This is a genomic window from Bhargavaea ginsengi (genome assembly GCF_900109165.1).
Classification (GTDB): Bacteria; Bacillota; Bacilli; order Bacillales_A; family Planococcaceae; genus Bhargavaea; species Bhargavaea ginsengi.
In genome coordinates this window covers 460,715-691,400 of the sequence record NZ_FNZF01000001.1, presented here as the reverse complement: position 1 = coordinate 691,400, position 230,686 = coordinate 460,715, and the positions used below count along the sequence as shown (strand labels likewise).

Here is a 230,686-nt window from a genome sequence, read left to right as displayed (position 1 = left end):
TGATGACTTCCGCTCCGGCACGCAGCATTTCACGTGTTTTCTTGCGGACTTCATCGACGCCATCAGCGATTCCATTCGGCATGCCGCGGTAGCCGGAAGGAGAGATGTCGAACACATCGCCGTTCAGCTGCATACCGTCGCCGTGGCCGCCTGTGATGGTGAGGGCATTGATGCTGACCTGGACTCGCGGTCCTTGGATCAGCCCGTCTTCGATGGCGCGCTTGACGCCGAGGTCGGTCCCGAGTGCATCCCGGACACTGGTCACGCCAGCGTTGAGTGTCGTTTTCATGTACGCCATCGCCTGATAGAACATGTAGCTGAATGGTGTCGTCAGCCGCTGCTGGAGCGGTGCGTATTCAAACATCATATGGACGTGCGTGTCGATGAATCCCGGAAGGACAGTGTTGCCTTCCGCATCGATGACCGTCTCGTCTCCGGTTCTCGAATAGCCCGAAGCGTCCCCGATGTAGTCGATTTTGTTGTCCTTTACGACAACGATTCCCTGGCGCGGCTCGCTGCCGGTACCGTCGATGATTTGTCCGTTTTCGATGATGGTCGTAGTCATTAAGAATTCCTCCAATTATAAGAATGAAACGAGTATGCCTGCGATGAAGACCGAGGCAACGGTGACCGTCGTAAATCCGCCGATCAGCATCGGGGTCAGCAATTCGTTGAAGATGAGTTTTTCCTCATCCTTTGTCCGGGCCGTGCTTCTTGCGACTTCTTCACACAGCAGGTAATCCCCTGGGAAGCCGAACAGTGCCGTGAGTGCAACCGGCATCCCTTTAAGCGGATCCCATTTGACGAGTTTCGCGCCTACATATCCGCCGAGCGCGATTCCGGCTGTTCCGAGGATGATGATCGCAGCAACTGCCGGAAGCTGCTTCATGACATCCTGAGGGGAGACACCTGCCATGGAACCAATAACGACGAACATGATGCCGACCAGTGTCAGTGTGAACGAGTTCGCCTTCACGAGGGATTCCTGCTCGAGGAAGCCGATTTTTGCGCCGATGATACCGAACACGAGGCACCAGATACTATAGTTGATCGGTGTGATAGAACCGAGGACAACGCCAAGCGCCCCGACAACGAAGACGAGGAACAGCCGGATTGTCATACTGGAGCGCACCGGCCCGAGTTTCTTGGTTTCCTCAAGTTCTTCTACAAGCTGGGCGTTCATCGGCGTAAATGTACCGTCATCGATTTTGCCGAGCAGCCGTTTAGCGTAGGAACGCATGAAGTTCAGGGCGAGCGGCATACCGATCAGGCCCTGGAACGCTACGATCAGTGCGGGGATCAGGGCAACCGTTCCAAGATCCAATTCCTTCAGTTTTTCGGTCGTGATGATCATCGCCACCACGCCGCCGCTGATCGGTCCCATGCCCGCTACCGCTGTCTCGAAGTTAAAGACAAACGGAATGATTGTGAAGATCAGGATGGCTGCCACAACAACGCCGGCCAACGAGATCACGACCGCGCGGTATTGCTCCCTGAGGACCTTCATCGGGATGAGTGTCCCCATATGGACAATGGCCGGCCCGATCAGAATGGCGCCAAGCGCGGCGAACTGGGAGCTTTCCAGAATATTTTCCGGGAAGATGCCCGTCCAGGTGAGGATCATGAAGCCGACCATGGCGGTCAGCAGCATCGGAACGCGTGCACGCGATACGATTGAGAGCCACTCACCGAATGCGATCAGTGCAAAAACGAGTACAGTGGCAACAAGTGGAGAGTGTATGATTTCTGACATAATGAGTCCTTCTTTCCAAACTAAATTCATTGCGCCAACCGGGTTGGCTTATTCAATGAACTGATTCTACAGAAAATAAGGAAGAATAGTCAATAGAATTTTTAGAAATATATCGGATTTTGTATATATGTTTTTAATGAGCGGAGTGAAAAGTCTTGCTGTTCAAAGGGTTAGAGGATAAGCAAGAGTTTGAAAGTAAAACAATATTTATTCTTAGAAAGAATAGTGGAGGCGCTTTCAATGTTTTTTTGTGACAATAGCTGCCAATTATAGAGACAGAAGAAACGGCACCGGAAATCCATCCGATGCCGCTTTCTGATTTAAATAAAGAGATTGATTTCGTCAGTCGTTTCTGGGAAAAGGTCAAATGACGAAACTGCGGTCACGAATGACGAAATTACATCCCGGAATGATGTAATTGGGACAACGAGTGTTCCCGGACAAAAGCTTCCATCCGGTCCATGGCTTTCACCAGATTCTCCATGGAGTTGGCATAGGAGATCCGGATATGGCCTTCGCCGTAAGATGTGAACGAGCTGCCCGGTACGACAGCGACATGTTGACGGTCCAGCAGCTGTTCGGCGAATTCATATGAAGTCAGGCCGGTCCCTTTAATCGATGGAAACAGATAGAAAGCCCCGTCGGGTTGTTCGACTTCGAGCCCCATCTGCCGGAGACGGCCCATGACATAGTTACGGCGCTCGATATACTGTTTGTTCATCTCTCCCGGTGCATCCCTGCAGTGATCGAGCGCTTCGATCGCGGCATACTGGCCCGGCAGGGAAGCGCAGATCGTGCTGGAAAGGTGGACTTTCAGGATCTGCTCCATGATCTCCCGAGATCCCAGCGTAAATCCGATCCGCCACCCGGTCATGGCATGTGATTTGGATAGGCCGTGGATCAGGATGAGCCTGTCCCGGATCTCGGGGTAGGAGGCAAAGGAAATATGGCCGTCTCCGTAGGTGTTTTCACTGTAGATCTCGTCTGAGACGACCCACAATTTATGTTTGCTGAGGACCCCGATCAACCCATCCATCGCTTCGCGAGTGAGGGTGACGCCTGTCGGGTTGGAAGGGTAGTTGAAGATCACCGCTTTTGTGCGGGAGGTGATCAGCGCCTCCAAAGCCTGAGCATCCGGTTGGAAACCGGTTTCGGATGTATCCAGGTAAACAGGTGTTGCCCCGGCCAAACGAATAACCGGCCCATACCCGGAATAGATCGGGGCGGGAAGGATCACTTCATCGCCTTCATTTAATAATGTGCGGAGTGTCGAGTCGATTCCTTCGCTCGCCCCGTTGGTAATGACGATTTCAGTATCAGAATCGTAGTGGAACCCGTATTTCTCATTGAAAAATGCCGATACGCTTTCGCGCAGTGCCTGGAGACCGGCATTGTGTGAGTAGCCGGTCCGGTTGTCATTGATGGCGCTGATCGCAGCTTGCTTGACCCGCTCCGGTGTCGCGAAGTCCGGTTCACCGATCGTCAGGTTGATCCCGTCGGGAATCTGCGCCACCCTGTTTGCAAATACCCGTACGCCGGGTGTGCTGATTTCCAGCGCTTTCTCGTTTAATCCGTGCAGTTTATCCTTCATTTGAAATCCGACCTTCCGCAGTTTTTATTTCCTTGTTGAAAGCTGTGGTTTTTTAATAAAAACGAATTGACAATCAATTTTGGGTCAAGTAACCTTGTTTTAAAGTTTTATAAGTATACACAAATACTAATATATATTATATGCAGAAGAAAGAGAAAATCGGATTTTCAATCTATTAATAGTGATGAGGGAGTCAGGATGAAAATAAAACAGCTTAGATTTGCTTGGATAACGGCCGTTCTTTCATTAACTGTGCTTGTGGCAGGCTGCAGCCAATCCGACCAGGCGGAAGCCGACAGCGACCAGGTCCGCCTGCAGTTCGGTCATGCCATCTCTTTGGATACACCTGCCGCGGAGCTGATTGAGGAAATGGCGGCGAATGTCGAGGAGCAGACAGAAGGGCGCGTGGCATTTGACCTTTATCCGAACAGCCAGTTGGGCTCTGAAACCGAGATGATCGAGCAAGTGCAGATCGGTTCGATGGATTCGGCCGCAATCATGGTCGGTACGATGCAATCAATGGATATCCGGATGGCCATCGAGGATTTGCCTTATATGTGGAAGGACACCGAGCATGCGCGTGCCGCCTATGATGGTGAATTCGGTGACTACCTCGGCGAAATCGTCTCAGGATATGGCCTCAAGAAAATCGGCTATCTGGAATGGGGGCAGCGGCATCTGACCAACAATGATGGGCCCGTCGTGAATCCGGAAGACCTGAAGGGCATGAAGATCCGGGTGGCGCAGTCGAGTCTGCGGATTGACGCATTCGAGCAGGTCGGCGCGTTGCCGACTGCGATGGCATTCAGCGAAGTGTACGGAGCGCTTCAGCAGGGGGTTCTGGATGCGCAGGAAAACCCTCTGGCGAATATCGTCGCCCCGAAGTTTGATGAAGTGCAGGACTACCTGTCTTTGACCGGTCATTTTTATAACACGGTCATGCTGTTCGTGAATGACGAGACATGGGCATCGATTTCCCCTGAAGACCAGGAGATCATTTTGGCCGAGACGGACAGGATCTCGAATGAAATCCGTGAGCGGAATGACGGGATGGAACAGGAATACCTCGATACGCTCGAGGAACGGGGCATGGAAATCAACGACAATGTCGATACGGAAGCGTTCCGTGAAGCCATGCTGCCGGTCTATGACAAATGGGAGAAGGAACATTTCGGAAGCGAACTGATGGACGTGTACCGTGCCGCTTCCGGCTGGTGAATAAACAGGCCGCCTGACCGGCGGAATCCCGCACCGATGGCTTTTTGCATCAGGAACAATAGGAGGAACACTTTTGGAAAAGCTGGCTACGATTTTGGCAAAGATCTTATCTTACTTATGCATCATCGCATTGGCTTTACTGTCGGCCATCGTGTTGATCCAGGTTGTCTCGAGATTTTTCGATGTCTCGCTTCCTGCCACTGAAGAACTAGCAAGGCTGCTGATTGTGTGGCTGACGTTTTTGGGGTCAGCCTTGGCCATCCATGAAAAAATGCATTTGGGTGTCCGGTACTTTGTTAATTTGGCAAGTGAGCGGTATCAGCGCATCATCGATACGTTCATTTATGCACTGGTCGCCGTGCTGCTGGCCATCCTGGTCTTCTACGGCTTTAGTCTTTCGGTGACTGCGATTACGACAGCCTCCGCAACGATGCGGCTGCCGATGGCGGTTTTCTACCTGGCCATTCCGGTCAGCTCTCTGTTCGCGCTCTACTTTATCATTGTGCACATCCTGAAGCCGAATCAGGCTGAACAAAAGGAGGCGAGCTTATGATTGTCTCGATCCTGCTTGCCTTCTTCGCCCTCCTGTTCCTCGGGATGCCGATTGCGTTTACGATCGGTTTTGTGTCGGTCGGTGTATTGGTGATCAGCGGTGTCCCTCTTGAAGTCGTGATTCAGCGGTTGTTCGCAGGCGTGAACAACTTTTCTTATCTGGCGATTCCGCTGTTCATCCTTGCCGGAAATATCATGGGTGAAGGCGGCCTGACCAAGAGGCTGATGGTATTGGCCGATGCCATCGTCGGACGGTTTTCCGGAGGCCTCGGGATGACCGCAGTCGTCACGAGTGCGTTCTTCGGCACCGTGTCCGGGTCGACTGTCGCCACTACATATGCGGTGGGATCGGTGATTGTCCCGCGGATGAAAGAGCAGAAATACAGCAATTCGTTTATCGCCAGCATCATCGGACCTGCAGGGGTTCTTGGCCTGATCATACCGCCGAGCATCACGATGGTCATCCTCGGCGTGACCACGAACATTTCCATCGGCAAGCTGTTTATTGCCGGCTTTATCCCAGGAATTATCCTGACCGTCGCGCTTTGCATCTATGTGTCGTGGATGTCGAAGAAAAAAGGCTTTGGCGTCGTTGAGAATGCGCATGTGAGCGGGAAGGAATTCTGGTCGATCGTCAGGTCGGCGCTGCTTCCTCTGCTGTCCCCGGTCTTTATCCTCGGGGGGATTTTCAGCGGACTGGTTACGGCGACAGAGGCTGCGATCATTGCGGTCGTCTACGGATTCATTTTGGCAATGTTCTACGGTGAACTGAATATCAAGAAGTTCAAAGACATCATGGCAAACTCCGCTGTGACATCTGCGATTATCCTGATCATCATTTCCTTTGCGAGTGTGTTCACTTATGTGCTGACGGTGAACCGGCTGCCTGAAGTGATCTCCGACTTCTTCCTCGGGTTCGCTTCCACACCGCTCCAGTTCCTGCTGGTCGTCTCGGTCATCCTGCTGATCCTCGGCATGCTGACGGAAGTAACGTCGCTGATCATCCTGCTCGGCCCGATCTTTATGCCGATCGCGATGCAGTACGGCATCGACCCGATCCACTTCGGGATGGTCCTGATCATGAACTTCGCGCTGGCGAATATCACACCGCCTGTCGGGTTGTCCACGATTGCCGGCGTTAACGTTACGGATAGGAAAATGGGAATCGAGCACACCTTCCCGTATATCCTGCATGTCATTGCGATTGTGGCGGTGATGGTTCTACTGATCATCTTCGTGCCGCAGATCTCGACCGTGCTGCCGGGTCTGTTCGGGGAGTAAGTAAGGAGGATCCGTATGATTAAACAGGAACAAGAGAAAGAATTCATCGAGAAGCCGCGTGGCGGAGAAGGAAGCATGGAAATCTCCCGGATTGTCACAGCGGAAGACAAAGTTGATGGAATCGACCTGTTTGCACGGGTCACAGTCCACCCGCATTCGGCGATCGGTTACCATATCCATGAAGACGATTCCGAAGTGTACTATCTGTTAGAAGGAAAAGGTATCTTCAACGACAACGGAAAACGGGTGAACGTCAAAGCCGGTGATTTCTGTGTGATTCGAAAGGGGCAGGGACACGGCATCGAAAACCCGTATGACGAAAAGATTGAAATGATTGCAGTGGTTTTTTGATGGATTTCTGAAGTAGCGATGGATAGCCAAATGGCTGTCCATCTTTTTGTGTTGCAGGGACTTATTTACAATCCAGGACGGATGTCATTTCTTCATAATCAGATAGCACCATCTTCAATGTGGCAAATGAATCAAACGGTTCGGGCTACGAGGTGAAATTCCCGGTAACCGCTTTCATAATGGCGACTTCTGTATGATAGGCGGCGTTTCTTAAGTTCGATAAACTGTGAGAAAGTACTGTCAATTTAGAAGGGGAGAAGGGGAAAGCATGCTGAAAGTTACGAAGAAAGCCAGGGTTGCCGCCGTATTGGCGGGCACAATGGCACTTGGTATCGTCTTTGCAATGCCGGTGACAGCAGGAGGGGGAGCTGTGAACAAGCACTGGGACCGGCCGGGAGCGATGTCGCCGGTTCTGCATCCGGGTTCCGTTAAAGGTGCCGGAATGGTCCAGGCACCACTGGATTCGATTGATGGGGAAATCGGGCAAAGCATTGCGGACAGGACATTCCCGGGAGCGGTGGTGTTCGTGGCGAGGAACGGCCATGTCGTAAAGCATGAGGCATACGGACATTCGGCGCTTTACACGGATGATCAGTTCACGGAGATGGACGAGCCCGTCGCCATGACGGAAGAGACGATTTTCGACCTGGCTTCCATCAGCAAGATCTTCACGACGACCGCTGCAATGAAACTTTATGAGCAGGGGCTTTTCTCGCTGGATGATCCGGTCGCCGTGTACATCCCTGAGTTTGCGGACAACGGCAAGGAGGACGTGACGATCCGCCAGCTGATGACGCATACATCGGGATTTACTGCGTGGGTGCCGCTTTATAGCCAGGGTGATACCCGGGATGACCGGTTGGATATCGCCCACCGCCATCCGCTCGCCAATTCTCCTGGGACGAAGTACACGTACAGCGACCTGAATATGATCACACTTGGTTCCCTTGTGGAGCGGCTTTCCGGAAAGCGTCTGGACGAGTTCATCCAAGATGAAATCACGGGGCCGCTCGGGATGAAGGATACGATGTACAATCCGCCTGCAGAGCTGCAGCACAGGATCGCCGCAACCGAATACCAGCCTGCACTCGGCAGGGGCATCGTCTGGGGAAGTGTCCATGATGAAAACGCCTGGTCACTGGATGGTGTGGCGGGGCACGCCGGTGTGTTCTCGACGGCGACGGACCTTGCCAAGTTCGCGCATATGTTCCTGAATGACGGCCGGTACGGCGGCAAGCGGATCCTGAAGCCGGAGACGGTCCGCCTTCTCGAAGAAAACCAGATTCCGGGGTTCCCTGGCAATGATCACGGTCTTGGCTGGGAACTGAACCAGGGCTGGTACATGGATGCACTGGCTGATTCGGGTACGGCAGGACATACGGGCTATACCGGGACAAGCATCGCCGTGAGCAAGAAAAACCAGACGATCGCCATCTTATTGACGAACCGGGTCCATCCGTCGCGAAATACGATTTCACTTAATACGATCCGGCGTACGGTTGCCCGTCATGTGGCGGATGCCATTCCGGCGCCGCTCCCGAAGCATGACGAGATGTGGTTCTCGGGTTACGGGGACCAGCTGGACCGGACGCTTGGGTTCCAGTTGAACGATGAGGCTGCCGAGCTTTCGTTTGATTCCTGGCACCGCATTGAAGACGGATCTGACTTCGGCCGGGTGGAAGTCTCGGCTGACGGGGAGAACTGGACGGAACTCGCTTCCTTGACCGGCAACGGCGGGGGGGATATGGAGCGGGTGACGGCAGAACTGCCTGAAGGCACCGAGTTTGTCCGCTTCCGCTACGACACCGACGCGTCCGTTAACGGCCGGGGCTGGTATGTCGGGAACGTGTTGGCTGACGGGGAAGCTGTGGAGCCTGCCGGACATACCGAGGGTTGGGCTTTAAGAGATCATTAAGGGGGAATGAAGCATGACTAAGATGCGAAAGGTGTTGCTGCTGCCGTTTTTGGTCGCGGTGCTGATGGCGACATCAATAATGACAGGCGCGGGCACTGCAGGTGCTGCGGAAGAGCCGGACATTAAAGACGTGGTGATTCTCCAGAACGTGCCGGAGATCGGTCATGAAGCGGAAAACGGGGAGCTGCAGCTGACGGCTCTCCATGTGTACCAGGACGGACATTTCAAGAAAACGGACGGCCAAGTTTGGTCTTCTTCCAATCAAAACGTCGCGTCAGTGGATGCGGCAGGGAAGGTAACGGCAACCGGAAAGCCGGGGAGAACATGGATCACCGTGACGGACGGAACCAATTCCGACCGGATCGCAATCCATGCAAAGCCGGATCCGAAAGCGAGAGCGGGCAAGGGCAAGCCGCCTGTAAAGGTGACGATCGTCAAGGAAACCGGCGAGCGCTACAACATTGTGGACAACGCGATCCTCCAGATGACGATGGAGGAAAAGGTCGGGCAGATGCTTATGCCGGACTTCCGCAACTGGAACGGGGAAAACGTGACGGAAATGCTTCCTGAGATCGAACGTCTCGTGAAGGACTACCACCTCGGTGGCGTGATCCTCTTCCGCGAAAACGTCGTGACGACCGAGCAGACGACCCGCCTGGCTGATGCTTACCAGGCAGCCTCCGAAAAGTACGGGCTGTTCCTGACGATTGACCAGGAAGGCGGCATCGTGACGCGCCTGCAGTCGGGGACTGACATGCCGGGCAACATGGCACTTGGTGCAACCCGTTCCGAGGAACTGGCCTATGACACCGGACGGGTGATCGGCGAGGAACTGGCTTCCCTCGGCATCAACTTCGACCTGGCACCGGTGCTCGACATCAACAACAACCCGGACAACCCGGTGATCGGCGTCCGCTCGTTCGGGGAAGACCCTGAACTGGTCGCAGACCTCGGCACCGCTTATGTAAAGGGGCTCCAGGATACCGGCACGGCGGCGACGGCCAAGCACTTCCCGGGGCACGGGGACACGGCGGTCGACTCCCACCTCGGTCTGCCTGAAGTGCCGCATGACAAGGAGCGGCTGATGGAAGTCGAGCTGTACCCGTTCCAGCGGGCGATGGATGAAGGCATCGACGCCATCATGACGGCGCACGTGACCTTCCCGAAAATCGATGATACGAAAGTGATCTCCAAGAAAGACGGGCAGGAGATCCATGTTCCGGCCACGCTTTCTCACAAAGTGCTGACAGGGCTCATGAGAGAGGAAATGGGCTATGACGGGCTCATCATCACGGACGCCCTGAACATGCAGGCGATCGCCGATCACTTCGGTCCGGTTGACGCTGTCATCAAGGCAATCCAGGCGGGCACCGATATCGTACTGATGCCGGTTGGCCTTGAAACCGTCGCGAACGGCGTATATGACGCGGTCCGCTCCGGAGACATTTCCGAAGAACGCATCGAAGCATCCGTCGAGCGGATCCTGAAGCTGAAGCTTGAACGCGGTATCCTCAAGGAAGAAAACCCGCAGCCCGTTGAAGAAAAGATTGCGAACGCACTTGAGGTAGTCGGATCTGAAGAACATAAAGCTGTGGAACGTGCAGTGGCGGAACAGTCTGTAACACTCGTGAAAAACGAAGGCGTTCTGCCTCTCGCCCCAGATGCGGATGACCGGATTGTCGTCGTCGGCAACACGTATATCGATGATCTGTACAATGCAGTAAAGGCGAAGCATGACAACACGGTGCTGATCAAGGCCAGCGCGCCGCTGACGGAAGAACAGCTTGCACAGGTAAGGGAAGCGAAGGCAGTCATCGCCGGAACGGTCACATCCACCGTTTCCCAGCGTGATGCGGCCAGCGCGCAGATGCGGATGGTCAACCAGCTGATTACGGAAACCGACACATCGGTGATCGGCGTCGGCATCCGGAATCCGTATGACATCATGGCTTATCCGAATGCGGATGCCTACCTTGCTCAGTACAGCTTCCGTACAGCAAGCTTCAAGGCGACTACTTCCATCCTGTTCGGCGAGGTTGCGCCGTCAGGTACGCTGCCGATCACAATTCCTGGCGCTGACGGAGGGGTCCTTTACGGATTCGGACATGGATTGACTTACTGAGGGGGAGAGTTTCATTGAAAAAACGACTGATTGCTCTGCTGACTGCCATGCTCGTTCTGTCCACACTGACGGTCGCATTCGCCGACCATGACAAGGGCAACGGGAAATCGCAGGATCACAACAAGCACCGCAAAGGGCACGAAATCTCACTTGGAGTGGACGTGCTGCTGGACGAACAAAAGCATCTGATTGAAGGTAAGCGCGTCGGACTCATCACGAACCCGACCGGCGTCGATAAGGGCCTGAACAGCATCGTCGACCTGCTCCACAATGATCCGGACGTTGAACTGACGGCGCTGTATGGCCCTGAGCACGGTGTGCGCGGCGACGCGCAGGCAGGACAGTATGTTGAGTACTACATCGATGAAGTGACGGGCCTCCCGGTGTACAGCCTGTACGGCCAGACACGCAAGCCGACACCGGAAATGCTCGAGAATGTCGACGTGCTCGTCTTTGACATCCAGGACGTCGGCACCCGCTTCTACACGTACATCTACACGATGGCGCTCGCGATGGAAGCGGCTGAAGAACAGGACATACCTTTTATCGTGCTTGACCGTCCGAACCCGCTCGGCGGGGAGAAAGTTGAAGGGCCGGTCCTTGATCCGGAATTCGCGTCCTTTGTCGGACAGTACGCCATTCCGCTCCGCCACGGAATGACCGTCGGTGAACTCGCCAAACTGTTTAATGCAGAATTCGGCATCGGTGCGGAACTGACCGTCGTAGAAATGAAGAAATGGAAACGCAAATCGTACTTTGACGAAACAGGACTTCCATTCGTCCTGCCGTCCCCGAACATGCCGACACTGGAAACGGCCCTCGCCTATCCGGGCACCGCACTGATTGAAGGGACGAACGTTTCCGAAGGGAGAGGCACGACCAAACCGTTCGAACTCATCGGCGCACCGTTCATCAACAGCACCGAACTTGCGGCCGAACTGAACGCACTGGAACTCCCGGGCGTCAGCTTCCGCGCAGCGTCGTTCACGCCGATGTTCTCCAAGCATGCTGACACACTGTCCCACGGCATCCAGGTCCACATCACGGACCGTGACGACTACAAGCCGGTCGAAACCGGACTCCACATCGTCAAGACGATCCACGACCTGTATCCGGAAGACGTCACGCTCACCAGCTTCTTCGACAACCTGATCGGAAACGGCTGGATTCGCGAAGGCATCGAAAACGGCATGAGCGTTGAAGAAATGAAAGCGGAATGGGAAGAGGAACTGAAGGCATTCAAAGACGTAAGGAAGCGGTACTTGTTGTATTAAGAAGATAAAAAGCAGGCAGGGGAATCGAAATCCCTGCCTGCTTTTTATGTGTGAATGATTACCGAGCCGTTAGGGATCATTACAAATCGGGCCGGAATCCTAATGAGGGATAAACAGTTTCTTGCCAATTCATCCGGCGGGGGCACTGACTCGGTTCACCGTTGTTTCCTGGTGTTTTTGAAATCTTGTTTTTGAGCGTTACCGTGCTTTACCGGCAGTGAGTAATGTCGCAATTTGTCTAAAAGAAATTATTGTCTAGTGTTAATCAGAGGGAGTAAAATAGACTTATTGAATTTACATTAAATTGAATATTAATAGTTTTATATTCTTCTTTGTCGTACAGGAGAGATGCCGGAATGTGGGAAGGGCTTAAAATCATCGAAACGGGTTGGAGAGCAGATGGACTTTTTATCGTAGTCTTGGGAGGCGTGAAGCGTTCGCTGCTTGAAAGTGAAAACGCGAATGAATATGCCCGCGTGATCGCGGAACGGAGACGCTGTAAAACGTCTGTGACGGCTGAACCGGTTATAGCTTCGGAGGGCATGCCTCCTTTCAGGCGCACGTATTGTTTTGCGGAATGATCCTGCATACCCGAAATCCGGGTAATGCTTGCGCAGGGCGGTGAAAAATCTGGTTTTGCCGCTTCCCAACATGGGAATAGAACGGTTATTAAGCACCACTTTGGAGGTAACGCCAAGTTTGGAACATTCTATCGAATATCAGATGTTCTCCAACGAGCTTTCACGATTATATATAGATTTGGAACAATGCCGGGACGCTGAAATGAAAATGCAGATCTCCGAGGATATTGACTTGCTGGAGCGTGCAATCAGCGCATTACAATGATCGTTTCATAACGGTCTTTTTTTCTGCCCTGGTGCGCATATAGAGAGAAGAAATGGAGAGCGAAAAGGGGACGTGGGGAATGGAAACGAGAACACAGGGTTTAAGCGAGTTTTGCGGACAACGGCTGATCCGGCAGGAAAAGGAGCTCAAACGGCTTCGGACGCTCGTTTATAAAGATGAACTGACTGGCCTGATGAATTACCGGGCATTCAGGGAAGGAATGGGAAAACTGCTGGGGGAGGACGATGCATATGGCCTCATCTATCTGGACCTGGACCAATTCAAGGAAGTGAATGACACCTTCGGACATCTTGCCGGGGACCGGCTCCTCAGGGAAGTGGCAGGCGCTCTTAATCGTGCAGCCGGATCGCTTGCGCAGGTGTATCGGCTTGGTGGAGATGAATTTGCACTGATTGTAACTGCTGCCGAACAACTTCATACTGTCCGGGAGCGGGTCTTGACCGAATTCGAACAAGCTGAAAACCTGGAAATCAAAGGTCTGCGAGTCAGTGCATCAGTCGGCACAGCACAATTTCCTGAAGACGGCAGGACTTATGACGAGATGCTCGGATCTGCGGATTGTTGTATGTACGCCGATAAATACCGGAGAAAAGCCGGGATGACGACGGAAACTTTTTAAAGTGTATAAATGCAAGTGGCGGGCGGTACTCATCAGAGTGCCGCTTTCTTGTGAACTGCCGGTTTAAATACGTCCAGAATCCGCATAATAAGCCCAACGACTTTGATGGAGGCGAGCAGCCATGACTAAACCGCTTCCGGTTTGTATCGAATGCGGCAAAGAGTTTGATCCCGGACAGTCTGCGGAACCTGACCGCTGCCCTGACTGCACCACACCGGATGAGGTAGCCAACCCGACAGGCGGGCCGAGTACTTACATCGAGGATCCGCATGATACCCAGCCGCCAGACCCGTATGACCCGAACCCTGACGATCTGGAGCCTAAGGATTACGAGGAAGACGTGGAGTAGAAGGTAGGTTCACATAAAAAGAAGAAGAAAGCAAAAACGGTGATGCAGAAACGCATCGCCGTTTTTGGTGTGCAACAAAATGGGCAGGCATCCAGATCGCTGGGCCATTTTATATGGTTTGTCCGGATGCGGTGATTGCCGAGCTGATGTCCCGTGCGGTCTCCCGCAGCATTTCCAGGTATGTGCCCCTCAGTTCTTCTTTGCTGACGCGGCCAGCATGAGCCGAGCAGTTGATGGCCGCGATGACTTTTCCGTTTACGAGAATCGGAACAGCAATGGAACGCAGTCCTTCCTCCAATTGCTGATCCACCCCTGCCCATCCCCGATTTTTTACTTCTCCAAGCTCTTTTTTCAGAAACTCCCGGTCAGTAATCGTATTTGAAGTGAATCCTTCAAATGGGATGTCCTTCAGAAGTTCTTCCAACTTAACTTCCGGCTGATGGGCCAGAAGGATATGGCCCATTGAGGTGGCATAGGCAGGGAGCCGGGATCCGACGTCCAGGTTGATCCGCATGATCCGTTTGGCCTGGACACGGGCTACATACACGATCTCATTTCCGTCCAGGACGGATACGGAACAGGACTCACCGGTTTTGTCCGTGAATTCCCGCATGAACGGCTGAGCGAGTGACCAGACATTTTTGGAGGACAGATAGGCGTAGCCGAGGGTGAGCGTGCGTGCGGTAAGTGAGTAGATGCCATTAGCGGATTCCGCAAAACCGAGTGCCTCCAATGTCAGAAGGATGCGCCGCACTGCCGGGCGTGACAGGCTCGTCGCCGCTGCAGCCTGACTGACCGTGAGCTGCGGGGTATCGGCCGAAAATGCCTGTATGACCATTAGCCCACGCTCTAAAGACTGAATATAGTCCTTACTTTCTCTGAAATTTTTAGAATCTTGCATTGACAAAGTAATGTCTCCTTCCTATAATGAAAACAAGTTGTACGAGAAACGTAATCATGTACGAAAATCGTACAACAAGTTATTTCTTTTTTCAACCACATTCTTTTGTAAACGCTTTATGCAAGCGCTTTTAATGGGTTTGCATCCTGCTAGTGGAACCTTTGTCGCGACTATAAGACCAATAAGCTAATTTAAAAGGAGAGATTGAAATGGCAAATGTAACTGAAACTGCAGTCAACAACCGTGTCGTCGAGGTATACGATCTTTTCGTCAAGCACATGAAAGAGTTTTTGGCGGAAGCCAACCTGAACCACGAAGAGTACACGAACTTTGTGAACTGGGCGGACCGCCTCGGCCGCTCCGGAGAGATCCCGCTCTACCTGGATGTTTTCGTTGAGACCTATGTCCTTCAGGCAAAGTACAAAGATCTTCCTGGCACGGAGCCTTCCCTCCTCGGGCCTTACTGGACAGAAGGTTCGCCGCTCGTAGAAGGCAAGCCGGCGAAAATTAACATGCGTGAAGACGAGCCGGGCGAAAAACTGCGTTTCAAAGGGAATGTTTCCGATGTCAACGGCAAGAAGCTTGCCAACGCGAAAGTCGAGTGGTGGCAGGATGATGCGAGCGGTTACTACTCCAACTTTGATTCGGATGCTCCCGACTTCAACCTCCGCAGCCATTTCTACACAGATGAAAACGGCGACTTCGAAGTGGAGTCAATCCTGCCGATTCCTTACTCGATCCCGACTGACGGGCCGACAGGGGAGTTCACGCGTGCCGCGGGCTACCATTCGTTCCGTCCGGCGCACATCCACATGAAATTCGAGCACGAAGGCTATGAAACGCTGATCACTCAGGTGTTCTTCGAAGGTGACGAGTGGCTTGAGACAGATGTCGCACGCGGCGTCCGCCAATCCCTCATGACGAAGCTCGTTGACAAAGGGGATTACAAAGAAGCTGAGCTTGATTTCGTACTCCGCTTCGACAACTAATCAAAACAAGAAAGGGGGACATTCCAGCCGGATGCCCTCTTTCTTTTTAGACTTAGTGGTACGCTTAGCGATATAATGTACATTATACGTACAATATAAAAGAGGTGACAAAATGGAATTCTATCAGGTCAATGTAAACGGGAACGCCATCCAAGTGGCGGATCATGCCGGGGAAAAAGGGACCATCATCGCCATCCACGGCCTTACGGGCAATCACCGGAACCTTCAATACTATATCGACCGGTTCAAGGGCGACTACCGGGTCGTCGCCGTCGATCTCAGGGGACGCGGAAATTCCGCGGCACTGGAAAGGGAGCCTTCAATCTTCAATCATGCAGAAGATATTGTTGGGCTGATTAAAGAATTGGGGATTGAAAATCCGATTTTGATGGGCTATTCGATGGGAGCGTTTATCTCGGCGATCGTGGGCAGCCGTCTTGGTTCCGTGAAAGGCGTGATTTTGCTCGATGGTGCTGCGGAAATGTCCGACCACCAGCGGGGCATTGTGGAACCGTCCCTCGGCAGGATCAGCAAGGCTTACGATTCGCAGGAAGCGTATGTGTCGGAAATCCAAAGAATCTACGGAAATCTCGGCATTACCTGGTCGGATGAGATTGCGAAGACTGCCGCCTATGAGGTTGGTGAGAAGGACGGCCACTGGGAAAACAAGTCTGACGAAGCCGGCATCCGTGCCGATTTCGACAGCTTCTACACATTCGATCCGCAGGAAATCGGTTCGAAGATCAGCTGCTCGGTTCTGCTTGTCTATGCTTCCGGCGCAATCGGCCAGATGCCGCCGCTGTTCCTGGAAGAGCATTACGACAAGACCAAGTCGGCCATCCGGGATCTGGACGTGATCGAGACAGATGCGAATCACTACACACTCGTGTTTGAAGACCGTCCGGAAGTGAATCAGGCTATCAAGACGTTTTTGGGGAAATTGGGGAGTGCCTAAGTGCATCCCTTTCTATCGGTTGAAATGGAGGGCTGATCAATGAGCGAAGCATTGGAGTATTTCAAAAAGGTTTATGACACCGTACCGGGCTGGGTTCAGAAGATGCATGACTACAGTCCGGAGGTGCTCGATACATACACCGGCATCCGCGGGGAAATCATGCAGGACGGCGCGCTGTCCCGCAAGGAAAAAGATGTGCTGATTGCCGGCATGAACGCTGCGCGGCTTTATCCCCGGAGCATGGTGTACCACACAAAGGGGGCCGTCGATTTCGGCAGTTCTGTACCGGAAATTGTGGAGTATTTCCTGACGGCCTTCCTATATAAAGGCGACCGGGCGTTTGAAACCGCCCTGGAAGCGATCCGCTATGCGCTTGAGCTGAACGGGAAAACCGTTCCGGAAACAGATGGGATGAGTACGGCAAGGCTGCTCCGTGTCGTAATCGGGTGGCTTGAAGGCCAAGATACTTCCTATCTGGAGGAAGCTGCTGCTGTGATCGAAGCTGGCGATTGGCAGGCAATCGAGGAGAAGGTGCTCGCGGACGGGCTTGTGCCTGCACGGCTCAAGCTGCTCAATATGGTCGGAAACCATATTGTTGAACTGGACGGAAATGGTGCGGTGCAGTGGATGGAGCGCGCACGGCAGGCGGGCGCCACGGAGGCGGAACTCGCCGATGTCGGCTACATCTGCATTTTGACTGCGGGAATCCCGGCCTGGTTCGAGTTGAGCGATTCGCTGAAGGCATCGGCAGAAACAAAGTCGGAGGGATAAACGATGACAAAACGAAAGCAAAGCGCGGCAGAAGCGCTTGAAGGTGTGAAGTCCGGGGATACGATCCTTGTTGGCGGATTCGGCCTGATCGGCGCGCCGCTCACGCTTATTGAAGAACTGACCGAGAAGGATGTCAGCGGGCTGACGATCGTCTCCAACAACCTGGGGGAATCGGGCAAGGGCCTCGGCAAGCTGCTGAACCAGGGCAAGATCAAAAAAGGCATCGGTTCGTATTTCACGAGCAACCGGGATGTCGGCGACAAGTACCAGGCGGGCGAGATTGAACTGGAATTGCTGCCTCAGGGAACACTTGCCGAATCGATCCGTGCCGGTGGAGCGGGCCTCGGCGGCTATTACACGACGACCGGAGTCGGGACGGCGCTGGCGGAAGGCAAGGAAGAGCGTGAAATCGATGGCGTGCCGTACATTTTCGAGAAGGCGATCCGCGGAGATGTCGCGCTGATCCGCGCACACAAGGCGGACACGCTCGGCAATCTCGTTTATTACAAGACGGCGCGAAACTTCAACCCGCTTATGGCGACGGCTGCCAAGATAGTCATCGTGGAAGTGGATGAAATCGTCGAACCGGGCGAGCTGAATCCGGAAGAAGTTGTCACGCCCCATCTGTTCGTCGATGCCATCATTGAGGCCAAGCAGGTGCTGACGAAGGAAGGAGTGGTGAGCGTATGACGACGATGACAAAACAGGAAATCCAACATATGATTGCCGAGCGCGTGGCTAAGGAACTCAAAGGACCAATGAGCGTGAACCTCGGCATCGGCATTCCGACGCTTGTCGCCGAATACATGGAAGACGACAGCATCCATCTTCATACGGAAAACGGACTGCTCGGCGTCACTGATGTGGAAGAGGAAGATATTGATCCTAACCTCGTGAATGCCGGGAAGCTGCCGGTCGGCGAGGCAGTCGGAGCCGCATATTTCAACAGTTCCGAGTCGTTCGCCATGATCCGCGGCGGCCATGTCGATGCAGCCATCCTCGGCGCACTGCAGGTGGACGAGCACGGCGTGATCGCCAACTGGGCGGTGCCGGGCAAGAACATCATGGGTGTCGGGGGCGCGATGGACCTGCTTGTCGGGGCGAAGAAAGTCTACATCACGATGACCCACACGTCCAAGGACGGCTCGCCGAAACTGCTAAAAGAATGCACGTACCCGATCACGTCGACGCGCAGCGTAGATATGATCTTTACGGAGCTGGCGGTATTCGAAGTGACGGAAGACAAGCAGCTCCGTTTGGTCGAACTGATGCCGGGCGCGACGATCGAAGAAGTACGCGGAAAGACGGAAGCGGCATTTATTGAGTGAAGAGGGGGCAGTTGAAATGAACATCCAATCGGTTCATGTGGCTATTCTGGACCTTCCGACGATCAGGCCCCACCAACTCGCGATGCATACGATCACTGAACAGGCGGTGGTCGTGGCACGGGTTAGGGACGAGGAAGGCCGAGAAGGCTGGTCGGAAATTGCGACAATCGGAGGGGCTTCATACGGCGAGTCCACTCCGGAAGCGATCAAGGCGAATATCGATACGTATCTCACGCCGCATGTGATCGGGCAGGACCCGATCCGCTTCGGCAAGATCATGCACGACATTTCGGTGCATGTCCGCGGCAACCTGCATGCGAAGGCATTGGTCGAGAGCGCGATTGTCGATTTGGCCGCGCGCCAGCGGAACATCCCGGCGTACGAGCTGTTCGGCGGCAAGATCCATGACGGCCTGCCGGTCGCGTGGACACTGGCAAGCGGAGACACCGGCAAGGACATCGAGGAAGCCAAAGAGTTCCTTCGTCAGAAGCGGCACAATATCTTCAAGCTGAAGATCGGCAAGGGCGATCCGATGAAAAACGTCGGGCATGTCCTTGAAATCCAGAAGGCGGTAGCCGATCAGGCAAGGCTCACGGTCGATGTGAACCAGGCGTGGGATGAAGACACGGCCAACCAATGCATCCCGATTCTCCAGGATGGCGGCATCTCGATGATCGAACAGCCGCTTCCGGGTTGGAACCATGAAGGGATGGCGCGTCTTGCCGACCGTTACCGGGTTCCGATCCTCGCCGACGAAGGCGCGACATCGATCCAGGAAATCTTCCATATCGCCAAGCACCGTGCCGGCAACTCGATCGCACTCAAAGTCGGCAAGACAGGCGGCCTCACCGCGGTCAAGCAGGCAGCCGGCATCGCGGAAGCTGCCGGTCTCGGCCTGTACGGCGGAACGATGATCGAGTCGGACCTCGGCACGGCGATGACAGTCCAGCTGTATTCGACGATGCCGCCGATGAAGTTCGGCACCGAACTGTTCGGGCCGCTTTTGTTCAAGGACTCCATCACGACAAACCGGGTCGAGTTCAGGGACTTTAACGTAATCGTTCCGGACGGTCCCGGCTTTGGCGTCGATGTCGACCATGAAAAAGTGGAGCATTACTCACGTGAAAAAGGAGTGCTTGCATGAAGAACGCAGTCATCATCGATTCCGTCCGTACGGCGGTCGGAAAACTGGGCGGCTCGCTCGGAAATGTGCCGGCGAACTACCTGGCGGCACACGTCATGGAGGCGCTGATCGAACGGACGGGCATCGATAAAGAGATCGTGGAAGAAGTCATCCTCGGACAGGCCAAGCAAAGCGCGGATGAGTCGAACCTTGCGCGTCTTGCGCTGCTCCGGGCGGGTATTCCGGCTAGCGTGCCGGGTTATACCGTCCACCGCCAGTGCGGTTCGGGCGTGCAGGCGGTCAACTCCGCCGCCCAGCAGATCGGCATGGGCCTGAGCGATGTCATCATCGCAGGCGGTGCAGAGTCGATGAGCACCGCGCCGTATTATGTGAGCGGTGTGCGCTTTGGTGTGAAGGCCGGAAACACGGTGCTGAAAGACCCGAACACGGAAAGCCAGCCGGGTTCCCAGCCTTTCGAGGAATTCGGCAACCTGAACATGGGCACGACGGCAGAAAACGTAGCAGAAAAGTACGGCATCACACGTGAGCAACAGGACGAATTCGCCCTGCTCAGTCAAGAGCGTACCGCGGCTGCAATCCGGGAGGGACGGTTTGAGGAACAAATCATCCCGTATGCCGTCCAGGAACGCAAGCAGACAATCGACTTCAAGATGGACGAGCACCCGAGGGAAACGAGCCTCGAGAAGCTCGCCAAGCTGAAGCCGGTCTTCAAGGAAGGCGGCACGGTCACCGCGGGCAACGCCAGCGGCCGGAACGACGGCGCTGCGGCACTGCTTGTCATGAGCGAAGAAGCGGCGGAGCAGCACGGCCTCACACCGAAAGCCCGCATCGTGGCACAGGCATCTTCCGGATGCGCGCCGGATCTCATGGGCATGGGGCCGGTCGGCGCGACGCAGAAAGCCTTGCGCCAGGCAGGCCTCACGGTCGCGGACCTTGATGTCATCGAGCTGAACGAGGCATTCGCCGCCCAGGCGGTCGCCTGCATCAATGAACTTGGCCTCGATATCGAGAAGGTCAACCCGAACGGCGGTGCCATCGCCCTCGGCCACCCGATCGGCGCGACCGGCGCGATCCTTCTGACGAAGGTGCTGCATGAACTCGAGCGCACCGGCGGCCGCTACGGCCTCGTCACGCTCTGCATCGCAGGCGGCATGGGAATTGCGACGATTGTGGAGAATTTGAAGGCTCAATGAATAGACCAGGTGAGAAAGAACTAATTTCTCACCTGGTTTTATTTATTGGGAGGGCAGAAGTGAGATACAAGGCTTAATGATGCCGGGTGAGAAGAACCTTTTTTCTCGCCCGGCATCATATTTTACATCTGAGATTCACTTGTTGAATCTGACAATATATCTTGCTTTCGCAATGCTGCTATCACATCATCCCGCCCCTGATAAATATGTTCTTCCATTGCCACTCTTGCCCGGTCACCTTCATGGTTTCGGATGGCATTCAGGATGGTCTCGTGGACCTGAAGCGAACGCATTAATTGGTGTTCGTCGTACCAATAAAAGGAGCGAAAAATAATCGGGACAACCACAACCCGTTCGATCATGGATATGAGGTGTTCGTTTCCGGAAGCCAAGAAAATTTCGCTATGGAACTCCTGGTTGATCCGTTGGATGTGTTGGATGGTTTCAATGTCCTCCCGGTTTAGGGAGTCGATGGCCTGCCGGTACAATTCGTTTTTATAAGCTATTTTGCCGAGGGCCTCTTCAGTACGGTTCAGAGCGGCTTCTCCGGTTGCGTACCCTTCAAGCAGCGCACGGATATTGTAGATTTGGCGGATGTCTTCAATTGAAAAGGACTTTACGACATAGCCGCGTTTTTTGTATGGCGTGATCAGCCCGTCGACTTCCAGTTGCTTGATCGCTTCGCGGATCGGGGTCCGGCTCACCTGGAGTTCGTCCGCGAGCGCTTTTTCGGTCAGTCGTGTTCCCGGCTTGTAATGGCCGACGATGATGGCGTTTTTTATATAAGTGTATGGATTCATAAGCAGTTCCTTTCTAAGGATTTTACAGAGAAGTCTTTTTACCAGTGTAGACGAGCTGCGCTATAAAGGAAATAAGACCTAAGCATTGGCATGCGTGAATGCCGATTTTCCCTTAATTGTATACATTATAATCAATTATTAAAGGAATTCATTAAAATTTAAGAATGTTATTGACCTATTGTATACCGTATGATATTTTTTGATAAATTAAATTTATCTGAATGGGGATGGTACCGTGGTTCATTTTCAGGAGAAGCCACTAGAAGCAGATTCCACCCAGGAAGGGAATTCTTCTGCGGAAGAGCATAAGCTGCCGCTTGAGGGAATCCGTGTCCTGGAGCTGGGCACCTTGCTGGCCGGTCCGTTTACAGGACGTTTGCTTGGTGACTTTGGGGCTGAGGTGATCAAGATTGAAGCGCCGGATGTTTCCGATCCGCTGAGGAATTGGGGCAAGTCGAAGGAGGGGGTCGGCCTATGGTGGCCGATCCAATCACGGAACAAGAAATCGATCACCTTGAATCTCCGGACGCCTGAAGGTCAGGAGATTCTGAAAGAGCTCGTGGCGGAGGCCGATATCCTGATCGAGAACTTCCGGCCGGGGACGTTCGAGAAATGGGGGCTTTCCTATGAGTCGCTGTCCGAGATCAACCCGAAGCTGATCATGACACGGACTTCAGGGTTCGGACAGACCGGGCCGTACCATAAAAAGGCTGGTTTCGGCAGTGTCGGGGAAGCGATGGGCGGCATCCGCTATGTCACCGGTTTCGAAGACAGGGCACCTTCCCGGATCGGGATTTCCATCGGTGATACGCTGGCAGCTTTGTTCGCTACGATCGGTACGCTTGTCGCCCTTCAGGAGCGCCACCAGTCAGGCAAAGGGCAAGTGGTCGATACGGCCATCTATGAATCGGTCTTTGCCGTCATGGAAAGTCTCATTCCGGATTATCTTCTTGCAGGCTATATCCGTGAACGCATGGGCAACGTCCTTCCGGGAGTGGCGCCGTCCAATATTTACTTCACGAAAGACAAAACCTATGTCGTCATCGGAGCCAACGCAGACGGCGTGTTCAGGAGACTATGCGAGGCGATGGGACAGCCGGAGCTGGCGGAAGACGGGCGGTATGCAACCCATCTGGCACGCGGAGAAAACCAGAAACAGCTGGATGCACTGATTGAGGAATGGACGAAGAGCCTGGATTCCAAAGAGATCCTTGCACTTCTTGAAGAGCATGGCGTGCCGTCAGGACTGATCTATTCCGCGAAGGATATTGTGGAAGACCCGCACTACGCGGCGCGGGAAATGATCATCAAGACCGAGCATCCTACCTTGGGCGAGTTCCCGATGCCGGGCATTGTACCGAAGCTCAGCAGGACGCCAGGGGGAGTCAAGCATGTAGGGGCCGAGTCAGTAGGCAAAGATAATGCGGCAGTCTACGGAAAGCTTTTGGAGTACGACGAAGAGAAGCTGGAAGAACTAAAACAAAAGAATATCATCTGATCGCATAAGGTCGATCTTCAGCCAGATCTGCACCAAGAAAACGGACCGAAGGGTACAGGGGAAAATTCTGATGAGGAGAGAGTATATGAATTCCAAATCTATCAAAGAGCCGATCCGGAAAAAGTGGATCTGGATCGGACTGGTGCTGATCGTTCTGGCAAATGTTCCGTGGTATTTTCCGGTGGGGGACATCTATCCTTTGGTGTTCGGATTGCCATACTGGGCATTGATCATCCTGGTTGCATCACTTGTCCTGAGCGGTTACCTGTATTGGGTCACGATGACGCAGTGGAACCTTGTAGAAGATGAAGAAGAGCAGGAGCAGCGGGAAGGGGGAGCGGCAGAATGACAGAACTCAAGTTTGCGGGCCTGGACGGGGTCATCATCCTCGTCGCCTATGCGGTCATCATGCTTGCGATCGGCTGGTTCGCCGGGCGTTCTGATAAAACGGTCAATAACAGTCTCAGCAATTACTATCTTGCCGGCCGGAACCTCGGGATTATCGCGCTGTTCTTCACTCTATATGCCACACAGTACAGCGGAAACACGATTGTCGGATATGCGCCGTCGGCTTACCGGACCGGGTTGACCTGGCTGCAGTCGATTTCCTTTATGACCATCATCATCGGGATCTACCTTCTCTTTGCACCGAGGATGTATGTACTGGGCAAAAAGTATAACTTCATCACGCCTTCCGACTGGCTGAGCCATCGCTTCAAATCGAAGCGGGTCACGATCCTGGCGATTTTCCTTATGCTTTGGGGACTGGGCAACTATCTCTTGGAACAACTGGTCGCGATCGGCCATGCAGTCACCAGCCTGACTGGCGGCACAATTCCTTACCAGGTGGCAGTTGTCGGATTCATCCTTGTCATGCTGGCCTATGAGTGGATGGGTGGCATGCGTGCTGTCGCCTTTACCGATGTCATGCAGGGGGTTGTCCTCATGGTCGGGGTTGTTATCTTCCTGATCGGTGCCATTTATCTGGCGGGAGGAAAAATCGGGACGATCACCGAAAGCATCGCGAACGTTGATCCGGGTCTTGTCGGTGTGCCGGACCTCACCACATCAATCAACTGGTTCAGCATGCTGCTTCTGGTCGGGTTCGGAGCTGCCATCTATCCGCATGCTGTCCAGCGGATATTCGCTTCGAAAAGCGAGCGGACACTGAAAAGGTCGTTTGCCCGCATGGCGTGGATGCCGCCGATCACGACGGGTCTCGTCCTGTTCATCGGCCTGATCGGAATCGTCGTTATTCCGGGTCTGGACACAGCGGGGTCTGAGCAGCTGGTCGGACTTCTGGCTAATGAAATTGCCGGAATCAACGGATTCTTCTACTGGGTCATGATTATCTTCTTCGGTGCCATCGTCGCGGCAATCATCTCCACTGCAGACTCGGTCCTTCTCAGCTTCTCTTCGATCGTCTCGAACGATTTGTACGGAAAATATATCAATCCGACTGCACCTGAAAAGAAGAAACTGATGGTCGGAAAAATCGCAGGCGTTGTCGTGATCTCGCTTCTTCTCTGGATTGCCTGGAATCCTCCGGGCACCCTGTATGAAATCTTCGTTCTGAAGTTCGAGCTGCTCGTGCAGGTGTTCCCGGCATTTGTGCTCGGCATTTACTGGAAGAAGATGGCCGCGAAGCCGGTGTTTTGGGGAATGCTTCTCGGTGCGGTCGTCGCCGGACTGATGACATGGACAGGCCATAAAACGGTCATGGGAATCCATGGCGGAGTCATCGGGCTGGCACTGAACTTCCTCGTTGCGGTCGTCGGCTCCATCCTCGTCCCTTCAGCTGAAGAAGATGATGAGGAAGTGGCGGCACCGGCTCTTACAAGGATGCCGACCCAGAACTAAGGAGATGAAGGGATGGGATCCCATTCTATTGTGTTAAGGCAATCGTGGACGATGTTGCTGTGGTTGCTTGTTGTGCAGATATTAGTGGCATTTGCGGGGCGCAGCATTGCGCCACTCAGTATATTGATCGGATATGACCTGAACCTGACCAACTCGCAGATCGGCATGCTGACGGCTGCCCTCTTTCTCGGGCAGGCGATGATTGCCATTCCATCCGGCTATTTGTCAGACACGGTTTCTTCGAGAACGATGCTCATCCTGGTGGCAACCTGCGTAACCGGAGCGTTTGTCGCCATGTCCCTGCTGCCATATTTCGGATTTGTGCTATTGTGCATCACCGTGGCAGGACTGGGATACGGGGCAATGCATCCGACAGCGAACAAGGGGATTTTCTTCTGGTTTCCGGAGAAGCGGGGAATCGCGATGGGGATCAAACAGATGGGTGTGACTTTCGGTTCCGCTCTTGCAGCGATTATCCTGTTGCCGCTCGGTGAGGCATACGGATGGAAAATTTCAATCCTGACTTCGGCTGTCCTGCTGATTACCGGAGGCTTGCTGGCATCCTTTTTCTATAAGGAGCCAGCGGGAATTGGCCGGGTATCCGCGAAGGAACGCGGTTGGAAGAACCTGTTTTCGGGCTTATCGGATGTCGCGAAAAACCGTCCCCTTCTGCTGATCAGTCTCGCCGCAATGGGACTGACCGGAATCCAGATGACCTTCAATACGTATCTGGTCATTTATAGTCATGAATTTATCGGCATCAGCCTGACCGCCGCGGCCGGCTTGTTGGTCATATCAGAGGTGGCCGGTTCGCTTGGCCGGATCGGGTGGGGCATCATCAGTGACACCCTGTTCCAGTCCAGGCGGATCATCATCCTGATCCTGGTCACGCTGATTTCAGCGGTATTCATCACCCTGATCAGCATTTTGCCGGCGGGAACACCTTACTATGTACTGGCCGTTATTGCCGCAGTGCTCGGTTTCTGCATAGCAGGCTATAACGGAATCTGGATGAACAGTGCAACTGAAGTGGTACCAAAGGAACGTGTCGGATTGTCGACAGGGTTTACTCTTACCATCGGGTCATGTGGCGTACTTTTTGTTCCGCCCCTGTTCGGGATGATGGTGGATATCAGCCATTCCTTCCAGTACGCCTGGTGGTTCCTGCTGGCTCTGTTGATGTTGGTGCTGATTTCACTGAAGCTGGCATCGGGAATAGAAAAACAACAAAGACCTAAGGAGGCAGCCCATGCAGATTGATTTGCGAACGCTCGAAACAAAAGACGCTTACAAACTGATGACTGGAGCAGTGGTGCCTAGACCCATCGCCTGGGTATCTACCATTGATACGGATGGGAACCGGAACCTGGCCCCTTTCAGTTTCTTCACGGTGGCATCGAGAAAACCGCCGATGCTTTGTATTTCGATCGGACCCGGAGTAGGGGAAAGAAAAGGGACCGTAAAAGACACGCTCCGGAATATACGGGATACGTCGAAGTATGTGATTAATATCCTTGGCGCTGACCTTGGGGAAGCGATGCATGAGACATCACTAAATCATGCGCCCGAAGTGGATGAATTCGAAATGGCGGGGCTGACTGGCGTGCTCGATACAGTGACCGGTGTACCTAGGGTGGGCGAGGCTCCAATCTCGTTTGAGCTTGAGTTGGACCGGATCACCGATCTCGGGTCGGATCATCTGATTCTCGGAAAAGTCGTGAATTATCATATACAGGAAGAGTACTATGTGGAGCCGTATAAAGTGGACCTCGACCGGCTGAATCCGCTTGGCCGGCTTGCGGGCGGCTATGCGGAGATGAAAGAGTTTTATAAATTGCCGAAAGTGAAAGGGGGCGTGCTGAATGGCAAATCCTGAAGCCGTGCTGACTGATGTGACCGGACGGGATGGGTTCCAGATGGAGAAGGAATGGATTCCGACCGACAGGAAAGTGGAAATCCTGAACGGAATCCTCGCATCAGGAGTCAAGCGACTTGAAGCGACTTCATTCGTTTCACCGAAGGCGGTGCCTCAATTAAAGGATGCCAAGGAAGTGCTGGCACGCATTAACCGCGGGGATGCAGAAATTATCGTCCTTGTGCCCAACCTGAAAGGCGCGGAGCTGGCTCGCGAAGCCGGAGCGGACAAGATTAACTTTGTTCTGTCGATCAGCGAAACGCACAACCAGAAAAATGTGCGCAGGACCGTGGAGGAATCTTTGGGCCAGCTGAATGAAATCACAGGCGTGTTTTCCCCTGAACGTATCGTCCTGAGTCTCGGGACGACATTCGGCTGCCCATTTGAAGGGCTGTACCCTGTCGACAAAGTGCAGGCAGTGATCGAAAAGGTCGCCGATATGGGTCTGTCTCAGATCACACTCTGTGACACGACGGGCATGGCCAATCCCAAACAGGTGACGGAATTTGTCCGTACACTTTCCGCACGCTTCCCGGAACAGCGCTTTGCCCTGCATCTGCATAATACTCGGGGCATGGGCCTCGCGAATCTGATCGCGGGCTACCAGGAAGGCATCCGGCACTTTGATGCCGCGCTCGGCGGAATCGGCGGCTGCCCGTTTGCTCCGGGAGCAAGCGGCAATGTCGCGTTGGACGATGTCGCCCATATGCTCGAGCTGATGGATGTGGAAACAGGTGCCGATCTGGAAGGGCTGATCGGCACAGCCGGAAGAATGCAGGAGATTCTGGGATATGAACTCCCGGGGCAGGTCATGAAGGCGGGTCCGGCGAAGACAGTGCATACGGTTTGAGGTCGTTGCTGAGAGTTAAGAGAGTAAATGCGCATTGCTAAAAAGAGAAAGAGTGAATACAGTTAGAATCGAAGATTTATCTGAGGAAGCCACTGCATTTATAAGCGGTGGTTTTCATTCGTAACCACTCGCTTGGCCGAGGTAATCACTTGAAACCACCTGTGTATTTCACCTGTTTGGTTCTGTTGAAGAAGTCGCTCACCTAAAATATACTGAAAATTAGAACTTAGGAGGGACACAATGAAAGTTGCCATTATCGGAGCGGGTATCGTCGGCGCAAGTGCCGCCTATCATCTGAGCAGGCGGGCGGATGCAGAAGTGATTCTGATCGACAAGGAACAGAAGGGGAAAGCGACGCTGGCGGGAGCAGGGATTATCTGTCCATGGGCTTCCCATTCGGACGACCCGGATTGGTATAGGCTGGCGAAAGAAGGGGCGAAGTTTTATCCCGAACTGATCCGCCGTCTGAAAGAGGACGGGGAGCACCGGACAAGTTACAAGCGGGTTGGCGCGCTTTGTGTGAGTGACCGTCCTGAGAAGCTCGACCAGATCGAAGAAGCAGTCCGGGCCAAGAAGGCGGATGCACCTGAATTGGGAGAAGTCCAGCGGCTCGACGCCCAGGAAACCCGTCGCAGGTTCCCTCCATTAAATGAAGAACTTGAATCTGTTTTTGTCTCCGGCGCGGCCAGGATCGACGGACGGCTGCTGCGCGAGGCGATGGTGAGGGCGGCCGGCAAGAATGGCGCGCGGATTGTGGAAGGGAGAGCGAGTCTCATTTCGGACGGAGGCAAGGTGACAGGCGTGGCCGCCGGTGACGAGATCATCGATGCTGACCAAGTGATCGTGACCGCTGGCGCATGGGTGCCGGAACTTCTTGAACCGCTCGGTGTCCGGGTGAACGTGCAGCCGCAGCGGGGACAGATTCTTCATATCGATATGGCGGGTAAAGATACTTCCGATTGGCCGGTCGTCTTGCCGCAGAGCAGCCACTATATGCTGGCGTTTGATGATTCACGGGTAGTGGCGGGGGCAACAAGGGAGACCGGCTCGGGATTCGATTACCGGCAGACAGTCGGAGGGGTGCATGAAGTCACGGGTGAAGCGCTCCGGATTGCACCGGGACTCTCATCTGGAACGCTGAGAGAAGTCCGGATCGGCTTCCGGCCGATGGGCGAGGATTCTCTTCCGCTGCTCGGAAAACTGGAGGAACTCGGCCATGTCACTATCGCGACGGGGCTGGGGCCATCGGGTCTCACGATGGGGCCTTATGTCGGCTATCTGGCGTCCTGCCTTGCTATGGGGGAGGAGACAGGGATGGATTTAAGTGCCTATCATCCGTTAAGGGGTGCGGCGGTGAATTGATGAGGAATTCATGGAGAGAGCGTGAGGGCGGTTCAACCTGCACGCTCCTTTTTTGTCGGGATATCTAATTGTGAGATGTTATACTGAAAGTGAATTTATATGAGGAAGAGGGGCTGCACCATGCTGAAGAAAATCGCTTCCGACGCGCTGGGCCTGTCGGATATCGGGAAAATCATCGGACCTGAGGATTATGACAAGACGGACGCCGATGATTACATCCGTCACGAGGACAACGAGAAAATCTATTTCCTGATCAAGACGAAAGCGGACGAGTACTGCTTCACGAACATTGCGTTCATCCATGTGGACGGAGACACTGCCGTGTCTTCCAAGCGGACGCTTAAGCGCTATGCGTACTCGCAATACAAATTCGCGGATGTTGCGCTGGAGACTGCCGGGAAAGTCGATCTTGATGTAGAGATCAAGTTCACGCTGGGCAACCAGGCCTACAGCATCGATGTCGACAAGAAACAGCTGGATCAGCTGAAAGACCTGTACAAGGCGCTTGTCTATATCGCTGAAGTGACGCACGAAAACAGCATCCAGATGGACATGGCCACTCAAAGCCTTGACCGCGCTGTCCAGGTGCTCCACAACGCGCGGCCTTCGGATGTTCAGCTTTCCGAACAATACGAAAAGCTGACCGAATTCGGATTCAACTGGATGCAGCAGGCGCGTGCCAAGTATCATGAGAAAGATTTCGGAGCGGTGTTTGAGAAGTACATCAATAACTGATGGATGGGAGAAGGCGTGGCTGCGCTTTCTCTTTTTTGACGGGACCGCGCGCATAGAAATCTATGCGCGCTCGGTATGCAGGTGTAAACCTCTGCTCCTCTTGGGCACACTGGCTGAAAACAGCCGAGAGGGGCGGGGCCGGTGGAGTTCTTTCATGCTCAGGAAACGCTGACCGCCATGCAGTGGATTCTGCGGGCAATCGTCTCCTATATCTTCCTGCTGATCGTGGTCAAGGCGATGGGCCAGCGGTCGATATCACAGCTGAGCCTGCTGGATTTTGCAGTTGCCATTACGATCGGGAATATCATTGCGCACCCGCTTTCTGATGAAGGGCTCGGCCTAAAAGGATCGATGATCACCATGGTTGCACTTGCTGTCCTGTATTCTGCGAGTGTTTTCGCCGTTCTGAAATCAGGGAGCATTCGAAAATTCGTTCTGCCCCGGCCGCTCCCGCTCGTGGAAAGAGGGCAACTTGTTTATCCGAACTTGAAAAAAGCCCGAATCACCATCGATTATCTGCTTTCTGAGGCGCGGAAGGCGAAAATTGAGGATATCCAGAAGCTGTCTTTGGCGCTATGGGAGCCAGACGGCACAATTTCATTTTTTGAAAGTCCGCAATACCAGGGGCCGACCCGCCAGGACTTTGATATGATGCCTGAGCCGTTTGACCTGCCGGTTGTCGTTGTGAGGGAAGGAAAGATCGACCGACAAGCGCTCCTGTCAAAGGGAAAGGATGAAACCAGGTTGTTGTCCGTCCTGAAAGAAGAGCACTATGTGCAATTGCAGGATGTCCTGCTTGCGACGGTGGAACGGAGCGGGATGGTGAAAGTGTTTGTCGGAGGCAGACAACCAAAGGGTAACCGCACATAGAACTAGAAGAAGCGCACATAGAAGCTCGATAAGCGCACATAGGAATGGCCTGAGCGCTCATAGAACTGCCGAAAGCGCACATAGAAATCTATGTGGGCTCTAATTTAGGACCGAATTCTTATAGGGCAATCAAAAAAGCATCCGGCAACCCATTGCCGGATGCTTGCTTCATTTAGTTAATTCCCCAAGACCAGGCCGCCGGCACAGCTCGCTGCGAGCACCACCAGAAACACGCCTGCCAATACATAGTCAAGGCCGCTCACTTTCACGGGCCGGTAGAATTCTTCACGCCGTTCCCCGGTGAACCCTCTAGCTTCCATCGCGAAGGCGGTTCGTTCGGCTTTCCGGACGGCTCCGGCGAGCATCGGGATCAGGAGGCGTCTCGTGCCGGCAATCCGGTGCCACCAGTGCCGGTCTTGCCCGACACCGCGCAGGCGCTGGGCCTGCCGGATCTGGGTGAGTTCGTCTTTCAATACGGGCAGGAACTGGTAGCCGACCATCGTGCCATAGGCGATCTTCGGCGAGATCTTGAGTTGTTGCATGAGGCTCATGACGAAGGTGACCGGATTCGTGGTGAAGGCAAACAGCAGCGACAGCGTCGAGAAGGCCATAACCCGGAAAGTCAGTGACCAGGCATGGGCCCATTGCTCGTCGGTGACTTGGATACCGGCGAAAGAGCCGATGACCTCACCGCCGGTGTCCGCTCCGAACACGAGTGTCGTCCACAGGTATCCGACGGCGCCGAGCGTGAAGGGTAGCATCATGAGTGCCCACAGCTTCCAGTTGATCCGGCTCATCGTTACCTGCAGGGCCAGGATCCCGAGCCAGAACAGGAGCGGTGTCCACGGGTTGAAGAAAAAGGCCAACGTGAGCATGGAGACAGTCACGATGATGAACTTCACTGACGGGTTCATGTCATGCAAAAGCCGGCTCACGGCGGTCCGCTCCTTTCGGCGGGAGGAGATGGTGTGCGCCCAGCAGTGAAGAATCCGCCCACACATCCTTCGCTTTGAATTTTCCGGTCAGGCGTCCTTCATTAACCAAGAGAATCGAATCTGCGACAGCCGCGGCGAATTCCATGTCATGGGTGATGATCAGAAATGTGATGCCTTCCTGGGAGCGTTCGTCGATGAGGGAAAACAGTTCCTGTAAGCCCGCAGCGTCTTGCCCGGATGTCGGCTCGTCCATGATGATGACCGGGCGGTTGTCGGCGAGCATGGCACCGATTGCGACTCGGCGCTTCTGGCCGTGGCTGACCGAGAACGGATGGGCGTCCCAAATAGGCCTGAGCTTCAGCCGATTTGCGAGATTGTCCTGTGTTTCTGTCGAGGCCAAGCCCGAGAAAGCAAGTTCATCCCGGACGGAATTCGTCAGAAACAGGAATTCGGGTGACTGGGGAACGTATCCGGTGCCGGGCGACCGGACGGTACCGGAGTGTTTATAGATGCCGCAGAGTGCCTTGGCGAGAGTTGATTTTCCGCTCCCGTTCGGACCCGCGATGACGGTGATTTCGCCTTCACCCACATCAAATGAAAGCGGAGCAAGCAGCTGTTTCCCGCTGATTTCAACCGACAGGTCCGATACAGATAGGGCAGGCCTGCCGGTGATGCCGGAGGCGCGTTTTGGGAAAACAACCGGAGCTTTTGGGACGGCCGGCTCGTCCGCAAGAAGCCGGCCTTCCGAGCCGAGTGCAATCTCCCTTTCAAAGAATCCCTCCCACAGATCAAGCCGGTGTTCCACCGCGACAATCGTCAGGCCGGTCTGCTTTTGAAGGCTGTCCAACCACCGGACGAAATTCCGGGCGGTCAGCGGGTCGAGGTGGGAGAGCGGTTCGTCCAGAAGGAGGACCTCCGGCTCTGCCACAAGTGCACAGGCAGTGGCAACACGCTGCTTCTGGCCGCCGGACAGGGACTGGATGACCGAATGGCGGAAGTCCGCGAGTCCGGTCTGATCGAGCACGTTCACAATCCGTCGCTCCATGTCAGCACGGGGAACCCGCAAGTTCTCCATCGTGAAGGCGAGCTCCTCCTCGACGGTCGTCATGCAGAACTGGGAGTCCGGATCCTGGAAGACGGTCGCAATCAGCCGGTTGATCTCCCCTGGGCGATAGTCATCCGAACTTTTCCCGAACAGCCAGATGTCACCCTCGACAATCCCATCACAGTTCAGCGGATACAACCGGTTCAGCAGGTAAAGCAGGGTGCTTTTGCCGCAGCCGCTCGGCCCGCTGATGACGACCCGCTCGCCTCGGTGGATATCGAACGTCAAGCCGTTCAACGTGTTGTCCGGGTCATCAGGAAAACGGAATGAGGCATCCTCAAGCGCAAGAATCGGATCATGCACCGGCCCCACCCTGTTTCGGTCGGGAAATGGCGTAACCGCGGAGCGCGCCAGTTGCCAGCAGTCCGTCGGCGAGGTACTTGCCGCCTATTCCTGCAATGATGGCGCCGCTCAGCATGCGCAGCGTGAACATGAGAAGCACGAACGACGGGTCGAGCGCCGCATAGCCCGAGACAAAGTAGCCGTATACGAAACTGAACACGGCAGCGCCCGCGCCCGCGAGCATCATGACCGCCAGATTAAAGTGGCGGTAGCGGGTTGCGGCAAATGCTGCTTCCGCTCCGAGCCCCTGGATGACGCCTGACAAAATAAGGCGGGGGCCGACCGCGTTGCCGAGCATGACTTCAATGATTGCGGCTATCGACTCCGGCAACACCGCAGCACCGGGCTTGCGGATGATTGCCATTGACAGGATCGACACGATAAACCAGATGCCGAACATCCACTCATAGGCGATCGGCCCGATCAGGCCGGCCCAGATGTTGCCGAAGTGGATGGCAACGAGATAAACAATGCCGAATACTACCCCGAACAGGGACATGAGCACGATCTCTTTTAGTTTCCATGACTTCAACATGTCATTTCCCTCCGTGGGACGGGCTGTTGATGCTCATCGAGACGGTCATCACGAGGTGGCGGTGCTCTTCGGAGCGGGCATGGGTGAACGTCTCCTCATAGAAGTCGAACACGTCATGGATATCCCCGTGAATCCCGCTCGAGTAATGCATCGACTCATTGAACACGCCGCGCTCTTTCGCGCGTTCCACTTCGCGGTAAATGACCGACATGTAATCCGGGTTGTTCATCGGATACAGTGCAAATTGCGACGATACATATTGCTTGGTCTTGTCGTTGTTCAGCGGCTCGTCCGGCTTGTCCAGGTACGCATCTCCCGCGGTGTCTCCCGGGCAGCCCGCCGAAAACGTCCCGTTCAGCGCCACGTGCACGCCGGTTTTCGCTGCATGGAGGGCCAGCGCCTTCGCCACGTTGAACACATGCACCTGCTTTCCGCGGATGACCGTCGACACGTCATCCGTGTGCATCCATACTGCGGACGTGTCGACCTCCTCTAGAGCCCCTTTAATTACGGCAACAAAATCATCCGTCATCGGATTGAGCGTAAACCGGAACCCAACGATCGGACTCATTCCACATTGCAATTCTTCCATTTCTAAATTCCCCCTTCTGAAAATGAACACAAAAAAGCTGCACCCGTGAAGATGCAGCCGTAATTTCAGAACATGCCCAGTTACAGAAGGGCGCCATGAAACTCGCCGCACTTCCTCACGCAGGTCCTAACCTGATCGAGTCCTAAGGGATCGGAGCAACGCTCTCATCTCAGCCCGTAACGGGCACCCCCAGTGCAATTGACGGTATGCAGTTTGTTGTGTCCCGGGTTGCCCCGATGCCTCCAGTGTAGAGGAAGGTGCGGAGGATGTAAAGGAGGCTGAGATTCAGTTGTGCAGATTTCTTCATGCTTCTGTAGGTAATGATAGGGGTCTCAATGCTTGAAGGATTGTTTCAAGGGAAGCCGCACTCCGGAAATGAGGGAAATGTCTGGTCACCGTCACGTTTGTCGGGGCCAAGTCGCTGTATGAAACCAAGAAGGTGCCAAAGGGGGAGCGGCACAGAATCTCCGAGATCATCCATCCTAGCGCGAAGTGGGAGAAGGTTGTTGATGGTGCGGCGAACTTCTTTTAGGTTTTTAGCTTTCCCGGAAAGCGCGCTCAACGACAATATTCAGCAATTCTTATCTTAAATTGTCAAAATAGATAGACTTTTATTGGCCGATTTATCTATAATAGAATCAGAAAGGGAATCATCACTCATTTATTCCAATGATTTGGATTTCTCTGGGTCATTTGCTTCCTTGTCAGTCTGGTTCCTTTTTCTTAGTTGAGAGGTGCGAGGTGAGGAGAGGGTGAATGGTTGCACTTAAATGGTGCACCACAGTAGTTAATTTCCTGGAGAGACAGCAGGGAAAAATCAGATCAAAGGGGATGGGGGCATGAGAACAGCGATGTTCTTGATAGGAGAGGAGACCATGGGAATTGTTCCGGAGTACGACACTTTTGGGGACCTGCACGCCAAGGTGCTGCTGCCGGAGGAGTATATCACAGTCGGGGCCAGCCCGACTCAGTTGATAGACCGTACGCTGAAGACACAGGGAACCAGTTTCCGCGGAGCGCGGGACGGCGCCAATTACATCCTGTCGAGAACGCATAATACGCCCGTCCGGATCGAGGGGGAGGAGACAATCATCCTTTTCCCGACCACTTCGCCGTCGAGGGAAGATTGTACATGGTTTGCCTTGCACCACATCGATCGCTATGAAGCGGTGGAAAAGGGGAAAACGTGCGTGACACTCACGAACGGTCACACCGTCACACTGCCCGTCAGCCGGTTTAGCTTCCATAACCAATTCCAGAAAGCGCTGCGTTTTAAGTATCAGCTCGTTGAACGACGCGACATCCGGTTGCTCCTGATCCGTGAACCGAAAAAACGCTATCATCTCGTCAAACGGGACGGACAGCGGAACTTTGAAGACAACTGAACCCGGCCCCTGCTTAAAGATGAGCAGGGGCTTTACTGTATCCATCCGAACCCGGCTGCCTATATAAATAGAAAGATTGCGAAGGGAGCGGACGGGATGGAACAGCAGCATCTGCACCGGATCGATCCGGTAAATGAAATTCTTCTTTTCTATGATGCGAGAATCGCCCCGCTGGATCTGTTTGCTTATGAACGCCTGCTTGAGCTGATCAGTGATTTTGGCGAGAAGGAAGTGCTCCACACACTCCGGGCCGCGGCTTCAAAGCGCATGCGGGGTGACGGGATCCTGGAATGGGTGTACCGTCGGCTATCACCAGGCCCATCGGAAAAGTGATCATTTGAGCGGGAGAGCGATCCCCCGCTGTTTGTCATACATACCTCCTGCCGGATGCGGGTAATAGAAGGGTATCGGGAGATTTGATCCAAACCTAATTACTGAATGGAGGATTCGATGGAGATTCAAGAAATCGTTGAGGAGATAAAGGATGAAATGATCCGGATCCGCAGGCATATCCATGCGCATCCGGAGCTGAGCCATGAGGAATACGAGACGACCCAATTTGTAAAGGAACAGCTGAAAGACACGTCAATCGAGTGGCAGGAGCTGGGACTGGAGACAGGTGCAGTCGGGCTGATGCACGGGAAAGCCGGCGAAGGGCCGGTACTGATGCTGAGGGCGGACCTTGACGCGCTGCCGATTGATGAAGAATCAGGTGTCGAGTTCAAGTCGGAAAAACCCAATGTCATGCACGCCTGCGGCCATGACGTCCATACGACTGTGCTGATCGGTGCCGCAAAAGTGCTCGAGCGTACGCGGAATGAATGGAAAGGAACAATCAAGTTCGTCTTCCAGCCGTCCGAAGAGCGGGCAGGCGGCGCGACAGAGTTGATCGAGGCAGGGGTGCTCGAGAATCCGAAGCCGGACCATGCAGTGTGCCTCCATACGTGGCCATCGACGGATGCCGGGAAGATTGGAATCCGGCCGGGCCCGATGACTTCGGCGAACGACACATTCCACGTGACGGTGACGGGCACGGGCGGACACGGTGCCCATCCGGAGAAAAGTGTCGACCCGATTCCCGTTGCAGGGGACGTCGTGGATATGTTCCAGCGCATCATTTCACGGAACCTGTCGCCGTTCGAACCGGCCGTCATCACCGCAGGGCAGATCGACGGGGGCACGGCAAACAACGTCATCGCCACAAAAGTGAACATCTCCGGAACGGTCCGGACTCTGAATCAGACCACCCGCGACTACATCAAAAAGCGGATGGCTGAAATTGCGCACCACGTTGCCGCCGCCTCAAACGCTGAAGCGGATGTTGACTTCAAGGGAGCCGGCTGTCCGCCGGTCATCAATGACCCGCACCTGACCGGATTGCTGGAACAATCGCTAAAAGACCGGATCGGCGAAGAGAATATCGATTATCTTAAAGTGCCTTCAACGGGCAGCGAGGACTTCGCCTATTATCTTGAACATATTCCCGGCATGCTGTTCCGCCTCGGCACGAGGGACGATGAAGACAGCCGGACTCACCTGCCGCTCCACAACCCGGGCATCGTCTTTGATGAGCGCGCGATTCCTACAGGGATCACCGCCATGAGCGGATTTGCGATTGATTATCTGAACGGGGTTCATTAATAAGAAAGCCGGCCGCTGGGGCCGGCTTTTTACGGTTTCGGAGCGAAAATCAGGGCGAATGCGAATCCGGCAAGGATACCGAACGGCATGGTGTCGAACAGGACATCGGTGAGCAGCCCGATGCACATTCCCATCGTGAGCCAAGTCCAATTGTCATCGGCCTTCCTTTTTTCTCCCATCAGCTGCCACACTGATTTCGTTCTTTCCTTTTATCTTCATCAAAGACGCCGCTGAAGATGATCGAGAAGACGAGGCCGAGTGAAATGCCCATGGCGATATTCTCGAACAGCATGCCAAAGACAACGGCGTATACAGATCCGATGGCAATTCCTGAACCATTGAACGTGCTTCTCAGTTTTTCTCCCATATTGGTTCACTCCTATTGGCGGAGAGCAACTCTCCGATTTAATGTTGCTTATTATTCGCGTTAAAAGCTGCGGAGAAAATCACAGAATAGGTGATGGCGAAAGAGAGTCCGAGTGCCCAGCTGTCCAGTGCGATTCCTGTGGATATTCCGAGCATGAGTCCAATGGGAATACCGGCCCAGTTAAATGACCTCTTAGACTTTTCTTCCATTTACGCTCACTCCCTTACCCGGTTATACGGTTTGAACGGTAATTAAGTTTCGGAATTTTCAGTGTATATGATTCTTGTATGGACATTGCTGGGAAATAGAGTATTAATATAGAAGGAGAAGATTGGAAAGGAGCGCTCACTATGCCGGTCGCGTCGGAAGTCCTTGAGGGAACCAGGCTTTTATACATATTCAATCTATTGAAGGCAAATGTTGTACGCAATCGGCGTACGATGACGGTTGTTCTGCTGATACCGGAGGAGGCAGAGGACAGGACAGCTGTGCAGCTGAAGCAGCTCGCCCGTACAACCGATCTGCTGTTCCGGACGGATATTCCTGGGGAATGGGGCCTTCTTTTGCCGATGAGCGGAGCATCCGAGGCAAAAGGCTTCCTCAACCGCCTGTTCCGGGAAGTTGGAGAGATTAAGGCGGCGGTTATGGAAGTCGTGCATCCGGACGTGGAACTGAAAGCTGCACTGGAAAAGATGCGGACCGTTGCCGGCAAAGAGGAGCAGGTATCAATAGTCGTTGACCCGGAGTTCAAGCGCCTGCCCGAAGAGGTGAAAGTAACTGTTCTAGACCCAGACGACTTATTCCGAGAAGTCCTGGGGACGGCACTGGGTCAACTGGAAGTCCCGAATGTCCGACTGGATATCCGTACATTCAAAGACGGGCAGTCGTTCCTTGAGTCAGGATGGGCACGTTCCGCGCATCCCCACCTGGTTGTTATGAACGACCTCCTCCCGAGACAGAACGGGCTTGATGTCCTGCACACACTTCGCGCCATGCCGAATGATGAGAAGTTCATCATTCTGATGATGACCAGGCGGCAATCCGAGGAGGACATGACCTATGGCTATGAGAGCGGAGCGGACGGCTACCTGACGAAACCATTTAACCTCCGGCTGTTTGAGGCACAGGTAAAACGTCTTTTTGCGAGGCTGTGGTCATGATGGCGGTACCGATCACGGTGGTTTTCTGGGCTGTGGTGGCCATGCTGTCACTCTTGGCGGTGCTCACGATCTATCTGTTTGCCGCACGGTGGGTCGAAGACAGGAAACAGGAGGCCGCAGTGGCTTATGTGGAGCGGAATCGGATCAAGTGGTACCGGGTGCTTCGCGGACTTGAAGAAGCGGATGCATCTTTGGTGCCCGAAAATGAGGCAGAACGGATGGCGGTCGAGGAGATATTCCGTTCCTATATGAAGAATTTATCCGATCCGGAGATCAACGGCCGGATTCGTGGGTTTGCGGAGACCTACTTGGCGTACTTCTATAAAAGAAAGCTGAGAAGCCGGGATTGGAGCACTCGGATGAACGCACTATACCGGATAGAAGATTTTAAGATCAGCAATTTGCTTGAGGACTTAAGGAAACTGGATCGCAAAAAGCTGTCCGCCGAAGAAACCTTCCAGTTGCTGATGATCGAGTTGCAGTTTGAACCTGACCTCTTCTTGGAACGGACAGAAAGACATCTTGGGAAACTGACGGAATATGAGGCCCGTCAGCTGTTTTTCCTAATGCCGGACCACCTGTTTGAGCAGGCGGGAAAACGCTTTCCGGATCTGGAGCCGGTGTTCCGCTACGCGCTCATCGAAGTGCTTGGCATGCGGCAGGACCTCGCTAAACTGCCATTCCTTGAAGGACTGCTGGATAGCCCGGATGACGAGACCCGTATCCGGGCACTGCGGGCAATCGATGCATTGGGAATCAGGACTCCGAATCGGATATTGAAGCAGGCGATTAACTCGACTGTCTGGGAAGAACGTTTTCTGGCGGGGAGAATGCTTCACCGGCTTCATCCCGGAGAGGCGGCCGTATTTGCTGAGCAGCTCAAGGAAGATCCGTCATGGCTTGTCCGTCAGGAAATCTTGACACTTTCGAAAAAAATCTATGGCGCGAAGACTGCCGATCAAAATGATGGAGAGGAGGTATCCGGGTGGAGACGGTGATTGAATTCATCATGAAGCTTTTCGGCGGGCTGATTTTCATTTATATGCTGGTGGTCATCGCGACGTACAGCGCGATGTTCCTGTTCGCGTTCACCGACCTCAGGCGGCAGCGCCGGCTGGACCGAAGAGAGTCGGATGACCGGTTTATCCAGGCTTTTTATTCCAAACCGGTTTCGATCCTTGTTCCGGCCTATAACGAGGAGGCCGGAGTGGTCGGGAGTATCCACTCGCTCCTCAACCTGAATTATCCGCAGACAGAGTTGCTAGTTATTGATGACGGTTCAACAGACGGGACGGCTGCCGCAGTCATCCGGCGTTTTGATATGGTCCTGGCGGAAAAACCTGTGAATCCACAAATCTCTACGGCAAGGGTAACCGAGCTTTATCGCTCCCGGATCCATCCGAACCTCTGGCTGATCCGTAAGGAGAACGGCGGCAAGGGAGACGCATTGAATGTCGGCATCAACTATGCGCGCTTCCCTTATTTCTGCACCATCGACGGTGATTCCATCTTGGATGTGAATTCCCTGATCCGGGTCATGAAGCCGATCATGACATCGGGAGGCAAGGTGGTCGCGGCCGGCGGGAATGTGAGGATTGTGAATGGCATGGCGGTTGACCACGGTGTCGTTTCGGAGATCCGCATGTCCGGGCGACCGCTTGTCGTCATGCAGATCGTGGAGTATTTGCGGGCATTCCTGATGGGCCGGATTGCGCTGAGCCGGCTGAACATGGTGCTGATCATTTCCGGTGCTTTCAGCGTATTCTCGAAAAAATACGCGATTGAAACCGGTGGCTATAACACTGAGACGATTGGTGAAGACATGGAGATGGTCGTGAAAATCCAGCGGCTCATCAAAGAAAGAAAAGAAGACGCCCAGGTGGAATTTGTTCCGGATCCGGTGTGCTGGACGGAAGCGCCGCAGACACTCAGCGTCCTCCGCAGGCAACGGAGGCGCTGGCATCAGGGTCTCCTGGAAAGTCTTTGGCAGCACAAAAAGATGACGCTGAATCCGAAGTACGGAACGGTCGGAATGCTGTCGTTTCCGTATTTCTGGTTCGTCGAATGCCTGGGGCCAATGATCGAGTTGGGTGGTTATCTATACGTCATCACTGCGTTTTTCATGGGCGGAATCTATTATGAATACGCGGTGTTGCTCATGCTACTGTTCATCTTGTATGGAACGGTGTTCTCGGTCGGTTCGGTGTTGCTTGAGTCCTGGAGCCTGAATGCCTTTCCGAAAAGGCGGGATGTGCTGCGAATGATGGCCTTGTCGCTTACAGAAGTGGTCTGGTACAAGCCGCTGACCCTGTTCTGGCGGGTTGAGGGTCTTGTCCGTTCCATGTTCCGCATCCGCTCCTGGGGCGACATGGAACGGGTCGGTGCAACAAAGGGGATGTCTGAATGAAGAAGTTTTATCTGATTGTCGCAGGGGTACTGATCGTTCTGATCCTGCCGGTCCTACTCTGGTTTATGAAGGACAGCCGTCCCCTTTCTGTCACTGTGATTGATAAGACAGTGCCGGATGAAACGTACCGGGAGCACCTCGGACTCAACTGGGTGCTGAACCACTTGAAAATCCGGAAATCCGGGGGCGAGGACTACGCCTACGCGACCGATTATTCGGGGTTCGATCCGGTTCAAAAACAGGAAGATCCGCTGCCGGAGGACTACAGTGATACAGACTTGATTTATCTGGCGGATACATATGGGGTGTACGAGGAGGATTTGGGGACAGAGAGAAAAGGTGCCCGCTCTGAAAAGGTTTATGGAGGACTTCAGGCTGATGAATGGTCAGCAATTGAAGAAAGGTTACGGACTGATGATCCGGTTCTCCTGATCGCCGAATACAATACATTCGCTTCCCCAACGGAATCCGAGGTGCGTGAGAAGGTGATGCGTACGCTCGGGGTCGGCTGGGATGGATGGACCGGCAGGTTTTTTGACGAGCTGGACTACCGTGAAAACGAGGAAATTCCGCAACGGGCCGTTGATGATATGGCCGGGGAGTGGAACTATTCCGGACCCGGTTTTTTGCTTGTGAATGATCTCGATAGCTCGATTGTTGTGCTGGAGCGCGAGAAACATCTGACCGGTGAGGGCATCCGCCTGGCCTTTACGGAAGAAGGGAAGGAACGCTTTGGCATTGACCGCAGTACCCGATACGATTACTGGTTTGATATCGTGGTCCCCGAAGAGGGCGGCGTGGCCTTGGCAGAGTATGATTGGGGGCTGACCGATGAGGGCCGTGAAGTTTTGGAGGAGCAGGGAATCCCGGCAACGTTCGCGGCAGTGATCGGAAAACAATCCGGAGAAGCGAGGACATTGTACTTCGCCGGTGATTACAACGATGTTCCGAAAGTGCCCACGTTCTATCAGATGATAGGCTTGCCCAGCGTGTACCGTGTATTGAATGCATTTTCGGATGATGCGTTTTACTGGTCGGCCTATGTGCCCATGATGAGCGCGCTTCTGGAAGGGTTTGACGAAGAAGAGCGGATTGCTGAAAAAGGGACGAAAGATGAACCGGATCATATATCAAGAATGTCCGGAGACCGGTTGGAGGTGTTCTCGGATGGAGAATGGGCGCCGATGACGGTGAAGGGCGTTAACATCGGCATGGGCAAGCCTGGCCATTTTCCGGGAGAGGCGGCCATCACCGAGGAAGAATATTACCGATGGTTTGAAATGATCGGTGACATGAATGCCAACACCATACGTGTATACACACTCCACCCGCCAGGCTTTTATCGCGCCTTGAAGGCATACAACGAGTCGCATGACAACCCGCTTTACGTGATGCATGGCGTCTGGATCAACGAGGAAAAACTGGTGGAGTCGCTGGATGCATTCGAAGAGGAGAATCTGACTGACTTTCGTGAGGAGATTCATCGGATTGTCGATGTTGTCCATGGTAACGCCGACCTGCCTCACCGACCGGGTCATGCGTCCGGTTATTATGACGCTGACATCTCGGAGTGGGTCAGCGCATGGATGATCGGGGTTGAATGGTATCCGTACATGGTCCAAGAGACAAACGACAAACATGCCGGAATCGGTGATTTCGATGGGGATTATTATCGGACGGAAGGCGCGAGGCCATTTGAATTCTGGCTTGCGGAGCAGATGGAATGGATGACGGCCTATGAATATAAGGAATACGGAGCGCTTCGGGCGATGAGCTTTACAAACTGGGTCACAACAGATCTGATGGATCACCCTGCAGAATCCGCTGAGCAGGAGGACCTTGTCCCGGTTGATCCGAATCTGATATACACGAAGGGCGTGATGGAAAAAGCCGGCATGTTCGCGTCTTATCATGTCTACCCGTACTATCCGGACTTTCTGAACTATGAGCGGCGCTATCTGGAATTCCGTGACCACAGGGGTGAGCCGAATAACTATGCCGCCTACCTAAAGGAACTGCACGAAGCGCATCGTATGCCTGTCCTGATCGCCGAGTTCGGCATCCCGGCATCGAGAGGGATGACCCATGAAAATCCGTTCGGCTGGAATCAAGGATTTATGTCGGAGAGGCAGCAGGGGGAAGTACTGCAACACCTTTATGAAGATATTATTCAGGAAGGCATGATGGGTGGCCTGATCTTTACCTGGCAGGATGAGTGGTTCAAACGCACGTGGAATACGATGGACTACGACAATCCTGATAGACGGCCATTCTGGTCGAATGCCCAGACGAACGAGCAGCAGTTCGGTATCCTCAGCTTTGACCGGCTAAAGGTGAACGTCGATGGGGAGGTATCCGACTGGAGCGGGGAACCGTTGTATCGAAAAGAGGATGGTCCGATTCGGGCGGTGTATGTCGACCACGATGAGCGGTATTTGTATGTGCGGCTTGATGCACAACTCGGAGAAGGAGGGCATCCGGTCGTTCTCTTGGATACAGTGCCGGAGCAGGGGAACACAACAATTGCTGGAGTGGAGGGTGCGGCATTTTTAGAAGGCATGGAGTTCATCGCTAATCTGAATGGCGAGGAATCCCAGCTCCTGATCGATCCGTACTATGATTTCCACCACTATCTGTATGGAAAGAAACTTGGCATGATCCCGGATATTGATCGGGTAAATGACAGCGGCCGGTTTATCCCGATCGAATACGCGCTCAACAAAGAATATTACGTTGCAAATGAAGATCGGACTATCCCATTCACTGTTTACGAGACAGGGAAACTTCGTGAAGGGAACAGCAATCCGGAATCGAAGGAATATGATTCCCTTTCCGATTATTATGTAGGGGAGGGCGTGATCGAACTGCGTCTTCCCTGGCTGCTTCTTCAGTCAAAGGATCCGAGCATGAAAGAGTTCATGGGGAATCTTGCGGAAGACGGGGAATCGGCCAGTGTCATCATCGACCAGATCGGCCTAGGGGTACTGATGGTCGGAGAAGACGGCGGAGTTGTCGATTCACTGCCGGAGGCTGATTCAGGAAAGATCGGCCCGTTCAAAGGGTATACCTGGGATAACTGGAATCTGCCGGAGTCGGAGGAACGGCTTAAGCAGTCGTACGAAATCATCAAAAAAGTGTTTCATGATCAATGAGGAAGCAGAAAGCCGGCCGCTGTGGCCGGCTTTCTTGTGGACGATTAATCTTCCTCATCCTCTTCTTCACTTTTCCTGAACACGATTGAAAAGATAATCGCGATTCCGGCACCGACGGCGAAGCTGTCCATAGCTGTTCCAATCAAAAGGCCGAGCAGCACGCCGAGAAGAATGGCGGATGCGCCGGTTTTATTAAGTTTGTCCATGGAGCTTCACCTTCCGTTCGGGGTTTTTTCCATTTTCTCATAGAAACGGTGGAGAGGGAATGATTGAAGTCGTTCCGCTCTTTCACGTTATAATGGAGGGACTTGGAATGGACGGAAGGGGTGTCTAACGGATGGACAGGCAGCAACTGATGGACTATATCGCTTCGACGACACATTTATACGGGATGGTTCCCTACGAAAAGGTGGCGGAAATCTATACGGAACAGACGGGAGACCGGGTAAGCGCGGAAGAGGTGAGGCAGCTGGCCCGGGAGTCCGAAGAAGACATGGACCGGATGTTCGTATGGGCTGAACCGGAATTCCTGGCCCACGATACCGTGATGCAGGAAGACGAAGCGGAGCTGTATCTTGAGGCGACGAAAGGAAAGCCGTTTTATGTACCGGAGGCGGAGGAGCTGCTCCGGTACCGGGACGACAACTATATTGAAAAGACGGCGCAGGCCCGGGCGTTGGAGAAATTCGTGAGTCAGCGTCTTTTGTTTGATGATGAGGAGGTAGCAGAGCTACAGGGATGGATCCAGTCCGCTGCGAATCGGGCAGAGGGAGATGCGTTACAGAACCTGATCTCGGTTCTCCGGGCCGGAGATTATTTTGGGCAGATGGATCCGGACGACTTTGAAGACCTGATGCGCTACTCCGCCCATATGTACAATCACGTCCGCAGCTGGTCACACCGCGGCCATACACCGTATGAGACGGGAGAAGAAATCCTTCTCGGCATGCCTCGGCCGGAACTGGATGAAGGTGTTCAGGGGAAAGTCGACTACATCCTGGCGCTGACTCACCTTTGGGGAATCGCGCCGGTCACGAAGGTGCGGGAAGTGTTTAATCAGCAAAACGGGACGGCACTTGCGGACTCGGACTTTGCGGCGGTACTGAAGGACCCGTCCGCTGCCGAGTGGCTCGACCGCGGATTTGTCCATGTGAAGGGCGACCGATTTATCCAAGAAGATTTGCAGGACCCCGAGCGGTTCGACTATTACTCGAAGCAGGCGAACGGCAAGCCGTATTATGTGCCGGAGAAAGAAGAACTGATGCTGTATGTGGATGCCGACCATTATGAAGTCACACCGGAATTGGAGAAGTTCCAAAGGTTCGCGGAGCGGAAGCTGTTCCGCGGTGAGGAAACACGCGCCAGCAACTGGGTCGACTATGCCCAGTACCTCGCTGCGTCGAATACACCGCCCGCACAGGCGATGGGTCTGCTGCTGGACGATGAAGGCATTGTATTTGATGACGACAAGCAGGCAAATGAACTGATCGGCCTGTTCTTCGATATGGTGAACGCGACCCGGATGTGGGAAAACCGCGGACACACGCCGAACGAGATTAGAGGAAGCGGTGGACTGAAGGTGCTGTCGGGCGGAGCTGCAGGGTCTGCCGGAGCCGGCCAGCCCGTTGTTTCCGATAAAGTCGGACGGAATGACCCGTGTCCATGCGGTAGCGGGAAGAAGTATAAGAAGTGCTGCTGGAAGAAGTGAGAGGAGATAGTGTGTGAAACTGTCGGTGCGTAACACTCGGGGCCGGTTGTGTAACACTCAAGTGCCGATGCGTAACACTCGGGGGCAGTCGTGTAACACTCGCCGAAGCCGCCCGTCCGACAGGTGAATCTCGCCACTCGAACGTTCAATCTCGCCACTCAACTGCCGGTTCTCGCCACTCACGATGCCAATCCCGCCACCCATAAGAAATCCCCAGCAGGCGCAAAGCCCGCTGGGGATTTCTTATGTCATCTTTCGCACGCGTAGTTGTCTTTGTCCCGGTCCATCTTCGACTGGTAGGCCGGGTGTCCGGCTGGGACGCCGTCCGGGTATTTCGTGCGGAGTTCTGTGCAGTTTTTGAACCATTCCGTGGTCGTGCCGCTTTGGGCGTTCGGGTCACCGTCATAGTTTGTCCCGCCGGATGTCCCGCCCCCGCCGGAAGAGGTACCGCTTGTTGAAGCGGGTGCATTCGCAGCAGCGCTTTGCTGGCCGGAAGCTTCCGTATCAAATCCGGAGTCGGTGGCGTAGTCTTCGATCGACCAGATGCCGACTTTCTTCGCTTTGGCTTCCGCTTCGGCGGCTTCAAACGGCGTCAGGTGGCGTGTGCTCGGCGGATAGACGTAGCCGACGCGGGCAAGGCCTTCCCGCAACAGAGTCTCCTGGACGCTCTTGCCGTTTACATACACATAGGCGAGCAACCGGCCGTACTTGTCGGTCCGGTCGCCGATGTCGAATTCAATGGAGAGTTCGCCGCTGTTCACAAGCTCGCGGTTGCGCTCCTTCGCCTGTTCGCCGAACGGCTGCTTGCCGAGGCGGGGGTGGCTCGTTTCCGGCGTATCGATCAAGAGGTAGCGGACATTTTCTTCTTGCCCATTGTAGCGGATCTTGATTGTGTCGCCGTCGATCGTCTTGACGAGTTCGACCGGTATATGGGCCGTGGTTCCGCCGGTTTCGGTCGGTTTCTTGGCAGGCTCCGTTTCTTCTTTTGCCGCCTGTTCTTCCGGTTTGGCCTGAGCGGTTTTCTCCGGGGTCTCATCGTTCGCCGGAGCAGTTTCCTCAGGTTTCTTTTCCGGCTCAGACGATTCTTCCGTTTGGACCTGCTCCGTCTCTTCTTCCATAACATCTTCATCTGTGACCGTTTCGCCACAGCCGGTGAGGAATAGGGCCAGACCGATCAGGAGGATTGCCGGAGCGGCTTTGGAGTGGTACTTCACCCGTTTTCTAAAACGTAAACCCATGGGGTGCTTGCCTTCTTTCTTGGTAAATATTCCAAAGTTATTTATAGATGAAATTTGGTAGAAAGTAAAGTGGGTGAAGTTGCCATCCGGAACGTTTATCTCATAGATAAAGTGGAATTCATGTACTAATGAGGGAGCCGCGGTCCTTTGCGTCTCCCTTAATTTAATTCTTAGATTATTTTACAAACTGGTAGTTTTTAATGAAGGGAAATTCCAGACAATACCGAAATTATCCGGTAACACCTTAAAGGAGGTTGGCGTATGACACGTATGCCATTCAAAAAGCTTGCGCTATCAACGGCTGCGGCAGGGATGATCTTTGGAGCGGCGCTTCCGGCATCTGCCGCCGGTTATACAGATGTGCCTAAGGAAAGTTCGCATCACGACAATATCGTACGGGCAAATGAACTCGGCATCATGACAGGTTACGGGGACGGGACGTTCAAACCGAACGGACAGCTGAGCCGCGGAAATGTCGTGAAGGCGTTAGGAAAATATGTGGTCAAACATAGCGGGCTCACGCCTGAGGAGTATGTGAAGACATACGGAACCGCTTCTGTTCCGAACTTCTCGGATGTACCGAATAGCTGGGCGGATCAGGAACTCGTCATGTATTCAAAGATTGTCAAGGACATGGGAATTTTCAAAGGTTCCAATAACCGGCTGATGGCGGGGAACCTGATCACACGCGACCAGATGGCGGAAGTACTTGCCCGTACGTTTGCGTTCCGTGATCTTCCGGGTGCACCGGAGATCAGTGACATCGGCGGCTCCGCCTATGCGAAGTCGATTGAAATCCTTTTCGAGAATGGCATCTCTGTCGCCAATCCGTACCATCCGCGTGCCACGACAAGCCGGGCACAACTCGCCACGTTCCTTGTCCGGTCCTACGACAAGGTGAGCAAAGAGGAGTCCGTCATGCCGGCATCGTTCTACTCGGAGCTGAGGAAGGGCAAAGTGTCGGATGCCATCGTGCAGATCGGATCCACGCTTACAGAGCTCAAGAAGAAGGCGGGTGACCCGGAAGCTGAGTATGATTTCGAAGGCGGAATCCGCCACGTATACGGGAAGTATGAATATGGCGTTCCGCACCCTGTTCTGGAAGAAGGCGATCCGGTCACCACGGTGACATACTACTTTGACGAAGAGCCGTCACTGGAAGAAGTGATGCGCCACATGGGGCCGGTTGAGCAAACAGAAGAAGAGGAAGACCCGATGGAATACGACTACCTCTGGTATCACAAAGGTGATTTTGAAGTGTTCTTTGAGTATGAGTGGGGCGGAGACACCATCGATAATGTGACCGTCAAGTCGAATCGATAACGCAAAAGACGCGCTCCTGCGAGGGGCGCGTCTTTGCTTTGTCACGTATTAAACTCCACATAAAACGGCTGGCTTCCAGGATCCAGACATTTTGCAATCCGCTCCCGGAAGTTCCCGTTGCTGACCATGTCGAGCGCATCCGGCAGCGGGAAAAAACCGACTTCGAGTGCTTCTTCACAAGGAGTCGGCGTGCCGCCGACCGGTTTGCCGGTGAAGAGCGTGTTGCAGATGCCGCGGGAGACGTTCTGGTAAATGCCGCAAAAGCCGGTGATCTCAATCTCAATGCCGGATTCCTCCAAGGTCTCCCGGATGGCGGCATCCCGGATCGATTCACCTTCCTCGACCTGGCCGCCGGGCATTTCCCAGCCGCGGCGCGGCCCGCGGATCAGGAGCAGTTCATTTTGGTCGTTCACAACGATGGCGGCAGCCGAGACGATGTGCTTCGGGTGTGCCCAGGACTGGGGCTGAACCGGTTGGGTCATGTCACATTTTCTCCAGAACCCGGATGACTTTCAGCAGATGCTCGTTTTCCGGCACGGGTACGCCGTATTTTTCCCCGAGCTCGACCATCTTGCCGGCCAGAAATTCGACTTCGGTCTTTCGGCCATGTTCAATGTCCTGCAGCATGCTCGTCTTGCCTTCCGGAGACAGGCTGTCCAGAACCGGGCGGAAGCGGGTGATGTCGCGGTCGTTCAGGCCGACGCCTGCCGCCTGGGAGACGAGCACGACTTCCTTCATGACTTCCTCCATCCAGCTTCTTGCGCTGTGGATCGTCTGGAAAATGCCGTACGGTGCTCGGAGGACCGAGGAGGTCTGGTTGACCCCGACGTTGATCATGAACTTCCACCACATCTCGCGCCAGATGTCGTCAGGAATTTCGTAGGGGACGTCCGCGGCTCGGAAAAGGTTCTCAACCGCAGTTTCCGCTTCCGGATATTCGCCGGCACGCGTACCGAACGTAATCTGGCCAAGTTTGGAGTAACGGATGTCACGCTCTTTTCGTTGTGCGTCGATGCCAACGCACATGGCGTAGAGAACCGGGTTGTCCGGGAAGGCCGCCTTCAGGTCTTCTTCACTTGAGATGCCGTTCAGGAGCGGCAGGAGGATCGTCTCCGGCCCGACAAACGGGCGGACACAGTCAATCGCTTCATCCAGCTGATCATTTTTCACGCCGAACAAAATCAGGTCAATCGGCTCCGCCTCATCGGTCAGCGGCTTGTAGCGGAAGCGGGTCTCGCGTCCGTTGATGCGGATGCCGTGATCCCTGTATCGCGTGATGCGGCCTTCGTCGGCCAAAACATGGAAATCTTCTTTCAGATGTGTCTGCAGGCGCTCGGCATAGGCCGCCCCGATGGCTCCGAGGCCGATCAGCGCTGCGGTCCGGATGTCGCTCATGATGTTGTCCCCTTTCTTTCATATATTCAAGAGTTTATCATAGAAGAAGCGGACGGATGACGTAAAATTCTAGGTAATCCGTCTTTTCGGACAGAGAGAAAGGGGATTTTTCAGATGAGAGAATCGGTGAGGGACCGGCTGCTCGCCGGATATGATGGGACGGCAGACCGGGACGGCGTAAGCGGAAAGCGGCTCGCGGACAGGCTGGCAACACTTGCTTCGATCGGGGAGACAGAGGATGGCGGCGTTAACCGCCCAGGTTTCTCGGCGGAAGAAAAGCTGGCGAAGGAACAGGTTATGGAATGGATGCGCGAAGCGGGGCTGGGTGTCCGGATGGATGGCGCCGGGAACGTGATCGGACGGCTTGAAGGAAAGACGGACGGACCAGTATTTGCCGCAGGTTCCCATGTCGACTCGGTCCCGAACGGCGGCAATTTCGACGGCCCGCTCGGCGTACTCTCTGCACTTGAAATGGTTGAAGCGTGGAAAGAGACGGGATATGTGCCGCCTGTTCCGGTTGAAGTGATCATTTTCTCTGAGGAGGAAGGATCAAGGTTCGGCGCGGGCATCATGGGCAGCCAGGCGATGACGGGCGACCTCGGGCGTGAGGCATTATCGGTGCTTTCGGATGCAAACGGCAACTCGTTTGAAGAAGTCATCAATGCTTACGGAACGTCCATGGATGCATTTCTGGAAGTAGCGAGAGACCCGAAGGAAATCGGATTCTACGCGGAAATCCATATCGAGCAGGGGAAACTGCTCGAGCAGGCGGGCTTGCCTGCCGGCATCGTCAAAGGAATTGCGGGACCGGCCTGGCTGAATGCGATCTTCCGCGGCACCGCGGGACATGCCGGAAATACCCCGATGATCGGGCGCAGGGATCCGCTCGTTGCGGCGGGACGCTTTGTGCATGAAGTGAGTTCGCTTCCTGCCCAGTTCAGCGATACTGCCGTGGCTACCGTCGGCAAGCTGAATGTCTCGCCGAACGGCGCCAATGTCATTCCGGAAGAGATTGCGCTCACGATCGATATCCGTGACCTCGATAAGGAGGCGCGTGACGACCTGGTCCAGAAGGTGCGTGAAACAGCGGAGCACTGCGCGGCTGAAGCTGGAGTGGAAGTCGAGCTGAACCTGGCCTCCTCGATCGACCCCGTGCCGGTGACGGATGAAGTACGGGAAGAACTGGCCCAGGTCTTCGGACAAGCGGGAATCCGGCCGATGGAACTCATGAGCGGGGCCGGCCATGACGCCATGATTCTTGGAAGGCATGTGCCGATGGCGATGATCTTCGTAAAAAGCATCGGCGGCATCAGCCACAACCCGGCAGAATGGTCCGACCTCGACGACTGCATCACTGCCGTCCATCTACTGAAGCGGTTCGCGGAAAAACGGATGGAGAAGATGGCCGGGAAATGAGGATTGAGGAAACCAACGGTCCGCGTGAAGCCTATCTTGATTTGCTGATGCTTGCAGATGAAGGGGAGGCGGCCGTCCGGAACTATCTAGGTGACGGCCATCTCTACGTGGCGAGGACAGTAGACGAGGTTCTCGGAGCGGCGCTGTATGTTCCTGTTGATAGAGAAACGGTGGAGCTAAAGAACATCGCACTGTATGAAGCGGCTCGGGGAAAGGGAACCGGACGCGCCCTGATCGAGGACGGGATAGCCCGGTACACGGAGATGGGATTCAGGAGAATGATCGTCGGAACGGCCAACTCCAGCATCGGGAATCTTGCCTTCTACCAGAAATGCGGGTTTCGCATGCACGGCATCCGGAGGAATTTCTTTTTGTCCTATCCCGAACCAATCTGGGAAGATGGGATCCGCGCGTTCGACATGGTGATGTTCGAGAGGGAATTACATAAGTCGGGACTCGAGGAGGAATGACGTTGAAGCGGTTTTTGATCGTATTTATTGGAATGATCGCCGCGCTTCTTGCGGCGGAATGGATTCAGGGCATGCTGCTGACGGCTGCCTATGTGCCCGGCGGCAACACGGTTGAGATGGCCATGTGGGTACGGCTCGGCATCTCGGCATTATTCGTCACGAGCGTTTATCTGCTCATGGACAAGTTCAGGCGGAAGAAGGTGAGCGCATGAGGAACATGACACCGGAACAGTTCAGGGAAAAGGTGCGGAGCGGGGCTTTTTCGGGACCGACCGCAGGCGTATGCGACGGCTATGTACAGGCGAACCTGGCGATCTTGCCGAAGGAGGATGCATTTGTGTTCCTTCTGTTCTGCCAGCGCAATCCGAAGTCGTGCCCGCTGATTGACGTTACCGACATCGGTTCGGCGATTCCGTCGGCGTCTGCTCCGGGTGCCGATCTCCGGACGGACCTGCCGAAATACAGGGTGTACCGGAATGGGGAATTGACCGACGAGCCGACCGATCTGAACGAGTATTGGACGGATGACATGGTGGCGTTCCTGATCGGCTGCAGCTTCACGTTCGAGGAAGCGCTGATCCGCAACGGAATCCCGATGCGGCACCATGAAGAGGGCGTGAATGTCCCGATGTACCGGACCTCAGTGGACACAGTTCCTGCAGGGAAGTTCTCGGGCCCCATGGTCGTCTCGATGCGACCGATGGGCGCGGGCGATGTGGTCCGTGCAGTCCAGGTGACGAGCCGGTTCCCGTCGGTCCACGGGGCGCCGGTCCATATCGGAAATCCGGAGGAAATCGGAATCCGGAATCTTACTAATCCGGACTTTGGTGACGCGGTCACGGTACGTGATGGGGAAACGCCGGTGTTCTGGGCGTGCGGTGTCACCCCTCAGTCCGTTGCGATGCATGCAAAGCCTTCGCTCATGATCACGCATGCGCCGGGCCATATGTTCGTGACGGATCTGAAAAGTGAACAGCTGGGTGTGATTTGATGACAGGAGAGATTAATATGGTACAGACATTGGATGGAATCGGACGTTTTGAAGCACTGAAGGAAAGCTGGCCTGAGCTGTACGCGACGGTCCGGAGTGTGTTTGAAGAAGCGGTGGCGACCCGCCGGCATCTTCATATGAACCCGGAACTTTCATTTGAGGAAACGGAAACAGCCAGGCTGGTGGCGGACAAGCTCCGGAGCTGGGGCTATGACGTCCGGGAAGGAGTCGGCGGCACTGGCGTGATCGGTGTCCTGGAAGGAGCAGCACCGGGACCGGTCGTCGGGCTGCGGGCGGACATGGACGCCCTGCCGATGCTGGATGAAATCGATCAGCCGTACCGAAGCACACGTGACGGCAAGGCTCACACTTGCGGGCATGATGCGCATACATCAATACTTTTGGGCGTTGCCCGGGCGTTTTCCGAGACGGGTCTCCAGAGGGGCACGCTCAAACTCGTCTTCCAGCCGGCCGAGGAAATTGGGAAGGGTGCGGAAGCGATGATCCGTGACGGGGCGCTGGATCATCCGAAAGTGGACGTCATGGCGGGACTTCATGTCCATCCGAGCGTGCGGACAGGCGAATTCTCGCTGTCCACGACCGGGTTTGCGACGGCCGCAGGAGACTTTTTCGAACTTGAGTTTAACGGTGAAGGCGGACACGCGGCTTATCCCCACCAGACGGTCGACCCGATCATGATCGCTGCACAGACGCTCGTCACGATGCAACAGATCGTCAGCCGGCAGACCGACCCGCTTGACTCCGTCGTGCTCAGTTTCGGCAAGATCCAGGGCGGCACGAAAAACAACATCATCCCGGATTCTGTCAGGGTGGAAGGGACCGTCCGCACAGTGTTGCCGGAAACGCGCAACCGGATGGAGGAGCGTATGCGAGCAATCGCAGAAGGCGTCGCCGGCGGGCTCGGCGGCTCCTGCACGCTCACCTATCATTACGGCGTCCCGTCGGTGAAAAACGCGCATGTGCCAGCACGGGTATTTGAGGAAACGGTGGACTCGCTTTTTGGCCCGGAAGCGCTGAAGAAAGTCATCCCGGCGATGGGCGGCGAAGACTTCTCCTTCTTCTCGGAACAAGTCCCGTCCGTCTTCTTCCGCCTCGGCACCCACGGCGAAGATGACCGGACCGCCTACGCCAACCACAACAACCGATTCGACGTCGACGAAGACGCATTCCTGTATGGGATCGCAACATTCATCGAACTGACGAACCGGCTGACGGCGATGGCGCCGGAGGAATTAGAATAAAGGTCGGATAGCCTGCCGTTTGATGCGGCGGGCTTTTTAGCGGGTGGCTGAGTGCGCGATGGAGTCCCTGGGGTTTGCGCGCGAATCGGAAAGGTCGCGTACGAAAAGTCGAGCGCCTACGATTTGAAACCTCCGCCAACCTGCAACCGTACAATTCATTAAAGACCCACAACATGATTGGACGTGAGCCTATGAACATCATCTTCGCCACACTCGGCATCTGGATTATCGCAACCCTTTCCATTTTCGCCTTTATCCGGCGAAGTGAGCGGCAGGATCCGCAGGGGAAGGGCCCGGGCATCATCGCCATCACCTCGGCGCTGCTGGCGTTGCCGGTCGCAGCGATGATGGGCGGGATCCTCTTTGCGCTGGCCGGGTCGGTGCAGGTGGTCGGCTGGTTGTTTGATTTGGAGATCAGTTCGGGCAAAGTCGGGATTTTCGTCATCGCTGTGCTCGTGTATCTGTTCAGTATCGACAGCCTGGTCGAGATTTTCCTGAAATCCGTAATGGGCAAGTCAGTTACGGGCAAGCTGGTGCTGCTGTTCACACGGGTGCTCGCCTTTTACATAATCGGCCTGATTGTCGGCGCGCAGGACGAGACCGCATTGCCGGTCGCGGCCGGACTGGCGGTGATGCTGCTCGTGATGGAAACCCTGTTCCGTCTTTTGAAGAAAAGCGGAAAGGATTCCGGCAGTGAGGGTCGGCGCAGGCGGAATGTGTAATCTCCCGTCAGCATGGTGTACTTTCACACGGCTATTGTGTACTCCCGGGCACGCAACTGCCTCCGTCCCGATATCTCCGCTATAATGGATAGCATCACCAGATAAGAAGAGGGGGCTGCGGGATGGCATCGACACAACAGGACTTCACACAGGGGCCGCTTGCCCGGCAGATGTTCGCCTTTGCCTGGCCGCTCCTGCTGGCGAACCTGCTTCAGGTGTCGTATCAGCTGATCGACTCACTGTGGGTGGGGAACCTGATCGGGGCAGATGCGCTCGGGGCGGTGTCGATTTCGTCGACTGTGCTGTTCACGGTGCTGTCGTTCGTGCTCGGGCTGAACAATGCGGCGCTTACGATCCTGTCCCAGCAAAAGGGGCGCAAAAGTGAAGACGGACTGAAGCGTTACCTGAATGCGTTCGTCGTGCTGATGTCGGTCATGTCGATCGCGCTCGGCATTGTAGGAATCTTTATCGCCGAACCGGTGCTGCGGCTGCTCGGCACGCCGGAAGTGATGTTGCCGATGGCGACGGCGTACCTGCAGATCAACTTCACGGGGATGCTGTTCCTTTTCGGATACAACTTCATCACGACCGTCATGCGGTCGGTCGGGGACTCGAAGACCCCGCTATATTTTGTTGCGGCTGCGGTTGTTCTCAATGCCGTTCTCGACCCGGTATTCATTTCGGTATTCGGATGGGGAATCGAGGGGGCGGCGTATGCGACTGTGCTGTCTCAGGGGCTGTCGTTCATTGGAGGCCTCATCTACATACTCCGGAAACAGCTAGTGCCGTTTACGAAGCCGACAATTCCGAAGTCACGGGAAGTCAGGGACATCCTGAAGCTCGGCATTCCGGCGGGGCTTCAGATGAGCGTCATTTCGGCGGGTGTCATGGCGATCATGAGCGTTGTCGCATCGTTCGGCCCTGCGGTTGTCGCCGGGTACGGTGCGGCCTGGCGGCTCGACAGCCTCATCATGCTGCCGGCGCAGGCGCTCGGGACGGCCGTGAACTCGATGGCGGGCCAGAATATCGGAGCGGACAAATGGGAACGGGTCGGACGCATCACGAAGTATGGCTTCTTCTTTAACCTTGGAGCGATGCTCTTTATGGCGGCACTATTGTTTCTGCTCGCAGAACCCGCTGTCAGGCTGTTTATCCGGGAGCCGGAGGCGGTTGAATTCGGTACAGACTATCTGAGGACGATTACGTTCTTTTATCCGTTCCTCGGCATCAACTTTATCCTGAACGGTGCGGTACGCGCGGCGGGAGCGATGTTCCAGGTGCTGGTCCTGAACATCATTTCGTTCTGGGTGCTGCGCTACCCGTTCGTCTGGCTGTTTTCCGAATGGTTCGGCCGCGACGGGATCGCATTCGGCATGGGAACGAGCTTTATCATCAGCAGTGTGTTCGCGTTTCTTTACTACCGGTACGGGAAGTGGAGAGAGATCAAAGCAATTTCTGAGGAGTGATCGATATGGCAGTGGATGGAATCATTTTCGATTTGGATGGGACGCTGTGGGATTCCCGCAAGGCGGTTGCAGAGTCGTGGACGAAGGTTGTGCAGGAACGTCATGATAAGGAGCGCGAGGTGACGGAAGATGATCTGACGGGTCTGATGGGACTGCAGCTGCCGGAGATCGGAGACCGGCTTTTCCCGGAACTGGACGCAGATGAACGCAAAGAATTGATGGACGAGTGCTGTGTGTATGAGAACGACTACGTTGCCAAGGAAGGCGGCGTACTGTATCCGGGACTGGAAGAGGTGCTGGAGCAGTTATCCCAAACTTACCCGCTCTATATCGTCAGCAACTGCCAGGACGGTTACATCGAAGCGTTTTTCGAGGCGCATGGGCTCGGCAGGTACTTTAAAGACTACGAAAACCCCGGTCGCACGGGATTGCCGAAAAGCGGCAATATCAAGCTTGTCTTGGAGCGGAACAATCTGAAGAACGCAGTGTACATCGGGGATACACAAGGTGACGAAGATGCGGCGAGGGGTGCCGGCGTGCCGTTTATATGGGCGGCCTACGGATTCGGTCAGCCGGAGAATCCGGATTACCGGATCGGTTCTCTCGCAGAACTGCCGGGGCTGGTGGAGCGGCTTTGAGGTACAGGGCCGGGCGGGATATATGGCTCGGCTGTGTGATCTGGGGTAGCATTGCGCTTCTCATCTGGGGCGTCAGTGAAATGTTATCAGGCGGTGACCCGGTCGGCGCAATTATTGTTGGAGCCGTCATCCTCCTTTTATTGTCGATCTGGTTCCGTACATCCTATGAGATTAAAGATGGGCGCCTGTTCATCACTTCCGGCCCGTACTACAAATCGATCCCGATTGACCGGATCACCTCTGTCCGTAAGACGACAAACCCGTTCACCTCACCATCGCTCACCACCCGGAAGCTGGAAATCCAGTTCGGGACTCATGGTGTCGTATCAGTCGGACCGGAAGACCGGGATGAACTGATCCGGGCGCTGCGGGAAGTGAATCCTGAAATCGAAGTGAGGAAATAGCAGAATCTAAAGACGCATGCAAAAAAGCGGCGTCTTTATTTCTATCATACAATTTCAGAATATTTAATATACAGGTTTAAGGGAGGAGGTGTTGGGAGAAAGGAAAAGACACGGCCAAATTTAAAGGGGGACTCTGATGAAAGCGAAAGCGCAGCCGACATTTACGTATGCCCTGGTGTCTATGATTCTTCTTTTTGCACTTCTTGTCACGGGAATTGTTGTTCTGGAACTTAACCTGCAGCTGACGATGTTCATCGGACTTATGGCGGCCATCCCGATCGCCATGAAAATCGGGTTCTCGTACAGTGAAGTCGAAGGGTTTGCGTTCGACATGATCCGGAATGCCCTGGGTGTGATCATGATCCTGATTGCAGTCGGTACGCTGATCGGGACATGGGCGGCGGCGGGAACCATCTCTACGCTTACGTCGATCGGCCTACAGATTATCCATCCGACCTACTTTCTTGTCACGGCGCTGATCTTATGCGCGCTCGTTTCGATGGCGACCGGGACCTCGTGGGGAACGATCGGTTCTGTAGGCATCGCTCTGATTGGCGTGTCCGAAGCATTCGGCATCCCGGCCGGCATGGCAGCGGGTGCCATCATTTCCGGGGCGGTTTTCGGGGATAAGCTGTCCCCGCTGTCCGACAGTACGAATATGGCAGCGGCTGTCTCACGTGTCGACCTGATTGCCCATGTGCGGCATATGCTCTGGACGACCGTTCCGGCACTTATTGGAACGGCGGTCTTGTTCACGATTGTCGGATTTATGCAGGGGACTGCAGGTGCAGCTGCGGGGGCTGGCCAGTTGGAGACCATTCAGTCAGGAATCGCGGCAGAACTGCAGACCGGCTGGGTAACGCTCCTGCCAATCGCAATCGTCATCACGTTGCTTGTGATGCAAAAACCGGCACTTCCGGCCATCTTTGTCGGTGCGCTCGCGGGACTCGCCGTGGCGGTATTTTATCAGGGCTTTTCGTTCACGGAAGGGATCGGGTTCATGTGGGGCGGCTATGTGTCGGAGACAGGCATCGGCATTGTCGATGAACTCCTGACCACGGGCGGCATCGTCAGCATGCTGAACACGGTTGTGCTATTTCTGTTCGCTCTCGGATTCGGCGGGATTCTCACGCATTCGGGCCTTCTGGGGACATTGCTCCGGCCGATGTTCCGGAAAGTTGGTTCTGTCAGAAAACTGATTCCGGCGACACTTGCGGTGACGTTCGTGAACTGCGGAGTGGGTGCATCCGGGAACTTTGCATATGCCGTTACGGGACCCGCTATGGCGCCACTTTACGAACGGCTGAACCTGGACCGGGCCAATCTGTCCCGGACAATGGAGGATGCCGGAGCGGTGTCCGGGGTCATCATCCCGTGGCATATCACGGCGGTGTTTGCTGCAGGTACGCTCGGTGTCGGCCAATTTGAGTTTATTCCTTTCCTGTTCCTCAGCTACCTCTCGCCGCTGGTAGCCCTGATCTATGGACTGACCGGCTTTGCGATCAAGAAGGCGGATGGGGAAGAGGACGGGGACGGAGGCGGGCTGTCGGCCGCAAGTGCGGTCAGCGAATGACGTCTCCAAGGTACGGACGGACGGCCACATTTTGTTTGCACCAGCGTTTTTCTCCTCAAGCTTGTGGGAAGAATAGATGAAAGGGGACATGCGGACGTGCCTTGAAATGAAACAGCAACAAGACGGAGGCGATTAAATGCTTTTAGATGAAGTATTTGAAAGGCTGGATGAAAAAAAGGACCGGATCATTGAAATCCGCCGCTATCTTCATGAACATCCGGAGTTGTCCTTCGAGGAAGAGGAAACGGCCAAGTATATAAGTGACTTCTATGCCGATGTGCCCGTGGATCATGTTGAAACGGACTTTGGCGGGCAGCGTGGCATTGTGGTGACGATCAATGGCGCAAAGTCGGGGAAAACCATTGCGATCCGCGCGGATTTTGACGCATTGCCGATCAAAGAGGAAACAGGGCTTCCGTTTGCCTCGAAAAATGAAGGGGTCATGCATGCATGCGGTCATGACGGACATACCGCCTACATGCTGGTGCTGGCCGAGACGCTGGCGGAGTTCAAGGACCGGCTTCAGGGAACAGTCCGGGTCATCCATCAGCCTGCGGAGGAGATGCCGCCCGGCGGCGCCATCGGTATGATTGAGGCAGGTGTTCTGGATGGGGCGGAGGCCATTCTCGGAATCCATGTAATGAGCAACATGGAAACGGGCAAAGTGTACTATCGTAGCGGGAACACGCAAACCGGCAGGTCCTACTTTAAACTGGTTGTGCAGGGCAAAGGCGGACACGGATCTTCGCCGCATTTGGCCAATGATGCGGTCGTCGCAGCCAGTTCGTTTGTGATGAACCTGCAGACAATCGTAAGCCGCCGGATCAACCCGTTTGATGCCGCGACAGTCACGATCGGGAACCTGGACGGCAAAGGGACATTCAACGTCATCAAGGATTCCGTGACGATTGAAGGGGACATCCGGGCGATGTCAGATGAAACCAGGGAGATCGTCGAACGTGAGGTCCGTGCGTTTACGGAAGGCCTGGAGCGGTCATTCCGAGTCACCTGCGACCTGGAATACAAAAATGACTATCCGGTACTTTATAACAACCCGGAAGTTACAGAGCAGGTCAGGCAGTCGCTGGACAGGGCACAAATTCCGGAAGTCGATGCGGTTCTGGAGACGCCTCCGCAGCCCCCATCGGAAGACTTCGCTTATTATCTTCAAAAAGTGCCGGGATGCTTTTTCTATGTCGGAGCGGCACCGGAGACAGGGGAGGCCTATCCGCATCACCATCCGAAGTTCAATATTGATGAGAAAAGCCTGATCATCAGCGCGAAGTCGATGGCGGCGGCGGTACTGTCGTATTGCGATGGCAGCGAAAACGAATAACACCGACAAGGAAATGGACTGAAGGCCTGCGCATCGGATGCAGGCTTTTAGATTTCCAGCGTTTCTGCATACATGTTTCTCAGGCGCATTGGGTATGGATAAAGACGATGATACATAGGAGGGGAAACATGGACAGACATTCGGTACTTCCGATGAATCCGGCCATGCCGGTGAGGGTAATGAGGCCGCAGGCAGGCAAGAAAATGCCGCCTCTGGCGGATTCGGCCCCTGTAAAGCAGATGCGGCAGATGAACAGGGGAATCGTGACAGCATTTGGCGCGATCGGCATCGCGCAAGCACTTAAAATATTCACCCACAAGGCAGTGACAGGCAAGTGGGACTGGCGGCCGCTTTTCACGACGGGGGGCATGCCGAGCTCGCATTCCGCGGGAGTTTCTGCACTTGCAACCTACGTCGCTTCGAACCGGGGCGCGCGTCATACTGAAACTGCGGTTGCCGTAGTACTTGCCACCATCGTCATGTATGACGCTCAGGGCATCCGTCGTCATACCGGTGAGATCGCCAAGCTCGTGAACGACCTGGAAGACAACTTCGTCAAGCTGTCAGGCGAATTCCCGAGCCTCAAGTACGAGGAACAGGAAAAAGAGCTAAAGGAACTGCTTGGCCATCAACCCCTTGAAGTTCTTGCGGGCGCCCTCTTTGGCGGTGCTCTCGGCCTCGTTTCGGCAAAGATCGAAAACCAGGAGCGGGAGATTGAGCATGCGCGGGGAATCTATCCTGATTACTTGGACGAACGAAGCTGAAAAAGAGCATTCCGGAACATTCCGGAATGCTCTTTTTTCAGTTCTGCTCAAACGCATAGCCGAACCGGTACAGCTTCGATTCATCCCCGTGATTTCCGATCAGCTGGATGCCGATCGGAAGCCCGTTTCTCGAGAAACCGGCAGGGAGGCCCAGGCTCGGATTGCCGGTAAAGTTGGTCGGCGATGTAAGGCTAAGAAGAGCCGGGATGACGTCGATTTCCTTGCCGTCCACAATGGTTTTTCGCTCACCGATCGGTGTCGGGAGAATCGGTAATGTCGGTGTAAGCAGGACATCGGCTTTGGAGAATACCTCATTGAACGCTTCAATCAGGCGGGGACGTTCCTGCTGGGCACGGACATATTCCCAGCCTGGCCGCCTGACGCTTGCTTCCAGCCGTGCGAGCACTTCCGGCGCATAGTCGCCTGGCCGACTTTCCATTGTCTTCCGGTGGATGGCGGCCGCTTCGCACTGGATGGTCACAATCTGCGCGTCATTGATCTCGGACATGACCGGGATATCGACTTCGATCACTCTCGCCCCGAGCGCCTCGAATTTTCGGGCGGCGCTTTCTGCGGCGGTACGGACTTCCGGATCGAGCAATCGGAAGTATTGCGACGGCAGACCAATCACCTTTCCTTCCACGCCATCCCGAAGCTCCTCGGTGAAGTCCGGCGGAGACTCCAGAAGGGAGTATCGGTCCGCAGGGTCCGGGCCGGACAAGATATTGAGCAGAATCGCGTTTTCTTCCACGCCTGCCGTGATCGGCCCGGGATGGTCCAGTGTGTAGGCGAGCGGGAAAATGTTGTGTTTGCTAATGCGGCCGAAAGTGGGTTTCATTCCGACCAGGTTGCAGGCGCTCGCCGGAATACGGACCGATCCGCCGGTGTCCGTCCCGATGCCGGCAAGTGCCATGCCGGACGCAACTGCCGCAGCCGAACCGCTGCTTGACCCGCCGGAAATCTTCGATGGATCGTACGGATTTTGGACAGGCCCGAAGTGGGAGACGTCTCCCGTTGGTCCGTAGGCGAACTCATGAGTATTTGTCTTTCCTATAATAACAGCACCGGCATCCTTCAGCTTTTCAATAACTGTAGCGTCTTCAGACGGAATGAAATCCTGATGGATCGAGGATCCCATCGTCGTCAGGATCTCTTTTGTGAAGACAAGGTCCTTCACAGCAATCGGAATTCCGTGAAGCGGACCGCGCACGGTGCCGGCTTCCCATTCACGGGTGAGCTGCTCCGCTTCTCGGACAGCCTCTTCTTCGCATACCGTGATATAGGCGTTGAGCTCAGGATCCTTTTTCCGGATGGTTTCGAGCGTCTCATTGACCAGTTCAATCGGAGATTTCTCCCGCTCCCGGATCGAGCGGATGGCATCCATCATGTTCAACGCAATCCCCCCTTTTCCTAAAGGGTAGTCGAATGGCTGGAGATTTTGCAACTATCTGGTGACATGCGCAGTCCGTTCGGTCAGAATGGAAAAAGAGAATATCAGAAGGAGAGAATCAAAATGCAACCACAATCGTTTGAAGAAGCAGTGGCACAGAAGGGTCTGCAACGCATTGCGCTTTGGGGCAAGGTGACCGGCATTGCGATGATGATCACCGGCGGAATCACCGGTGTGCTCGGCCTGTTCAACTTTATTGTCGGTGCGATCCCGGGTGCAATCACACTATTCATGGGGTACCTGATCTACAAGACCGCCACGGCCGCAGCACAGATTCGCGATGGCGGGGATACCCGTGCATTGAGCGACCTGTTCCATAATTACGGCCTATATCTCCTCGTCACATTCATTATGTTTGCCGTGGGTATAGGAATTACGATTCTCATGCTGGTGCTCTTCGGCGTCGCGATCTTCAGCGGATTCATGTTTGACGGTTATTACTAAGTTGCACGAATTGACTTCCCATCACGGGGAGTCTTTTTTTGACCTCATATTGTACAAGACGACATATTTCCCGGGAAATATAGTGGATCATTGCGGAATGGAGCGGAAAGTGCGGCAAGAAAGGCGAGTTTTCCGAGAACTCTGTATTCATACAGTTCAAGCAGTCACTTAATCAAGAAAACGCTATCTTGGCAACTAAAGGAAGGTTGATATACAACAGATGATATAATTTTACTTATCAGAAAGTTCATTATTCCAACAAGAGGTGAGCAGACATGAATGTACCGCTGATATTGACTGACTTCCTGGACCGCGCAGTCCGTCTGTACGGGGAGAAGACGGCCGTAATCGACCATGATGAGGGACGCAAGCTGACTTACAACGAATTAGGCGAACGGGTCAATCGCCTGTCGCACGGCCTGCAATCACTTGGTGTGGAGAAGGGCGACCGTGTTGCTTACCTCGCGCCAAATTCACTGGAAATGCTGGAAGGGTTCTATGGAATCTATCAGACGGGAGCAGTCATGGTGCCGCTCAACATCCGGCTCAAGCCGGAAGATTACCAGTTTATCCTCAACCACAGCGAATCCAAGGTGCTGTTCGCCGACCAGGACCTGCTTCATCTGATTGAGCCGGTGAAGGACCAGTTCGAAACCGTCGAGCGGATCATCGTGCATTATCATGACGGAGAGACAGAAGAGACGTCTTATGACGAGTGGCTGGCTCAGTTCCCGGAAGAGCCGTTCAACCGGGCGGAACTCGGGGAAGACGACGTCGCGAGCCTGCTCTATACAAGCGGGACGACCGGCAACCCGAAGGGCGTCATGCTGACACACCGGAACAACTACCTGCACGCAATGTCGCTGATGCATCACCTCCGTGTGTATGACACGGACACGTATCTTCATGTTCTGCCGATGTTCCACGTCAATGGCTGGGGCGCGCCGTTCTATTACACAGCAAACGGGGCGACTCATGTCTGCCTCCGCAAGGCACGTCCCGAGACGATCTATGACGCGATCAATTCCCATGGCGTGACGTCGGTCCACATGGCGCCGACCGTTCTTAATTCACTGCTGCTGTACTATGATTCCAATAAGCCTCAGACGGGCACGGCTGATCTCCGCATAGTCATCGCAGGTTCCGCTCCGCCGCCGGCCTTTATCCGCCGAGTCGAAGATGAGCTGGGCTGGGAGTTTATCCAGGTGTACGGCATGACCGAATCATCCCCGCTCAGCCTGACGTCATCAAGCCGTTCGACGGAAGCACATCTTCCGGCCGAGCAGCGCACCCGACTAAAAGCGAAGGCCGGCTACCCGATGGTCGGAAACGATGTCCGTGTCGTCAACGACTTTGGCGAGGAAGTGCCGCATGACGGCAAGTCCATCGGTGAGGTCGTCGTCCGGAGCCATGGCGTCATGAAAGGCTACTGGAAAAACGAAGAAGCCACAGCGGAAGCCCTCCGGAACGGCTGGCTGCATACCGGAGACATGGGCACTGTCGACGAATTCGGGCACATCGATATCACCGACCGGAAAAAAGATATCATCATCTCCGGCGGGGAAAATATCTCCTCTATTGAAGTCGAGGGGGCACTCTACGAGCATCCGGACATCTTGGAAGCAGCCGTCATCGCGGTCCCTCATGAGAAATGGGGAGAGACCCCTCACACCTATGTCGTTCTGCGTGAAGGCGCAAGCCTGAGCGAACAGGAGGTTATCGACTTCTCCCGTTCGAAACTGGCGCACTTCAAGGCTGTTACCGGCGTGACCTTCGTTGACGAGCTTCCGAAGACTGCTTCCGGCAAGATTCAAAAGGTCCATCTGCGGAACGACTACTGGGAATCCCATAAGGGAGTAGCTGTTGCAGGGCGCTTTGTGAACTAAATAAGGTAAATATCGCAGATCTGCCTAAGCAGGTCTGTTTTTTCGGGTAAAGTTCCTTTTCAGGTACAGTCCGTCCAAATCGACTATGGTAGACTATTGGAAAAGTCCATACGAGGCACGGAATTCTTACCTGAGGTGATCAAGAATGGACGATAAGCTGCTGACTAAAGAAGAGCTGATTGAAAAAGGCTTTGACTACGAAGATCTGGAGATGGAGCCGCCGAGCGACCAGCTGTTTGTACGGACCGGTGAGGAAGGGAACGACCTCGTTCCGGTCAATGGGCTGGTCTATGAGCTGAGCGAGCAGGACGGCTCGGTCCTGAATTACGGAGAGTATGCGGACGGACTGCCCCATGGAATTTCGGTGGACTTCCATCTGAACGGACAAGTAAAGCAGATCCACACCCATTTCCACGGGCCGATCCACGGCGAACAACATCAATGGGACAAGGAAGGACGCCTCGTATTCTGGGGAGAATACGAGTATGGGCATGAGCTGAAATATAAAAGATGGGATGAGTCCGGTGAACTCTTTGAAGAGAAAACGGAACCGGACGACAGCCAATTGACCATGATTTTGCAGAGTCGTAGACTCTATAAGAAACATTACGGAGCAGAATAAGAGTGACAGAACCGGACCCTGATATGCTCGGACTGATCGAGTCACAGCGCGCGTACTATCAAAATCGTGAGTAAGCAAAGGAAGTGGCAAGTGTGCAGGTGAGACGCGCAGGATGCGCCGCAGCTGGGAAGAAGAACAACGTATAAGCCCGTGATTCCCTTTGTGGAGTCGCGGGTTCATTCGTTCAGGGCACTTTCTGATTGCTATAATAAAACGGGGAATGGAGAAAGGCGGAATATTATATGAAGAAACTATTGCTGGATGTTGATACTGGTATCGACGATGCGATTGCGCTTTTGCTCGCGGCCAAGGAATCCGAATTGGTCGGGGTGACAACGGTGAATGGAAACACGTCGCTGGACAACGCGACGGTCAATACACTTAAAGTCCTCAGCCTGATCGGGCGCGAAGACATTCCGGTCGTCCGGGGTGCGGACCGGCCGCTCCTGCGAGCGCCTCATTTCGAGGCGAGGGTGCACGGTGATGACGGAATCGGAGGCGCGCTTGGCGACATGGAACCTGGGACGCCTGCACAAGGATTTGCCTCGGACTTCATTATTGAACAGGCGGAAAAACATAAGGGTGAGCTTACGCTCGTGCTTCTCGCTCCGCTCACCAACATGGCGCTCGCTGTCAGGAAAGAGCCACGGCTCAAGGACTGGCTCAAGGAAGTCATCATCATGGGCGGCGCGGTGGATACACCGGGGAACATCACGCCGAAGGCTGAGTTCAACATCTTTGTCGATCCGGAGGCGGCGAAGGTCGTCTTCCATTCCGGCCTTCCGATCACGCTCATCGGACTGGACGTGACCGAAAAGACGCTTCTCGACGAGCCGCATGTCCGGGAAATGTCGGGGAATGCGGAGGGCGAGTTTATCCGGGAAGCGACGGTCCAGTACATGAACCGCTATGAGGAGATGACCGGCAGCCGTGCGTGTTCGATGCATGATCCGCTGGCGGTCGGGGTGGCGCTCGACCGGTCGTTTGTCCGGACCGAACGGCTCTATGTCGATGTGGAGGCGGACAGTTCCTTGTGCGACGGCCAGACCGTATGTGATTTCAATCAGGTGACAGGACATGAACCGAATATGGACGTCTGCCTTGGAGTAGAGGGGGAGCGGTTTATCCGCTATCTGATCCAAAGCATGACCCGTTAACCGGAAAAGCCCGTGGTGCCAATCTGGCATCGCGGGCTTTGATCATTTGAAGAAGAGTTCAAATACCCTTCTCATGGCGCTTTTCTCCGGACGTCCTCCGCGGGCTTTCCATTCGGGCAGCACATACTTTTTCGTGAACTTCATTTCGTAGTCTTCCGCCCGGTCATGCCGCAATCCATCATATCCATAATTGAGGCTCAGGCCGCCGGCATCGTCGATCATGAGTGTCATCGTCGTGAACGGCTCGCGTCCCAGTGCTTGGAACTCTCCGGCAAGCTTCAGAATCAGGCGATTGATCTCATCTGTCTGTTCATGGTAATCGATGGGATCCAAGTCGAGGATGTAGTGCATTTCTGCATCCGGCAGAAATTCCGGACTATCTTTCCTGAAAAAATAATAAAAGTAATCGGCGTGTTCATCGCGATTTTCTCCATAGAACATCAGCTTGTCCCATTCGGTCGGGACCGATTCGATGATCGTTTCAATCAGCTGCTGTGTGATTGTTTCAAGGTTGGTTGTATCCATCCGCTCCGCCTCCCAGTCTTGTTACCAATCCTAGCAGAACAGGGAGGCATCGTCATCCGGATCTCTGTTGTATCCTTTTGCCGAGGGCGCGCACACTAACTGATATACAAGATGATCAGATATCCTGAAAAATCCATAAAAATGTCGATTCATCGCTGATTTTAAGCCTTTCATCTGAAATTATTCTGATTCAGTTGATTTAAAAATATTCAGCCTATACAATGGAACGTATATTTTTATCATTTTGCTTGGTAACAAGCTAAAGGAGTGGAGACCGGTGAAAAAGTACGAAGAAGCGCTTGACTTGCATCGTGAGCTGGAAGGAAAGCTGGAAGTGACGGTAAAGGCACCGATCGAGTCGAAGCGTGACCTGAGCCTGGTGTATTCACCGGGTGTCGCCGGTCCCTGCCTGGAGATCGAGCAGGACCCGGAAAGCATCTATGACTATACAATCAAGGGCCACACGGTCGGTGTCATCAGCAACGGAACGGCAGTGTTAGGCCTTGGTAATATCGGCGCAGCGGCATCGATTCCTGTAATGGAAGGAAAAGCGGCGCTGTTCAAGCGGTTCGGCAACGTGGATGCGTTCCCGATTGTCCTGGACACGGAAGATCCGGATGAGTTCGTGAATGCGGTCAAGCTGATGGCCGGTGTGTTCGGCGGCATCAACCTCGAGGACATCGCCGCACCCGCCTGCTTTGAGATTGAAGACCGGCTCAAGGAAGAACTGGATATCCCGGTGTTCCATGATGACCAGCACGGCACGGCGATCGTCGTGGCGGCGGGCCTTCTGAATGCTTCCCGGCTGACAGGTCGTGAGCTGCGTGACATGAAGGTTGTCATGAACGGCGCGGGAGCGGCAGGTGTGGCAATCGCCAAGCTGCTGCTCGGATTTGGTGTGGAACAGATCATCATGTGCGATACGGCAGGCGCTATCTACGAAGGCCGGACGGAGCGGATGAATCCGATGAAGGAATCGATCGCACAGGCGACGAATCCGGACCGCAGGAGCGGCAGCCTGGCAGACGTTATTGCCGGCGCTGATGTGTTTATCGGGGTGTCCGCGGCAGGAGCGCTCACACAGGACATGGTACGCACGATGGCGGAGGAGCCAATCATTTTCGCGATGGCAAATCCGGTGCCGGAAATCATGCCGGATGAGGCGAAAGCCGCCGGTGCACGCATTGTCGGCACGGGCCGCTCCGACTTCCCGAATCAAGTGAATAATATTCTCGCTTTCCCAGGGATTTTCAAAGGTGCACTTAGCGTGAGGGCGAGTGAAGTGAACGAGGAGATGAAGCGTGCGGCCGCATATGCGATTGCGGATCTGATCGGCCGCACAGCGCTTACCGATGACCGGATCATCCCCGACCCGTTTGACGTGCGGGTTGCGGACGCAGTTGCCAAAGCTGTCGCCGAAGCTGCCCTCCGGACGGGTGTTGCCCGAAAGACACCGGTTAAGTCCTGAACCGCGACCTCATTCCCACAGTGTCCCGAAAAGCTATATAATGAAATGGACAACTAGTGGAATGGGGGAAATGGGATGTCTTATTATGTGGTTTATCTGCCGATGAAGGATGAGGAACTGAGTCAGACCCTCCGTCCGGATCATCTGGCATTCCTGGACGAGCAGATTGAAAAGGGCAATGTGAAAGCGAAAGGCCGATTTGCCGACGGTTCCGGCGGCATGGTGATCTACGCGGCCGAGTCATTGGAAGCGGCGGAAGAAATCGCCAAGCAGGACCCATACGTCGAAAAAGGCGCGCGCGGAATGGAAATCAAAGAGTGGATCGCGAGTTTCGCGTGAACGAGAAAACCAGCAGCCGGCGGACGGCTGCTGGTTTTATTTTGGGCTCAGGTAAAGATAATCAACGTCTCATCCCAGATCACCCATTCTTCCTCATCAGATAGAGGAAGTACGGCGCGCCGATAAGGGCGGCGATAATGCCGGCGGGGACAGTGAAGGCCGGGAAGGAGTGGCCGATCGTGTCCGCCGCAACAAGGAGCCCGGCACCGATCAGCATCGCCGCCGGAAGGTAATGCTGGTGGCGCGGTCCGGCGATGGCCCTGGCGATATGCGGGGCCATCAGGCCGATAAAGGCGATATAGCCCGTGACCGATACGGCAGCCGCGGCAAGGGCGACGGCAATTGCGATCAGGAGCATCCGGCTTCGTGACAGCCGAAGGCCGAGCCCGATTGCCGAAGGTTCACTGAGCGCCAGGATATTGAGCGTGTTCGAGCGGTACAGGACAAACGGGACGAGCAGGATGACCCACGGCAGGAGCGCGAGCACAAACGGCCAGTCGGCGCCCCAGACGCTTCCGGCGAGCCACTCCGCGACAAAGGCGGCCTCCTGGCGTTCGGCGCCGGAGATGAGGAGCATCATGCCGCCTGACAGGGCGGAGGCAAATCCGATCCCGACAAGAAGCAGGCGCATCGGACGGAGACCGCGTCCCTTTTCAGTCGAGAACAGATAGATGAGTGCGGCAGTCACGATGGCCCCGGCAAATCCCACGGCCGGAAGCAGATAGGCGTAGTAAGGGATATCGCCTCCGGCAAAAAGATAAAACACGGTGATGGCGAATCCTGCCCCGGAATGGATCCCGATGATTCCCGGGTCCGCCAAATCATTTCGCGTGACCGTCTGCAGGATTGACCCGGACACCGCAAGCGCCACCCCTGCAAGTACGAGCACCGCCACTCTCGGCAGCCGCACTTCCAGCAGGATGAACGATTCCTTGAACGTGCCGTTGCCTGCGAGGACAGGGATGAGCCGGTCGATTGTCACGCCTGATGCACCTGCCGACAGGGCGGCGATAAGCACGATGAGGAACAGTCCAGCCAGGATAAGTGTCCGGCGGAGCGGCCTGCGCCGTTTCGATTCATGCATCGCGGAGCCCCCCTTTCCGGACGATCATCAGGAAGAACGGCAGTCCGATCAGTGCCGTAATGGCGACGACCGGTGTCTCGAACGGCGCATTCAGGGTCCGGCCCGCGAGATCGGCCAGCACCATAAACGCGGCGCCGAGAAGGGCGCTCATCGGGACGATCCGTGTATAGTCCGATCCGCTGAAGGTCCGCACGATATGCGGGATGATGAGGCCGACAAACGCCAGGTTGCCGACAAGGGAGACCGCCGCACCTGCGAGAAGGGCGGTGATGCCCATCATAATGGCTTTCATCAGGAACACCCGCTGGCCTAGGCCGGCCGCCACGTCTTCCTGCAGGCTGAGGATGGTCAGCTGGCGGCTGACGGCAATGGCACCGATGAGACCTACTGCGATAAACGGGACGATGATGAGAGCCTTGGGAGTCGTGCCCATGAGACCGCCTGCCGTCCAGAGCGAGACGTCCTTGGAAATCCGGAAGACGATCCCCGTTCCGTCCGCAATCGCCTGCAGAAAAGCGGAAACCGCAGCACCCGCGACGACAAGCCGCATCGCGGACATGCCGCCCCTGCTGGATGCCCCGATGCCGAATACGAGCACCATGCCTACCCCTGCGCCGAGAAAGCAGGCTGCCAGGATTCCGAGATAGGGGATGCCGGGAATCAGTGCCAGCGATAGGGCGAGCGCAGCGTTCGCGCCTGAGGTCAGTCCGAGAAGGCCGGGGTCAGCGAGCGGGTTGCGTGTTACGCCCTGCATAATCGCGCCGGCAACGCCAAGCGCCGCTCCTGTGAAGATGGCGGCCACCACGCGCGGAATGCGCAGTTCGCGGAGTATAGCGGCATGTTCGCCGGTCGCTGAGAACACTGCCTGCCAGACATCACGGATGCCAGTATCCGCGGCTCCGAGCGTCAGTGCCGCAACAAAGGATGCGGCCACCAGCAGAACACCGAGCGCGAGCTGTATCGGAAATGGAACAAGTCGTTTGGTGGTCATATCGTCAGTCACTTTCCTCAATCAAAGGAAAAGCGGTCCGCAGACCGGGCCTCACCCGGCCGGATGGACCGCTTTTCTGATGTTATTCGTTTCCGAGAAATTCCTGTTCAAAGAAGTCCAGCTGGTCATCAAGTGTCATGGCATCGTTGAAGTAGGCAGTCCGTGCATCTGCAACGATCAGATTGCCGTTTTTCACAGCCGGAATTTCCTTGAACCAGGCGGCATCCATGAACGAGGTGTCCTGCTCTTCCGTCAGGCTCAATACGAGGTAATCGCCCGTGTAATCACCGAGCACTTCCTGCGAGATGGCGAAGTAGCCCGGCTCAAGCGCGACATCCTCGACCTGCTTCGGCATCTTCAGCCCCATTGCCTGGTAGAGGATTTCAGTGCCGCGACCCCAGTTGTCGCCGAACAGGTACAGCTGCTTCTCAAAGTTTTCCGCGACGGTGACTGTGGCGTCTTCGCCGATCTTTTCCTTGATGCGCGTGCCAAGGTCCTCGGCGCGCTTCTTGAAGTCTTCCACCCACTCGGTGGCTTCCTTTTCTTTGTTGACGACTTTGGCGATTTCGATGTGCTGCTGGAGGTAGTCATTCTTGCCGTAGGTAAAGAGGACGGTCGGCGCGATTTTCTCCAGCTTTTCTGCGTTCTGGATGTTGTTCAGGCCGATGATGAGATCCGGCTCAAGTTCGATGATTTTCTCGATGTCTTCATTGGAGACGACTTCGGCGTCTTTCAGCGCTTCGTCAAAGCTCGGGTTGGCGGCGGACCAGGAGTCTACGCCGACAATCGGCACATCCAGTTTGATCAGGTCACCCGCGTAGGAAGACAGCACAACAACACGCTGAGGATCTGCAGGCACTTCGACAGGCCCGGTTTCGGATTCGTAGACGATGGTGTCAGAGGAAGCATTGTCTTCTGATTCTCCCTTGCTGTCATCGGCGGAGCCGGACGCGCATGCGGCAAGTGTAAGAGTCATGAGCAGGGTAAGGATCAGGAGCAGTTTCTTGTTCATATGGATTCTCCTTTGGATAAGGTCATTTATTTGATCAGATCATAGGTCATGCAGAAGGGGGTCCCGGTCCTCGGGTCCTTTCCGATGACCGCATCAATGCGGAACACGTCTTTCAGCACGTCAGGGACGAGCACTTCTTCCGGCGGTCCGCTCTTGATGAGGCGTCCCGACGAAAGGGCGATGAGATGATCGGAGAAACGAGCGGCCTGGTTGAGGTCATGAAGCACCATGACGATCGTCCGGCCTTCTTCCCGGTTCAGCTTCCGGAGAAGTTCCAGGACTTCGAGCTGATGAGCCATGTCCAGGTAGGTGGTCGGTTCATCCAGGAAAATGATCCCGGTGTCCTGTGCAAGGGCCATCGCGATCCAGGCCCGCTGCCGCTGCCCGCCGGACAGGGCATCCACCGGCCGGTTACGGAATTCGTCCATGCGGGTCGCCTCCAGCGCCCAGTCGACCATGCGGCGGTCTTCGACGCTCAGCCGTCCAAATCCCTTCTGGTAAGGGAAGCGGCCGTAGGCGACGAGTTCTCCTACCAGGAGGCCGTTGGCGCTGTCCTGCGTCTGGGGAAGGATGGCCATTTCCCTCGCCAGTGCTTTTGTATCCATCGACCGGATGTTGGCGCCGTCAAGCAGGACGGCACCGCCCTGATGGGGGATGATGCGGGTGATCGCTTTCAGTAGCGTTGATTTCCCGCATCCGTTTGACCCGATGATGGTCGTGATCTTTCCCTGGGGAAACGAGATATCCATCCCATGGACAATGGGGGTATCTCCGTAGCCGACCCGGATCTGTTCGGCGAGCAGTTGCATATTGGGTTTCTCCTTTCTTTTTGAAGTGGAACATGTTATTCTCGATGAAAATGATTATCAATGAGAATGATTTTCAATTTCAGATGATATAGACTAACGATGAAGGTGTCAACTGTTTTCTGAAGCAGGAGAGGGAGGAAATCGACATGGCAGAACCAATCCGGGATGTGACGATTATCGGCGGGGGACCGGCCGGGCTGTACTCCGCGTTTTACAGCGGGCTCCGCGGCATGGACGCGCGGCTCATCGAAGCGAGGGAAGAACTGGGCGGGAAAGTGTGCCTGTTCCGGGAAAAGATGATCTGGGATGCGGGCGGCCAGCCGCCGCTGCAGGGGGAGACATTCCGGAGGCAGCTGATCGAACAGGGGAAGACGTTCGGCCCGGAAGTGCTGACGGGGACGAAGATCGCTGCTATCCGGAAAAATGGACAGGGCCTGTTTGAGGCCCAAGACCATCGCGGCAGGATTCATCTGTCAAAGGCCATCATCATGGCGAACGGAGGCGGCATCGTCACGCCCCAGAAACTCCGGCTGCAGGGAGCTGACGTTGCGGAGATGGACAATCTTCATTACACAATGCCTTCGCTTGCAGCATTCACCGGCAAGACAGTGTTGATCTCGGGCGGTGGAGATGCGGCGGTCGACTGGGCGGACGAGCTGTCCGGCATCGCGGCGAAAGTGATTCTCGTCCACCGCAGGGACAATTTCTGTGCTCACGAGGCGCAGGTGGAGAAGGTCAGGAGCAACGGCACCGACATCATGCTAAATGTGACGATCCACCGGCTACTATCAGATGCAGCGAAAACCCGGATTGAACTGGTGGAACTGATGGATACGGAATCCGGAGCGCTTACCCGTGTGGAAGTGGATGATGTCGTCGTCAGCCACGGTTATGAGCGTGATTCCGAGCTGGCATTTGAACCGGAACCATTGCGCAAAGACAGCCACTTTTTCGAAGGTGGGGCAGATGCATCCACCACTGTCCCGGGAATTTTTGCCGCCGGTGACTGCCTTTCCTATACCGGAAAGGTGAATCTCCTTGTCGGCGCCTTCCAGGATGCGGTCAATGCTGTGAACCGGGCAAAAACATATATCGAACCGGAGGCACACGACCGGGGAATGGTTTCTTCCCACAATGACCGCTTCAAGGAAAGGAACCGTTCGCTCATCAGGCAGATTGCGGAGGAAGTGAAATCCGGAGGTTGATTTTGTAAAAGTACACAGTCCAATACTTCACCCGACCAGACAGACTTTGCAGCCAACACTGTAAAGCCTGTCTTTTTTACATTAAAACCCGACTCAACCCTCTATCACCATGAAGGAAAGATAATATTCAGAAATATATTGCACCTCTCTCCCAATCATGATAGTGTAAAAATAATATTGAAGGATTCCCTTCATTAATGGAAAACTTATGCAGGAATTCCTTCAAAGATAGCCGGCGCCTATTTTGCAGGCCCGGATCAATGTTGTCCTGCCCGTTTTAGGGCTTCTTGATGTTTGGGTCACTACATACAGTCGAATGGGGTGTGCGGGATGATGTTGAAAGGATTGGTCCACCGGGAAATCCTGAAGCTTCCGCGGGGGCAGCGGAAAGTAGCAGAGTATGTGATGGAGCGCCCGCATGATGTCGCGGTATGCTCAGGCTCCGAGCTCGGGGAGCGTACCGGCACGAGCGAGTCGACAGTCATCCGATTCAGCTATAACATGGGGTTTACCGGCTATCCGGCGCTGCAGAAGGCGATCCGTGAGGAACTTTATACACCGGAAAGCAGCTTCACGGATTACCAGGACGACAAGCTGACAATCGGTGAGGACAGCCGGATTTTTGAGAAGGTCATGGAACGTGACCAGCGCGCGATCGCCGAGACGGCCAGAAATATTGACCCGGTTCAGTTCGACCGGGCCGTGCGGGAGATCCTTACAGCCGGAAATGTGTCGGTGCTCGGCCTGCGGGCTTCCTATCCGGCTGCCGCCTGGCTGTCACTTATGCTGAGATTTGTACGGGACGGTGTCGATGTCATGCATCCGCAGGCTGAGGATCCGGCCTTGGCAATGGTGAAAATGGACAGCAGCTCCGTTGTGATCGTTTTCAGCTTCCATCGTTATCTGAAAGAAACACTGGAAATTGCGGATCTGGCAAAAAAGAGGGGGGCCTTTGTGATCGGCATCAGCGATTCCCTTTCGGCGCCGGTCTCTGGCTGCTGCGACGTATTGTTTTCCATGGAGTCGGGTTCGAACACGGTTGACAAAGCAGCACCACTTTTTTCATTCTTAAATTCACTTGTCGCTGCGCTATGCGTAAAGGATCCGGCAACGGTAAAAAAACGTCAGGAAGCGGCACGGGCGATTGATAACGGATTTTATTATGTAGAGGGCATCTGATACGCCGGGGAGTGAAAAGTATGGAACAGCCGGTGATCCGGTCATTTGAAAAAGGGGAAACCCACCAGGCGACGGAACTGGAGCGGGCCGTTTGGGGAAGTGCCACACCACCGCAGCAGTTCCTGACCGCCATGAAAAACGGCGGCCTGTTGATCGGCGCCTTTATCGGGGACCGGGCAGTCGGTTTCCAATATAGTTTTGCGGGCTTCGACGGAAAAAGGCCGTACCTGTGCTCGCATATGCTGGCGCTCCTTCCGGAATACCGGCATTCGGGCCTCGGTGCGGCCATGAAACGGCATCAGGCGGAACTGGCGAAAGAGATCGGCTATGACCTTATCCAATGGACATTCGATCCGTTGGAAAGCCGCAATGCTTATCTGAACATCCGGAAGCTCGGTGGCGTGGTCGGCACGTACTGGGAGGACTGCTACGGCGAAATGAAGGATCCGCTGAACGCAGGGCTTCCGACGGACCGTTTCCGGCTGGACTGGTGGATCGACAGCCCCCGTGTGACCGGCGGATTACGCCAACCGGAGCTTGATGAGGCCAGCCCGTATACAGTATCGACAGGCAAGTCTGGCCAGCCGGTACTGGATCACCCGGGGAAGGTGCCGGAAGCTGAGGCGTTCATCGTTCCGGTCCCGGCCGATTTCCAGGCAATGCGCAAGGAAGACATGACGCTCGCCATCGACTGGCGCTTAAAGACGAGGCAGATTTTCACGGAAGCGTTCAGCAAGGGATATATGCTCGCGGACGTCCGGAGAAAAGACGGACGCTTAAATGAATATGTACTGATCAGAAATGAGCATGTGCCGCTTTAATTCACGAAAAGGGAGATGGGATAATTGATCATCAAAGAGATCCGTATGCGCCGCATGGAGATGCGCATGAAACATCCGTTTACAACCAGTTTCGGGACGATGCAGGACAAGCCGTTCCTCCTGCTCGAGGCGATTGATGAGGAAGGGAATTCCGGCTGGGGGGAGTCGGTCGCGTTTACCTACCCATGGTATGCAGAAGAGACAGTGGAGACAAACGCTCATGTGATCCGTGACATCCTCGTGCCGCTTTTGCTTGAGAAAGAAATCAATCATCCCGACGAGGTAAATGAACTCTTCGCGCCAATCCGCCGGAACAATATGGCAAAGGCGGCCATCGAGGGGGCTGTCTGGGACCTGTATGCAAAACGGAACAAGCAGACACTAGCGGAAGCGCTCGGAGGGAAGAAGGAGAAGATTGACGTCGGTATCTCGATCGGAATCCAGGACAGCAAGGAGCAGATGGTCGAGACGGTCCGCGGCTTTATCGAACAGGGCTACAAGCGCATCAAGATGAAGATCAAGCCGGGCACCGATATCGAAATCATCCGTGCGGTCCGGGAAGCATTCCCGGACGTGCCGCTCATGGCGGATGCCAACTCCGCCTACACCCTTGAAGATATCGAGCTGCTGAAGATGCTGGATGACTTCGATCTCATGATGGTTGAGCAGCCGCTTGCGCATGACGACATCATCGATCACGCGAAACTGCAGGAAGAACTCGAAACGCCGGTCTGCCTGGATGAAAGCATCCATTCTCTCGAGGATGCGCGCAAGGCGGTCGAACTCGGCAGCTGCAGGATCATCAATGTGAAAATCGGTCGCGTCGGAGGATTGACGGAAGCCAGGAAGATCCATGATTATTGTGTCGGAAAAGGCATCGCACTCTGGTGCGGAGGGATGCTGGAAGCGGGCATCGGCCGTGCTCACAATGTCGCCCTGACTACTCTTCCGGGCTTCACGCTTCCGGGGGACACGGCAGGATCTGACCGGTACTGGGAAGAAGACATCATCACACCGGAAGTCGTTGCCGTGGATGGAGAGATCACCGTCCCTTCCGGATACGGTATCGGCTATGAGCCGGATCTTGAAAAAATAAAGAAGTATATGGTCGGGGAAGAAGTGTTCCGGACGGAGAATGCACAGCCAAATCGGTGAGCGTAAATAGAGGAACGGTGCTCTCGGGCACCGCTTTTTTTCAACCTCCCGATGACGGAATATTCTGGTCGTGAAATCACCGCAATCCAAGAAGTCATTCGACAGAATTCTTTAAATCTTGCTTGAATTAAACTTGGATTCGAGTTATCGTAGAAGGTATATTGAAATCGCTTACTTGTGGTTTCGACCAAAGAATTCTCAACAGAGACACACATCTGGGAACGGGTTGTTGCTGCGGCAGTTGAACCTTCCCGAAAACGGAGGGGATGGAAGTTGAAAGAAAGTATCCGGTTAGGGGCTGCGTTTGCAGGGGTGGTTGTCGGGGCAGGATTCGCCTCGGGACAGGAAATTCTGCAGTTTTTCACGAGTTTCGGATTATGGGGGATTGCCGGCGGAATCGCCGCCATGGCAGTGTTTGCTTTTATAGGGATGAACTTGGCCAGTATCGGAAGTTCATTAAAGTCGAAGTCTCATAAAGAAATTATTTATAAAATCTGCGGGAAGCCGATCGGGATGTTCGTGGATGCAGTCATTACATTCTTCCTGTTCGGTGTTGCCGTTATCATGTATGCCGGAGCAGGGTCGCTTTTTGAAGAGCAGTTCGGAATTCCTGCCGTTGTCGGCAGTATGTTCATGGTCGTGGCCACCATGGTGACCGTTCTGATGAACGTCCAGAAAATCATTACGGTGATCGGTGCCATCACGCCGTTCCTGGTGGCCCTAATCATCCTCCTGGCAGGCTATTCAGTATTAACGGCTGATATCTCGAGTGCGGAGATTGCGCGTCTTGCCCAGGAACAGGATGCGGCAGCTCCTCACTGGCTGCTGAGCGCATTCCTGTATGTTTCGTTTAACATCGCGTGCAGTGCTTCGATGCTGGCGGTCATGGGCGGAACGGTCAAAGACCGCAAGACGGCAGCGATCGGAGGCGCAATCGGCGGAGGACTATTGGGTGTCCTGATTCTGCTCGTCAACCTCGCCATGCTGACCAAACTGGATGCAGTTAGCGGTGCAGCAATGCCGACATTGGCGCTTGCAGCTGAAATCTCGCCGGTTCTTGCAAATATTATGGCAGTTGTGTTGCTCTGCATGATCTACAATACGGCTGTTGGTATGCTGTATTCCTTTACTGCACGGGTTTCGGAGGCCGGTACAAAGCGATTCAAAGTCCTGGTTGTTCTGTTCGGAATCGGAGGCTTTGCCCTCAGCTTTGTCGGGTTTGTCAGCCTGGTCGGAACGCTTTATCCGATCACCGGTTATCTTGGTCTTGTTCTCATCGCCGCAGTCGTCATCTACTGGGTACGAAAAGTTGCCGGTGGGGCAAGGGTCAGCAGCGAAACAGTATCATAAGGTTCCATCATCATACGAAAACAGGGAGGCGCCGGCTGAAGTCGGCCTCCCTGTTTTTAATTAAGAAGGCCCGGCTCAATGCCGGGCCTTCTTTTGAGATTTTTATGCTGCTGGATCTGCTTGGTTTTCCGCACCGTTGCCGAAGATCGACTCCGCCCATTCCGGGTTGTCGATGAACGGGTTGCGGTTGCCCTGGATCTCGAAGATGACATCATTCCTGTTCTGCTCATATTCGCTGACCGGGTCCATCTCATGCCATTCCAGCAGGACGGACAGTTTGCCGTGGTACGGGGCACTGCCGTTGTTTACCCGCTCGTTGAGTTCGAGATCCACACGGTCGCCTTCCTCATAGCGGGTTGCCATGTAGAAGAGCATCCGGGCAACGTCGCCTTTGACTTCATCCGGCGCTTCGAAGGAATCGCCGTCGCGCAGGCATCCGCTGCAGTTGTTGACCGGGTTGCCGCCGTAGTCGAAGTCAAGGTTGCTGCGAGAGCTGTTTACTTGGACGTCTGTCGGTCGGAGGTGATGGATGTCCGTGCCGGGTCCCATCGATGTGCCGAAGTCGCCATGGGACTTGGCCCAGACGTGCTCGCGGTTCCAGTCACCGACCTGTCCGCCGTTACGGTCCTTGGAGCGGGACTGTTGTGAGTAGAACAGGATGACGTTGTCAGGGTTGTCCGGATCCTCATCCGTCAGGCGTAGTGCATCCCAGACCTGTTTATAGGTCAGCACTTCCTGCTCAGAGATGATGTCATGGAGGGCTGCTTTCAGGGCTTCGCCTTCCAGGCCTTCGGTTCCGTTGTAATAACCGTCAGGATTAACCGGCTCCTCCGGGATAACAGGCTGCTCAGCCTCTTCGACTGTCACGCTGAAGCGGGCAGTTGCGCTTTTCTTGCCATCTGTTGCCGTCACCGCAACAAGGTGAGTGCCGGCTTCAAGATCAAGCGACAGAGTGCTTCCGGAGAGCGTTCCCTTTGTTGCCGAATAGGTGAGAGGGTCGCCGTCAGGATCTGCAAAATGTCCGTTGAGGTCGATGGTGACTGTCTCTCCTTCAGTCACGCTCCGGTCTTCAATAGGGGAGGAGACTTCAGGTGCCTTATTTGTTTCCGGTGCCGGCTTTTCCTCACCGGGAAGGCCGATCAGCCGGCCTTTGGAATCATAGAGTGTCAAAAGTTCCGGAGAAGCTTTTTTCTCAAACTTGATCGATTGGATGTTTTCGCCGCCGCGGATTTCAAGCGGCTTCGCACCTTCGATGATCAGTTCCTTCACTTCAGTGCCTTTGGCGTCGATGATCGTGCCGTCTTTTTTCGGCTTTACATAAACGGTCTGATTCTTGAAGCCTTCACCATGGAGTTCGGCGTAGCGACCATTCAGGTGAAGACCGTTCGGGATGATGCCGCGCTCATTAATTGTGACGGAGACGCTCTGTTTGCCGATCGTTACTTTCTTTTTGTCAGGCTTGTCGAAGACATAGTGATCTTTCGGCTCAATCGGCTCGAATTCCATACCTTTGACGAGGTCGAGCTGAACCATGAGCGGGTCATGGTCACTTGCACGGCCCGCCATGTCGGTGAAGTCCGCATTGACGTGCAGGATGTCAATTTCCGTGTCTTCGACGAGATTGTTCGAGACGACGATGTGGTCAAGCACCTGCGAGTTGCCCTGGTAAATGTACGTGTAGCGGTCAGGCGCATCGACATGGTTGATCATATTGGTCATGATGTCGCCTTCCAGGATCTTGAGCGGTTCCGCGAACTGGTAGTCATTGAAGTCACCGACCGCAACGACATTCGCGTCAGGATTGTCTGCTTTCACGTCTTCCACGAAGCCGTGGACGAGCTTGGCAATCTCGATGCGCTGTGTTTCACTGCCGAGGACCGGCGGCTGAATCTTGCCGAAGATCGGCGTGTCTCCGCTCTTGGAGTTCCAGTGGTTCGCGATCACAACGACGCTTTCGCCCTGGAAGTCGAACTGTGCCGCAAGCGGCTTGCGGCTGTCTTCGAATGCCGGGTCGTTCGGCGCGATGCGTCCCGGGTTAAGCGTGAGCTTACCGTCTTCGTAGCCGACAGCGGTTGTCGCATCACCGTGAGGAATCCCGTTAGTGAGGGAAACGCGTTCCGGGTTGTAGAGGAAGCCGACACGGATGTTCGCGCCAGGCTGCCCGCCGTCTTCATCGTTGACCGGGTTGATGTTGGCGTACTCATAGCGGACGCCGCCCGCCTCGACGATGGCGTCGATCAGGCGCTGGTACGACTCGGATGCATCGGAGTCACCGGCATCCGGGCCGTTATTGTCCTGGACTTCGGTCACACCGACAATGTCCGGGCTCTGCATATCCACGGCAAATACGCGGGCGAGCTTGCGAGCCTTGTCATCGGATGTGGTCTTTGTGTTGTTCGAGAAGTTCTCAAGGTTGTAGGAAGCGATCGTCAGCTTGTCTTCATCTTTAACGATTGTCGTTTGTTCAGGCGAAGTGTCACCTTCTACATGGTTCGCCTGCATCTCATCGAGGGAAGCGAAGATCTTGTAGTTCTGGAACGAGTAGCCGACGACGCCGGTGTTCGGGCCTTCGAACCGGTCGCCTGTCGCGACTTCAAAGTCACGCGCAGGGCCGTTTGGCTCGAGACGGAACTGGATGCGCTCCGCATTCTGGTCGCCTTCCTTGTAAAGGATACCGCCGTGGATTGTTTCCTCAGGCCAGTTTTCAAGTACGGTGACGAGGTCTCCGTGTTCCTGAGGTCCGACTGCACGGACGTCACCTACCGTCACTCGCATGCCTTCAAGGCTTTCCCAGAAGTCGATGGCATCCGATTCCGGATCGAAGACGGTGAGCCCGTCATCGTCAACGGTCTCGGTCGGGAGGTTCGACTCGTCGATCACGACCGGTTCCGGTAGGTCGAGGCCGCGTTCGAGCACGGTCACCTGTCCGCCACGGTCATCGCGCACGTTAATCTGAGTAATCGGGAGGTCGGAATCATGGCGGTCGGAGTAGCCGTCGATCGCATACTCGCTTACTTCACCGGAGACGGAGACCAAATCGCCGACCTGGACCGGCCAGCCTTTACTTCCTGCGTAGAGTGTAATCGCTTCGGATGTATGCGGGTCTTCATCCGCAAGCTCGTCCGGTGTCTGGACGTGGTAATAATGCGCTCCGTTTAGCTCGTAGTGGTACGTGACAATCCCTTCCACACCTTCGACCCGCTGGCCGTCAAATGATGAGAAGTGGTCGGCGCCCTGGATGTCATGGATACGGAGTGCTTCGGTGATCGTGTACTCATAAATGGACATTTCGCTGAACTCGCCGTCCGCATTCCGGACCACAGTCTTCAGGACAGTGTCTTCACTGATGGTCACCGGGCCTTCATAGACCGTGCCGTTTTCAGCCGGATCGGAGCCATCCACCGTGTAAAGGATATCGGCACCCGCCGTTGTCGTCGTGAGGGTCACTTCCTGAGGACCGACGTATGTGCCGGAACCCGGAGTAGCCGATGCAGGACGGAGGATCGTGCTGTCAGCAACGATGTCTTCGGCGCCGCGCGGGATAATCTGATAGGCATCATCGAACTGCTGGACAATGCCGGTGACCGACTCATAGGCCATGCCTTCTTCAAGGCCGAGCTGGTTGGTTTCATCACGGACGATGAACTCTCCGTTGCCGTCGGTTGCGGTGAAGTTTGCCCAAGAGCTGCCGCCGGACATGTCGCCGAGCGTCACGCCGCTTACGGTGACCAGCTGTGACTCAAGCGCTTCTCCAATCTGGTCGCCCGTGACGGATTTTGCCGCAGGTGCTTCCGCGTCCGCACGGTTGACTACAGTCGCGCTGTCCAGCTGCAGAAGGCCGCGGTAGTCTGCGAGTGTCCCGGTGAGGGTCACTTCCTCACCGACTTCAAGTCCGAGGGAAGTGGGGCGGATTGCGATGCCGCCTGTTTCGTCCTGGACGGAGATTGTGTTTTTCAGGTTGGCTGCGACCACGCCTTTGATGGTGACAGTCTCGCCGATAGGGAGGGCACGGGCATCCGCGATGGAAATGGTATCAACCGGCTCTTCGGGATCAGACGGGCCGCCTTCCTGAAGGTGGGAACCGAGATTTGAGAAATCATCTTTTCCGAACTCATCCCATTCAGTTGTCCGGTCGAATGGGTCATTAATGACCTTATCCCCGGCTGATACAGCCGCTTTCCGTACAAGTGTCAGGTCCTTGCCAAACTCCAGCCGTTCGCCAACCTGGCCAATTGAATCAACTGCCTGCCCGTCTTTTTTCAGGACGACCGCATCGTCACCGTTGAAGTTGATGACGGTCTGATTCAGAAGATCGGCCTTGCCTAGGATGTCCGGAACTGCCTGGTTATGAGCCAATACATAGGTTTCGCCCGCCGGGAGTGTGCCGGAAAGTTTGAGGGAATTGCTCGGCGAAGAGGAGCCGTTTGCATACAGTTCGAGGGAATAAGCCCCGAGGTCAACTTCTGCTCCGGTGCCATTATAGAGCTCCAGTGCCTTGTTGAAGCTGCTGCCTTCAATGTATTCCGAAATTAGCAGGTCTTCTGTCGCAGTTTCCGCATTTGCGGTTGCCGGGATCGCCGGAACCATCAGGCTCAGCATCAGGCTTGCGGACAGCAGGCCATTCAATGGCCTGCGCCAACGCTTTTGATTCATGTAGTGTTCGCTCCTTTTTGTGTGAAGTCCATTATGAATCGTGGGGGAGAATCAGAGCTGTTTCAATAGATTAGAAGAGAATTTAACGAATTTTACAGAGTCTTTACTTTGCTTCCTACTTTAGTCCGTTTTCCTCCCTTCCTGCTTATCATGCCGGGGGCAAAATGGCATGACAATGGCTTTTGCCAAAGTTCGGACTTTTGATTCTATTAAACTATTCGTTTGGAATCATACATCTTGAGGGTGAATTGAAATTCTGGGTAAATAGAACCTTTGCGAAAGGGTCTAAAGTAGTGGTAGGAGGAAATTGTTCGGTTAACCGGAGTGGGAACTATTGAGATACCTGACATGTCGATTTGATTGGTTGTTGTCATTTATACAAATTACTTTGACAATCAATTATCAAAAGTGATATATTTTTCTCGTGAAATCGTTTACTATTGGTCGCCTAATTCGCAATCAGGCGGCCTCAATGTGGCCAGGATGAAGGTGGAGAGTCATGATGGAAATTTTGGATAGGCTGAAGGGGCGGCTGATCGTCTCTTGCCAGGCGCTCGAGGACGAGCCGCTCCATGATCCCTATATCATGGGCAAGATGGCATTGGCGGCCAAAGTCGGCGGCGCTGCGGGCATCCGGACCAATACGGTCAAGGATATCCGGGCGATCAAGAAGGAAGTGGATCTGCCGCTGATCGGCATCATCAAGAAAAATTACGGCGATCATCCGGTGTTTATCACGCCGACCATCAGTGAAGTCGCAGAACTGCATGAAGAAGGTGTGGGCGTCATCGCTTTTGACGCAACCGGAAGGACGCGTCCGGACGGAAAGACGTTCGGGGAGTTTTTCTCGGAAGTTAAAGCCCGCTTCCCGGATCAGCTGTTCATGGCAGATTGTTCAAGCGCCGATGAAGCGGTCGAGGCGGAACGGGCAGGTGTCGATATCGTCGCGACGACACTCGTCGGCTACACCCCATACACGGAAGGTCATGTGCCGCTTGAGGCATTGGAGGAAGTCGTCTCCCGCGTGTCGGTTCCCGTCATCGCGGAAGGCAATATCGATACACCGGAAAAAGCACGGAAGGCGCTCCAAATCGGGGCGCATGCGGTGGTAGTGGGCGGGGCAATCACCCGCCCGCAACTGATCACGAAAAAGTTTGCGGACGCCATGGACGGCCGTTCCTAAAGCTAAGACCAATACACAAAACGGAAGGTGAGAATATGAACGGAATTTATACGGCACTGATCTGCTCGTTTGACGAAAACGGCAAGGTAAATGAAAAAGGGCTGCGCGAAATCGTGCGCCACAATATCGATGTGCAAAAAGTGGACGGCCTCTATGTGAACGGCAGCTCGGGGGAGAACTTCCTGATGTCCGCGGATCAGAAAAAGAAAGTTTTTGAGATCGTCAAGGATGAAGTCAAGGACGAAGTGAAACTGATCGCGCAGGTCGGCGCCCTCGACATCGACGAAGCGGTCGAGCTTGCCCAATTCGCAACAGATCTCGGCTACGATGCCTTGTCCGCGGTCACACCATTTTACTACCGCTTCGACTTCGAAGAGGTCAAGGACTACTACAACACGATTCTTGAGAATGTCGACAATAAGATGATCATCTATTCGATTCCTGCTCTGACAGGTGTCAGCATGAATCTCGAGCAATTCGCGGAACTGTTTGAGAACGAAAAAGTCATCGGCGTAAAGTTCACGGCACCGGACTTCTTCCTTCTGGAGCGGATCCGCCACGCATTCCCGGATAAGCTGATCTATTCCGGTTTTGACGAAATGTTGCTTTCTGCCGCGGTTCTCAATGTGGACGGCGCAATCGGCAGCACATTCAACGTCAACGGACAGCGTGCCAAGCAGATTTACGCGCTTGCCAAGGAAAGCCGGATCGATGAAGCCCGCGAAGTCCAGAAAGTGACGAACGACCTGATCGCTGAAATTCTTGCGAACGGGCTCTACCAGACAATCAAAGAAATCCTGAAAGCCCAAGGCGTAGACGCAGGCTACTGCAGAAAGCCGATGAAGCGCCTGACAGAAGACAAAGTCGAAAACGCGAAAGCGATGGCAGCGAAATACTGCTGATCGGCTAAGGGGGAAAGGTTATGGACGCAAAATTTGCAGTCATTGACTATGTGATTTTGTTCGCTTACCTGCTGTTCATCCTTTACGTGGGTATTGCCGTCGCGAAAAAAGAAATGCGGGGGAAAGAGTTCTTCAAGGGGGACGGATCGATCCCGTGGTGGGTCACATCCGTCAGTTTGTTCGCCACGTTGCTCAGCCCGATTTCCTTCCTGTCTCTTGCAGGAAACTCCTATCTCGGATCCTGGGAACTGTGGTTCGCGCAACTGGGCCTGTTCATCGCCGTGCCCATCGCGATCTATTTCTTCCTTCCGGTCTACCGGAAGCTGAACCTCGATACGGCGTATGAGTATCTGGAGCGTCGGTTTGATGTGAAGATGCGGATGATCGGCAGCGTGCTCTTCATCGTCTACCAGATCGGCCGGATGTCGATTATCATGTACCTGCCGGCCATCGCATTAAGTGCGGTCACCGGCATCAATACCGTGCTGATCATCCTGTTCATGGGCGTCATTGCGACGATCTACTCCGCGTTCGGAGGGATCAAGTCTGTACTCTGGACAGACTTTATCCAGGGGGTCGTCCTTATCGGCGGCGGTATTTTCGCCCTCATCTTCCTGCTGTTCTCGATTGACGGCGGGATGGGAGAGGTGTTCAAAACCGGCACTGAGAACGGCAAGTTCTTCACGGACATGCCGCTGTTTGACCCGAACTTCGTCAACAACAGCATCCTGCTTCTGATCTTCGGTGCAGGCCTCTCGACTGCGTTCTCGTACATCTCGAGCCAGGACATGGTCCAGCGCTACCTGACGACGGACAACCCGAAAGAAATGAACAAGATGACTTATATGAACGGGGTCCTTTCCCTCGGCACGGCCACTCTGTTCTTCTTTATCGGGACAGCGCTCTACACGTTCTACACCCAGCAGGGCGGCGCTATGCCGGAAGGCAAGGGCGACTTGATCTTTGCCAACTATATCGTCAGTGAATTGCCGGTCGGGATTTCCGGACTTCTGATTGCCGGCCTGTTCGCAGCCGGACAGTCGACGCTGTCGACCGGCCTGAACAGTGTAGCGACCAGCTGGACGCTCGATATCCAGAACGTCTTCAAGCCGGGCATGAGCGATGAAGCAAGCACAAAGATTGCGCGTGTCGTCTCGGCGCTTGTCGGGGTCTTCTCGATTGCATTCGCCATCGTTCTTGCCTACTCCGATGTCAGCTCGGCCTACGAATGGTTTAACGGCCTGATGGGTCTTGCGCTCGGAATCATCGGCGGTACGTTCACGCTCGGCGTCATGACAAAAAGGGCCAATGCCAAAGGCGCACTCCTTGGTTTTATCGCAACAACGGTACTGGCCGTCTACATCTCGTACTTTACGGACATCACTCTCTGGGCGTATTCGATCATCAATCTGATCGCCTCGCTGATCTTCGGCTACGGATTCAGCCTGCTGTTTAAAGGCAAGAGCAAAGCTGAGGATGGAGAGATGACTTTCTACGATAAAACAGCCAACTGATTCATACCGAATGCTGAAGGGAAGGTGAATAGGATGAAGATCAAGAAAACAGTTGAAACGGATGTGTTCATTGCCGGAAGCGGCCTGGCCGGCATCAAGGCGGCCAAGGAGCTTGCAGATCTCGGGAACCGGGTTCTGATGGTGACGAAGATGAAAATCGCGTCCGGATCCAGTTTCTATCCGCTGAAAGCCTCCCTCGGCACCCAGGTGACCAAGGACCGGGATGACGAGCAGACATTTCTGGAAGACATCGAAGAAATGAGCCGGGGCATGCACAGGCATGACCTCGCGGAAGTATACGTCCGCGAAATTCCGGATCGGGTCAAGGAATACCGGGAAATCGGGGTCGACGCGAAAAAGCTGGAGGGAGAACGCAAGGCCTGCTTTGCGCCGAATGCCCGAAACATCTACCTGCTGAGCGATTGGGACCGCATCCGCCGGAAAGTCGGCGAGATCTTTGGACGGTATGACACGCTTTCCGTTATGGAAAAGACGGTCATCCTGACGCTGATTAAGGAAGGCGGCCGGGTGACGGGAGCAGTGCTGCTCGATGAAAATAATGAGCTCGTGCTTGTCAGGTGCAAGGCGGCAATCCTTGCTACAGGCGGCTTCGGTTCGATCTATAAGCACAATCTGAACCCGAACGACGTGGACGGTTCCGGGCATGTCCTCGCACTGGAAGCGGGAGCACGCCTTGTGAACATGGAGTTTATCCAGTTCATCCCGGGCATCACGTCCCCAAAATATAAGACACTGTTCGGCGAACACACCCTCATGTATTGCAAGGACGTTGTGGACGGAGACGGAAAAAGCCTTCTCCGGCCGATGCTTCCGGAAGGGCTCAGCCTCAAGGAATGCCTGGAGATTCGTAGTACCCACGGACCGTTCACACATTCTCTGGAATCCAGGTATTTTGACATCGCCATGATGAAACGGATCACCGAGACCGGAAACGAGGATGGCTTCCGGCTGCAGTTCGACCCGGCCATCTATGAGAACAAGGAAGAGTTCTATACCGTTTATCTGGACTGGCTTAAAGAGCGGAACGTCAACCTGGCGGAAGATGAAATCCGTATTGCCCCGTTTGCCCATGCAAGCAACGGCGGAGTATTTATAGATCCCCACGGACGGACGGGGGTAGATGGCCTGTACGTCATCGGTGAACTTTCCTGCAACATTGAGGGAGCGAACCGGCTCGGCGGCAACTCTACGGGCGCCTGCATGGTGTTCGGGAAGCGGGCTGCGGAACACTGTTCTGATTATATCGGCGGGGTGGATCCCGGAATCGCAGATGAGAAGCAAGCCACTGATCGACTGACCGAAATGTTCGGCGATCCGGCTTCGGCTGCTGATGCGGATGTGGAGGCTGCGGCGGAACGGGCAAGGGAAGCGACCGAGAAAATCAGGGAGATCCTCTGGTACCATGCCAATGTCGTCCGTTCAGAAGAAGGATTGTCCGGTGCACTGGACGAAATCCGCGGATTGGAGAAGGTGGTGGACCTTCCGCTGCTCTTTAGCCGGCAGGAAAAAAGGCAACTGGCGTTTAAAGCGCGGAATTTCCTGAAGCTTTCTCAAGTCCTGCTGCTGGCGATGATGGAACGCAAGGAAAGCAGGGGCGCCCACTACCGTGAAGATTATCCGGATGAAGATGAGGCATTTGGCCGCAGGCTTTTTGTCTCGTCCGATCCTGAAGGCCAGCCGCATCTTGAATTCCTGAATGAATGACAGCCGAAAGGCAGAGAAAGAGAAAAACCTGTCACGGGTTTTTCTCTTTTTCAATGGACAATGTGAGAAATGAGAATAACAATAGAAGTAGAAATGAGGGAAGATCATGATGCTTGGCGTCATTGATATCGGCGGGACATCAATCAAATACGGGGTTCTTGGCAGTTCCGGAGAACTGATCCACCATGATTCCGTGCCAACGGAAGCGTGGCGTGGGGGAGATGCGGTTGTTGAGAAAGTTTGCGGAATCTCCGACGGTCTCCGGAGACGCTTCGATATAGAAGGAATCGCGATCAGCTCGGCGGGGCAGATCGACAATCGGAACGGTTCGGTCGTGTTCGCTACGGACAATATCCCGGGCTATACAGGCACGCCAGTCGCGGAACGGGTCAGCCGGAAAACGGGGCTGCCGGTCACTGTCGAAAATGACGTGAACTGCACGGCGCTCGGCGAGCATTGGAAGGGGGCAGGCCGGGGTGTCCGGAACTTTGTCTGCATGACGATCGGGACAGGGATCGGAGGGGCGTTGTTCTTGGACGGCCAACTTTTCACGGGCTCTGCATTTTCTGCAGGCGAGATCGGGCATATCTCTCTTTACCGGGACGGAAAGCCATGCAATTGCGGAAACAGCGGGTGTTATGAACAGTACGCTTCCGCTTCCGCTCTGATCGCGCTGATCCGGGATGCGTATGAGGGCGAGCCGGATCTGGAAGCGTTCTTCGATCTGGTTAAAGAAGGGGAAGAGGTGGCGAATGAGATTTTCGGGCGCTGGGTGGATGATATTGCGACAGGTCTCCAGTCTCTTGTCCATTCCTTCAATCCCGAATGCATCATTATCGGCGGCGGCGTTTCTGAACAGGGTGAGATCCTAAGAGGCGCGATTGAAGAATCCCTCCGGAAGAAGGTCATGCCGAACCACCGCAAATCACTTGAAGTCCGCCTGGCGGAGCAGGGTAACCGGGCAAACTTGCTCGGAGCGGCCCATCATTTCATAGAAAGCCGGAAAAATGGATAGGGGGGTAAGGGGATGAACAGTCCGCTCAGCAATGTGAGGCCGTCTGTGGTCATGGAGCAGCACAAACACCAATTCACCAAGTCCGAGCAGAAAATCTATGCCTATATTCTTGAGCACCCTGAACAGGTGATCTATCATTCCCTGACTGAGTTCTCGGATGCGAGCGGTGTTGCCGAGGCGACGGCACTTCGTTTTCTGAGGAAGCTGGGGTACAAAGGGTTCCAGGACTTTAAGTTCCTGTTCGCCAGGGAAATTGCCGAAGCCGGCACAGATCAGGGAGAAACGTATCTAGAACGGATCCGGGAAAACATGGTCCAGGCCATTCGGGACACGCATGACGTCGTCGTTCAAGACGAGTTGGCTGCCAGCATCGAGGCGATCGACCGGTCCGATGACGTGGTCATCTTCGGCATTGGCTCATCCGGAATCGCGGGGCTGGACATGCAGCACCGCCTGATGAGGATCGGGAAGCATACAAGCGTCGTGACAGATTCCCACTTCCAGATGATGCGCGCCGCGTCTCTTAATGAAAAGTCAGTGGTGATCGCAATCAGTCTGACCGGCGGTACGAAAGACATCGTTGACGCGGTCCGTGTCGCCAAGGAGAAGAAGGCGACGATCATCGCGCTGACAAACTACGTGAAATCTCCGCTTACCAAGTTTGCCGACCATATCTTGCTGACTTCCGCTAAAGAGAGTCCGCTGGACAGCGGTTCTCTCGTATCGAAGGTTGCACAGCTGTTCCTCATCGACCTGATCTGTACCGGACTGACGATGAATAATTACGATGAAGCGGAACGGGTAAAGCGGGAAGTATCCGACAGCATCTCTGGGAAACTGTACTGACATTGGGAAGGATGAGCGAAATGGGAACAATCTTGATCAGTGGGGCCAAAATCTATGCCGAGGAAGGTGTCCTGGAAGCGGGCTATGTGCTGGTCCGGGATGGTGAGATTGCCGATGTGTCCGGCTCCCGTCCGGCGGAATTGCCGGATGACACGCTGGAGATCGACGGCACTTCCCTGAACCTGCTCCCGGGATTCATCGATGTCCATATCCACGGAGCGGACGGGGCAGACGTGATGGATGCGACCGAAGAGGCGCTTGATCGGATGGCCCGATTCCTGCCGGCGGAAGGGACGACGGCATTTCTCGCGACGACCATCACCCAGTCACATGAAAACATCGGCAGTGCGCTCGAAAACGTTGCACAATATCCGAACCGCCCAGGTCAGGCTGAAGTGCTCGGCGTCCATCTGGAAGGGCCCTTTGTGGAGAAAAAGCGTGCCGGCGCACAGCCTGAATCCTATATTATCGAACCCGATGCGGAGCTGTTCCGGAAGTGGCAGGAAATGGCCGGAGGAAGGATCAGTGTCATCACGATGGCGCCGGAACATGACCGGGATGGCGCGTTCATCCGGGAACTGTCCGAGTCGGGAGTGGTCGTATCGGCAGGACACACCGATACCGGATTTGTAGGAATGCAGGATGCTGCTAAGCATGGCGTCAGCCAGGTGACCCATCTGTGCAACGCCATGCCGGGAATCCATCACCGGGATGTCGGTGTAGTCGGAGCGGCATTTATTTTGGATTCCCTCAAGGCGGAACTGATTGCGGATGGCATCCACGTCGAGGAACAGATGCTCCGCCTGATCTGGCAGAACATCGGACCGGAGCGGCTGATCCTCATCACCGACTCCATGCGGGCAAAAGGACTTCCGGCTGGGGATTACGAGCTCGGCGGACAGCCGGTCAGGGTGACCGAAGACCGGGCGGAACTTGCAGACGGGACGCTTGCCGGCAGCATCCTGAAAATGAATGAAGGCGCACGGCGCATGCTTGGGATTGAAGGCGTCACAATGGAAGACATCGTGGCGATGGCATCCCGGAACCCAGCCCGCCAGCTGGGAGTCGATGACCGGAAGGGCGGCATCCGGGAAGGGAAAGATGCGGACCTGATTCTCGCCGATGACAACCTGAATATCCGGCTGACCCTTTGCCGGGGGGAAGTGGCGTTTGAGGCGTAAGTGAAAGGAGACGGACCCGATGACCCATCAAATGATCATCCCTGTACCGGAGGATTTCAGCTTTACAGAGAACCTGGAGTATCTGTCGCGTTCGGCTGACGAGTGCATGTTCCATATTAAAGAAGGCAAGCTATCGCGGGCGATTGAAGCCGGCGATGAGCCGGTTGTTTTTGAAATGGAAGATCATCAGGACGGAATCTCTGTCCGGTTGAACATGAACGGGAAACCGGGCGCGGAGGAGCAGGCGGCAGTTTCCGGGTTCATCCGCGATTGGCTGGACCTCGAAAGGGATCTTGGTCCGTTTTATGAAATGGCGGAGCGGGCCCCGCTTCTCCGGGATGCGGTCAGCCGTCACCGTGGACTCCGTGTCGTCGGTATTCCTGATCTGTTTGAAACGTTCGTCTGGGCGATCCTCGGCCAGCAGATCACTGTGGCGTTCGCTTATGTGCTGAAGCGGCGGTTCGTCGAGACATTCGGCCAAGCCATCGAATCGGACGGTGTGACCCATTATTTGTTTCCCTCCGCGGAGAAAGTGGCCGCGCTTAAACCGGATGCATTGCGCGAATTGAAGATCACGGCCCGGAAAAGCGAATATATCATCGGAGTCGCGCGTCTGATCACGGACGGGGAACTCACGAAAGATGGCCTTCTGGCGCTTGGAGATGACCGGTTGATCGAGCACCGGCTTACCGCCATCCGGGGCATCGGCCCGTGGACCGCGAACTATGTCCTGATGCGATGCCTGCGGTCACCTGATGCCTACCCGGCGGCCGACGTCGGATTGCACAACGCTCTGAAGCTGGTCGCTGGCCTTGACCGGAAGCCGACTCTCCCCGAAGTGGAGGCTTTCGCCGAACCGTGGCAAGGATGGCGTGCGTATGCGACGTTTTATCTGTGGCGTTTCCTGAGCAGCGAGGCGGAACAGGGTTAAATTCAGGGTTAATCAACGTCTCAATGAAGATCGTCAACGTCTCACCAAAGATAATCAACGTTTCAACAAAAATAGGCGGTTCCGCATACTCGGAACCGCCTGTTTCACGTATTCATTCGGCCGGAAATAGCGGCAGCTTTTCAAGATAAAGAATGTCGTCCCGCTCCGCGGCGTCACCTTCGGCAAGCATGGCGGCACGTCCAACGACTTTTGCGCCGGCCTCTGTGATAAGTGCCTCAAGCGCCCGGAGGGAATCGCCGGTGCTGATGACGTCATCGATCAGGATGATCCGCTTCCCGCTAATCAGGGCGGCATCCGGGCCATCCAGGACAAGTGTCTGCTTTTTCTGAGTCGTAATCGAAGTCACGTTCGCCACCAGCGGCTCATCCATGTACGCTTTTACGCTTTTTCTGGCCACGATGTAACGGGGCATGCCTTTCAGCTTCGCCACTTCGTGGGCGAACGGAATGCCTTTTGCCTCGGCTGTCACGAGAAAGTCCGCATCAGGCAGCTTGTCCGAAATGAGTGATGCCGCTTCGACCACAACTTCGGTGTCGCCGAGGATGACGAAGCTGGCGATCCGAAGTTCTTCGGATACCCAGACGAGCGGCAGCTCGCGGGTGACGTTCCCAATCGTTAATGTATACGAGTTCCGCATGAAGTCCCTTCCTTTCCCGATCCGGATCAAAGATTTTGGTTCAACTACAGTTTACCCTTTAGCGGCCGCTCTCTGTCACAAAACTGTCCGCGCACAAGTCGCATCGGCTCATCAAAACGGTGTACACTTGCGTTAGAGGGCTTTAAAAAGGAGCGGGTGAATGATGAAACGTATGATCGTGGTCGGCGGGGGCATCACCGGACTATCCGCTGCGCATCGGCTGAATCAGCTGGCAGATGAATCAGGTGAAGATGTCCAAATCACGCTGGTCGAAGCGGAAGGACGTCTAGGCGGAAAATTGTGGACGCTTCATGAGGACGGGTTCATCATGGAAGCGGGAGCGGATTCGATCGTGGCTCGTCACGAGGCGGTGGGAACGCTGGTCAATGAGCTCGGCATACGGGACCATGTCGTTCACAATGCGACCGGCATTTCTTATCTTTACCGGGACGGTGAATTGCATGCCATCCCGGCAAATACGGTGTTCGGCATCCCAATGGACAAAGAGTCGCTCATGGCCTCGACACTTGTTTCCGAAGAGGGGAAGAAGGCGGCGCTAAAGGATTTTGAAGAAACCGAGCATGACTTCACAAAAGACAGCCCGATCGGGGCGTTCCTCAGGACATTTCTCGGTGATGAGCTGGTGGAGAGACAGGTGGCACCTGTGCTTTCCGGCGTCTATTCAGGCTCACTTGATACACTGACGCTCGGATCGACATTGCCTTATCTGTTGGATTATAAAAACGAATACGGCAGCATCATCCGCGGACTCGGTGCTAACCGGGAAAAGTTCCAGTCCCAGGCCAACAAGAAATTCCTGTCGTTCGATGGTGGGTTATCCGTACTGATCGACCGGATGGAAGAGGAAATGTCCGGCGTCCGGATTCTGAAAGGCGCAAAGGCAAAGAGCCTTGAAAAATGCGGGGACAGCTATCTCATATCGGTTGAAGGCCACGGAGAACTCCAGGCAGACGGGGTCATTCTGGCTCTGCCGGATTCCCAGGTGCGCGGACTTCTCGGCCAGGCCGCACCGAAGAAAGTGTTCGACACCTTCACCAGTGCCTCGATCCTGACAATGTATCTCGGCTACGACCTGCCGGATTCGGAGCTTCCCGCGGATGGCACCGGCTTTATCAATGCCGGAACCGGTGAGGTTGTCTGCGATGCATGCACGTGGACAAGCAGGAAATGGACACATACATCTCCAGATGGCCGTCTGCTCGTCCGGCTGTTCTACAAAAACTCCAATCCGAAATTTGAAGAGATCTCTTCAATGGACAGGGAGCAGCTGATCGCCCTCGCACGCCATGATCTGAAAGAAAGCCTGGGTCTGGACGCGGAACCTACCGTGGTTGAAGTCACGCCATGGCTAGGCCTCATGCCGAAGTACGGCCTCGGACACCGGACGGCAGTGGAGGAGTTGGAACAGTTCCTTTCAGCGTCCTACCCGAATGTCCAAGTCGCCGGTGCTTCGTTCCACGGCGTCGGCATCGGCCTTTGCATCGCGAATGGGCGGGAGAAGGCTGAGAAAGTATTTGGGAAATGAAAAACGGTCAGTCCCGACAAAGGGGCTGACCGTTTCATCTATATTCAGAAGTGAAGATGATCCGGTTCTGTAAATTCAAACAGGTTGAGGTGGCTATAAGAGGCCCAAAAGAGGTAAAGTAGACAGTAGGCGGAACCGGTACCCGACAAACCCGTGACCGGTTCCTTTATTTAGGTAAGGGGGCAGCAAGGATGGCTTATAACTTTGATGAAACAATCGAGCGCCGCGGAACAGCGAGCGCTAAATGGGATGCAGTTAAGGATCTTTTCGGTTCTGAAGATGTCCTCCCGCTCTGGGTGGCGGATATGGACTTCCGCGTGCCCGAAGAGGTCGTCGAGGCGATCAAGCAGGCTGCGGACCACGGAGTTTTCGGTTATACACTCCGTTCCGAAGAATATAAGGAAGCGGTCAGTGACTGGATGAACAAACGCCATGGATGGAAGATTGACGGTGAATGGATTACCCAGACACCGGGCATCGTGAATGCATTGAACATGGCTGTGCTTGCCTACACTGAGCCGGGTGATTCGGTAATAGTCCAGCCGCCGGTTTATTATCCGTTCATGAAAGCCATCAACAATCATGGCCGTAAAGTGGTCGACAACCCGCTGGTCGACCGGGGCGGGCACTATGAAATGGACTTTGATGACCTGGAGACGAAAGTTGCGGAAAGCGGCGCGAAGCTGTTGTTCCTGTGCAACCCGCAGAACCCGTCAGGCCGTGTCTGGACGCCCGAAGAATTAAAACAGCTCGGTGACATCTGCGTGCGCCATGGCCTCACGGTCGTCTCGGATGAAATCCACGGTGATCTGATTCTCGGCGACCAGCCGCACACACCGTTTGCGAGCATTTCGGACGAGCTTTCAGGAATCAGCGTGACATGCACGGCCCCAAGCAAGACATTCAACCTTGCAGGCCTGCACACATCAAATATCATCATTCCGGATGAGACGCGCCGGAAGGCTTTCAACGCGCAACTTGAAAAGTTTGCGGTCGGCGGTTCCTCGCCGATCGGCGCGGCTGCCACGATTGCCGCATACCGTCATGGAGAAGAATGGCTCGAAAGCCTGCTCGACTATGTACGGGGTAACTACGCCTACTTGAAAGACTTTGCGGAAACGAACATCCCGCAGCTTAGGGTGTATCCGCTTAAGGCAACCTACCTCGCGTGGGTGGACGCCCGTGCACTCGGCCTCGACAACAAGGAACTGGAGACGTTCATGGCCAAAGAGGCCAGGGTCGGCCTGAACCAGGGCCATGTCTTCGGCCCGGGCGGGGAAGGGTTCGTCCGAGTGAACTTGGCGTGTACGAGAGCGACGCTCGAGGAAGCGCTCAAGAGAATTGATGAGGCGGTCAAAAAGCATCAGGAGACGACCGCCTGACCTGGGAGGATCGGCAGCTGCCGGTCCTTTTTCAAATGTCATGGACAGAAAGCCTCCATACAGTTAAAGTGAGGAAAATGTAAAGCGGAAAGAGGGGCTGAAATGGGGAAGGGGAAAAGAAAGCCGGAACAGGAAAAGGAATTCCATCCATATCGGGAATACACCGAGTCTCCGGAAAAAGTCAGAAAGCTTTATAGGCGGACGCTTTCCATCGTCGTCCTCTCCCAAATATTCGGCGGGGCGGGTCTTGCTGCCGGTATTACGGTCGGCGCGCTGATCGCCCGGGAGATGTTGGGGACCGATAGCATGGCCGGCTTGCCGACTGCGCTGTTTACCCTCGGGGCAGCACTGTCCGCGCTGATTGTCGGTCGGCTTTCCCAGCGTTCAGGACGCAGGTTCGGCCTTGCCGGCGGATTTCTTGCCGGAGCCCTGGGTGCGGTGGGCGTCATTACGGCAACGATGTTGGACAGCATATGGCTGTTGTTTGCCGCGCTATTTATTTACGGGGCGGGATCAGCCACCAACTTGCAGGTCCGTTATGCGGGGACCGACCTTGCCGGCCCGAAGCAACGGGCGACAGCCGTCAGCATTGCTCTTGTCTCGACGACGGTCGGCGCAGTGGCAGGGCCGAACCTGGTCGGGGTGATGGGGGAATTTGCATCATCTGTCGGCGTTCCGCCTCTGGCCGGTCCGTTCATCCTTGCGGCGGTAGCCTACCTGGCTGCCGGTCTGATTCTCCTGACTCTCCTGAAGCCTGACCCTTTGCTCGTGGCGAATGCTCTTGAAACGAGACGTCAGGCGGCGGCCGCGGAAAAAGGTGAGAACGTGTCCGTCGGTGGAACTTACCGGAGAGGGGTCATTGCAGGTGCGACGGTCATGGTGGTCACCCAGCTGATCATGACAGGAGTGATGACGATGACGCCTGTGCATATGGAGCAGCATGGGCACGCCTTGTCCGCTGTGGGCTCCGTGATCGGCGTTCATATCGCGCTAATGTACCTTCCGTCCCTCCTGACCGGCATCCTGGTGGACCGGGTCGGCCGGAACATCATGGCCGCGGCAGCAGGTGTCACGCTGCTTGCGGCCGGAGCTGTAGGCGCATACGCTCCGCCCGACTCACTTTTCGGTCTGTATGCTGCTTTGGGGCTTCTCGGACTGGGCTGGAACTTCGGCCTGATCAGCGGCACTGCGATGATCGTCGATGCGACGGCTCCTTCTGTCAGAGCCAAAACCCAAGGCTCGGTTGATGTTCTGATTGCCCTGTCCGGCGCCACGGGCGGGATGCTGTCGGGCGTCATTGCCGCCTATACAGGTTTCGGCGCCATGGCGCTCGGCGGCGGGATTCTGTCGCTGCTCCTGATTCCGGTCGTCGTCTGGTCGTTGAGAGGCCGGGGGAAACAGGTAGTAGTCTGACAGGATAGAGGATTATTAATGAAATAACGGCCGGATCAGGATGTAAGTACTGTCCTGTTCCGGTTTTTAATTTGGAATAGACAAAGGTCCCATGAATTTCAACCACAAAAGAGGGCCGAATTTCAATTTTCGACATTAATTTCATCAGTTTGGTTTCGTCCTTTAGCTTCATTGCTCGCTTTGGAACAGGCGGCTACAATGAGAGCAAATCCGAAGGGAGATCACTGAATGTCTCATGAACTGGAACTGACTCTGCTCAATACGTCACCGCCGGTCAAACGAGTGATCAAGTTGGAAGGCGAATTGCCTGTCCATGCCTTGCAGGGAATTCTGCAGACCGCCTTTGGGCGGGAAAGCACCCATCTTGAAGAATGGACTGTTTTGCTTAGCCTAAAGTCAGTCAGTCACCAACTTGGCTTTTCCTTTAGCGGTTACCCGCCAAACGATCATCAGCAATTTGAAGCCAGACCTGCCCGGATGATCGGCAGATTCAGTGGATCTGGAGATTTCGATGACTATTGTGACCATGCAGATTTTGATGACGATGATGAGCTTTACTGGAGAAATCGGACTCAGGCTTTTGAACCGGATCCTGACATTCCATTCAAAGAATTGGTAAAGGAAGCGAGAAAGGTCGCAAGTGACAAGCCGTGGACTGTACTGTCGTGCGATCAGATTTTTCTTTGTGAGCGTTCGGGTGAAAAAGAACCGTTTTTCGTTTCTGTGATAGGGGATGGTGAAGAAGAGATCGGCGTAACAGTCGCACGGGGATGGGAAGGCTTCCGGTATCTGCTCGGAAAACAGGACGAGGCGTTCGGGGAAACGTTCAGGATGATGATTACGTTTGAAGAGCGGGAAGACATGTCGGAAGAGGATCTCCGTTTTTATCAGAGACTCGGAACCTACTTCCGGGGAAAACGGTGGCCGAAGCTCAGAATCCATGAGGGAGGAGCGGAACCAAGACTCCCCGAGCAGGATGAAGCCAAGCTGATCGACTGGCTTTTGTCCCATGTCCGATCCATGAGCAGCAAAGCGAGAAAAGGATGGGAAGTTCCGGTGCCGGCAAGTGCTTACATGATTGCGGCAGTCCAGGACTGGGAGATGGAAGCGGAGGTTCGCAAAGTTCCAGAATGGAATGCTTCAAACAAAAAGTGATTTCCACTTCGGCTGCAGCGCTTCTTTCCGTTACAATGAAGAAAAAAGGGGAGAGGAGTGGCAGGATGATTTATGAACTGGAGACAAAGCTCAAATACACGGAGACGTCGGTGACGCGAACGCTCGAAGTAGACAGCGGGATGACGTTCGAAGAACTGCACCGGGTATTGCAGAAGGCTTACGAATGGGAGAACGCCCACCTCCACCAATTTGTAATCGTTCGAAGTGGAGGAACAGAGACACGGGAACTAATTGGTCCCATCGGCTTCATGGATGAGTCGGCTAGTTTGCTATTTGACGAGGGCGTTGAACCGCTGGGTGACTGGCTGACGGAAAAGGGCGACGAGCTGATCTATCTGTACGATTTTGGAGCGGGCTGGGAGCACCGGGTCACGCTTACAGATATTCTTGAAGCCCATTCGGAATCAAAAGTCCCTCGCTGTACGGCTGCCTCAGGTGAACCGGCTGAAGAAGATACATTCCCGGGTGCTTACTCCGACAGCGGAGCGCGACAACCTGGAACGCTCGTGCGGGATATTAATCAAGCATTAAAAAGCTCGAAAAAAGGGCCGAAGACACCGGAGACTGAGAACCGGGAAGAAAACCGAACAGAGAAGGAGTTGAACCGGCTGGTCTTTCTTCCGGAAGTGGAGGAAGAAGCTATAAAGGGAATGGTGGAGGCGGCCAAGCTGGTCAGCAAGGAAAAGCCGTGGGAACACCTGCACAGCAACCAGATTGTCATGTTCGATTTTCCTGAAGAGGAAGAGCCGCATTTCGTTTCAGTAATGGGCAGCCTTGGGGAACAATTTGGTGTGATGGTATACAGGGGGTGGGACGGCTACAGGAGCCTGAAATCGGTATTTGCAGACGCTTCCGGTTCTGACTATCTGTCTGAATTGGATGCGCTGTCCGTCTCATTCGAAGATCGTCAGGACTTAACAAAAGAAGAATACAGTTTCCTGAAAGATCTCGGTTACTCCTTCCGCGGTAAAAAACGCTGGCCGGCATTCCGCAGCTATGATCCCGGTTTTCTTCCTTCATTGCCGGATGAATGGGAAGCGCAGTTCCTCACTGATCTGTTGGATGGCGTCCTTGCGGTAGCTGAAATCGCGAAGAAAGGGAACCATATTCCGGAGTTTGGGATGGAAGAAAAGATTCTTGCCTTTTCCGGTGATCCAGACGGAAAGATGACACCGTTCTACGTTCCTGTTCCCGAAGCGCCTCCAATACCGGATGTCGGGCTGCAGCTAAGGGAGTTGGACATTAAGCGGCTGCTGAAGTTGCCGGCGGGTAATCTTTCTTTGGAATTTGATCTTTTTTCCGCTCCAACAGCCGTTCACGATGAGGAAACCGAAGTAACTTACTTCCCGCTGGTCGCACTCGGAGTCGACCGCGAAGTTGGAGTCTCGGTCTTTTATGAGATGATTCCCAACCCTCTCCCCGAAGACGTTGCACAGGCCGCTCTTGCCAACTGCATGATACGGACCGGCACCATCCCGGGCGAACTGCATGTCAAAGACCGTACAGCCGCGTTCCTGAAGCCACTCCTGGACAAGCTTGGCATCGTTCCGGTCATCCATCCAAGACTTCCTATGATCGAGGAGTTGCGGGTGCAACTGGAAAGACGGATGGGAAGATGAAGGTTTCATATGATAGGGGGTTCTGGACCCGGGCAACTCGTATGCTGTGTCCAGCCAAAGACGGCGGCCTTATCATTGCCCATACGGCGCCGGGCTGCTGGGAACCGATGATCACGCCATGCATACGAATGCTAATCGTACAATTTATTTGGAATAAGCTTGCTGAAAAAGCGGGGAAAGCTGAATCACTCAGCCTTTCCCGCTTTATTGTTATGGACCAATACCTATCACTCATTCCATACAAACATGGGAAAATTGGGCTTTAATCCCCTGCCGGATTTTATTTGTCGTACTATTGTATCAATTTGTTAATACACGTATGATTTGAAATATACAAAAGAGATGAGGGGGAGGAGCATGTTCGATCTGCAGGTGATCGGAAGCCAAATCGTTGATGAAATGTCCTCGCTGGTTGAACAAAGCATCGTTGTAACTGACCGGAATGGATTTATCATCGCCAGTACCAATCCCGACCGTCTCAATAATTATCATGAAGGGGCAGCGATGGCAATCCGGGAAAAGAAACAGCTTCAGATGACTGAGGAACTGAGCCGCAAATTAAAGGGGGTCTTGCCGGGGATCGTCTTGCCCATTATCATTCAGGATCAGTCAATAGGAGTCATCGGAATCACAGGCCCCCCTTGTACAGTAGAAAAGTACGGAAAGCTTGTAAGGAAAGTTGTGGAGCTGTTCGTGGCGGACTTTATGTCCAGACAGCAGCGGGAACGGAGCGTGCGGGAGCTGGAATACTTTATCTCTGATTATCTCACCGGTGAGATTGATCAGGAAAAAGCAATCAGGCAAGCAGAACTTCTCAGCTTTCCCATTCAGAATTATACGAGTGTTGCTGTGTTTCAGGCCACCAAATACTTGGATGACGGCCTGGTTGAACGGATGAAAAGCTTTCAGACAATCCACCAACACCTTGAAGTGGTGCGATCCGGAATTGGTGAGCTAATCTTTCTGATTCCGGATGTGGATCGTCAATCCTTGAGGAACGGGCTGGAGAAAATAGAAGCACGTGCGACTAAATCAATGAAGGAGTTCCAGCCGATCGGTGTGGGACAGGCAGGAAGTCTGAAACAATCGTACAAGCAAGCCAAAATAGCCCTTTCAGTATCAGCCTGTCAAAAGCGGATCATCTTCGAAGAGGACCTGAAGCTGGAACTTCTTTTCCAGGAGCTGCCGGAAGACGTTGGCAGGAAGTTCATTCAGCGGACACTTGCTCCAATCACAGAGGATGAAGAATTGCTGGAAACGTTGGAGACCTATTTATTCAATGAGGGCAGTCTTCAGGAGCTGGCAGATCTCCTGTTTATCCATAAAAATACGCTAAAGTACCGGCTGACGAAGATAGAAAATCAGCTGGGCATACATCTTCAGAATAAAGAGCAACTGACAGAGTTATATATCGCATACAGTTTGTATCGTCAATACTAAATGACCTTCCCGGCTCAGGGGATGGTCATTTTTGTGTTATAGGACAAATATTCATTCTTTCTTTTCAGAAATGTTAGCTTTTTGGACGTATTAAAGGTTCAGAATATTTTATACCATTGTTGAAAGCCTTTACAGAAAGGAGGCTCAAGGAAGTATGGAATGGATCGAATCAATCAAAAAAGTTGTCGGCAGTGAACATGTCAGGACGTCATCTGCCCATCTCCTGACCTATAGCTACGACGCGACCGCCGGGTTTCAGGCGATGCCCGATGCCGTCGTTTCGCCGGGTTCAACCGAGGACATCCGACAAATCATGGAGATTTGCCGAGATCATCAAGTTCCGTTGGTTCCCAGAGGTTCCGGCACAAACCTGGCTGCAGGGACAGCGCCAACAAGCGGCGGGGTCGTTCTGCTATTTAATCGGATGAACCAAATCTTGGAACTGGACGAAGATAATTTGTGTATCAGGGTACAGCCAGGCGTACTTACCTTGGATTTATGCAATTTTGTGGAAGAGCGGGGACTGTTCTATCCTCCTGATCCTAGCAGCATGAAGATTTCGACAATCGGCGGCAATGTCAGCGAGAATTCCGGCGGGCTCAGGGGCCTGAAATATGGTGTCACCAAAGATTATGTCCTTGGCCTGACTGCTGTATTGCCAAACGGGCAAGTCATCAAGACCGGAGGAAAACTGGCAAAAGACGTGGCAGGTTACGACCTGAAGGCACTTTTGGTCGGCGCTGAAGGAACGCTTGGAGTGGTTACAGAAATCCTCCTGAAACTCATCCCGAAACCTGAACATCAAAGGACCGGTATCGCTTATTTCCAATCTCTTGAGGAATCGGCTGCCACTGTCTCCGAAATTATTTCGGAGCGTATCATCCCTGCCACTTTGGAGTTTATGGACCGCGGAACGATGGACGCCGTAGAGCGGTTTATGAATCTTGGGCTTCCGAAAGATGCGGAGGCGATGCTGCTGATTGAACAGGACGGGGAAGCCGGGCAGGTGGAACGGGACCTTGCAGCCATGATCGACATTTCGGTCAGAAACGGTGCAGTGATCACGGCTGTGGCTGAAACGGAAGAAGAAGCGGGACAGCTAAAGGCCGGGCGTCGGGCTGCGCTTTCCGCACTGGCAAGAAAGCGGCCCACGACCATCTTGGAGGATGCCACCGTCCCCAGATCAGAAATTGCGAATATGGTCCGGAAAATCAGGGAGATCGCCGAGCGGAATCAGGTTGAAATCCACACGTTCGGACATGCGGGAGACGGAAATCTGCACCCGACCTGCCTGACTGACATTCGGAACGGCGAAGAAATGGTCCGCGTGGAACGTGCTTTCGCTGAGATATTTGAAGCCGCCATTGACTTGGGCGGCACGATTACCGGAGAGCATGGCGTCGGGGAGATGAAGTCGCCTTATCTTCAATGGAAGATTGGCGATGAGGGGATTGACTTGATGAAAACAATCAAACAGGCGATCGACCCTCTGAATATCTGTAATCCCGGCAAAATGTTTGCTAAGGCAAACAAACCGCGGGTGGTGGTGGCCCATGGTTAGCGCCCTTCAGGAAAAGATGAAAGAAAGCTTTGTTGAGCATGTCAGCGAGGAGTTGCTGACAGATTGCATGAGGTGCGGTTTTTGTCTGCCGGCATGCCCGACCTACCTCATGACCGGACAGGATGAGGCCCACTCGCCAAGAGGCCGGATCTCTCTCATGAAAGCCCTCAGGGACGGACAGGTCCTGTGGGACGGCAGCATTGAAGATTCGCTCGATGTCTGCCTGGGCTGCCGGGCCTGTGAGCCTGCCTGCCCGGCAGGTGTCCAGTACGGCACTTTGCTTGAGGAAGCACGCCATGCGGTGCTCGATGCCAAACAGCCCGGACTAAAAGAAAAGGCCGTCCGGAAGATTGTATTTGACGGATTGTTTGCGGACCAGAAAAAGATGAAGCGCACAGTGGGGCTGATCCGGATCTATCAGGCCACGGGGATCCAAAAAGTCGCCCGTGCATCCGGCATGATGAGGCTTTTACCAAAGCAGATGAGCGAAATGGAGAGAGTCTTGCCGCAGATCAGGCGGAAGGTAAGGCCGGCCAAGCCAACTCAGACGTACAAGGTCGCTTTCTTTACCGGATGTCTGATGGACACCATGTTTCAGGAAACCAACAGCCGGACCATCGAGCTGCTTGAAATGGCAGGTTACGAAGTGGATATTCCCGCAAATCAGCAGTGCTGCGGCGCTCTTCACGGCCACAGTGGTGAAGTCCCGAAAGCCAAGAAAAATGCAGAAAAGAATATCTTGGCCTTTAATCATCAGGACTATGATTTTATCGTCCAGAATGCGGGGGGCTGTGGGGCGTTTCTCAGTGAATACGGGAAGTTGCTGGACACTGACGAGGCTAGAACTTTTTCCGGCAAGATTGTCGACATCTCAACTCTTTTGATGAAAGCGGGCTTTGACAGACAATTGCAGGCTATCAGCAAAGAAGCCCAGTCGGTCGTCACTTACCAGGATTCCTGCCATCTCAGAAATGTGAATGGCGTTTGGGAAGCTCCAAGGACACTGATCGGTTCCGCTTCCGGATTCACCTATATCGAGATGCCGAATGCGGCCGGCTGCTGCGGGTCCGCTGGTATATATAATCTCTTGCAACCGGAAATGTCGGCGAAGATTCTGGCGGAGAAAATGAAAGGGGTGAAACAGGTCGGGCCATCCGTGATCGTGACTTCAAATCCGGGTTGCCTGCTGCAGATGAAAGTGGGGATCGAGCGCGAAGGGTTGTCAGGTCAGATAGAAGCGGTGCACATTGTGGATTTTCTCTATGAATCCATGAAAAACAATTAAAGGGGCGAAATGATATGAAAAAAACGAAGAGATCGGTATTCGGCATGATCGGCTTGTCTGCCATGCTCTTACTCGGAGCATGCGGAGGCGGGGCATCCTCGGAAGATGAGGCAAGTGCCGGCGGAGAAGCGAAAAACTATGACCTGAAAATGTCCGTAACAGTCGCAGACAGCTCGACCTGGTATGAAGCTGCCGAGAAACTGAAGAACGACTTGGCGGAAGAAACAGACGGCCGAATCAATATTGAGCTTTTCGCAAATGAACAGCTTTCAGGCGGGGATTCCGGGAAGGCGGTAGAAGGTCTTTCAAAGGGTACGATTGACCTGACATTCAACTCCACCATCATTTATTCCATCTTGGACGATCGTTTTGGTGTAGCCTCGGCACCGTTCCTGTTCAGCTCGCTTGATGAAGTGGATCAAGTGTTTGACGGTGAAGGCGGAGAAATGCTGAAAGATATCCTGGCTGAAAAAGGGGTCCATGCACTCGGATATGGGGAGAACGGATTCCGTCAGCTGACAAATAGTGTAAAAGAAGTTAAGGCGCCAGAAGATCTTTCCGGCATGAAGCTCCGGATCCCTGGCATCACGATGTATACAGACCTGTTCCGGGAACTGGGGACAGACCCGGTCACGATGACCTTCTCCGAAGTCTTTACGTCACTTCAGCAGGGCACGATCGACGGCCAGGAAAACCCGGTCGACGTCATCTACTCGTCGAAACTCAATGAAGTCCAGGACTACATGACAATGTGGAACTACTCTTATGATCCGCTTGTACTGGGCATCAACAAAAAGCTCTACGATTCCATGAGTAAGGAAGACCAGGAACTCTTTGACCGTCTCGGCAAGGAAGCGGCTGAATACCAGGTGGAGATTGCACGTGAACGCGAAGCCGAGCAGATTGAAGAACTCAAAGCTGCCGGCATGGAACTTTATGAGCCGACAGAAGAAGAAATTGCAGCATTCCGTGAAACTGTTCAGCCTGTCTACGACAAGTATGAAGATATCTGGGGAGCGGACCTGCTGAAAGCATTCCAGGAACGATAAGGGGAGAACCAAATGAAGGTCCTAGATTATGTGGAGGAGTTCATCATTGCAATTGCCATGCTCGCCATGACGGTCATTGCATTTGCCAACATCATCGCCCGCAACTTCGCGGAGTTCTCATTCTCTTTCACGGAGGAACTGACCATTAACTTATTCGTTCTGCTTACCTTTGTGGGGACAGCCATGGGGGTGCGCAGATTTGCGCACCTCGGCTTTACCCTTTTGTATGACATAGGTGGAGCGACTGTTAAGAGAATCATGATTGCCATTTCCACAATTGCTGGACTTGTCCTGTTTGGCGTGCTGTTCTGGTATGGAATCCAGACGGTGTTGTTCCAGATAGATATGGGCCAAAAAACGCCGGCTCTTGGTATGCCGCAATGGATCCTGACAATGGCGCTGCCTTTTGGGGCACTGCTTTGCATTATACGTACTGTTCAGGTGGGCCTGATTGAATGGAAGTTGGGCGGAGCAGATCCGGATCCGACCGACCTTGAGAAAGCCGGGAAGGGGGAAATGCAATGACTGCACTCTTATTGTTCGGTGTGTTTTTCCTTCTTGTTTTCTTGAGGGTTCCGATTGCGATCTCCCTTGGCATCTCTTCATTGATTGTCCTCGTTTCCAATAATGGGGTATTCGGACTCGAAGCGATTACGGACATTATGTATACGAGTGTCGCCAAGTTCACGCTGTTGGCCATTCCTTTCTTTATCCTGGCAGGCGTGATCATGGAGCATGTCGGAATTTCAAAGCGGCTGATCGACTTTGCGCAAGCTATGGTCGGCCATGTCCGTGGCGGAATCGTGTTCGTCACAGTCCTTGTGGCCATCTTCTTTGCGGCAATCTCGGGTTCGGGCCCGGCGACCGTGGCGGCAATCGGCGGTATTCTGATTCCAGCAATGGTGAAAAGCGGCTATCGGAAAGAAACAGCGGGTGCACTTCTTGCGAGTTCAGGTGCGATCGGCATCATTATTCCGCCATCCATCGCATTTATCGTTTTTGCGGTCGTAGCGGGTGACCAGATTCCGGTCACGATTAACCGGATGTTTTTGGCCGGTGTCATCCCGGGGTTGCTGATCGGGGCGGCATTCATCATAGCGGCTTTATATGTGCGTTGGCGTGAAGAGAAAAAAGGGGTTTTCCATGCTGATGAAGAGGCAGCCCGAAAAGCGACCGGCAAAGAAAAATGGGATGCTTTTGTCAAAGCGCTGCCGGGTCTTTTCATTCCTGTCATTATCCTGGGAGGAATTTACGGAGGCTTCTTTACTCCTACAGAGGCGGCAGTTATTGCCGTGGTCTACGGACTGGTCGTGGGAGCGTTTGTATTAAGGGGGAATCTTCTCAGAGGGATGTATCGGATTTTTGTCGATGCGGCGCTGCAGACGGCTGTGATTATGATCATCGTCAGTGCGGCTTCGGCGTTTGCCTACATCATCACCACTGAGCAGATTGCCAGGGATATCTCGACAGCACTCCTGGAAGCGTCAGGAAATCCCATTATTATCCTTTTACTGATCAACGTACTCCTGCTGATTGCAGGTGCATTTATTGATGCGATTTCGGCTTATTACATTTTTGTACCGATCCTTCTACCGGTCATGATCGCACTTGAAGTCGATCCAACCGTATTTGGCGTCTTCATGACGGTCAACCTTGCCATCGGTTTGTTTACTCCTCCAGTAGGATTGAACCTGTTCGTTGCAGCGAGCATTTCAAAATCGAGTATTGTCGATATTTCCAAAGCAGCATTGCCATTTATTGTCGCAGGCATCATCGTCTTGCTCATGATCACGTACATTCCGGCTATTTCAACATTCCTGCCGGATCTGCTGAACGTTAAATAACAACTTGGGGGTAGGGGAAATGAAATTTTCAAAAGAAGTTGCCATCGTTACAGGGGCTGCAAGCGGAATCGGACAGGCGGTGGCGATCCAACTCGCACAACAGGGGGCAAAGGTTGTTCTTGTTGACCTGAATCCTTGCCAGCAGACAATCAGCCAGTTGGGGGACGCTGACTACCTGGAGTGCCTCGGTGACATCCGGAACAAAGAATTTGTCCGGGCAACGGTGGACCGGACAATCGAGAACTATGGTGAAGTCCAGATTCTCGTGAACAACGCAGGCACCGCCAGCCGACTGGATCTTGAAGATATGACGGAAGACATGTGGTACCGCGATCTGGACACAAACTTGAAGGCCACCTTCCTCTTTATGCAGGCTGTCATCTATCCGCATATGAAAGAAGCCGGATATGGGCGGATCATCAATATCAGCTCCATTTCGGGGATGAACGGCGGAGTCGTTTCGGGCGGCGAAAAAAATGGCCGCTCCGGCCCGGCATACTCCGCTTCAAAAGGGGGCGTCATCGCCCTCACCAAGTGGGTCGCGAAGGAAGTGGGAAAGTACGGCATCACTGTGAATTCGGTCGCTCCTGGAGCTACGGCGACTGCCATTACTGCCGGAGTGAAATATGATACGTCCGGCCAGGTGATCGATCGTATGGGCACACCGGATGATATTGCGGATGCCGTGCTTTACTTTGCTTCAAAAAACGCCGGATACACCACGTCCCAGGTACTCAAAGTGGACGGGGGCTACAGCATTGGATAATCACCTTTTTCAGGCTTTCTACGATGAGCAGACGAATCGGGTCATCGGCCGCCTCAAAAAGGATTGTGACTTGTTAGGCGGCATCAAGGAAGTGTGCAATGAGTTTGGCATCAGGGGAGGCCATTTCCAGTGCATCGGTTCATTGACACAAGCTGCTTTTTATCAGGTGGTCAAAGATGAAAAGTCTGCGGCAGGGATCCGGTATTCCGAACGCCGGGTTTCCGATTCCCCTGTGGAGCTGCTTTCTGCAAGCGGATTTGTAGGCTCCGACGGAGAAGGAAACCAAGATGTGCATATGCATGGAGTCTTCGTGGATTGTGACGGCAAAGTAAGTGGCGGACATTTTCTTGACAGTGAGAATCCTGTCGCCATCACAATCGAATTTGTTCTCTTTCCGATCAGTGAGGTGGAGCTGACCCGCCGGAAAGACGAAGCCTACGGCGTGCCTATTTTTCAATTTTCGAAGGGCGGTGCGTGAGATGGAAACACTCAGCAAACTGGCAGTGAAGGCAGCTGAAGCCAATCCGGATAAAGTCGCGGTGAAAGACCGGGACCGGTCCATCACTTATGGAGACCTTAAATTCCGGACGCTTGCGCTGTCCCATTATCTGAACAAACGCGGGATTGTAAAAGGAGACCGTGTGGCTGTTCTCATGAAAAACAGGATGGAACATATTGAACTGGATGTGGCGCTTGCACATGGGGGAATTGTAAAAGTGCCGCTGAATTACAGGCTGCATCCAAAAGAATTGGATTACCAGGTCCGCGATGCGGGTGTGTCCCTCGTAATCGGCGAATCTGAACTGCTTGAAACACTAAGCGATGACCTCCCACTTCTTCCGGTAGGCGAGCCTTATGAACAGGCAATCAGTGACCACATGGGGGCTTCATTTATTGAAGAAGTTGATGAAGACGACCTGTTTGCGATTATGTATACATCCGGCACGACAGGAAACCCGAAGGGCGTCATGCTGAGCCACCGGAATATGATTGCAGGGGCACTATCGCTTGCACAGGTGTGTGAAGTGGACTATGACGATATTGTCGGCCATGTTGCACCGCTTACACACGGAAGCAATTTCTTAAGCCATGTTTCATGGCTCTATGGTCTGACTCAGGTCGTCTATGACAAGTTTGAAGCAGAGCATTTTCTTGACCAGCTTGCTGCGGATAAGGTCAGCATCATCTTCATGGTGCCGACCATCGTCAACCTGATGATCCAGGATGCTTCGTTCGATGCAGAAAAGCTGCGCTATGTAAAGTCCATTAATATGGCCGGTTCTCCGATCGCCGCTGCCAAGCTGCAGGATGCCCTTGACAAGGCGGGCACCATTTTCGTGGAGACGTACGGGCAGGTTGAGGCACCGATGTGCATTACGATGATGCCGCGGAACGAGCTGCCGAAGAGGCTGGCTTCGTGCGGAAGGATTGGACCATTCGTAGACATGAAAATAGTGGATGAAGCCGGTGAAGAAGTGAAAAACGGTGAAGTCGGAGAGATTGTCTGTAAAGGATCGCTCGTCATGCAGGGCTACTGGAACAACGAGAAGGCCACCGAAGACACGCTCAAGGATGGATGGCTGCATACAGGGGATCTCGGATGGCGTGATGATCAGGGCTATCTCCACATTGTTGACCGTAAAAAGGATGTCATCATTTCCGGCGGGGTGAACATCTACCCGCGTGAGGTGGAAGAAGTCCTGAATAAGCATGACGGGGTTAAAGAAACCTGTGTAATCGGCGTGCAAGATGAGAAATGGGGAGAGAGCGTCGTCGCCTATGTTGTGCCAAACGGACGGAGCGAGGTAGTGGAAGACGATCTGGTAGCGCTCTGTAAGGAACATTTGGCAAGCTTCAAGAAGCCGAAGGAAATTCATATTGTGGATGCGCTGCCGAAGAGTTCATACGGCAAAATACTGAAGCGCGAGCTGAAGGCCATGCATGCGGGGGTTAAGTCATGACGACAAACACATATATCCATGGAATCGGAATGACCAAATTTGGCACACACGAAGACCGGACACTGAAAGATCTGTTGCTGGATGCCAGCCGGCAGGCTCTGGAAGATGCCGGCCGTCCCAAGGTGGATGCCGTCTTCGTGGGCAACTTCCTTGCGGGGAGCATGTCCAACCAGGAAATTCTCGGGGCGATTGTGGCAAATGACCTCGGCCTCGGTTTTGTGCCGACTGCGAAAGTCGAAGGCGCTTGCGCCTCGGGCGGCATCGCGCTCCGGCAGGCTGTCCTTGCTGTGATGAGCGGTGAGCATGACACGGTTCTTGTGGCGGGTGTGGAGAAAATGAAGCATGCCAAGACTGCCGAGGTCACACAAGCCATCAATGCTGCGATGGATACGGATTCCAGTGAAAAAAGTGCCGGCCTGACGTTCCCGGGTTTTTTCGGGGTCCTGGCTAATCGCTACTTCCATGAAACTGGGGCGTCCAAGAAACATCTGGCCATGGTGGCGCTGAAGAACCGGGAAAATGCGATGAACAATCCGCTTGCGCAATTTTCCAAAGCAACCAGTCTGGAAGAGATCATGAACGCCCGGATGATCACAGAGCCGCTGGGACTGTTTGATTGCTCGCCAATGACGGACGGCGCGGCAGCTCTTGTCATCTCCAGGAAGCCGAGCGGCATTCATATCAAAGCTTCATCACTGGTTTCCGGTCCGACTCAGATGCAGGATGCAAGCGACCTGCTGTCGATTCCGGCAATCGGGGAATCCGGCCGGCGTGCATATGAAAAAGCCGGCCTCGGTCCGGAAGATATCGATGTGGTGGAAATTCATGACTGCTTCTCGATGACCGAGATGATTGCTATAGAAGAACTCGGATTTTTCCCGCGGCTGGAGGGGTGGAAGGCTGTGGAGAAGGGCCTCACTAAAGCAAATGGAGAAAAGCCGGTTAATACGAGCGGCGGCCTGCTATCAAGGGGTCATCCGATCGGCGCGACCGGAGTCGCACAGATCTATCAGCTCGTCAGGCAGCTGCGTGGCGATGCTGCAAACCAGGTGGAAGGCGCGCGGATTGCACTCGCACAAAACCTTGGTGGTACCGGTTCGTATTCTGCCGTTCATATTCTGGAAAGGGTGTGAAGAAACTGAAAGTCTATTCTTGCTGTGGACACGACACCGTAGTGAAAAGGGTTTATTGCCCGTCATGTGGGGCAAACGAAATTTCCGAGCGGGAAGTCGAAGACAAAGGGAGTATTTACAGCTTTACAAAAATTCATGTTCCGCCATCTGAATTTGCCCATCTGGCACCCTACTATGTTGCACTGGTCCAGCTGGACGGGACAAGCGCAAAAGTGACCGCCAGAATGACTGAAGACATCGCAATCGGAGACCAAGTGGAATTGGACAAAGTGGAAGATGGAGCCTATCTGTACAAGAGTGTTTGATGTTGCAGCCTGTGCTGACGAAAGTGCAGGCTCTTCGCAATTGAAGGAAGTGAATATATGAGTGCCATAAAAGCGATCATTTCCAAATATCTGCCGTTCTGGATCCTCTTTTGCGCCATAATTGCGTATGTGTTTCCCGGGGCGTTTTCAGGGATCAGAGAATGGACATCGATTGGTTTGGGAGCCATTTTCCTCTTCATGGGAATGACCCTGGCCACGTCTCATTTGGTTGAAACGGTTAAGAAGCCCAAAACCGTCCTGATCGGCGTCATGATCAAATGGACCATGACTGTCACCATTTCAGTAGGACTTGCCTATCTCTTTTTCAGGGATCAGCCGGAGCTTGCAACCGGCACAATCCTGGCTGGAACTGTACCAAGTGGAACGACGGCCAATCTCTTTGCCCTTCTTGCAGGAGGTGATGTGGCACTCAGCATTGCCATGGCAACGACTGACACTTTCCTGGCTCCGCTGCTGACACCCGTCCTCACTCAGTTCTTTGCAGGGCAGTTTATTCCTGTGAGTTTTTGGGCGCTGTTCATCAATATTATACTGATTGTCCTGCTGCCTCTGACCACAGGGCTTTTCCTGAAATGGAAATTCACCAAAACGGTAGAGAAGGTGCAGCCATATACACCGCTACTATCTCAACTCGCACTATTTATCGTCGTGCTTTCGGTGATTTCAAATGCGCAGCAAGTGCTGAGTGAAAACCTCGGTTTGATTCCTTTGATAGCGGTGGTCGTGCTTTTTCAAGTGTCAGTGCCGATGGTTGGGGGGTATCTGATTGCCAGGCTGATTGGGATGAAGGAGCGGCATGCCCGTTCTGTGTTATTTCATGTGGGCATCTGCAATACGGCACTCGCCGCCACTCTTGCCCTGGAGCATGTCAGTGCACTTTCCGCGGTTCCGGCAGTATTGAACATGGTAACCAACCTTACCCTTGGCGCTGCAATCGCCAACTTTTTTCAGAAAAGGGGCGAGGAAGGAATTCAGCTGCCCAAGCTTAAATCACCCAGACAAGCTTGAGCTTGGATTCTCGATTACAAATGAACCTCCGGGGGCGCACTGCCCTCCGGAGGTTCATTTTTTTGTATCAGAGCTGACGCAGAGAAACACAGTCCGTCCGTCACTCCGGTTGTACCAGTAATGGGAATCTCCGGCGTCATAGAAAAGCGAGCCGCCGGGGGTGAGTTCGGTCAGTGACTCTCCGACTTCCACGGTAAGTTTGCCTTCCAAGACATAGACGAATTCCTGGCCGGCATGGGTGATAGGCTGGCCGCCGTTCTCGCCGGCTTCCAATGTGACCTGCATCGGCATGAAGTCAGGCGAGCTGAAGCCGGGCGCAAGATTACGGTAGTGTACACCGTAGGCAGCGATGCGTTCGGCCATGCCCAATCCATCTTGTTCCGGAATGCCGGCTTCCTCTTCGAAGAAGTGGCCGGGACTGACGCCGAGGGCGACGGAGATTTTCTTGAGGGATTCCAGCGTCGCGGAAGATTTGCCGCGCTCCAGCTGGGAAAGGAAGCTGATGGAAAAGCCGGTTTCTTCCGCCACCTGTTTCAGCGTCTTCTGTTTTTCCTTGCGGATGCTTTTGATTTTCAGGCCAAGTGTAAGGTCCAATCCAAACTCTCCTAATTATCTAAAAATAAGATTGACAACGTTTTCAAGCTCACTTATGATGGTAGCATAAATTGAAGTGTCACTTCAATTGAAGAGGTGCTTCAACTTTTATATGGGGATTAGGGGGAAGTTATATGAAAGACAAGGACATGAGGCGCGTGCTGATCGCCAGCCTCGTCGGAAGCTCCATCGAGTGGTTCGATTACTTCCTGTATGGTACGGTCGCAGCACTCGTCTTTAATACCATGTTCTTTGTGGCGGAAGATCCGTCGATCGGATTGATTCTGGCGTATGCATCATTTGCGCTGTCGTTCTTTATCCGGCCGCTTGGCGGGGTGATCTTCAGCCATATCGGGGACAGGATAGGACGGAAAAAAACGCTCGTTCTGACGCTTAGCCTGATGGGGATCGCGACATTCGCGATGGGGCTATTGCCGACGTACTACGCAATCGGTATCTGGGCACCGATCCTGCTGATTACACTTCGCCTGATCCAGGGGCTCGGCATCGGCGGGGAATGGGGCGGCGCGATGCTGCTCGCCGTGGAATATGCGCCAAAGGAACAGCGGGGCTTTTTCGGTTCCGTGCCGCAGATGGGGGTCACGATCGGCATGGTTCTCGGGACTCTGGCGCTGTCCGTCATGACGTTGCTGCCGGAAGACGCGTTCATGAGCTGGGGCTGGCGCGTGCCATTCCTTCTGAGTGCGCTGCTCGTCATCTTCGGACTTTGGATCCGCAAGGGGATCGAGGAGACGCCGTCGTTCAAAAAGGTACAGGCGGAAGGTTCGGCACCGAAAGTGCCGCTTGTCCACACACTCAAGCACCATTGGCGTGAAGTACTGATCGCGGTCGGAGCAAAAGTCGTAGAGACGGCGCCGTTCTACATCTTCGGGACATTCGTCGTATCGTATGCCACAAGCAATGTCGGCCATACGAACAGTGAAGTGCTGAATGCGGTCATGGTCGCGACGATCATCACGACGATCCTCATTCCTATTATGGGCAAGCTGTCCGACAAGGTCGGACGCAAGCCGCTGTATATCTGGGGAGCGGTTGGCATGATCCTGTTTGCCTTCCCGTACTTCTGGATGCTTCATGAAGGGTCCAACATCATGATGTTCCTCGCGACCATCATCGGGCTCGGCATCATTTGGGCGCCGATCACGGCCGTGCTCGGAACAATGTTCTCGGAAATCTTCTCCGCGGAAGTGCGGTACACGGGCATCACGCTCGGTTATCAGATCGGTGCAGCGGTGGCCGGGGGCACGGCTCCGCTGATCGCGACAGCACTTCTGATGCAGTTCAACAACTCCTACGTGCCGGTCGCACTCTACATCATCTTTACAGCAGTTGTTTCACTTGTCGCCATCTGGGCCGTGCGTGACCGGAGCAACCAGCTGCTGGATGAGCAAGCATCTGAAGCTCAAGGCAAGGCGAACATCATAGAAAAGCAGCTTGTCTGAGTCGGTTACGGAACGGCAAGCGTGCAATAAAGGTGGTTAATGCGTTTTGATTATCATGAATGAACAGCAGATCATGGAAATGTACGGGATGGAAGATGCCATCCCAGATGTAAAGGCGACGCTTCATTCTCTTGCGGACGGGAAAATCGAAAATCCGCTCCGCACGGTCATCGAATTCCCGGAACGGAGCGCATCGGTGCTGTACATGCCATGCGCGGACCTGTCGGAAGGAATCGCGGCGAACAAGACGGTGACAATCTTCCCTGAGAACCCGAAAACAAACGGGCTGCCGACCACTCAGGGCGTTGTGCTCGTGACTGATGCCACAGATGGCCGTCACTTGGCGATGCTGAACGCATCGTACCTGACACGGCTCAGGACCGGAGCGATGAGCGGTCTGGCGACAGACCGACTAGCCAGAAAAGAGGCATCGGTCCTGTGTGTGATCGGAACCGGAGGCATGGCATACGAGCAGGTGCTCGGCGTGCTGGCTGTCCGTGAGATTCGGGAAATCCTGTTGGTCAACCCGACGCGGTCGAAGGCGGAAGCATTCGGCGAGCGGCTAAGAAGGGAAGGGCGGATCTCGGCTGAAGTATCGATCGAGATTGTCGGTGATGTCGATGAGGCGGTAAAAAGGGCGGATGTCATCAACTGCGCAACACGCTCCGAGACGCCGGTATTTGACGGTGAAACAATCCGTCCGGGGACGCATGTGAATGGGGTCGGATCCTATCTGCCGCACATGCGGGAAGTGGACGAGACATTTATTCGCCGCTGCTCAAAAGTCATCGCGGATGACCTGCATGGCGTGAAAGAGGAAGCAGGAGAACTGATTTATGCCGACCGCTCAGGAGCCTGGTCATTTGATGAACTCCACGGGGAGCTTGTGCACCTTGTGACCGGACAAGTATCCGGCCGGGAAACCGAAGAAGAGATCACTTTCTTCAAATGCGTCGGCGCCGCGTATTACGATCTGGCGGTGGCCAAGGGCGTCTACCGCAAGGCGGAAGCAGGCAGGCAAGGCGTACAGGTTGAGGTATAAGTAGGAATGGGCCGGCGGCGATGCCGGCTTTTTGCTGCACTGGAAGTGTACGCTTACCGCGGACTGGCGTCGAAAAAGCCACGGCTTTTACAATGATGCATTTAGTGATTTCAGTGGCGCGGCATGTGGTTGCCTGTTGCTGTTTCTTCATTCGCCCCTGAAGTTCGTCATTCGACCGAGTTATTTCGTCATCAATGAGAAGTTGTCTGCGAATGTCGAAACCGGCGGCGTGAACGATGAAACTGAGCCCATGAATGACGAAACTGCACCCTGCCTGGTTGGATTATTGACATTGGGATGGTCAGTGGCCTCCGGTGCAGATGATCACATGAAAAAAGCGATGCCACGCGGGCATCGCTTTTTCATTTGCAGACTTGAAAGAGACGATTGCCCTTTCAATGGCCTGTCCGCAGTATAAGAATTCATCCGTTCACCGGATCGCCGGTTGTTTGTTCATCGCAAGATCTCCGGCGGCTTTTGCGCGGATCCTTGTGGCGTTGCCTGGAAGGTAGGAGAGCGGAACTTCTTCCAAGTCAACGATGACCAAAGATTCAGCGTCGGCCCCGGCTTTGGCGGCTTCTTCGGAGGCGAGCCGCTTGGCTTCCTCGAGTGCGGCTTCGCGCCCCATTTCATCGATAAGGAAGATTTTCTCGACTTGTCCGCTGACTTGTGAGATTGCAGATCCGATAGCGTTGGCGACCCCTGCGTTTTCAGGCCGGATCACTTCTGAGGCACCTTTCAAGCGGGTCGGGAAGAGGATGCCGCCGCCGCCGACAAGCATGACAGGTACCGGATCCGCGCTGGTCTTCATTTTGTCGATGGTTTCTTCGACCATTTCGACCATGCGGGCGTAGACGGCTTCCAGGAGGCTGCGGTCCAGGTGTGCCACCTTGTTGCGGTCGCCGAGCTCGATGACTCCGAGTGCGGCTGCGACGTCGGTGGCCGTTAGCGTATCTCCGCCGAAGATAAGGCCTTCTTCGTTCAGGCGGTGGCCGACGGACTGTGGGCCGATTTGGAATGAGCCGTCGTCTTCCAGGCGGATGATCGTCCCTCCTCCGAGACCGATCGCCGCAATGTCCGGCATGCGAAAGTTCGTGCGGACTCCGCCAATCTCTACTGCAAGGGAAGATTGGCGGGGGAATGAGTCGACAAGGACGCCGACATCCGTTGTCGTACCGCCGACATCGACGACAAGTGCATCCGGCCGGTCAGTCAGGTAGGCTGCGCCCCGGAGGCTGTTTGTAGGACCGCAGGCAATCGTCAGAATCGGATATTTAACGGTGTACTCGACGGACATCAGTGTGCCATCATTCTGGCCGAAGAAAATTTCCGCGTGGATGCCTTCCTGTTCAAGCGCCTTGACGAACCCGTCAGCGGTGGAGCGCGCGACATTGACGATGGCAGCATTCAGGATGGTCGCGTTTTCGCGCTCGAGCAGTCCGACGCTTCCGATTTCACTTGAGAGGGACAGGGCGACATCCGGCCCCATTTCTTCGCGAATGATTTCCGCTGCGCGCTCTTCATGTACGGCGGAGACAGGGGAAAAGACGGAGGTGATAGCGACGGAATCGACCTGTCCGTTCAGTTCCCGTCCAATCGCGCGGATTTTTTCTTCGTCCAGTTCCGCAATTTCCCGCCCGTCGAATTCGTGGCCCCCGCGCACGATGTGGGTATGCTTGCCCAGAATCTCCCGCAGGTCGTCCGGCACCCCGACAAGCGGTTTGATAGCGAGTGTCGCAGGGGCGCCGATGCGGATGATTGCAACCTGGTTCAAGCGCTTTCGCTCAACGATGGCATTCGTGCAGTGGGTTGTGCCGAGCATGGCATGACGGATATCCGAAACCGGAACGCCCGACTTTTCGACGACCTGGCGCATGGCCGAATAGATCCCTTTGCTGACGTCCACTGTCGTCGTTGCTTTGACGGACGCGATGACCCGATAAGCTTCATCCAAGATGACGGCATCGGTATGGGTTCCGCCGACATCAATTCCAAGACGGTAATTTGTCATTTTGTTATCCCTGCTTTCGCGTTTAGTTGTTCAATCGGTGTGAAGTCTGTGTCGTAGCCGAAATAGCGCGGGCCTGCGGTGGCGATTCCCTTCTCGGTGCGCCACTTTTCATCGCATGGTATGCCGATGACGGTGCAGCGTGCGCCGTAGCGCAGTCCTTCCGTCGTGATCGGCATACCGGTCTCGGAATCCACGACGGCGATCAGGTCAGGCGTCACACAACGGACTTTGCCGTCAACTTCGCATAGCAGATGTTCGTTCTGGAAGTGGAGACGGCAATCGGATCCTTTGTTTTTGTTCAGCCCGTCGATTGTGGCGGTGCCTTTGGCGAAGCCGCCTTCCGTCCTCCGGTTGATATCGGTCACTTTACCTTCGAAAAGGGCGGTGCCGCCAACGAGTTCAAGTACGTCTTCAATCGGGTTGATGTTCTGCTTCATTGCTTCACGGACGGTCCTGCCGATCTCTTCTTCAAGCGTCAGGATGTTTTTGATGGACGCTTTTTTCACAAAATGGCCTTCCATGGGATAAATTGCATTCATGACGGAGCCGCCCATCTCGACTGTTACGCTTCTGGCGATCCGTTCTGCCCATACGCTGTCGATTGTGTTCAGCAGGAGGCTGTTTCCTTTTTCATCAGACAGGACCATCGGTGTGGCGGATGCGCCTTCCAGGTAGAACGTGACCATCTGAAGCTCCGGGAATGCACGTCCCATCCCGTCCGCGTCGATGACCGGAAGACCTATCTGCGCGGCAAGGGCAAGCGGCAGCAGGGAGTTGACCCCGCCGGCCTCGATCGGCATCGTAGCGTAAATCTCTTGACCGAGGAAGTCCTTCAGTGACTTGAAAGCGGCGAGTGCTTCATGGCCGCTCGGAATCTTCTCGACCATGACCGTCGGGGCGCCCATCATCGCCGACGGGACGATCAGTGCGTCGTCCGGTACTTCATCCAGGCTGAGGAGTCGGATCGGCCCGTTCTCCTCGACCGCCTGGATCGCCATCAGTTTGCCGATATAGGGGTCGCCGCCTCCTCCGGTGCCCAATAGCGCCGCACCGATTGCAATATTCTCGATTTCTTCTTTTCCGATCAGTCTCATTTGATGCTCCCCCTTTGGTTGGACAGGGCGACAACTGCTGGTGCCCCCTGCAAAAACTTATTGAAGATGAATTGGAACACACATGCAGCAAGGAATGCGTCGAATCCCGAAGCGCCTGTGAAGGTGAACAGGCCGAAGCCGTTCGGTGCGGGCGCCGTCATAAAGGCAACGAGGGCAGCCATCATCCACACTGCGGCGCTGCCCCAGTTGACCGGGACGTTGTCGGCAAGGTTTTCGAAACTGTATTTCTTTTTATTCATCAGATAATCGACGACGTAGATGCCTCCGATTGGCGGGATGAGCGCACTCAGGAATATGAGGAACGGGATGAAGTTCTCGTAAATTCCGCCGACCGCCATCCCGGTGCCAATGACGCCCGCCACGATTGTCAGGATGTACTTGGGCACGCTCTGGAAGATGACGGAGAAACCAAGCGCCGAGGAGTACAGGTTGTTGTCATTCGTCGTCCACTGCGCAAGGATGAGGATGAGCAAGGCACCAGTGCCCCAGCCGAGTCCGAGCATGATTTCCACGATATCTACCTGTGTCGTCGCTTTGGCGAGAAGCGCGGCAATGATCAGGACGATGCTGAATCCGACAAAGAATCCGACGAACGAGGAGATCACTGCATCCTTCACGGATTTGGCGTAACGCGAAATATCGGGGCCGATAATTGCGCCGACTGCAAGTGAACCGATGATCAGGGAGATGGCCACACCGACACTCAGCGGATCACTCGTAAGCGGGGCGGCGGTAACTTCAGAAAGGTCCCTGCCGTTCATAACTTTGATGAGTGAGGCGATGAGCAGCGCGGCCAGGAGCGGAACTGCGAACAGACTCAGTTTCTCAATGGCTTTATAGCCGATAAATGCGGTGGTCGTCATGAGAACACCGCCAAGGATGACCAGCAGTTTCTGGTTGACGTTCCAGCCGAACACGTCAAACAGGATGCTCTGCAGGCTGGAGCCAAAAAGATCAAGCTGTACACCAAACCACCCGAAAAGCGAGATGGCGACGATCGCGGAAACGGCAAAGGAGCCATAGCGGCCGAGCGCGAACATTGAGACGAATGGGGTGGAGAGCCCGGTTTTCGCACCGACCGTGCAGCACAATGCGGACAGCACAGCGAGGATAAAACAGCCAATGAAAGTCGCAATCAGGGCATCACCCATCGCCATGCCTGCCCCCAGAGCGCCGCCAAGTGCAGTGGCCGAGAGCGCAACAATACCGCCGATCCAGACGATGGATAGTTTGATCCAGCCCTTTCTCTTGTGTTGCGGAACTGGTTCCCGCTCGTAGTCCTCCACCAATTGATTATTGAATCGGTTTTCCATCTGAATTCCCTCCTTTTTAATTGTGTTTTTTCTGAAGTGCCGTGAATGAAGCTTGCAGCATCTGTTCGGCCATCCGCAGCTGGAAGGCCAATTCATTAGGACTGAAAATGTTGATGCTCCAGAAAATGCCGTTGGCAAGAAGAACATATTGACCGATCACCGAAGTGGCCTCGGACTCGGTAATGTCGGGGAAGTCTCTGCGCAGCGCATCGTTCAGTGCATCCGCCAGCCAGATACTGAAGCTGCTGAAATAATCGTCCAGCTGCTTCTGGAAGTCCGGCGTCGGCGGAGAAATAACAAGTGAGATATAGGTCGCCATCTCGTCCCTGTCTCCGGCATGGTGATCGACGGTCGTCCGGAGCATGGCGGCAAAGATTTTTTCGACAGGCTCATCGGTATGACGCTGAAGGGTCTTGCGCATCGCATCATTGTGCCGGGCCAGGGTTCGCTTGAACACCTCCCGGAACAATTCTTCCTTATTCTTGAAGAAGAAATAGATTGACGCAGGCTTGATACCCACTTCTTCGGCGATCTTCCTCATCGACGCCCCCTGATAACCGTGCTTTGCATAAAGCTGAAGAGCTGCCTGCAATAATAACTCTTGAGTCATTTATTCACCGCCTAACGAGTGTTAGGTGAAATTATAATATGATATATCACAGAAAGCAATAATATTTCAGAAAAAATAAATTGAATAAAATTTTCTTTCTTATTGTGTGCGCTTACATTTAAATGTGGTGGCTGAGTTTGAAGAATGGCAGAGATGCGATTTTCATACGAAAAAAGCGATGCCGCGCGGGCATCGCTTTTATAAAGGCGTGAGTGTGAAGATGTCCGAAGGTGGCCATCCGCCGGCACTCCTCCTCAGAGCACTTTCTCAAGAAAGTCCCTCGCACGGTCGGTCTTCGGATTTCCGAAGAATTCGTCCGGTGTGCCTTCTTCGACCAGTTTGCCCTGGTCGAGGAACAGGACGCGATCGGCGACTTCGCGGGCAAAGCCCATCTCGTGGGTGACGACGATCATTGTCATCCCGCTTTTCGCAAGGTCTTTCATGACGTCGAGCACTTCCTTGACCATTTCCGGGTCGAGCGCGGATGTCGGTTCGTCGAACAGCATCAGCTTCGGTTCCATAGCGAGAGCGCGGGCGATGGCGACGCGTTGCTTCTGGCCGCCCGACAAGCTTGCCGGATAGGAATCAGCCTTTTCGGAAAGGCCGACGCGCTTGAGGAGGGTGCGTGCCTTTTCCTCTGCCTGCGCTTTTGTTTCTCCCTTTACTTTCATCGGCGCATAAGTCAGGTTGCCGAGGACGGTAAGGTGGGGAAACAGGTGGAAGTGCTGGAACACCATGCCGATCTCCTGTCGAGCAGCGCGGATATCGGTCTTTTTATCAGTGATGTCAAAGCCTGCGATGTCGACGGTGCCGCCGGTCGGTTCCTCCAGTTTGTTGAGGCAGCGAAGGAACGTCGACTTGCCTGAGCCTGAAGGTCCGATGATGGCGATGACCTGGCCTGCATCCACTTCTGTTGAGATGCCTTTTAAAACCTCCAGGTCACCGAATGATTTGACGAGTCCCTTAACGGATATCACTTGCCTTCAGCCTCCTTTCAATCTTGCGTCCGATGAGTGTAAGGATCATGACGAGGACCCAGTAGATGAGTCCGACAAAGAGCAGCGGCTCGAACTGACGGTACATGCTGGCACCGACAACCTGCGCTCGGCGCATGAGGTCGAGGTAACCGATCGTCGAAACGAGCGCGGATTCCTTCGTAAGGGTGATGACTTCATTCATCAGTGCGGGCAGGATATTTTTGAATGCCTGCGGCAGGATGATATCCTTCATCATCGCGCGGTAGGGCACGCCGAGGGCTTGTGCTGCTTCCAGCTGGCCTTTGTCGACCGCCTGGATGCCGGCACGGATGATCTCGGAAATATACGCTGCGGAGTTTAGCCCGAATGCCGTGATTGCAGATAAGAACGGCGTGATGTCGTAGCCCGTCAGCTGAGGAACGGCAAAGTAGATCAGCATCAGCTGGAGGATCAGCGGCGTCCCGCGGAAGATGGACGTATAGGCGATTGCGAATGCACGGAGCGGAGCGGGGCCGCTGATCTTGAACAGGGCAAGCATTGTCCCGATCAGCGCACCGATCACGAGGGCGACCGCGACAAACTTCAGCGTTACCCAGATGCCTTCCAGCATATAGGGGATATATGGGGTCATTTGCGTGAAATCAAGGTTCATGATGGTTTCAACTCTTTTCTGTCATCCCGTACTGACGGGAGATTGGGATAGGAAAAGGGGCTGCCGGTTAAAGGGCAACCCCTGCCGCAAGGCTTATTCCTGGTCGGTCAGCCACTTGTCTTTCAGTTCCTGCAGGGAGCCGTCTTCTTCCATGTCGGCAAGGACTTTGTTGACGTCCTCAACGAGGTCACTGTCTTTAGGGAAGGCGACCGCCATGCCCGGCGAGCTGGTGGTCGGGTCGTCGAATCCGCCGAGGCCCTGTTCTTCTACATGGCCGACTGCAACGGATTTATCCATATAAGCAGCATCGATACGTCCTGTTTTGAGTTCTTGGATAAGGAGAAGGGAGTTGTCGAGCGATTTGAGTTCGAAGTTGATCCCTTCATTTTCCTTCAGGCGTTTGGCGCCGTCTTCCTGAATTGTGCCGAGCTGGACGCCGACTGTCTTGCCTTCGAGGTCTTCGATGGACTTGATGTCAGAATCCGCTGTTGTGACAAAGAATTCACCGGAGCGGTTGTACTCGGTCGAGAAGTCGACGTTCTGCTTTCGCTCATCGGTCGCGCTCATGCCGGAGAGGACCATGTCGACACGCCCTGTGTTGAGTGCGCCGATCAGGCCGTCGAATTTCATGTCGTTAATCTCCAGTTCGTAACCGAGTTCCTCAGCGATATGGTTTGCAAGGTCAATGTCGAATCCGATTTCCTTGCCTGCTTCGTCCCGGTATTCAAATGGAGGGAAGTCGGCGGATGTCCCCATCTTCAGGACTTTTGTTTCCGCATTGTCCGCGGATGTGTCCGCTGTGTCGCCGGATGAGGAATCCCCGCCCGAGCCGCAGGCTGCAAGGAATAGTGCCGCGGATGCAACTGATGCAAATAGAGCTTTCTTAAACATGTATAAAACCCCCGTTGAATGTATATTTATTCGTTAAAATGATTATAGACTGTTAGACCCACGGTGTAAAGTGCAAATTCATGCAAAAAGCCGATTTCTTATGGGAAATCGGCTTCATGCAGCAGGGGGACGGGTGAGACGTTGACAATCTTTGGTGAAACGTTGATTAAGTTCGTTGAAACGTTGACTATCTTCATTGAAACGTTGATTAAGTTCATTGAGACGTTGACGAACAGACTCGAATCCTAATCCGAATCCTAATCCCTCGGCTCTCCGATGAGGAGGTCCAGCTCCACGGTGATTTCAGCGGATTCACAGTCCAGAAATCTTGAGACAGCCTCCGGATCCGGAGACCAGGAAAGCGGGGTCATCCGCACCAGGTCTTCCAGCTGCGCACGCCGAAGAAGGACCGAGTAGCGGAGAGGAACCGTTTCCGTACGGCGGAAATGCCGGTCGAACAATTCAACCGTTCCTTCATTGGAATACGTCCGGCGCTCATCTGTATAAAGGGCTTCCCGAAGCTCACGGAGATAGCCGGCGCCCGGCACGGCTTTAATCAACCTGCCGCCGGGGGCAAGCATGCGCGCAAACTCCTCGTAGTTGGACGGGGAGAGGATATTCAGGATGGTATGGATGGATCCATCCACAAACGGCGACTGGGCCAGGTCGCCGACAAGCCAGACCGCATCCGGGAAGTCCCTGGCTGCAAGCTGGACGCCTTCTTTCGCGATATCGAGCCCTGCCCCGGCCACATGCGGGTCATCGAGCTCTTCCAGAATCTTGTGCAGGTGAGTGCCTTCGCCGCAGCCGATATCTGCAATGATGCCGGTTCCTGATGCAAGAAAAGGCACTTCCCGGATCAGGTCGGACGCCGCTTTATGGAACGGGGCATACAATCCGCTGTCCAGCATGATGCGCCGTCGCGCCTCGAACAGTTCCTTATTATAATGACCGGCCGCGGGCCGGGTCAGCACATTGACATAACCCTGTTTGGCAAAGTCGAACGAATGGTTTTCCGGGCAGAGGAGCCGGCCGCTCTCCTCGACTTGGACCGGATTCCCGCAGACCGGGCATTTCAGCGCATGAGCGATCCGTGCCGCCCGCATTGCTCCGTCGATCCTTTTTGACATGTGAGCACCTTCTTCTTGTTACAGAATAGCTTTTGCAATGATTTTATCGAGTTTCCGAATATCCACGCCACGTCCGAGATTTATTTTCATCTTACCGGCGCGTGTCCATAGTTCGATTTCAGCATTGAAATCAAGCTTACCTGCATTTTCGGTTGAATACATATTAATGGAATTGAATGGAATCGTATATACCTCGACTTTTTTGCCGGTAAGTCCCTGCTTGTCCGAAATGATAAATCTCTTATTCGTCACGATCGCCACGTCGCGGATTGTTTTATAAGCTACAACCGCTTCTTCACCCTCAACCAGCAGGTCCTGTATATCGTCCGGAACCGCGACTTCCTGTGAAAATGTCCACGCAAGCATACCGCTTAGTTCTGCCATTGTCTAACTCATCCTTTCAATAAGAAGTTTCCTCTATTATCTCATAAATAGAAATTTAAACCATTCCTATCGATTGCCTGCTAATTCCGACACAAATCCGCCTTTCTTTTCCGGTTACAGATCTGAAGACAGGGGTAGAAGAAAGAAGTAGGAAATAAGAAGGATTTTCCATTCAGTTGAGGAGTTGGAATCATGTTTTTGGCGTGGAGAGAGATCAGACAAAATAAACTCCGGTTTGCACTTGTGACTGCTGTGTTGCTGCTTGTGTCATATCTTGTATTCTTCCTGTCGGGGCTGGCAAGCGGCCTTGCCGGCCTGAACCGCGAGGCGGTCGACAAGTGGCAGGCGGACGGCATCTACCTGACCGCAGAGTCGGATAAGAGCCTGAACCAGTCGATGATGGAATCGGACCTGGTCGATGAAATTGAGGCTGACGAAACGGCGGTGCTCACACAGACGAACCTGATCGCCGACAACGGTGATGTGAAAAGTGGAGTCGCGCTGTTCGGAATCCGTCCGGATGAATTCATCATGCCGGAGCCGACCGAAGGTGAGGAGTTCTCGGAGGAGTTCGAGGTAATCGCCTCGGATAGCCTGAAAGAAGAAGGGTTCTCCGTCGGGGATGAGCTGGAGCTTTCCGGTTCTGATGAGACATTGACGATAATGGGCTTCACGGACGAGGCACGCTTTAATGCAGCGCCGGTCTTATATATGGATCTTGAGGATTTCGAAAAGGTCCGTCCGGGCGCCTCGGCAATGAGTACTCAGGAGACTCCTGGGCAGCCTGCAGAGGGAGGACAGGGCCCGGCAGAAGAAGTGGAGCAGCCTGACATGATAAATGCGATTGTCGTGAAAGGCGGCCAGCCTAATGACGTGCCGGATGATCTCGAGTATATCGAGTCTGAGATATTTATCGAAAACCTTCCCGGCTACACTGAGCAGAACCTGACATTGACATTCATGATCTACTTCCTGTTCGCGATCTCAGCGGCGGTCGTGGCGATCTTCCTTTATGTGCTGACGGTCCAGAAAATCAGCATGTTCGGCGTTATGAAAGCCCAGGGCATCTCAAGCGGCTATCTGTCCCGATCAGTCATCGCGCAGACATTCATTCTGGCAGTAATCGGCGTGCTGATCGGATTCGGCGCGACGGTGCTGACGGGACAGTTCCTGCCAGCGGCCGTGCCGGTTTCATTTGACTACGGCATGATGGCGGTCTACGGTGCCGTACTGATAGCTGTCGCCGTTCTCGGTGCGCTCGTGTCGGTCTGGACAATTGTGAAAATTGACCCGCTGGAGGCGATCTCGGGATGACGGAACATGTATTGCAGTTGGAAGAAGTAACGAAGACGTTCGGTTCGGGAAGGACGGAGGTCCGTGCGCTGAAGGAAACATCACTTGAAGTAAAGCGGGGAGAAGTGATCGCAATCATCGGGCCTTCGGGTTCCGGCAAGTCGACGCTCCTGACCATTGCAGGAGGGCTTCAGGGACCGACAGAGGGAGAAGTGCGGATTGCGGGTGAGCGGATCACCGAACTGGCAGAAAAGGACCGGTCGAAGGTGCGGCTTGAACATGTCGGGTTTATCCTCCAGTCCTCGAACCTCGTTCCTTTCCTGACCGTTTCCGATCAGCTGAAGCTGCTGGATAAAGTCAAGAAGGGCAACATGTCCAAGGAGGAGCGGGACGGTCTCCTGGAAGAGCTCGGAATAACGAAGCTGACCAAAAAGTATCCGAATGACCTGTCTGGCGGGGAGAGGCAGCGCGTCGCGATTGCCAAAGCGCTCTACTCCAACCCATCCCTTCTTCTGGCCGATGAGCCGACCGCATCGCTTGATTCGGACCGGGCATTTGAGGTGATGAAGCTTCTGAAAAGCGCGGCCGTGAAGAAAAACGCAGCAACCATCGTCGTAACCCACGATACGCGGCTGACCGATTACGTGGATAAAGTCTATAAGATGGTTGATGGCGTTCTGCATCTGGAATCTGAAGATGGCGGTGCAAAGCCGCTTGAAGAAGGGCGGACAGATTTCCTGGAGAAAGGCGGGAATGAAGATGGCATTTGACTATGACCTGGATTTTGACAACATCGATTTCAGGGAACGTCCCGATCTGTATCGTGTCGGAAAGGGCGAGCAGGGCGTGCTTCTCGTCGAACCGTACAAAGGAGAACTCCTTCCTCATTGGCGGTTCCGGACGCCGGACATTGCCAAAAAGTCCGCCGAGACGCTTTATGAGATGTTCGAGGACTACCGGAAGAAAGATGACTTTGTCGGCATGGACATGGCACGCAAATTCATCCAGATGGGCTATACGAGGGCCCGGAGATACACCAATTACAAGGGCGGCCGGAAGTACAAGGAAGACGGGACGACACATGAGCGGATCGAGGATCCTGTAAAGGCCGAATCTGCTGCCATCTTCAAAGAGTACTGGGACCGAATACGTGAAGACGAAGACTATCTCGGACGCAAAAAAGACCATCAGAAAAAATACGGATGATGCATAATGGCAATGGAATCTCCCCATACTATCTGTGATTACGAAAAGGATGGGGGATTCGCCAATGGGTGTCATGAATGACAATCCGAAAAATGAACCGCTGCATTACGGTGAAGTCGTCGGTATTTGGGCTTATGTCGCTGCGAACAATGGTTTGATTAGCATGTACGAAGCCTTTGTGAATCATGCAGGCGACAAGGAACTGATCGGTGTGATTGAGGATTCCATCAAGATGATGAAGTCTGAAAACACAGCGGTCGAGAAGATTCTGAAGGAAAACGGCGTGACACCGCCGCCGGCGCTGCCGTCACGCGGGAAAGCTTCTTCCGAGGATATTCCGGCAGGCGCCAAGTTTGCAGACCAGGAAATCGCTGCGATCCTCGGCGTCAACGCCGGCCAGGGCCTCGTGTCCTGCAGCGAGGTGATGGGCCAGTGCAGCCGTGAAGATGTGGCCGCGAATTTTGCACGGTTCCACGCAGACCGCGCCACTGCAGGCGCGAAGTTACTCCGCCTTACGAAGCAAAAAGGGTGGCTTATCACGCCGCCGCTTCACCAGCAAAAAAGCAGCTGAATGAAAGCGCTCCGCCTCGGCGGGGCGTTTTTCGTTTGCTTCCAAAAGAAGGTAAACAAAAGGTCCTGTTCCTAAGGAAGGAGTTTCGACATGAATCGTCAAAAGAATTAGAGAAGAAAGAAGGGATGTCTATGGAGCTGAAATATCACCCGCTTGGGGATCAAGCCGTCGTGGTGACGGCAGGGGAGTCGATCAGCAAGGAATCCACCGCGCTGGTGCGGGCGATTTCCGAAAAAATCACTGATTCGGAGATCCCGTGGGTGACCGATGTCATCCAGGCGTATGTCACCGTCACGGTCTGCTATGAAGCGGATGGCGGAATGACGTATGCGGAGATGGAGAAGCGGCTTCGGGAGTTGCTTTCCGGAATCAGGCCGGCAGCTGAAGATGAAGGGCGTACGGTGGAAATTCCAGTATGCTACGGCGGGGATTTCGGGCCTGACCTTGCGTTTGTCGCCCGGCATAACGGGCTGGACGAGGAAGAAGTTGTCCGCATCCACGCCGGCAATACATATGACGTGAAAATGATCGGCTTTGCCCCCGGTTTCCCGTTCCTTGGCGGCATGGACGAGCGCATCGCCGCTCCAAGGCGGCCATCGCCGAGGCTGGAGATACCGGCCAGGACAGTCGGCATCGCCGGCGCGCAGACAGGTGTTTATCCGATCGGAACGCCTGGTGGATGGCAGCTGATCGGCAGGACACCTGTCGAACTGTTTTTGCCGGACGAAGAAATCCCGAGCCTCCTCCGGCCGGGAGACCGGGTCAGGTTCAGGCCTGTCTCTCCGAAAGAATACAAACAATTGGAGGCGGACCGTCATGCTGATCATTGAAAAGCCTGGCCTCCAGACATCTGTCCAGGACCTTGGCCGTCCGGGTTTCCAGCAGTATGGGGTGGTCGCTGGCGGCGTGATGGATCCGTATTCGCACCGGGTAGCGAATCTTCTGGTCGGCAACAGTGAACACTGTGCCACGATCGAGGCGGCGCTTGCAGGTCCCTCCATCCGTTTTGAAACCGACAGTCTGATTGCGCTGGCGGGCGGGGACTTGTCTCCCGGAATTGATGGTGAACAGATCCCAATGTGGAGGCCGGTCGCTGTAAGGGCCGGTGCAGTCCTCACGTTTGGGAAGCCTGTCTCGGGATGCCGGGTGGTTCTGGCCGTCGCAGGCGGGATTGACGTGCCTGAAGTGATGGGCAGCCGGTCCACCTACACAAAAGCCCGCATTGGCGGGTTCGATGGGCGGTGTCTGGAGAAGGGTGACCGCCTTCCGGTCGGGAATCCGTCTGTTTCTTCAAAGCAATGGACAGCAACAGCCCTGACCGGTGCAGGCGACAGCAAATTCTGCCCGGCGGACTGGACCATCAAGGGCAGCCTGATTCCTGCTTACGGAAATAAAGCTGAAATCCGGATGATGAAAGGGCCGCAGTATCACTGGTTTGATGAAGAAAGCCGGAGCACATTCTTCGGAGGGAGCTTTACCGTCTCTTCGGAATCGGATCGCATGGGCTACAGGCTAAAAGGGGAAACGCTCCGCCTGTCCGAACCGCGCGAACTGCTTTCGGAAGGAGTCGTGGCCGGATCGGTCCAAGTGCCGTCCGGCGGAAGCCCGATCCTGCTCATGTCTGACCGCCAGACAACCGGAGGTTATCCGAAAATCGGCCAGGCCGCAACGGTCGACCTCCCGATTATCGCCCAACTGCAGCCGGGAGCGAAACTGCGATTCATAGAAGTATCGGTCGAAGAAGCACAGAGACTGATTGTGGCACAAAAACGGCAGCTCTCGGAATTGAAATCTGCTATCGCTTTGAAAATGAAAGGGGAATGAACATGACTTTTCAAGTAGACCTGAACTGCGATATGGGAGAATCGTTCGGCGCGTATACGATGGGTAACGACGAAGACATTCTCGAGCTGATCACAAGCGCGAACATTGCCTGCGGCTTTCACGCAGGCGATCCGTCCGTCATGAAAAAGACGGTGAAGATGGCGCTGGAAAAAGGCGTCGGCATCGGCGCCCATCCGGGAACACCGGACCTGGCAGGGTTCGGCCGGCGCGCCATCGCGATCTCTCCGGATGAAGCATATGACCTTACGATGTACCAGATTGGTGCTCTTGATGCGTTTGTCCGGGCGGAAGGCGGCAGGATGCAGCACGTCAAGCCTCATGGCGCCCTTTACAACATGGCCGCTCAAGACGCCGCACTGGCGCAATCCATTGCGGAAGCGGTGTATGCGGTCAATCCGGAACTGATCCTGTTCGGCCTTTCAGGAAGTGAACTGATCAGGGCAGGAGAGAGAATAGGCCTCCGGACAGCAAGCGAGGTGTTCTCGGACCGCACATATCAGCCGGATGGCTCACTCACCAACCGCCGCGAAGCAAACGCGCTGATTACCGACCCGGAAATTGCGGGTGCTCAGGTGGTCCGGATGGTGAAAGAGGGCAAAGTGCGTACGGTGGATGAAACAGACTTCACCCTGCGCGCGGATACTGTCTGCATCCACGGCGACGGTGTGACCGCACTGGAGTTTGCCCGGCGGCTCAAGGACCTTCTGCCGGAGGAAGGCGTCACAGTGGAGAAGATCGGCAGCAGATTTTCATGACCGGCTGAATGAACCATTCAAAGAAAATAGGGGAAATGTAGGGGGAGACCAATGAATCAGACAGTGGACCAAAAACAAATCCGCCGCGTGATGCTCGGTGCCGCGTTCCTGATGGCCACCTCGGCAATCGGACCGGGATTTCTCACGCAGACGACGGTGTTTACAGAACAGCTCGTGGCAAACTTTGCATTCGTTATCCTGATTTCCATACTGATTGATATCGCCGCACAGCTGAACATCTGGCGGATCATCGCCGTCTCCGGAAAGCGGGCGCAGGACATTGCGAACGAAGTGCTGCCCGGACTCGGTTATGTGCTTGCGCTGCTCGTGGTGATGGGCGGCCTTGCGTTCAACATCGGCAATATCGGAGGTGCCGGGCTCGGTGCCAATGTGCTGTTCGGCATCGACCCGAAAACAGGAGCCATCATCAGCTGCCTTCTTGCAATCGGTATTTTCATTGTGAAGGAAGCGGGACGCGTCATGGACCGGTTCACGCAGATTTTGGGCTTTGTCATGATCGCCCTGACACTTTATGTAATGTTCACCGCCCAGCCGCCTTATGGGGAAGCGGCGCTGCGTACCGTGGCACCGCTTGAAATGGACATTCTGGCCATCGTTACGCTCGTCGGGGGGACCGTAGGCGGTTATATCACTTTTGCCGGCGGACACCGCCTCATTGACGCCGGCATCAAAGGGAAGGAGTATCTGCCGGTCGTTTCCAAGAGCGCGGTCACAGCGATCGGTGTCGCCTCGCTTATGCGGGTTCTTTTGTTCCTTGCCGTTTTGGGTGTTGTTTCGCAAGGGCTGAAACTAAATCCTGACAACCCGCCGGCATCTGTATTCCAGCTGGCGGCTGGAGACATCGGCTACAAGATCTTCGGTGTCGTCATGTGGTCCGCTGCAGTCACATCGGTTGTCGGAGCGGCCTACACCTCCGTCTCCTTTATCCGGTCATTCAGCACTTGGATCGACCGGCACGCAAAAAAGTTCATCATCGGATTCATCCTGGTCTCTACTCTCGTCTTTGTTATCGTGGGGCAGCCCGTCAAGATTCTCGTGCTCGTCGGCTCGCTCAACGGCCTCATCCTGCCGCTTGCGCTCGGCGTCATGCTGATCGCCGCCTACAAAGCGCGGATCGTCGGTGATTATAAGCATCCGATGTGGCTGACCGTACTCGGTATCATCACAGTCATTGCGATGGCCCTGATGGGCGGGTATTCCCTGATCAACGGCATTCCGCAATTGTTTAAGTGATCTCTATCGAAACCGGACTCGTATGAGAGTCCGGTTTTAAATTGGGTATGCTACTAGGTGCCGCGGAACGTATTACCGGATCAAGTGAATAAGAGAAAACAACCGGACTTCAAGCGAAGTCCGGTATTTTTCGGGGACTATTTACATAGGAAGAAAGAATACCGAAATATATCTTTTTGAAATTCTTGTGAGAAATTAGTCATAACCAGTGATAGAAACGGCATATATATATAAGGCAGGGCAGAGACCGTAGCCGGAAGGGGGAGATGAGATGAAAGAGAAGCTGGCCGTAACGGCGTTCGCCCTGATCGCCGTTGCGGGCACTATGCATGCACACGCATCGGGCTCCCTATCCGGCTGGTATGAAGATGCCTTCCGGAAGGAGCGTGAGGGGATAGCCGCCGCGGCGGAACAGCAAGCCGCCAAACTGCTTGCAGACTTCGGGACTTACGTCATGTCATCGAAAGATAGACTCACAGCCGACATTCTAAGCCTGGCGGAAACCGAGGAAGAGCGAGTTGCAAGAGAATTGGAAGCCCACCGGCTGAAATTGGAAGCCGAGCTGGAACAGTCCGCGGCGGCCATCAGGGAAGACCTGAAGGACGGCACCGCCGGCAAACAACTGGAAGCGGAGATCGAATCGGATGTCAACCGCATCCTGGAAGACGTGCTCAGCGAGCACTGAGACATCCAACCACACTATTACACGAAGAAATGGGGAAATGACAAATGTTGAAGACGATGAAAAGCAAGGTAGCAGCAGGAACAGCAGCAGTACTACTCGTAGGTGGCGGTGGTGTTGCATTTGGGGCATCTGAAGCTGGAATGAAACTCAAAGCTTGGTATGCCGATCAATTTGATGACACCGCTCAAGAAGTGGTTAATGACTCCTTGGATTACGGTAAAGACAGTGCGATTAAAGCCCACGCGGAGTATGAAGGACTAAAAGCGGAGGCGGCAGATGGTATTGCCGATGCTGGTAAGGATATTGGTAAGGCCTCAGGTGACCGAATTTCAGAAGCTGCTGGAGAGCATATCGACTCCTTGAAAAATGAACATGCTGATATCATAGCTGGTATTGAAGCTCAATTTGCAACGCTATCTGAAGAGGCGCAAGAAATTATTGACAAGGCGGGGAATACGGCACTACGTTGGGCAGATGAAGATTTAAAAAAGTTTGGAGATCAAGAGCGGCAAAAAGCGATTGCTGAACTTGAAAAACACTTGGCTTCCAAAAAGCAAGGGGCAGTAAGCGAACTCCAAGAAACGATTGATTATGTGAAAGGGGATCTACTGGCCGAGCTGGAAGAACAGCAGGGTGCTACTACTGAGGAAATTAAGGGTCTCATTGATGGCAAGATCAATGAACTTCGGCCTTTAATTAAAAACAAGATTGATACATTAATTACAGAACAAAAAGGTGCGATTGCAGCGAAGGCTAGTGAACTTGAAAAAGACGCTACTGATGAAATGCTGGATATGGTAAACGGTATCTGATTTCAATTGACCTACACAGGACCTCGACATGCGAGGTCCTATTCTTCTATGAGGGGGTGTAAACGTGTTCAATAAATTTCATAAGCGATTAGTATTGATTATCGCAATCTGTTTTTTAGTAATGGCAGGAAGCGGGTTGATGAGGGCGAGTGCAGGGCAAGATGCCGGGGCCATGTTGGAAAACTGGTTTAACGGCAAGAGGTCTCAGTCCGTGAATGAAATTGATCAGGCTATCGAGACGGAAAAAAACAGACTGATGGGTGAACTTCGCACAGAACTGAACCAATCGATCGGTGGGGCGGCAAAGGAAATTGAGAATTTTACAGATGCCGAGAAAGCCCGGCGTATTCAAGCGCTCCGTGATTATGCCAATACCCTGATGGCAGGAATCGGACAGGATGGTGCTGACTGGGACAAGCATGCGTATCTCAATGACGTGGAGAAGGCTATCCAACAGGCAACCCATCACATTGACATTGCGGCCGATAAGGCGAAGAAAAACGCAGAGAAAAACAAGCCGAAGAAAGAGAAAGCGGCAACAGAGCCAACATCCACTCAGCCGGACCAGCAACCAGCACTTGAGAATCCGGCTGAATCAGTACAACCTGAAGCGCCTGCCAAGGAAGCTGAGAAAGCTCCCGAGCAGCCTGCACCTCCTGCAGCAACCGAACCGGCCGAAAACACTCAACCGGCGGAAACCAGCCAGACGACGGCGCCGGCACCAGAATCACCGCCAGCAGACTCTTCCGCCCAAGATGCACCTTCTGCCGAAGAGTCAGGCGGAGAATAATCATTTCAGAAACCGATTGACGGGACAGTCCCCGTCTTGGTATTCTGAATTCAACAAATAACGGAAAGCAGGTGATGTGAGATGGCAAACGTACAGAATGTAAGGAAACAATCCGGTCGGCCTGGACTCACACGCCTGCGGGGCGCGTTTTGACGCGTTCTCCTGTTTCGCGTGCCTGAGAACCTCCACAGCCGCCGGATTGACGGTGCTGTCGGAGGTTTTTCTTATGGTCACGGACATAACAGGAGGAAATGAATTTGAATATGACCCAATATGGTTTTAAAGATCCGTTCAGGACGCAGGCGGAGAGCCTGATGACGACACCCGAGTTTTCACGGTGTATTCCGGGGCGGGTTGTCCTTGAACACAAGCGGATGTACCGCGTGGTGACGGAGCATGGGGAGTGGCTCTCGACGGTTTCGGGCAGCTATGCTTTCCATTCTGCAGGACGGATGGACTTCCCGTCGGTCGGGGATTGGGTGCTTGTGGAACAGATGCCCGGCGAGGAGAAGGGGATCATCCATGCGCTGCTCGACCGGATTTCGGTCTTCACACGCAAGGAAGCGGGGCAGCGGGTCGAGGAACAGATTGTCGCGGCGAATGTGGACATCGTGTTTCTCGTCATGAGCCTGAACGCTGACTTTAACGCGCGCCGGCTGGAGCGGTATCTGGTTGCTGCCTGGGATTCAGGAGCGAGGCCGGTGATCGTGCTGACGAAAAAGGATCTGTGCGAGAATCCGTCCGATTATATGGATGCGCTCGGAGGCATTGCGTTCGGGGTGGACACGGTGCTTGTAAGTGCCGTAACCGGCGAAGGGCTGGACGTGGTCCGGGCTTTTCTTGGCGAAGGAGTCACGGCCGCACTTCTCGGTTCATCGGGTGCCGGCAAGTCGACCCTGACGAATGCATTGTCGGGCAAAGAAATGATGGCCGTGCAGGACATCCGGGAAGATGACGCAAAAGGGCGCCATACGACGACCCATCGCGAACTGATTCCGCTTCCCGGCGGAGCCTCCCTGATTGATACGCCTGGAATGAGGGAACTCCAGCTGATGGATCAAAGCGAGGGACTGGAATCCGGTTTTAGTGATATCGATAAATTGGCAGATTCTTGCCGGTACCGCGACTGCGGACACAAAAAAGAACCGGGCTGCGCGGTCCGGGAAGCGGTCGAAGAGGGCCGGCTGCCGGAAGAAAGGCTCACGAGCTACTTTAAGCTCCAGCGGGAAATCGCTTATATCGAACAGAAATCCGATGCCCGCGCCAGGATGGCAAGTGCTAAGCAGCGCAAGGACCTGACTAAGGCTGTTCGCCGCGCGCAAAAACAGAAGAAACGATGAAACGGATGCCCCCCGAGCCGGGGCATCCGTTTTTTTTACCAGATTCCAATGATGTAATACACCACAAGCGCCACGAGCCCGACAGGCACACCGAACCTGGCCCATTCGCCGCTTGTGATCCGGAGCTTGCCGGCGGAGATGATGTTCGGGATATTCCCGGGAATCAGCATCCCTCCGCTGATGAGGAGGCCGAGCAGGATCGCCCGGATGGCATCAAACTGCATGAGCGGGCTGATTTCGGCGGCAGCCAGCGTGGCGTTATCGAGAACTGCTGACAGCATATTCAGCCAGTAAAGCGTGCCGGGAGAGACATCGGTGAGATGTTCACGGATCAGCGGTTCAAATCCGGCACCGAGCATGGTAAGCGCCATGATGAACAAATAAACCTTGAACGATCGTGTGAAGATCGACGAAACCGGCTCTGGCGGCGGTGGGTTGCCGTCTGTCTTGTTTTCCGGCGGGTCTACCCAGACTGCCGCCAGGATTCCGAACATCAGAATGGCGGTAAGGACATCCAGGCCGATAAGGTTGAACAGAAACGAAAACTCAGCATTCAGTTTCTGCACGGTGATGGTGGAAAGTGGCTCGCCGATCGGTGTGAGTGCGGCACCGAGTCCAATCGAGTAGCATGCGAGGATGACGAGCCGGATCTCGAAGCGCCGGGCAAGCCCGAGCGTGCCGGTCACAGTAACAAGCACAAGCGCTGCTATGATGGCGGTGATGACACTTGAAATAAGCCCGAGCAGAATGACAAGCAGCGCATAAAGCAACCGGTCGGGCATGACAGTCCGGAGCCAGCGGATGCCGACGGTAAGCCGGCGGTAAAACAGACGGAAGACGATGCCGGCGACGAGAACAGTCAGCGTGATCGGCAGCGGATCGGAAAAGGCATGGCCTAGCAGTTCGCGATTCATCATTCCGCCGGTGACGGCCGCGGCAATCCCCATGACGAGAAGAAAAAGTTCCAGTTGCCGCTCGACCGGCTTCACCGCAAACGGCAGGACGAGGACAAGGAGAAGAATGATCAGGAGGCCGGTTGTCATATCGATTGCTCCTTTGCTTCAGGCTATTTGCCATCATATGAAGCGGAGCGGAAGGACATGCCCGAAGATGCAGAAACCAATCTGCTGTTCCGATTGATCTGATTTTTCGTTATACTAAATACTAGTTTCAAGAAATGAGCTGATGCTTATATGAATAAAGACTTGTTCATCGCATTTTTCCGGGCGGGTATGCTCGGTTACGGGGGCGGGCTGTCCGCCATCCCGCTTATGAAAAGGGAAGTCGTCGACAGGTACAAGTGGATGGACGACGATGAATTCTCGGACATCCTCGCCTTGGCGAACACGTTGCCGGGACCGGTTAACACGAAGCTGTCCGGCTATATCGGCTGGCGGCTGAACCGCTGGACGGGCATGCTGTCGAGCCTGGCCGCCACGGTCCTGCCGACGGCTTTCCTGATGGTCATCCTGCTGACGCTGCTGAATGCATTCAAGGACAAGCCGTGGGTACAGGGGATGGCAAGAGGGGTCATCCCGATCGCCGGTGTCATGATCGGCGTGCTTGCGATCGATTTCCTGAAAAAAGCGGGAGTCGGCCTGGGCTGGCCGCTGACCGTGATCCTGGTCGTGGCAAGCCTTGCGCTTACTGAGTTCGCGGGCGTTCATCCGGCAATCATCATCGCCGTCCTGATCCTGTCCGCCTTCATTCCTTGGCGGAAGAAGGGGGGCGCTTCTTGATGATCTACTGGCAGGTGTTCTGGGCGCACTTCACGTCCAATCTTCTCGGCTACGGCGGCGGGCCCGCAACGATCCCGCTCCTGCAGCACGAGGTGGTCGACCGGTACGGCTGGATGACCAATGGGGAATTCAGCGAAATCGTGGCGCTTGGCAACGGGCTTCCCGGTCCTATTGCGACGAAGATGGCCGCCTATATCGGCTATGATGTCGCCGGAATTCCGGGAGCTTTTATCGCACTGTTCGCAACGGTCGCGCCTTCACTGATCCTCATGATCATGCTTCTTGGAATCCTCATGCGTCATAAGGACGCGCCACAGGTCAAGCGGCTGACGAAAGTCGTCCGCCCGACGATTGCCGTGCTTCTCGGCGTAATGACGTATGATTTCTTCTTCGACTCGTTCACCGGGTCGGGCTGGGTCCACACGCTGATCCTGATTGTCGTAGCCTATGTCCTGCTCGAGGTCCGAAAAGTCAGCCCGACCTGGGTCGTTCTCGGTGCGCTGATCTATGGCGCCATCTTCCTTGGCGGCTAATCCATCAACATATTAATAAGAAGGGGGAAATGATTCATGGATTACTTGTATCATCCGTTCCGTTCACAGCGGCATACGGTATTCGCAAAAAATGGTGTGGTTGCCACAAGCCAGCCGCTTGCGGCACAGGCAGGAATTGAGATCATGCGGCGCGGAGGCAATGCGATTGATGCTGCCATCGCCACAGCCGCGGCACTGACGGTTGTCGAGCCGACAAGCAACGGCATCGGCGGAGATGCGTTCGCGCTCATATGGACGGAAGGCAAGCTGCACGGGCTGAACGCATCAGGTCCGGCGTCAATGGATGCAACCGCGGAGAAGGTCAAGGCGCTGGGACACGAGAAAATGCCGGTGTTCGGTGCCGTACCGGTCACTGTTCCAGGCGCGCCTTCCGCCTGGGCGGAAGTGTCCCGCAGGTTCGGTAAGCTGAGCCTTTCTGAGACGCTCGAACCCGCGGTGCGGCTGGCGGAGGAAGGCTACCCGCTCACGCCGATCCTCGGCAAGTACTGGGAAGTGGCCTACAACAAGTTCAAGAACCTTTCGGAAGGCAGTGAAGAAGAGCGGAAATCCTTCGAGGCATGGTTTGATACATTCGCCCCGGACGGCCGCCCGCCGAAGACCGGCGAGATGTGGCGTTCCCCAGGCCATGCTGATACACTCCGGCAGATCGGGGAGACGGATGGCCGGGCGTTCTATGAAGGCCCGCTTGCGGAACAGATAGCCGATGCGGCGCAGGCTCATGGCGGTTTCCTGAGCAAGGAAGATCTTGCGGCCTATCAGCCTGAATGGGTGGAGCCGGTTTCGGCCAACTACCGCGGCTACGACGTCTGGGAGATTCCTCCGAACGGCCAGGGCATGGTCGCGCTCATGGCGTTGAATATCCATTCGGCAACCGGCAAGCAGCTGGTTTATGGGGATGCCGAGACGCTCCACCGCCAGATCGAGGCCATGAAGCTGGCATTCACCGACGGCAAGGCGTTCATCACCCAGCCAGACGACATGCCGGTCGAAACGGCGCACCTGCTGTCACCGGAATATGCGGAAAAACGGGCTGCCGTCATCGGCGACCGGGCCATTGATCCTGAGCCGTACGAGCTTCCGAAGGGTGGCACGGTCTATCTCGCAGTGGCAGACGGGGAAGGCAACATGGTGTCCTTTATCCAATCCAACTACATGGGCTTCGGATCCGGGATTGTCGTGCCAAATACGGGCATCGCGCTCCAGAACCGCGGCGCCGACTTCTCGCTTGATCCGGAACACCCGAACTATCTGAAGCCGGGCAAGAAGACGTATCACACGATTATCCCGGGCTTCCTCACGAAGAACGGAGAAGCGGTCGGGCCGTTTGGCGTCATGGGCGGCTACATGCAGCCGCAGGGCCACTTCCAGGTTATTTCCAACACGGTCGACTTCGGGCTGAACCCGCAGGCTGCGCTTGACCAGCCGCGCTGGCAGTGGGTCGGCGGCAAAACCGTTCAGGTGGAACCGGACTTCCCGCTCCACCTTGCCCAGGCCCTCCAGCGGAAAGGCCACGACATCCGGATTGCGACTGACTCCGGCGGCTTCGGACGCGGCCAGATCATCTGGCGCAACCCGGAAACCGGCGTGCTCGAAGCAGGCACGGAATCCAGGACAGATGGTTCGATTGCTGTCTGGTAATGAAATATACAGAAAAACGTCGGCCGCCTGCCGGCGTTTTTCTGTTTTCTTCAGCTACGATTGCCGGGAATGGATTACAGGAAAGCGAGGAAGGGAAGAAAAGGGAAAACGAACGATTTGGGAGGAGATCAGTTGCTTACATTCACACCGAGCCAGGATGAACGGACCGTCGCGCTCAGGTTTGACGGCGGGCTGACGAAAGAAGACGCATTGAAGTTGAATGAGGTGATTTCAAGGAAATACGAAGAAGAGGGTTCCTTTAATATCTTCGCGGAAGTCGGCACGGTCGACCTCGCTTCCATCCCAGATGCTCTAAGGGGCGTCGAATTTGATATGAAACGCCTGATGGCTTTCAATAAAGTCGCCCTCATGAGCGAGCAGAACTGGCTCCAGTTTGCTGAAGGACTCGGCATGGGTGAAATCGCCAGGCTGAAGACGAGGCATTTTAATCCGGGCGAGTATGAAGAGGCGTGGGAGTGGCTCGGAGAGGAATAAGGCACGGCACAGCGGCTGCAGTCTATTTGCAGCCGTTTTTGTTTTGGAGCAGTTGTTTATGCGAGCAGCGGTTGATTTCGCGTCGGCAACGGACATATTCGCGCCCAATTCAGCCTGAACCGCGTCGGCATCGGATGAATTCGCGACCGCAGCAGCCCGATTCGCGACGGCACCGCACCTGATAAATCCATGACGCCCCAACCAACTGTTTCAACCGGACTTCGGGTCTGGTACGCTAATGAAAAGTGCACAAGAGAAGGTGTCTTCATGATCACAGTAGTCGGCAGTATCAATATGGATCTCGTTGTGGGGACGGAGCGGTTCCCGAAGCAGGGGGAGACAGTCCTCGGAAATCTTCATACGACAATTCCGGGCGGCAAGGGGGCCAACCAGGCAGTGGCGGCAGCGCGCCTCGGAGGTGAGGTCGCCATGATTGGCGCAGTCGGCACCGACCCGTTCGGGGATGAACTCGTCACAAATCTGGAGAATGAAGGCGTCGATGTCAGCAGGGTGAAGCGCGTGGAAGGCCCGAGCGGTATTGCGAACATCCTGCTTTCGGAAGGAGATAACCGGATCATTGTGGTGCCGGGTGCTAATCATCAATTGACGCCTGAGGACATCGATCATAGTGAAGCAGCCATAGCTGCCAGCGACCTTGTCGTCCTGCAGCTGGAGATTCCGATTCCGTCCGTTCTCCGCACACTCCAAATTGCACGCAGGAACCAGGTTCCGGTGATCCTGAATCCCGCGCCGGCAGACGGCTTCAGTCCCGAATTTCTGCAATACGAGCCAATTCTCACGCCGAACGAGAGCGAAGCGGCTATGATGTTCGGCGAGAATTGGGAACGGGCGCTTGAAGCGCATCCGAACCGGCTCATCGTAACGCTTGGCCAAAACGGAGCCCGCTATTACGACGGTGATCGGCACATCCGGGTGCCCGGCATCCGGGTAAATGCGGTAGACACGACCGGTGCCGGCGACACGTTCAACGGTGCTTTGGCAGTCGCCCTCGCGGAGAAAATGCCGCTTGAAGACGCCATTCGGTTCGCCAATGCGGCTGCATCACTGTCCGTCGAACAGTTTGGAGCCCAGGGTGGTATGCCGGGACGCGGAGAAACGGTGGAGCGTATGAAGCATCATCTATAACAGGAAAGAGGCGTCACAGAAAAAAATCTGTGATGCCTCTTTTTATAGCTCCTTTATATACCACGTATCCATCGTTCCGTGCTCGGATCCATTCAGCGGCTTGTCCAGTTTTCGGAAGCCCAGCCGTTCATATAGGCGATTGGCAACCCGGAGCTTTTCCATCGTTTCGAGGTAGCAGTACGCATAATGTTCCTTGGCAAAACCGAGTGCGGTTTCCATCAGCTGCTTTGACAGGCCCTGTCCCTGTGCTTCCGGTTTGATATACAGTTTCTGCAGCTCACATACCCCCTCATGTTCTCCAAATGGTGCAATCCCGACACCGCCCATGACATCGCCAAGTTCATCTGTAACGATCCAGTACTTTGAATTGGGCAATTCCCGGTAGTAGTCAGACAAACTGCCCAGTTGCGGATCAAAGTAGGCGGTACCTGGTATATCCAGCCCGAAAGTTTCCAGCGAGCGCTTGATAATCTGTTCGATTACAGGATTGTCAATTTCTTCGATTTCACGGATATTCATCGGTTCATCCCTCATTTTATTCGTCCTGTTTTCAATCTATCTCCTTCCTGGTCAACATGCAAGGGGTGTTCAAGCTTGGTTCTAATCCAGCCTCCACAGACTTACCCTATAAGAAAGACCTCCGGGAAAGGGGCGAGGGAGTTGAGGGTGGACGGTGTGTTCTCGGGAGGTGGGCTGAAAGGGCTCGCGCTGGTCGGGGCTTATGAGGAGCTGGAGCGGCAGGGACTTACATTCCAAAGGATTGCGGGCACGAGTGCGGGCTCGATCCTGGCGGCATTTATCGCAGCGGGCTTCACAGCGAAGGAAATTGCTGATCTGCTTGCAGAACAGGATTTCAGTGAGCTGCTGGACCGGCGGGCTTCGCTCGTGCCGACGCGTTTCATGAAGTGGCTGAACCTGTACTGGCGGATGGGATTGTATCAGGGGAAGGCACTTGAGGACTGGTTCACAGAACGGCTCCTCGAGAAACAGGTATATACATTCGGTGACCTTCCCCCGGGTAAACTGAAGCTGGTCGCTTCGGACCTCACAAACGGCAAGATGCTCGTGCTTCCGGATGATCTGGAGAAGTACGGCATCCCCGCTGAAACGTTTCCGGTCGCGCGGGCGCTGAGGATGAGTTGCGGGATTCCCTACTTTTTCGAGCCGGTCCGGCTGTTCACGTCAGGCGGGGAAGCGATTGTCGTGGATGGTGGTGTGCTGAGCAACTTTCCGATGTGGATTTTTGATGATGAAAAAGGAAAAAGGGAGCGGCCGGTGATCGGCCTGAAGCTGAGCCGGAGCCAGGAGGAGCGGCGGCCCCATGAGATCCACAATGCACTGGATCTTTTTGAAGCACTGTTCTCGACGATGAAAAATGCGCACGACGAGCGATATATCTCGAGAGAACATGCCCGTGATGTCGTTTTCATCCCGATGGATGATGTAAAGGCGACCGACTTTGACATGGATCTGGAACAGATGGAGAAACTCATGGAGAGGGGACGAGATAGAACGCGGCTGTTCCTCAAAACATGGCGGCACACATCCACACCGGGACGGGCATCTGTACGGGTGGTATAACTGACAAATCCGAGACGGACCGCAAACATCAGCGGCCCGTCTTTTATTATAGGCTCTGTTAGCGGATGGTGTTGATACTTGGCTGTTGCTTGGAGTGAAGGGCGGAGACTCCTGAGGAAAAGGAGGGCGGAGAGACCCTGCAAGTTGGTGCTGCGCAACGCTATGCGTTGCACGCAGGCGCCAACCTCCGTTTTGGCACCGGCTCTTAGCCTTCCCCGCGGGTAGCGGGCGCCGTCACGTAGAACGGCGTCTGTGCCCAAAAGCGCAAGCGTTGGGCGACATCCCGCCCGTAACGGAAAGCAACAATACTCTATAACAGAGCCTTATTATAAAATGAATATACATACTAATTTGAAATGAATGTGAAATACCTTTATACTCATAACTATTCATTTTTACTGACACCAGAGAGGGGACAAAAGGGGAAATGGAAGAGAGAAACAAGAAAAAGCGTTGGGAAATGCCTGATACATATGTCATTCTGTTCGCCGTCTTGTTGTTGGCTGTGGTTTTGACTTATATCGTACCCGCCGGGTCATTTGAACGGGAAACCGTAGAGGACGTCGAACGGGTCGTTTCGGGAACATACAGCCAGACAGAGGGAAATCCGGCAGGCTTCATGGATTTGTTCCTTGCGCTGCAGCAGGGGATGGTGGAGTCGGCGGACCTGATCTTCCTCGTATTGTTTGCGGGTGGAGCTTTTGAAATCATTGAACGGAGCGGCGCTATCCGAGGGGGGATTCTTCGCGCGGTCAATGTGACAAAGGGGAAAGAATTCTGGCTCATCGCGATTATTTCCATCCTGTTCGCGCTTGGCGGGGCAGTCGGAGCGGTTGCAAACTCGGTCATCCCGTTTGTAGCCATCGGCCTGATCATCGCACGCGCTCTGAAGCTGGATGCGCTTGTCGCTGTCGCAATCACATTCGGTGCAACGTTCGCCGGATTCAATGTCGGCTTCCTGAACCCCTATACCGTCGGGGTGGCACAGACGATCGCCGATGTTCCGCTGTTTTCCGGGATGGGTTTGAGAATCCTTGCGTTTGTTCTGATTGTCGGCGTGACGATCTGGTATACATGGAGATATGCGAAGCGCGTGCTGGAGGATCCTTCAAAAAGTATAATTGGTGTCCTGGATGACCAGAACCAGGAAGAGTCATTGGAAGCGCCTTTCACAGGCAGACATAAGCTGATTTTGTCGTTCGCAGGTATTGCCCTGGCATTCTTCGTCTTTGCAACCATCAAGATGGGCTGGAGCATTAACCACATGGCCGCATTCTTCATCTTTATCGGCCTGGTTTCAGGAATTATTGCCGGGATGAACTATAATCAGCTGACTATGGGGTTTATGGAAGGCTGCAAAAACCTTGTGTACGGCGCCCTGATCATCGGGGTGGCCAGGGCGATCCTGATCGTCATGGAGAATGCATACATACTGGACACTCTTGTCCATGCACTGTCGGTGCCGCTTGAAACGCTGCCTCCTGTCCTGGCCGCGCTCGGGATGTTCGCAGCGAACGGTGCCCTGAATTTCCTCGTGCCTTCCGGAAGCGGACAGGCCATGATCGCCATGCCGATCCTGACGCCGCTTGCCGACATGTTGGGCATCACCCGTCAGGTCGCGGTACAGGCTTTCCAGTTCGGAGACGGATTTACGAACAGTATCTTCCCAACATCCGGACCGCTCATGGCCAGCCTGGCCGTTGCAGGAGTGGCCTGGATGAAGTGGTTTAAGTGGATACTGCCGCTGTTCGGCATATGGGTGCTGATCGCCGTGATCATGCTAAGTGTCGGGGTACTCATTAATTGGGGACCAATCTGAATCGCGGGGAAGAACATAAAAGCCGGGCCGCCTCATCAGGCGGTCCGGCTTCATCTATTAGTGCTGGCCTTTCTTTTTCCCTTTCAGTTCAATCCCCGCGGCGGATCCGCTCCGGCTGGAGTCCGCAACACCGAGGAATTTACCGTTCTCGTGGTCGATCTGGATGCTCTGGACGTTTCCGATCGTGACCGGCGAAGCTCCGAAGCGGTGGCCCATGTTGTTCAGGTGAGCCCGTACATCCGCAGGCATGCCGTCTTCATAGCGGTACGAAGTGAGGCTGTTTGTATAGATGCGCGGTTCCTCGACGGCGGACTTCAGATCCATGTCGTACTCGATCGCATAAAGGATCGTCTGGAGGACCGACGTGATGATGGTCGGGCCGCCCGGCGAGCCGACAGTAAGGACCGGCTTGCCGTCTTCATAGACGATTGTCGGTGTCATTGAACTGAGCGGGCGTTTGTACGGCTGGACTTCATTGGCGCCGCCCGGAATGGCGTCAAAATCGGTGAGTTCGTTGTTCAGGACGATGCCGTAACCCGGCACCATGATGCCCGAGCCGAAAAGCTGCTCGATCGTCGTTGTATACGAGACGACATTGCCGTATTTGTCGGCAACAGTAAAGTGGGTCGTCTCACCGTACTGCGTATTTTCAGGCTGAGCGACTGCCGCGGTCGGCGTACCGCCGCTCTCATATTTCCAAGGGTCGCCTGCCACCGGATTCTGATTCACCTGATCAAGTGAGATCAGAGAACGGCGCTCCTCGATATAGCGTGGGTCCAGCAGGCCATTTACCGGCACATCCACAAACTCCGGATCGCCTGCATACACTGCCCGGTCGGCGTAGGCCAGGTGCATCGTTTCAGCAAGGAGGTGATATTTCTCCCAAGCCTTTACGTCATACTGCGAAAGGTCGAAACCGTCCAGGATGCCAAGCATCTGCAGAAGGAATACCCCGCCGGAACTTGGCGGCGGCATGCTGGCGATGTCATAGCCTTTGTATTTGCCCCAGATCGGTTCATCGATTGTTACGTCGTAGCGGACCAGGTCATCCCGTGTCATCGAGCCACCGAATTCCTGCACGGTTTCGGCGATGGCATCGGCGATCGGTCCTTCATAGAAGGCTTCCGTCCCCTTGGCGCGAATCTGTTTCAGTGTCTTGGCGAGGTCGTCCTGTACAAGCAGCTCGCCTTCATCAAGAGGCTCTCCGGTTTCATCGAAAAACACATCCCGCGCCGCGGAACGCTTCAGCTTTTCTTCATTGTTCTCAATCGCTTCCGCGAGAACCGGATCGATTGCAAATCCGTGATCGGCCAGTTTGATCGCCGGGCCTATCAGTGATTCCAACGGACGGGAGCCCCACCGGTCGAGCGCTTCCTCAAGACCCTTAAGCGTGCCCGGCACACCGACGGATGTTCCGTGCATCACCCGTTCGGAAAACGGGACCGGGTTACCGTTTTCGTCAAGGAACATATCCGGTGTCGCGCCCCCAGGGGCACGTTCACGGCTGTTCACAATCGTCGTATCGCCGGTCGCCCCGTCATGGACCATCATGAATCCGCCGCCCCCGATGCCGGACATCATCGGCTCCGTGACGTTCAGAGCAAACTGGATGGCCACTGCGGCGTCAATCGCGTTGCCGCCCTTTTTCAGGACGTCCCGGCCGATCTCGGTCGCCAGCGGGTGGGCGGTCGCCACCATCCCGCCGTTCGCTTCCGCAACTTCCGGAAAGCTGTCATAGTCGATTTCCCCCTGCGGCTTTGCGCTTGCCGTCACCGGGAAGCTCCCGGCGATCAGCGTCATCCCCAGCACAAATGCCGGCCACTTCTTCTTTAACACAAACAAACCCCTCCCCCTAAATATGATCGTTCTCATCCACTATAAAAAAGGGAGGAGGGGCCTGCAATTGGTTATCAGAAAATTGAATCATCCGTCATGCGGTTAATAGATCTTGCTGTAGCTTTCGGCCCTGTCGGCAAGGGGACAAGGCACTAGGGAATAACTAAAAGAATGGTAAGAGAAAAAAATGGCTATCTTTACAATTTGGAACACGCTCTTAACTTCGGCTAAACATATGAAAGGTAGGATAGTCGTTGCAGCGCATCTAGAAGACTTTATACATACGCTATTCAGAGGAACTGATGCGGCCGGCAACATCCGGCCGGTCGGTGAAGACCCCATCGGCTCCCATACGGATCAGCCTGAGGATATCCTGTTCCTCATTTACCGTGAAGACGTGGACATCAAGTTCCCAGCCCTCCACCTTCTCGATAAATCCGGCATGCGCGGAAGCGGCCGGGATGCCGATTCCCGAAGCATAGCTCTGAAGATACTTCAGGTCTTCGGTTGAGAGGTCTGCATTCTCCTTGAACGAATAAAGTTGAATCAGCGGGATTTCCGGACGCATCTTGTGAAGGCGGACCAGGGATTTTTCGCTGAAGGACTGCAAAATGACGGGTGGCAGATCATGCTGTCCGGATTTTTCTGTGATGCCGTAGCGTTCGAGTTCCCCGATTACGGCTTCTTCCATCCCGCCGCCTTCCGGAGGAGCCTTGAGTTCAATGTAGTAATTGACAGCAGTTCCGAACCGGATGAGTACATCCCGGAGTTCCGGAATGGAGAGCTGTTCATAAGATGTCTGTGCAAGTTCGGGATTTTCTTCATTAAATGCGGGACCGGGAGACAAGTTCCTCAGTTCGTCCATCGTCTTGTCACTTACTTGACCGCGGGTTCCGCCAATACGTTCCAGGTCGTTGTCATGGATGACCGCCAGACGGCCGTCTTTAGTCATCCGGAGATCAAGTTCGATATAATCGGCGCCCATCTCGACGGCCAGAGCGTACGCCGGAAGAGTGTGTTCGGGCAGGTAGGCGGAAGCTCCCCGGTGGGCGATGGTAAGGAAGCGGTCCTCAGGAAGAGCAGCAGGTTTTTCCTGCTGCGCGTAACCTGCTGCGGGTATCCGTTCTTCCTCCGGAGAGCAGGAAGCCGCCGCAAGAAGGCACATCCATAAGAGGTATAGCAGGGGTCTTTTCATGAGACGTTCCGCCTTTCCTGGTTTCATTTCAATGTAACCGACCATAAACACAAAATCCATCCTGAAAAACAATTGTTTTTCCATTTATGTTCCGGTACGATTGAGTTACTTGATTAGGCGGAAGATTCTGAGTTTATTGTTGTTAAGGGGGACTGCCTGCTTGAAAAAAGTAGAGCTGATTGATGTATCCAAATCCTATGACCGGCAAAAGGATGTCATCTCAAACATTAATGTGACAATCGAGCCGGGAGAATTTTTTGTGCTTGTGGGGCCGTCGGGCTGCGGGAAAAGTACGATGTTACGGATGATTGCAGGACTGGAGGAAATCACCGGAGGGACACTGAAAATCGGAGAAAAGACAGCGAATCGTCTGCCTCCGAGCAAACGCGACCTGTCCATGGTCTTCCAGAATTATGCGCTTTATCCGCATCTGACGGTAGAGGAAAACATCACATTCGGACTTGATGTCAAAAAAGTGCCGAAGGCTGACCGGAAAAAGCGTGCGCTTGATACCGCGGAGATGCTCGGACTGACCGACTATCTGAAACGCAAGCCCCGTGAGCTATCCGGCGGACAGCGCCAGCGTGTGGCACTGGCCCGTGCAATCGTGAGCGAAGCACCGATCTGCCTCATGGATGAGCCGCTTTCCAACCTGGATGCCAAGCTGCGTGCCCATATGCGCTCGGAGATCCGCCGCATCCAGAAGCGGCTCGGCATCACGATGATCTACGTGACGCATGACCAGGTGGAAGCGATGACGATGGGGGACCGGATCATGATCCTCCATAGCGGGAAGATCCAGCAGATCGGGAGCCCGATCGAGATCTATAACCATCCCGCGAACCCGTTTGTGGCAACATTCATCGGCTCGCCGCCGATGAACCTGGCGGCAGCGGATGTCCGGAAGGAAGCCAGCCTGCTTGTTCTGGCAAATGGGACCGAGATCGTCATGCCCAAAGGGTCACTTGATGAAATTGCCGAAGAGCGGGTGACACTTGGCATCCGGCCGGAGTTTCTCATGCCGCCTGTAACCGGAGAGGGACTTCCGGTGTTCGATGCGGAAGTCACCAATGTCGAGGTGCTCGGGCACGAAACCGTCTTTTCTTTTGTCGCAGGAGAAGGGGAATGGACGGCCAAGTGGAACGGCCAGTGGCAAATCCAGCCGGGTGACCGTATCCCGATCGCCGTCGACACCGGTTCAGCCTGCCTGTTTAGTCTGGAGGACGGCCGTTTGATCAGGAAGGCGGCTGACCGGCAGCGTACTGTCACGAAGGAAGGTGCAGCGCTGTGAGCACGATCCGGGAAGGTGCTGCACAAGTGCCGGCTGAGAAGCGGCCGGGTGTATGGACACGCACGAGGCGCGGCAGGACGGCGCTCCTTTACCTTCTGCCATCATTCATCCTTTTTGGTGTCTTTGTATTTTATCCGATGTTCCGTACGATCTACCTGAGCTTTTTCCTGACTGACCAGAGGGGGGATGCGGCGGTCTTTGTCGGACTGGACAACTACCGTTATCTCCTCGAGTCCGCGGCGTTCCTTAACAGTGCGAAAGCGACAATCCTGTTCGTCCTTTACACCGTGCCTGCCGGCGTGGTCATTGCCTTGTTCCTTGCACTGCTCGCCAATGAAAAGCTGAAGGGAATCGGATTTTTCAGGACGGTTTATTCTTCGACGATGGGTGTGTCAGTCGCAGCGGCCTCTGTCGTATGGCTGTTCATGTTCCACCCGAGCATCGGGATGTTCAACCGGTTCCTGGCACTGTTCGACATCGGCCAGATCCAGTGGCTTTTGGATCCCGACTGGGCTCTGTTCTCGGTCGCCATCTCGACCATCTGGATGAATACCGGCTTCAGCTTCCTGATTCTTCTCGGAGGTCTCCAGAACATCGATGAGCATCTTTATGAAAGCGCGAAAATCGATGGTGCGGGCTATTTTTATCAGCTGAGGCGGATCACGCTGCCGATGCTGTCGCCGACTTTATTTTTCATCATCACGATCTCGCTGATCAACGCTTTCCAGTCATTCGGGCAGATCGACATCCTGACCAAGGGAGGGCCCGCGCAGTCGACCAATCTGATCGTCTACTCCATTTACCGCGAGGCGTTCGTGAACTATCAGTTCGGGACGGCCAGTGCGCAGGCGGTTTTCCTGTTTTTGTGCATCCTTGTCGTGACAATCCTGCAGTTTAAGTTTGGTGAAAGGAAGGTGCATTACCAGTGACGATGAGCCTTCCGAAAAAACTGATCTTCTACACGCTGCTGACGATTTCTGCAATCGTGCTGTTTTTCCCGATTGTCTATGCATTTCTGATCAGCTTCATGACGGGACCCGAACTCATGCAGGGGAAGTTCTTGCCCGAGTCATTCCATCTGGATAACTACATCAAAGTGTTTGACAGGCTTCCGCTCCTGAACTACTTGCTGAACAGCTTTATCGTTTCGGCGGGAGTCATGCTCGGCCAGCTTGCAGTTTGCTCACTTGCAGCCTATGCTTTTGTCTTTATTCCGTTCAAGGGGCGGGACTTTGTGTTCTTCCTGTTTATCTCGACGATGATGATTCCTTGGGAAGCGACGATGATTCCGAACTTTTTCATCATCCAGAACCTGAACTGGCTGAACACTTACCAAGGTCTGACGCTGCCGTTTTTTGCATTGGCATTCGGCACATTCCTGCTGCGGCAGCACTTCAAGACGATTCCGAAAGAACTGCATGAAGCCGCGCAGGTCGCGGGACTCGGCCCGTTCGCGTTTTTCCGTCGGGTGGTTCTTCCGGTATCGAAGACGAGCCTGGTGACACTCGGGGCTTACGGGTTCCTGACGACATGGAATATGTATCTCTGGCCGCTCCTCGTCACGACAAATGATTCGGTCCGGACAGTCCAGATCGGGCTCAAACAGCTCCAGTCCCAGGAAGTCGCAACCGATTGGGGGGTGGTGATGGCAGGGGTCATCGTCGTGATCATTCCGACCCTCCTGCTTTTGTTCCTCGGACAAAAACAGTTGCAGAAGGGACTGACGCAGGGCGCACTGAAGTGAGTGGGATTTACTCATAAAAAAGAAAGAGGGATGAGAATCTGATGAAAAAGTGGCGGTTTGGCTTATTGGTGATGGCGGCTTTTGTCATGCTGGTACTTGCGGCATGTACGAACAGTGATCCGGATGCTGCGCCCGAAACGGATGCAGATGCGGACAGCCAGGAAGAAGGGGAGCAGCAGGAAGCTGCGGTGAATGAAGACGGCAAAGTGGAAATCGAGTTCTGGCACGCGATGTCGGGCGGCGGCCAGGAATCGCTTGATGCCATTGCCGAGGGCTTCAACGAATCCCAGGACAAATACGTTGTCAAACCGGAATTCCAGGGCAGCTACGAAGAACTTCTCACGAAACTCCGCAGCATCGGAGGCACGAAAGACGCGCCTGCCCTCATGCAGGTGTTTGAAATCGGAACGAAGTACATGATCGACAGCGGCTACATCGAGCCGGTCCAGAAATTTATTGATGAGGACGGCTATGACCTGTCCCAGCTTGAGGAAAACATCCTGAACTACTACTCGGTTGATGGTGAACTGTATTCGATGCCGTTCAACTCCTCGACACCGGTCCTCCTATACAACAAAGACGCATTCCGCGAGGCAGGGCTCGATCCTGAAAAGGCACCGGAAACTTTCGCAGACGTCATCCACGCATCTTCCCAGCTGAAGACTGATGAGATGTACGGATTCTCGATGCTGACTTACGGCTGGTTCTTTGAGGAACTGCTCGCGACACAGGGCGGCCTTTATGTGAACGAAGAAAACGGCCGCGCAGGCAATGCGACCGAAGCCGTCTTCAACGGTCCGGAAGGGCTGAACGTCTTCCGCTTCCTCGATACGATGAATAAGGAAGGCACATTCGGCAACTTCGGAACAAATTGGGACGACATCCGTGCGGCATTCTCGTCTGGCAAAGTAGCGATGTACATGGATTCATCGGCCGGCATCGCCAATGCGATCGAATCTTCGCCGTTTGAAGTCGGCGCGGCGTACATCCCGCATGCCGATGAAGTAAAACGCCATGGTGTCATCATCGGCGGCGCGTCGCTCTGGATGTCCAAGGGGATCGCGGACGAAGAACAGCAGGCCGCATGGGAATTCATGAAGTATCTCACCACTCCGGAAATCCAGGCGAAATGGCATCTCGACACCGGTTACTTCGCCATCAATCCGGATGCCTATGAGGAGGACATCGTGAAGGAGAAGTGGGCCGAATATCCGCAGTTCCAGGTGACGGTCAACCAGCTCCAGGATACAGAGCCATCCGTTGTCACACAGGGAGCGCTCATCTCGGTCTTCCCTGAATCCCGTCAGCAGATAGTCACCGCCCTTGAAAATCTCTATCAGGGCGCCGATCCGCAACAGGTTCTTGATGAGGCGGTCGAAGGCACCAATCGTGCGATTGAGATCGCAAACCAGACCAATCAGTAACAGGCTTACCGGCCGGTCCTTTTATAGGGCCGGCTTTTAGTATCTCTGGCAATAGGCCCGGCTATAAAGATGTCATTTAATTCAAATAATTGTTGTGTTACGATGAAAGGACCAAGACGAAAGGGGGAAGCAGAATGTCGGAACAGGAGCTGATCATGACCAAACTGATTGCGCCGGTGCCGCCGTCATCCTATATGCCGAGAGCCGGTCTGAATCGCGCATTCCGGAAAGGGCTGGATGCGCAGACGATGATTGTCCACGGCGGAGCCGGGTACGGGAAAAGCTCGGGACTGGCCAGGTTTTTTGCGGATCAATCGGTCCGGTATTCCTGGTATACCGTTTCTTCGGAGGACGACGACCTGCTTCCATTCCTGCGTCATCTGTTCCGGAGCATCCAGCTGTCGGATCCGGCATTTGATCCGGAAGCGGCATTCGGAGGGAACGAACCGGCTCCCGGCAGGGCGGTTGCGGGAATTCCGGGTGCGTTCGTCAATGAGCTGATGAAAATCCGGGAGCCATTCGCCATTGTCATCGATGACTTCCACCATGTCGACCATGTGTTTGAAATCGACTATTTCATGGAGAAGGTGCTGGAGTTTCTCCCTCCGCAGATCCGGGTGGTCGTCGCATCCCGGATGAAGCCGAAATGGTCGGTGCTGCCGAAGCTCAAACTTTCCGGCCGCCTGTCCGAAGTGGGGGAAGAGATCTTCAGATTTAGCAGGGATGAGATCGAAGTATACTTTGAGGATTATTTCGGCCGCAGGCTGGACGCTGCGGTGGCTGATCAGATTCTGACGCTCACGGAAGGATGGGCGATCGCCGTTCGGCTCATGGCCGACCAGGTCCGGGACGGACAGGAGCGGGAAGAGCCGATTCTGAAGCCGGCTCTGGCCGATCTGTTTTCCTATCTTTCTGAGGATGTCTTTCATTGGATGCCGGCAGATGATCAAAAGGCCCTGCTGGAGTTCAGCATCTTTCCCGCTTTTTCAGATTCCCTGATCCGGGCATTTTACGGTGAGGCCCGGGCAGAAAAGCTGGATGACCTGTCCCGACGTCATGTGTTCATCCAGCCGCTTGGCTCCGGCTCTTACCGGTTCCATGCCCTGTTTCAGCAATTCCTGGAAAACAAATGGAACGACATCCAGCCTGGAAGATTTGAAGAATTGCAGAAAAAGGCCGCCCGTTTTTGCGCGGAGCGCGGCGAAACGATCCAGGCACTGCACCATGCGGAAAAGTCAGGAGATCCGGTTTTCTTCGCGAGTTTCCTTGATGCATATGCGCATGAGGTGGTGGAAGAGGGCAAGTTCGACTGGCTGCTCGACCGCCTGAAAACCTTGCCGGCTCAGGTGAAGGAGACATGGTATGGCCTGTACTGCCATGAGGGGGAATGTTTCCGCTACCGGGCGTTTTATGAAAAGGCAAAGCAGTCCTATTTGCGCTGTGCGAAGCTGGCCGAAGCGGCGGGGGACCGGGTTATGGTCAGCCGGGCAAACGCTGGCATCGCACATATTTATCTGGATACCATTCAGCCGGGAAGCGCCGAACCGTTTTTGCGGAAAGCCATCGTGGAAGCCGAAAACGGTGATGGGACGGACCAAAAAGCGATGGACCGCCTGAAACGGCAATACGCGGAAAACCTCGTAAACCTCGGCAAGGCGGAAGAAGCGGAAACCTGGGCCGCCGATGCCCGGCTCGATGCCACAATCCTTTCTGAAGGAAATCTGGATGTGCGGATTTCTCTGCGGAGAGGAAGGCTTGATGATGCACTTGGTCTTCTGGAACAGCGGACAGGCAACACAGCCCATCTCCCTGACTCACACCGGGAAACGGATCTACTCCTTTCATTCATTTATTCCCTTAAGGGGGAGGCTGAGCGGGCGAAAGAAGCCGCCGGCAAAGGGATTCGTGGCAAGCAGTCGGCATTTGTCGGCGCGGTGGCGAGAATGCGGAAAGGCCATGCGGAATTTCTGGAGGATCCGTATGACCTCCGGACCCCTGAACGGCTGTATCTGGACGCCATCGGCATCATGGAAGAGCTGAACGTCACCCGTGGAACGGCCGAAGCGTATCTGGGTCTCGCGATGCTGCGGGCTTCGGAAGGTCGGTTTGACGAGGCGCTTTCCTGTGCGGAAAAGGGGCTTGCCGAGACAGAATCCGTCGATGATCAGTGGCTGTCGGCCATCATACTCATTGGCATCTCGGTGATCCGTGCACGGATGGAGGAATGGGGGCTGTCCGGCGACGCGGCCGAAAAGGCCCGCTCGCTGTTCATCAGGAGCGGAGATACATTTGGCAGGATGGCATCGGCGTTCTGGATGGCGCACTCGGCGTTCCGCAATGGGGATGAAGTGCGATTTTACTCGGATTTTGAAGAGTTCGGCCGTTTGCTGACGGAGCACGGCTACGAGTTTTTTATCCGACGCAGAACATTAATGGCGCCAGTGGGGATGGAAACCATGCAGGCCATGATCGCCCGTGCTGCCGCAGCTGAAAGTCCGGGATCGGCTGCACGTCTGGCAGAAATCACCGGAACGGAGACCGGTGTGAGGTATCCCGTCCATAACCTGTTTGTCCGGCTGTCAGGGCCGTTCATCCTGTACCGGGATGGCCGTGAAGTACCGGACAGGGAGTGGAAGCGGGATAAATCGAAGGAACTCCTCGCTTACTTGTGTCTGAACCGGGACCGCTATATCCCAAAAGAGGAATTGCTGCATGCGCTTTGGGCGGATGCGGACGAGAAGTCGGCCGACCGGGATTTCAAGGTGGCGCTGAACGCGCTTCTGAAAGTATTGGAACCGGACCGGAATGCGCGTGAGGAGCCCTTCTTCATCAGTCGGCGGAAGACGATGTACCGGCTGAATCCTGAAAGCAGTCTGGTCACGGACGTCGAGCTGTTCAGGAAATATGCAGAAGCGGGCATCCGTGAACGGCGGGCGGAAGACGCAAAAGAAAAGCTCGAAAAAGCGATATACCGATATGGCGGCGTCTTGTTCGGAGAAAAGCCCGCGACAGACTGGATCCGAACGGAACGGGAAAGCCATGCCCGGCTCCGGCTGGACGTGATGGAGCGTTTGGCACAGTCCTGCACCCGGCTCGAAGAATACGATGAAGTCATCGGCTGGTCCGAAAAACTCCTCGAGGCAGATGAAACGAGGGAAGAAGCCTACCGCCTCCTGATCTATGCCAACTACCGGCTGGGCAGGCGGTCCCGTGCCATTCGCTGGTTTGAACGGTGCAGGGACGTCTTCGACCGCGAGCTCGGCATCGAACCGATGGAGCCGACCATCCGCATGTACGAAATGGTCCTGGAAGCAACCGAAACGAATGAAGAGTTTATAGAAGAAACATGAGCATATTCAAATAGCTGATTAAAAAGAAGGATCCGAACCTTCTCGAATCTGCTTCGCATTAGCTTTGGGCGAAGGGGATTTGGGGAGGTTTTTTGTCATGCGGGAAAGCGGTGGCGGGGGGCGTGAGGCTGACCTGCGATTCACTTTGGAGCAAGCTTGCCGGGCTGATGTCTATGGAAGAACTTTATCCGGCGGTGGAAGATGATCGCGCATTATGGCGGTTTCGTCATTCGCGGTGCTAGTTTCGTCATTCGGAGGCTCAGTTTCGTCATTCGAAGTCCTGATTTCGTCATTCATCCTAATGCAGGGCGCGAATGACGAGATTACCCGGTCGAATGACGAGATTAACCTGTTGAATGACGAGACTGGAAGGATGAATGACGAAATTACCGCCTTTTGCTCGCAGACGCCAATCTTCGTATTTGTGCTCCGCAACGCTTCGCATTTGCACGCAGCAGCCAATCTTCGTCTTTGTGCTCCGCAATGCTCCGCAACGCTATCGCTTATGCTCGCAGAAGATCGTCCGCTACGCTTTTGCTCGCAGACACCCATCTTCGTGTGGGTGTCTGCAACTCATTTGCAACTCTTTCGATCTATGATGTAGACAGTTCAGAAAGCGTTTACAAAACAGCGGAGGAGGAGTGCAAGTTGAAGAGAGTTGCAGGTTTGCTCAGTCTCGCATGTGTGCTGGTGTTTTCGGCAGCCTGTTCGGACAGCGGTGCCGATGAAGTGGAAGGTAGCGGCAGCGATGAAACGATCAAGGTCGGTGTCCTGGCCTCATTGACCGGCGCGCTTGAGTCGTACGGAAAGCAGACACAACGAGGATTCGACCTCGGTCTGGAATATGCGACCGACGGATCGATGGAAGTCAACGGCAAGAAAATCGAAGTGGTCTACGAAGATACGGAAACCAAGCCGGAAGTAGCTGTTCAGAAAGCGACAAAGCTCCTCGAGGAAGATGAAGTGGACTTCCTTGTCGGATCGTCCAGCTCCGGTGACACGCTCGCGGTCCTGCCGCTCGCGGAAGAGTATGAAAAAGTTATGATCGTCGAGCCGGCGGTCGCTGACAGCATCACCGGCTCTGAGTTCAACAAGTACCTGTTCCGCACGGCGAGGAACTCCTCGCAGGACGCTGTGGCGGGAGCGGCTTCGATCGCCGGTGAAGGCGTGAAGATCGCGACTTTCGCACCGGACTACTCGTTCGGCTGGGATGGTGTGGAGGCATTCAAGAACGCTGCAGAGGACCTTGGCGCGGAGATCGTCCTTGAAGAGTATGCCGATCCGGCAGCCACCGACTTCACGGCGAACCTCCAGAAAATAATCGAGTCGGATCCGGATTACCTGTTCGTCGTCTGGGCAGGCGCGAACTCCCCTTGGAACCAGATTTCCGACATGAAGCTTCAGGAAAAAGGAATCAAGATTTCCACCGGTGCACCGGACATTCCGGCACTGTCCGTCATGGAACCGCTTGTTGGCATGGAAGGGTTCTCGGTTTACTACCACACACTGCCTGACAACGAAGTGAACGACTGGCTCGTCAAGGAACACACGGACCGCTTTGATGGTGAAGTGCCTGACCTATTTACGCCGGGCGGCATGTCGGCTGCGATCGCCATCGTAGAAGCACTCGAACAGACGGAAGGGGAAACGGATGCAGACCAGCTGATTGAGGTTATGGAAGGCATGTCGTTTGAAACGCCGAAAGGCACGATGACTTTCCGTGAAGAAGACCATCAGGCGCTGCAGACCCTTTATGCGATCAAGCTGGAACAGCAGGAAGGGGTCCCGTATCCGGTGCCTGTGCTGATCCGCGAACTCTCGCCTGAGGAGACCGAGCCTCCGATCATGAACTGATTGGGCTCCCGGAAAGAAAGACGGAAAGCAGACGGCACCCGCCGTCCCGCCTTTCCGGATGCACACCACTCCGGCGTGCGTCCGGAAGGGCGGAACAATTGAGGGGAGGATTCAGATATGGAACCGATATTGCAAACAGAAAACCTGACGATCCGATTTGGCGGACATACCGCCGTTGACCACGTGAACTTCACCCTGCCGCCGAAAGAATTCAAGTCGGTGATCGGGCCGAACGGTGCGGGCAAGACGACCTTTTTCAACCTGATCAGCGGCGAACTGAAGCCGACGGAAGGCAGTGTGTACTTCAAGGGCCGGCTGATCGATAGTCTGTCTCCTGTTGAAAGGACGCGGTTGGGCCTCGGGCGGTCGTTCCAGATCACGAACGTATTTCCGAACCTGACCGTACTGGAGAATGTACGGCTGGCGGTCCAGTCGAGGGAAGGGGTCCGGTATAACCCGTTCCGCCACTACAGTTCCTATAAGAAATTCACGGAAGAGTCGATGGAGATCTTATCGACCGTCCTTCTTGACGGCAAGGCGGACGCCATCGCCAGCCAGATTTCCCACGGTGAGAAGCGGAAGCTGGAAATTGCCATGCTGCTCGCACTTGATACCGAAGTGCTGCTTCTGGATGAACCCACTGCAGGGATGTCACTGGAAGAAGTGCCGTCCATTCTGAATGTCATCCGGAAAATCAAGGAAGGCGGGGATAAAACCGTCCTCCTGATCGAGCACAAGATGGACATGATCCTGGATCTCTCGGACTCGATTATGGTGCTGTTCAACGGACAGCTCCTGGCAGACGGGACACCTGAAGAAATCATGCAGAATGAAACCGTACAAAATGCCTACCTGGGAGGGATGCCCCATGAGCAGACTGCTCACGCTTGAGAACGTCCACACCCATATCGGACAGTACCACATCCTTCAGGGTGTTTCGCTGACAGCTGAAGAGGGCGAGGTTACCGTGCTGCTCGGCCGGAATGGCGCGGGGAAGACAACAACACTTCGGACGATCATGGGACTTAACCCGGCCTCATCAGGCACGATCCATTATGACGGGCAGGACATCACGAAGCTGCCGACATTTTCTGTAGCGAACGGGGGCATTGGCTACGTGCCCGAAGACCAGGCGGTTTTCACAACGCTAACCGTCGAGGAAAACCTGAAAGTCGCAATGCGCAAGGAGGATGAGGCTGCAATGGCCCGCCAGGATTATGTCCTGACCCTGTTCCCGGACCTGAAGAAGTTCTGGAAAAAGGAAGGCGGCCATCTGTCGGGCGGCCAAAAGCAGATGCTCGCGATGGCGAGGGCATTCGTCAATGACAACAGGCTCATGCTGATCGACGAACCATCCAAGGGACTCGCCCCGATTGTGATCGAATCCGTCATGGAAGCGATCCGGGAGATGAAAAAGCAGACCACGATCGTCCTCGTCGAGCAGAACTTCTCGATGGCTGCCGGGGTCGGCGATACGTACACACTGATTGACGACGGAAAGACGGTCCAAAACGGCCGCATGGAAGAGCTGGTGCGGGATGAAGAACTGAAGAGGACATATCTGGGGATCGCCTGAAGGGAGGCAATGTAAATGGGTTTACTAATGAATCTTACAGTCAATGGACTTGCCACGGGCATGCTGATTTTTCTGCTCGCAGCCGGACTGACGCTCATTTTCGGCCTGATGAGCGTATTGAACTTTGCCCACGGCGGACTGTTCGCCTGGGGAGCCTTTAGCGGCGTCTTTTTCTACGGGATCACCGGAAGCTTCATCATTTCCGTTGTCGGCGCGATCCTGACGGGCATTGTCCTCGGTTTTATCACAGAGAAGCTGATCATCAAACCCGTGTACGGGAACCATGTCCAGCAGATCCTGATCACGCTCGGTTTCATGCTCGTCCTGTCTGAAATGCTGAAAGTCGTCTTCGGGCCGAATCAGATCGCGGCGAAGACACCCGATTACCTTTCGGGAAGCTGGGAGGTGGGCGGTGTCATCCTGATCAAATACCGCCTGTTCATCATCCTCATCGGAATTATCGTATTCGCCATCGTCCAGTTCATCCTGAAACGGACGAAGATCGGGCTGATCGTCAGGGCCGGCGTCATCAACAAAGAGATGGTGCAGGCACTCGGCATCGATATCAATAAAGTCTTCCTGTACGTCTTCATGGCGGGGGCTGCGCTCGCGGCGCTGGCCGGAGCGCTCATGGCACCTTATTCCGGTGTTGTGTATGCGGAGATGGGGCTTGAATTTGCCATACTCGCATTTATCGTCGTCGTGATCGGCGGAATGGGCAGCTTCCCGGGGTCACTTCTGGCGGCCATCCTGGTCGGGCTTGCCGGGAGTTATATGGCTTACTTCGTCCCGTCGCTGTCTCTCGCGGTGAACATGATCCTGATGGCAGTCGTGCTCATCTTCAGGCCGCAGGGACTATTCACGGCAAAGGAGGCATGACTGATGATATCCAAACTTCAAGGAAAGAACTTCTGGCTGATCATCCTGGCTGCAGTGCTTGCCGCCTTCCCGTTTTTCTCGGACTCCAGGACGATGACCATTTTACTGACGCAGATCTTCATCTTCGCCATCCTGGCGATGAGCTATGACATCCTGCTCGGCTACACAGGCATCGTCTCGTTCGGCCACGCGATGTTCTTCGGTGTTGGTGCCTACACGACTGCGGTCATACTGGACCGGATGGAGCCGACGCTCGGCATGTTCATCCTGTCGGTCGGGGCGGGGATGCTGATCGCAGGCATTCTCAGCTTTATTGCAGGGCTGCTGACGCTGCGGCTGAAAAGCCACTTTTATGCCATGTTCACATTGGCGCTTTCCGGACTGTTCCTGGTCGCTGCGGAAAAGTGGCGGACGGTCACGAACGGAAATGACGGATTTACCTTCCGCGCTCCTGAGCTTTTCCAGGACCGGACGATGTTCTATTTGGCGGCGCTCGGCTGCCTGGTCCTCGTCTATCTGATCCTGTCCCGTTTTGTCGCCTCGCCGATGGGCCGCGTGCTCATCGCCGTGAGGGAGAACGAACAGCGGACAGCGTCACTCGGATACAAGACACTTCACTACAAAGTGACGGCATCGGTCGTCGCAGGCGTGTTTGCAAGCCTTGCCGGGTCGCTCTATTCGGTCTCGCTCCGCTTCGTCAACACAAGTGTCATGACGATGGATATCACGCTTGATGCCCTGCTCATGACGATCATCGGCGGAGTGGGCACACTGATCGGACCGATCCTCGGTGCCACTGTCATCGAATTTGCACAACATTACCTGTCGGGACTTGCCCGTGACTACCCGATTTTCGAGCGGTGGATCATCTTCTTCGGAATCGTCTATATCCTGGCGGTGATCTTCTTCCCGCAGGGGATCGTCGGCTGGTTCCGGCAGATCAGGGCAAAGCGCCTCGGCAAGCGGGAAGCCGCGATCCGGGCGAAGCAGCCGGTCCTGAAGGCCAAGGCAGAAGAAAATGGATAAAGGGGCAGAGCCATGTCAGTCGGAATCTTAAGCACGGGAATGTATATACCGGAAACCTACTTTGATGCGCAGCAGCTGGCGGAGATGACCGGCCTTCCGGAAGAGGTGGTCCGGACAAAACTCGGCATCAACCGGATTCCCGTACCGGGAAAGGACGATCATACGGCGGCGATGGGCATCAGGGCCGCACGGGAGGCGATCCGCAAAGCGGGGATTGACGCGAAGGAAATCGACCTCATCATCTATATCGGCGAAGAGCACAAGGAATATCCGCTCTGGACCGCCGCGATCAAGATGCAGGAAGAACTCGGTGCCCATCACGCATGGGGGTTTGATGCCGCCATGCGGTGCGGGACGACCATCATGGCGATGAAGGTGGCCGCTGCCCTCATGGAGTCGGACCCGGACATCCGGACGGTGCTTCTCGCCGGCGGATACCGAAATGGTGACTTCATCGACTATGGCAATGAGCGGACCCGGTTCATGTTCAACCTGGCGGCAGGTGGCGGGGCGATGATCCTCCGCAAAGACCTGGGGCGAAACACCGTTCTTCAGGGAGACATCATCACGGACGGATCATTTTCGGAGGATGTCGTCGTGCCGGTCGGCGGAACGATGCAGCCGCTGACCGAAGAATCTCTCCGTGACGGCCTTTACCGTCTGGATGTCCTGGATCCGGAAGGGATGAAGATGCGGCTGGCACAACGGTCGATGGAGAACTTTCTGAAGGTAATCCGGGGATCGCTGGCGAAGAGCGGCTATACGGATGCCGATATCGATTATCTCGGTATCCTCCATATGAAGCGGTCCGCTCATGACTATGTCCTCGGCCAGCTCGGCCTGAGCGATGACCAATCTGTTTACCTGGATGATTATGGCCATATCGGCCAGTTCGACCAGATCCTTTCGCTGGAACTCGCGGAGCGGCAGGGAAAGCTGAAAGATGGAGACGTCGCCGTACTGGTCAGCGCCGGGATCGGCTATGCGTGGGGTGCGATGACAGTCAGGTGGGGGCCGGAATGACAAGGGGGAATTTGGATTGGCTTTAAAAGAAGTCAGACTCGGAAACGGCGAGACGATCACCTACAGGGAGCGGCCGGGCGGTGATGAAGTCATCGTGCTGGTCCACGGAAACATGACATCCTCGAAGCACTGGGACATCCTGATTGATGCGCTCGATCCGATGTACACGGTCATTGCGCCGGATCTGAGGGGGTTTGGCGAATCCTCCTACAATAAGAGGATCACATCCATCAGGGATTTCTCGGAGGACCTGCATGACTTCACGCAACAGCTCGGCCTCGAGAAGTTCAGCCTGGCGGGCTGGTCGACGGGCGGAGCGGTGGCGATGCAGTTCACGGCAGACCACCCGGACCCGGTCCAAAAACTGGTCCTCCTGGCTTCTGCCTCGACACGGGGGTATCCGTTCTACGGCGTGAAACCGGACGGGAGCCCGGATCCGGAAAAGCGTCTCCGGACCATCGAAGAAATCGAAGCGGACCCGGCTAAGACGAAGCCGATGCAAGAGCTGTACGATACGAAAAACAGGGATGGTCTGAAAGCGGTCTGGAATGCGGCGATCTATACAAAGCGGCAGCCGGATCCGGAACGCTATGACATGTATGTCGACGACATGCTGACACAGCGGAATCTGGCCGACGTATATCACGCGCTGAATACGTTCAACATCAGCAACGCCCACAATGGACTGACGGAAGGGACCGATCAGGCAAAGGACATCCGGATACCAGTCCTCGTCCTGCGCGGTGACCGGGACCTGGTAGTCACCAAGGAGATGGCGGATGAAATCATGGCGGACCTCGGGGACAATGCGGTGTTCGTCTCCCTGGAAGACAACGGCCACTCCCCGCTGGTCGATGACCTGGACGGACTAAAGAAATCCATTGAAACATTCTTGGCAGAGAAGGTGAAGCAGCATGAGGCTTGAAGGGAAAACAGCGATCATCACGGGCGGCGCGAACGGTATCGGTCTTGCCGCCGGCAGACGCTTTGCGGAAGAAGGGGCCAGGGTCATCCTGGCTGATTTTGACGAACAGGCGGGCCGGGAAGCGGAAGAGCAGCTAAAGGCAGACGGCCTGGACGTCCGGTTTATCCGTGTGAACGTCGCCGACCGTGAAAGTGTCGACCAGATGGTGAAGGAGACGCTGAGCGTCTCCGGACGTATAGACGTGCTTGTCAACAATGCCGGCATCACAAGGGATGCGACGCTCATGAAGATGACCGCAGAACAGTGGCAGCAGGTGCTTGATGTCAATCTGACAGGTGTCTTCAACTGCACGCAGGCAGTCGCGGCCCATATGACGGAGCAGGGAAGCGGCAAGATCATCAACACTTCGTCTGTAAGCGGCGTCTACGGCAACTTTGGGCAGACCAACTACGCCGCGTCCAAAGCGGCGGTTGTCGGCATGACGAAGACGTGGGCAAAAGAGCTCGGCCGCAAGGGCATCAATGTCAACGCCGTCGCCCCGGGCTTCACAATGACGGCGATGGTCGCCAAAATGCCGGAGAAGGTGATTGAGCAGATGGAAGGCGGCATATCTCTCAGGCGGCTCGGCCAACCGGAAGATATTGCGAATGCCTATCTGTTCCTGGCTTCGGATGAATCCGCCTATGTGCACGGCCATGTGCTCCAGGTGGACGGCGGCATCATGATGTAACAAAAGGAGGAGAGCGGAATGTACCCGGATCACGGATGGATCATGAAGCGGGCGGAAATCACGCCGGACAGCACGGCCCTTGTCGATGTACATACCGGACAGCGCTGGTCCTATGGGGAGCTTGCCGGCAGGACGGCCGCCTATATGGAACGGTTCCGTTCGGCCGGTCTCCGGAAAGGGGAGCGGGTCGCGGTATTGTCACATAACCGGATCGACCTGTTCGCCGTGCTGTTTGCCTGCGCAGGCAGGGGGCTGATTTACGTACCGATGAACTGGCGGCTCAGTGAAAGCGAGCTCCGGTACATTGTGGGCGACAGCGGGCCGTCGATTTTGCTGCACGATGACGACCACGCCGGCCGTGCAGCCGGGCTCGGCGTTCCATTCGGCCCGCTTGATTCCGGCCAGGCAACATCCGCGAACCTCCGTTCAGAACACGTACCGAGCCGCCTGGATGATCCGTGGATGATGATTTATACGGGAGGGACGACGGGGCGCCCCAAAGGGGTTGTGCTCACATTCGAATCGGTCAACTGGAACGCCATCAACACAATCATCAGCTGGAATCTGTCGGGTCGCGATTGCACGCTCAACTACATGCCGCTTTTCCACACTGGCGGCCTGAATGCACTTAGCCTCCCGGTTCTTATGGCCGGCGGTACCGTCGTCATCGGCCGGAAGTTCGATCCGGAAGAGGCGATACGGGCGCTAAATGACCACCGGACGACCATTTCCCTGTTTGTCCCGACGATGCACCAGGCGATGCTTGATACCGAATTGTTCTGGGAAACCGACTTTCCCTCTGTTGATGTCTTCCTGTCCGGAGGCGCGCCGTGCCCTTCAACCGTGTACGATGCCTACCGGAAAAAGGGCGTCCGCTTCAGGGAAGGGTACGGCATGACGGAAGCAGGCCCGAATAATTTCATCATCGATGCCGATACGGCAATGAAGAAAAGGGGAGCCGTCGGGAAAAGCATGCAGTTCAATGAAGTCCGCATCGTCGACGCACAAGGAAGACTGTGCAGCTCCGGTGAAGTGGGAGAACTCCAACTGCGGGGCCGCCACCTGTTCTCCCATTATTGGAACAATGATGAGGCTACCCGAGATTCCTTGCGGGATGGCTGGTTCAGCACAGGCGACCTTGCCAGCCGTGATGAAGAAGGGGACCACTTTATCGTCGGCCGGAAAAAGGAAATGATCATCTCAGGTGGGGAGAACATCTACCCGCAGGAGGTCGAGCAGTGCCTGATCAGCCATGACGGAGTCAAGGAAATTGCGGTCATTGGAACTGCCGACCGGAAGTGGGGGGAGCGGGTCGTGGCGTTTGTCGTGGCCCATCCGGCGAACGTTCCCAAAACCGAAGAACTGCTGAGCCACTGCGCGCGGACGCTCGGAAGCTATAAGGTGCCCAAAGATTTCTTCTTTGTGGAAGAGCTGCCGAAGACCGATATCGGGAAAATCGATAAAAAGCGGTTGTCTGCCATGGCGGAAGAATTGAAAAAGGAAGAAATGCAAAACCCGGGTCAGAGCGGCTGACCCGGGTTTTTCTGTGTGCATTTAAGGGGGCGGCTAACTACTTTTCACATATTGGCCTTTAATCTTCAAACTCGGCTGCCTAATCTTCAAACTCACAAGTCGGCCCGAAAAAGGTGAAGCCCGACATATTCCCATCTTAACCGTTCCTTTACGAACTTCAACAGCAGCTTAACATTCTGAAAACATTCGGGCGTTAAGATGAAATCGGAGTTAATCACAGGAGGTGCTTCGGATGAAGGTGGACCTGCATATGCACTCGGTGTTTTCGGACGGAGAACGGACCCCGCGCGGACTGATGGATTTGGCAGCAATCCAGGGACTTTCCTGTATCGCCATCACGGACCATGACTCGGTTGGCGCTTATTCGGAAGCGAAAGTTCATGAAGAGCGTACAGGCGTACGGGTGATGCCGGGAATCGAGCTGAACACGTACGGACCGAACGGCGAACTGCACATACTCGGCTACGGCTTTGACCCGGACCATCCGCTGATGACTGCGCACTGCGAGTGGCGCCGTCAGGAACGCGAGTCTTGGAGCCGGAAAATCGTTCGGCGTCTGAACCGGATGGGCTACGACATCTGCTGGGAAGACTGCCGGTCCAAAGCTGAAGGCGGCGTGATCGTAAGGACGCATATTGCCAAAGTCCTCGTGGAGCACCGGTATTTCCATGATGTAGAAGAAGCGTTCGACAGGCTGCTCGCATCAGGAAGCCCCGGCTATGTGGAGCGCGAAACGTTTTCATCCGAAGAGGCGATTTCCCTGATTCATGAGTGCGGCGGCTTCGCCTTCCTCGCACACCCGGGAGTTTACCGGTTCGGTTTCAGCATTGATCGTGTCGCGGATGAAGGGCTTGACGGCATTGAAGTGTATTATGCCGGCCACTCCGAACTGGAGACGGTCCAGTGGTGGGCAGAGTCGGAACGGCTTGGGCTCCTGAAAAGCGTAGGCAGCGACTTCCACGGTGAGGTCACGCGCAATCCGCAGCTGCCGGGTTCCGTCGATTACGACAAAGAGGATGTGCACAGCTGGCTCAGCCAGATCATGCCGGTCTCTGAGGTGTCACGATGAGCAGGGACTGGTATGGATCCTCGACACTTCTCTGGGGCGGGACGATCCGACAGATCGCGGACAAGTTCACGGCCGCAGGCCTCGACGGTGTCGAACTGTGGACAGAACAGTTCCGTTTTTCGGGGTTCCGGATAAATGCAGTAAAGGAAGTGCTCATGGATGCAGGGCTCGGCCTGACTCTGCATGCGCCAAGCTGGGACCTCAACATCTGCTCGCTTAATGAGGGCATCCGAGAGCAGTCCTTGGCGGAGATCGAGCGCTCGGTCGCACTGGTTGCTGACCTTGGCGCGGAAGATGTGACCATTCATCCGGGCCGGATCACAGTCAATGAGCGCTGGACGGAATGGCACCTCGAGAAAATGCAGCATTCGCTTGACCGGCTGGAGAGGATTGCAATCCGGGAAGGGGTGCCCCTGTCCGTCGAGATGATGGAAGATCGGGACCGGGAACTGGTCACGGGACCGGAGACGATGAACCGGCTTGTCCGCCACCGCTCGCCGTTTGTCACGGTAACGGTCGACACGGCGCATGTGCCGTTTTCGCGTTCCCCGTTTATTGAAATGAATGCGCTCTGCCGTGTGGGCAAGCTTCATGTCAGCGATGCCACGGCCAACCGCTTCCATGTCCCACTCGGCAAGGGAAAGATAGATGTGAAGCCGGCCATCCGGGCAGCGGCCGAGCGGAAAATCATCCGGGTGATTGAAGGATTCGATTATCTGGGGGAGTCGGGAATGCTCAAAGAAAATGTGGAGTATCTGAAAAAGAACGGGTTATTCGGAATGGAGGAAATCATGCATGAGATTCCTGGTGACGAATGACGACGGGATTTTTGCCCCGGGCCTGGCCGCTGCCGTGGACGTACTCCAGCATTTCGGAGAAGTCACGGTGGTGGCGCCGGACGGGGAACGGAGCGCGGCAAGTCATTCCATCACGCTCCGGAAACCGCTCAAGGCGGAGCGGATGACGATTTTTGGTGGAAACGTACCGGCTTACGCCATTGTTGGCGGTACACCTGTGGACTGCGTGAAACTGGCGCTCGGTGTCCTGTTTGAAGAAAAGCCGGACTGTGTAGTTTCGGGCATTAACGCAGGGGCCAATATCGGCAGAGACATTCATTATTCCGGAACGATCGGCGGGGCGAGAGAGGGTTCCCTGACAGGCATTCCGTCTCTTGCCGTTTCACTGGACCGCCACGATGCGTCGGAGCCTGATTTTGGGGCGGCGAAGGGCCTGTTCTACGCGGCGCTGTCCAGTCTCAGAAAAGAGGGAGCGATCGAGGGCCTCCTGAATATCAACCTGCCCGCCATCCCGGAGTCGGCCTGCCCGGGAATCGCGGAAGCCGTCCCTGACTTTTCCCTGGACCGATACCGCCATATGACGGCGGACCAGCCGGAAGGCGGAGTTCTCTACTGGCTGCGGGACCGTCAGGCATGGCTCGAGCCTTCACGGCCGGACAGTGACTTCCACCTTCTGCGGGAAGGGTACATAACGGTATCGAAGATCGGCCTTGCCGCCGGTCACAGTGAAGAACAGATCACACCGATAGGGGGAAAACAGAGATGAAGATGAACAAGACGATGCTGACGATGGGGGTTGCGGCAAGCCTGATGCTTGCCGCATGCTCGGGAACGGATGCCGAATCAGAATCGGATGCCGGAGGAGTAAGCGGTACGCTCGACTTTTACACGTCCCAGCCGGATACGGATGCGACTGCGCTGGTGAATGCGTTTAATGAGCAGCATCCGGATGTGGATGTGAACGTCTTCCGGTCCGGTACGGAAGAAGTCATCGGCAAGGTGCTGGCGGAGGAGCAGGCCGGCGATGTCCAGGCCGATGTCCTTCTGGTTGCCGACAGCGTAACATTCGAGGGTCTTAAGGAGCAGGATCTTCTGCAACCGTACGAATCGGGAGAGCTCGAAGCGATTCCTGAAGACTTCGTCGATCCGGACCATACATATACAGGAACGAAAGTGATGGCGACTGTCCTCGCCGTCAACATGGAAAAAACGGAACAGCTGCCGGATTCATGGGATGTGCTGACGGACACCGCTTCGAAAGAAGAAGCAATCATGCCTAGCCCGCTCTATAGCGGGGCAGCCGCTTACAACGCAGGGGTTTTCACCCGTCAGGACAACTTCGGTTGGGCCTTCTATCAAGCATTGAAGGATAACGGAACATCAGTCGTCCAGGGGAATGGCGCGGCGCTGAAAGCGGTCCAGAGCGGAGAGAAAACATACGGCATGGTCGTGGACTATATCGTCGCCAATGCCAAAGCGGAAGGGTCGCCGGTGGACCTCGTTTATCCGGAAGAGGGTGTACCGGTCATCACGGAACCGATCGGCATGATCAAGGACACGGACAATGAAGACGCGGCAAAGGCGTTCATCGATTTCGTGTTGTCTGAAGAAGGCCAGAAGCTGGCGTCAGAACTCGGATACACACCGATCCGTACAGGTGTCGATGCACCTGAAGGACTGAAATCCATCGACGAGATGAACGTCCTGACCGCGCCGCTTGACGAGCTGAGCAACGGCCGTAATGACGACAAGCGCGAGTTCAAGGAACTGTTCGGAGAATAATGGGGGCGGTACGATGACACAGATCACCCTGAATGACGGAGGGCGGCAGGCGGCTGGGGCCGGACGCCGCTCTTCTCTGTTGAAGAACGTTCCGCTATGGCTTTCGGTGCTGCTCGTTACGCTATTATTCGTCGTCCCGGTCATCCGCCTGTTTTATATGAGCTTCGTGGAAGAGGGCGGGATGTCGCTTGTCCATTACCGCTCACTTCTCAATGAATCCGGCACGTGGACGATGCTTCTGAACACGCTGATCGTCACGGCGGGTTCGACGGGTCTTTCTCTGGCGCTCGGAGTGACGACAGCGTGGCTCGCCGCCTATACGGACATCAGGATGAAGAAGGTGCTGCAGGTGCTGATCTTGCTGCCATTCATCATTCCAAGCTATATTGTGACGATTGCCTGGACACAGCTGGCCTCGGACGTCCCGTTTGCGGACATCAACCTGTACAGCATGGGCGGCATCATTTTTGTCCTCGGAATTACCCACTATCCGCTTGTCCACCTGTTCACGGCGAATGTGCTCCGGCGCATCCCTAAGGAGCAGGAATGGGCGGCACGGGCGGGAGGGGGCGGCAGCCTCACTGTGCTGCGCCGCGTGACGCTTCCGCTTGCGCTGCCGGGTATTGTCGGCAGCGCGATGATCGCATTCCTGTCGAATCTCGATAACTTCGGCATTCCGGCATTTCTCGGTATCCCGGCGAACATCACCGTCTTGAGCACGGCGATCTACCAGGAAGTCATCGGCTTCGGCCCGGGGGCATTCTCGCGGGCGGCCGCGCTGTCGGTGATCCTGGCGATTGTCGCGCTTGCCGGCACTCTGCTCCAATGGCTGCTTCTGAGGAAATCGGCAACGGACGGGACGGCAGCTCCGGACACTGAGCCGAGGGTCCGCCTTGGAAAAAGGCGGCCGCTAGTAGAGGCCGCGCTCTGGCTGTTCGTGCTCGGAACCGGAATCGTGCCGCTCCTTTCCATGCTGAAGACGTCAGTCATCCGGGCATACGGCCTGCCGTTCATGCCGGAAAACCTGACGTTTGACCATTACCGGTATGTCCTGTTCGACTATGGTAAGTCGTTTGAAGCCATGGGCACGAGCCTGAAACTTGCGGTGGCTGCTTCCCTGATCTGTCTGGTCTTTGGAACGGCGATTGCGTATTTCAGAACACGCAGGCCGGGAGGGACCTTGCGCTATATCGAGCTTTCAGTGGGCTTGCCGTATGCGCTTCCGGGCATCGTGCTCGGCCTTGCAATGATTTTTGCCTGGATGGAGCCCTTACCCGGATGGAATCCGGGCATTTACGGCACCGCCGGGATCCTGTTGATCGCCTATGTCACACGCTTCATGGTGCTCCAGGTACGCGGCAGTATGACCGCGATGGCGCAGGTATCGCCTGACATGGAGGAAGCGGCCCGGATCTCGGGTGCAGGAGCGCTACAGAAGTGGCGAAAAATCCTGCTGCCGCTTTTGTCCGGCGGCATCCTGAGCGGAGCGCTGCTTGTCCTGCTCACTTCGCTTACAGAACTGACCGTCTCGTCACTTCTTTGGTCAAGCGGTTCCGAGACGATCGGCATCATCATCTTCAACTTTGAGCAGGCCGGCTACACGACCCATTCTACCGCCTACTCGGCCGTCGTCTTGGTTCTGATGGGAGCGATTGCCGGACTGGCTCATCTGCTGTTGCGTATCCGGAATAGGAGGGTGAATTCACCATGAAAACAGAACTGGCCGGCATCTGGAAAACATTCGGGGAGACGGATGCACTGAAAGGCATCGACCTTGAGATCGGTGAAGGGGAGTTCGTCGCCATCGTCGGACCATCCGGTTGCGGCAAGACAACACTCCTTCGGCTGATCGCGGGATTCGAGACGCCATCCGCGGGCGAGATCCGGATGGGCGGAAGTACGGTAGCGAACGCTGGCATCGCCGTACCTCCCGAAAAACGGGATCTTGGCATGGTGTTCCAGTCATTCGCACTCTGGCCGCATATGACTGTCAGCGAACAGGTCGCCTTCCCGCTCCGCCACCACCGGTTTATCGACCCAGTGCTGAAGAGGGAAAACGCCGGCAGGGTCCGGCAGATGCTCTCGATGGTCGGCCTTGCCCAATACGGCAGCCGCATGCCGTCAGAACTGTCAGGCGGCCAGAAACAACGTGTCGCCATTGCCCGTGCACTTGCGCCAAACCCATCACTTCTACTCATGGATGAGCCGCTCTCAAGCCTCGATGCCCGTCTCCGGCTTGAACTGCGGAATGAAATCCAGACGATCCACCGCCAGACAGGGACATCCATCGTCTATGTCACGCACGACCAGGATGAAGCACTCGCGATGGCTGACCGGATCATCGTCATGAACGGCGGCAAAATCGAGCAGGCAGGGACACCGGAAGAGATCTATTCCCGGCCTGAAACCCCATTTGTCGCGACATTCATCGGGAAGGCGAACCTGATACCGGGGGACTGGAAGGGCAGCCGCTTCCATCCGTTCGGAAGTCCAGAGCTCGCGTGGAACGTTCCGGATGTCGGACCGGCCTTCCGTGAAACCGGCCTATGCCCGCTTCGTCCTGAACAACTGGCATTCGGCACCGGCGAAGGCATCCGCGGAACGGTTCGGAATGTGCTTTACCAGGGAAGGGAGATCCATTATTCGATTGACGTCGGAAAGCAGACGGTGGACCTGGTGACAGGCCTTGCCGGCCGGCTGAGTGTAGGCGACCCTGTCGTTCTGCAATACAGACCAACCCCGGCACATTCATCCCCGGCAAAGGCAGAAGTGGGATACTGGTGATCATGAGGGCTATCCCGTGTGAGCGGGAATAGCCTTTTTTGTTTGCAAAAGGAATCCAGCAAAAAACTGTTTGAAATACCATAAACGATGAGTGAATGGCAGGAATCCATCTGTGGAATATAGAATAGTTTTAATTATCTAACAGATAAAAAGGAGAGAATGCCTATGTTCATGCCCCAAAAGGTCGTCGGGTACGGAAAGTCACAGCCCGATAAGGTGTATACCTCGTTCGAGGGAAGAGAGTGGACGTACGGGGAATTCCGGGAAAGGGCGGAACGGGTGGCTGCCTATTTCCAGCGGAAGGGCTATAAGCCGGGGGATGTGATTGCGCTGCTTGCAGGAAATTCGGACTCGTTTGTGGCCGCCTATTTCGGCGTTCAGCTCGGCGGGTTCATTCTCATGCCGGTCAATACGAAGCTCACAGCCAGGGAAATCGGCTATATCTTCGAGCACTCTGAAGCCAAGTCGCTGATTGTGGACGAAGTGCTCCGGAAAACGGCGGACGATACGGGCGTATCTTTCCGGGAAGTTCTGGAGATTGGCGTCTCCGGGGAGTTCGATGCCATACTCGAAGACGGATCACTCATCCCCGAACCGGTGGATCCGAAGGCCGACGAGACGGCTGTCATCATGTATACGTCCGGGACGACCGGCAAACCGAAGGGCGTCATGCTGACGCACCGGAATCTCCTGGAGACGGCGGAAATCTGGGCAGAGGCGATGGACGTCACCTCTGCTGACCAGATGCAGATTACGACCCCGCTGTTCCATTGCGCGGCAAGCCATGTGTTCATGAACGCCGTGTCGGTCAGTGGCGGCTCGCTCATTATCGAGACGGCCTTCTCGCCGGACAGGACAGTGAAGACACTCGAGGAAAGCCGGGCGACGATGTTCTTTGGTGTGCCGGCGATGTTTGCGATTCTCCTGAACCGTCCGGATATCGGGGAACTCAATGTCCCGGACCTGCGGCTGTTCTGCTACGGCGCGGCACCGATGCCGTACGAACTCGTGAAAAAGCTGAAAGAGATTTTCCCTGGCGTGAAGGTCCAGAACCTTTACGGCCAGACGGAAAATACGCCTGCAGCAACGACGCTGAAAGACCATTACGCTCTCGATAAGATCGGGTCGGTCGGCGAGGCACTTCCGAGAACGGAAGTGCGTGTCGTCGATGAAGAGGGGCGCACGCTCCCGCCGGGGCAGGTCGGTGAAATCGTTGTGAAGGGTCCTCAGGTCATGAAAGGTTACCTGAAAAACGAAGAAGAAACCGCCCGCACGATCCGGGACGGCTGGATGTATTCGGGCGACCTCGGGCGCACCGATGAGGACGGGCTGCTGTATATCGTTGACCGCAAAAAGGACATGATCATCCGCGGCGGGGAAAACATTTATCCGCTCGAGGTGGAGGAAGTGCTGTTCCAGATTCCCGAAGTGCTTGAAGCCGCAGTTGTCGGCGTCCCGCACCCGGTTTATGGTGAGGTGCCAAAAGCGTTTGTGGTGGTTAAGGAAGGGAAGGAACTCGGCGAGGAGCAGATTTTCGAATACTGCGCCCAAAACCTCGCGAAATTCAAACTCCCTGCAGAAGTAGAGTTCCTGGATGTGCTCCCACGGAATGCTTCAGGCAAGGTTCTGAAACATACGCTTCGCCCGAAAGCGGAAGAAGCGAAGGCATAAGACGGGATACAACGAAAAGGACCGGCGGCTGCCGGTCCTTTTTAGATGGAGTTGCATTTTGTTAACGTTTCAATGGAGTATCGCAACGTTTCAGCTTAGTATCGCAACGTTTCACTCCGATATGTCAGCGACTCACCAGTTCTCCACGTCCTGCCGCTCACCCTTGAAGTTGTTTTTCTTGGAATGGCGCTCATGTAGCACCTGCTCGACTTCACTGAAATCGATGCCCTGCTCATGCAGCAGGACAAACAGGTGATAGAGCAGGTCGGCGGTCTCGTTTTTCAGCTCTTCTCGGTCGCGCTTCATCGCCGCAATGACGACTTCGAAGCTTTCCTCGCCAAATTTCTTGGCAATCTTGTCGAGCCCCTTGCCGAGCAAGTAGTTGGTATACGAGCCCTCATCCGATTCTGCCTGGCGGTCACGGATCATGGCTTCGAGCGAAAGAAGCGGGGAAGCAGGTTCATCACCGAAGCAGCTTTTCGTTCCGGTGTGGCATGTAGGGCCCATCGGTTCCACTTGGATCAGGAGGGTGTCATCGTCGCAGTCAAGCGTCATCGATTTGACACGCTGGACATGTCCGCTGGATTCGCCCTTTTTCCAGAGGCGTTCCTTGCTGCGGGAGTAAAACCAGACGACGCCGTCTTCAAGCGTCTTCTCGTAGGCTTCCTCGTTCATGTAGCCGAGCATGAGGACGGTGTGGTCCGTCCAGTGCTGGAGCACTGCCGGGATGAGCCCCTTGGAAAAGTCAGGCTTCATTCGGCACACCTCCGGCCGTCAGGCGGACCGGAATGCCGGCATCCGATAGGAGGGATTTCACTTCACCGACGGTCGTTTCTTCGTTGTGGAAGATGGATGCAGCAAGGCCTGCAGACACATCTGTTTCGCGGAACAGCTCGACAAAGTCATCGGCACTCCCGGCGCCGCCGGATGCAATGACCGGGATGGTGACCGCTTTTTCCACGGCTTTCAAGAGGGGGAGGTCGAAACCGTCCTTCGTTCCGTCGCCTTCCATGCTAGTCAGGAGGATCTCCCCGGCACCCAGCTTTTCGCCTTCGGTGACCCAGTCGAGAACGCGGATATCAGTTTTTTTCTTGCCTCCGTGGGTAAAGCAGAACCAGTCCTGCGCTTCCTCGTCCCAGCCGGCATCTACCGACAGGCAGACGCACTGGCTGCCGAACCGTTCCGCCGCCTCGCGGATCAGCTCAGGACGGGCAAGTGCCGCGGAGTTGATGCTGACTTTGTCAGCACCCGCCTTGAGCAGGCGCCCGATATCGTCCGCCGTACGGATGCCTCCGCCAATGGCGAGAGGGATGAACAGCACCTCCGCCGTGCGCTTGATGACGTCGAGCATGAGGTCGTGGCCTTCGTCAGTTGCGGAGACATCGAGGAAGACGAGTTCATCAGCGCCTGCCGCATTATAGCGGGCGGCCATTTCCACCGGGTCTCCAACGTCGCGGAGCCCTTTGAAGTTGATGCCCTTGACGACCCGGCCATCTTTTACGTCGAGGCAGGGGATGATGCGTTTTTTGATCATGGTGACACTCCTTTCATCTGCATATTGGTACCTGTTTTATTGTTGAAGAGTCCGGTTTCGTCATTCACACAATCGGTTTCGTCATTCGGGCCCGCAGTTTCGTCATTCACGCGCCCAATCTCGTCATTCAGTTCGCCGAGCCTTCACCGGATGCTCTCCCAAAACTCATCCGTATTTGCCGCTTTTCCGACAATCGCAGCAAAAACACCTTCCGCTTCAAGAGCGGCAAGGTCGCTGCCGTTCCGGACGCCTCCGGATGCGGTGACCGGCCATTTCGAAGCCTTCGCCAATTTGCCGGTCATTTCCACGTTCGGTCCTTCCATGCGGCCGTCGCGGGCGATGTCGGTATAGATGACGCCTCCGATTTCAGCTCCGTCCAGGCGTTCCAGCATTTCAAAAACGGTGGTCTCTGCGGTTTCAAGCCAGCCGTTCAAAGCAACTTTGTCGCCGCGGGCGTCCAGTCCGAGCATCAGCTTGCCCGGGTATTTCCGGCTCATTTCAATCAGCCAGCCGGGTTCGGTCAAGCCTTTTGTGCCGATGATCAGATAGCCTGCACCCATGTCGAGGTATTCTTGGATCGTCTGTTCGGAGCGGATGCCGCCACCGATTTCGACAGGGATCTGCGTAGCCCTGATGATATCGCGGAACAGGTCCATCTCAGCGGGCTTTTTTTCTTTTGCTCCGATCAGGTCAACAGTGTGGATGCGCCCGACACGCGGCTGTTCGGAGTAAAAGGCCACCGCTTCAAGCGGGGTGCGGCCCATCGCCGCTTTTGTATCATAGTCGCCTTCAGTCAGGCGGACGTTCTGTGAATCGATAATGTCTATCGCCGGCCAAATCTCGATCATTCGGATGCCTCCTCTTTCTCTCTAAACCCTCCGGTTACGGCCTGCTGCAGCAATATGAGTCCCGCGTCCCCGCTTTTTTCGGGGTGGAACTGGATGCCGATCAGCTGTCCGCTTTGCACGAGCGCTGTGACAGTCTCGCCGCCGTAGTCGGCTGTCGCGACCGTGTGTGGCCCGGGTGCCGCTTTATAGGTGTGAATAAAGTACATGTCCTTGCCGTCCAGTTCAGGCCGGTCACTTGCTAGTGCGTTCCAGCCGAGGTGGGGGACCGGGAGGCGGGTTTCAATCCGAGTGATTGCACCGGGGATGAACCCGAGCCCGTCGACATCTCCTTCCTCGCTGTGTTCGAACAAAAGCTGCATGCCGAGGCAGATTCCGATGAAAGGCTTTTCTTCTTTGAGTTCGGTCAGCAACGGGATGAGCCCATCGGCTTCGAGCCGCTTCATCGCATCGGCAAAGTGGCCGACGCCCGGGAGGATGAGGACATCCGCCCCGCGGAGCACATCCGGATCCTTCGTCAGCTCCACCCGGTGGCCGAGGAATTCCAGTGCACGCCGGACGTTCGCGACATTGCCGAGGCCGTAGTCGACGATGGCGATGCGGCGTCCGTCCGTCAGTTCTGCAGCAGCTGTTTCACGAGTGTTCATGCAAGGAGCCCCTTCGTAGAAGCAAGCCGTCCGTCGCCCGGCTGCATCGCTTCGCGCAGCGCGCGTGCAAACGACTTAAAGAACGACTCGATCTCGTGGTGGGCGTTGCCGCCGCGGATCAGGTCCATGTGGACGGTGAGCCCCGCGTTCATGACGAGACCGCGGAAAAATTCTTCCGTCAGCTCGGTGTCGAAGGTGCCGACTTTTTCCCTGGAGATCTCCGCATTAAAGCTCAGGTAAGGGCGTCCGCTGATATCGATGACGGTGCGGGTGAGCGTTTCGTCCATCGGGACATAGGAGGTGCCGTAGCGGCGGATGTCGGATTTGTCGCCCATCACTTCACGGAGCAGTTGGCCGAGCACGATGCCCGTGTCTTCCGTCGTATGGTGATCGTCGACCTGGGTGTCTCCGTTCACTTCAACATCGATTTCAAGGCCGGAGTGGAATGCGAACAGCGTCAGCATATGGTCGAGGAATCCGACGCCCGTTGCGATTGAGGATTCGCCGGTTCCTTTATTGAGTTCCATGCGGATTTCGGTTTCTTTGGTCTTGCGTTCATAACTTGCCATCAGTCGTCACTACCTCCGTTCAGGCGGGCTTCCATCGAAGCCGCGTGTGCATACAGTTCTTCGGCCCTGGCAATCGGGATTCCTGCCTCGGCATAGCGGCGGTAGTCCGCCTGATCAACGCGGATGACCGCATTCGCCGTCAGGAAATCGTTCACGGACAGGCCTGATTGGAAGCGGGCGTTGCCTCCGGTCGGGAGCACGTGGCTTGGCCCGGCAGAATAGTCGCCGACCGCTTCCGGGGAATACCCGCCGACAAATAGGGCGCCGGCATTGGTCACGTCTTCCGCATAGCTTTCGGCATCTTCCGTCTGCACGGCTGCGTGCTCCGGTGCGATGAAGTTCAGGAGTTCCACCGCTTCGTCACGGTTTTCTGCGAGAATCGCCCAGTGATTGTCTGTGAGGCTCTTTTTGATGATTTCGCTTCGCGGCGCTTCCTCGGCAAACCGGACAGCAAGCCGCCCGACTTCCTCAAGCTTGTCACGGTCCAGAGAAATGAGATAGGTGCGTGCCTGCTCATCGTGCTCTGCCTGTGCAAGCAGGTCGAGCGCTGCCCACTCTGCATTAGACGACTTGTCCACGACGATCGCAAGCTCGCTTGGACCCGCGACGGAATCAATGCCGACATCGCCGTAAACGAGCTTTTTCGCCATCGCGACGTACGCATTCCCAGGTCCGCAGATCTTGTCGACCCGTTCGATTGTCTCCGTCCCGTAGGCGAGAGCGGCGATGCCCTGGACGCCGCCGACCGTATACACATGGTCGACGCCGCACAGGTAACAGGCGGCAAGGGTTGCCGAGTTGCCCGGGGGCGGGGTGACAACGGTGATGCTCCGGACGCCCGCAACTTTCGCGGGGATTGCCGTCATGAGGACCGTCGACGGATAATTCGCCTTGCCGCCGGGCACGTAGATGCCGACTCGGCCGATCGGATGGAATACGGGATAAAAGCCCTCGGGTTCAGCAGGCTGCCATTTGATCTTGGACTGGTACGCTTCGATGTTTTCCTTAGCGGCGATGAGGGCTTGACGGAGTTCTGCCGAAATCGATTCATATGCAGATTTCAGTTCTTCAGCCGAAATTTTCCGGACTTCCGAGCCCTCGCCGTCAAACTGCTTGGTGTAGCGGGCAAGGGCCGTATCTCCGTTTTGGCGGACGTCGCGGATGATGTCCAGTACTCTGCCTGCGATGTCGTGGTTGTCCTCACCGGCAGGGCGGTAGGATTGCTTGAATTGTTGTGCGGTCTGCATTCAGTTCACCTTCAATTCGTTCATAAATGAGCGGATTTCCGCTGATTTCGTAAAAAACGCATGCTTGTTCGCAATCAGTCGCGCACTGATTTCATCGAGACGGACACGCTCCTGAAGGCCATTCATCCGGAGCGTTTCGCCGGACTGGACGATGTCGACGATTGCATCAGCCATGCCGATCACTGCTGCAAGCTCGACCGAGCCGTTCAGCTTGATAATCTTGACGGGCTTTTCGGACCGCTCAAAGACGGAACGGGAGTAGTTGACATATTTTGTGGCGATTGTCCGGTATTCAGGGAGCTCCTCCTTCGAAGCAATGGCGAAGTGGCAGTAGCCGAACGGCAGCTCCAGCAGCTCGTTCACGTCTGCGTCGTACTCGGCGAGGATGTCGCTCCCTGTGATGCCGAGATCCGCGATGCCTTCCTCGACATAGATCGGAACGTCATCTCCCTTTACGAGGAGAAAGCGGATGCCGTTTGCCTCGACAAGCAGTTCGCGCTGGGCGGCTTTGAGTGCGCCGTGCCAGCGGGGATGGCCGTTTTCGTCCAGATAGGCGAGGAAATCCTTGAGCTGGCGGCCTTTAGAGAGTGCAATCGTAATCATGGAATCATCCTTTGTCTATGCGTTTGTCGGGCAGGCTGCCCGTTTGCACTTAAGAGTTTAGATTGGTGCCGAAAGAGAAAACTTGCGGCCGGTCAATAGAAAATCCCCATTCCGAATGCTTTGGAGCGGGCGGTGTACTGTCCGCCCGAGGCGACCGGTGTCGTTCGTCCGGCGCCGTAAAGACGGACGAACACGCCGTCATAGTACGATTGGGACGGAAGGGCGGTGATGTCCGGATAGACGGCTTCGACGCCGGCTTCACGGAGGGTTTCTTCCCATCCGGTAAGTTCTTCGAGTACCTGGCGGATTTCCGGGAACGTCGACCGCAGTTTGTGGACCTGTGATTCCGGCTGGTCGCCGATCAGGTCAAGCAGCGGATGGTCTCCGAGCAGTTGGCGCAATGCGGACGTGCTCCGCTGGGACAACGCGCGCCGGATTGCCGGGTCCGCAACCTTCTCGTCGCCCAGGATTGCCGGGAGAAGCGCGTAGTGGCTGATTACCGCGGTTTTCGGGCGGTCCGCCATGCGCTCATCCATGAATCTGATCAGGAGTGAGAGCCCTTCCTGCTGGCGGGATGTGCTTTCCGAAAATACTTCCATGCCGAGTTGGCGGGTTTCTGTACCGGAGTGGAAAACCGGGCCGGAGTAAACAGCCCGCTCAGCGTCGATTTTGTATTTATGGAGATAGCGGACAATCGCGTTGGTCCAATCGTGCCGCAACGCGTGGACGGTACCGTTCTGTACCCAGGATTCACGCTGGGGCATCAGCCGCAAGTCGTCTTCTGTCATTCCCGGCCAGTCGAACGTTTCCACGACCGGCAAGTCGATGATATCGAACCCGTTGCCGTGGAAAAACGACAGGAACTCGACTTCAAGCTGTTTCTGGCGGATCAGTGCGGGATTATAAATGAATGAAGTCATTTCTGTACACCTCTTCACTTCATTACTTTATCATGATAAAGTAGTAGATGAATGAAATAATAGCATAGAGAATTCAGAACTGCAATAGGAGGGATAAACATGACATTCATCGACGGGCATGTCCATACGCCGTACTGTCCGCATGGCACGGCTGCGCCTATGGAGGAGTATGTGAAGGCAGCGGAGCGGAAGGGGATTAAGGTACTCGTCTTCACCGAACATGCGCCGCTGCCTGACGGATTTACCGATCCGGTTCCCGAAAAAGACAGCGCAATGAAGCGTAAGGATGTTGCTGCGTATCTGGCGGAAGGCGCCCGGCTGCGAAAGGAATATGCAGGACGGGTTGATGTGCGCTGCGGTTTCGAAGTGGATTACATCGAAGGATTCGAGGAGGAGACCCTCCGCTTCCTCGAGGAATATCCGGAAGCGGCAGCCCACTCCATCCTGAGCGTCCACTTCGTAAAAACCGGCACCGGCTGGTTCTGCATCGACTACAGTGCCGACTCTTTCGCGGAAAAAGCCGGCGAGAGCAGTGTTGAAAAACTATATGAGGCTTACGGGCGAGCGATGGATAAGGCCGCCGGCAGGCCGTTCGGTGAACTGAATCCTCCTGTGCTCGGCCATATCAACCTCATCCATAAATTCCGAAAGCGCATCCGGCCGGAGACGGATCCGATTAACTGGACGGGTATACTGGAAAAGGCGGCCGCAAACGGGTACGTGCTCGACTTTAACTATGCGGGGCTCCGGAAGCCGGACTACGGGGAGACTTATCCGGAACCGTGGATGGTTGCGGAAGCGGAGCGTCTCGGACTGAAGCTGCAGACCGGTTCGGATGCCCATGCTCCGGAGGATGTGGGCAGGGGATACACGAGGTGAAAAAAGCCGGAAGTCGGTATGACTTCCGGACTTTCTTAATTTGGGAGAATCTCCTCAAGCGCCCCGAACAGCTTGTCCATTTCATCATCGGTCCCGACGGTGATCCGGAGATAATCTTTGATCCTGGGCTTGGAGAAATGCCGGACGAGGATGTTGCGGGACTTCAACTCGGTATACAGCTGTTCGGCTTCAGCTTCCGGGTGCGTGCAGAACAGGAAATTCGCAGATGACGGAAGGACGGTGAATCCGAGCTCGGCAAGGCGCATCGCGGAGCTGCCGCGGGTGGCAATGATCTTCGCGGTCGTCTCCTCGAAATATCCGGCATCCCGGAAAGCCGCCTCCGCGCCGGCCTGTGCGAGCCGGTCGGTCGTATAAGAGTTAAAGGAGTCCTTGATCCGGACGAGTCCTTCAATCAGTTCCGCGCTGCCGAGTGCATAGCCGACACGGAGGCCTGCCAGCGATCTCGATTTGGAGGTCGTCCGCACGACAAGCAGGTTGTCGTATTCCATGATCAGCGCTGCTGCCGACGGGCCGGCGAAATCGATGTACGCCTCATCGATAATGACGACGCGATCGGGATTGCCTTCAAGAATCCGGCGGATGCCGTCAAGCGGCTCATAGATGCCGGTCGGGGCGTTAGGGTTCGGCAGGATGACGCCTCCGTCGGCTCCCAAGAAGGCGTTCGTGTCCAGCGTGAAATCGTTCCGGAGCGGCACTTCTTCAAACGGCACACCGAACAGATTTGAATAGACCGGGTAAAAACTGTAGGTCACGTCGGGAAATCGGATCGTCTTTCCAGGATCAAAGAACGCCATGAAAGAAAACGCCAGAACTTCATCGGAACCGTTCGCCGTGAAGACGTTTTCCTGCCCGAGTCCTTCTGCATCGGCGATGGCCTGCCGGAGAGGATCGGCGGTCGGCGATGGATAAAGGCGGAGTCCTTCAGCCGCACTGCGAATTGCTTCCGTCACTCCCGGTGCCGGCGGGTACGGGTTCTCGTTTGTATTCAGCTTGATGATCTCCGCTCGGTTCAACTGTTCGCCCGGGACGTAGGGTTCTGTCCGCCGCGCCATTTCACTCCAAAATCTGCTCATGCCGATCGCTCCTCATGCTTTAATGATTTATCACGTTAAAGTTAACGGAATAATCAGGTGTTGTCAACGGTATTCCAGGGTATAGGGTAATTTAGTGAAAGGGGGATGCCTGAAAATGAAGAAGAACCTGTTCCTCATCGGTGCCGCCGCCATGTTCCTCTCCGGATGTGGCGGACAGCAGAACCCGGAAGAAGCATTGCCGGATGTCCCTGAGGAGGTGGAAGCAGACGGGGACGTCCAAAGTCTGGCGCAAGAATCGGAAGAAATGAGTGAAAACGAATCGGGTGAACACAAAATCCATGCACAGGAAGTGGACCATGCCCAGCCAGTCAGTGATCCGTCAAATTATGAGGAACTGACGCACGCGAAAGAACATTTCACGCCGGAAGATTATGAGATCCGCGTCGCCAATGATAACCCCGGTAATCGGGTGCTGCTCTTCATGGACGGAGATGAACCGGTCTTCAAGACGGTGCTGATCAAGAACCAGGGCCTCTTAAAAATCATTTCCTCCGATAAAGGGCTCATAGGACAGACCAAGATTTGACGAGATGCCGGTCTTGCTCATATACAAATGAGGCTGTCCAATAAGTCATTAATACGATAAAAACAGCAAACGGCACGGACTCTGGTCGCTTACCGCGGGCCGGCGCCGAGCCCCGCGTAAAGCGGGTCTCGACAGCCCGGCTTTTCCCGCAGGTGTCTCCCGGCGTCCGTGCCGTTTGCTATATCATGTGCTGAATCCGACTTTTCGGACAGCCCCATTTTTTATTTGATGCTTCGATAAAGGCCGGTGAGCTCTCGCTTAACATTCAAAGGGATTGCTATAAATTCGGCCATGCCGCCTTTCATTCCAGTAATGGAGTCATTGGACAACTCAAGCAGTCCCTTTACTTTTATCCGCACTATACAGCTTTATGATCAGACAGTTAATGCTTTGTCCGAAACCAGCGTAAATTTAATTCTTTTGTCCTCTTGTTATTTTTAGGAACAAAGGATACATTATTGCCATACTCTAATTCTGAGTAAAACAATCAGAAAGGGGGGGTTAAGGATGGCGTCTGAGTTCAACAAGCTATTTGATGACTGGTCCAAAACCTATGATGATACAGTGGCCGGTACTGACCCGGAGTACCGGGCGGTGTTCGCCCATTATGAAGATATTCTGCAATCCGTTGCAGACAGAGCTGATGGATTGATCCTGGAATTCGGGGTGGGCACCGGAAACCTGACCGAGCGGATCCTCAGTCAGGGAAAAGAACTGATTGGCTACGAGCCATCGGTGGAAATGCGGAAAATCGCCAAACAGAAACTGCCCGGACTACACCTTTTCGAAGGTGACTTTCTGGAATTCCCAAAACCGGACCGGGTACCTGATACCGTCGTGAGCACTTACGCATTCCATCACCTGACTGATGAAGACAAGAAAACCGCAATTACCCGCTTTCACGAACTCCTCAGCCCTGGAGGAAAGATCGTCTTCGCGGATACGGTTTTTGCAAATAAGGAAGCGAAAGAAAAAATGATCCAGGATTCCCTGGACAATAATTACGACCGTCTGGCCCAGGATCTTCAGACCGAGTATTACACAACGATCCCGGTCCTGACGGAAATATTCGGTGAGCTCGGCTTTGAGTCAGCGTTCACCCGGAAAAATGACTTTGTCTGGCTGATCGAAGCTGTCAAAAAAAGCTGAGTGGGAGCCGGAACCGTACTACATCGGAAAAGCATCCGAAGAAGGAAGGATCCAAATGAACGTTGCACGAAATGTCCATGAACTCATCGGCCGTACCCCCGTTGTGGAACTTACATCATTCCCGCTGCCGGACGGGGTGAGGCTGTTTGCAAAGCTTGAAAACATGAACCCCGGCGGAAGTGTCAAAGACCGTCTTGGCCAATACCTTCTAAAGCAGGCTTTCCTGGAAGGGAAGCTGAAAAAGGGCGGAACAATCATCGAGCCGACAGCAGGAAACACCGGAATTGGACTTGCGATTGCGGCGATCCGGTACGGGGTCCGCGCTATTTTTGTGGTCCCGGAGAAATTCAGCATTGAAAAACAGACGCTCATGCGCGCGCTTGGAGCGGAAGTGGTCAACACGCCAACCCAATTGGGTATGGAAGGCGCAATCGCCAGGACTGAAGAACTGCTCAGGGAGATCCCGGGATCCTATTATCCCGGCCAGTTCCAAAACGCTTCCAATCCCGATACGTACTACGAAAGCCTCGGGCCGGAACTGGCGGAAGAATTGGACGGGAAGATCGATGTCTTCGTTGCAGGAGCAGGCTCCGGCGGGACGTTCACCGGCACGTCCAAGTACCTGAAGGATCATCTGAAAAACGTGAAGTGCGTCATCGTCGAACCGGAAGGCTCCATCTTGAACGGCGGCCCATCTCATTCCCACCGTACTGAAGGGATCGGGATGGATTTCCTCCCGCCGTTTATCGACAGGCGTCTGTTTGATGGCATCCATACCATTTCCGACGAAGAGGCATTTGAACGGCTGAGGGAAGCCGCAAAAAAAGAAGGACTGCTGGTCGGCAGTTCTTCAGGGGCTGCGCTAGCCGCAAGCCTGAGAGAGGCGGCAACGGCCCAGCCCGGAACAAATATCGTCACAATTTTCCCCGACAGCAGTGAGCGCTATATCAGCAGCGGAATCTATGATGAGGTGATGAAAAATGAGGAAGAAAACGCAGTTAATTCACGGAGGGGTTAGCCGGGATCCTTATACAGGGGCGGTCTCAATCCCGATTTACCAGGCCAGCACATACAAGCAGGACGGTGTCGGCAACTTTAAATATGAATATGCCCGTACAGGAAACCCGACCCGGGAAGCGCTCGAAAAGCTGATCGCAGACCTGGAGGGCGGAGCCCGCGGTTTCGCTTTTGCATCCGGCATGGCCGCCATCACAGCGACCGTCCAGCTGTTCAGGGCAGGGGACCACCTGCTGGTGACGGATGATGTGTACGGCGGGACATTCCGCGTGATGGATAAGATCTTCAGCCGGTTCGGGGTTGACGTTTCGTTCGTCGATACAAGCGATCCGGAAACAGTCAGCAAATCGGTCCGTCCGGAAACGAAGGCGATCTTTATCGAGACACCGACCAACCCGCTCTTGAAGATCACAAACCTTGAGGCCATTTCCGGAATCGCAAAAGAAAACGGGCTGAAGCTGATTGTCGATAATACATTCAGCACCCCGTATTGGCAAAACCCGATTGCGCACGGCGCGGACATCGTCCTCCACAGCGCCACCAAGTATCTGGGCGGGCACAGCGATGTCGTTGCAGGTCTTGTCGTAGCGAAAGATGAGCAACTGGGCGAAGAGCTTCATTTTGTCCAGAACTCCACTGGAGGGGTATTGGCTCCCCACGATAGCTGGCTGCTGATCAGGGGCATCAAGACGCTCGGCATCCGGATGGAGGAGATCGAAAAGAATACCGAGGAAGTCGTCCGTTTCCTCACTGGCCACGAGGCTGTCGGTAAGGTCTATTATCCGGGCCTGACGGACCATCCGGGACACGATGTGCACCAGAAGCAGGCAGGCGGGTTCGGAGGAATGATCTCTTTCACAGTGGAGAGTCAGGAAAAGGCTCTATCCTTGCTGGAGAAAGTCCGCTACTTCACACTCGCGGAAAGCCTGGGAGCTGTTGAAAGCCTGATTTCGATTCCTTCACTTATGACCCATGCGTCCATCCCGAAAGAGCGGCGCCATGAACTGGGGATCGAGGACGGCCTCGTCCGCATCTCGGTCGGCCTGGAAGATCCTCTGGACTTGGTGGAAGATCTGGAACAGGCGCTTGCCGCAAACGAAATCCATGTCTGAGTGATCAAATAAGCGGAGACCGTCCCCGGGGCGGTCTCCGTTTTTGTATGTCGGGACTGCCGACCGGCAGGAAACGTAGTGGTATACTGGAACTATTCAATTCCGCAGATAAAGGGGAAAAGACAACATGATTGCAACCGACTTTGATCAGATCCGTTCAGATTTTGAAACGAGCGAGTTTTTCCGGCACCTTGGACTCCGGATCACCCGGCTCGATGAGGAAGATGTCGAGCTGTACCTTCCGTATAAACAGGAGCTGGACAATGTCCAGAGCACCGTGCATGGCGGCTTTTATATGAGTGTCCTCGACACGATGATGGGATTGAAAATCCGTCAGCTGGGCTTCGAGGCACCGGTGACGATCCAGATGCAGACACAGTTCCTGAAGCCGCTCATCGGAGAATCCATGACTGCGCGTGCCGCACTCATCAACCAAAACAGGAGTACTGTCCTGATAGAGGGCAAACTGTTTAACCAGGCAGGGGAACTGATCGGCTATTCGACTGCCACATTCAAAGTATCCAATACAAGGAAGTGATTGTGCATGAAGACAATATTGCTGACTGGCTTTGAACCGTTTCTGGACTATCCCGTGAACCCGACGATGCGGATAGCGGAGGAACTGGACGGGACAATCATCGGAGACTATCAGGTTTGTACGCGGATCCTGCCTGTCGACTTCGGCAAGGCGTCCGCCAGACTGATCGGCGTCATCCGCGAAGTGGAGCCGGACGTCACGGTTTCTCTAGGGCTGGCTGCCGGCCGGTACAAAATCACGCCTGAACGGATCGCTATCAACGTGAAGGACGGGGCTGCCGACAATGAAGGGCATCGCCCGGTCGATGATCCGATAGATGAAGAGGCGCCTGACGCCTACTTCTCGACGCTTCCTGTCCGGGGAATGGTCGATGCCCTGCTGGAAGCCGGCATTCCGGCAGAAATCTCCAATACAGCCGGGACGTATCTGTGCAACAATGTCATGTATGCCGGCCTTCACTATGCCAAGACAGAAAACCCGGATATGAAATCCGGCTTCATCCATATTCCTGCATCTCACGAACTGGCCCTCCGGCATGGAAAAATTCCTAGCTGGAGCCATGAGGACCTGCTCCGGGGAGCCAGAATCTGCCTGGAGAACATCGCAGGGGAATCCAAGGGTGAATGAGACCTGCAGCCGCATCTTCCACCATCTTGAATGGCTTTCAAGAACAGTTATACAGATGACCTCCGACCTGACTGTGGAAGACATGGATTTCCGCCCGGATCCGAAAAAGCGCTCGCTCGGTGAACTGCTTTCGCATATCGCCCTCATCTGCGAAGCCGATGCCCGGATATCGGATGAAGCATCGGAAAAGGAGATGGCGGACTACTATCAATCGGCGGAAGTCAATTCGCCTGAAGAGGTCCGCAGCTCACTGCGGAACAACCTGAAAAGTCTTAAACAAAGGTACGACGAGTATACCGAGACGGACTTGAATGTGACCACTACAAGCTGGTGGGGCACGACGGATACCCGGCTCGGCTGGCTTGTCCAAATCCTCACGCACATGGCGCACCATCGGGGACAGTTGCATTCAATGCTTGTCAGGATGGGGAAGGACCCTGAAATCCAATTGTTTGAATAGCAAAAAGCGGTATTCTCCATCTCAGGAGAATACCGCTTTTATTGTTAATAAGACGCTTGGAGAAGTCTCCGGCGTTACATGTTCCTATTGTTGAACCAGACGCACCAGCAGATGGGCGAGGGTGTGTTGCTGTTCCTTATCGGCCACTTTCCAAAGCTGCTGGAGCAAGTGTTCTTCGCGGTTTCGCGGCTCTTCATGTTTCATGAGGTAATTGGCCACCCATTCCGCACCTTTTGCGAGCTGCTCCTCGCTCAAGCCCATCTTTTCACCTTTATCCACTTTATGAGAGAGGAATTGCTTGAAGCGGTTGAAGTTATCGAGGATTTGGTCTTTTTCCTCATTATTATAGTCCTGCATTTCGTTTTCGATCCGATCTTTGAATTGATCCATACCCGGGCTCCTTTCAATTTTCCTATATTCAGTATTTCCTTTGTATCCTGCGCCAAAACCGAAAAGGAGTAAACTCCATGCAGAGTGGAGTTGTTCGAAGGGCATGGGTCCAAAACCATAGGTCTGTCGGAACAGGTGTACCTAATAGATGGCATGCTGCGGTTTTTTTCGGCAAGAAGGTGGTTCCGTTTACTAAGTGTCTATGACTAAATGTTCATTTTTAACAGAAAGTAAAAAAACTTTTGAATACTAAACCTCTCTATTCTACAATGAACCTATTATTCGGATTGTTAAAGGAGGTCATCTTTTTGAAAGTTGGAAGCGTTTACACCGACGAGCGTGGCATTTCGGATGCAGAAGTAAATACGGCGCCGGAACGTCAGGCTCAAACGGATTTTGTCCGTGTCACGGAAAGCAGCAGATTCAGGGAACTGATGAAGAAGAAGAAAAAGTTCATTGTGCCGCTCACGATCTTTTTCATGGTGTTTTATTTCATGCTGCCGATCCTGACGTCTTACACGAATGTTCTGGAGAGGCCGGCTATTGGTGATATTTCATGGGCGTGGATTTATGCAGGCGCACAGTTCATCATGACTTGGGTCCTTTGCACGGTTTACGTCAGAAGGTTCCTGAAGTTCGATAAGGAAGCTGATGAAATTATCGAGACAGAGATCAAGGGGGGATAAGCTTGAGCACAACAGTCATAGTCCTGTTTTTATCTATTGTACTTCTTACATTGTTCATCACTTGGTGGGCAGCCAAGCGCACGACCACCGCGGGCGAGTTCTACACGGCCGGCGGGGGGCTCACCGGCTGGCAAAACGGCCTTGCCATCGCGGGGGACTACCTGTCCGCCGCCTCATTCCTCGGTATTGCCGGGATGATCGCACTTTTTGGGTTTGACGGATTCTTCTACTCCATCGGGTTCCTGATTGCCTATCTCGTCGTGATGTTTCTCGTGGCGGAACCGCTCCGGAATCTCGGTAAATATACGCTCGCGGATATGATCAATTCACGTTTTGACGCGAAAAAGGTCCGCGCGGCGGCTGCGTTCAGCACGATCACCATCGTCATCTTCTATATGATTGCCCAGCTTGTCGGCGCGGGTGCGCTTATCCAGCTTCTGTTCGGAATTCCATACTGGATCGCGGTCCTCATCGTCGGTGTCATGATGACGATCTATGTCCTGTTCGGCGGCATGACGGCGACTAGCTGGGTGCAAATCGTCAAGGCGGTATTGCTCATGCTCGGTACCGTGGTCATTGCGGTGCTGGTCTTTGCCCGCTTTGATTTCAGCGTCATGACGATGTTCAGCGAGGTCAAGACAGCAACCGCGCACGGTGAAGCCTTCCTGCAGCCGGGACTCAAGTATACAGTCCCACTTGATACAATCTCCCTTATGCTTGCGCTCGTTCTCGGTACTGCAGGTCTGCCGCATATCCTGATGCGCTTCTTCACGGTCAAGGATGCCAAGACGGCGCGCAGTTCTGTTGTTACGGCGACTTGGATTGTCGGGATCTTCTATATCCTGACCATCTTCCTCGGCTTCGGGGCAGCTGCATTTGTCGGGCACGAAGCCATCGTGGCAGCGAACCCGGCCGGAAACATGGCCGCTCCGCTGCTCGCGGAAGCGCTCGGCGGTGATCTGCTCATGTCGTTTGTCTCGGCAGTAGCATTTGCTACGATTCTCGCGGTGGTGGCGGGACTGGTCCTGACCGGCGCCTCGGCATTCGCGCATGACATCTATGGCCAGATCATCAAGAAGGGACAAGCCACCCAGCAGCAGGAAATGAAGGCTGCCCGCCAGGCTTCCCTATGGGTATCGGTCTTCTCGATCCTCCTGGCGCTCGGCGCGCAGTCGCTGAACGTTGCCTTCCTGGTCTCGCTCGCCTTTTGTGTGGCGGCAAGCGCGAACCTGCCGGTCATCCTGTATACCATCTATTGGAAACGATTCAACACGACAGGCGCCATCACGGCAATGCTGTTCGGTCTGATTTCAGCGCTTGTTCTGGTTGCAGTAAGCCCGAACGTCCTGTCGCCGGAAGCCGGTGCTGCGATGTTTGTTGGCGAACCGCTCTTCCCGCTCACGAACCCTGCTATCGTATCAGTTCCGCTCGGATTCCTCGGCGGCTGGCTTGGCACCATTCTCTCGAAAGAGTCGGATGCCCGGCGTTTTGCAGAGGTATCGGTACGCGCCAACACCGGATACCGTGAATGAACTTGAACAAAAAAACCGCTCCTGCCGGTATTTCCGGCGGGAGCGGTTTTTTATGCAATTGTGAATCCGGGGAGCAGTGGTACGGCCGAAAGATCAGGCAATGAAATCTTCCTCTGGAACTTCCTCCGGCTGTTTTCTCATGTAGTAGCGTCCCTTGGTTGCAATCGCAAGGACAACGGTCAGGATGGCGGCAAGGATGGCCGCGAAAAATGCCGCTGTGCTGGCGAGGAACTCACCCATGAAGCCGAGTGCGGCAATGGTGCCGAGAACACTCGCAACGATGAGTGCAACAGTTCCGACCGGGTTCCACTTATACAGGTATTTCTGGCGGGCCTCGTAGTAGAGCGGCCCGATTTTCAGCATTTTCTTCACGATGAGCGCATCAGCTACAAGCACTGCGGCCCAGGCGAGAAGGAAGACGCCCTGGAAAGTCATGACAGCGCCCAGGTGGTCAACAATGCCGCCAAGCATAAGAACGATGGCAAGAATGCCGGCAACGACCACCCAGAAGCGGCGGCCGGGCGTGAAGCGGAACATGTTCTCGAAGAAGTTCGAGAGAGACAGCGAGGCGCTGTAGATGTTCGTCACGTTGATGCGGAGCTGGGTGAGCGCCGTGAAGAGCGCACCGCCGAGACCGAGGAGCGTCACAATGTAAACGCCCGGATTGGCTTCGCCAAGACGGACGCCAAACCAGATGCCGAGGCCGCCCATGACACCAAAGCAGAAGAATTGAGGGACGAAGCCGATGATGATGGAGCCCTTTTTGATGTCTTTCGGCTTCAGGAACCGGGTGTAGTCGGAAGCGAGCAGGGCGGTGAGCCCCATGATGCCGTGGTGCATCCCGATACACGCCAGAAGCGCCGTGCCGCCGACCTCGACACCTTCCGGCATATAGGTCCAGAACGAACCTTCATATACGGAAGGAGTAAGGAATGAAAAGACGATCGCCGCGATCAGGAAGACGAAGAAAATCGGAAGCGACCATTTTTGCAGCTTGTCCAGCTGTTTGATGCCGAACCAGTTCAGCGGAATGACGATGGTTCCGAAAAAGACGATGAGCACCCATTGAGGGATGGAAGGGAAGAAAGTGTAGACGGCAGCGACCAGGATCAGTCCTTCAAACGCAACATAGAGGATAAAGTTTGATGCGTAGATAAGGGACGTGAGCGAGGCGCCGATATAGCCGAATCCGCCGCCTCTTGACATCAGGTTGACGTTCATGCCGGATTTCGCGGAGAAATAGGCGATAAACGAACCTAGGATGCCGGCGACGATGATCGCATACGCTGAGGAGATCAGGGCGTTGATGGCGCCGAACTGCAGGGCCATGACACTGCCCATCTGGAAGTAGAAAATCGCGGTGGCGATTCCAAATGTAATATTCGTGATGCTCAGCCATCCCATTTTCCGTTCGGAACGGGGGACGCGGTCCAATGAATAGTCGTCGGTATGTGCTTCCTGTGCCGTTGTTTGGTTGTCTACGGACACTGAAGTCATTGAATCACTCCTTATTCTATTTGAGTTGATAAATTTCGTAGAAAGACCACTCTCCCATGTGATGGTTTTCACAAACTGCAACTTTATTAGCATAACAAAAATATCGCATATCGGCAAGGTGTCCTAAATCAGAACACGGCAGGGGTGAACGATCCCTGCCGTGTTCTGGGTCAGATGAAATTAAAGAGCCTTTAGCATGCCGCCATCGATGACGAGGGATTGGCCGGTAAGGTAGGTGTTGGCGCCGGATGCCAGGAAAACGACGGCTCGGGCAAATTCGTCCGGCTGTCCGTAGCGGCCGATCGGAATGTTCTGTTTGGCGTTCTCGGTGACTTCTTCCGGTGTCACGCCGGTTTTCTTGGCGCGCACGGTGTCCAGCTCGATGATCCTGTCTGTTTCGATTCTGCCGGGCCCGACTGTATTGACGAGAATATTTGAAGATGCATACTCGCGGGCAAGGGATTTCGACAGGCCGACCATACCGGCACGGAACGTATTGGACAGGATGAGCCCGTCGATTACTTCCTTCGTGGAAGACGAGGAGATGTTGATGATGCGTCCCCAGTTGTTTTCCTTCATACCCGGCAGGACCTCCCGGACAGTACGCGTATAGCTCAGCAGGTTCTGCTGGAATGCCTTGATCCAGTCTGCATCTTCCACATCTGCAAATCCTCCGGCTTTTGGCCCCCCGGTATTGTTGATGAGTACATCTACTACGCCAAAAGCTTCACGGACTTTAAGGAAAAGCTCGGAGATATCCTCTTCACGGGACATGTCGCACGGGTGGTAGCGGATATTGTCATTTCCGGATTCCTCCTTGAGTTCCCCTGCGGTCTGTTCAAGAGATTCAACGCTCCTGCTCGTCAGGAAGACGGCTGCCCCTTCTTTTGCAAACTCCAATGCGATAGCTCGTCCAAGCCCTTTGCTTGAAGCCATGACCAGTACATGTTTGTCCTTCAGTTTCAGATCCATGAAATTTCCTCCTTTATCCCCAACAATCCGATTGTACCGGAAAACCGGCGTTTCGGTCAGGATTCATTCCATTTTGTTGGGACTGCCTTGAGCGGCAGGGGGAGGAGGAGTAAGATGGAAGGAAATGATTGAATTTCGAACAAAGCGGGGTGACCGGTGTCCATGAAAAAATTCGTTCAGCTCGCGCTGATCTTCCTGTTCTATTTCTTCGGGGTGCAGGTCAAGGAATGGCTCGGTTTGCCCATCCCAGGCAGCATCATCGGGCTTCTTTTGCTTCTTGTGTTCATCATCGTGTTCAAAAACATGTCGGTGAATGCCCATGCCGAAGGTGCATCCGTCCTGATCCGCAATTTCACACTGTTCTTCATCCCCACCACGGTCGCCATCATCCTTTACCTGGACTTGTTCAGGACATGGAATGCGATTTCGTTTGTGGCGGTGCTCGCGAGTACTCTTCTGACAATCGTTCTGACCGCGTGGGTGATTGAACGGTCGGTCGGGAAGGGGGAAGCATGATGAACACGACGATCATCTATCTGTTCGGTGCGCTTATGACGCTCGGTACATACGCAATCGGAATCTATCTGTACAAACGATACAAAAAGACCTGGCTGCAGCCGATGATTGTAGCAACTGTCCTGATCGGGCTGTTGCTGCTATCGGCTGACATTTCATATGAGACCTATATGAAGGGGGCAGAATTGTGGAACTGGCTGCTTGGGCCGGCAGTTGTTGCCCTCGCTTATCCGCTGTACTTTAACCTGCCGATGGTGAAGAAATACTTCGGTCCGATCCTGCTCGGTGTGTTTGGCGGAGGGCTGTTCGGCCTCTTCAGCGGCTATCTTCTGACGAAATGGCTCGGGGCGGATGCAGCGGTTGCCATTTCGACAATCCCCAAAAACGCCACGACGCCAATAGCCATCGAACTGTCTGAGACGATCGGCGGCATCCCGTCGCTGACTGTCGTCTATGTCATGATTGCCGGCATCGGCGGTGCAGTTCTCGGCATTCCGATTCTCGACAAGATGGGTATCCGTCATCCGGTTGCCCGGGGACTCAGTGTCGGAATCGGCTCACACGGATTCGGTACCGCGAAACTCTTTGAAACAAGTGACAAAGAGGGCTCCGTAAGTACGGTTGCCTATATTCTGACTGCGATCCTGATCACGGTCGTCTGTACCCTGTTTTTTATGTGAACAAATGATAAAGCTCCATTCCGGCCTGATCCGGAATGGAGCTTTTCTCTTTGATGGCGACCGGAGTCAGAATGCTCCAGATCCTCCGCCTCCGCCACCGGTGCCTCCGCCTGAGCTGGTGGAGGACGAGGAGCTTGAAGAGTGGGCGGCATGTGTGCCGGCAACGGCAAATGAGCGGTTCATGATGAGTGGATCGTATCCGAAGAAGACCGGCGCTTCCGGGGAAGCCTGCCGCGTTTCCGCAAATCGCGCAAATGGCAGATCGATGTGTTTATTTTTGGTGCCGATCGCATAGATATAGCCGCGGAGACGATCTTCGCGCGGCATGGCTTGCCAGTCTTCCAAGTCGACGCCGTCCAATTTTTCGGTGAACGCCCGCCATTGTTCACGAATAAGATGGCCTTTGTCGCTGAGCGGCCTGAGGAAAGCGGCCGTGATCAGGCAACCCGCGGCAAGCGGTATGGCGATGGCCAGGTGGACCAGTGCACCGGCTATGCCGAAGTAAATGGCGGTGCCGGCAAGGACGCTTCCTGTGAGGACGAGGAGCCCGGACGTTCCGGGATGGGCTTCCCTCAGCCGGGCCTCCTTGATCTCCTCGGCCACGGTTCCCATCCATTCCGCCACCCGGTTGCTGTACTCACCGGCTTCCTCATCGTCTTCGGTCCGTCGCTTCAGCTCATCCAGATCAAACGAGCCTGTCCCGTCACCAAAGCTGTCAAAGAGGATGGAACGGAAGATTTCCTCGTGCTTGTGTTCCGGTACCTGGTCTGTTTCTTCGAACCGGGTTTCAGTCACCTGGACAACCTGGCCTTTACGGATCAGGTCGAGCAGGGCCGCGGAAAGGCGTTCAGGTTCGGCACTGATGGCCGTTGCAGTGAATTGCACGGCTGCAGGCATGCTGATTGTCTCATCCGGTGCGCGGAAGCCGTTTTCTTCCGCCTGGAGTCTCGCTGATTCCCGTTTACGGCGTGCAGACTTCCATTCAATCCAGCCGACGGCAAGGAGTAGGAGTCCCGCAGACGGCAGCATGATATTGCCGATCAGGACTGCATTCCGGTGGCGGGCTTCCGCAGCTTCCTGTTCTTCGGCAAGCCGTACCCGTTCATCTGCAATGGTGTTGCGGATTGTGCCGGATACGGTATTCAGGGAAGGGAATAGGGAGCCGTCGAAGACAACACGGATATCCCCGTTTTCTCCAGAACCGACATGGCCCAGGTCAAACCGGGCACTGCCGTCAGACTCGACAGTTCCGGTCCCGGCCGCCTCATCATAGCCGATCACTTCCGTTCCGCTAGCAGGTTCCGGAGGTGCGACCGTAATGATCATCCTGCCATAGTCCGCTTCATTGCGGTCATCGAAGAATGGCCAGTAGAACTCAGCCCCGTCCTCATAAAGGATAACGGAATCCTCAATGACATAACGTAATTCGACCGTTACCTTCTCATCTTCACCGCCCCGGAAGACTTTGTACAGGTCTCCATCTTTCTCGGTCTTGAGCGGCTGCCCATCCTCGAAGGCACTGAATCCAGTGATATCGGTGTCCTCTTTGGGGACGAGCATCCGGGTCATCCCATTAAAATCACCATCAAACTGGTAAGTGTGATATTCGGTCACATTGACCCTTCCGCTTTTGTCCATTTTGGCTTCGATCGTGCTGTCCGTTATTTCGAAGTCAACAGCCATCGCGGCGGCCGGAAACAGGAATAGCAGGAGCGTCGCCGCCAGGATGGTTCTGATCAGTCTCGTCATCACGACCGCCTCCGTTTCAATTTGGTTATCTATTTATACGGAACAGGCATTGGCAAGGTTTCAGGCGCCGTTGAATTGCAGTTAAAATTATCAGTAACATTCAATTAATCTGAACGTTCTTTCCCATTCGACTTGTTTGCGCTTTCTTTCTATTGCTATAATGGCTTCAATCAATAGTTCCAAAGAACGGCTAACAAAAAGGGGGATTTTGTATGAAGAAGAAATGGACAGCACTCGCAGCAGGGACCATGCTGAGTGCAATGGTGCTTGCTGCATGCGGCGGTGATGACGGAGATTCTGCCGGAGGAGACGGAGATGGCGGGGGTAATTCGGAAGGACTTGATACCCGGATCGTGACAATCGCAACCGGCGGTGCATCCGGCCCTTACAACATCATCGGCACCACGCTGGCAAGCGAGTATTCAGATGCATACGGCGTCAACTCGAAGCCGCAGACAACTGGTGCTTCAGTTGAAAATATCAACTTGATCAAGGAAGGCAAAGTTGAGATGGCATTTGTGATGAGTGATGTCCTGACGGAAGCGGTTGACGGTACCGGCAACTTTAGCGAACCGGTCGACCAGGTCCAGCAAATTGCCGCTCTCTATCCGAACTTTGTCCAGATCGTGACGACTGCAGATTCGGGAATCGAAACGGTCGATGATCTGAAAGGCAAGCGGGTGGCAGTGGGTGATCAGAACTCCGGAGTCGAAGTCAATGCCCGGAACCTTCTGGAAGGCCACGGTATCACCTATGACGATATTGAAGTCGATTACCTTGGCTATGCCGAGGCGGCTGACGGCCTGCGTTCCGGCCAGATTGACGCGGCATTCCTGACAAGCGGCCTGCCAAACTCTTCCGTCCTTGAATTGTCGAAGAGCCTGGATCTTAGCATGGTCTCTGTCGATCCGGCAAAAGTTGAAGAGATCGCAGAAGAACAGCCATATTTCATCTCTATGGAAATCCCGGCGGATACATACGGCAATGAAGAAGCCGTTCCGACTGCAGCCATCATGAACGCCCTTGTCGTGTCGTCCGAGCTGTCGGAAGACGACGTCTATAAACTGACGCAGGAATTCTTCGATAGTCTGGAATCACTTGAGAACTCCCACCAGGCTGCTTCCGACATTTCTCTGGAGGGGGCACAGGAAGGCATGGTCGCACCGGTCCATCCGGGAGCGCAAAAGTACTATGACGAGCAATGAAATCCAAAAGCTTCATCTTCGGGGGCATAGCGGTCGTTATGCTCCTTCTTTCTCTTTTAATACGCGTTTCCGCCATCCGTGTCACCACAGATGGCTGGCAAGAAGATATTCCCGTTGACCGGTTTGAAGTCGGTTGGATCCACTCGGTGGAAAAAGAGCCGTGGTTTGAAACATATGAAGTGCGTGACGGGAAGCTCTATCTCACGGAAACCCGGTTTAAGACATTCGGGGCAGGCGTTCCATCGGATGGAAAGGTCATTCCGTCTGATGACGGCTTTGTCCACATGGCCCTGGAGCAGCAAATCGGTGAACTGACTATTTCAACATCTGCCAATGTCCGGACAACTTTATACACGGAAAAAGGCGATCGTCCACTTTATGATTCCGGAGGGGAACGGTGGACGGTCAGAATTACACATCAACAGGTGCCGCTTTGGCGGCTGATCGGAGGTGCCCATCATGAGCGAAACTGAGAAAAAAGGAATTGCCGCGGAAACGGAGTTCCTGGATGAGCAAAAGCAGGAAGCGCTGCTTGAGAAATTTGATGCAGATTCCAGGACACGGAAAATCAGCAAACGGACAGTTGTGCTGTTTATTTCGATTGTCGCCATTTTGTATTCGGTCTTTCACCTGTACACAACGTTTAATCCGATTCCGGCACTGCAGCAGCGAGCAGTACACGTGGCAGTCGGGGTCGGGCTCATCTTTCTGCTTTACCCGATGACTAAAAAACAGAGCCGCAGCCGGGTTCCCTGGCTGGACTGGCTGCTGTTCATCGGGGCCATTGCAACGGCCGGCTATCTGATCTCCCAATACACGGCCATCGTCACGACGAGGGGCGGGATACCGAACACGGCTGACATTGTCATGGCAATCGTGACGGTGCTGCTTGTTCTGGAGGCGGCACGTCGGGTGACCGGTTGGATCCTGCCTGTGCTCGCGCTGATTTTCCTTTCTTATCCATTCTTTAGTCATATGGCATGGGTTCCCATTAGTATGGCGACCCGTCCGTTCGATCTGGGGGACATCTTCGGCCAGCTGTACCTGAAGACGGAAGGGCTTTTCTCAACTGCGATCGGAGCTTCGGTAAACTTCATTTTCCTGTTCATCCTGTTCGGTGCTTTCCTGGCCAAATCCGGAATGGGTCAATTGTTCAATGACCTGGCGCTTGCGCTGGCCGGACACAAACAGGGCGGTCCGGCAAAAGTTGCCGTCATCTCAAGCGGCTTCATGGGAAGCATCAATGGTGCCGCCGTGGCCAACGTAGTGGGTACCGGCGCGTTCACCATCCCGATGATGAAGAAGATCGGCTACTCCAAAAACTTCGCCGGAGCAGTGGAAGCAAGTGCCTCTGTCGGCGGACAGATCCTACCTCCGATCATGGGCGCGAGCGCGTTCATCATGGCCGAAACGACAGGTGTTGAATACGGGACCATCGCGCTGGCCGCATTGATCCCGGCTCTCCTTTACTTCCTGGGTGTCATCATGCAGGTCCACTTCCGCGCAGGACGCAGGGGGCTGAAAGGCATTCCGAAGGCCGATCTGCCGCGGGTCAAGGAAGTCATGAAAGAAAGAGGGCATCTTCTGCTTCCTATCCTATTGCTCGTCTTCTTCCTATACCAAGGGGTTCCGGTCGGCCAGACTGCGATCTACACGATTATTTCCACGGTCATTATCGCGGCCATCCGAAAAGAGACCCGCATGGGCTTCCGTGATATCCTGGCCGCGCTGGACAGTGGCGCCAGGCAGTCGCTTTCTGTCATGGTCGCCTGTGCGGTAGTCGGAATCATCATCGGCGTCGTAAGCCTGACCAGCTTCGGTAACGTGATGACCTCTTCTATTGCAAGCCTTGGAGCGGGTTCCCTCTTCCTGACCCTGTTCTTCACCATGCTGGCATCAATGGTTCTCGGTATGGGGCTTCCGTCAATTCCTGCCTATATCATCACGGCAACCATGGCGGCGCCTGCGCTGGCCGAGTTCGACATCCCGATTATCGTCGCCCATCTGTTCGTGTTCTATTTCGGAATCTTTGCCAACATCACACCGCCTGTCGCGCTGGCTGCTTTTGCAGGAGCCGGGATATCCGGCGGAGATCCGATGAAAACGGGCTTCCATGCCCTTAAACTCTCTGCGGCAGGGTTTTTGATTCCTTATCTGTTCGTATATAACCCTGCGATGCTGATGCTGGATACGGAAGGCATTGCCACGAATGCCAGGGAGTTTGGAATGGCTGCACCGTTTGATATCCTGATGATCACGGTCACTGCGGTGATTGGCATTATCGCCCTGAGTTCGGCAATCGAAGGTTACTTCCGGACAGATATGAATCTGATTTTCCGGATTTTGCTTGGAGCAGGGGCCGTCGGAATGATTATCCCGGAAACCTATTCCGATGTGATCGGCATCGTGATTGTCGGTGCGATCTTCGTCGTGAACTTCCTGAAAGAACGGCGGGAAAGCAGTCCGGCCACAGCCTGACAAGCGTCATCTGTCCAGACCAGCCTGATGAGTCCCCTGAAATCTTTTGCCTGACCCGGCAAAACGGTTTCGGGGGCTTTTTTCGTATGCTCCCTCACTAAAGCGCTGAACATTATCCCGATCCTGATGTCCCATTTCTGCATTCATTGTACAATGGGGAAAAGGGAGGCGATGAAATTGAAAGCGCATACAAATGATGCGGCGGAAAGAGTGATTGCCTATACCGGAACGGAATTGCATACGAAAGGGTGGCTGCAGGAAGCTGCGCTGAGAATGCTCATGAACAATCTCCATCCGGATGTGGCGGAGCATCCGGACCGGCTGGTCGTGTATGGGGGGATCGGCAAGGCGGCACGCAACTGGGAATCGTTCGATGCAATCGTCGCCGCGCTGAAGCGGCTGGAAAATGACGAAACTCTCCTTGTCCAGTCGGGAAAGCCGGTGGCCGTATTCCGGACACACCGGGATGCGCCGCGTGTCCTGATCGCCAATTCGAATCTGGTCCCTGCCTATGCCGATTGGGAGACGTTCCATGAACTCGACCGCCGCGGACTCATGATGTACGGGCAGATGACCGCGGGAAGCTGGATCTATATCGGCTCCCAGGGAATCGTGCAAGGTACGTATGAGACGTTCTCAGAACTTGCCCGCCAGCATTTCGGGGGCTCCCTCAAAGGCACCATCACGCTCACGGCTGGTCTCGGGGGCATGGGCGGGGCACAGCCGCTTGCCGTCACAATGGCGGAAGGGATATGCATCGCGATAGAAGTGGATGAGAGCCGCATCGACAAGCGGATCCGGACGCGGTATCTGGACAAAAAGACTGATTCCGCCGATGAAGCCATACGCCTTGCGGTAGAAGCAAAAAAAGAAGGCAAGGCGCTTTCAATCGGACTGCTGGGGAATGCTTCCGATGTCCTTCCGGTGTTGCTTGAACGCGGATTCATCCCGGATGTGCTTACCGACCAGACATCGGCGCATGATCCGCTAAATGGCTATGTCCCGTCCGGAATGACTGCGGAAGAGGCGGGAGAGCTACGGGCTTCGGACCCGGAACTTGCCGTGAAAAAGGCGAAATCGTCGATGGGGGGCCATGTCCGTGCCATGATTGGCATGATGGACAGGGGCGCAGTGACGTTCGACTACGGCAACAACATCAGGCAGGTGGCAAAAGACGAAGGTGTCACCCGGGCGTTTGACTTCCCGGGATTCGTACCGGCCTATATCCGGCCGCAGTTTTGCGAGGGCAGGGGGCCGTTCCGCTGGGTGGCGCTGTCCGGCGACCCTGAAGACATCAGGAAGACGGATGAAGTGATCCTTCGGGAATTCAGCGACAATGTTCAACTCTGCAACTGGATCCGGATGGCGCAGGAGAAGATTGAATTCCAGGGCCTCCCTTCCCGAATCTGCTGGCTCGGATACGGGGAACGTGCCCGCTTCGGTAAAATCATCAACGACATGGTTGCATCAGGCGAGCTGAAGGCGCCGATCGTGATCGGCCGCGATCATCTCGATTCGGGTTCTGTCGCGTCTCCTAACCGGGAGACCGAAGCGATGAAAGACGGTTCCGACACGGTGTCCGACTGGCCCATCCTGAATGCCCTCATCAATGCCGTCGGAGGGGCGACCTGGGTATCCGTCCATCATGGCGGAGGCGTCGGAATGGGATACTCCCAGCATGCAGGGATGGTCATTGTGGCGGACGGAACAAAGGAAGCGGAGGCAAGACTGGAGCGGGTGCTCACGAGCGATCCCGGGATGGGCATCGCCCGCCATGCGGACGCGGGATACGAAGTTGCCATCCGGACAGCAAGGGACAAGGGTATCGACATCCCGATGCTCGGGAAGGAGGATCCGTCTTGAGAAGACCTCTCTGGATTAAGCATGCGGCCCAGCTTGTGACGGTCGCAGACGGCAATGGGCCCAGGACAGGAGCGGGCATGTCTGAACTCGGCCTGATCGAAGACGGAAGCGTCTGGATCGAAAACGGTGAAATCAAGGCAGTCGGCACGACCGCCGAGCTGAATACGCAGTTCGGGGAATGGGAGGAAGATGCGGATGTTTTCGAGGCTTATGGCAAGCTCGTGACGCCGGGGCTCGTCGACCCGCATACCCATTTCGTTTACGGAGGAAGCAGGGAAAGGGAATTTGAAATGAGGCTCGAGGGCGCTTCCTACATGGATATCATGAATGCCGGCGGCGGTATTCACGCGACCGCCCGTATGACGAGGGATGCGACGGAGAAAGACCTGTACCTGCAGGCGGAACGACGGCTTGATTCGTTCCTCCGGCACGGTGTGACAACGGTCGAGGGAAAGAGCGGTTACGGGATGGATCTCGAGACCGAGCTGAAGCAGCTCGATGTCATGAAACAGCTGAACGAACGGCATCCGGTCGACATTGTGCCGACTTTCATGGGTGCCCATGCCGTCCCGCCGGAATACAAAGGCAGGGAAGAGGAATTCGTCAGCCTCATCATCGATGAGATGATTCCGGCCGTGGCATCGGAAAAACTGGCTGTCTTTAATGACGTCTTTTGCGAAGTCGGTGTCTACACGCCCGAACAGTCCCGGCGTATCCTTGAAGCAGGGAAGCGGCATGGGCTGACGCCGAAGATCCATGCAGATGAAATCGAACCTTATGGGGGTGCTGAGCTTGCCGCCGAAGTCGGTGCCATCTCCGCGGAGCATCTGCTAAAGGCATCCGACGGGGGGATCCGGAAGATGGAGGAAGCGGGCGTGATCGCCTGCCTTCTCCCGGCAACTGCCCTGTATCTGAGAGAAAAAGCTGCAAGGGGAAGGGAGATGATCGACGCGGGTGTGCCGGTCGCCATCTCGACCGACTGCAACCCGGGTTCTTCCCCGACGACATCGATGCCGCTTGTCATGAACCTGGCGTGCATCTCCATGAGGATGACCCCGGCAGAAGCCCTTGTCGCGGCGACGATCAATGCCGCATATGCTATCGGAGTGCAGGACAAGGCGGGTTCGATCGAACAGGGCAAGCAGGCAGATCTCGTCATGTGGAATGTGAAGAGCTATCAGGAGCTCCAATATCTGTTCGGTATCAACCATGTAAGTGCCGTCTGGAAAAAGGGAGAAAGAGTTGTCTGAGCAGCCGGGAAAAATCCCGGCTTTTTGTTTGCACACAAAAAGCAGAAAGCATACCGGTGTAAAGTTGATGCTTTGACACCGGTGCCATCTGCTTCATCATTCATACCGGACATAACAAGTCTTTATCTTGTACGAAGGTGCGGCGCATAATCTCTTTCTCGAGTAGCAGGATAAAACGTTGACTGAGCCCGTGTGCAATCGCCGTGAGATAGGTGTCAATAAGCTGATCGTCCGTCAATCTTTCCAACTCGTTCACCTCCGGAACAACAGTCTGAGAAGTGCGGACCGCCGCCATTCCCGTAAATTCAATTTACCAAAGAAACATTTCGGGAACAACTGTTCCTTTATCCACAAAATCCGGTGGATAACCTGTTGATAGTGTGTGTGAATGACGGCTCATTCCGCGTTCGGCAGTGTGGATAATGTGCATAGAGTTATCCACAGAATCTGGATAAGTCGGATTTTGTCGAAAAGTTTTCTGCCTTTCGCATCATCTTTCTGCTTGCAACTACATAGAATGGCAGTTTCAACTAAAAGCTCCGAACCGGTATAATGGAAAGGTAATTATCAACTAGACAGCGAATGGAGTGAATGACCATGGAACAATTCCTGAACAGCCGTCAGGAAGAGATGCTCGGCCTGCTTGGGCAGCTTGTCAATATTGACTCCGGCTCGCGAAATAAAGCGGGAATCGACAAGGTCGGAAAAATCCTGAAAGAAGCGTATGTTAATCTGGGGTTTGACGTCCAGACTGTCAGCCAGGAGGTCCAGGGCGACCACCTCATCATCCGGCAAAAGGATGCGAAGGATCCCGAAATACTGATTGTCGCCCACATGGATACCGTCTTCCGTGACGGTACGGTAGCGGAGCGGCCATTCTCAGTGAAGGATGGACGTGCATACGGGCCGGGCGTCATCGACATGAAGGCGAGCCTCGTTTCGCTTCTGTACGCCGTACAGGCCATTAAAGACAGCGAACGCCAGGGCCTGGACAATATCGAAATCCTCCTCACAAGCGACGAAGAAATCGGTTCGATCACGAGCCGTCCGATGATCGAGGCCCATGCGGAAGGAAAAAAGGCCGCGCTGATCATGGAGCCCGCACGCAAGGATGGCTCACTCGTCAGCGCCCGCAAAGGCGGAGGAGACTACACGATCCGTGTACATGGCGTTGCCGCGCACTCCGGCATCGAACCGGAAAAAGGACGAAGCGCCACGGAAGAGCTTGCCCACAAGATTATCAAACTCCATGCGCTGACAGACTACAGGGAAGGCATCACCGTCAATGTCGGCGTTATCCAGGGGGGAGATGCGGTGAATGTCGTCACGCCTGAAGCTGTCGGTTATGTGGATATCCGCACGACGAAGCTGTCCCAGGCGGAGCCGCTTGACCGAGCGATCCGCGACATCTGTGCAGATCCCGACGTGGAAGGGACCACCATCACAGTCGAGGGCGCCATCAACCGTCCGCCGATGGAGCGGACAGAAGGGACGGCCGGCCTGATCGAGCTGATCAGGGGCATCGGTGCCGAGATCGGAATTGAAGTGACTGACACTGCAACAGGCGGGGGAGGGGATGCATCCTACACCTCTGCCGCAGGAGTGCCGACGATCGACGGGATGGGACCCGTCGGAGGAAACGCCCACCGCGATGATGAGTACATGGAAGTCGGCTCTTTCATCCCGCGCTGCCGTCTGCTTGCGGAAACGATCGTCCGGCTGTCGGAAAAATAAATGCTGACCAGATAAAAGGACCGCCCCCGTAAATTCGGGGGCGGTCCTGATTCGTGATCAACGGCGCTTCGACATGCGCCCCAGCAGGAAGGCACCTGCCGCAAGGGCGATGGCGGCATTGGTCTTCGGTGTAAATACCTGCTTGGCGACCAGATTCAGGTTCTGAGGACGCTCAGCCAGACGGCGCATGAAGTAGCCGTACCAATCTTTGCCGAATGGTACATATGTCGTGAAATTATAGCCTTCGGCTGCCAAGTCGTGCTGCATATCACGGCGGAACCCATAAAGCATCTGGAACTCGAAATTGTCCCGTGGAATCTGGTTTTCTTCCGCGAATTTCTTTACATGATCGATGACATGGTGATCATGCGTCGCGATTGATGTGAATTTACCGTGAAGAAGATGGTACTCGATCAATTTGATAAAGTTGCGATCGATTTCTTCCTTCTCAGTAAAAGCGACGTTTGCCGGTTCCTTGTAAGCACCTTTCACGATGCGGAGCCGGTAGTCCTTATAGTCCCGGATATCGTCTTCCGCCCGATGGAAGTAGGCCTGGATGACCGTACCGACATTTGAGTAGTCTTTCGAGAGCTCATCCAAAATATCAAACGATGGCTGGAGGCGGGCATAGTCTTCCATGTCGATGTTGACGAACATGTCATATTTTGCGGCAGCCCCGACAATCTCCCGCAGGTTGGACAGGGCAAAGCCGTAGTCGATGTCCAGGCCGAGCTGGGAAGCCTTTAGGGAGATATGCGCATCGACTCCCGCCTCATGAATCGCTTCCACAACGCCCAGAATCTGATTCTTGGCAGCGGCCGCCTCCTCGCGGTCATGGACGAATTCCCCGAGATTATCTACTGTAGCGGATATTCCGCATTTATTTAATTCCTTTATTGTTTCAATAGCTTCATGAATATCCGTACCGGCCACGACACTTTGCGCGCCGAGCTGAAGGCCGTATTTCTGTGCGGCAGCGTTCAGGAACTGATTTTGGGAAAGACCGATAAAGAATTCTTTAAGCATATCAACGGCTCCTTGCCATATGTATTCGTTTTCGAAATTATTATACCACTAGTTTGACTTGTATGGGCTTTCATGTGAGGATTTTTTGCCCCCAAGAGAAAAACTCCCCGAAAAAGGGGAGTTGGGGTGAAAAAAATATTTGCATCAATGCAGGCCGTGGACTACCATGGCATCCGCGACTTTCCTGAAACCGGCTATATTTGCGCCGACCATCAGGTTATTCTTGAAGCCATACTGCTCTGCAGTTTCTACACAGTTTTTATGAATGTCTTTCATGACGCGGTGCAGCTTTTCATTGACTTCTTCAGCTGTCCAGGAATAGCGCATGCTGTTCTGGGACATTTCCATAGCGGACACTGCAACGCCGCCGGCATTGGCTGCCTTGGCCGGGCCATAGTGGATGCCGTTCTCGATAAACATGTCGATCGCTTCCTGGTCGCATGGCATATTCGCACCTTCAGCAATTGCAATCAGGCCGTTTTCAATGAGTCTAGCAGCAGACGCTTCATCGAGTTCATTTTGTGTGGCACAAGGAAGTGCAATTTCACACGGGATTGACCAGATGTCCGCGCAGCCTTCCGTGTAGGTCGCATCCGGGTGGAACATGACGTAATCCTTGATCCGGCGGCGCTCGACCTCCTTCAGTTGCTTGACGGTGTCGAGATTGATCCCGGCAGGGTCATATATATAGCCGTTTGAATCGCTGCAGGCAATGACTTTTGCGCCGTATTCGATTGCTTTTTCCATCGCATAGATCGATACGTTGCCGGATCCGGATACGATAGTGGTCCTGTCCTTAAGGTTCAGCCCATGGTGCTTGAGCATCTCATCTGTGAAATAGACAAGGCCGTAGCCTGTCGCTTCCTTCCGACCGAGGCTGCCGCCGCTTTCGGGATCCTTCCCGGTAAAGACGCCTGCTTCGTAAGCGTTGCGCAGTCGCTTGTAGTGGCCGAACATGTAGCCGATCTCACGCTTGCCGACACCGATGTCGCCCGCAGGGACGTCCGTATCCGGACCGACATGTTTGCTCAGTTCGGTGATGAAGCTCTGGCAGAAGCGCATAATTTCGCGGTCTGTCTTGCCTTTTGGATCGAAATCGGCGCCGCCTTTGCCGCCTCCGATCGGAAGACCTGTCAGCGCGTTTTTGAAAATCTGCTCGAAGCCCAGGAATTTGATGATGCTGTCATTGACGGAAGGGTGGAAGCGGAGCCCGCCCTTATACGGTCCAAGCGTACTGTTGTATTGGACACGGTAACCGCGGTTCACATGGACCTTCCCGTTGTCGTCTTCCCACGTCACCCGGAATGAAATGATCCGTTCGGGTTCGACGATCCGCTCCAGAATGCCGTCCCGGATGTACTCGGGGTGCTGTGCAAAGACGGGGCGAAGAGAATCGAAAATCTCACGGACCGCCTGGAGGAATTCTTTCTGTCCAGGATTGCGCCGTTTGACGAGTTCGAAGACCTGATGAACATAATCGTTTGCGTTGCGCCGTGCCTCTTCCTTAACGTCTCTGACCATCTGCATGTTGCATCATTCCTTTCCTGGAACCGAAAAAAGGAACCGGCTTGGATTCCTTGTTCTTTTCCGTCTATGTTTTCTCAGAAAATGCTATGAGTCTGATTTCATAATTATACACAGTACCTCAAGCGTTTTCAATACCGAATTTTCGGATTATGGCATTTAATAGCAATAGTTCAAACAACATTCACATTTTTGGCGCTTAATTTTTTTGGTCATTCAGGATCCGCATGGTGAGGCTTTTGACGTCGACCGCTGTCTTTTCACTGACGACATCTTCAAGAATGACATCTCGGAAATAGGTAACGCTCTGTTCAAGCGGCATATCCAGGATCTTTGTCAGAGCGATTTCATACATCTGGATAAAATCAGGCTCGGTATTTCCCCGCTTGAGTTCTGCGTATGCTTCATAGAACTGGTCAAGTTTGTCGGCGAGCTCAAGAAGGCGTCCCTCCAGGGTGCCGTCTTTGCCTTCTTTCATCCTATGGAAAAAGACCTCCTGGAACGCTTCCGGGATCTCCCTGAGGATGAACTTTTCCATCATCTTTTCCTCGACTGTGGCCAGCATCTGTTTAAGTTCGGGGGAGGAATGCTTGACGGGCGTCTTGATGTCTCCAATAAAGACTTCGGCGAAGTCATGGTTGATCGTTTTCTCATAAAGGGACTTCCAGTCAACATCCGCCCCGTGCATTTCTTCAAGCGTGCCGAAAAACATGGCATATTGCGCCACTTTCCATGAATGTGCGGCAACATTATGCTCTTCGAATTTGAATTTGCCGGGTGCGCGGATGATCCGTTCCAGGTCGTTCATACTGGTGAAAAAACTATGAATGCCCATGCTGCTTCCTCCTTTCTTCATTTGTGCGGCTTTTCATCAGTTTATGCACATCCGTTTATAAGTGCTGAAAACGCCGCCCGGATCGGACGGCGTTTCAGCTTGCTTATTTGTCCGTTGCGTCCTGGGCAACGAGGACAAGGCGACCTTCATCCAGCACCTTCTCGTACTCGTCTGCTTCCTGTTGGGACAGCCCGACACCTTGGAATTCGGAGCGGAGTTCATCGCCGCGCTTTGCGACGAGATTCTTCATTCCTTTGAAGAAGCCGGTATCGCTCATGCCTGCTGTTTCTATATCGAGGGCTTCCGCGATGTCTTTTTCCCGGTCATCAGAGTGTGCGAACAGATAAATGTGTTCCTTGTCGTATCCCTGTGTGACGAGCTTATTGATTTCTTCGCGTGCCTGCAGGCCGTTTTCAACTGTGATCACTTTTGCCATTTGCAATCCCTCCTGGAATTCTTATCATTTACGGTTATCTTTACCCGCGGGACATCCGGCTAAACAGAAGCTTCCTCTTCGATCATCGCAGTGATCTGATTCCTGAGTCTTGCCAAAATGCGTTCACGCCGCTTTTTGATGCCGGGAATGGAGATTCCTGCAATCCGTGCGCATTCAGCGTAGGGCATGCGCTCCGCAAAGAGTCTGGTGAGCAGGAGCCGGTCCTCTTCGGGCAACCGTGCCAAGGCCTCACGCAGCAGCGGGAGCCTGTCGTCGGGGAGCGGCGCATCTGCATGGGGCCCATGCCGTCCCACCAATGCCTCTAGCACTTCGGGACCGACGGCTGAACCCGCATCCGCGTGACGGCTTTCTTTTTTCAATTCATCCAGCATCGCTCCGCGGATCGTCCGGTATGCAAAGGGAGCGAAATGGCCACGGTTGCTGTCGTATCTTGAGCATGCCTGGCAAAGCGCAAGGCGCGCCGCCTGACGGAAATTGTCATGATCGCGGCGAATGTTGAGCTGGCGTAGCATGGCGGAAATCATCGGTTCATATTGCATAATGAGGTCTTCTGTGTTCGGCTTCATCGGTCGGCCTTTCCGGCCGTGCACGGCGCAACGTTTTCCCGGGTACATTCAGCCTATAAAACCTGTGGGCGGCGGTCGAAACCGATAATGTGATTGTCAAATGCTCAAAATCCGATTTTGAAGGTGGCAAAATTGGATTTTGGCGCATCTCTTTGTCAGAAAGCAACGTTATTAAGTGAGAAAAGACCTATTTAAATGCCCCGGAGGTATTTTGAAATTGAAATTTGGCAGTACGGAAAAAGGAAACGGTTAGCGAAACGGCAGACGGGTAAATGATAAATAGAGCAACTATGGAAGAATGGAAGAAAGGACGGATCAGATGGATATTCAAGTACAATCGTTTTTCCTGAAAGAAGACGGACAGATTCCGAATAACCCGGCGCTTCCGGTCATTTTCTACCAGAATGCATTTGACGGGGAAGACGGCGGGCGCAGCCCCGAAGAGATCGAAGCGGCATTCAACAGCCATGGTTGGACAAACAGCTGGTCTGGGGATGTTTATGATTATCTGCACTATCACTCCAATACACACGAAGTGCTGGGTGTACGACGCGGAACCGGGACGATCCTGGCGGGAGGGGATTCCGGACAGAGGCTCGAGGTCAAACCGGGAGATGTGATTTTGCTGCCCGCCGGCACGGGACATATGAAAGTGGAATCGTCGGATGACTTCGAAGTGGTCGGCGCCTATCCCGAAGGGGCGGAACCGAATCTGATGGAGCGCGATCCGGCCAAGGCAGCGCAGGCGAAAAATACGATCGGCAATGCCGGTATCCCCGGACAGGATCCGGTATACGGAGAAGACGACCAGAGTCCGATGCGCCACAAGTGGATCAAATGATCAAATGCCAGGCCTCCGCTGCCCGCGGAGGCTTTTCCTATGGCTCCAAAAGATGAAGATATGCGGAAAAAGCCGTATAATGAGAGAAAAGGACTTCATGAAAGGGGGAGTGCATCATGGAAGAAAGGGACAAGCGCCCGGCGGGACCGTATCCGGATTGGCCGGAGGCAGGCGGTTGGCTCGCTAGGCGGAAGAAACGTGCGGAGCTTTTGGACTATTATTATCCGAAAGGGCAATATGAAAAAGAAGCACGCAGAGAGATGGCGGCAGTGCTGGTGGAGTTTGAGGAAAAGTTCCGGCGCTGGTATCCGGCCCTTCCCGACTCCGGCTACGCTGTGCTTCATCAGGACAAGCCCCGGCGCCACAGCCGCGGTGAAGACGTGCGCGAGGCAGTGAAGCTGTACAGGGCCAAAAATATCGGCTACGGCAAGCTAAGCCGGATCCATGATGCACTTGACCTGTATTACTTGATGGAGTCGCAGTCCGTGTACTATAAGCAGGAAATCGACAAAGCGGCGCAGGCACAAAAGTGGATCGGGGAAGATCACTTCAGCGAATTCTTTCCGGAAGTCGCCGAGTGCATGCAGGAAAGGCTGAGAGGGCTTGTCCGGAGCGGCTTTGATACCCTGCTGAAACTGCAGGAACGCCAGCAACAGGCGGAGATGACGGTTCGCCGCCTCGTGGAAGGAAAAGGGGCTCTCTGGTCCAGAGCCGCAGAGCTTGCCGGTGATCTCCTCATGTATCCGGTCCGTCAAATGGGCAAAAAGAAATAAGACGGCTGCAACCCGCATTTGGGGCAGCCGTCTTTTTCAATGTGCGGGTACTTACTTTGCACATTATCCGTTGCATAAGGGTGTATATTCATTCACTCTAACGGATTTGTTTTGCTTTCACTTTTCTGTTCTTCCTCGAACTCTTTCTGGGCCTCTTTGACAACCTGCTGGAGTTCATTTTCGGGAACACCTCTCAAATAATAGGCGGTGGCGGCTTTGCCGATGGCATAGGTGCCACCGCTGGCAATGGAGGCACTGAGCGCCGAGCCGGCTCCAGGGAATACAAGATTCGCAAACTTGCTTCCCTGCTGGGCGACCATTCGCAATGTAAAGCCAGTTGCACCGATGCCGCCAAGTGAGATCAGCAAATCCCTCGCTGTCTTGAATTCCAGTTCCCTGCCGGACAGGTAGGCGATGATCATCATGAGCATCGACTGAAGGGTGAGGAGTACGGCGATGTCCGACGCGATGATCGGGCTCAGGGCTACGGTCGCGCTGAGCGCGGAAAAGATCCGGATAAAGCGCTCAGCTATCCTGGTCGCCACCCGGTTCAGCCGGACCGTCAGCCCAAGATGGATGGCTGCCCGGACATCCAGGCTTTCCTCCAAAAAATCCAGAAGTTCCTCAATGCCTTTCCGGCCGTCAAAAGCGATTTCGGGATGGTCATGCTCGCCATCCGGGACGTTGTCGGGATCCCGGCTCCATTCGATGTAAGAGGAGACCGGGAGAATCGCAGTTGCATCCAGCCCGTACTGCATGAAGATGCGTTCCAGCTGTCCGGTTTTTTCTGCGATCAGATCGATCTTGTCTTTCGGGTACAGGTCAGGTTCCTTAATGCGGGAAGGGTTCAATTCGTCGATATGCGTGAGGATCGCGATCAGCGGCAGTTCGCCGCCCGTTTTTTCCATGAGCTGCTTGGTGATGAGGACATCTTTATCGATATGTGCCCGCTCCGTCGCTTTCTGAAGAAAGAGGAGCGCGTCCGGCCTGAACTCACGGATCACCCCTGCAAGTTCATCTTCCGCTTTTGTATCAAAGGTCTCCGATTCTCCGATGCCGCGCGTGTCGATGACTTCAAAGTAAACCTGTCCTTCAGACTCGTAGGTGAACCTCCTGGCTTTTTTCGTGCCAATCTCCACGTCACTGACTTCGGCAAGGTATTTTCCGCTCATTGCATTGATCAGGCTGCTCTTACCGACGCCGGTCCGTCCGACGAGAACGAATCGGGGAGGGCGTGGGTTTTTGAGGCCTTCCAGAAGGGCGTTCAGATCCTCGTCGTCCGTAATGGCATCGATCAGTTTACGCCGCTGTTTTTGCGAGATCAGGTTTCCCGGCACCTTGTCAATGAGTTGTTCTATGTAGTTGTTCAAGTTTCCGATATGGCTCAGACGCTTTTGCATTTCCTCGAATTTGGGATTCACACCATTCTCTCCTTTTCTGGGGACCGCCCGGCATTAATTATTCAACTATACCCCGTGACAGTTGGCCTGAGACATCCTGAACATTCTAAAAAGCCCTTCCGGCGGAGAATAACCGGAAGGGCTGAAGTTTTCCTTAAAACGATACGTCATGCGGAGGCTGTCCTTTTTTGTTCATGACACGCATCGCATCAGGTTGTACTTTCAGGATCACAAGATTAGGATCATCAGGTCCTTCGAAATAGCTTTCCATCGCATCATTCCAAACCTTGTCGATCAGGCCTTCGTCATCCGTGACCTCGGCAGTTCCCATGATTTCCAGGTAATCGTCACCAAAGCCCTCGCCTTCGTAACCAATCAGGATATGGGTGTGAGGATTGGCCTCAAGTTCATCGACCTTATCAGTCTGTTTCGAGGTGGCCGTGTACAAGGTGAAGCCATCATTGAAAAATGTCATGTATCGGGTAAACGGCTTGCCGCCTTGGACGGTTGCCATTGTGCCGACCATGCTTTCATCAAGTATTTTCTGTGCAGTTGCTTTTGTGTCCATCAGGTTCCCTCCCGTGTTTGAAATTCTCCCTTTACTATTCCCTGGGGGAATCCAAATAAACGGTCACGACGGCAGGGAAGAGGGAATCACTTTTTCCGGTCTTCGTAAAATGCTTTGAAATTTGGATCCGGGATGCCCACTCCAAGCTCGCGGGCTTTGTAGTCCCGGAGAAGTTCGAAGAAACGTTTGCTCAGGAACAGAAGGACAACCAGGTTGATGAATGTCGGGATGGCAGTCGTGATGTCGGCGAAGTACCAGACGTATTTGCCCGGAAGCTCGTAGTATACCGCATAGATGACGAGCAAGAGTCCGGGAAGCGGATAGAGGAGCTGGAAAAACTTCAGGACTTTATTTTTCAGCGATGCCTGCTCAGGCTTTCCGAAAACTTGTCTCAACAGGATTTCATAGTATGTGTACCAGCCGCTGGTCGTCGTAAGGCCGAATAGGAAAACGGATATCGTGATGACGTAGCGGCCAACTTCACCGATGCCCTCTTCAAAAGCTGCAAGAGTGAGCGATGCGCCGTCCAGGCCGCTCGACCACAATCCGGTGATGATGATGGTCAGTGCAGTGACTGTACAGATAACAATCGTATCGATAAAGACTTCTGCAGCGCCCCACATGCCCTGTTTGACCGGATGGTCGGTCTTGGCGGTGGAGTGGATCATCGGAGACGTTCCCCAGCCGGCTTCGTTGGAGTAGACTGCGCGGGCAACGCCCATCTGGATGACCTGCGCCACAGCTGCCCCGGTAAATCCGCCGACCGCAGCCATGCCGGTGAATGCACTGCCAAAGATCAGGCCGAAGACAGGGAAGATGTCTCCTGCATTCGAAAAAATGATATACAGTCCTGCCACCAGATAGAATAGGCACATCGCCGGAATCAGCTTGGCGGCCGTTTCACCGACCCGTTTGATGCCTCCGAGGATGATCAGGTAAATTCCGACTACGTAGATGATGGACGACGGGATCAGCCCGAAACCGAACGAAGAATCGATTGCTTCGGCGACCGTATAGTTCTGGAGCGTAATGAAGAAAGTCGAGAAGATCCCGAAGCCGAAGAGAAATGCGGGGATCCACCAGAACTTGAAGTTCTTTTCTTCTCCGAGCCCTTTTTGCATGTAATAGGTCGGTCCGCCGTATGGGTCTCCCTTCTCATCGGTGCTTCTATAATGGACGGCGAGCGTGACTTCGACCATCTTTGTCATCATGCTGAAAATGGCCGTAAGCCACATCCAGAAGACGGCACCGGGTCCGCCGACCGCAATCGCAGTCGCGACTCCACCGATGTTGCCCACGCCCACACTGCCGCCGATTGCCGTGCTGACTGCCTGGAATGGCGTGAGAATGCCTTTTTCATTTTTTGAACGCTCCCGTTCTTCTTTAGAAAACACTTTGCCGAATGTCGCCTTGAAAATATGCGGCAGATGAAGTAGCTGATAAACCTTGCTTCCGATAGTGAAATACAGCGCAACGAACAGGACCGTGAAGATGAGCGGCAGCCCCCAGAGCCACCCTACGATTTTTTCCAATAACAGATCCACAGACACTCCTCCTCAACTCTCGATTTTTCAAACCTATGTATCTTCCTGCCGGAGATAGAACCTATCATAGCGTGATTTGACCTGAAATAATAGATTTTTTAGATAATTTAACATAAAAACATCCCCGCACGTCAGGTTGCGCGGGGATAAAGGCTTATTTCTTCGTATATAGAGAGATGACTTTTGCTGCATGAGCCCGTACGGCATGGCCCTGCGGGTTGAAGTTGCCATCTTCGCTTCCGGTCATGAAGCCGAGTTCATAAGCGGCATTGACTTCTTCCTCGAACCAAGGGGAGACGGAATCACCGTCAAGGTAGTCAGCCTCGGCTGTTGCTTCGTATGGCTTGCCGATCTTCACCGAGTAGGCACGGACGACCATGGCTGCCATCTGTTCACGGCTGATCAGGTTGGCCGCTCCGAAGTTATCCGCTGTCCGGTTCGTGATGCCGGCCTCAATCGCAAGATCGAGTTCTTCCTCGAACGGAAGGGTGCCGTCGCTCAGGCCCAGGGAACGGACCGTCATGGACATGAACTGTCCGCGGGTGATCGGCTTTTCAGGTCCGAATGTGCCGTCCGGGAAGCCCTTGACGATCTTCATCGAGGTGAGGTGGTCGATGTAAGATTTCGCCCAATGGCGGTCGCTTACATCCGGGAACGATTTGATCGGCTCAGGACCAGGGATGACTTTGCCACCGAGCTCGAACGTGAAGATGCCGAAGCCGTCTTCATCCGTCTCGCCCGTATAGGTGATGTTATCTGTCGCATATTTCTCGGCTTCCGGGCTGGACTTGAATGTCAGGACCGGATCTCCTTCTATCGGTACGATCGACCAGTTGTTGTCTGCTGCAGGATTGAGTTCCTTCTGCTCCGAGATATAGTCCATGAGCACCTGGCGGTTTTCCTCAGCGGAATCGACGATCAGCGGTGCACCCGCGACATGAGGGAAGTTGCCGCTTTGTCGGTAGTTGTTCATAACGACAACGAATTCCTGGTTCTCGTCTACCGGCTTGCCGTCATAAACAAGGCTGGTAACGCGGCTTTCTTCTGCATCCGTCCGGTTGCCGTCGGCATCGTACTTCGCAGGTTTTGTGATGTCGAATTGATAGGTAAGCCCATCAATCACATCAAAATTGTAGGAACGGAAGTCAGGGTTCAGGAGTTCCTGAGGCCCCTCCGCATCCGGATCAATCGTATTGAAGTTCGCCGCTACGCGATCGAGGTAGTCACGGATCTGGCTGCCTGTCAGCAGGACCGCCTTCAGCGTATTGTCATACAGATACAGGTCTGCAGCGCTTCGGATTGTCAGATCACCGGCTGCAATATCTGTGAAGTCCGCAGCACCGTTACGGCCGGCCTTGAACGGTGCACCGACGGAAAGGATCGGCGTCTCTTTGTATTCCGGAGCGTTCAGTTCGATAAAGTCCTTGGCATAGGCTTTTTGTGCTTCCGTCACGATCTGGATGGATGGATCGTCCTGTACCAGGGCGAAATAACTGTGGATCGGAGAGGTGGTCGTACCGATCTTCGTTTCCGTGTATTCGACAGTCGCCTCATGGTATGGCTTGATGTCCTCTGTAAATGTCCCGTGCATCTCGTAATCCTTCACCGCGCGGACTTCTGAGCTGCCGTCAGTCACTTTCCAGCCATCGCCGTCCGGTTCGATGGTCAGGTCGATGACGCCGAGATATTCCCCGCCATACCCGGCTTCTGTTGCCGGAATGCCGTTGATGGTTCCTTTTTCCGCATCGATGGAGGCGACGACATCATCTCCGTCCATGAAGTTGGAGCCGAGAGTTCCGCCTGCAGGAGCAGGGAAGATGTCATGGGCATGGGAGAAGGTGATCGCATCAACGCCTTCTACCTGGCTAAGCGGGAGAACAGCGTTTTCAGCTTTTGTTCCGGCTTCCGCCGATTTGTCGAATCCGGAGTGGGCCATCGCGATGATGACATCCGCTCCTTTTTCTTTCATCTCCGGAATGTATTTTTCGGCGGATTCCGTGATGTCCTTGGAAATGACCTTGCCGTCCAGGTGTGACTTGTCCCAGTTCACAATCTGAGGGGCGACAAAGCCGATGTAACCGATCTGGATCGTGTGGGTGTTGCCGGCTTCGTCGGTCACTTCCTTGTCAACAACCTCATACGGCTCGTACATCAGCTCATCATTGTCCGGGTTGTCATCTCCGTCATCTTTGTACACATTGGCACTCAGGTACGGGAATTCCGCCTTTTCGTATGTCTTTTCCAGGAAGTCGAGGCCATAGTTGAATTCATGGTTGCCGAGGACGGCTGCATCGTAGTCCAGCAGGTTCATGAGTTTGATGACAGGGTGTACTTCATCATCCCCGACAGGGTTGACCGTCGCATAATACGTGCCAAGCGGTGTCCCCTGAATGGTGTCCCCGTTGTCGACAAGCACAGAGTTTTTCACTTCAGTTCTTGCCGCCTCCACTGCTGATGCGACCTTCAGAAGACCTAAGTTCTCGTTGGCTGCACCTTTATAGTAGTCGTAGCTGAAGAGGTTGCTGTGAGTGTCGGTCGTCTCCAAAATCCTCAGCTTGACGGCATCTCCCGGAACTTCCGCCAGTACATTGACGGGTCCGGGCGATGCAAACAGCATTCCGGCTGACAGCAGCAGCGCCCCGGTAACCTTAACCGCTTTTTTAGAATGGTTCATCCATCGATCCTCCAATTCAGTTAATTGAAATCCCTTTCATTCTATCACTATCGAATGTTAACGGCCTATGAAGTTTGTATGAATTTGACCAAGTTTAGGTAAACTTTCAGCCCTATATTACTTTGAATAAGAGATAGCTTAGTTCAAGGTAAATGGAAAGAATAAGAAAATGAAAATGAAACTTTGTGCCTTTGAATGTTGGGTTGGAACCAGACTTTTATAGCCGAAAAAATCGATTATGTAGGGATAAAGGTCTAATTGAATGTAAGCGTCTGTTTAATAAATGCTTTTCTCACCTCATGCTATTCCGGTCGGTGGAGGTCTTTTGTCACGTTTTCGGGAAGGGGTCATCGGATGCGTTTTTGACATTGTTGTGACTGGATGTTATTCAATTAAGAGGAACATTCGGGGTGTATCCGCCAATAGGAATACGCTGCAATGTTTTTTGTGAATCACCCGACAGGCTGCGCGCTGTTATTGTGGATGGAGCCAAAGCCGGAAATACCTGCGAACAGCAGTTATTTTAATATGAAAGTTTGAAAAGGAGATGGATGGAATGTCAGGAATTATTCGCGTAACCCCTGCCGAACTGGAAGCGATGTCCAACCGTTACAATAACGAATCCAGCGAGGTTTCGGCTCAAATCGGCCGTCTGGACGGCATGATCGCTGAACTTCAGTCTGCATGGGAAGGGGCGTCCAGCCGTGCATTCGCGGAACAGTACGAGCGCCTGAAGCCGCACTTCATCGACATGCAGGACCTTCTCTCTGAAATCGCTGTACAGCTGAACCGCACCGGCCATGCCCTGCGTGATGCGGACGAGCAGATTGCAAGCCAGATCCGCAGCTGATTGCTGGATGGAATAGTTGAGCGCCTTTCAAATTATCCGGAAGGCGCTTTTCCTTCATTTAATGGGAGGTATTCGGATGTATATTGAAGTCACTGTGGATTTGTCCCGATATGAGGGGGGCGTATTTGACCTCAGGCTGTCGGACTACCACACATTCAAGAAGTTGGCGGACATCGCCCGGGAAGCAAAAGGTGTCACCAGACATCAGCGGGAAGGCCATTGGGTACGGGTCACCAATAGAAATAGGACCTATCCGGGACATTTGACGATGGCGCATTGCGGCATTACGTCCGGTGACCGGCTGGAGATTCTCTGACAGCAAATTTTTTTGGGATGAACAAGGCAAAGGAGCATCACTGATATGGCCAATCGAACACAGACATATATGGAAGCGCTGCTGGATGCCGCGATCCGTCACGGGGATCATCAGAGTTCGTTCGTTTTCCAGACGGAACGGATCGGCCTGAAAAATGAAGCGGAAATCGCATTCCTGGGATCCGCTGATCCGGTCATCCGGAAAACGATAGAAATTGATGGGGATGAGCTGGTCATTACAGCAGAATTCCCCGAACGGTTCCGGCGTTTTATCGCCATCCATGAAGAAGACGAGAAGACACGGTGGATCTTCGCGGGCCGCCTTGCGGAAAGAGCCGGAGAGGATGAGGACAGCCGTCTTCAGCCTGTGATCTGCCCGGAGAACATCGTATTCGGCAGCGGCCTGGAGCCGCATTTCCTGCACTGGGGTGTGATGGACAGCCTTCCGCCGGCCGGACAGGACCCGGATCGTGTATGGCTGGAAGTCAAAGCTGCAGCAGCGGCGGCCGTCGACAACAGCCGGCCGTACGAGGACTTTCTGAAACATCACGAAACGCTCGACCTGAAACCGCGCACGAAGGCGATCATGCAGGCTGAAAACCAGGATGAACTCTTGAAGCATATCGACAGAGTGATCCGGTCCATCGACCAGAAGGAAAGCATGAACGTCCGGCTGCCGCAGAAAAAGTGGAAGCTGGCCAAGATTTTCAGCATTACGGCGGGAATTTTGCTGATTCCGTCCATCGCCCTTGCCGGCTATACTTTCGCTTATGAGAAACCGAAAACCGAAGCGATCACGGAAGCCCATGAATCCTATATGACGATGAAATACAGCGATACGGTGAGCCTGCTGTCAAAGTACGACGTAGACGGACTTCCGTATATCACTCTTTACGAGCTTGCCGACTCCTATGTCATCAATGAACGGCTGACAGAAGAGCAGAAGGAGAACATCCGCTCGAACATCACGCTGAAGACCGATGAAGACTACCTGAAGTACTGGATCTATATCGGAAGGGACGAGGGGGAAGAAGCCGTCGATCTGGCCCGGGCAATGGAAGACCCGGTCCTCCTTGCCTATGCCCTGGCCGTACGCCAGGAAGAAATCCGTTCGGATGACAGCCTGTCAGGTGAGGAAAAGCAGGAAATGATCGGTGAAATGGACAGCGAACTCGAGGAAATCCGCAAGGCGATGGATGAGCTGAACAAAGCTGAGGAAGAGGCGGAGAAGGAAGAAGAGCCGGCCAACGGTGATGATGCAAAAGATGAAGAGCCATCCGGCGGCACCGAGAAAGCAGAAGTGGAAAAAGCCCCTGAAGAGCAGGAAGCCCAAGAAGATGCACCTGCCTCGGAAGAGACATCTGAAGATACGGAAACGCCGGCTCCATGATCCCGCCGGACGCGCAGAAAGAATAGAAGGTGAAATGATTGCAGCAACTATGGGTCCATTATGCGGAACACGTTCAGCGGCTCGATTTCAATGAATACTCGGTGAAGCGGATGACAGTCGGCCCTTCCGTCGGGGACAGCATCACGGTGCTGGATTTTCCGTTCGTCAAGGGTGCCTTTCAGCTGGAAGGCGGGGAAGATGGCTTCACGATAAGGGACGGGCAAGGGAAAATCGGCTACCTGAAAATCGGCCAGCCGGTCTCCGTAACGCAGCGGGGCCGTTCCCTGACACTGTCGGTCCTTCCCGCACCCAGGCGGAGCCATACATATTACGTGGGGTATACGGGTCACATCACATTCGGCGCCGGAAATATGGAAGCGACCGTGAATTTGAGGGATCCCGTTATCCCGGGTGACGCAGAAAAGCGTTTTGTCCTCCTGAAGGGAGCCGGACGGTGGTACGCGGATGTGGAATTTGGCTGTCCGTTCTACTTGAACGGAAAGAAACGGTCAGGTTCTGTGCCCTTGCAGACAGGGGATGTCATTTTGTGGCTCGGCATGCAGGTCCGGCTGACGGATAAAGACGTGATAGAGCTGTCCTGTACAGGTGCATTCACGACAAAGCTGCCGGCATTTCAGCCTCCCGAGTCCGAAGTGATGAAATCCTATCCTGTTTACCGGCGCACGCCGCGGATCGTCTACGAAGCACCGGAGGACAAGGTGTCGCTGTCCTTCCCGGTACAGGAACAGACAGATGACGGACGGGGGCTTTGGCTCGTGATTTTGCCGCCGCTCGTCATGCTCATCGTCATGTCGCTCGTCGTGATCTTTATCCCCAGGGGCCTTTTCATCATCATCTCGATCTCGATGTTCATCGTGACGCTGATCACATCGACCGCCCAATACTTCCGGGAACGCAAGCGCCGGAAGCGTCAGGAAGAAAAGCGCCGCAGGGTCTACACGGCTTACCTGGAAAACATGCGTGAGGAATTGTATGAGCTGCGCGGTAAGCAACAGCGCATGCTGGACTATCATTACCCGGCTTTCCCGGCACTAAAGCAAATGACGGATGGCATGTCTGGCCGCATCTGGGAAAAAACAAGAGAAAATGATGACTTTCTGCATTTCAGGCTCGGCACCGGCCGAGTCAAGGCAAGTTACAATCTTAATCTCTCTTCGGGAGATCTTGCCAACCGGGAAGTCGACGATCTGATTGAGCAGTCAAAGAAGATGGAGGAAGTGTTCAGCGAGCTGGACAACGCCCCTGTCACGGCGGATCTTTCAAAAGGGATTATCGGCCTGTTCGGGAAGGAAGACGTCATCAGAAAGGAAATCGCGCAGATCGTCGGCCAGCTCTCCTTTTTCCACAGTTACCATGATGTCCGGTTTGTCTATATTTTCAATGACAGTAAATATGACCAGGTTGAATGGATGAAGTGGCTTCCGCATTTCCGGTTGCCGCACATGCATGCCAGGGGATTCATCCATGATGAGCGGTCCCGTGACCAGCTGCTCGGTTCGCTTTATGAGATCCTCAGGGAACGGGATAATCATGAAGACCGGGGCAAGGTGGTATTTACGCCACACCTTGTGTTCATCGTGTCCGACTACAGGCTGATCGGGGAACATGTCATCCTCGAATACCTGGAGGGAAAGGACCACCAGGCGCTCGGCATCTCCGTCATCTTCACGGCAGACGCCAAAGAACGGATTACGGAAAACGTCCACATGCTCGTCCGGTATGTGAATGACAGTGAAGGGGACATCCTCATCCGGGACAGGGTGGCATCGGATACCCGGTTCAGGCTGGACCACTATGTGCCCGAAGGGGATGAAAGGTTCGCGAGGACACTCAGAACACTTGATCACCAAGTCGGGATGACGAACTCGCTTCCTGAGTCAGTCGGCTTCCTTGACCTTTACGGAGTCACCGATGCGGAAGATCTGCCGATCATTGAAAAGTGGGAAACGAACCAATCGGCGAAATCTCTTGCAGTTCCGGTCGGCTATAAAGGCCGCGAAGACCTGCTGGAGCTGAACCTCCACGAGAAGGCCCACGGTCCGCACGGGTTGCTGGCCGGAACGACCGGTTCAGGAAAATCGGAATTCCTTCAGACCTACATCCTGTCGCTCGCTGTGAACTTCCACCCCCACGAGGTGGCGTTCCTGCTGATCGACTACAAGGGCGGCGGCATGGCACAGCCGTTCAAAAATATTCCGCACCTGCTGGGAACAATTACGAACATAGAAGGAAGCCGGAACTTTAGCTTGCGGGCACTGGCTTCCATCAAGAGTGAGCTCAAGCGCAGGCAACGGCTGTTCGATCGGTATACGGTCACCCATATTGATGAATATACATCTCTTCATAAAAGCGGAGTGGCGGAAGAACCGCTTCCGCATCTGTTCCTCATCTCGGATGAATTCGCAGAGCTGAAAAACGAGGAGCCGGACTTTATCCGGGAGCTCGTCAGTGCAGCCAGGATCGGTCGGAGCCTTGGTGTCCATTTGATCCTGGCCACCCAGAAGCCTGGCGGCATCATCGACGACCAGATCTGGAGTAACGCACGCTTCCGTGTCGCACTAAAGGTCCAGGATGCTGCGGACAGCAAGGAAATCCTGAAAAACGGCGATGCGGCGGTCATCACGGTCACAGGCCGCGGATACCTCCAGGTCGGCAACAACGAAGTATATGAACTGTTCCAGTCCGGATGGAGCGGTGCGCCTTATCTGACCGAGACTTATGAAGGCGAGGATGAAGTGGCGATTGTCACCGACCTCGGTCTCGAACCGCTTACAGGGCTTTCCGTCTCGGAAGGAAGGAAAAGCAGCCTGACACAGATCGAGGCGGTAACCGCCAAAATCGGGGAGGCGGCGAGGTCGATCGGGGCAGATCGTCTGTCGAGCCCTTGGCTGCCTCCGCTTGACGGCCGGATTACACAGTCTGCAGCCGTTCGGTTACAAGGCAGAGGATTTGCAATCGGTATAGCTGACGAGCCGGAAAAGCAAAGCCAGTACCCCGTGGGATACGATCCGGATGCGGACGGTAATACAGGCGTGTTCGGGTCGCCGGGCTACGGTAAATCCTATACGCTCCAGTCGCTCATCCTTGGCATCGCCGGCATAAAAACTCCGGAGGAAGCAAACTTCTACATGCTGGACTACGGAAACGGGTCGCTGTTGCCGCTTCGCCAGCTGCCGCACACGGCGGACTACCTGACACTGGACGATGAACTCAAGCGCGATAAACTGATCAGGCTGATCAAGAACGAGATTGCCCGCCGGAAAGCTGCTTTCCAGAAGGCGGAAGTAAGCACGCTCGCCATGTATAACCGCATCGCGGAAGAAAAATTCCCGCTGGTCTACCTGGCCATCGACAACTACGACATCATCCGGGACGAAATGGAAGAGCTGGAGATGCAGATGAACCAGTTTGGCCGGGACGGACAGTCGCTCGGCATCCATATCCTGCTTGCAGCCACAAGGCCAATGTCCGTCCGCCAGACCCTCATGAACAACCTGAAGGTAAAAGTGGTCCACTATCTGATGGACTCGTCGGAGATGTACGGAATTGTAGGACGGCCGCCGTATACACCGGAACCGATTCCGGGACGCGCAATCCTCAAAAAAGAAGAAGCCCTGTTCATGCAGATGTTTCTTCCTGCGGACGGCGAAGATGACTTCACCGTTCTGGAAAGCGTGAAGGAAAAGGTCCGCATCCTGAAAGAGCGCTACGCTGGCTCCGGAGTGCCGCAGCCGATTCCGATGCTGCCGGCGGAACTTACGCTGGAACAGTTCGAAACGGCAGCGGAAGGAGCGGGCGGACCTGGCATCGTTCCTGCAGGCCTGGACGAGGAAGCGGTCCGTCCGGTCGCAATCGACTTTAACCGCAACCGACATCTTCTGATCATCGGACTTGCCCAGCGCGGCAAGACGAACATGATGAAGGTTCTGATCCGCACGGTCCGCTCTCAGGATACCGGCCCCGTCGCTGTTTTCGACTCGTTCGACAGGGGACTCTCGGCATTTGCGCAGGATTCCCGAATCACTTACGCCGATACGAAAGAAAGCCTGGAAGCGTGGATTGCGGACGCGGAGCAGCACTTCGCAGAAGCGGAAGCGGCCTATGTCGCCTCGATCCGGGAACCCGGGGCGCAGGTGGAGACCGTGCCGTCCTATCTGTTCATCGACGGTTACTCTAGGTTCCTCCAGACTGCGGACGCCCGTATCCAGGACCGCCTGGCGAAGCTGATGAAAAACTATTCGCACCTCGGCTTCAACGTTATCGTCTCAAGCTCCAATGCAGAGATATCGAAAGGCTATGATGCATTCACCAATGAACTGAAGCTTGTCCGGCAGGCCCTGGTCTTCATGAAGAAATCCGAACAGACCATCCTCAACGTTCCATATGAGCGGAAAGAAGAAGAGCTGCCGGCAGGATTCGCACACTATATTCTGAACGGAAAAAGCACGAAGATCATGACGCCGTTCTGTCTGATGGAGAAGGAGAAAGTACGATCATGAAAAGAAATTACAAAAAAACCGCTGCTATCATCGCCGGACTCATCGTCATCCTGGCACTTCCGGTCGCGTTTTTCGGATTCATGTCCGGAAACGTGCTGTCATTTGCAGATTCGCCGGGACGCACGATCGCTGTTGTCAACGAGGACCTCGGCAGCGAACGGGGAGAAGAAGAGGTCGAGATGGGCAGGGAAGTCGTGTCCATCCTTTCAGAGGATTCATCCTACGAATGGGAAGTGACGGGGAGGGGGTCGGCAGAGAACGGCCTGAAGGCCAACCGCTATGACGCTGTCGTCTATATCCCATCCGACTTCTCGGCCAAGGTCATGTCCTATGATGAAGCCAACCCTGAGAAGGCGGAATTCTCCTATCATGTGCAGAGCCAGAAAAGCGGTAATGTGAAGGAGACGATCATCGAGGAGATCGACCGTGCGACCGACCGCGTTAACAGCCGGATCGCCACGCTCTACTGGAGTTACGTCGCCTCTGAGATGGACCACATCAAGAAAGAATTTAACGCGATCCTCGATAAGGAAAGCGAGTTCCTCGACGCAATGGTGGGCTACTATGAGCCAGGAGCAAATGCGCTGGCCGACCAGATGCAGCGCCAGCGCGAACAGGTCGAGCAGCTCCGCCAGACCGTCGGTGACGTGCACCAGGGCCATGACGAGCGCATCAGCAGCGTCGAGACATTCAGCAGCGAACTCTCGAACTTCATGGGCCATGTCGAAGACTATAAAACATTCCAGCTGGCCCAGCGCAACATCCTGGAAGAGCTGCAGGGCGTCAGCATCGCAAAGGTGCAGGAAGCGGCGGCCAAGCAGACTGAACAGTTCCAGCAGACGCTCAATGAGCTTGAGGAAAACAATGCCCAGCTTGCCGCGGAACTGATCAAAGTCAATGAACAGATTGAAGCCAATAAGGAAAAGTTTGACGCACTTGCGCAGATCCGTCAGGAAAAAGCCGCAAAGCAGGCTGATGAAATCCTGGCGGCACAAGGTACTGCGATCGAGCGCTATAATGACTCGATCATCGGCAATGTCCAGAAGAAAATCCAGGAAGGCGCAGGATCCGCCATCCCGGAAGCCGGCGGTCCCGAAGGGCTTCCGGCAAAGGAAGAGCTGGCATCCGCCAAGGATAAGCTTGAGGAGCAGGCCGGGGAGCCTGCTGAAGACCAGGCGCCTTCCTTCGAGGAAGAAAAGGCGGGCATCAATGAGCTTGCCGCTTCCATCGCAGGCCTGAAAGAGCAGCTTGCGGCCGAGCAGCCGGAGTCACCACTCCTTGCAGAACTGGACGGGGCAGCCGGAAAGCTCGCGGGCATCACCGAGTCCATCAATGAGAAAACCGCCGCCCTCCAGGAAGACAGCGGGTCGGAAGCAGAAGCAGCCAAGACTGCTTCCAATCTGTACAACAATCTGTATGCCGCCTATGAGACGCTCCATGGTGCATATGCCTCTGCCCGCCATACACTGGACGACTACCCGGCCGATACGGTTGCCGTCGTCCGCGAGATCGAGAAAAAAGAAGCGGGCCTGCTTAAACACGAGGGGCTTTCCGAGGATAGAAAAGCGTCACTCAAGGAGCTGTTCGCCAAGTCACCGGCTTCGAAAGATCTCGATGCGCTACTGACCTATCACGCCGCTCTTGAGCAGCTCGGTTTCGCACTGGACCAGGGGGTTCAGCGCGAAGGGGCTCTGAAAGATGAAGTGCTGAAAGATGAAATCATCCAGACGCTCACGCAGGACATCGCCGCACTCGGGGAAGAAGAAATGGTTGCCTGGGAAACTGTCGGCGAAGGCCTTCCCGAGACATCGGCCAGAGTGGAAGAATGGAACTCGTCATTTGCTGCCATCATGGCCGGCTACGAGAAGTCTGTGGGCATCCAGCATGCCGAACTCCTCCAGGATTTATACGGCCTGGAAGATCAGGCATCCGCCATTCTGGCGCAGATCCAGAATCCGGGCAACGCCATTCCGGGCGGAGAGCCGGAGCCGGATGGTTCCGCAGGCCAGGTAGCTTCGGCTCAGGCCACGATCGGCTCACAGCTGATCATGCTCAGCAGCACGATGAACGCAGTGGCGGACCGGCAGGACAGCATCGTCAGCTATGCCGCCGATCTCCAGGGCAAGGCCAACGGATTCGAAGAATCGACGGATGTGTTCAGTGACCGCTGGGAACGGAATATTGAAGCCATCCAGGCTTTCAATGAGGACGTCAGAGGCTTCCTCGATAACACCTATGTCGACGGCCAGGAAAACGGCTACGTCTTCGATCACTTCATCAACCCGCTCAGCGTGAGGGGAGAAGCAGTTGCCGGTGAGAACATGGAAAAGGTTCCGCCGGTCATCCTGTATGTCATCATGCTCATCTCGAGCCTGGCAATCGGTTATTTTGGCCACAAGATCAAGGATGGTACGCCGCTTCTCCGGACGGCTATGCCGGCACTTCTTGGCCTGATCAGCGGGCTGATCATCAGCCTGTACAGTATTAATATGTATGTACTCAATGATCACCGGGCCATCGAGTGGACCATCTTCACCATCCTGGTTGTCATTGCGGGTTCCGCACTTGTGACGGCTGCACTCGATGCCGGAGAGACGATCGGCTGGATCGCGGCAATTGTCCTCATGGCGATCTACATCGCGCCGCTGCTGATTCTCGGTGTTCCCGAAGCCAACATTCCGGACATCCTGTCGCCGGTCTACCTGTCGATCAAGTACGACCCGGTGACACTTTTTGACACCGGAGCGGCCATTGCCGGAATCGCTGCTGTCCTGCTCCTCGTGACCGTGTATGCGGTGAAGCGCTGGAAAAACAATGAAACCGCCGGGGAGGAAGAGGCGTATGAAGCTTAAGCGCAATTCTGCGCTTGTCCTGCTAGCAGGAGCTGTCATTGCCGCACAGCCCGTGTCGGCAGACGAACCGGAGGCAAACCCTGCCGAGACGTTGGATCCTTTTGAATACAAACAACTCGAATTCAGGAAAAAGACGGAGTATCTTCATGACCGCGGACAGGTCGAGATGAAAAACACCATCTCAGAATCGCAGATCAACCTCGACTTCTCAGAAGAAATCCGTATCCCGTCACCGATCGAAGTGTCGGAACTGTTCCTTGAGCCGGGCAGGTCCGAAACCGGTACAGCTGCCGCCAAGGCAGCGGAGCTCGGCCTGTTCACTGAAAAGGCCCCGGTATCCGAAGAAGCCGCGGCCCAAGAACCGCAGCAGATTCCGGAAGAGCAGACAGAAGGGACACCGCTCCGAAACTGGATCTTTATCGGTGTCATCATACTCGCAGTTGCGGGACTTTTCGCCTTCGTCGTTCCAGCCCTTCTGAAGGGCGGGAGCGGCGGTGCGCAGCCGGCAAGGAGAAGAAAAGAAACGGAGGGGAAGATTGCATGATTGGCTACTACCTGATGCTGATTGAGCTGAAAAGGCAGCAGATCCGGCGGCTGAACACATGCCAGGGGGAACTGCAGGGAAAGCAGGGCGAATTCCAGCAGAATGAGCCGAAGTGCATGGAGCCGGAGCTGACACCGAAGACGTGGCATGGGAATCTGGCCACGGCCTTTGATGAAATCAGGGAAACGGGCATCAAGACTCCTTACCAGGATGTGTCCGGCCCCCAATTTGATTCAGCCTATTCGGCCATCTCCGCAAAAATAACGGAGCTTGAAGCGGAAATCGCCTCACTCGAAGCCATCGTAGCCGCACTGCGCGCGGCAGAGGCGGCGAAAGCGGCCAATTCCTGATAAGGAGGATCAACGATGACAGAAATCAAAATGGTTTATGACGACATCCATCCCGTGATCGACGATCTGTCGGGCAAAGCGAATGCACTCGATCCGTCCGCCCCGGAACCGATTTCGGGGAACACCTTGGACGTGGCCGACAAGCTGAACGAGCTGATGACGCATCTTGAACAGATGCTGATCCGGTACAAAACCGTTCTTCAGACAAATATCGAAACCACAAAGAACTCCGTGGAGTTCATGGAAGAGACCGATAACCAGGTAGCCACAGCCATCGACGGAAGCGGCGGGTCCTCCGGCGGCACTGCGCCGCACAGGAACGGTCCTGTGCCGATCCGCTAACCGGGGGAGGAGAATCTGATGAAGATATTGGACGTTACACCGTTCCAGGAAGGCCTGTCCCGGAATCAGGAAACACTGACGCGCATACAGGAAGAGATGGATGCCATCCGGACCGCTGCCCAGCAGCTTTCCGACCTGGGCGACTCCCTGACCGGAGACGGGGGAGAAGCAATCAAGGCGTTTTACCGGGATTGCCATCTGCCGCTCCTGGAGACATTTGCGGATTTCAAGAGCTCGTTTGAGACGACCATGAACAGCATCAAGTCCGCACAGGAAACGCTCGAGCCGGCACCCGACGGCTACATCATGGAGAGCTTTTTAGAAGGAGAAGTCGAAACCGGCCTGACCACCATCTCGACGACCACCACCAACCTGACCTCAGACGCAAACGGCATCATGGACTCCGTCGCCGACATCGTGGCGCTTCCTCATCTGGACGACAGCGAAGTCCAAGAGGGCGTCCGGGACGCTAGGAAGAAAAAAGACGACACCGTCACCGACCTGAATGAGTTCGATTCCATACAGACAAATTCACTGACCTCCGTTGAGAATGACATTCTACGGATGGAGCTGTGGGTGCTGGACCTGGAAGGCGCCATGCAGGACGGCCTGTCTCCGGTGGACTTCCCGGCGGAAGATTGGGCGGCCTTTGCAGAGATGCATCCATTGAACACCGGCCAGAACCACGTGCCGATCGAAACAGAGACGGTTGAGGACAAGGAAGAGTCCGGAGAGTCCGGGGATGTTGCAGGCACAACTGTCAATATGGCGAGTCTTTCAAATGCAGTCCAAACAGCATCGAAGGTCGTCGAAGAAGTGAATAAGGGCGAAGGCTTTATGTCTGCTTTTGCTTTGATCAGAGCGGGCCGGCATGGAGGCATATCCACCTCACAACATCCTCTTTCGAAAGGGGGGACCGGTTACCGCATCAACGCGACACCAAATGCGATGCATCGGCTTAATATACCGTATAGTCCGAAGGATGTGCGTGACGGTCAGGTCATGCTGAAATATGCGACAACCAAACCTGGACAGAGCGGATGGTCCTCAGCGGGTGAAAGGGCTAAACAGGCTCACCCGTCATTGGAGCAGTTTGCGGGAACCAAGACTACACCTGGTCAGAAAGCAAAGGTTGTAGGAACAGCAACGCTTAAGGGAACGACCGGGGCTTTCAAAGACCTGGTGGACGTCAAGGGGATCAGGGACGAATTCAAACGAGTTCCGCAGGGTGGCAAAATCAATGCGGCAAGCGGAATTATCCGTGGGGCCGGGAAAGCGCTTGGTCCTGTAGGTGCAGCCTTCAGCTATAACACGAACTACCAGAATGCCGCGGCCAGCGGTCTCACCGGAGCAGAAGCCCATGCAAGGGCAGCAAAGGACACAGCCATTGATACGGCAGTCGGGGGAGCTGTTCAGGCAGGTTTCACTGCAGCCGGGACCGCACTAATTCCGATTCCGGGCGTTGGTACTGCTGTCGGAATGGGGCTGGGTATGCTGGCAAACGCAGGTCTCAACATGGAGATTGGTGATTCAGGAAAATCTGCAATGGATCATATAAAGGGTTGGTTCAGTTGATGGAGGACAGAAAATGAACAACTTGGATTACGGAAAATTTGCTGTCCTACGAAGACCGCTAGAGTCCGGTCTGCAAAGTCCTATGAACTTGTCCGGAATCCTGGTGTTAGGAGCATTTTTACAAGCTGGATTATACGCCTTGGAATTTTATGTAGTCGGATATTCCACTGCTCATCCTTTTAAAACGGAGATCCTTAAGTGGCACTTTTGGATTAGTGTAATTTTAGTCGTGCTAGGCGTCGTTTTTGCGATTCCTTTTGTGTATAGGAAGTTAGAGAAATCCCAGTATTTGATCAGTATTTTATACTCCCAAAACCTATTTGGTGTTTCTGCTTATATCTTGGCATTATTTGCTGTCACAGACATCGATGCCGGTTTATCCGATGAGTCGATGATGACATTCACCGACGTGACCTTGCTTACAGGTATTTTTGTATTTGTGCTGACGTTCTTTCGGTATATATGGAAAATCAGAAAAGGAGATTACCGCCTAGGCTCAAGAAGTGAACAGATACGAAAGAAGTTCGAATATAAGTCCTCCTTGCCTGCGGCTACCGTTGCCGGTCTTGGCCTCTTCTTTATCCTCCAATATGTTCTGAGAAACCTGGGATTAGGAGATCCGAACCAGCTCATAATCATTTTCATTGGTTTTGCTGTGTTTTACACGATGTGTTTTGTGCTTCCGGAGCAACTCATCATTTTGTACTGCAAACTGCGTTTCAGAAGCTTCAACTTTGAGGGGCGCTCATTTTTGGATGAACCAGTAGATAATGGAGATGAAGATGAAGCGAGAGCACTATTTGGTGATTCGTATCACAAATAACAAATGATCTTCTTAAGAGAGAAAAAGTCATAATTGGACTCACCCATATGCAGGGAGTGCTAAGGGGAAATTCTAAGTGATGAACACCTCCCCATCTCAAGATTCAGAAGAGATTTCTATTATATTCAGAAGACCGCTTGAATCAGGTCGCCAAAGTCCGGCCAACTTAGCAGGGAATTCCTGTTCTATGTGATGCTATTTATTTTGCCGGAGCAGCTGGTGATCCTTTACTGTAAATTCCGATTCAAGAGTTTAACTATTACACGAGATAATCATTAACAAAAACATCCGGAAAGGGAAGTGGGGACATGGCGATTGAACGGCGCCCGCTCGTCTTTGATCACGTGCTGACGTATCGGACGGAACAGCGGAAAACGGACTGGCAGGAACCTCTTGGTCTGCTGGAGTCATTCGTGCTCGACAAAGGGGTCTACAAGAACGGGCCGGCTTTCTTCACATTCGTGCCGGAACCGGAAGATGAATCAACTGGCACCTTCACCTATTATCAGCCGGTCAACGGTCCGCTGGAGACCGGAGGGGACAATGGCTTCGGATACGAGGCGCGTTTCCATTCCGGGGATGCGCTGGTCATGCGCCAGGCGGAGCAGGAAGCCGACTTTGACGCGGCTTACGTAAAGGTTCAGGACGCTGCCGTAAAGGAAGGGCTTGTCCTTGGCGAAACGTACTACTGTGTCCTGCTCGATGTGTATGGAGACATCATGATCGACCTTGTCGTACCGCTGGAAGGCGGTCGTCCGGAATGATCGTTGCTGAAAACCGGTCCATCAAACACCGTAACATCGTATCCAAACTGTACAGTTTTGTTCCGGCAGAAATCGGGATTGCCCTTGAAGATTTTCGGGGCATTCTGGAACAGCACGGCGTGACTCCTGACGGCAGGCTGTTCTTTTCAATGCTGAGTGAGCCGACGGCCAATGTGATGACGGCGGAACTGTTCATGGGGATTGAAGAAGGCGACATCACGCTGCCGCCTGAGGAGGAAGTGATGTTCCGGAGCTATTTCGAAATCCGCAATCTCCACACGATCCGGCTCATGGAGGATATCGACGCTCAGTCACAAGTGGCTTATTGGGAACTTGCCAAACATGTGGATGCCGGAGGGTATCATCAGACGACACCCGTGTTCGTGGAGTATAAGCAATCCCCGCAGGGCGGTACTTACGTGGAAATGAGTGTCGGTGCTGTACGTTGAAAGGATGGTCAGGCTGTACATGGAACCTCTGAAGATCCAACTGCAGAAATACGACGAAGGCGGAATCACTGACCCGGGAGCGGAGGAGCTTTATGCCGGTCTTGAAAAGTGGGCTGCCGAGAATCCTGATGGCGGAATCGAACAGGATTTCAGCATTCAGGTGCTC

General features: G+C 54.6%; 219 protein-coding genes and 1 riboswitch (2 of these 220 cut by a window edge). Of the genes, 158 read left to right on the top strand and 61 right to left on the bottom strand.

Annotation, left to right across the window (positions count from 1 at the left end):
- The 3 genes from BMX91_RS03290 to BMX91_RS03280 all read right to left on the bottom strand — a co-directional run.
- Window positions 1-565, bottom strand: the 5' end (the start) of a protein-coding gene (locus tag BMX91_RS03290) for a metal-dependent hydrolase family protein (RefSeq protein WP_092049907.1). The gene continues 671 nt to the left of window position 1, outside the view; the window shows 565 of its 1,236 coding nt (coding positions 1-565); the start codon lies at window positions 563-565; its stop codon lies off the left edge, out of view.
- Between the two features lie 15 nt (window positions 566-580).
- Window positions 581-1,753, bottom strand: a complete 1,173-nt coding sequence (locus BMX91_RS03285) for a hypothetical protein (protein WP_177168245.1) — start codon at window positions 1,751-1,753, stop codon at window positions 581-583.
- Window positions 1,754-2,150: 397 nt separating this feature from the next.
- The gene (locus tag BMX91_RS03280; protein ID WP_092049905.1) at window positions 2,151-3,344 is read right to left on the bottom strand and encodes an aminotransferase class I/II-fold pyridoxal phosphate-dependent enzyme; all 1,194 of its coding nucleotides are present in this window, start codon (window positions 3,342-3,344) and stop codon (window positions 2,151-2,153) included.
- A gap of 198 nt (window positions 3,345-3,542) precedes the next feature.
- Here BMX91_RS03280 and BMX91_RS03275 point away from each other — a divergent pair, with 198 nt between their 5' ends.
- From BMX91_RS03275 to BMX91_RS03230, 9 genes are all read left to right on the top strand, one after another.
- Window positions 3,543-4,562, top strand: a complete 1,020-nt coding sequence (locus BMX91_RS03275) for a DctP family TRAP transporter solute-binding subunit (protein WP_092049903.1) — start codon at window positions 3,543-3,545, stop codon at window positions 4,560-4,562.
- A 73-nt stretch (window positions 4,563-4,635) separates the two neighbouring features.
- Entirely contained in the window at window positions 4,636-5,115 is a 480-nt protein-coding gene (locus BMX91_RS03270) for a TRAP transporter small permease (RefSeq protein WP_092049901.1), read from the top strand.
- On the top strand, window positions 5,112-6,395 hold the full coding sequence (locus BMX91_RS03265) for a TRAP transporter large permease (protein ID WP_092049900.1): 1,284 nt from the start codon (window positions 5,112-5,114) through the stop codon (window positions 6,393-6,395). The genes BMX91_RS03270 and BMX91_RS03265 overlap by 4 nt, the downstream gene beginning before the upstream one ends.
- Window positions 6,396-6,410: 15 nt before the next feature.
- The gene (locus BMX91_RS03260) at window positions 6,411-6,746 is read left to right on the top strand and encodes a cupin domain-containing protein (RefSeq protein ID WP_092049898.1); all 336 of its coding nucleotides are present in this window, start codon (window positions 6,411-6,413) and stop codon (window positions 6,744-6,746) included.
- Window positions 6,747-7,014: 268 nt separating this feature from the next.
- Entirely contained in the window at window positions 7,015-8,661 is a 1,647-nt protein-coding gene (locus BMX91_RS03255) for a serine hydrolase domain-containing protein (RefSeq protein WP_092049896.1), read from the top strand.
- Between the two features lie 13 nt (window positions 8,662-8,674).
- On the top strand, window positions 8,675-10,783 hold the full coding sequence (locus BMX91_RS03250; RefSeq protein ID WP_092049894.1) for a glycoside hydrolase family 3 protein: 2,109 nt from the start codon (window positions 8,675-8,677) through the stop codon (window positions 10,781-10,783).
- Between the two features lie 14 nt (window positions 10,784-10,797).
- A complete protein-coding gene (locus BMX91_RS03245) occupies window positions 10,798-12,057 on the top strand; it encodes an exo-beta-N-acetylmuramidase NamZ family protein (protein WP_092049892.1) in 1,260 nt (419 codons plus the stop codon).
- A 925-nt stretch (window positions 12,058-12,982) separates the two neighbouring features.
- The gene (locus tag BMX91_RS03235; protein WP_177168244.1) at window positions 12,983-13,543 is read left to right on the top strand and encodes a GGDEF domain-containing protein; all 561 of its coding nucleotides are present in this window, start codon (window positions 12,983-12,985) and stop codon (window positions 13,541-13,543) included.
- 121 nt (window positions 13,544-13,664) lie between these two features.
- Entirely contained in the window at window positions 13,665-13,892 is a 228-nt protein-coding gene (locus BMX91_RS03230) for a hypothetical protein (protein ID WP_092049886.1), read from the top strand.
- A gap of 109 nt (window positions 13,893-14,001) precedes the next feature.
- Here BMX91_RS03230 and BMX91_RS03225 read toward each other — a convergent pair whose 3' ends face one another.
- A complete protein-coding gene (locus BMX91_RS03225; RefSeq protein WP_092049884.1) occupies window positions 14,002-14,793 on the bottom strand; it encodes an IclR family transcriptional regulator domain-containing protein in 792 nt (263 codons plus the stop codon).
- Window positions 14,794-15,002: 209 nt separating this feature from the next.
- On the opposite strand from BMX91_RS03225, the gene BMX91_RS03220 reads away from it, so the two are divergent.
- The 7 genes from BMX91_RS03220 (at window position 15,003) to BMX91_RS03190 (ending at window position 21,173) form a co-directional block, all read left to right on the top strand.
- On the top strand, window positions 15,003-15,782 hold the full coding sequence (locus BMX91_RS03220) for a dioxygenase family protein (protein ID WP_092049882.1): 780 nt from the start codon (window positions 15,003-15,005) through the stop codon (window positions 15,780-15,782).
- A gap of 112 nt (window positions 15,783-15,894) precedes the next feature.
- Window positions 15,895-16,737 (top strand): alpha/beta fold hydrolase, encoded by an 843-nt coding sequence (locus BMX91_RS03215; protein WP_092049880.1) that lies wholly within the window; start codon window positions 15,895-15,897, stop codon window positions 16,735-16,737.
- 39 nt (window positions 16,738-16,776) lie between these two features.
- Complete coding sequence (locus BMX91_RS03210; RefSeq protein ID WP_092049878.1) at window positions 16,777-17,508, top strand: carboxymuconolactone decarboxylase family protein; 732 nt, start codon at window positions 16,777-16,779, stop codon at window positions 17,506-17,508.
- A gap of 3 nt (window positions 17,509-17,511) precedes the next feature.
- Window positions 17,512-18,198: a CoA transferase subunit A gene (locus tag BMX91_RS03205; protein ID WP_092049876.1), complete on the top strand. Its 687-nt coding sequence runs from the start codon at window positions 17,512-17,514 to the stop codon at window positions 18,196-18,198.
- Window positions 18,195-18,836 (top strand): 3-oxoacid CoA-transferase subunit B, encoded by a 642-nt coding sequence (locus BMX91_RS03200; RefSeq protein WP_092049873.1) that lies wholly within the window; start codon window positions 18,195-18,197, stop codon window positions 18,834-18,836. Before BMX91_RS03205 ends, BMX91_RS03200 begins: the two co-directional genes overlap by 4 nt.
- Window positions 18,837-18,852: 16 nt before the next feature.
- On the top strand, window positions 18,853-19,980 hold the full coding sequence (locus BMX91_RS03195) for a muconate cycloisomerase family protein (RefSeq protein ID WP_092049872.1): 1,128 nt from the start codon (window positions 18,853-18,855) through the stop codon (window positions 19,978-19,980).
- A complete protein-coding gene (locus tag BMX91_RS03190) occupies window positions 19,977-21,173 on the top strand; it encodes a thiolase family protein (RefSeq protein ID WP_092049870.1) in 1,197 nt (398 codons plus the stop codon). The genes BMX91_RS03195 and BMX91_RS03190 overlap by 4 nt, the downstream gene beginning before the upstream one ends.
- A 122-nt stretch (window positions 21,174-21,295) precedes the next feature.
- Here the strand turns inward: BMX91_RS03190 and BMX91_RS03185 are convergent, their stop codons facing one another.
- A complete protein-coding gene (locus tag BMX91_RS03185) occupies window positions 21,296-21,973 on the bottom strand; it encodes a GntR family transcriptional regulator (RefSeq protein ID WP_092049868.1) in 678 nt (225 codons plus the stop codon).
- Window positions 21,974-22,283: 310 nt separating this feature from the next.
- Between BMX91_RS03185 and BMX91_RS03180 the strand changes: the two genes are divergently transcribed.
- The 9 genes from BMX91_RS03180 (at window position 22,284) to BMX91_RS03140 (ending at window position 31,063) form a co-directional block, all read left to right on the top strand.
- Window positions 22,284-23,471, top strand: coding sequence for a CaiB/BaiF CoA transferase family protein (locus BMX91_RS03180; RefSeq protein WP_177168282.1), 1,188 nt, complete (start codon window positions 22,284-22,286; stop codon window positions 23,469-23,471).
- Between the two features lie 85 nt (window positions 23,472-23,556).
- Window positions 23,557-23,820 (top strand): hypothetical protein, encoded by a 264-nt coding sequence (locus BMX91_RS03175; protein WP_092049865.1) that lies wholly within the window; start codon window positions 23,557-23,559, stop codon window positions 23,818-23,820.
- The gene (locus BMX91_RS03170; protein WP_092049863.1) at window positions 23,817-25,331 is read left to right on the top strand and encodes a sodium:solute symporter family protein; all 1,515 of its coding nucleotides are present in this window, start codon (window positions 23,817-23,819) and stop codon (window positions 25,329-25,331) included. The genes BMX91_RS03175 and BMX91_RS03170 overlap by 4 nt, the downstream gene beginning before the upstream one ends.
- 12 nt (window positions 25,332-25,343) lie before the next feature.
- Window positions 25,344-26,591, top strand: coding sequence for an MFS transporter (locus tag BMX91_RS03165; protein ID WP_092049861.1), 1,248 nt, complete (start codon window positions 25,344-25,346; stop codon window positions 26,589-26,591).
- A complete protein-coding gene (locus BMX91_RS03160; RefSeq protein ID WP_092049858.1) occupies window positions 26,581-27,207 on the top strand; it encodes a flavin reductase family protein in 627 nt (208 codons plus the stop codon). The genes BMX91_RS03165 and BMX91_RS03160 overlap by 11 nt, the downstream gene beginning before the upstream one ends.
- Window positions 27,194-28,096, top strand: a complete 903-nt coding sequence (locus tag BMX91_RS03155; protein WP_092049856.1) for a hydroxymethylglutaryl-CoA lyase — start codon at window positions 27,194-27,196, stop codon at window positions 28,094-28,096. The genes BMX91_RS03160 and BMX91_RS03155 overlap by 14 nt, the downstream gene beginning before the upstream one ends.
- Before the next feature lie 240 nt (window positions 28,097-28,336).
- Complete coding sequence (locus tag BMX91_RS03150; RefSeq protein ID WP_092049854.1) at window positions 28,337-29,458, top strand: NAD(P)/FAD-dependent oxidoreductase; 1,122 nt, start codon at window positions 28,337-28,339, stop codon at window positions 29,456-29,458.
- Between the two features lie 120 nt (window positions 29,459-29,578).
- Window positions 29,579-30,193, top strand: coding sequence for a PH domain-containing protein (locus BMX91_RS03145; RefSeq protein WP_092049852.1), 615 nt, complete (start codon window positions 29,579-29,581; stop codon window positions 30,191-30,193).
- A 141-nt stretch (window positions 30,194-30,334) separates the two neighbouring features.
- Complete coding sequence (locus tag BMX91_RS03140) at window positions 30,335-31,063, top strand: DUF421 domain-containing protein (RefSeq protein WP_092049849.1); 729 nt, start codon at window positions 30,335-30,337, stop codon at window positions 31,061-31,063.
- A 176-nt stretch (window positions 31,064-31,239) separates the two neighbouring features.
- On the opposite strand, the gene BMX91_RS03135 is transcribed toward BMX91_RS03140, so the two are convergent.
- From BMX91_RS03135 to BMX91_RS03120, 4 genes are read right to left on the bottom strand one after another with little or no spacing between them, the layout of a single operon-like run.
- On the bottom strand, window positions 31,240-31,998 hold the full coding sequence (locus tag BMX91_RS03135; RefSeq protein ID WP_092049846.1) for an energy-coupling factor transporter transmembrane component T family protein: 759 nt from the start codon (window positions 31,996-31,998) through the stop codon (window positions 31,240-31,242).
- The gene (locus BMX91_RS03130) at window positions 31,979-33,406 is read right to left on the bottom strand and encodes an ABC transporter ATP-binding protein (RefSeq protein WP_092049843.1); all 1,428 of its coding nucleotides are present in this window, start codon (window positions 33,404-33,406) and stop codon (window positions 31,979-31,981) included. Before BMX91_RS03130 ends, BMX91_RS03135 begins: the two co-directional genes overlap by 20 nt.
- A complete protein-coding gene (locus tag BMX91_RS03125; protein ID WP_092049840.1) occupies window positions 33,399-33,980 on the bottom strand; it encodes an ECF transporter S component in 582 nt (193 codons plus the stop codon). The genes BMX91_RS03130 and BMX91_RS03125 overlap by 8 nt, the downstream gene beginning before the upstream one ends.
- Window position 33,981: 1 nt before the next feature.
- Window positions 33,982-34,572 carry a YkoF family thiamine/hydroxymethylpyrimidine-binding protein gene (locus BMX91_RS03120; RefSeq protein WP_092049837.1) on the bottom strand — a complete coding sequence of 197 codons (591 nt, stop codon included), beginning with the start codon at window positions 34,570-34,572 and terminating at the stop codon, window positions 33,982-33,984.
- 95 nt (window positions 34,573-34,667) lie between these two features.
- Window positions 34,668-34,773: riboswitch (TPP riboswitch) on the bottom strand.
- A 638-nt stretch (window positions 34,774-35,411) separates the two neighbouring features.
- Between BMX91_RS03120 and BMX91_RS03115 the strand changes: the two genes are divergently transcribed.
- The 3 genes from BMX91_RS03115 (at window position 35,412) to BMX91_RS03105 (ending at window position 37,598) form a co-directional block, all read left to right on the top strand.
- Window positions 35,412-35,957, top strand: coding sequence for a competence protein ComK (locus tag BMX91_RS03115; protein ID WP_092049834.1), 546 nt, complete (start codon window positions 35,412-35,414; stop codon window positions 35,955-35,957).
- 96 nt (window positions 35,958-36,053) lie between these two features.
- Window positions 36,054-36,290 carry a hypothetical protein gene (locus BMX91_RS03110; protein ID WP_092049831.1) on the top strand — a complete coding sequence of 79 codons (237 nt, stop codon included), beginning with the start codon at window positions 36,054-36,056 and terminating at the stop codon, window positions 36,288-36,290.
- 117 nt (window positions 36,291-36,407) lie between these two features.
- Entirely contained in the window at window positions 36,408-37,598 is a 1,191-nt protein-coding gene (locus BMX91_RS03105; protein ID WP_092050756.1) for a M20 metallopeptidase family protein, read from the top strand.
- A gap of 29 nt (window positions 37,599-37,627) precedes the next feature.
- Here the strand turns inward: BMX91_RS03105 and BMX91_RS15690 are convergent, their stop codons facing one another.
- The 3 genes from BMX91_RS15690 to BMX91_RS15685 are packed head-to-tail and all read right to left on the bottom strand — an operon-like array spanning window position 37,628 to window position 38,174.
- Window positions 37,628-37,777, bottom strand: a complete 150-nt coding sequence (locus BMX91_RS15690; protein WP_177168242.1) for a hypothetical protein — start codon at window positions 37,775-37,777, stop codon at window positions 37,628-37,630.
- Window positions 37,777-37,965 carry a hypothetical protein gene (locus BMX91_RS03100; RefSeq protein ID WP_092049828.1) on the bottom strand — a complete coding sequence of 63 codons (189 nt, stop codon included), beginning with the start codon at window positions 37,963-37,965 and terminating at the stop codon, window positions 37,777-37,779. Before BMX91_RS03100 ends, BMX91_RS15690 begins: the two co-directional genes overlap by 1 nt.
- A gap of 38 nt (window positions 37,966-38,003) precedes the next feature.
- Window positions 38,004-38,174: a hypothetical protein gene (locus BMX91_RS15685; RefSeq protein ID WP_177168241.1), complete on the bottom strand. Its 171-nt coding sequence runs from the start codon at window positions 38,172-38,174 to the stop codon at window positions 38,004-38,006.
- 141 nt (window positions 38,175-38,315) lie between these two features.
- Here BMX91_RS15685 and BMX91_RS03095 point away from each other — a divergent pair, with 141 nt between their 5' ends.
- Genes BMX91_RS03095 through BMX91_RS03080 form a run of 4 tightly spaced genes read left to right on the top strand, consistent with a single transcriptional unit; the run spans window position 38,316 to window position 44,684 of the window.
- The gene (locus BMX91_RS03095; protein WP_092049825.1) at window positions 38,316-39,125 is read left to right on the top strand and encodes a response regulator transcription factor; all 810 of its coding nucleotides are present in this window, start codon (window positions 38,316-38,318) and stop codon (window positions 39,123-39,125) included.
- Entirely contained in the window at window positions 39,125-40,123 is a 999-nt protein-coding gene (locus BMX91_RS03090; RefSeq protein ID WP_092049822.1) for a HEAT repeat domain-containing protein, read from the top strand. The genes BMX91_RS03095 and BMX91_RS03090 overlap by 1 nt, the downstream gene beginning before the upstream one ends.
- Window positions 40,111-41,532, top strand: coding sequence for a glycosyltransferase family 2 protein (locus BMX91_RS03085; RefSeq protein WP_245744216.1), 1,422 nt, complete (start codon window positions 40,111-40,113; stop codon window positions 41,530-41,532). The genes BMX91_RS03090 and BMX91_RS03085 overlap by 13 nt, the downstream gene beginning before the upstream one ends.
- Window positions 41,529-44,684 carry a hypothetical protein gene (locus tag BMX91_RS03080; RefSeq protein WP_092049819.1) on the top strand — a complete coding sequence of 1,052 codons (3,156 nt, stop codon included), beginning with the start codon at window positions 41,529-41,531 and terminating at the stop codon, window positions 44,682-44,684. Before BMX91_RS03085 ends, BMX91_RS03080 begins: the two co-directional genes overlap by 4 nt.
- 44 nt (window positions 44,685-44,728) lie before the next feature.
- Here BMX91_RS03080 and BMX91_RS15680 read toward each other — a convergent pair whose 3' ends face one another.
- Entirely contained in the window at window positions 44,729-44,890 is a 162-nt protein-coding gene (locus tag BMX91_RS15680) for a hypothetical protein (protein WP_177168240.1), read from the bottom strand.
- A 131-nt stretch (window positions 44,891-45,021) separates the two neighbouring features.
- Here BMX91_RS15680 and BMX91_RS03075 point away from each other — a divergent pair, with 131 nt between their 5' ends.
- Window positions 45,022-46,392, top strand: a complete 1,371-nt coding sequence (locus BMX91_RS03075) for a YecA family protein (protein WP_092049816.1) — start codon at window positions 45,022-45,024, stop codon at window positions 46,390-46,392.
- Window positions 46,393-46,640: 248 nt separating this feature from the next.
- Here the strand turns inward: BMX91_RS03075 and BMX91_RS03070 are convergent, their stop codons facing one another.
- Window positions 46,641-47,630, bottom strand: a complete 990-nt coding sequence (locus BMX91_RS03070; protein ID WP_092049813.1) for a thermonuclease family protein — start codon at window positions 47,628-47,630, stop codon at window positions 46,641-46,643.
- A gap of 261 nt (window positions 47,631-47,891) precedes the next feature.
- Here BMX91_RS03070 and BMX91_RS03065 point away from each other — a divergent pair, with 261 nt between their 5' ends.
- The gene (locus BMX91_RS03065) at window positions 47,892-48,953 is read left to right on the top strand and encodes an S-layer homology domain-containing protein (RefSeq protein WP_092049810.1); all 1,062 of its coding nucleotides are present in this window, start codon (window positions 47,892-47,894) and stop codon (window positions 48,951-48,953) included.
- A gap of 41 nt (window positions 48,954-48,994) precedes the next feature.
- Here BMX91_RS03065 and BMX91_RS03060 read toward each other — a convergent pair whose 3' ends face one another.
- Both BMX91_RS03060 and BMX91_RS03055 read right to left on the bottom strand, forming a co-directional pair.
- Window positions 48,995-49,435 (bottom strand): NUDIX hydrolase, encoded by a 441-nt coding sequence (locus tag BMX91_RS03060; RefSeq protein ID WP_092049807.1) that lies wholly within the window; start codon window positions 49,433-49,435, stop codon window positions 48,995-48,997.
- Between the two features lies 1 nt (window position 49,436).
- A complete protein-coding gene (locus tag BMX91_RS03055; protein ID WP_092049804.1) occupies window positions 49,437-50,348 on the bottom strand; it encodes a ketopantoate reductase family protein in 912 nt (303 codons plus the stop codon).
- A gap of 114 nt (window positions 50,349-50,462) precedes the next feature.
- Here BMX91_RS03055 and BMX91_RS03050 point away from each other — a divergent pair, with 114 nt between their 5' ends.
- The 12 genes from BMX91_RS03050 (at window position 50,463) to BMX91_RS02995 (ending at window position 61,390) form a co-directional block, all read left to right on the top strand.
- Window positions 50,463-51,764, top strand: a complete 1,302-nt coding sequence (locus BMX91_RS03050) for a M20 family metallo-hydrolase (RefSeq protein WP_092049801.1) — start codon at window positions 50,463-50,465, stop codon at window positions 51,762-51,764.
- Complete coding sequence (locus BMX91_RS03045; protein ID WP_092049799.1) at window positions 51,761-52,234, top strand: GNAT family N-acetyltransferase; 474 nt, start codon at window positions 51,761-51,763, stop codon at window positions 52,232-52,234. Before BMX91_RS03050 ends, BMX91_RS03045 begins: the two co-directional genes overlap by 4 nt.
- 2 nt (window positions 52,235-52,236) lie before the next feature.
- Window positions 52,237-52,446, top strand: a complete 210-nt coding sequence (locus tag BMX91_RS03040) for a hypothetical protein (RefSeq protein ID WP_092049796.1) — start codon at window positions 52,237-52,239, stop codon at window positions 52,444-52,446.
- Window positions 52,443-53,225, top strand: coding sequence for a putative hydro-lyase (locus BMX91_RS03035; protein WP_092049794.1), 783 nt, complete (start codon window positions 52,443-52,445; stop codon window positions 53,223-53,225). The genes BMX91_RS03040 and BMX91_RS03035 overlap by 4 nt, the downstream gene beginning before the upstream one ends.
- 17 nt (window positions 53,226-53,242) lie before the next feature.
- On the top strand, window positions 53,243-54,487 hold the full coding sequence (locus BMX91_RS03030) for a M20 metallopeptidase family protein (protein WP_092049792.1): 1,245 nt from the start codon (window positions 53,243-53,245) through the stop codon (window positions 54,485-54,487).
- 191 nt (window positions 54,488-54,678) lie between these two features.
- Window positions 54,679-55,209 carry a hypothetical protein gene (locus tag BMX91_RS03025; protein ID WP_092049791.1) on the top strand — a complete coding sequence of 177 codons (531 nt, stop codon included), beginning with the start codon at window positions 54,679-54,681 and terminating at the stop codon, window positions 55,207-55,209.
- A gap of 122 nt (window positions 55,210-55,331) precedes the next feature.
- Window positions 55,332-56,675 carry an MATE family efflux transporter gene (locus BMX91_RS03020; RefSeq protein ID WP_092049790.1) on the top strand — a complete coding sequence of 448 codons (1,344 nt, stop codon included), beginning with the start codon at window positions 55,332-55,334 and terminating at the stop codon, window positions 56,673-56,675.
- A gap of 5 nt (window positions 56,676-56,680) precedes the next feature.
- On the top strand, window positions 56,681-57,313 hold the full coding sequence (locus BMX91_RS03015) for an HAD family hydrolase (RefSeq protein ID WP_092049788.1): 633 nt from the start codon (window positions 56,681-56,683) through the stop codon (window positions 57,311-57,313).
- Window positions 57,310-57,717: a PH domain-containing protein gene (locus BMX91_RS03010; RefSeq protein WP_177168239.1), complete on the top strand. Its 408-nt coding sequence runs from the start codon at window positions 57,310-57,312 to the stop codon at window positions 57,715-57,717. The genes BMX91_RS03015 and BMX91_RS03010 overlap by 4 nt, the downstream gene beginning before the upstream one ends.
- Window positions 57,718-57,853: 136 nt before the next feature.
- Window positions 57,854-59,290, top strand: a complete 1,437-nt coding sequence (nhaC, locus tag BMX91_RS03005; RefSeq protein WP_092049785.1) for a Na+/H+ antiporter NhaC — start codon at window positions 57,854-57,856, stop codon at window positions 59,288-59,290.
- Window positions 59,291-59,426: 136 nt separating this feature from the next.
- Window positions 59,427-60,626, top strand: a complete 1,200-nt coding sequence (locus BMX91_RS03000) for a M20 family metallopeptidase (RefSeq protein ID WP_092049783.1) — start codon at window positions 59,427-59,429, stop codon at window positions 60,624-60,626.
- A gap of 239 nt (window positions 60,627-60,865) precedes the next feature.
- A complete protein-coding gene (locus BMX91_RS02995) occupies window positions 60,866-61,390 on the top strand; it encodes a divergent PAP2 family protein (protein WP_092050750.1) in 525 nt (174 codons plus the stop codon).
- A 37-nt stretch (window positions 61,391-61,427) separates the two neighbouring features.
- Here the strand turns inward: BMX91_RS02995 and BMX91_RS02990 are convergent, their stop codons facing one another.
- Window positions 61,428-62,777 (bottom strand): amidase, encoded by a 1,350-nt coding sequence (locus tag BMX91_RS02990; protein ID WP_245744272.1) that lies wholly within the window; start codon window positions 62,775-62,777, stop codon window positions 61,428-61,430.
- Window positions 62,778-62,903: 126 nt separating this feature from the next.
- Here BMX91_RS02990 and BMX91_RS02985 point away from each other — a divergent pair, with 126 nt between their 5' ends.
- The 4 genes from BMX91_RS02985 to BMX91_RS02970 all read left to right on the top strand — a co-directional run bounded on the left by BMX91_RS02985 (window position 62,904) and on the right by BMX91_RS02970 (window position 66,949).
- Window positions 62,904-63,284, top strand: a complete 381-nt coding sequence (locus BMX91_RS02985; protein WP_092049779.1) for a DUF5362 family protein — start codon at window positions 62,904-62,906, stop codon at window positions 63,282-63,284.
- A 275-nt stretch (window positions 63,285-63,559) separates the two neighbouring features.
- Entirely contained in the window at window positions 63,560-65,170 is a 1,611-nt protein-coding gene (locus BMX91_RS02980; protein WP_092049776.1) for a long-chain-fatty-acid--CoA ligase, read from the top strand.
- A 145-nt stretch (window positions 65,171-65,315) separates the two neighbouring features.
- Window positions 65,316-65,792: a toxin-antitoxin system YwqK family antitoxin gene (locus BMX91_RS02975; RefSeq protein ID WP_092049773.1), complete on the top strand. Its 477-nt coding sequence runs from the start codon at window positions 65,316-65,318 to the stop codon at window positions 65,790-65,792.
- A 242-nt stretch (window positions 65,793-66,034) separates the two neighbouring features.
- Window positions 66,035-66,949: a nucleoside hydrolase gene (locus tag BMX91_RS02970; RefSeq protein WP_092049771.1), complete on the top strand. Its 915-nt coding sequence runs from the start codon at window positions 66,035-66,037 to the stop codon at window positions 66,947-66,949.
- Between the two features lie 42 nt (window positions 66,950-66,991).
- Here BMX91_RS02970 and BMX91_RS02965 read toward each other — a convergent pair whose 3' ends face one another.
- Window positions 66,992-67,474, bottom strand: coding sequence for an immunity protein YezG family protein (locus BMX91_RS02965; protein WP_092049768.1), 483 nt, complete (start codon window positions 67,472-67,474; stop codon window positions 66,992-66,994).
- A gap of 277 nt (window positions 67,475-67,751) precedes the next feature.
- Here BMX91_RS02965 and BMX91_RS02960 point away from each other — a divergent pair, with 277 nt between their 5' ends.
- Window positions 67,752-68,942 (top strand): NAD(P)-dependent malic enzyme, encoded by a 1,191-nt coding sequence (locus tag BMX91_RS02960; protein WP_092049766.1) that lies wholly within the window; start codon window positions 67,752-67,754, stop codon window positions 68,940-68,942.
- Between the two features lie 75 nt (window positions 68,943-69,017).
- Complete coding sequence (locus tag BMX91_RS02955) at window positions 69,018-69,281, top strand: YciI family protein (protein ID WP_092049764.1); 264 nt, start codon at window positions 69,018-69,020, stop codon at window positions 69,279-69,281.
- 79 nt (window positions 69,282-69,360) lie between these two features.
- Here the strand turns inward: BMX91_RS02955 and BMX91_RS02950 are convergent, their stop codons facing one another.
- The 4 genes from BMX91_RS02950 to BMX91_RS02935 form a co-directional block, all read right to left on the bottom strand.
- Complete coding sequence (locus BMX91_RS02950) at window positions 69,361-70,365, bottom strand: FecCD family ABC transporter permease (RefSeq protein WP_092049761.1); 1,005 nt, start codon at window positions 70,363-70,365, stop codon at window positions 69,361-69,363.
- The gene (locus BMX91_RS02945; protein ID WP_092049758.1) at window positions 70,358-71,356 is read right to left on the bottom strand and encodes a FecCD family ABC transporter permease; all 999 of its coding nucleotides are present in this window, start codon (window positions 71,354-71,356) and stop codon (window positions 70,358-70,360) included. The genes BMX91_RS02950 and BMX91_RS02945 overlap by 8 nt, the downstream gene beginning before the upstream one ends.
- A gap of 82 nt (window positions 71,357-71,438) precedes the next feature.
- Window positions 71,439-72,368 (bottom strand): iron-hydroxamate ABC transporter substrate-binding protein, encoded by a 930-nt coding sequence (locus tag BMX91_RS02940; RefSeq protein ID WP_008297945.1) that lies wholly within the window; start codon window positions 72,366-72,368, stop codon window positions 71,439-71,441.
- A 26-nt stretch (window positions 72,369-72,394) separates the two neighbouring features.
- A complete protein-coding gene (locus BMX91_RS02935) occupies window positions 72,395-73,177 on the bottom strand; it encodes an ABC transporter ATP-binding protein (protein WP_092049756.1) in 783 nt (260 codons plus the stop codon).
- A gap of 146 nt (window positions 73,178-73,323) precedes the next feature.
- On the opposite strand from BMX91_RS02935, the gene BMX91_RS02930 reads away from it, so the two are divergent.
- The 5 genes from BMX91_RS02930 (at window position 73,324) to BMX91_RS02910 (ending at window position 78,887) form a co-directional block, all read left to right on the top strand.
- Entirely contained in the window at window positions 73,324-74,382 is a 1,059-nt protein-coding gene (locus tag BMX91_RS02930) for an NAD(P)/FAD-dependent oxidoreductase (protein WP_092049755.1), read from the top strand.
- A gap of 333 nt (window positions 74,383-74,715) precedes the next feature.
- Window positions 74,716-75,561, top strand: coding sequence for a MurR/RpiR family transcriptional regulator (locus BMX91_RS02925; RefSeq protein ID WP_177168238.1), 846 nt, complete (start codon window positions 74,716-74,718; stop codon window positions 75,559-75,561).
- A 20-nt stretch (window positions 75,562-75,581) separates the two neighbouring features.
- Window positions 75,582-76,382, top strand: a complete 801-nt coding sequence (locus BMX91_RS02920) for a GNAT family N-acetyltransferase (protein WP_092049750.1) — start codon at window positions 75,582-75,584, stop codon at window positions 76,380-76,382.
- A 24-nt stretch (window positions 76,383-76,406) separates the two neighbouring features.
- Entirely contained in the window at window positions 76,407-77,537 is a 1,131-nt protein-coding gene (menC, locus tag BMX91_RS02915) for an o-succinylbenzoate synthase (protein ID WP_092049748.1), read from the top strand.
- A gap of 273 nt (window positions 77,538-77,810) precedes the next feature.
- The gene (locus BMX91_RS02910) at window positions 77,811-78,887 is read left to right on the top strand and encodes a YkvI family membrane protein (RefSeq protein WP_092049745.1); all 1,077 of its coding nucleotides are present in this window, start codon (window positions 77,811-77,813) and stop codon (window positions 78,885-78,887) included.
- 102 nt (window positions 78,888-78,989) lie between these two features.
- Here the strand turns inward: BMX91_RS02910 and BMX91_RS02905 are convergent, their stop codons facing one another.
- A complete protein-coding gene (locus BMX91_RS02905; RefSeq protein ID WP_092049742.1) occupies window positions 78,990-83,540 on the bottom strand; it encodes an endonuclease in 4,551 nt (1,516 codons plus the stop codon).
- Between the two features lie 502 nt (window positions 83,541-84,042).
- On the opposite strand from BMX91_RS02905, the gene BMX91_RS02900 reads away from it, so the two are divergent.
- From BMX91_RS02900 to BMX91_RS02865, 8 genes are all read left to right on the top strand, one after another.
- A complete protein-coding gene (locus BMX91_RS02900; protein ID WP_218143871.1) occupies window positions 84,043-84,723 on the top strand; it encodes an N-acetylmannosamine-6-phosphate 2-epimerase in 681 nt (226 codons plus the stop codon).
- A 35-nt stretch (window positions 84,724-84,758) separates the two neighbouring features.
- A complete protein-coding gene (locus BMX91_RS02895) occupies window positions 84,759-85,625 on the top strand; it encodes an N-acetylneuraminate lyase (RefSeq protein WP_092049736.1) in 867 nt (288 codons plus the stop codon).
- A 20-nt stretch (window positions 85,626-85,645) separates the two neighbouring features.
- The gene (locus BMX91_RS02890) at window positions 85,646-87,139 is read left to right on the top strand and encodes a sodium:solute symporter (protein WP_092049733.1); all 1,494 of its coding nucleotides are present in this window, start codon (window positions 85,646-85,648) and stop codon (window positions 87,137-87,139) included.
- A gap of 33 nt (window positions 87,140-87,172) precedes the next feature.
- Window positions 87,173-88,864: an FAD-binding protein gene (locus BMX91_RS02885; RefSeq protein ID WP_092049730.1), complete on the top strand. Its 1,692-nt coding sequence runs from the start codon at window positions 87,173-87,175 to the stop codon at window positions 88,862-88,864.
- Between the two features lie 106 nt (window positions 88,865-88,970).
- Window positions 88,971-89,879 (top strand): ROK family protein, encoded by a 909-nt coding sequence (locus BMX91_RS02880; protein WP_092049728.1) that lies wholly within the window; start codon window positions 88,971-88,973, stop codon window positions 89,877-89,879.
- Window positions 89,880-89,891: 12 nt separating this feature from the next.
- Entirely contained in the window at window positions 89,892-90,725 is an 834-nt protein-coding gene (locus BMX91_RS02875) for a MurR/RpiR family transcriptional regulator (RefSeq protein WP_092049725.1), read from the top strand.
- 20 nt (window positions 90,726-90,745) lie between these two features.
- Window positions 90,746-91,906 carry an N-acetylglucosamine-6-phosphate deacetylase gene (gene nagA, locus BMX91_RS02870; protein ID WP_092049723.1) on the top strand — a complete coding sequence of 387 codons (1,161 nt, stop codon included), beginning with the start codon at window positions 90,746-90,748 and terminating at the stop codon, window positions 91,904-91,906.
- A gap of 19 nt (window positions 91,907-91,925) precedes the next feature.
- Window positions 91,926-92,837 carry a DNA-3-methyladenine glycosylase family protein gene (locus BMX91_RS02865; protein ID WP_092049720.1) on the top strand — a complete coding sequence of 304 codons (912 nt, stop codon included), beginning with the start codon at window positions 91,926-91,928 and terminating at the stop codon, window positions 92,835-92,837.
- 112 nt (window positions 92,838-92,949) lie between these two features.
- Here the strand turns inward: BMX91_RS02865 and BMX91_RS02860 are convergent, their stop codons facing one another.
- A complete protein-coding gene (locus BMX91_RS02860) occupies window positions 92,950-93,495 on the bottom strand; it encodes a phosphoribosyltransferase family protein (protein WP_092049718.1) in 546 nt (181 codons plus the stop codon).
- A gap of 163 nt (window positions 93,496-93,658) precedes the next feature.
- Here BMX91_RS02860 and hemG point away from each other — a divergent pair, with 163 nt between their 5' ends.
- From hemG to BMX91_RS02770, 17 genes are all read left to right on the top strand, one after another.
- Complete coding sequence (gene hemG, locus BMX91_RS02855) at window positions 93,659-95,041, top strand: protoporphyrinogen oxidase (protein ID WP_092050748.1); 1,383 nt, start codon at window positions 93,659-93,661, stop codon at window positions 95,039-95,041.
- Window positions 95,042-95,232: 191 nt separating this feature from the next.
- A complete protein-coding gene (locus BMX91_RS02850; RefSeq protein WP_092049716.1) occupies window positions 95,233-96,423 on the top strand; it encodes a MalY/PatB family protein in 1,191 nt (396 codons plus the stop codon).
- A 102-nt stretch (window positions 96,424-96,525) separates the two neighbouring features.
- On the top strand, window positions 96,526-97,836 hold the full coding sequence (locus BMX91_RS02845; protein WP_092049713.1) for an MFS transporter: 1,311 nt from the start codon (window positions 96,526-96,528) through the stop codon (window positions 97,834-97,836).
- A gap of 228 nt (window positions 97,837-98,064) precedes the next feature.
- On the top strand, window positions 98,065-98,991 hold the full coding sequence (locus BMX91_RS02840) for a DUF7309 domain-containing protein (protein ID WP_092049710.1): 927 nt from the start codon (window positions 98,065-98,067) through the stop codon (window positions 98,989-98,991).
- A gap of 65 nt (window positions 98,992-99,056) precedes the next feature.
- On the top strand, window positions 99,057-100,631 hold the full coding sequence (locus BMX91_RS02835; RefSeq protein WP_177168237.1) for a plasmid pRiA4b ORF-3 family protein: 1,575 nt from the start codon (window positions 99,057-99,059) through the stop codon (window positions 100,629-100,631).
- A gap of 357 nt (window positions 100,632-100,988) precedes the next feature.
- Entirely contained in the window at window positions 100,989-102,071 is a 1,083-nt protein-coding gene (locus BMX91_RS02825; RefSeq protein WP_177168236.1) for a CdaR family transcriptional regulator, read from the top strand.
- Window positions 102,072-102,225: 154 nt separating this feature from the next.
- Complete coding sequence (locus BMX91_RS02820; protein WP_092049699.1) at window positions 102,226-103,632, top strand: FAD-linked oxidase C-terminal domain-containing protein; 1,407 nt, start codon at window positions 102,226-102,228, stop codon at window positions 103,630-103,632.
- Complete coding sequence (locus BMX91_RS02815) at window positions 103,625-104,917, top strand: (Fe-S)-binding protein (RefSeq protein ID WP_092049696.1); 1,293 nt, start codon at window positions 103,625-103,627, stop codon at window positions 104,915-104,917. Before BMX91_RS02820 ends, BMX91_RS02815 begins: the two co-directional genes overlap by 8 nt.
- Before the next feature lie 14 nt (window positions 104,918-104,931).
- Window positions 104,932-105,966, top strand: a complete 1,035-nt coding sequence (locus BMX91_RS02810; RefSeq protein WP_092049693.1) for a DctP family TRAP transporter solute-binding subunit — start codon at window positions 104,932-104,934, stop codon at window positions 105,964-105,966.
- A gap of 12 nt (window positions 105,967-105,978) precedes the next feature.
- Entirely contained in the window at window positions 105,979-106,491 is a 513-nt protein-coding gene (locus BMX91_RS02805; protein WP_092049691.1) for a TRAP transporter small permease, read from the top strand.
- Complete coding sequence (locus tag BMX91_RS02800; RefSeq protein WP_092049689.1) at window positions 106,488-107,810, top strand: TRAP transporter large permease; 1,323 nt, start codon at window positions 106,488-106,490, stop codon at window positions 107,808-107,810. The genes BMX91_RS02805 and BMX91_RS02800 overlap by 4 nt, the downstream gene beginning before the upstream one ends.
- A gap of 19 nt (window positions 107,811-107,829) precedes the next feature.
- Entirely contained in the window at window positions 107,830-108,576 is a 747-nt protein-coding gene (locus BMX91_RS02795) for an SDR family NAD(P)-dependent oxidoreductase (protein ID WP_092049686.1), read from the top strand.
- Window positions 108,569-109,054, top strand: a complete 486-nt coding sequence (locus BMX91_RS02790) for a PPC domain-containing DNA-binding protein (RefSeq protein ID WP_092049684.1) — start codon at window positions 108,569-108,571, stop codon at window positions 109,052-109,054. The genes BMX91_RS02795 and BMX91_RS02790 overlap by 8 nt, the downstream gene beginning before the upstream one ends.
- Before the next feature lies 1 nt (window position 109,055).
- Window positions 109,056-110,537, top strand: a complete 1,482-nt coding sequence (locus BMX91_RS02785) for a class I adenylate-forming enzyme family protein (protein ID WP_092049681.1) — start codon at window positions 109,056-109,058, stop codon at window positions 110,535-110,537.
- Window positions 110,534-111,670 (top strand): thiolase C-terminal domain-containing protein, encoded by a 1,137-nt coding sequence (locus tag BMX91_RS02780; RefSeq protein WP_092049678.1) that lies wholly within the window; start codon window positions 110,534-110,536, stop codon window positions 111,668-111,670. Before BMX91_RS02785 ends, BMX91_RS02780 begins: the two co-directional genes overlap by 4 nt.
- On the top strand, window positions 111,667-111,975 hold the full coding sequence (locus tag BMX91_RS02775) for a Zn-ribbon domain-containing OB-fold protein (RefSeq protein WP_092049676.1): 309 nt from the start codon (window positions 111,667-111,669) through the stop codon (window positions 111,973-111,975). Before BMX91_RS02780 ends, BMX91_RS02775 begins: the two co-directional genes overlap by 4 nt.
- Before the next feature lie 57 nt (window positions 111,976-112,032).
- Window positions 112,033-113,004: a bile acid:sodium symporter family protein gene (locus BMX91_RS02770; RefSeq protein WP_092049674.1), complete on the top strand. Its 972-nt coding sequence runs from the start codon at window positions 112,033-112,035 to the stop codon at window positions 113,002-113,004.
- Between the two features lie 54 nt (window positions 113,005-113,058).
- Here BMX91_RS02770 and BMX91_RS02765 read toward each other — a convergent pair whose 3' ends face one another.
- Complete coding sequence (locus BMX91_RS02765) at window positions 113,059-113,598, bottom strand: helix-turn-helix domain-containing protein (protein WP_092049672.1); 540 nt, start codon at window positions 113,596-113,598, stop codon at window positions 113,059-113,061.
- A gap of 134 nt (window positions 113,599-113,732) precedes the next feature.
- On the opposite strand from BMX91_RS02765, the gene BMX91_RS02760 reads away from it, so the two are divergent.
- Genes BMX91_RS02760 through BMX91_RS15620 form a run of 3 tightly spaced genes read left to right on the top strand, consistent with a single transcriptional unit; the run spans window position 113,733 to window position 116,521 of the window.
- Entirely contained in the window at window positions 113,733-115,061 is a 1,329-nt protein-coding gene (locus BMX91_RS02760; RefSeq protein WP_092049670.1) for an MFS transporter, read from the top strand.
- A gap of 46 nt (window positions 115,062-115,107) precedes the next feature.
- Window positions 115,108-116,103 carry an ornithine cyclodeaminase family protein gene (locus BMX91_RS02755; RefSeq protein ID WP_092049668.1) on the top strand — a complete coding sequence of 332 codons (996 nt, stop codon included), beginning with the start codon at window positions 115,108-115,110 and terminating at the stop codon, window positions 116,101-116,103.
- Window positions 116,104-116,134: 31 nt separating this feature from the next.
- On the top strand, window positions 116,135-116,521 hold the full coding sequence (locus BMX91_RS15620; RefSeq protein WP_143059340.1) for a hypothetical protein: 387 nt from the start codon (window positions 116,135-116,137) through the stop codon (window positions 116,519-116,521).
- Between the two features lie 12 nt (window positions 116,522-116,533).
- Here the strand turns inward: BMX91_RS15620 and BMX91_RS02750 are convergent, their stop codons facing one another.
- The 9 genes from BMX91_RS02750 to BMX91_RS02710 form a co-directional block, all read right to left on the bottom strand.
- Window positions 116,534-118,114, bottom strand: coding sequence for a hydantoinase/oxoprolinase N-terminal domain-containing protein (locus tag BMX91_RS02750; protein WP_092049666.1), 1,581 nt, complete (start codon window positions 118,112-118,114; stop codon window positions 116,534-116,536).
- A complete protein-coding gene (locus BMX91_RS02745; RefSeq protein WP_092049663.1) occupies window positions 118,111-119,208 on the bottom strand; it encodes a DUF917 domain-containing protein in 1,098 nt (365 codons plus the stop codon). Before BMX91_RS02745 ends, BMX91_RS02750 begins: the two co-directional genes overlap by 4 nt.
- Window positions 119,205-120,542: a cytosine permease gene (locus tag BMX91_RS02740; RefSeq protein WP_092049661.1), complete on the bottom strand. Its 1,338-nt coding sequence runs from the start codon at window positions 120,540-120,542 to the stop codon at window positions 119,205-119,207. Before BMX91_RS02740 ends, BMX91_RS02745 begins: the two co-directional genes overlap by 4 nt.
- Window positions 120,543-120,558: 16 nt before the next feature.
- Window positions 120,559-121,152, bottom strand: coding sequence for a TetR/AcrR family transcriptional regulator (locus BMX91_RS02735; RefSeq protein ID WP_092049659.1), 594 nt, complete (start codon window positions 121,150-121,152; stop codon window positions 120,559-120,561).
- 254 nt (window positions 121,153-121,406) lie between these two features.
- Window positions 121,407-122,129: an amino acid ABC transporter ATP-binding protein gene (locus tag BMX91_RS02730; protein WP_092049657.1), complete on the bottom strand. Its 723-nt coding sequence runs from the start codon at window positions 122,127-122,129 to the stop codon at window positions 121,407-121,409.
- Window positions 122,116-122,781 (bottom strand): amino acid ABC transporter permease, encoded by a 666-nt coding sequence (locus tag BMX91_RS02725; RefSeq protein WP_092049654.1) that lies wholly within the window; start codon window positions 122,779-122,781, stop codon window positions 122,116-122,118. The genes BMX91_RS02730 and BMX91_RS02725 overlap by 14 nt, the downstream gene beginning before the upstream one ends.
- A gap of 93 nt (window positions 122,782-122,874) precedes the next feature.
- On the bottom strand, window positions 122,875-123,672 hold the full coding sequence (locus tag BMX91_RS02720) for an ABC transporter substrate-binding protein (protein ID WP_092049651.1): 798 nt from the start codon (window positions 123,670-123,672) through the stop codon (window positions 122,875-122,877).
- 257 nt (window positions 123,673-123,929) lie between these two features.
- Entirely contained in the window at window positions 123,930-124,802 is an 873-nt protein-coding gene (locus BMX91_RS02715; RefSeq protein WP_092049648.1) for a putative RNA methyltransferase, read from the bottom strand.
- 18 nt (window positions 124,803-124,820) lie between these two features.
- The gene (locus BMX91_RS02710; RefSeq protein WP_092049647.1) at window positions 124,821-125,186 is read right to left on the bottom strand and encodes a PH domain-containing protein; all 366 of its coding nucleotides are present in this window, start codon (window positions 125,184-125,186) and stop codon (window positions 124,821-124,823) included.
- Window positions 125,187-125,378: 192 nt separating this feature from the next.
- Here BMX91_RS02710 and BMX91_RS02705 point away from each other — a divergent pair, with 192 nt between their 5' ends.
- The 12 genes from BMX91_RS02705 to rsgA all read left to right on the top strand — a co-directional run bounded on the left by BMX91_RS02705 (window position 125,379) and on the right by rsgA (window position 135,737).
- The gene (locus BMX91_RS02705; RefSeq protein WP_092049645.1) at window positions 125,379-126,500 is read left to right on the top strand and encodes an ABC transporter permease; all 1,122 of its coding nucleotides are present in this window, start codon (window positions 125,379-125,381) and stop codon (window positions 126,498-126,500) included.
- Window positions 126,497-127,249, top strand: a complete 753-nt coding sequence (locus BMX91_RS02700; RefSeq protein ID WP_092049643.1) for an ABC transporter ATP-binding protein — start codon at window positions 126,497-126,499, stop codon at window positions 127,247-127,249. Before BMX91_RS02705 ends, BMX91_RS02700 begins: the two co-directional genes overlap by 4 nt.
- Window positions 127,239-127,685, top strand: coding sequence for a DUF4385 domain-containing protein (locus BMX91_RS02695; RefSeq protein ID WP_092049640.1), 447 nt, complete (start codon window positions 127,239-127,241; stop codon window positions 127,683-127,685). The genes BMX91_RS02700 and BMX91_RS02695 overlap by 11 nt, the downstream gene beginning before the upstream one ends.
- Window positions 127,686-127,749: 64 nt before the next feature.
- Window positions 127,750-128,256 (top strand): DUF3231 family protein, encoded by a 507-nt coding sequence (locus BMX91_RS02690; protein WP_092049637.1) that lies wholly within the window; start codon window positions 127,750-127,752, stop codon window positions 128,254-128,256.
- A 131-nt stretch (window positions 128,257-128,387) separates the two neighbouring features.
- Complete coding sequence (pxpB, locus tag BMX91_RS02685; protein ID WP_092049634.1) at window positions 128,388-129,086, top strand: 5-oxoprolinase subunit PxpB; 699 nt, start codon at window positions 128,388-128,390, stop codon at window positions 129,084-129,086.
- Window positions 129,073-130,080, top strand: coding sequence for a 5-oxoprolinase subunit C family protein (locus tag BMX91_RS02680; RefSeq protein ID WP_092049632.1), 1,008 nt, complete (start codon window positions 129,073-129,075; stop codon window positions 130,078-130,080). Before pxpB ends, BMX91_RS02680 begins: the two co-directional genes overlap by 14 nt.
- 2 nt (window positions 130,081-130,082) lie before the next feature.
- On the top strand, window positions 130,083-130,856 hold the full coding sequence (locus tag BMX91_RS02675; RefSeq protein WP_092049629.1) for a LamB/YcsF family protein: 774 nt from the start codon (window positions 130,083-130,085) through the stop codon (window positions 130,854-130,856).
- Between the two features lie 51 nt (window positions 130,857-130,907).
- Window positions 130,908-132,110: an NRAMP family divalent metal transporter gene (locus tag BMX91_RS02670; protein ID WP_092049626.1), complete on the top strand. Its 1,203-nt coding sequence runs from the start codon at window positions 130,908-130,910 to the stop codon at window positions 132,108-132,110.
- A 271-nt stretch (window positions 132,111-132,381) separates the two neighbouring features.
- Window positions 132,382-132,795: a hypothetical protein gene (locus tag BMX91_RS02665; protein WP_092049624.1), complete on the top strand. Its 414-nt coding sequence runs from the start codon at window positions 132,382-132,384 to the stop codon at window positions 132,793-132,795.
- 44 nt (window positions 132,796-132,839) lie between these two features.
- A complete protein-coding gene (locus BMX91_RS02660; protein WP_092049621.1) occupies window positions 132,840-133,607 on the top strand; it encodes a hypothetical protein in 768 nt (255 codons plus the stop codon).
- A 64-nt stretch (window positions 133,608-133,671) separates the two neighbouring features.
- A complete protein-coding gene (locus tag BMX91_RS02655; RefSeq protein WP_143059339.1) occupies window positions 133,672-134,397 on the top strand; it encodes a hypothetical protein in 726 nt (241 codons plus the stop codon).
- Between the two features lie 257 nt (window positions 134,398-134,654).
- A complete protein-coding gene (gene rsgA / locus BMX91_RS02650; protein WP_092049615.1) occupies window positions 134,655-135,737 on the top strand; it encodes a ribosome small subunit-dependent GTPase A in 1,083 nt (360 codons plus the stop codon).
- 35 nt (window positions 135,738-135,772) lie between these two features.
- Here rsgA and BMX91_RS02645 read toward each other — a convergent pair whose 3' ends face one another.
- Window positions 135,773-136,780 (bottom strand): DUF1646 family protein, encoded by a 1,008-nt coding sequence (locus BMX91_RS02645; RefSeq protein WP_092049613.1) that lies wholly within the window; start codon window positions 136,778-136,780, stop codon window positions 135,773-135,775.
- 150 nt (window positions 136,781-136,930) lie between these two features.
- On the opposite strand from BMX91_RS02645, the gene BMX91_RS02640 reads away from it, so the two are divergent.
- From BMX91_RS02640 to rbsK, 5 genes are all read left to right on the top strand, one after another.
- Window positions 136,931-137,476, top strand: coding sequence for a chromate transporter (locus BMX91_RS02640; RefSeq protein WP_092049610.1), 546 nt, complete (start codon window positions 136,931-136,933; stop codon window positions 137,474-137,476).
- The gene (locus BMX91_RS02635; protein WP_092049607.1) at window positions 137,476-138,009 is read left to right on the top strand and encodes a chromate transporter; all 534 of its coding nucleotides are present in this window, start codon (window positions 137,476-137,478) and stop codon (window positions 138,007-138,009) included. The genes BMX91_RS02640 and BMX91_RS02635 overlap by 1 nt, the downstream gene beginning before the upstream one ends.
- A gap of 36 nt (window positions 138,010-138,045) precedes the next feature.
- A complete protein-coding gene (locus BMX91_RS02630; protein ID WP_092049604.1) occupies window positions 138,046-139,668 on the top strand; it encodes a gamma-glutamyltransferase family protein in 1,623 nt (540 codons plus the stop codon).
- Between the two features lie 132 nt (window positions 139,669-139,800).
- Window positions 139,801-140,163, top strand: coding sequence for a SpoIIAA family protein (locus tag BMX91_RS02625; protein ID WP_177168235.1), 363 nt, complete (start codon window positions 139,801-139,803; stop codon window positions 140,161-140,163).
- A gap of 267 nt (window positions 140,164-140,430) precedes the next feature.
- The gene (rbsK, locus tag BMX91_RS02620) at window positions 140,431-141,309 is read left to right on the top strand and encodes a ribokinase (RefSeq protein ID WP_092049599.1); all 879 of its coding nucleotides are present in this window, start codon (window positions 140,431-140,433) and stop codon (window positions 141,307-141,309) included.
- A 42-nt stretch (window positions 141,310-141,351) separates the two neighbouring features.
- On the opposite strand, the gene BMX91_RS02615 is transcribed toward rbsK, so the two are convergent.
- The gene (locus BMX91_RS02615) at window positions 141,352-141,828 is read right to left on the bottom strand and encodes a GNAT family N-acetyltransferase (protein WP_092050745.1); all 477 of its coding nucleotides are present in this window, start codon (window positions 141,826-141,828) and stop codon (window positions 141,352-141,354) included.
- 141 nt (window positions 141,829-141,969) lie between these two features.
- Between BMX91_RS02615 and BMX91_RS02610 the strand changes: the two genes are divergently transcribed.
- Window positions 141,970-142,890, top strand: a complete 921-nt coding sequence (locus BMX91_RS02610) for a patatin-like phospholipase family protein (protein ID WP_092049597.1) — start codon at window positions 141,970-141,972, stop codon at window positions 142,888-142,890.
- Window positions 142,891-143,317: 427 nt separating this feature from the next.
- Complete coding sequence (locus tag BMX91_RS02605) at window positions 143,318-144,709, top strand: YfcC family protein (protein WP_092049594.1); 1,392 nt, start codon at window positions 143,318-143,320, stop codon at window positions 144,707-144,709.
- 57 nt (window positions 144,710-144,766) lie between these two features.
- On the opposite strand, the gene ggt is transcribed toward BMX91_RS02605, so the two are convergent.
- Window positions 144,767-146,509: a gamma-glutamyltransferase gene (ggt, locus tag BMX91_RS02600; protein WP_092050742.1), complete on the bottom strand. Its 1,743-nt coding sequence runs from the start codon at window positions 146,507-146,509 to the stop codon at window positions 144,767-144,769.
- A gap of 322 nt (window positions 146,510-146,831) precedes the next feature.
- Window positions 146,832-147,740, bottom strand: coding sequence for a glycerophosphodiester phosphodiesterase family protein (locus BMX91_RS02595; RefSeq protein WP_177168234.1), 909 nt, complete (start codon window positions 147,738-147,740; stop codon window positions 146,832-146,834).
- A gap of 160 nt (window positions 147,741-147,900) precedes the next feature.
- On the opposite strand from BMX91_RS02595, the gene BMX91_RS02590 reads away from it, so the two are divergent.
- From BMX91_RS02590 to BMX91_RS02485, 21 genes are all read left to right on the top strand, one after another.
- Entirely contained in the window at window positions 147,901-149,031 is a 1,131-nt protein-coding gene (locus tag BMX91_RS02590) for an ABC transporter ATP-binding protein (RefSeq protein WP_092049590.1), read from the top strand.
- Window positions 149,028-149,960 carry a carbohydrate ABC transporter permease gene (locus BMX91_RS02585; protein ID WP_092049588.1) on the top strand — a complete coding sequence of 311 codons (933 nt, stop codon included), beginning with the start codon at window positions 149,028-149,030 and terminating at the stop codon, window positions 149,958-149,960. Before BMX91_RS02590 ends, BMX91_RS02585 begins: the two co-directional genes overlap by 4 nt.
- A gap of 2 nt (window positions 149,961-149,962) precedes the next feature.
- Window positions 149,963-150,775 (top strand): carbohydrate ABC transporter permease, encoded by an 813-nt coding sequence (locus BMX91_RS02580; protein ID WP_092050739.1) that lies wholly within the window; start codon window positions 149,963-149,965, stop codon window positions 150,773-150,775.
- Between the two features lie 41 nt (window positions 150,776-150,816).
- On the top strand, window positions 150,817-152,199 hold the full coding sequence (locus BMX91_RS02575) for an ABC transporter substrate-binding protein (RefSeq protein WP_092049585.1): 1,383 nt from the start codon (window positions 150,817-150,819) through the stop codon (window positions 152,197-152,199).
- Between the two features lie 134 nt (window positions 152,200-152,333).
- The gene (locus BMX91_RS02570) at window positions 152,334-155,549 is read left to right on the top strand and encodes a BTAD domain-containing putative transcriptional regulator (protein WP_092049583.1); all 3,216 of its coding nucleotides are present in this window, start codon (window positions 152,334-152,336) and stop codon (window positions 155,547-155,549) included.
- A gap of 648 nt (window positions 155,550-156,197) precedes the next feature.
- Window positions 156,198-157,403: a substrate-binding domain-containing protein gene (locus BMX91_RS02560; RefSeq protein WP_092049578.1), complete on the top strand. Its 1,206-nt coding sequence runs from the start codon at window positions 156,198-156,200 to the stop codon at window positions 157,401-157,403.
- Window positions 157,404-157,520: 117 nt separating this feature from the next.
- Window positions 157,521-158,294, top strand: coding sequence for an ABC transporter ATP-binding protein (locus BMX91_RS02555; RefSeq protein ID WP_092049575.1), 774 nt, complete (start codon window positions 157,521-157,523; stop codon window positions 158,292-158,294).
- On the top strand, window positions 158,272-158,979 hold the full coding sequence (locus BMX91_RS02550; protein ID WP_092049573.1) for an ABC transporter ATP-binding protein: 708 nt from the start codon (window positions 158,272-158,274) through the stop codon (window positions 158,977-158,979). The genes BMX91_RS02555 and BMX91_RS02550 overlap by 23 nt, the downstream gene beginning before the upstream one ends.
- A 15-nt stretch (window positions 158,980-158,994) precedes the next feature.
- Window positions 158,995-159,858: a branched-chain amino acid ABC transporter permease gene (locus BMX91_RS02545; protein WP_092049570.1), complete on the top strand. Its 864-nt coding sequence runs from the start codon at window positions 158,995-158,997 to the stop codon at window positions 159,856-159,858.
- Window positions 159,859-159,861: 3 nt separating this feature from the next.
- A complete protein-coding gene (locus BMX91_RS02540; protein ID WP_092049567.1) occupies window positions 159,862-160,884 on the top strand; it encodes a branched-chain amino acid ABC transporter permease in 1,023 nt (340 codons plus the stop codon).
- A gap of 12 nt (window positions 160,885-160,896) precedes the next feature.
- Window positions 160,897-161,907 carry a 3-oxoacyl-ACP synthase gene (locus BMX91_RS02535; RefSeq protein ID WP_092049565.1) on the top strand — a complete coding sequence of 337 codons (1,011 nt, stop codon included), beginning with the start codon at window positions 160,897-160,899 and terminating at the stop codon, window positions 161,905-161,907.
- A 16-nt stretch (window positions 161,908-161,923) separates the two neighbouring features.
- Entirely contained in the window at window positions 161,924-162,832 is a 909-nt protein-coding gene (gene phaZ / locus BMX91_RS02530) for an intracellular short-chain-length polyhydroxyalkanoate depolymerase (protein ID WP_092049562.1), read from the top strand.
- Window positions 162,822-163,562, top strand: a complete 741-nt coding sequence (gene fabG, locus BMX91_RS02525; RefSeq protein ID WP_092049560.1) for a 3-oxoacyl-ACP reductase FabG — start codon at window positions 162,822-162,824, stop codon at window positions 163,560-163,562. Before phaZ ends, fabG begins: the two co-directional genes overlap by 11 nt.
- 18 nt (window positions 163,563-163,580) lie before the next feature.
- Window positions 163,581-165,095, top strand: coding sequence for an acyl-CoA synthetase (locus tag BMX91_RS02520; RefSeq protein ID WP_092049557.1), 1,515 nt, complete (start codon window positions 163,581-163,583; stop codon window positions 165,093-165,095).
- A 232-nt stretch (window positions 165,096-165,327) separates the two neighbouring features.
- Window positions 165,328-166,164, top strand: coding sequence for a PHP domain-containing protein (locus BMX91_RS02515; RefSeq protein ID WP_092049554.1), 837 nt, complete (start codon window positions 165,328-165,330; stop codon window positions 166,162-166,164).
- Window positions 166,161-166,982 carry a sugar phosphate isomerase/epimerase family protein gene (locus BMX91_RS02510; RefSeq protein WP_092049552.1) on the top strand — a complete coding sequence of 274 codons (822 nt, stop codon included), beginning with the start codon at window positions 166,161-166,163 and terminating at the stop codon, window positions 166,980-166,982. Before BMX91_RS02515 ends, BMX91_RS02510 begins: the two co-directional genes overlap by 4 nt.
- On the top strand, window positions 166,960-167,727 hold the full coding sequence (surE, locus tag BMX91_RS02505; protein WP_092049549.1) for a 5'/3'-nucleotidase SurE: 768 nt from the start codon (window positions 166,960-166,962) through the stop codon (window positions 167,725-167,727). Before BMX91_RS02510 ends, surE begins: the two co-directional genes overlap by 23 nt.
- Window positions 167,724-168,743 carry an ABC transporter substrate-binding protein gene (locus BMX91_RS02500; protein ID WP_092049547.1) on the top strand — a complete coding sequence of 340 codons (1,020 nt, stop codon included), beginning with the start codon at window positions 167,724-167,726 and terminating at the stop codon, window positions 168,741-168,743. Before surE ends, BMX91_RS02500 begins: the two co-directional genes overlap by 4 nt.
- Before the next feature lie 13 nt (window positions 168,744-168,756).
- Complete coding sequence (locus BMX91_RS02495) at window positions 168,757-170,454, top strand: ABC transporter permease (RefSeq protein ID WP_092049544.1); 1,698 nt, start codon at window positions 168,757-168,759, stop codon at window positions 170,452-170,454.
- Window positions 170,451-171,527: an ABC transporter ATP-binding protein gene (locus BMX91_RS02490; RefSeq protein WP_092049542.1), complete on the top strand. Its 1,077-nt coding sequence runs from the start codon at window positions 170,451-170,453 to the stop codon at window positions 171,525-171,527. Before BMX91_RS02495 ends, BMX91_RS02490 begins: the two co-directional genes overlap by 4 nt.
- Before the next feature lie 165 nt (window positions 171,528-171,692).
- On the top strand, window positions 171,693-173,198 hold the full coding sequence (locus tag BMX91_RS02485) for a class I adenylate-forming enzyme family protein (protein ID WP_092049539.1): 1,506 nt from the start codon (window positions 171,693-171,695) through the stop codon (window positions 173,196-173,198).
- Between the two features lie 132 nt (window positions 173,199-173,330).
- Here the strand turns inward: BMX91_RS02485 and hisIE are convergent, their stop codons facing one another.
- The 8 genes from hisIE to BMX91_RS02445 all read right to left on the bottom strand — a co-directional run bounded on the left by hisIE (window position 173,331) and on the right by BMX91_RS02445 (window position 179,563).
- A complete protein-coding gene (gene hisIE / locus BMX91_RS02480; RefSeq protein ID WP_092049537.1) occupies window positions 173,331-173,954 on the bottom strand; it encodes a bifunctional phosphoribosyl-AMP cyclohydrolase/phosphoribosyl-ATP diphosphatase HisIE in 624 nt (207 codons plus the stop codon).
- Window positions 173,944-174,732 (bottom strand): imidazole glycerol phosphate synthase subunit HisF, encoded by a 789-nt coding sequence (gene hisF, locus BMX91_RS02475; protein ID WP_092049534.1) that lies wholly within the window; start codon window positions 174,730-174,732, stop codon window positions 173,944-173,946. Before hisF ends, hisIE begins: the two co-directional genes overlap by 11 nt.
- A 143-nt stretch (window positions 174,733-174,875) precedes the next feature.
- The gene (locus BMX91_RS02470; RefSeq protein ID WP_092049532.1) at window positions 174,876-175,580 is read right to left on the bottom strand and encodes a HisA/HisF-related TIM barrel protein; all 705 of its coding nucleotides are present in this window, start codon (window positions 175,578-175,580) and stop codon (window positions 174,876-174,878) included.
- Window positions 175,577-176,224, bottom strand: coding sequence for an imidazole glycerol phosphate synthase subunit HisH (gene hisH, locus BMX91_RS02465; protein ID WP_092049530.1), 648 nt, complete (start codon window positions 176,222-176,224; stop codon window positions 175,577-175,579). The genes BMX91_RS02470 and hisH overlap by 4 nt, the downstream gene beginning before the upstream one ends.
- Window positions 176,221-176,793 (bottom strand): imidazoleglycerol-phosphate dehydratase HisB, encoded by a 573-nt coding sequence (gene hisB / locus BMX91_RS02460; RefSeq protein WP_092049528.1) that lies wholly within the window; start codon window positions 176,791-176,793, stop codon window positions 176,221-176,223. Before hisB ends, hisH begins: the two co-directional genes overlap by 4 nt.
- The gene (hisD, locus tag BMX91_RS02455) at window positions 176,793-178,040 is read right to left on the bottom strand and encodes a histidinol dehydrogenase (protein WP_092049526.1); all 1,248 of its coding nucleotides are present in this window, start codon (window positions 178,038-178,040) and stop codon (window positions 176,793-176,795) included. Before hisD ends, hisB begins: the two co-directional genes overlap by 1 nt.
- Window positions 178,041-178,643, bottom strand: a complete 603-nt coding sequence (gene hisG, locus BMX91_RS02450) for an ATP phosphoribosyltransferase (protein WP_092049524.1) — start codon at window positions 178,641-178,643, stop codon at window positions 178,041-178,043. It lies immediately after the preceding gene.
- 92 nt (window positions 178,644-178,735) lie between these two features.
- Window positions 178,736-179,563 carry an ATP phosphoribosyltransferase regulatory subunit gene (locus tag BMX91_RS02445; RefSeq protein ID WP_092049522.1) on the bottom strand — a complete coding sequence of 276 codons (828 nt, stop codon included), beginning with the start codon at window positions 179,561-179,563 and terminating at the stop codon, window positions 178,736-178,738.
- A gap of 99 nt (window positions 179,564-179,662) precedes the next feature.
- Here BMX91_RS02445 and hisJ point away from each other — a divergent pair, with 99 nt between their 5' ends.
- Window positions 179,663-180,442 (top strand): histidinol-phosphatase HisJ, encoded by a 780-nt coding sequence (gene hisJ / locus BMX91_RS02440; RefSeq protein ID WP_092049521.1) that lies wholly within the window; start codon window positions 179,663-179,665, stop codon window positions 180,440-180,442.
- A 35-nt stretch (window positions 180,443-180,477) separates the two neighbouring features.
- Here hisJ and hisC read toward each other — a convergent pair whose 3' ends face one another.
- Entirely contained in the window at window positions 180,478-181,536 is a 1,059-nt protein-coding gene (hisC, locus tag BMX91_RS02435) for a histidinol-phosphate transaminase (protein WP_092049519.1), read from the bottom strand.
- Window positions 181,537-181,651: 115 nt separating this feature from the next.
- Between hisC and BMX91_RS02430 the strand changes: the two genes are divergently transcribed.
- The 7 genes from BMX91_RS02430 (at window position 181,652) to BMX91_RS02400 (ending at window position 186,986) form a co-directional block, all read left to right on the top strand.
- On the top strand, window positions 181,652-182,083 hold the full coding sequence (locus BMX91_RS02430) for a hypothetical protein (protein WP_092049518.1): 432 nt from the start codon (window positions 181,652-181,654) through the stop codon (window positions 182,081-182,083).
- 507 nt (window positions 182,084-182,590) lie between these two features.
- Window positions 182,591-183,232 carry a class I SAM-dependent DNA methyltransferase gene (locus tag BMX91_RS02425; protein WP_092049516.1) on the top strand — a complete coding sequence of 214 codons (642 nt, stop codon included), beginning with the start codon at window positions 182,591-182,593 and terminating at the stop codon, window positions 183,230-183,232.
- A gap of 55 nt (window positions 183,233-183,287) precedes the next feature.
- The gene (locus BMX91_RS02420; RefSeq protein WP_092049513.1) at window positions 183,288-184,250 is read left to right on the top strand and encodes a PLP-dependent cysteine synthase family protein; all 963 of its coding nucleotides are present in this window, start codon (window positions 183,288-183,290) and stop codon (window positions 184,248-184,250) included.
- Window positions 184,213-185,361, top strand: a complete 1,149-nt coding sequence (locus tag BMX91_RS02415; protein WP_092049511.1) for a bifunctional cystathionine gamma-lyase/homocysteine desulfhydrase — start codon at window positions 184,213-184,215, stop codon at window positions 185,359-185,361. The genes BMX91_RS02420 and BMX91_RS02415 overlap by 38 nt, the downstream gene beginning before the upstream one ends.
- Window positions 185,362-185,488: 127 nt before the next feature.
- Window positions 185,489-185,899 (top strand): PaaI family thioesterase, encoded by a 411-nt coding sequence (locus BMX91_RS02410; protein WP_092049508.1) that lies wholly within the window; start codon window positions 185,489-185,491, stop codon window positions 185,897-185,899.
- 6 nt (window positions 185,900-185,905) lie between these two features.
- Window positions 185,906-186,526, top strand: coding sequence for a pyroglutamyl-peptidase I (gene pcp, locus BMX91_RS02405; protein WP_092049505.1), 621 nt, complete (start codon window positions 185,906-185,908; stop codon window positions 186,524-186,526).
- Window positions 186,519-186,986, top strand: coding sequence for a DinB family protein (locus BMX91_RS02400; RefSeq protein ID WP_177168233.1), 468 nt, complete (start codon window positions 186,519-186,521; stop codon window positions 186,984-186,986). The genes pcp and BMX91_RS02400 overlap by 8 nt, the downstream gene beginning before the upstream one ends.
- A gap of 84 nt (window positions 186,987-187,070) precedes the next feature.
- Here the strand turns inward: BMX91_RS02400 and BMX91_RS02395 are convergent, their stop codons facing one another.
- Entirely contained in the window at window positions 187,071-187,376 is a 306-nt protein-coding gene (locus BMX91_RS02395; protein ID WP_092049500.1) for a DUF3243 domain-containing protein, read from the bottom strand.
- 308 nt (window positions 187,377-187,684) lie between these two features.
- On the opposite strand from BMX91_RS02395, the gene BMX91_RS02390 reads away from it, so the two are divergent.
- Window positions 187,685-188,062: a DUF485 domain-containing protein gene (locus BMX91_RS02390; protein ID WP_245744213.1), complete on the top strand. Its 378-nt coding sequence runs from the start codon at window positions 187,685-187,687 to the stop codon at window positions 188,060-188,062.
- A 2-nt stretch (window positions 188,063-188,064) separates the two neighbouring features.
- On the top strand, window positions 188,065-189,594 hold the full coding sequence (locus BMX91_RS02385) for a solute symporter family protein (protein WP_092049497.1): 1,530 nt from the start codon (window positions 188,065-188,067) through the stop codon (window positions 189,592-189,594).
- A 93-nt stretch (window positions 189,595-189,687) separates the two neighbouring features.
- Here BMX91_RS02385 and BMX91_RS02380 read toward each other — a convergent pair whose 3' ends face one another.
- Both BMX91_RS02380 and BMX91_RS02375 read right to left on the bottom strand, forming a co-directional pair.
- Window positions 189,688-191,091, bottom strand: coding sequence for a purine-cytosine permease family protein (locus tag BMX91_RS02380; protein WP_092049494.1), 1,404 nt, complete (start codon window positions 191,089-191,091; stop codon window positions 189,688-189,690).
- 180 nt (window positions 191,092-191,271) lie between these two features.
- Window positions 191,272-192,063: an SDR family oxidoreductase gene (locus tag BMX91_RS02375; protein ID WP_092049492.1), complete on the bottom strand. Its 792-nt coding sequence runs from the start codon at window positions 192,061-192,063 to the stop codon at window positions 191,272-191,274.
- Window positions 192,064-192,225: 162 nt separating this feature from the next.
- Between BMX91_RS02375 and BMX91_RS02370 the strand changes: the two genes are divergently transcribed.
- Both BMX91_RS02370 and BMX91_RS02365 read left to right on the top strand, forming a co-directional pair.
- A complete protein-coding gene (locus BMX91_RS02370) occupies window positions 192,226-192,579 on the top strand; it encodes a CidA/LrgA family protein (protein WP_092049490.1) in 354 nt (117 codons plus the stop codon).
- Window positions 192,579-193,259, top strand: a complete 681-nt coding sequence (locus tag BMX91_RS02365; protein WP_177168232.1) for an LrgB family protein — start codon at window positions 192,579-192,581, stop codon at window positions 193,257-193,259. Before BMX91_RS02370 ends, BMX91_RS02365 begins: the two co-directional genes overlap by 1 nt.
- Before the next feature lie 66 nt (window positions 193,260-193,325).
- On the opposite strand, the gene BMX91_RS02360 is transcribed toward BMX91_RS02365, so the two are convergent.
- Window positions 193,326-195,008, bottom strand: a complete 1,683-nt coding sequence (locus BMX91_RS02360) for a DUF2207 domain-containing protein (protein WP_092049486.1) — start codon at window positions 195,006-195,008, stop codon at window positions 193,326-193,328.
- 212 nt (window positions 195,009-195,220) lie between these two features.
- On the opposite strand from BMX91_RS02360, the gene BMX91_RS02355 reads away from it, so the two are divergent.
- The 5 genes from BMX91_RS02355 to hutI all read left to right on the top strand — a co-directional run bounded on the left by BMX91_RS02355 (window position 195,221) and on the right by hutI (window position 201,804).
- On the top strand, window positions 195,221-196,213 hold the full coding sequence (locus BMX91_RS02355; protein WP_092049484.1) for a TAXI family TRAP transporter solute-binding subunit: 993 nt from the start codon (window positions 195,221-195,223) through the stop codon (window positions 196,211-196,213).
- On the top strand, window positions 196,210-196,686 hold the full coding sequence (locus BMX91_RS02350) for a DUF1850 domain-containing protein (RefSeq protein ID WP_092049481.1): 477 nt from the start codon (window positions 196,210-196,212) through the stop codon (window positions 196,684-196,686). The genes BMX91_RS02355 and BMX91_RS02350 overlap by 4 nt, the downstream gene beginning before the upstream one ends.
- Entirely contained in the window at window positions 196,673-198,691 is a 2,019-nt protein-coding gene (locus BMX91_RS02345) for a TRAP transporter permease (protein ID WP_092049478.1), read from the top strand. Before BMX91_RS02350 ends, BMX91_RS02345 begins: the two co-directional genes overlap by 14 nt.
- Before the next feature lie 177 nt (window positions 198,692-198,868).
- Complete coding sequence (gene hutU / locus BMX91_RS02340) at window positions 198,869-200,554, top strand: urocanate hydratase (protein WP_245744211.1); 1,686 nt, start codon at window positions 198,869-198,871, stop codon at window positions 200,552-200,554.
- Window positions 200,551-201,804, top strand: coding sequence for an imidazolonepropionase (gene hutI, locus BMX91_RS02335; protein WP_092049472.1), 1,254 nt, complete (start codon window positions 200,551-200,553; stop codon window positions 201,802-201,804). Before hutU ends, hutI begins: the two co-directional genes overlap by 4 nt.
- 100 nt (window positions 201,805-201,904) lie before the next feature.
- Here hutI and sda read toward each other — a convergent pair whose 3' ends face one another.
- The gene (gene sda / locus BMX91_RS02330) at window positions 201,905-202,051 is read right to left on the bottom strand and encodes a sporulation histidine kinase inhibitor Sda (protein ID WP_143059338.1); all 147 of its coding nucleotides are present in this window, start codon (window positions 202,049-202,051) and stop codon (window positions 201,905-201,907) included.
- A 350-nt stretch (window positions 202,052-202,401) separates the two neighbouring features.
- Between sda and BMX91_RS02325 the strand changes: the two genes are divergently transcribed.
- Complete coding sequence (locus BMX91_RS02325; protein WP_092049467.1) at window positions 202,402-203,538, top strand: M20 family metallopeptidase; 1,137 nt, start codon at window positions 202,402-202,404, stop codon at window positions 203,536-203,538.
- A gap of 57 nt (window positions 203,539-203,595) precedes the next feature.
- Here the strand turns inward: BMX91_RS02325 and BMX91_RS02320 are convergent, their stop codons facing one another.
- The 5 genes from BMX91_RS02320 to BMX91_RS02300 form a co-directional block, all read right to left on the bottom strand.
- A complete protein-coding gene (locus BMX91_RS02320; protein ID WP_092049464.1) occupies window positions 203,596-204,564 on the bottom strand; it encodes a proline dehydrogenase family protein in 969 nt (322 codons plus the stop codon).
- A gap of 144 nt (window positions 204,565-204,708) precedes the next feature.
- Window positions 204,709-206,091, bottom strand: coding sequence for an NADP-specific glutamate dehydrogenase (gene gdhA, locus BMX91_RS02315; RefSeq protein ID WP_092049462.1), 1,383 nt, complete (start codon window positions 206,089-206,091; stop codon window positions 204,709-204,711).
- A 196-nt stretch (window positions 206,092-206,287) separates the two neighbouring features.
- The gene (locus BMX91_RS02310; RefSeq protein WP_092049460.1) at window positions 206,288-206,923 is read right to left on the bottom strand and encodes a YfbR-like 5'-deoxynucleotidase; all 636 of its coding nucleotides are present in this window, start codon (window positions 206,921-206,923) and stop codon (window positions 206,288-206,290) included.
- A 103-nt stretch (window positions 206,924-207,026) separates the two neighbouring features.
- On the bottom strand, window positions 207,027-207,359 hold the full coding sequence (locus tag BMX91_RS02305; RefSeq protein ID WP_092049458.1) for a general stress protein: 333 nt from the start codon (window positions 207,357-207,359) through the stop codon (window positions 207,027-207,029).
- A gap of 59 nt (window positions 207,360-207,418) precedes the next feature.
- A complete protein-coding gene (locus BMX91_RS02300; RefSeq protein WP_177168231.1) occupies window positions 207,419-207,946 on the bottom strand; it encodes a sigma-70 family RNA polymerase sigma factor in 528 nt (175 codons plus the stop codon).
- A gap of 319 nt (window positions 207,947-208,265) precedes the next feature.
- Here BMX91_RS02300 and BMX91_RS02295 point away from each other — a divergent pair, with 319 nt between their 5' ends.
- Together BMX91_RS02295 and BMX91_RS02290 are read left to right on the top strand one after the other, a co-directional pair.
- Window positions 208,266-208,787, top strand: a complete 522-nt coding sequence (locus tag BMX91_RS02295) for a cupin domain-containing protein (protein ID WP_092050733.1) — start codon at window positions 208,266-208,268, stop codon at window positions 208,785-208,787.
- A 116-nt stretch (window positions 208,788-208,903) separates the two neighbouring features.
- Window positions 208,904-209,560, top strand: a complete 657-nt coding sequence (locus BMX91_RS02290) for a hypothetical protein (protein ID WP_092049454.1) — start codon at window positions 208,904-208,906, stop codon at window positions 209,558-209,560.
- Window positions 209,561-209,652: 92 nt separating this feature from the next.
- Here the strand turns inward: BMX91_RS02290 and BMX91_RS02285 are convergent, their stop codons facing one another.
- From BMX91_RS02285 to BMX91_RS02270, 4 genes are all read right to left on the bottom strand, one after another.
- Window positions 209,653-210,981, bottom strand: coding sequence for a GTPase family protein (locus BMX91_RS02285; protein ID WP_092049452.1), 1,329 nt, complete (start codon window positions 210,979-210,981; stop codon window positions 209,653-209,655).
- Window positions 210,982-211,114: 133 nt separating this feature from the next.
- Window positions 211,115-211,528: a pyridoxamine 5'-phosphate oxidase family protein gene (locus BMX91_RS02280; protein WP_092049450.1), complete on the bottom strand. Its 414-nt coding sequence runs from the start codon at window positions 211,526-211,528 to the stop codon at window positions 211,115-211,117.
- 86 nt (window positions 211,529-211,614) lie between these two features.
- Window positions 211,615-213,072 (bottom strand): alanine/glycine:cation symporter family protein, encoded by a 1,458-nt coding sequence (locus BMX91_RS02275; protein ID WP_092049447.1) that lies wholly within the window; start codon window positions 213,070-213,072, stop codon window positions 211,615-211,617.
- Between the two features lie 154 nt (window positions 213,073-213,226).
- Window positions 213,227-215,746: a bifunctional 2',3'-cyclic-nucleotide 2'-phosphodiesterase/3'-nucleotidase gene (locus tag BMX91_RS02270; RefSeq protein ID WP_092049445.1), complete on the bottom strand. Its 2,520-nt coding sequence runs from the start codon at window positions 215,744-215,746 to the stop codon at window positions 213,227-213,229.
- A 556-nt stretch (window positions 215,747-216,302) separates the two neighbouring features.
- Here BMX91_RS02270 and BMX91_RS02265 point away from each other — a divergent pair.
- From BMX91_RS02265 to BMX91_RS02205, 13 genes are all read left to right on the top strand, one after another.
- On the top strand, window positions 216,303-216,596 hold the full coding sequence (locus BMX91_RS02265) for a WXG100 family type VII secretion target (RefSeq protein WP_092049442.1): 294 nt from the start codon (window positions 216,303-216,305) through the stop codon (window positions 216,594-216,596).
- A gap of 76 nt (window positions 216,597-216,672) precedes the next feature.
- Window positions 216,673-216,912: an EsaB/YukD family protein gene (locus tag BMX91_RS02260; RefSeq protein WP_092049440.1), complete on the top strand. Its 240-nt coding sequence runs from the start codon at window positions 216,673-216,675 to the stop codon at window positions 216,910-216,912.
- Between the two features lie 45 nt (window positions 216,913-216,957).
- Entirely contained in the window at window positions 216,958-218,301 is a 1,344-nt protein-coding gene (gene essB / locus BMX91_RS02255; RefSeq protein ID WP_092049438.1) for a type VII secretion protein EssB, read from the top strand.
- 38 nt (window positions 218,302-218,339) lie between these two features.
- Window positions 218,340-222,821: a type VII secretion protein EssC gene (gene essC, locus BMX91_RS02250; protein ID WP_092049435.1), complete on the top strand. Its 4,482-nt coding sequence runs from the start codon at window positions 218,340-218,342 to the stop codon at window positions 222,819-222,821.
- A complete protein-coding gene (esaA, locus tag BMX91_RS02245) occupies window positions 222,818-225,673 on the top strand; it encodes a type VII secretion protein EsaA (protein WP_092049432.1) in 2,856 nt (951 codons plus the stop codon). The genes essC and esaA overlap by 4 nt, the downstream gene beginning before the upstream one ends.
- A complete protein-coding gene (locus BMX91_RS02240) occupies window positions 225,663-226,217 on the top strand; it encodes a type VII secretion EssA family protein (RefSeq protein ID WP_092049430.1) in 555 nt (184 codons plus the stop codon). The genes esaA and BMX91_RS02240 overlap by 11 nt, the downstream gene beginning before the upstream one ends.
- A complete protein-coding gene (locus BMX91_RS02235; protein ID WP_092049427.1) occupies window positions 226,214-226,567 on the top strand; it encodes a YwqH-like family protein in 354 nt (117 codons plus the stop codon). The genes BMX91_RS02240 and BMX91_RS02235 overlap by 4 nt, the downstream gene beginning before the upstream one ends.
- A gap of 15 nt (window positions 226,568-226,582) precedes the next feature.
- A complete protein-coding gene (locus BMX91_RS02230; protein WP_092049424.1) occupies window positions 226,583-226,909 on the top strand; it encodes a YwqI/YxiC family protein in 327 nt (108 codons plus the stop codon).
- A gap of 18 nt (window positions 226,910-226,927) precedes the next feature.
- On the top strand, window positions 226,928-228,484 hold the full coding sequence (locus BMX91_RS02225) for a ribonuclease YeeF family protein (protein WP_092049422.1): 1,557 nt from the start codon (window positions 226,928-226,930) through the stop codon (window positions 228,482-228,484).
- 13 nt (window positions 228,485-228,497) lie between these two features.
- On the top strand, window positions 228,498-229,307 hold the full coding sequence (locus tag BMX91_RS02220; protein ID WP_092049420.1) for a hypothetical protein: 810 nt from the start codon (window positions 228,498-228,500) through the stop codon (window positions 229,305-229,307).
- A gap of 308 nt (window positions 229,308-229,615) precedes the next feature.
- Window positions 229,616-230,071: a hypothetical protein gene (locus BMX91_RS02215; protein WP_092049418.1), complete on the top strand. Its 456-nt coding sequence runs from the start codon at window positions 229,616-229,618 to the stop codon at window positions 230,069-230,071.
- Complete coding sequence (locus BMX91_RS02210) at window positions 230,068-230,520, top strand: DUF5085 family protein (protein WP_092049415.1); 453 nt, start codon at window positions 230,068-230,070, stop codon at window positions 230,518-230,520. Before BMX91_RS02215 ends, BMX91_RS02210 begins: the two co-directional genes overlap by 4 nt.
- A gap of 19 nt (window positions 230,521-230,539) precedes the next feature.
- A protein-coding gene (locus BMX91_RS02205) for a hypothetical protein (RefSeq protein ID WP_092049412.1) crosses the window boundary here: on the top strand, window positions 230,540-230,686 show its start. 291 nt of this gene lie beyond the right edge of the window; only the first 147 of its 438 coding nucleotides appear in the window; its start codon is at window positions 230,540-230,542; its stop codon lies off the right edge, out of view.

What these genes read in the sequence shown, in the direction of transcription:
- BMX91_RS03285 (WP_177168245.1), bottom strand. Translation starts at nt 1,753, where the DNA reads ATGTCAGAAATCATACACTCTCCACTTGTTGCCACTGTACTCGTTTTT.
- BMX91_RS03280 (WP_092049905.1), bottom strand. Translation starts at nt 3,344, where the DNA reads ATGAAGGATAAACTGCACGGATTAAACGAGAAAGCGCTGGAAATCAGC.
- BMX91_RS03275 (WP_092049903.1), top strand. Translation starts at nt 3,543, where the DNA reads ATGAAAATAAAACAGCTTAGATTTGCTTGGATAACGGCCGTTCTTTCA.
- BMX91_RS03265 (WP_092049900.1), top strand. Translation starts at nt 5,112, where the DNA reads ATGATTGTCTCGATCCTGCTTGCCTTCTTCGCCCTCCTGTTCCTCGGG.
- BMX91_RS03260 (WP_092049898.1), top strand. Translation starts at nt 6,411, where the DNA reads ATGATTAAACAGGAACAAGAGAAAGAATTCATCGAGAAGCCGCGTGGC.
- BMX91_RS03255 (WP_092049896.1), top strand. Translation starts at nt 7,015, where the DNA reads ATGCTGAAAGTTACGAAGAAAGCCAGGGTTGCCGCCGTATTGGCGGGC.
- BMX91_RS03250 (WP_092049894.1), top strand. Translation starts at nt 8,675, where the DNA reads ATGACTAAGATGCGAAAGGTGTTGCTGCTGCCGTTTTTGGTCGCGGTG.
- BMX91_RS03235 (WP_177168244.1), top strand. Translation starts at nt 12,983, where the DNA reads ATGGAAACGAGAACACAGGGTTTAAGCGAGTTTTGCGGACAACGGCTG.
- BMX91_RS03230 (WP_092049886.1), top strand. Translation starts at nt 13,665, where the DNA reads ATGACTAAACCGCTTCCGGTTTGTATCGAATGCGGCAAAGAGTTTGAT.
- BMX91_RS03225 (WP_092049884.1), bottom strand. Translation starts at nt 14,793, where the DNA reads ATGCAAGATTCTAAAAATTTCAGAGAAAGTAAGGACTATATTCAGTCT.
- BMX91_RS03220 (WP_092049882.1), top strand. Translation starts at nt 15,003, where the DNA reads ATGGCAAATGTAACTGAAACTGCAGTCAACAACCGTGTCGTCGAGGTA.
- BMX91_RS03215 (WP_092049880.1), top strand. Translation starts at nt 15,895, where the DNA reads ATGGAATTCTATCAGGTCAATGTAAACGGGAACGCCATCCAAGTGGCG.
- BMX91_RS03210 (WP_092049878.1), top strand. Translation starts at nt 16,777, where the DNA reads ATGAGCGAAGCATTGGAGTATTTCAAAAAGGTTTATGACACCGTACCG.
- BMX91_RS03205 (WP_092049876.1), top strand. Translation starts at nt 17,512, where the DNA reads ATGACAAAACGAAAGCAAAGCGCGGCAGAAGCGCTTGAAGGTGTGAAG.
- BMX91_RS03200 (WP_092049873.1), top strand. Translation starts at nt 18,195, where the DNA reads ATGACGACGATGACAAAACAGGAAATCCAACATATGATTGCCGAGCGC.
- BMX91_RS03195 (WP_092049872.1), top strand. Translation starts at nt 18,853, where the DNA reads ATGAACATCCAATCGGTTCATGTGGCTATTCTGGACCTTCCGACGATC.
- BMX91_RS03190 (WP_092049870.1), top strand. Translation starts at nt 19,977, where the DNA reads ATGAAGAACGCAGTCATCATCGATTCCGTCCGTACGGCGGTCGGAAAA.
- BMX91_RS03185 (WP_092049868.1), bottom strand. Translation starts at nt 21,973, where the DNA reads ATGAATCCATACACTTATATAAAAAACGCCATCATCGTCGGCCATTAC.
- BMX91_RS03175 (WP_092049865.1), top strand. Translation starts at nt 23,557, where the DNA reads ATGAATTCCAAATCTATCAAAGAGCCGATCCGGAAAAAGTGGATCTGG.
- BMX91_RS03170 (WP_092049863.1), top strand. Translation starts at nt 23,817, where the DNA reads ATGACAGAACTCAAGTTTGCGGGCCTGGACGGGGTCATCATCCTCGTC.
- BMX91_RS03165 (WP_092049861.1), top strand. Translation starts at nt 25,344, where the DNA reads ATGGGATCCCATTCTATTGTGTTAAGGCAATCGTGGACGATGTTGCTG.
- BMX91_RS03160 (WP_092049858.1), top strand. Translation starts at nt 26,581, where the DNA reads ATGCAGATTGATTTGCGAACGCTCGAAACAAAAGACGCTTACAAACTG.
- BMX91_RS03155 (WP_092049856.1), top strand. Translation starts at nt 27,194, where the DNA reads ATGGCAAATCCTGAAGCCGTGCTGACTGATGTGACCGGACGGGATGGG.
- BMX91_RS03150 (WP_092049854.1), top strand. Translation starts at nt 28,337, where the DNA reads ATGAAAGTTGCCATTATCGGAGCGGGTATCGTCGGCGCAAGTGCCGCC.
- BMX91_RS03145 (WP_092049852.1), top strand. Translation starts at nt 29,579, where the DNA reads ATGCTGAAGAAAATCGCTTCCGACGCGCTGGGCCTGTCGGATATCGGG.
- BMX91_RS03125 (WP_092049840.1), bottom strand. Translation starts at nt 33,980, where the DNA reads ATGTTGAAGTCATGGAAACTAAAAGAGATCGTGCTCATGTCCCTGTTC.
- BMX91_RS03120 (WP_092049837.1), bottom strand. Translation starts at nt 34,572, where the DNA reads ATGGAAGAATTGCAATGTGGAATGAGTCCGATCGTTGGGTTCCGGTTT.
- BMX91_RS03115 (WP_092049834.1), top strand. Translation starts at nt 35,412, where the DNA reads ATGAGAACAGCGATGTTCTTGATAGGAGAGGAGACCATGGGAATTGTT.
- BMX91_RS03110 (WP_092049831.1), top strand. Translation starts at nt 36,054, where the DNA reads ATGGAACAGCAGCATCTGCACCGGATCGATCCGGTAAATGAAATTCTT.
- BMX91_RS03105 (WP_092050756.1), top strand. Translation starts at nt 36,408, where the DNA reads ATGGAGATTCAAGAAATCGTTGAGGAGATAAAGGATGAAATGATCCGG.
- BMX91_RS15690 (WP_177168242.1), bottom strand. Translation starts at nt 37,777, where the DNA reads ATGGGAGAAAAAAGGAAGGCCGATGACAATTGGACTTGGCTCACGATG.
- BMX91_RS03100 (WP_092049828.1), bottom strand. Translation starts at nt 37,965, where the DNA reads ATGGGAGAAAAACTGAGAAGCACGTTCAATGGTTCAGGAATTGCCATC.
- BMX91_RS15685 (WP_177168241.1), bottom strand. Translation starts at nt 38,174, where the DNA reads ATGGAAGAAAAGTCTAAGAGGTCATTTAACTGGGCCGGTATTCCCATT.
- BMX91_RS03095 (WP_092049825.1), top strand. Translation starts at nt 38,316, where the DNA reads ATGCCGGTCGCGTCGGAAGTCCTTGAGGGAACCAGGCTTTTATACATA.
- BMX91_RS03090 (WP_092049822.1), top strand. Translation starts at nt 39,125, where the DNA reads ATGGCGGTACCGATCACGGTGGTTTTCTGGGCTGTGGTGGCCATGCTG.
- BMX91_RS03080 (WP_092049819.1), top strand. Translation starts at nt 41,529, where the DNA reads ATGAAGAAGTTTTATCTGATTGTCGCAGGGGTACTGATCGTTCTGATC.
- BMX91_RS15680 (WP_177168240.1), bottom strand. Translation starts at nt 44,890, where the DNA reads ATGGACAAACTTAATAAAACCGGCGCATCCGCCATTCTTCTCGGCGTG.
- BMX91_RS03075 (WP_092049816.1), top strand. Translation starts at nt 45,022, where the DNA reads ATGGACAGGCAGCAACTGATGGACTATATCGCTTCGACGACACATTTA.
- BMX91_RS03070 (WP_092049813.1), bottom strand. Translation starts at nt 47,630, where the DNA reads ATGGGTTTACGTTTTAGAAAACGGGTGAAGTACCACTCCAAAGCCGCT.
- BMX91_RS03065 (WP_092049810.1), top strand. Translation starts at nt 47,892, where the DNA reads ATGACACGTATGCCATTCAAAAAGCTTGCGCTATCAACGGCTGCGGCA.
- BMX91_RS03060 (WP_092049807.1), bottom strand. Translation starts at nt 49,435, where the DNA reads ATGACCCAACCGGTTCAGCCCCAGTCCTGGGCACACCCGAAGCACATC.
- BMX91_RS03055 (WP_092049804.1), bottom strand. Translation starts at nt 50,348, where the DNA reads ATGAGCGACATCCGGACCGCAGCGCTGATCGGCCTCGGAGCCATCGGG.
- BMX91_RS03050 (WP_092049801.1), top strand. Translation starts at nt 50,463, where the DNA reads ATGAGAGAATCGGTGAGGGACCGGCTGCTCGCCGGATATGATGGGACG.
- BMX91_RS03045 (WP_092049799.1), top strand. Translation starts at nt 51,761, where the DNA reads ATGAGGATTGAGGAAACCAACGGTCCGCGTGAAGCCTATCTTGATTTG.
- BMX91_RS03035 (WP_092049794.1), top strand. Translation starts at nt 52,443, where the DNA reads ATGAGGAACATGACACCGGAACAGTTCAGGGAAAAGGTGCGGAGCGGG.
- BMX91_RS03030 (WP_092049792.1), top strand. Translation starts at nt 53,243, where the DNA reads ATGGTACAGACATTGGATGGAATCGGACGTTTTGAAGCACTGAAGGAA.
- BMX91_RS03025 (WP_092049791.1), top strand. Translation starts at nt 54,679, where the DNA reads ATGAACATCATCTTCGCCACACTCGGCATCTGGATTATCGCAACCCTT.
- BMX91_RS03020 (WP_092049790.1), top strand. Translation starts at nt 55,332, where the DNA reads ATGGCATCGACACAACAGGACTTCACACAGGGGCCGCTTGCCCGGCAG.
- BMX91_RS03015 (WP_092049788.1), top strand. Translation starts at nt 56,681, where the DNA reads ATGGCAGTGGATGGAATCATTTTCGATTTGGATGGGACGCTGTGGGAT.
- nhaC (WP_092049785.1), top strand. Translation starts at nt 57,854, where the DNA reads ATGAAAGCGAAAGCGCAGCCGACATTTACGTATGCCCTGGTGTCTATG.
- BMX91_RS03000 (WP_092049783.1), top strand. Translation starts at nt 59,427, where the DNA reads ATGCTTTTAGATGAAGTATTTGAAAGGCTGGATGAAAAAAAGGACCGG.
- BMX91_RS02995 (WP_092050750.1), top strand. Translation starts at nt 60,866, where the DNA reads ATGCGGCAGATGAACAGGGGAATCGTGACAGCATTTGGCGCGATCGGC.
- BMX91_RS02990 (WP_245744272.1), bottom strand. Translation starts at nt 62,777, where the DNA reads ATGATGGATGCCATCCGCTCGATCCGGGAGCGGGAGAAATCTCCGATT.
- BMX91_RS02985 (WP_092049779.1), top strand. Translation starts at nt 62,904, where the DNA reads ATGCAACCACAATCGTTTGAAGAAGCAGTGGCACAGAAGGGTCTGCAA.
- BMX91_RS02980 (WP_092049776.1), top strand. Translation starts at nt 63,560, where the DNA reads ATGAATGTACCGCTGATATTGACTGACTTCCTGGACCGCGCAGTCCGT.
- BMX91_RS02975 (WP_092049773.1), top strand. Translation starts at nt 65,316, where the DNA reads ATGGACGATAAGCTGCTGACTAAAGAAGAGCTGATTGAAAAAGGCTTT.
- BMX91_RS02970 (WP_092049771.1), top strand. Translation starts at nt 66,035, where the DNA reads ATGAAGAAACTATTGCTGGATGTTGATACTGGTATCGACGATGCGATT.
- BMX91_RS02965 (WP_092049768.1), bottom strand. Translation starts at nt 67,474, where the DNA reads ATGGATACAACCAACCTTGAAACAATCACACAGCAGCTGATTGAAACG.
- BMX91_RS02955 (WP_092049764.1), top strand. Translation starts at nt 69,018, where the DNA reads ATGTCTTATTATGTGGTTTATCTGCCGATGAAGGATGAGGAACTGAGT.
- BMX91_RS02950 (WP_092049761.1), bottom strand. Translation starts at nt 70,365, where the DNA reads ATGCATGAATCGAAACGGCGCAGGCCGCTCCGCCGGACACTTATCCTG.
- BMX91_RS02945 (WP_092049758.1), bottom strand. Translation starts at nt 71,356, where the DNA reads ATGACCACCAAACGACTTGTTCCATTTCCGATACAGCTCGCGCTCGGT.
- BMX91_RS02940 (WP_008297945.1), bottom strand. Translation starts at nt 72,368, where the DNA reads ATGAACAAGAAACTGCTCCTGATCCTTACCCTGCTCATGACTCTTACA.
- BMX91_RS02935 (WP_092049756.1), bottom strand. Translation starts at nt 73,177, where the DNA reads ATGCAACTGCTCGCCGAACAGATCCGGGTCGGCTACGGAGATACCCCC.
- BMX91_RS02930 (WP_092049755.1), top strand. Translation starts at nt 73,324, where the DNA reads ATGGCAGAACCAATCCGGGATGTGACGATTATCGGCGGGGGACCGGCC.
- BMX91_RS02925 (WP_177168238.1), top strand. Translation starts at nt 74,716, where the DNA reads ATGTTGAAAGGATTGGTCCACCGGGAAATCCTGAAGCTTCCGCGGGGG.
- BMX91_RS02920 (WP_092049750.1), top strand. Translation starts at nt 75,582, where the DNA reads ATGGAACAGCCGGTGATCCGGTCATTTGAAAAAGGGGAAACCCACCAG.
- BMX91_RS02905 (WP_092049742.1), bottom strand. Translation starts at nt 83,540, where the DNA reads ATGAATCAAAAGCGTTGGCGCAGGCCATTGAATGGCCTGCTGTCCGCA.
- BMX91_RS02900 (WP_218143871.1), top strand. Translation starts at nt 84,043, where the DNA reads ATGGAAATTTTGGATAGGCTGAAGGGGCGGCTGATCGTCTCTTGCCAG.
- BMX91_RS02895 (WP_092049736.1), top strand. Translation starts at nt 84,759, where the DNA reads ATGAACGGAATTTATACGGCACTGATCTGCTCGTTTGACGAAAACGGC.
- BMX91_RS02890 (WP_092049733.1), top strand. Translation starts at nt 85,646, where the DNA reads ATGGACGCAAAATTTGCAGTCATTGACTATGTGATTTTGTTCGCTTAC.
- BMX91_RS02885 (WP_092049730.1), top strand. Translation starts at nt 87,173, where the DNA reads ATGAAGATCAAGAAAACAGTTGAAACGGATGTGTTCATTGCCGGAAGC.
- BMX91_RS02880 (WP_092049728.1), top strand. Translation starts at nt 88,971, where the DNA reads ATGATGCTTGGCGTCATTGATATCGGCGGGACATCAATCAAATACGGG.
- BMX91_RS02875 (WP_092049725.1), top strand. Translation starts at nt 89,892, where the DNA reads ATGAACAGTCCGCTCAGCAATGTGAGGCCGTCTGTGGTCATGGAGCAG.
- nagA (WP_092049723.1), top strand. Translation starts at nt 90,746, where the DNA reads ATGGGAACAATCTTGATCAGTGGGGCCAAAATCTATGCCGAGGAAGGT.
- BMX91_RS02865 (WP_092049720.1), top strand. Translation starts at nt 91,926, where the DNA reads ATGACCCATCAAATGATCATCCCTGTACCGGAGGATTTCAGCTTTACA.
- BMX91_RS02860 (WP_092049718.1), bottom strand. Translation starts at nt 93,495, where the DNA reads ATGCGGAACTCGTATACATTAACGATTGGGAACGTCACCCGCGAGCTG.
- hemG (WP_092050748.1), top strand. Translation starts at nt 93,659, where the DNA reads ATGAAACGTATGATCGTGGTCGGCGGGGGCATCACCGGACTATCCGCT.
- BMX91_RS02850 (WP_092049716.1), top strand. Translation starts at nt 95,233, where the DNA reads ATGGCTTATAACTTTGATGAAACAATCGAGCGCCGCGGAACAGCGAGC.
- BMX91_RS02845 (WP_092049713.1), top strand. Translation starts at nt 96,526, where the DNA reads ATGGGGAAGGGGAAAAGAAAGCCGGAACAGGAAAAGGAATTCCATCCA.
- BMX91_RS02840 (WP_092049710.1), top strand. Translation starts at nt 98,065, where the DNA reads ATGTCTCATGAACTGGAACTGACTCTGCTCAATACGTCACCGCCGGTC.
- BMX91_RS02835 (WP_177168237.1), top strand. Translation starts at nt 99,057, where the DNA reads ATGATTTATGAACTGGAGACAAAGCTCAAATACACGGAGACGTCGGTG.
- BMX91_RS02825 (WP_177168236.1), top strand. Translation starts at nt 100,989, where the DNA reads ATGTTCGATCTGCAGGTGATCGGAAGCCAAATCGTTGATGAAATGTCC.
- BMX91_RS02820 (WP_092049699.1), top strand. Translation starts at nt 102,226, where the DNA reads ATGGAATGGATCGAATCAATCAAAAAAGTTGTCGGCAGTGAACATGTC.
- BMX91_RS02815 (WP_092049696.1), top strand. Translation starts at nt 103,625, where the DNA reads ATGGTTAGCGCCCTTCAGGAAAAGATGAAAGAAAGCTTTGTTGAGCAT.
- BMX91_RS02810 (WP_092049693.1), top strand. Translation starts at nt 104,932, where the DNA reads ATGAAAAAAACGAAGAGATCGGTATTCGGCATGATCGGCTTGTCTGCC.
- BMX91_RS02805 (WP_092049691.1), top strand. Translation starts at nt 105,979, where the DNA reads ATGAAGGTCCTAGATTATGTGGAGGAGTTCATCATTGCAATTGCCATG.
- BMX91_RS02800 (WP_092049689.1), top strand. Translation starts at nt 106,488, where the DNA reads ATGACTGCACTCTTATTGTTCGGTGTGTTTTTCCTTCTTGTTTTCTTG.
- BMX91_RS02795 (WP_092049686.1), top strand. Translation starts at nt 107,830, where the DNA reads ATGAAATTTTCAAAAGAAGTTGCCATCGTTACAGGGGCTGCAAGCGGA.
- BMX91_RS02785 (WP_092049681.1), top strand. Translation starts at nt 109,056, where the DNA reads ATGGAAACACTCAGCAAACTGGCAGTGAAGGCAGCTGAAGCCAATCCG.
- BMX91_RS02780 (WP_092049678.1), top strand. Translation starts at nt 110,534, where the DNA reads ATGACGACAAACACATATATCCATGGAATCGGAATGACCAAATTTGGC.
- BMX91_RS02770 (WP_092049674.1), top strand. Translation starts at nt 112,033, where the DNA reads ATGAGTGCCATAAAAGCGATCATTTCCAAATATCTGCCGTTCTGGATC.
- BMX91_RS02760 (WP_092049670.1), top strand. Translation starts at nt 113,733, where the DNA reads ATGAAAGACAAGGACATGAGGCGCGTGCTGATCGCCAGCCTCGTCGGA.
- BMX91_RS02750 (WP_092049666.1), bottom strand. Translation starts at nt 118,114, where the DNA reads ATGACAAATTACCGTCTTGGAATTGATGTCGGCGGAACCCATACCGAT.
- BMX91_RS02745 (WP_092049663.1), bottom strand. Translation starts at nt 119,208, where the DNA reads ATGAGACTGATCGGAAAAGAAGAAATCGAGAATATTGCAATCGGTGCG.
- BMX91_RS02740 (WP_092049661.1), bottom strand. Translation starts at nt 120,542, where the DNA reads ATGGAAAACCGATTCAATAATCAATTGGTGGAGGACTACGAGCGGGAA.
- BMX91_RS02735 (WP_092049659.1), bottom strand. Translation starts at nt 121,152, where the DNA reads ATGACTCAAGAGTTATTATTGCAGGCAGCTCTTCAGCTTTATGCAAAG.
- BMX91_RS02725 (WP_092049654.1), bottom strand. Translation starts at nt 122,781, where the DNA reads ATGAACCTTGATTTCACGCAAATGACCCCATATATCCCCTATATGCTG.
- BMX91_RS02720 (WP_092049651.1), bottom strand. Translation starts at nt 123,672, where the DNA reads ATGTTTAAGAAAGCTCTATTTGCATCAGTTGCATCCGCGGCACTATTC.
- BMX91_RS02715 (WP_092049648.1), bottom strand. Translation starts at nt 124,802, where the DNA reads ATGTCAAAAAGGATCGACGGAGCAATGCGGGCGGCACGGATCGCTCAT.
- BMX91_RS02710 (WP_092049647.1), bottom strand. Translation starts at nt 125,186, where the DNA reads ATGGCAGAACTAAGCGGTATGCTTGCGTGGACATTTTCACAGGAAGTC.
- BMX91_RS02705 (WP_092049645.1), top strand. Translation starts at nt 125,379, where the DNA reads ATGTTTTTGGCGTGGAGAGAGATCAGACAAAATAAACTCCGGTTTGCA.
- BMX91_RS02700 (WP_092049643.1), top strand. Translation starts at nt 126,497, where the DNA reads ATGACGGAACATGTATTGCAGTTGGAAGAAGTAACGAAGACGTTCGGT.
- BMX91_RS02695 (WP_092049640.1), top strand. Translation starts at nt 127,239, where the DNA reads ATGGCATTTGACTATGACCTGGATTTTGACAACATCGATTTCAGGGAA.
- BMX91_RS02690 (WP_092049637.1), top strand. Translation starts at nt 127,750, where the DNA reads ATGGGTGTCATGAATGACAATCCGAAAAATGAACCGCTGCATTACGGT.
- pxpB (WP_092049634.1), top strand. Translation starts at nt 128,388, where the DNA reads ATGGAGCTGAAATATCACCCGCTTGGGGATCAAGCCGTCGTGGTGACG.
- BMX91_RS02680 (WP_092049632.1), top strand. Translation starts at nt 129,073, where the DNA reads ATGCTGATCATTGAAAAGCCTGGCCTCCAGACATCTGTCCAGGACCTT.
- BMX91_RS02675 (WP_092049629.1), top strand. Translation starts at nt 130,083, where the DNA reads ATGACTTTTCAAGTAGACCTGAACTGCGATATGGGAGAATCGTTCGGC.
- BMX91_RS02670 (WP_092049626.1), top strand. Translation starts at nt 130,908, where the DNA reads ATGAATCAGACAGTGGACCAAAAACAAATCCGCCGCGTGATGCTCGGT.
- BMX91_RS02665 (WP_092049624.1), top strand. Translation starts at nt 132,382, where the DNA reads ATGAAAGAGAAGCTGGCCGTAACGGCGTTCGCCCTGATCGCCGTTGCG.
- BMX91_RS02660 (WP_092049621.1), top strand. Translation starts at nt 132,840, where the DNA reads ATGTTGAAGACGATGAAAAGCAAGGTAGCAGCAGGAACAGCAGCAGTA.
- BMX91_RS02645 (WP_092049613.1), bottom strand. Translation starts at nt 136,780, where the DNA reads ATGACAACCGGCCTCCTGATCATTCTTCTCCTTGTCCTCGTCCTGCCG.
- BMX91_RS02640 (WP_092049610.1), top strand. Translation starts at nt 136,931, where the DNA reads ATGAATAAAGACTTGTTCATCGCATTTTTCCGGGCGGGTATGCTCGGT.
- BMX91_RS02635 (WP_092049607.1), top strand. Translation starts at nt 137,476, where the DNA reads ATGATCTACTGGCAGGTGTTCTGGGCGCACTTCACGTCCAATCTTCTC.
- BMX91_RS02630 (WP_092049604.1), top strand. Translation starts at nt 138,046, where the DNA reads ATGGATTACTTGTATCATCCGTTCCGTTCACAGCGGCATACGGTATTC.
- rbsK (WP_092049599.1), top strand. Translation starts at nt 140,431, where the DNA reads ATGATCACAGTAGTCGGCAGTATCAATATGGATCTCGTTGTGGGGACG.
- BMX91_RS02615 (WP_092050745.1), bottom strand. Translation starts at nt 141,828, where the DNA reads ATGAATATCCGTGAAATCGAAGAAATTGACAATCCTGTAATCGAACAG.
- BMX91_RS02605 (WP_092049594.1), top strand. Translation starts at nt 143,318, where the DNA reads ATGGAAGAGAGAAACAAGAAAAAGCGTTGGGAAATGCCTGATACATAT.
- ggt (WP_092050742.1), bottom strand. Translation starts at nt 146,509, where the DNA reads ATGACGCTGATCGCCGGGAGCTTCCCGGTGACGGCAAGCGCAAAGCCG.
- BMX91_RS02595 (WP_177168234.1), bottom strand. Translation starts at nt 147,740, where the DNA reads ATGAAAAGACCCCTGCTATACCTCTTATGGATGTGCCTTCTTGCGGCG.
- BMX91_RS02580 (WP_092050739.1), top strand. Translation starts at nt 149,963, where the DNA reads ATGAGCCTTCCGAAAAAACTGATCTTCTACACGCTGCTGACGATTTCT.
- BMX91_RS02575 (WP_092049585.1), top strand. Translation starts at nt 150,817, where the DNA reads ATGAAAAAGTGGCGGTTTGGCTTATTGGTGATGGCGGCTTTTGTCATG.
- BMX91_RS02570 (WP_092049583.1), top strand. Translation starts at nt 152,334, where the DNA reads ATGTCGGAACAGGAGCTGATCATGACCAAACTGATTGCGCCGGTGCCG.
- BMX91_RS02555 (WP_092049575.1), top strand. Translation starts at nt 157,521, where the DNA reads ATGGAACCGATATTGCAAACAGAAAACCTGACGATCCGATTTGGCGGA.
- BMX91_RS02550 (WP_092049573.1), top strand. Translation starts at nt 158,272, where the DNA reads ATGAGCAGACTGCTCACGCTTGAGAACGTCCACACCCATATCGGACAG.
- BMX91_RS02545 (WP_092049570.1), top strand. Translation starts at nt 158,995, where the DNA reads ATGGGTTTACTAATGAATCTTACAGTCAATGGACTTGCCACGGGCATG.
- BMX91_RS02540 (WP_092049567.1), top strand. Translation starts at nt 159,862, where the DNA reads ATGATATCCAAACTTCAAGGAAAGAACTTCTGGCTGATCATCCTGGCT.
- BMX91_RS02535 (WP_092049565.1), top strand. Translation starts at nt 160,897, where the DNA reads ATGTCAGTCGGAATCTTAAGCACGGGAATGTATATACCGGAAACCTAC.
- fabG (WP_092049560.1), top strand. Translation starts at nt 162,822, where the DNA reads ATGAGGCTTGAAGGGAAAACAGCGATCATCACGGGCGGCGCGAACGGT.
- BMX91_RS02520 (WP_092049557.1), top strand. Translation starts at nt 163,581, where the DNA reads ATGTACCCGGATCACGGATGGATCATGAAGCGGGCGGAAATCACGCCG.
- BMX91_RS02515 (WP_092049554.1), top strand. Translation starts at nt 165,328, where the DNA reads ATGAAGGTGGACCTGCATATGCACTCGGTGTTTTCGGACGGAGAACGG.
- BMX91_RS02510 (WP_092049552.1), top strand. Translation starts at nt 166,161, where the DNA reads ATGAGCAGGGACTGGTATGGATCCTCGACACTTCTCTGGGGCGGGACG.
- surE (WP_092049549.1), top strand. Translation starts at nt 166,960, where the DNA reads ATGAGATTCCTGGTGACGAATGACGACGGGATTTTTGCCCCGGGCCTG.
- BMX91_RS02500 (WP_092049547.1), top strand. Translation starts at nt 167,724, where the DNA reads ATGAAGATGAACAAGACGATGCTGACGATGGGGGTTGCGGCAAGCCTG.
- BMX91_RS02495 (WP_092049544.1), top strand. Translation starts at nt 168,757, where the DNA reads ATGACACAGATCACCCTGAATGACGGAGGGCGGCAGGCGGCTGGGGCC.
- BMX91_RS02490 (WP_092049542.1), top strand. Translation starts at nt 170,451, where the DNA reads ATGAAAACAGAACTGGCCGGCATCTGGAAAACATTCGGGGAGACGGAT.
- BMX91_RS02485 (WP_092049539.1), top strand. Translation starts at nt 171,693, where the DNA reads ATGTTCATGCCCCAAAAGGTCGTCGGGTACGGAAAGTCACAGCCCGAT.
- hisIE (WP_092049537.1), bottom strand. Translation starts at nt 173,954, where the DNA reads ATGAAGCCTGACTTTTCCAAGGGGCTCATCCCGGCAGTGCTCCAGCAC.
- hisF (WP_092049534.1), bottom strand. Translation starts at nt 174,732, where the DNA reads ATGATCAAAAAACGCATCATCCCCTGCCTCGACGTAAAAGATGGCCGG.
- BMX91_RS02470 (WP_092049532.1), bottom strand. Translation starts at nt 175,580, where the DNA reads ATGATCGAGATTTGGCCGGCGATAGACATTATCGATTCACAGAACGTC.
- hisH (WP_092049530.1), bottom strand. Translation starts at nt 176,224, where the DNA reads ATGAACACTCGTGAAACAGCTGCTGCAGAACTGACGGACGGACGCCGC.
- hisB (WP_092049528.1), bottom strand. Translation starts at nt 176,793, where the DNA reads ATGGCAAGTTATGAACGCAAGACCAAAGAAACCGAAATCCGCATGGAA.
- hisD (WP_092049526.1), bottom strand. Translation starts at nt 178,040, where the DNA reads ATGCAGACCGCACAACAATTCAAGCAATCCTACCGCCCTGCCGGTGAG.
- hisG (WP_092049524.1), bottom strand. Translation starts at nt 178,643, where the DNA reads ATGATTACGATTGCACTCTCTAAAGGCCGCCAGCTCAAGGATTTCCTC.
- BMX91_RS02445 (WP_092049522.1), bottom strand. Translation starts at nt 179,563, where the DNA reads ATGACTTCATTCATTTATAATCCCGCACTGATCCGCCAGAAACAGCTT.
- hisJ (WP_092049521.1), top strand. Translation starts at nt 179,663, where the DNA reads ATGACATTCATCGACGGGCATGTCCATACGCCGTACTGTCCGCATGGC.
- hisC (WP_092049519.1), bottom strand. Translation starts at nt 181,536, where the DNA reads ATGAGCAGATTTTGGAGTGAAATGGCGCGGCGGACAGAACCCTACGTC.
- BMX91_RS02430 (WP_092049518.1), top strand. Translation starts at nt 181,652, where the DNA reads ATGAAGAAGAACCTGTTCCTCATCGGTGCCGCCGCCATGTTCCTCTCC.
- BMX91_RS02425 (WP_092049516.1), top strand. Translation starts at nt 182,591, where the DNA reads ATGGCGTCTGAGTTCAACAAGCTATTTGATGACTGGTCCAAAACCTAT.
- BMX91_RS02420 (WP_092049513.1), top strand. Translation starts at nt 183,288, where the DNA reads ATGAACGTTGCACGAAATGTCCATGAACTCATCGGCCGTACCCCCGTT.
- BMX91_RS02415 (WP_092049511.1), top strand. Translation starts at nt 184,213, where the DNA reads ATGAGGAAGAAAACGCAGTTAATTCACGGAGGGGTTAGCCGGGATCCT.
- BMX91_RS02410 (WP_092049508.1), top strand. Translation starts at nt 185,489, where the DNA reads ATGATTGCAACCGACTTTGATCAGATCCGTTCAGATTTTGAAACGAGC.
- pcp (WP_092049505.1), top strand. Translation starts at nt 185,906, where the DNA reads ATGAAGACAATATTGCTGACTGGCTTTGAACCGTTTCTGGACTATCCC.
- BMX91_RS02395 (WP_092049500.1), bottom strand. Translation starts at nt 187,376, where the DNA reads ATGGATCAATTCAAAGATCGGATCGAAAACGAAATGCAGGACTATAAT.
- BMX91_RS02380 (WP_092049494.1), bottom strand. Translation starts at nt 191,091, where the DNA reads ATGACTTCAGTGTCCGTAGACAACCAAACAACGGCACAGGAAGCACAT.
- BMX91_RS02375 (WP_092049492.1), bottom strand. Translation starts at nt 192,063, where the DNA reads ATGGATCTGAAACTGAAGGACAAACATGTACTGGTCATGGCTTCAAGC.
- BMX91_RS02370 (WP_092049490.1), top strand. Translation starts at nt 192,226, where the DNA reads ATGAAAAAATTCGTTCAGCTCGCGCTGATCTTCCTGTTCTATTTCTTC.
- BMX91_RS02365 (WP_177168232.1), top strand. Translation starts at nt 192,579, where the DNA reads ATGAACACGACGATCATCTATCTGTTCGGTGCGCTTATGACGCTCGGT.
- BMX91_RS02360 (WP_092049486.1), bottom strand. Translation starts at nt 195,008, where the DNA reads ATGACGAGACTGATCAGAACCATCCTGGCGGCGACGCTCCTGCTATTC.
- BMX91_RS02355 (WP_092049484.1), top strand. Translation starts at nt 195,221, where the DNA reads ATGAAGAAGAAATGGACAGCACTCGCAGCAGGGACCATGCTGAGTGCA.
- BMX91_RS02350 (WP_092049481.1), top strand. Translation starts at nt 196,210, where the DNA reads ATGAAATCCAAAAGCTTCATCTTCGGGGGCATAGCGGTCGTTATGCTC.
- BMX91_RS02345 (WP_092049478.1), top strand. Translation starts at nt 196,673, where the DNA reads ATGAGCGAAACTGAGAAAAAAGGAATTGCCGCGGAAACGGAGTTCCTG.
- BMX91_RS02325 (WP_092049467.1), top strand. Translation starts at nt 202,402, where the DNA reads ATGGAACAATTCCTGAACAGCCGTCAGGAAGAGATGCTCGGCCTGCTT.
- BMX91_RS02320 (WP_092049464.1), bottom strand. Translation starts at nt 204,564, where the DNA reads ATGCTTAAAGAATTCTTTATCGGTCTTTCCCAAAATCAGTTCCTGAAC.
- gdhA (WP_092049462.1), bottom strand. Translation starts at nt 206,091, where the DNA reads ATGCAGATGGTCAGAGACGTTAAGGAAGAGGCACGGCGCAACGCAAAC.
- BMX91_RS02310 (WP_092049460.1), bottom strand. Translation starts at nt 206,923, where the DNA reads ATGGGCATTCATAGTTTTTTCACCAGTATGAACGACCTGGAACGGATC.
- BMX91_RS02305 (WP_092049458.1), bottom strand. Translation starts at nt 207,359, where the DNA reads ATGGCAAAAGTGATCACAGTTGAAAACGGCCTGCAGGCACGCGAAGAA.
- BMX91_RS02300 (WP_177168231.1), bottom strand. Translation starts at nt 207,946, where the DNA reads ATGAAGCCGAACACAGAAGACCTCATTATGCAATATGAACCGATGATT.
- BMX91_RS02295 (WP_092050733.1), top strand. Translation starts at nt 208,266, where the DNA reads ATGGATATTCAAGTACAATCGTTTTTCCTGAAAGAAGACGGACAGATT.
- BMX91_RS02290 (WP_092049454.1), top strand. Translation starts at nt 208,904, where the DNA reads ATGGAAGAAAGGGACAAGCGCCCGGCGGGACCGTATCCGGATTGGCCG.
- BMX91_RS02280 (WP_092049450.1), bottom strand. Translation starts at nt 211,528, where the DNA reads ATGGACACAAAAGCAACTGCACAGAAAATACTTGATGAAAGCATGGTC.
- BMX91_RS02270 (WP_092049445.1), bottom strand. Translation starts at nt 215,746, where the DNA reads ATGAACCATTCTAAAAAAGCGGTTAAGGTTACCGGGGCGCTGCTGCTG.
- BMX91_RS02265 (WP_092049442.1), top strand. Translation starts at nt 216,303, where the DNA reads ATGTCAGGAATTATTCGCGTAACCCCTGCCGAACTGGAAGCGATGTCC.
- BMX91_RS02260 (WP_092049440.1), top strand. Translation starts at nt 216,673, where the DNA reads ATGTATATTGAAGTCACTGTGGATTTGTCCCGATATGAGGGGGGCGTA.
- essB (WP_092049438.1), top strand. Translation starts at nt 216,958, where the DNA reads ATGGCCAATCGAACACAGACATATATGGAAGCGCTGCTGGATGCCGCG.
- esaA (WP_092049432.1), top strand. Translation starts at nt 222,818, where the DNA reads ATGAAAAGAAATTACAAAAAAACCGCTGCTATCATCGCCGGACTCATC.
- BMX91_RS02240 (WP_092049430.1), top strand. Translation starts at nt 225,663, where the DNA reads ATGAAGCTTAAGCGCAATTCTGCGCTTGTCCTGCTAGCAGGAGCTGTC.
- BMX91_RS02235 (WP_092049427.1), top strand. Translation starts at nt 226,214, where the DNA reads ATGATTGGCTACTACCTGATGCTGATTGAGCTGAAAAGGCAGCAGATC.
- BMX91_RS02230 (WP_092049424.1), top strand. Translation starts at nt 226,583, where the DNA reads ATGACAGAAATCAAAATGGTTTATGACGACATCCATCCCGTGATCGAC.
- BMX91_RS02225 (WP_092049422.1), top strand. Translation starts at nt 226,928, where the DNA reads ATGAAGATATTGGACGTTACACCGTTCCAGGAAGGCCTGTCCCGGAAT.
- BMX91_RS02220 (WP_092049420.1), top strand. Translation starts at nt 228,498, where the DNA reads ATGAACAACTTGGATTACGGAAAATTTGCTGTCCTACGAAGACCGCTA.
- BMX91_RS02215 (WP_092049418.1), top strand. Translation starts at nt 229,616, where the DNA reads ATGGCGATTGAACGGCGCCCGCTCGTCTTTGATCACGTGCTGACGTAT.
- BMX91_RS02210 (WP_092049415.1), top strand. Translation starts at nt 230,068, where the DNA reads ATGATCGTTGCTGAAAACCGGTCCATCAAACACCGTAACATCGTATCC.